The organism is Pedobacter sp. (assembly GCF_031119335.1).
Taxonomy (GTDB): domain Bacteria; phylum Bacteroidota; class Bacteroidia; order Sphingobacteriales; family Sphingobacteriaceae; genus Pedobacter.
This window is the reverse complement of the sequence record NZ_JAVHXT010000011.1, coordinates 1-173,496: the sequence shown is the minus strand read 5'-3', so window position 1 is coordinate 173,496 and position 173,496 is coordinate 1. Positions and strand designations below refer to the sequence as shown.

The following is a 173,496-nucleotide window of genomic DNA, read 5'->3' as shown; positions in this document are numbered from 1 at the left end:
ACCAGCGACCCTCTGATTAACAGTCAGATGCTCTAACCAGCTGAGCTAAGAAGGAGTGCTGGTTATCCAAAAACGCCTTTGAGTATTCATTTTGAACATAATCTCTTGTTCGTTTTGGGAATGCAATATTAGGGCTTTTAAATTATTTATGCAATATTTGTAGCGAAAAAAAAGACAAAAACATCAACAAAAAACGTATGAGCCTGATAATCATAGGTACTGTAGCATTTGATGCTATTGAAACTCCCTTCGGAAAAACAGATAAAATAGTAGGTGGCGCTGCAACTTTCGCTAGTTTAGCCGCATCTTACTTCTATAACAAGACAAAAATTGTTGCGGTAGTTGGCGACGATTTCAAAAAAGAGGACATTGAAACCCTAAATAACCACGGTATAGATACCGAAGGCCTACAAATTAAAGAAGGCGAAAAATCTTTCTTCTGGAGTGGAAAATATCATAACGACATGAACAGTCGCGATACCCTAATTACAGAATTAAACGTGTTAGAAAACTTCGACCCAATAATTCCAGACAGCTACCAAGACTGCGAATATTTAATGTTGGGTAACCTAACACCACAAATCCAGCGCACAGTTATCGAACGATTAAAAAATCGTCCTAAATTAATTGTACTTGACACCATGAACTTCTGGATGGACATTATGATGGATGACTTGCTGGAAACCATCAAATTGGTAGATGTTTTGACTATCAACGATGCCGAAGCCCGCCAATTATCGGGAGAATATTCTCTGGTAAAAGCAGCTAAAAAAATCCTAACCATGGGACCAAAATACCTGATTATCAAAAAAGGTGAGCACGGCGCATTATTGTTCCACGAAGACAAAATTTTCTCAGCTCCAGCATTGCCTTTGGCAGATGTTTTCGATCCAACTGGTGCTGGCGATACTTTCGCTGGTGGTTTCATTGGTTATTTGGCTAAAGTTGGCACCATCAACTTCAACAACATGAAAAACGCATTAATTTACGGTTCTGCATTGGCTTCATTCTGCGTAGAGAAATTCGGTACAGAAAGATTGTTAGACCTAAGCCAAGAAGAAATCACTAACCGTTTACAGCAATTTGTAAGCTTAAGTAGTTTCGAAATTAAGCAATAATATTTTTAGAAGCGCACTAACACTGCTACTAAACACAGATAGTCCCGTTTTACGCTGTACCTACGGTGCCGCTACAACCGGGGCTATTTTTGTTAAGGCACTGCCACTAAACCAACATTCCAACCCGCTCAAATTTCTCGAAAACCGCGTCCGTATGTGGCGCATCGACCAGTTCTTCTGTTAAATCCTGCCCTGCCCAATGCTCGTAATGTTTGCCATTTTTCCATAAGCGACTTTCGGTAACATCGTAAATAACACCCTTATAAGCCACCCAAATCTGAGGTTTATCCTGTCCGTTGCGCAATGCCAATTGCTGTTTAGTATAAGTTTGTAATTCCACTATACCGAACGTTTACGCATTAAAAACTCAAAAATATACACACTTACCAACAGCATAGATAGAGCAACAAAATGGTTTTCAATTGGAATTTTAGCAACAAACATTCCCGTGAGCTGATTTTCGGCTACATGCAAAACTCCATTCCAAAACAATATTCCATACACTAAATAAAAAGGAACAAGCATTACCAAAAAAGCACGGTAAGCCTTATACATAAATCTTAGTCTACCTATATACTCTATAGAAAATAAAACAATAGCAAGTGTAGCAAACGTCAACAAGGTGTACCATTTAGTGTAGCCAAAAAACAAAAAAGCAACACACAAACCCAACAACAGGTTACTTACAGCTAAGCTATATTTCTGCAAATCGTTCTTTGGAAACCTGATATTAAAATATTGATATACACTCACGGCAGCAAAACTAAAACTGAAGTTCAATAGATATAGCTCCAGAGGGATATGTCCAATAACTACTCCTATGGTACTATCGATATTAAAAAATAACAATCCAGCTAATTGCATGGCCAGTGTTATAGCAGAGAAAATAATTGCAGAAACCAAACTTGCACTTATTGTTGCTTTAAAAGTTTCTTTATTGAGGATCTTTTTATCTAAATGTAAAAAATACGGAAACACTATTAGGCCTAGCGTTAAAAACAGAAAAGCAAACTTCATCATCTTGTGGTATTAATCCACAAAAGTATAATTTTATAAATGGTTTTAGACGATATCCAAATTTGTACTTCCCATCTGGTTTAAGTGTTCGCTATTTCAGCGACCACTTAAATCTTAAATAGAAAACAAAGACTTCGTCTGAAAATATAGCACAAGCGAATACATAAAAATAGAGCTGTTGAAATTGCTCTTTTTTAAAAAAATATCACAGAAAGTTATTTCGGTCTGGAGACCTTGGTTTGTAAAAGAAATTTAAGTGATCCGCTGGAACACTTAAACTAGATAGGGTTTTAGACGATATCCAAATTCGTACTCCAAGCTTGAAGGCCGCAAACTAAAAAGCCCCGATTTTATTCGGGGCTTTCAATGTGTCTGTTAAAATTAAGCTCTATCAGCAGAGTAATTTTTTAAATATTTTTTCAGTTGACCTCTAGCAACGTGAATTCTAGTTTTCACCGTTCCAATCGGAATATTCAACTCTTCGGCAATTTCGTGGTATTTAAATCCTTCGAAATATTTAATAAATGGTATGTAATACTCTGGCGCCAAAGAATCTAGAGCTTTATTAATGTCTTTTAGCACAAACTTGCTTTCTACCGCATTATTAGTTGCGCTGTAGTGTAAATTTGCATAGGTAATATCATCACTTTGTGTAATTAGCGCATTGGTTTTTACCAAGCGTCTGTAATTGTTGATGAAAGTATTACGCATGATAGTAAATAACCAACCTTTCAAATTGGTTCCTTCCTTAAACTTACTATAATATGTTACAGCTTTCAACATGGTATCTTGCACCAAATCATTCGCGTCTTCCAGGTCTTTAGTAAAATTTAAGGCAAATGATTTCAAAGAGGTAGAGTAGTCGTTCAATTGTTCGTTAAATTGCAGCTGTGTCATATTCTTTTTAGTTTTTAGTTAATAAAGAACAGATGCTTGATGGGCGGCAACTGTCATAGTCGTGTAATACATTACAACTATGATACCAAAAACGGCAAAAACTACTGTCGAAATTTACAATTATGAAAATTTTACTCTAAAAAGCGCTAGAGACCGTTAGAGGGCATACTATTAAAGAATATTTACTTCTCTTTCTAAAAGCACTCCGAATTTTTGTTGTACAGTATTGATTATTTTTTCCGAAAATCTGTACACCTCCTGTCCTGTTGCACCACCATGATTAACCAACACCAAGGCCTGGTTTTTCCAAGTTCCAGTGTTACCGTCTACTATACCTTTAAAACCACAAGCTTCAATTAGCCAACCCGCGGCCAACTTTACCCTAGTGTCTGGAGCTGGATAATGTGGCATGTCTGGAAATTGCGACACCAACTCATCGAACACCGTCTTGTCTATAATTGGATTTTTAAAGAAACTACCCGCATTACCAATTGTACTTGGATCTGGCAGCTTGCTTACACGAATAGCAGCCACCACTTCAGATACATCAGCAATAGTTGGATTTGTAATCTCCCTTCTTTCCATTTCGGTATTGATTGCACCATAGTGCGTTTGGACGTTAGCTGTTTTCGAAAGTTTATAAGTTACCGAAGTAATGATGTACTTACCTTTAAGCTTGCCTTTGAAGACACTTTCGCGATAGGCAAATTCACAATCAGCCCTACTAAAAGTTTTAATTTCGCCAGTGGCAATTTCAAAAGCAGTGCAGCTTTCAAGCACGTCTTTAATCTCTACGCCATAAGCACCTATGTTCTGTATTGGTGAAGCGCCAACCGTGCCGGGTATTAAAGTTAGGTTTTCTATACCTGCATAGCCTTTGCTAACGCAGTATTTCACTAAATCATCCCAAACTTCTCCTGCACCTGCAGTAACGAAAACATCATCTCCTACTTCTTTTACACTAATACCGTTGATACTAACTTTAAGTACCAGCCCATCGTAATCTCTAGTAAAAAGCATATTACTGCCTCCGCCTAAAACCAGCAACTTATTTTCTTTAACCAAAGGATTACTGAAAACCTCTGCTAAATCTTCTTCGCTGGTAATATTTGCAAATAGTTTGGCATTAACGTTTATCCCGAAAGTGTTAAGTTGTTTTAAGGAGTAATTTTCTAAAAGCGGCATTGAGCTATTTTTATTGCAAAGGTAATAATGATTTACGATTGCGAAACTTAAAACTGTTAACTACCAACACCAATTGTCTGCCTATTGTAAATTACTATAAAACGTAAAAAAAATCCTCCGGAAACTTTTGTGTTAAAAAAAGTTTCCATAGTTTTGCATCGGATTTTTGAAAGGAAAATAAATTGGAAGTAAGAGATTATATCATAGACGGGGCCGACAAACTTTTTTGCCAATACGGTTTTAAAAGTGTGACGATGGATGATATTGCGAAACATTTGGGCATATCCAAAAAAACCATCTATCAGAATTTTAAGGACAAGAATGAACTCATCAACATTCTTATCCACGATAGGATTGTAAACCAAGACCTACAGATGAATAAGTGTTTTGTAGAGTCTGAAAACGCAGTTCAAGAAGTTTTTTTTAGCATGCAAGACATGGATTACTTTTTAGCCACCATGAACCCGATGCTATTTTATGACTTACAGAAATATCATCAGCAAGCTTGGCAAAACTTTGTCGCTTTTAAAGAAAAGGAAATAGGCAAAACTATAATGGCAAATCTCGAAAGAGGTAAAAAAGAAGGTTTGTATAGAGAAGAACTTAACACAGAGATTATAACTAGACTCCGCTTAGACCAAGTAGAAGTTGTGTTTTCGCAAAACGAACATTACGACACCAAGAAAAATAGCTTAGCTAGCATCATGATTGAAATAACCAGACATTTTTTGTATGGGATATGTAACAAAGAAGGGGTTAAGTTAATCCATAAGTACGATGCAGAATTTTTAAGCAAACAAGAAAACGCAAAAATTATTTAAACCCAGCATTCACCCAAAAATTAATAATTATATCAACTATGTTTAGAATAAAAACGGCAAAACTGTTATTTCTGCTGGCCATCAGCTTCAGTTTGCCAAGCCTAGCCTTAGCACAGCAACCCATCACACTTAAAGAGGCTTTAAAATATGCTTTGGACAACAACACAGCTGCAAAAAAAGCAGTACTAGAAATTGACAAAGGAAAATTTAAAACCCAAGAAGTAAGAGCGCAGGCATTACCACAACTTACAGGAAACGTTGGTTTAACTTACAATGCTATCATTGGCCAATTGGTTGCCGATATTGGTGGCCAAACCCAGTCATTTAGAATGGGCCAAGCTTGGAATTCGGTTGCAGGCGTACAATTATCGCAACAATTATTTAACCAACAAGTCTTTACTGGTTTACAAGCCGCAAGGTCTAGTGAGGCTTATTACAGATTAAATGCGCAACTAACGCAAGAGCAGGTAATTGAACAAGTAGCTAATAACTACTATCAGGTATTGGTAAACAGACAGCAGTTAAATGTGATTGACACCAATATCAAAAATGTTAAAGTGGTAGAGAAAATTATCTCTAACCAATTCCAAAACGGTTTAGCTAAAAAAATTGATGTTGATCGTATCAATGTAAACTTAACCAATTTGAATACACAAAGAGAGCAGGTGCTAAATGCAATTACTCAACAAGAAAATGTATTAAAGTTTTCTATGGGTATGCCGGTTAACACTCGCATCACTTTACCTGCGTCAGAATTGACAGATGTAGATCAAAACCCACTTTTGGCAGACACGATTAACTTAGATAACAGAACCGAGATGAAGTTAATGGATGTACAAAGAAAATTGCTCGACTTGCAACGTAAAGCTTATGTTTCTGAGTATTATCCTACACTTTCTTTGAATGCAAACTATAACTACAATAGCCAATCTAACAGTTTCGATTTTTTAAAATCTAACAGGAACGCTATCGGTTTTGATGCTTCGGCAATTGGCTTAACGTTACGTGTTCCAATCTTCAATGGATTTTTAACTCGCTCTAAGATCAGACAAGCAGATGTAGAAATCAAACAATTTGAAGCAGATCGTTTTGAGCGTACCAACTCGTTGAATATGGCTTATGAAAATGCTAAAATTCAATTACGCAATAGTTTAAACACCATTAATGCACAAAAGAAAAATGCTGAGTTGGCCAGAGAAATCTACGTAAGCACGCAGAACAATTACAATAACGGATTGGCTTCTTTAACAGATCTTTTAGATACGGAGAACTCGCTAACACAGGCTCAAAACAGTTATACGCAAGCTTTGCTAAACTATAAAATAGCCGAGATACAGCTAATCAAGTCTAAGGGAGAGATCACAACTTTAGCTCAATAAACCAAAAATATAGAAGAAATAATATCAAGAAAATGAAACCATCATGATTTACAAAACACAAAAGTAGATCGTTAAATCATAATAGCTTCATTACCATAAAATATAAATAAATAAACTAATGAAAAGAGTAATCACCATAATTGTTGTAGTAGTTGTAGTGTTAGCTGCGATATTCTACGTATTAAATAACAATAAAAAGAAAGAGCAAGAAGCAACAGAATTTATTGCGAAAGGCAGTGGTGCCGTTGCTGTAAAAGTTGCTAATGTAGAGCGTAAAGAAGTTAACTTAGACTTCACTGCCAACGGTACTTTTGCTCCAAATCAAGAATTAAACTTTAGCGCAGAAAACTCTGGTCGTGTAAGCAAAATTTATGTTGAAGAAGGTAGCCGCGTAAGCAAAGGCACTGTTTTAGCTAGAATTGATGCTGAAATTTTAAACACGGATAGAGAAACTGCTGAAGCTACCTATCAAAATGCTGTGAGAGACTTACAACGTTACGAAAGCTCTTTTGCAACCGGTGGTGTTACTCAACAACAGTTAGACCAAGCTCGTTTAAATACACAAAATGCGAAACTTCGTTTGCAACAACAACAACGTAAATTGAGCGATGCTAATATCAGATCATCTATCAACGGTATCGTTAACAAAAAAATGATTGAAGTAGGTGCAGTTGTTGCTCCTGGAACACAGTTATTTGAAATTGTTGATGTTTCTAAATTAAAATTGAAGGTAAACGTAAACGAAGGTCAGGTAGCTAACTTAAAAATTGGCGATAGAGTTGAAATTCAGTCTACAGTGTTCCCTGACGAAAAATTCTCGGGTAAAGTATCTTTTATTGCAGCAAAAGCTGATGGCACTTTAAACTTCCCAATTGAAGTTGAAGTAGCTAACAATGTAAAAAATAGCCTTAGAGCCGGGATGTACGGAACAGCAGTTTTCAAATTCCCTAAACAAACACCTGTAATTTTAGTACCTCGTACTTCTTTTGTGGGTAGTGTAAGCAGCAACGAAGTTTATGTTTTAAACAAATCGAAAAACACTGCCGAAACTCGTAAAGTGGTTTCTGGACGTATTTTGGGTGAGAACGTAGAAATTGTAGATGGCTTAAAAGAAGGCGAAACAGTAATAACGAGCGGTCAGATTAACTTAACTGAAGGCACTCCGGTTTCGATTATAAAGTAATTAGATATGCGTATTGCGATAAAAGTATTGAGATCGGTTTCAAAATCTCAATACGCAATACCCACTACACAATACTAAAAGAAAAAAATGAAAATCACTGACATATCTATAAAAAGGCCTTCGCTGGTAATTGTGGTATTTACCGCACTTACGCTGTTAGGTTTACTGAGTTATTTCTCGTTAGGATATGAGCTTTTACCAAAGTTCTCTCCAAACGTAGTATCTATCTCTACTATTTACCCAGGCGCTTCGCCAAATGAGGTAGAAAGTACCGTTACCAAAAAAATTGAGGATGCCGTTTCTTCGATGGAAAACATCAAGAAAATTAACGCTAACTCTTACGAAAGTTTATCGGTAGTAATTATTACCCTAAATGATAAAGCACAAATAGACATTGCACTAAATGATGCACAAAGGAAAGTTAACGCAATTTTGGCCGACTTACCAGACGATGTAAAACAACCATCGTTAAGTAAGTTCTCTTTAGATGACTTCCCTGTGATCACGATGTCTGCATCAGCGAAAATGGACGATATTGCGTTCTACGATTTGATGGACAAACGTATCGCTCCAATTATTTCTCGTGTAACCGGTGTAGCCCAAGTTAACTTAATTGGTGGATCTGAGCGTGAAATTAAAGTTGCCTTAGATGCGAAGAAAATACAAGGCTACGGTTTATCTGTACCAAGCGTACAACAAGCTATCTTAAGTTCTAACTTAGATTTCCCTACTGGAAGTGTTAAAACTAAAGCGCAAGACATTTTAGTACGTTTATCTGGTAAATATGCCAGCGTAGAAGAAATGCGTAATTTGGTAGTTACTACTGCTAAAGATGGTGCACAAATCCGCCTAGGCGAAATAGCCGACATTCAGGATACGCAAAAAGAAACAGAGAAAATTGCTCGTATCAACAGAGCTAATTCAATTGCTGTACAAATTATTAAACAAAGTGATGCCAACGCCGTAACGGTGAGTGAAGGCACAAAAGCAGTTATCGATACCCTAAAAAGCAATTACAAAAACATTGGCTTAGACATCAAAATCGTTAACGACAGTTCCGACTATACCTTACAATCAGCAGATGCGGTAATCCACGATTTAATGCTTGCCGTTGTGTTAGTAGCAATTGTAATGCTTTTCTTCTTACATAGCTTGCGTAATGCGGTTATTGTAATGGTTTCTATCCCAGCATCGTTAATTGCTACATTTATTGGTATATCAATGTTTGGCTATACCCTAAACCTGATGTCGCTACTAGGTTTATCTCTGGTAGTAGGTATCCTAGTGGATGATGCGATTGTGGTGTTGGAGAACATCCAACGACACATGGAGATGGGCAAAAACAAAGTACGTGCAGCTATCGATGGTACTCGTGAAATCGGTTTTACCGTAGTATCTATCACCTTCGTAATTGTGGTAGTGTTCTTCCCTATCGCCATAAGTACCGGTATGGTAGCCAACATTCTACGCCAGTTCTGTGTGGTAGTAATTATATCCACGCTATTATCGCTGGTAGCATCGTTTACCATTGTACCTTTAATTTTCTCTCGTTTTGGTAAACTAGAACGTATCGAAGGCAAAAACATCTTTGGTAAATTTATCCTTTGGTTCGAAAAACAACTCCATAAGTTTACCCAATGGGTAACTAGAATACTAGAATGGACCTTGAAACATAAAGCCATCACCTTAGTAACAATGGTAGTATTGTTCTTTTCTTCTTGTGGATTATTGGGCGCAGGTTATATCGGATTCGAGTTCTTCCCAAAATCAGACAAAGGCGAGTTCTTATTGCAAATTGAGATGCCAAAAGACGCATCTTTAGAGCAAACCAACCTATATACGCAAAAAGCAGAAAACTACTTGAGCGATAAAAAAGAGGTTGTTCAAATGATTACTACCGTTGGACAATCTAGTGGAGGTATGGGGGCTACTACAGCTACTGCATACAAATCTGAAATCAACGTGAAATTGGTTGATAAACCAGAGCGAAACAATGTATCTTCAGATATCATTTCTACTACCTATACTCGTGAGTTAGAAAAGATTTTGGTTGGTGCGAAATTAAAAACCGTGCCTATCGGTATCTTAGGAACTGCTGATGATGCCCCAATTCAGTTCGTAGTTTTAGGATCTGATTTAGATACCGTATTGGCTTTTGCAGAAAAAGCAGAAAAAGTGATGGCCAAAATTCCTGGTGCTACACAAACTAAGCTTTCGGTAGAAAAAGGAACGCCAGAAATTAACGTAAAAGTAGACCGCGATAAAATGTCGGCTTTGGGCTTAAACCTACAAACTGTAGGTATGACCATGCAAACGGCCTTCGCTGGTAATACCGATGGTAAATTCCGTCAAGGTGAGTATGAGTATGACATCAACATCCAATATCAAGATTTTGACCGTAAGGATATTGATGATGTGCGTAACCTTTTGTTTGTAAACCAAGCTGGCCAGCAAATTAAACTTTCGCAATTTGCGGAAATTAAAGAAGGTTCTGGACCGAGTTTGTTAGAACGTTTAAATAAATCTACGTCGGTAACCGTACAAGCACAAACGGTAGGTAGACCAACAGGTTCTGTGGTGACAGATTTCCAAACAGAGCTAGGTAAAATGCAAAAACCTGCGGGCATCAGTTTTTACTGGGCTGGTGATCAAGAAAACCAAAGCGAAGGTTTTGGTACTTTGGGTATCGCCCTATTAGCAGCTGTAATTTTAGTTTACTTGATCATGGTTGCCCTATACGATAGTTTTGTTTATCCATTTGTGGTAATGTTCTCTTTACCTTTAGCATTAATTGGTGCCTTGCTTGCATTGGCTTTAACCAACAACGCATTGGGTATCTTTACCATTCTTGGTTTCATTATGCTAATGGGTCTAGTAGCTAAAAACGCAATTATCTTGGTCGATTTTACTAACCAAATGAAAGCGCAAGGCAAATCTACCCACGAAGCCTTGATTTTAGCTAACCACGCTCGTTTACGTCCAATCTTAATGACCACCATCGCCATGGTAATCGGTATGCTACCTATTGCATTGGCAAGTGGTGCCGGTGCCGACTGGAAAAATGGTTTGGCTTGGGTAATTATTGGAGGTTTAACCAGTTCGCTCTTCCTTACATTGGTGGTTGTACCAGTGATGTACCAAATTTTCGATAACATTTTAGAGAAGTTTGGCTTCAACAAAAAAGGAAAAACCATTGAAGAAATGATGGTAGAACCTTACGACCACAAGGATGTAAACGAGTGGGAGCAACACCACTAAGAATTTTTCCCAACACACAATAAAACCAGTCCCGATAGCAATTAGTTATCGGGACTTTTTTTATCCATTGTTAGCCGTCATTGCCAGCTCGACTGGCAATCGTAATGCTATAAAAGGCTAAAACAAGGATGAAAGTCTCAAACGTTTGAATGTTTTTTACTGTCTGAAAAGCAAAACCATTCGCTTCGCTTAAAGCAAGCCGGGCTTTACGCTTCTCCCGATGAAAAATCGGGATCCGCTGCAATCCCGTTTATTTAACTCAAGCCTGTTTTCCATATCAAAGTCTTTTTTCCAGCAAGTGTAAGTTTTTATAACAACCTGCAACTTATATCAAAAAGAACATGAATATGAAAAGAACAGCACTAATATTAATTGCAATAATCGCTTTAGCCAGTTGCGGAAAAAACTCATCTCCAGATGGGCGGGCACAATTAAGAGACGCAGAACTTTCTCAAAGAATAGAAAAGCTGGAACAAAAACAAATTGTTATTTTAGATAGCTTACAATTGTTAAACGAAAAAGTAAAAGCGATGCAGCAATAGCCCAAGTTCTCGTCATTGCGAGGTACGAAGCAATCTTAAAGCAAATTACAGATTTTAGACGTTATAAGATTGGTTTGCTTCGCAGCTACTTCGTGGTCGTACCTCGCAATGACGACCTTTATTATTACGACTTTCAAACTAACTTATACATAAGCCTCCAACGCTAACGAATGAGCGAAATAGAATTTCTTGAACTCTTATCCCAAAACCAAGGAATTATTGGTAAAATTTGTAGTGTCTACTGCAACCAGCGGGAAGACTACGAAGATTTATTCCAAGAAATCACCTATCACGCTTGGAAAGGTTATCCATCCTTTAGAGGTGAGGCAAAATTTAGCACTTGGCTTTACCGTATTGCTTTAAATACTGCCATTAGTTCGTTCAGAAAAAGAAAACCAGCTATAGATCTCGTTTCAGTTTTACCAGATCACATTACGGAGCAGTCAATTGAAGCTAAGGAGCAAAAACAGCAATTGCTTTGGGCAATTAAACAATTAAATGAAGGTGAACGAGCCATCATTGCAATGTATTTAGACGAGATGAACTATCAAGAAATTGCCGAAATTATTGGCATTACAGAGAACAATGTGGGCGTAAAAGTTAACCGTATTAAAACTAAACTCCATAAAATACTAAGTCATGGAAATAGATAATTTAAAATCAGCTTGGCAGGAAATACCAACTACTCAAAAGGGTAAAGATGAATTAAACCTAATGCTAAAAAAAAACAGTCACCCTATTTTAGCATCAATAAAAAAACAGCTTATCATAGAGCTTTTAGGTTTCACAGCATTGCTGTTTTGTTATTATTCGATGTTTGACGGTGCAGAAAAACCATTATTTGTGAATATCATTATTGCCATAGCTATTTTTGCTCCAATCTTACATCACCTCAAAGGTTATCAATTACAAAAACAATTCAGAAGCAGCAAAAATCTCAGAGAAGATTTAACGGATTTTGCAGCAAAACTAAAAACGTTCCGCATTGAAACGCTCATAGCTAGGATTATCTTTTTTTCTGGAATAATGTTGTTCTTTACTTATAACATCGAATTTTCAGAAAGTAAATGGTTGGCATTAGTAGTCATCTTGGCGATTTTTTCCGTGCAGCTTTTCTTTTCGTATAAAGTTTGGTCTGGCAGAATAAATAAGTTAAAATCAGTGTTGCAAGAATTTAGCAACTATGTTGGTTGACACTTGATTAATCGTTAACCTTAAATATGCCGTCACCCCCGTGAAAACGGGGATCGTAAAGCTGAAGCCATGTGTCTTAAATCTATATCGCATTACGATTGCCAGTCGAGCTGGCAATGACGAAGAGCCTAACCAACCTGCTGTTCGACATTTGTAATGTCGAACTACGTATCGAAGGATTTGTAATCCTTTATTGTCAAAAAAATCGAAGCGCAGCATAACACTGTTTAGGAACTACAAATTCAAAAGAGCAGTGACGAAAATTTTAGCCACCATGCTACAAGCCTTAGTTAATTAAACCTGATAGAAGTGAATGCCGTTTTTCTCGGCAGCAACGAATAGCAGGACTACCACAGCCAAGCGCTACTTACATTGTTTTTCAAAAAAATTATTTTATCGCCCTGATTTTACTCACCAGCAAACTAATCAGAATACCAAAACAGCCAACTATGGCAAATGAATAGCTCAGATTAAACAATTCAGAAATATAACCAATTAGCGGCGGCCCCATCAAAAAACCAAAATAACCTATACTAGAAACCATGGCAATAGCTAAACTAGAGGGTAATTTATCGTTATTACCAGCAATGGTATAAATCATTGGAATAATTACAGAAACGCCAATACCTACCATCATAAAGCCAATAGTTGCTACAGCTAAATACGGAAAAACTACCGACAAGAACATCCCAATAGAAACCAAAATACCACAAAACTGCAGCATTTTTTTACGTCCGTAAGAGGCTATGAATTTATCGCCAATGAAACGGCCGATGGTCATCATTGCAGAGTAAGAAGCGTAACCCAAAATCACCCATTTAGCAGGCGCATGAACAATCTCTTTGAAATAAACGCCACTCCAATCCATCATTGCGCCTTCGGCAGCCATGCTACAAAAAGCAATAATGCCTAGCTGTATTAAAACTCCCTGAGGTTTTTGTAAGAATTTAGGTTTGGCTTTCTGTGCGGCTTTACCAATCAACAAAAAGCGATGGTTGATAAAAATATGAACCCAAGCTAAGGGAGCGATAATCCAAAAATGGGTAGTTGTCGCTAAATGCAGGTTCATCATTAACAAGCCAACCAACGCACCTGTAAACAATCCTAAGCTCCAAGAGCCGTGAAACGAGGACATGATAGGCTTGCCATAATGCCCTTCGGCGGTAACTGCCTGCGTATTTAAAGCGATGTTGCAAAGGTTTCCAGAAATACCGAATAAGAGTAAAAAGAAAGCCAAATGCCAACCGTGTGTGGCCAACGCCAAATTGGTTAAACACAGTGCATATAACGGTGTGGCTAAGGTTAGGATTTTCTTGCTGCCATAAATGGCCACCAACCGCCCAGAAAGTGGCATTGTAATTAACTGCCCAATAGGTAATGCTAATAAGATACTTCCCAAAGCAGCATCCGAAAGGTTTAAAGCGGCTTTTAAATCGGGAATACGACTTGCCCAGCTGGCAAATACCAAACCCTGACCAAAGTAAAAAAGCGACACTGATAAACGGATGGTCTTCTTACTATATTTAGAGGTTTCTTTAACAGATAAATCGTTACTATCGGCAATTGTTGACATGAAAGAACGGCGTGGATTAAAATTTCTGCAAAGGTCTGCAAAAGACTAGACAATGTAGTTATACCTCTCCTATTCTTTCTATTTTTAACATTGAGATTACTTTGTAAAACGCTTAAAGCCAATTTAACCTACCGTGTTACACAGTTATAGAAACACGCCCGGTCTTCGACCACCCCTCTACAAGAGGAAAACATAACGCCATTCCTCCCGACATGTCTGGAGGTGCCCAACGGGCGGGGTGTTTTATGAAAAATTTACTTAACACTCCTCCCCACTTCTTGCACAAAACGATGAAGGTTTACCCGCTTCTGCCTATCGCCTAAGCGTACAATAATTACTTTGTTTTGTGGGTTCACATAAACCGATTGCCCAAACATTCCCTGAGCTTTGTAGTCGTAAACCTTTTGGGCGTAGAAATACCGTCCGTCAGTATTTCTCTCCACAGGATAATCTAATTTATCTTTAAGTAAAGCATTTGCCGTGCTGATTGAATCTTTAAAAAATTTGAAATCTCTGGTTGCCCAAAATTGGTTCTTATACCTTAGTTTGGTCAAACTATCTGGATTGGTGGTAAGATCTACCCACTTTTTAGAGATCAATTGTTTGCCTTCCCAATTACCGCCGTTTAAGTAGAGCCTACCAATTTTAGCAAAATCTAAAGCCGTAGCGCTAATACAGCAAAAAGCTTTAATATGTTCTGCATTGTCCAAACTCCAAAGCGCATCGCTTTCGGCACCTAAAGGCTTCCACAAACGCTCTTGCATTAATTCCTGTAAACCCTTGCCTGTTGCTTTCTCTAAAACAAAAGCCAGCACTTGGGTATTGATACTTTGATATTCAAAAACCTTTCCAGGTTCGTTTTTAAACTTCAACTTAGCAACTATCTTTTTCAAATTGGCGCCGTAATAACTTCTGGTTATTTGTGAAAACGGACTGAAAGAACGTTCCTTAAAATCGAAACCACTGCGCATATCCAACACGTGTTGAATGGTTAAGCGATTAAAGCGTTCATCGTTTTTGGCTAATTCTGGCAGGTATGTGATCACCAATTCATCGGTAGATTTAATTTCGCCTCGATCTACAGACATGCCTACCAAAGTACCTACAAAAGATTTTGCCAATGAGAAACTTGGCTGTCTAACCGCTAAAGAATTACCTTCAGATAAGTATTGATAAATGATGCTATCGTTTTTAATCACCAAGAATACATTCGTCTTAGTACCAATTAATCCAGTATCTAAACGTTGTTTTAAAGAATCGTATGCCTTATTGGCCAAGTTATTTTTAAAGTAAAAAGGCGTAGCAGATTTTTGGATGGTTACATTCTCAAACTTTGCACTATCTCCCAAATCGGGAATTAAATATCTAACCGCCTTCATCGGTACACAGGCAGATAGAAAAAGTAAAATCGCTACAACAAAAAATATGTTTTTCATTGTCACTAAAATACAAAAGTGATGTTAAGGACACATTATGTGGTAAAATATTTACGTAAAAAAGATATCCCGCTGATTTTCGCAGATGGAACCACTGATTTAATAAGAAATTAACCAACATAGGAAATACTAAGTCTCCAAAAATCTGCGAAGAAATCAGCGTGTATCTGCGGAGAAAAAAACAGCCCCTCCAATTGTTTGAATTTCGTAACTATCTGTTTGAACTACACTAACAGCCACACCTAAAATACCATCAACTTTGTGATATAAAAAAAAGAAATGATGAACTCAAGAAAAACATGGTTAGTCACTGGTGCCTCTAAAGGATTAGGATTAACATTAACAAAAAAATTATTGGCACAAGGTTACAATGTAGCTGCAACATCTCGTACCGTTGATGCTTTAAGAGAAGCAGTGCAAGAGAACACTGCGAACTTTTTACCATTAGCAGTAAATATTGTAGACGAGGCGGATGTAGCAAAAGCCATTGACAAAGCAGTAGAACATTTTGGAAGTATTGACGTAGTGGTAAACAATGCTGGTTACGGGTTAATTGGTGGTTTAGAAGAACTAACAGACGAAGAAGCAAGAATAAATTTTGACGTAAATGTTTTTGGTTCGCTAAATGTAATCCGCAAAGCATTGCCTTATTTAAGGGCACAAAAAAATGGACACATCTTTAATATTTCATCAATTGGCGGCTTTTCGGGAGGTTTTCCAGCATTTGGTATCTATTGCGCAACCAAGTTTGCCGTACATGGTTTTACCGAGTCGCTTTATCACGAAGCAAAACCTTTTGGTATTAATGTGAGCTTAGTAATGCCTGGATATTTTAGAACAAGTTTCTTAGAAGGAGGCTCAATTGTTAAGCCTAAAAATGAAATTGAGGCCTACCAAAATGTAAGAGCAGTTCAAGACGCACACTTGCAAGATATCAATACCAACCAACCTGGTGATCCAGAAAAAGCAGCCGATGTAATGATTGCAGTTGCCAACCAAAGCGATCCGGCACTGCATTTATTTTTAGGAGCAGATGCTTACAAAGCAGCAAATGATAAAATTGAATTGGTGCAAAAAGATATGGAAGAATTTAAATTGTTAGCTACAAACACAGCTTTTGCTGATTAATTTTCGGCAAATGGTCTTCTTTCAGAAAACTCAATCGCAATATAGCTGATTGAGTTTTCATGTTTAGCAATATCACTATAAATGTTTTAAATTTACAATATGGAGCCTTTAGAAACCTTAGCAGATTTTTACGAACGTAAGTTTGACCTCAAGTTTGATGGCATAAATGCTGATTTGGGTCATTTTAATGTTTTTAGATTAGAAGAATGCAATGCCCCTGGCAGGCCTCCAGTACAATATAGTCGTAGAGATTTCTATAAAATTGCACTGATGAGGGGCAAACATCTTTACCATTATGGCGATAAAACCTTAGAAGTTTCGGATAGTACTCTGATGTTTTTTAATCCGGAAGTACCTTATACTTTTGAGCCTTTAACCGAAGATGCTACAGGCTATTTCTGTATTTTTAAGGATGCTTTTTTCGCAGAATATATCCGTGGAAGTTTAAAAGAATTACCCATGTATTCGCCCAATGGCAAACCTGCATATTTGTTAAATCAGCAACAAGACGATGCTTTTGCTCAAATTTTTGTGAAAATGATTGATGAATTAAAATCAGACTATACCTTTAAGTTTGATTTGATTCGCAATTACATTATGGAGATTGTTCATGGCGCATTGAAATTACAACCCTCGGAAACGCTATACAAACACGCTGATGCTAATTCCCGTATCGCAGCAGTTTTTACAGAACTTTTAGAAAGGCAGTTTCCTATAGAATCACGTTCGCAACAATTTAAACTTCGCTCTGCGAAAGACTTTGCAGAAAAACTGAACGTTCATACCAATCATTTAAACAGGGCAATAAAAACAGCAACTGGAAAAACTACAACTACTCATATTGCCGACCGATTGGTAACCGAAGCCATTGCACTCCTAAAACATACCAATTGGAACATTTCAGAAATTAGCTATACTTTAGGTTTTGAAGATCCCGCTCATTTCAACAATTTCTTTAAAAAACAGACCACCCATACCCCTCGCACTTATCGCATTTAAAAGTATCGCATAAAAAAAATCCCACGGCACAAACCGCAGGATTATAATATTATGCATTTTATAACTCCCCTTTAGGGGTTGGGGGTTAAATATGTATCGCTCTATTTTCAGTAGCAGCCAAAGCAGCCTCTTTTAAAGCTTCAGTATAAGTTGGGTGCGCATGGCAAATTCTAGCCACATCCTCTGCCGAAGCACGGAATTCCATCGCTACCACCGCTTCTGCAATCATATCAGCAGCACGTGGACCAATCATGTGAACACCTAAAATTTCATCCGTTTTTTCATCAGCCAATACTTTCACGAAACCGTCAGTATCCATACTTGCTTTCGCACGTCCACTCGCTTTGAATGGAAACGAACCAGCTTTGTATTTCACACCAGCAGCTTTCAATTGCTCTTCTGTTTGACCCACAGAAGCAACCTCTGGCCAAGTGTAAACCACACCCGGAATTAAGTTATAATTGATATGCGGTTTCTGACCAGCAATACGCTCAGCAACGTAAATACCTTCGTCTTCCGCTTTATGAGCCAACATCGCACCTTTAATTACATCGCCAATGGCATATACACCAGCAACCGCAGTTTCTAAGTGATCGTTCACAGGGATTTTGTTACCTCTTTCTTCCGGAGTGATACCGATTTTATCTAAACCTAAACCAGCAGTGTAAGCAGTTCTACCTACCGCAACAATACAGTAATCAGCCTCAACTTTCACTGCTTCACCTTTAGCGTTATCAGCAGTTACCGTAACCACTTTACCTTTAACAGATGCACCAGTTACCTTGTGGTTGGTTAAAAATTCCATGCCTAAAGATTTCTTTAACACACGTTGCAATTCTTTACCTAAACCTGCATCCATTGTACCAATAATAGATGGAGCAAACTCAACCACGGTTACTTTAGTACCCAAACGAGCATAAACCGAACCCAACTCTAAACCAATTACACCACCACCAATTACTGCCATGGTTTTAGGTACTTCTTTCAAAGTTAAAGCCTCGGTACTAGTGATGATACGTTTTTTATCGATTGGCAAGAAAGGCAAAGCCGTAGGTTTAGAACCCGTAGCAATAATTACATTTTTAGCAGTCAGTTTCTCTGTGCTACCATCAGCTTTAGTTACCAAAATGGTGTTTTTATCTTCAAAAGAGCCAACACCTTCAAAAGCATCGATTTTATTTTTCTTAAAAAGATAAGTGATACCAGCAGTGTTTTGCGCTACAACATCATCCTTACGAGCAATCATTTGCTTCATATCAACTTTCAAATCTTTGATATTGATACCGTGAGTAGTAAACGTATGAGCCGCGTTGTGATAGTGCTCCGAAGAATCTAACAATGCCTTAGACGGAATACAACCCACATTTAAGCAAGTACCGCCATAAGTTTTATATTTTTCTACTACCGCTGTTTTTAAACCTAATTGTGCACAACGGATGGCACCTACATAACCGCCCGGACCCGAGCCAATAACAACTACATCGTATTGCATGATCTTTTAAGAATTTTTGTTCTGGCAAATGTACGTTTTACCGCTTAAACACCAAAAGTTAAGTGTTTTAATGTTGTAAAAACTTGGTCACGGTTTTAGCCTCTCCCAAAAAGCATTAATTTTCCCAAGCACACTTCTCTCCCATTTAGGGGAAAGATGCCGAAGGCTGAGAGGGTTTTAAAACAATTTCCCCAAAACTTTTCATTTAATTTTCCTATATAAAAACTACATGCTTATATTTTCAATGGTATAGAAGAGTTAGATAAAGTTTCTTTTTACTAGAATTATTATTGCTTATCTACACAACTTTATCTAAGTTTGAATATGATTAGATTAAGAAACCTTCCATTTTTTATAGTTGGCCTAGGCGCTTTACTTTTTGGATTATTGGTATTTAAAAACGACTGCCCAACAGTGTGGTACGTTATCGCAGCTATATATTTCGTTTTGGGTTTTGCATTTCGTAAACCAATTGACACTGCCGACGGCGGTCACTAACACTTTGTCGTCATTTCGATGAGGAGGAACGACGAAGAGAAATCTCTAGCCTAATTTATAGCTACAGATTTCTCCTCATTCTTCGTCGAAATGACGATTTTATTTGCGTTTCTTCTCTCTTCAAAAGCTTTCAGTCTTAAGCTTTCTGCTTAGCACTAAACCTAACCACAATGAAACGAATATTCTTTACCTTATTTTTAGTTTCTTGCTTTTTCGCAGAAATTACCTTTGCACAAGAAACAGACTCTGCCTACGTTCGTAGCCACTACACCAAAATAGAACGCCTCATCCCCATGCGTGATGGCACGAAACTGTTCACTGCCATTTACATCCCGAAAGACATCGCTGCGAGCAAAAAATATCCTTTTCTAATTAACAGAACACCATATACTGTACGTCCTTATGGCGAAAACGACTATAAAACTAGCTTAGGCGGTTACCCAGCGGTAATGCGTGATGGCTTTATCTTCGTTTACCAAGATGTTCGTGGCCGTTGGATGAGCGAGGGAAATTTCGAAGACATTAGACCTACCAATTTGGGCAATGGCAAAAAAGATATCGATGAAAGTACCGATACTTACGACACTATCGATTGGCTACTCAAAAACATCAAAAACAATAATGGCAAAGCAGGTTTGTACGGTATTTCCTATCCAGGCTTCTACTCTACTGCTTCACTAATTAAATCTCACTCGGCGTTAAAGGCTGTTTCGCCACAAGCGCCAGTAACCGATTGGTTTATTGGCGATGATTTCCATCATGGCGGTGCGCTATTTTTAATGGATGCCTTTAAATTCATGACTTCATTTGGTGTTCCTCGTCCGCAACCCATTACGCCAGACAAAGGCCCTAAACCTTTCCAATTTCCAATTAAAGACAATTACCGTTTCTATTTAGAGGCTGGCTCGGTAAAAAACCTGAAAGAAAAATACATGGGCGACAGCATCAAGTTTTGGAACAACCTGTTTAAACACCCCAACCTAGACACCTTTTGGCAAGCCCGTCAAATTGTGAAGCACTTGAAAGATGTAAAACCTGCGGTAATGACTGTTGGTGGCTTCTTTGATGCTGAAGATGCTTATGGTGCTTTCGAAACTTATAAAGCTATCGAGAAACAAAATCCAAAGGCAAACAATATCTTGGTAGCTGGACCATGGTACCACGGTGGTTGGGTACGCGGCAAAGGCGACAGTTTTGGCGATATCAACTTTGGAACTGCCACAAGTACTTACTATCAAGATAATTTAGAACTACCTTTCTTCAAGTATTACCTCAAAGGTGAAGGAAAATTTGATGCAGCAGAGGCAAACATTTTCTTAACTGGAAGCAACCAATGGAAAAAGTTTAATACTTGGCCTCCACAAGATGTTGAGCTTAAAGCCTTATACTTCCATCCTAACGGGAAACTTTCTTTCACAAAACCTAGTACCAACAATAGTTTCGATGAATATGTGAGCGACCCAAATGCACCTGTTCCCTATCAAGATGGCATACAAGCCAACCGCAGCAGAGAATACATGATAGACGACCAACGATTTGCCGCTAGAAGACCTGATGTGAAAACTTATCAAACCGATGTTTTAACAGAAGACATCACACTCACCGGACCAATTTTAGCTAATTTATTGGTCAGCACTTCGGGCACTGATGCAGATTATGTGGTAAAGTTAATTGATGTTTATCCAGAAGATACCAAAGAAGTTTCTCCCGCTGATAAAAACAAAATGATGGCAGGTTACCAAATGTTGGTGCGTGGCGAAATTTTAAGAGGCAAATACAGAAATAGCTTCGAAAATTCTGAAGCATTTGTGCCAAACCAAGCAACCAACGTGAAATATGCCCTGCCAGATGTTGGCCATACTTTCAAAAAAGGACATCGAATTATGGTGCAAGTACAACATTCTTGGTTTCCTTTGGCAGATAGAAATCCGCAGAAATTCATGAATATTTACGAAGCAGAACCAAATGATTTCCAAAAGGCAACGCACAGAATTTATCATGGCAATGCCGATGGTTCTTTCTTATCTTTGCCAGTACTTAAACCATAAGAAGAAAACCGTATAGACACATAGTAACCAGATAAAAACTATGTGTCTATGTGGTTAAAAATAGTCACATGAAAAATACATTCCTTGCACTTTCCTTTTTAGCATTTTCAGCAACAACTTTTGCTCAAAACATGCTTGGCAGTAATGCTACAAATGATAGAGCCAAATTCCTAAGAGGAGCCTTAACGGACTTAAGAACTTGCTATGACATCAATTATTACCACTTGGATGTAAAGATTGATATCGACAACAGATCAGTTAGTGGAAGCAATGAATTTGCATTTACAGCAACCAAAGATTTCGAACAATTACAGTTCGATTTGTTTGAGAATTTAAATGTAGAGAAAGTAGTTTACAAAGGTAAAGAGTTACCGTTCACAAGAGAGTTTGCGGCGGTTTTTGTGAAATTCCCTAAAATTAAAAAAGGTAGTAAAGATCGTTTTACGGTATTCTATAATGGCAACCCACGTGTAGCTAAAAACGCACCCTGGGATGGAGGTTTTATCTTTAAGAAAGACAAATCTGGCAAACCGTTTGTATCAGTAGCCTGCCAAGGTTTAGGGGCAAGTGTATGGTGGCCAAATAAGGACCATCAAAGTGATGAGGTAGATAGTATGTTGGTAAGCATTAGTGCACCAAAAGATTTAGATTGCATTGCTAACGGTCGCTCACGTGGTAAAATTGAAGGCAAGGATGGCTATACTAAACACCACTGGTTCGTCGCAAATCCCATCAACAATTATAACATTGCATTTTACATTGGCAAATATGCTCATTGGACAGACACCTACGACGGCGAGGAAGGCAAGTTGACCTTAGATTTCTATGCTCTGAAAGAAGACAGTGCCAAAGCTCGTCCGCATTGGGATGCTGATGTAAAGCCAATGCTAAAGTCGTTCGAATATTGGTTTGGGCCTTACCCTTGGTATAAGGATGGCTATAAATTGGTACAAGCACCACATTTAGGTATGGAACATCAAAGTGCAGTAGCTTACGGCAACCAATTCAAAAAAGGATACTTAGGCAAAGACTTATCAGGTTCTGGTCATGGTTTAAAATGGGATTTTATTACCATTCACGAAACCGGTCACGAATGGTTTGGCAACAATATTACCACCAAAGACGTTGCCGACATGTGGGTACATGAAGGTTTCACCTCTTACTCTGAGGCACTGTTTACCGAAAGTACACAAGGCAAAACTGCTGGCGAAGATTATGTTATCGGCATTAGGCAAAACATAGGCAACAAAGGGCCAATTATTGGCATTTACAATACCAATACCGAAGGTGATGGCGATATGTACTATAAAGGCGCAAACCTAGTTCACACCATCCGCCAGTTAATAAATGATGATGAAAAGTTTAGACAGATTTTAAGGGGCTTGAATAAGACTTTCTATCATTCTACAACTACATCTGCAGAAGTAGAAGCATACATTGCAAAACAAAGCGGGTTAAAGCTAGACAAGGTTTTCGATCAATATTTACGTCATGCCAATATTCCAACCTTGGAATACAGAATTGAAAAGGTAGAATTAAAATACAGATGGCTAACCGATGTTGCTGGTTTCGATATGCCTGTGAAAGTTTCGTTAAAAGCTGGTGAATATACTTTGATTAAGCCTACAAATGAATGGCAAACTACAAAAATTGATACATCCGTTAATGACGGCAACTTTTCTGTAGAACGAAATTTTTATGTGAATACTAAAAAAGCAGAATAAGTTTTTAGTTGATGCAACGTTTTTAAAGCAAAGCACGTCTTTTACATAGATTAATCACATAAAATGGATAAAAAATATATTTCTATTGGTTTGATGTTAGCTGCTATAGTTGCCACAGCCAATCCGGTACAATCAGAATTACCAATTAATATTAGCGTTGCGAAATCGAGAGTAAAAACTACAGATATTGAGGTTAAAAACTTCAACGCTGTTGCTGCTGGTGGACCTTTGCAAGTGATTGTTACTTTGGGCAATAAAGAAGGTATACGATTTGAAGGCGATGAAGAAGCAATCTCCACTTTGGTTACCGAAGTAAAAGGAAGTGCTTTAATTATTAGGCCAAAAATGAGCTGGACTAGCTGGGCTCACAAATACAAAGACAAGAAAATTGTTGCTCATGTAAGTGCGAAAACCATTAAAAGCTTAACCATGAGCGGCGACGGCTCTATCAGTGTTAAGGGCACTATCTCGGAAAATTCGTTGGTAACCACACTAAGTGGTTCTGGCTCTATTACAGCAACTGTGAATGTTGGCGAATTAACAGGTGTAGTTAGCGGTTCGGGCAAATTAAACATTTCCGGCGAAGCAGATGAAGCAAGCGCAACCATAAGTGGTTCGGGTGTTTTAGCAAAAAAAGGAGCTTTAAAAGTGGGTGCGTTTTCTGCAACAATCAGTGGTTCTGGAACTGCTTATGTACACACAAATGGTGAAATTAGCGCCTTTATTAGTGGTTCTGGAAAAGTTTATTACACTGGCAATGCAAATATTTCAGAAAAGAAATTTTTAGGCTCTGGTGGGGTAAAGAAGCTGGATTAGCATAAAAGGGCGATTTTATATCGTATCGTCATTGCGAGGTACGAAGCAATCTTACAACTATAGATATAGCAAACCTTTTAAGATTGCTTCGTACCTCGCAATGACGACCAATTAATTAAAACCTAGTATACAAAGCTAACTGTGCAACGTTGTTTACTGTATTAGCATTAGCTCCCTTAATACTTTGGTTTAGATATCCGGCTTCGATATCAAAACTTTTAGAAACACGGTAACCAACAGCTAAATAAGCTCGGTTCTGATCAAAAAAGCTTCCATTTAACTTTTCTTTATTTTGGAGGTTGAAGAAAAGTTCGTTTTGCAAAGCAGCGAACATACCTTTGGTAAATGCACCTTCTTGCTTTTTCAACGGCTGAACTAACCTAAAGAAATAACGGAAACGCTGAGAAAACAATTCATCTGTTTGACGCTCTATAAAACGTTGTTCCAACCTAAACCTATGACTTAAAACCGCTCCTTTCCAGGGTTGTTGGTTGTAGATATATTGTTGCCAAATACGATGCTCGGTTAAGGTAAACTTCGGTTCATAAGGTGTTACGCCTGGAGCAAAAACCGGATATAACTCAGGCAAATAAGTCTGAGTGAATAAATATCCTAAAGTTGCATTTGAATTTTTATTGATGTAATAAGTAATCCCAGGCCTTACAAGCAGATTTCTAACTCCATCCCAATTATCTTCAGAGCGAAGTTGCAAATCAAAGTGCATTCCCCATTTATCGTTAAACTTGGTACTGTTTAGAAAGAAAAGCCATCCTGTGTTTTGGTTTACAGTTTGGGCATGAAGCAAAGAAGTGAATACGCTAAAGAAAGCGACAAGTACAATTTTTTTCATTTAGTTTTAATATGTTCTTAAAGGTGATGAAGCTGTCATGATGTTTCAAAAATTAACTATTGAAAATCATGACGGTCTCATCTGGTTTTAATCTTGTGTGTTCAACGAAAATATTAAAATCAAATTAGAAAGCATAAAACGTAACAGAAAGTAGACAAATAATTTTGTTCTTCTCGTCATTGCCAGCTCGACTGGCAATCGTAATGCGATGACATAATTAAATAGACTTATTGCTTTAAGATTCCCGCCTACGCGGGAATGACGATACGTCTATGGATCGTGTATAAAAAAAACCTTGCTCATTTTCATGAACAAGGTTGCATATTTTAAACCATGAAGGGCATTAAGGGAAATTAAGAAAATCCTTAACTAATCTTCATTTCTTAATTTGAAGACTATACTCCTAACAACAATCTAGCTGGATCTTCCAATAACTGCTTAACACGTACCAAGAAACCTACAGACTCACGTCCGTCGATAATTCTGTGATCGTAAGATAAAGCAATGTACATCATCGGACGAATTACCACTTCTTTATTTTCCGCAATTGGGCGCTCGATAATGTTGTGCATACCTAAAATTGCAGATTGAGGCGCATTGATAATTGGTGTAGACATCATTGAACCAAACACACCACCATTAGTGATGGTAAAAGTTCCACCTGTCATTTCTTCAATAGTCAATTTACTATCTCTAGCTTTAGTAGCTAATTCAATTACAGTTTTTTCGATTTGCGCTAAGCTCATGCTTTCTGCATTTCTAATGATTGGCACTACCAAACCTTTAGGAGCAGATACAGCGATAGAAACATCAACGAAATCGTTGAAAATGATTTGATCGCCATCAATACGAGCATTTACCGCAGGGAAGTCTTTAGCAGCTTCGCAAACCGCTTTAGTGAAGAAACTCATAAAGCCTAAACCAACACCGTGTTTCTCTTTAAATTGGTCTTTATATTTAGCACGTAAATCCATAATTGGCTTCATGTTAACCTCATTAAAAGTAGTTAACATAGCCGTCTCATTTTTAACCGCAACTAAGCGTTTAGCAACTGTTTTACGCAATGGCGACATTTTTTCAGCACGCTCATTTCTAGAACCAGCAACTGGAGCCGGAGCTGCAACAGCTTTAGGAGCTTCTGCCTTAGCAGCAGGCTTACCAGCTTGTGCATTGTTTGCATCTTCTTTGGTAATTCTGCCATCAACGCCAGTACCTTTTACGTTAGCTGCATCAATACCTTTTTCTGCTAAAATTTTACCAGCAGCAGGAGATGGAGTTCCAGAAGCGTAGCTATCAACGCTCTCTTTAGACTCTTTTTCAGCAACTGGAGCCGCAGCTTTATCTGCCGCAGGAGCATCAGCCTTTGGTGCTTCTTCTTTAGCAGCAGCCGGAGCAGCACCACCTTCTTCGATAGAGCAAACAACTGCACCAATTTCTAGCGTATCACCTTCGCTAGCAACAATTTTTAAAGTTCCTGCTTTTTCTGCAGTAAGTTCGAAAGTTGCTTTGTCTGATTCTAACTCCGCAATAATTTCGTCCATCTCTACAAATTCGCCATCGTTTTTAACCCAACGAGATAATACTACCTCGGTAATCGACTCGCCTACTGGCGGAACTTTGATTTCTAAACTCATATTAAATTATATGTTTTGTTTGGCGTTTGGCGATTAGAGAATGGCATTTTCACGCCTATCATTAATCGCTTAACGCTAGTCTTTATTTACGTTTCTTAATCTACTTTATCTTTAACCGCGTTTTTTGCAGTTTCTTTAAGCGGTTTTTTAGCTACTTCCGCCACCGAAGTTTCGAAAGTTTTAGCCACAATGTAAGCTTGTTGGTTAGTGTGTTGTTTCATGTAACCAGTTGCCGGACTGCTGCTTTCTTTTCTCGAAATTACATCAATTTTATTTAATGATGTTTTTCTTAATCTACGCAACAAATACGGCCAAGCACCTTGGTTTTCTGGTTCTTCTTGTACCCAAACGACATCCTCAACATTTTTGTATTTCGCTACAATAGCTTCCATTTGGTCAACAGGAGTTGGATATAACTGCTCTACGCGAACTAAGGCTACATCTTTATTTCCTTCTTTTTTCTGCGATTCCAACAAATCGTAGTAAACTTTACCTGAACAGAAAGCAACCCTTTTCACATCAGCCACTTTTACATTAGCATCATCAATTACTTCTTTAAAACCGCCAGTTGTAAAATCTGCTAATGGGCTTACACAAAGTGGATGACGTAACAAACTCTTAGGACTAAAGTTCACCAAAGGTTTACGGAAATCGCGTTTAAACTGACGACGCAATGCGTGGAAGAAGTTGGCTGGAGTAGTACAGTTAGTTACTTGCATGTTGTACTCTGCACAAAGCTCCATGAAACGCTCTATACGTGCCGATGAGTGTTCTGGACCTTGACCTTCGTAACCGTGAGGCAATAACATGACCAAGCCGTTAGCTCTTTGCCATTTAGTTTCCGCACTTGCGATGTATTGGTCAATTACAATTTGAGCTCCGTTAAAGAAATCACCAAATTGTGCTTCCCAAATGGTTAACGCATTAGGATTAGCCATTGCATAACCGTATTCGAAACCTAAAACTCCGTACTCAGATAAGTGCGAGTTGTAGATATCAAACTGAGCTTGTTGCTCTGAAATATTTAATAACGGAGTGTACTCTTCTTCCGAATCTTCTAAAGTTAATACCGCATGACGGTGAGAGAAAGTACCACGTTTTACATCCTGGCCGCTTAAACGAACACGTTTACCTTCGGCTAATAAAGTACCGTAAGCCAATTGCTCGCCCAAAGCCCAATCAAAAACATGAGTTTCGGTTGCCATTTTTAAACGCTCATCAAATAATTTTTCAATCTTTTTGAAGAACTTTTTCTCTTTTGGTAAAGTGGTAATTCTTTTCGCAACTTCTAACAAGGTTGTCTTTTTAACACCAGTTTCTGGAGAAGTTTCGAAATCTTTTGCAGTTGCGATACGCAAATCAGCCCAAGCACCACCAAATTTAACATCAGCTAATGCTGCATTATATTCTTTAGCCTCGTTTAATGAAGTTTGTAATCGAGCCTTAAATTCCTTTTCCATTTCCTTGGCGCCATCGGCATCAAGCTTGCCTTCTTTAACCAATTGAGCCACATAAATCTTTAATGGATTCTCGTGTTTCTCAATAGCCTTGTACAATAACGGTTGAGTGAATTTAGGCTCATCCGATTCGTTGTGACCAAATCTACGGTAGCAAAGAATGTCGATAAATACGTCATTTCTATATTTCTGACGGTATTCCATTGCTAAGTTAATTGCATAAACTAAAGCTTCAGCATCATCACCATTTACGTGAAAAACTGGAGATAAAGTTACTTTAGCGATGTCTGTACAGTAAGTACTAGAACGAGCATCCTTATAGTTAGTAGTAAAACCAATTTGGTTGTTAATTACCAAGTGGATGGTACCGCCAGTTTTGTAACCATCTAAACCAGCCATCTGGATTACCTCGTAAACAATACCTTGACCAGCTACAGAAGCATCACCGTGAATCAAGATCGGAGCTAAACGACCATCGTCGCCAGCGTATTTGAAATCGATTTTTGAACGGCTCATACCTTCCACAATACCATCTACAGTTTCTAAGTGCGATGGATTTGGGCACAAGCTTAAGTGAACGCTCTTACCATTATTAGTTGTTACATCTGTTGAGTAACCTAAGTGATATTTCACGTCGCCACCAAAAGGAGTTTCTTCATTGTAACTTCTTCCTTCGAACTCAGTGAAAATATCTTTATAACTTTTTTGCATGATATTAGCCAACACGTTCAAACGACCGCGGTGTGCCATACCAACCACAAATTCTTCAATACCTAAATCGGCACCTTTTTCAATTACCGAATCTAATGCCGGAATTAAAGCCTCTGCACCTTCTAAAGAGAAACGCTTTTGACCTAAAAATTTCGTACCTAAAAAGTTCTCGAAAACAACAGCTTCGTTCAACTTTTTAACCACTCTAACTTTCTCCTCATCAGATAACTTTGGCGTGTTACGATTGCCTTCCATTTTACCTTCTAACCAAGAAAGCACTTCTGGCGTACGCAAATATTTATACTCAACCCCAATAGAACCACAATAAGTTTGTTCTAAAAAGGCAACAATATCTTTCAGCTTTGCTGCACCAATACCCAATTCAACACTAGAATTGAAAACGGTTTCCAAATCAGCCGCAGCTAAACCAAAATTCTCAATATTTAAAGTTGGTAAGTGTTTACGTCTTTCTCTAACTGGGTTAGTTTTGGTAAACAAATGTCCACGTTGACGGTAGCCGTTAATCAAGTTTAGCACGCTAATTTCTTTCAGAAAGTGCTCTGGAGCATCTCCTCCACTTACAGCAGAAGTATCAGCACTTCTACCAAAATCAAAACCTTCAAAAAACTTTTGCCATCCAAATTCTACAGAATTAGGGTCTTCTTTATAACTCTGGTATAGGGAATCAACATATTCGGCGTTGGGGCCGTTAAGATAAGTTAGGTTATCCATTTGTATATATAACTATTACGATAAGTATTGCAAAATTAGGATTTTACCTTTAGAAAAGGCAATAAAATCACATTTAAATAAATTTAAAAAGTGTAACTAAAATATAGACGCTTTTTTACGCTCGAACGACCTGTGCGAATGCACCTTTTGGATCTAAAATTTTCAGCAGCTTCTCAAAATCGAAACTATTTGACAATTTTTGGTCGTTGCCAACACCAGCAACAGCAGCCCAATTACCCCAGTTACTTGCCGGTGCGTAGTCTAATAATTGCTCTTCAAAATAAGCAGCACCAAGCACCCAATTTACTTCTAACTCCTTTACTAAATAAGTTGCTACCAATTGCCTCGCCACCTGGTTAATATAGCCAGTTGTATTTAGCTCCTGCATGCAGGCATCAACTAGCGGTTGCCCAGTTTCTCCATCTTTCCAATTTTGCAAGGCAGATGTATTTTCTAATAGCAGCGGTGCACCATCTTTCTTAAATCCTTGAGGCTTAAAAAAGGTATTACCATATTTTTTGAACATGAAGCGATAGTAATCTCTCCACAACAAACCCAACACAATTTGATGAAAAAAAGGCCTAACACCGTGAGTTGCTTCGGCGTCTTTCATTTTCCAATACACTTCTCTAGGCGACAAACATCCAAGTGCCAACCAAGCAGAAAGTTTCGATACAATTTCATGCTTTTTCAAAGTGGCATTAGCTAAAACCATTCCTTCGCCAGCATGTAAATAGTCGTGCAAATGTGTTAAAGCTTCTTTTTCTCCACCGATAAACTCAGATTGGATTTTTAATACGGCCACAGCTTCATCTTGCAACAAGTCCTTAACTTCTGGAATTGCACCCCAGTCGTCAATACCTGAAAAACTGATAGCATTAGGCGTTGGAAAACAGGGTTTTACTACAGCATCACGCTCAGTCTTCTTTTTAAACTGTGTAAAAACATCAGGTATATCTTTAATTGGAAAAGGCAAATCTTCCTTATTGTAAAGCGTGTGCCCAATAAAATGCTTCAGATTTACCTTTTGTTTCCAAAGCGCATCTTCCAGTTTTATACTCACTGCAGTTTCTTCGCTCGCTACTTCTCTGTGATGGTAAACCTCGGCAATGTCGTGCTTAACCACTAAAGCTGGCAATACTTCCTCCGGATGCCCCTGTAACACCAGCAGATTACCGCCCATTGCCTGTAAAGATTGCTGTAAAGAAACAACACTCTCTATTAAGAATTTGGTTCTTGTAGCACCAGTTTTGTAGGTATGATATTGGGTTTGCTCGAAATGGCGTGGATCGAATACATAAACCGGCAAAATTTCATCAGCCTTAGCAATAGCCTCCACCAGCATTTCATTATCGTGCAAGCGAAGATCATTTCTAAACCAAACTAAAATCTTTTTGCCCATATTCTTAGCCATTCATAGTTAAAGCGTTTGCAATTTGCGAAAAATTTAGCCCAAACTTTTATTAGCCACTTCATTTTTACATAGATATAACACAGTAAAACATTGTTGAAATACAAATCAGTAAGGAAAAAGCTATCTTTAGCCAACCATGTCCCATCCATTAAATCAACACATTAAAAAATTCGCAAATATTACTGAAGCGGAATTTGTTGAAATTCTTACTTTCTTCGAAGTTCTTTCTGTAAATAAAAAGGAAATCTTGTTAGAAGAAGGGCAATATTGCAGGAAGCATTTCTTTGTCTTGAAAGGATGTTTACGCCTATTTTTTATGAAGGATACGGGTGTTGAGCAAACTACTCAATTTGCCATAGAAAGCTGGTGGATAACGGACAATCTTGCTTTTCTAGAACAGAAAAACAGCTCTTTCGCTATACAGGCAATTGAAAAATCGGAAGTTTTGGCTATTAGCTACGAAGCGCAAGAAAAAATGCTGAACCGATTTCCACAGATGGAAAGGTATTTTCGAAAGGTTTACGAAAAATCTTTCGCTGCCTCTCAACTACGAATTAAATACATCAACGACTATTCGAGAGAAGAAATGTACCTCTATTTCGCAAAAGTTCAACCTGCGTTTTTGCAGCGTGTGCCGCAATACATGTTAGCTTCTTATCTCGGTTTTACACCAGAGTATTTAAGCGAGATCAAGAAGAAACATCTAGGTAAACAACAGAAACCACATAGACACATAGAGCAACAATCGTAGCTATGTGTCTATGTGGTTAAATTTTCAGAAACTATCTTTCTTAAACTGGTTTAAGTTTTCTAAAAGTAACGAACAGTAACTTTGTTTCATCAAATCACAATTAAAAAATTTAAAGATGAAAAGAATAGATATATCGAAACTGGAGCCGAATGCCTACAAAGCAATGTTTGGAATTGAAAACTATTTGCTAACGACAGATTTAAAAAAATCACATAAAGAGTTGATCAAAATTAGAGCTTCACAAATTAATGGTTGTGCGTTTTGTTTAGATATGCACACTAAAGACGCCATCAAACTTGGCGAAACTCCGCAACGTATCTTTTTATTAAACGCATGGCGAGAAACCGATTTGTTTACTGAGGAAGAAAAAATCATTTTAGGTCTAACCGAAAAAATCACTTTAATTAGCCACGGTGGCGTTGACGATGATTTGTACAAAAAAGCAGTCGATACTTTTGGAGAAAGTTATGTAGCACAGATTATTATGGCTTGTGTAGCTATTAATGGCTGGAACAGAATTGCGATTAGTACAAATTTGGAGGTTCCAAAATCGTAGCAACCGCAAAACTTACGAAGTTTTAGAAACTTCGTAAGTTTAATTTTGCCAATCATATTGCTGTGCTAAGGCAGCAGGTTAATAAACTTCTTGTTTTTGACATCTAGTTTTCTCGGGGTGCCAATTCTACCTTCCCGTACATCAAACTTCTCGTCTCCCATTGCTCTAATCTCATCATAAATAGGATTGATTACCCAATTACCTTTTACATCAACTACTCCTTTCAAACCTTTTTTGCTGTCAACCGCTACAAAATAGCCCTCTTTACCAATTGCGTCCATTTCTTTAAGCAGCTTAACATTAACCTTTTTGGTTACATTTTGCGGCTTATCGTTTTTTACATATACCATTAAATGATTTACCGGACCTGAGAAATAATACTTAGCAAACTCCATTTGAGCGTCTTGAGTAGGCTTTAAAGGTAATTTACTTTTTAAATGCGCCTCAACTTCTTGAGCAGTCTTTAACTTTTGTTCATCTATCAGCGAAATTGCTTCTTCGTAAATTGGCAACGCTTTTTTCAGCCATGCTATAGTTGCTGCAGATGAAATAGAGTAAGAACTGCTTCCTAATTTTCTGAGCGCCCTACCATCTTTATAAAAACCCTGCACCTCACTAAGTTTTTCCGACAGAGATTTAGGATAGTTCAATTTAACCTCTCCATCAGCGTTACTTTTCATTTCTATATAGCCATCCCCTACTTTAATTTTCGGATTAGCATCATCTAAACGATAAGCAGTAGATATATAATGCTTAAACTGAACATCAAAATCGATAGATCGAATAGGCTTAGAAGCAGCTATAAGAAAATGGTTGTACTCCAGCTCCTCGGTATTTTTAGCTACTTTATAGTTGGCCTCAGCCGAAGTTCCATCCCAAAAATGCAGTAAACTAGGTTTAAATTGAGGCATCACCACAGAAGCTTCTTCAGCATCATCCCCCAGCCCTAACAATTCGTTTGCATCCAATATATTAAGTGAAATTGAAACCGAACTTTTTGGTTTACCAAATTCAGTTGCTAAGAAAAAATCTTCATTCACTTTTGCCAAAAATCCGTCTATCGAAAGGTATTTCCTTTGTTGGTCGGTAAAGTTATTCCAGTCTTTTTCATCAAAAGCTTTGTTCGAATTAATTTGTACTGGCTTAACATTAAACTCCAAATCAGCCAATTCTATCATGTTTTCAGATTTAGCTACAAAATCTTCTAAATCGTCTTTTGCTTGTTCAAGCTCACTTCTATTTTTCGAGCAGCCATAGCTCAAGAAAATGCAGAAAACAAGTGTTATTAGGCTTATGCTTTTAGTCATTACCTAATGTAGAAATATTATTTGTGTAAAGGTTATATTCACTCCCTACACGACTAAGAAACCAAGAAGGAAACGGAATAAAGAAGTCATGAATGTTTTGAAAATTTTAACTTATCGATGAATCGTCTTTAACTGCAACTAACTCTCCGTAAATATCGAACATCCGCTTTGCGTTGGCATTTACCTCATGATGCTTTTCTGCCGTTTTACGTGCATTTCTTCCTATTTCTTGCCATTTATTTGGATGGGTAATACATTTCAGTATGGCACGGTAAAATTCATCAGGTGTATCGGCAATTAAAATGTCCCTTCCATGTTTGCAATCTATTCCATCTGCTGCCATGCTTGTAGCAATAATACATTTCTGCATCACCATTCCTTCAATAATCTTTACACGCATACCACTACCAGAAAGCAGCGGCACAATCATGATCGCCTTGCTATTGATAAAATCTACCGCATCAAAAACCTCTCCTTCTACAATCAGGTTATCCGAATCGTAATCGAAGAATTGTTTCTGCATATTTTTACCAGCTATGTAGAAACGTAATTCGCCGCTCAGTTCTTCAATATCTGGCCAAATTTCATCCAAAAACCACTCCAAACCTTCTTTATTTGGTCGCCAATCCATTGCTCCTAAGTGAAACAAAGTTGGAAAACTGGTTTTAGAAGTATCGATATTGTATTTCTCGAAATCTAAAGCTACTGGAAAAACATCCAACCTCGTTTCACAGCCCATCAACAACAGTTTCTGCCTATCGGGATTACTGATGGCAAAAACTTGGTGGAAGCGATTGATCTGTTCCATTTCGTAAGCTTTTAACCTACGAGCTAAAAAATCTAAGTAAGTTCTACGAGGTGTAAAGCGTTCTCGTTGCGCTAAACGCTCCCAAACATCGTGTTCGATATGATGCGCCCTATAAACCAACTTTGCTTTGCTGTACTGCTTAACCGTATCTAAATAAGGCACCACAAAAAGCCCTTCAAATTGCACTATATCAAACTCCTTTTCTCTCAGCACATTCTCTAACACCTTTTCGGCATCATTGTCAAAAAAGCGAGAAACGTTGTAAGATTGATTAGAAAACACGTTCACAAAAGCATCCCAAACATTTACCTCAATATCTATGGTAAACGAATGGAAATCTATTTTTTCAAAAACAGGATCGTAAATATCATCTACATCTACATATTCTTTAGAATTATTAAGGCTAAACAAGGTAATTTCTGCGCCAAGTTTCTGTAAGCCCTTAATCGTATTATAAACTACTATAGGATAACCGCTATTTGGCGGAAAAGGAACTCTATGGCTTAACAGTAGCACTCTCACGTTTCGAATGGTAGAATTAGTTGCGGATCTCTGACATTAAATGTTTTTCGGTGGTAGGGAGATAAACCTACATTGATAACGGCATTTCGGTGTGCAATAGTTGGATATCCTTTGTTTTTTTTCCAATCGTAAGCTGGAAAATCGATATCTAAGTTTGCCATATACTCGTCGCGATGTGTTTTTGCTAAAATAGAAGCTGCCGCGATGTTGAGGTATTTACCATCGCCTTTTACAATGCAAGCATGTTTCACATCCTGATAGGCCTTAAACCTATTACCATCAATCACCAAGTATTCTGGTCTAAGTAACAGTTGGTCTAGTGCTCTGTGCATAGCCAAAAACGAAGCATTAAGAATATTAATTCTGTCAATTTCTTCATGGTCTACCATGGCAACTGCCCAAGCTAAAGCTTCTTTTTCTATAATTGGACGCAGTTCGTCGCGTTGTTTGTGTGTTAATTGTTTCGAGTCTGTTAAGCCTTCCAAATAGAAATCTTTGGGTAAAATTACTGCTGCTGCTACTACCGGACCAGCTAAGCAGCCACGTCCAGCTTCGTCGCAACCAGCTTCAATGAGTTCTATTTGATAACAATTTAACAGCATATTACAAAAATAGCACTTCTAAAGTCTTACTCGCAATAGTGATGAAAATTATAATTTTAGTTTTTTGAAAAGCAATGGTAGTGATGTTAAAAAAAGTTAATCCCGCTTTACACTGTAGCCCTCGTTCGTTAACACTCTCTTGGGGCTGCCGTTTCAATCGGGTTTGAATGGCAAAGACGTATGCTTTCTTTAAAGGTGTTACCATATCCCTTGCAAATTTACCACCGCATTATAGAGTAAACACCTCAACCGTTAAAACGACAAAATGACGGAAATAATAAAAATACCGTCAACTAAATGACGGAAATAATAAAAATACCGTCAATAAACTAACGGAAATAATAAATTATATGATATATTTGTAATATGGAAATACCTAGAGCGCTAGAAAAAACAATTTTCAAGAAATTGAAGCCCAATAAAGTAGTGGCTATTTTAGGTGCTCGCCGTGTTGGCAAAACAGAATTGATTAGTTACATTTCAAAAAACAGTAACGACAAACAGCTATTGCTTAATGGTGATGATATTGAAACTCATAACCTACTAGCTACACAAAGCACTGCAAACTTTAAGCGTTTACTTGGCGATACACAATTACTCATTATAGATGAAGCTCAAGAAATACCCAATATTGGAAAAAAGCTAAAGCTAATGGTAGATACCATACCTGGTATAAAAATACTGATTACAGGTTCATCGGCATTTGAAATAAACAACCAAGTTGGCGAGCCCCTAGTTGGCCGTATGAGTACCCTTCATCTTTATCCTATTGCGCAATTAGAATTTTCTGAAAAGGAAAACTACTTAGAAACCAAAAGCAATTTAGAAGAAAGGCTCATTTTTGGCTCATATCCAGAACTAAGCAGTATCATCAATAGAGAAGACAAAATAAGCTACTTAAAAGAACTTGCCCACAATCAATTATTAAGAGATATTTTAGCTTTTGAAGGCATTAAAAAACGAGATAAAATTATTGCGCTATTACAAATGATTGCTTTTAGAACTGGTAGTGAAATATCTTTAGAAAGCGTGGGCAGAGATTTGCAAATTAGTAAAAACACGGTAGAAAAATACCTCGACCTGTTTAGCAAGGTCTTCATCATCTATAGTGTGAGTGGTTTTAGCCGCAACCGTGATAACGAAATTACCAAGATGAAAAAGTGGTATTTTGTAGACAATGGCATCCGTAACGCCATTATCAATTCGTTTAATCCGTTAAATATGCGTGACGATGTTGGCAAACTATGGGAAAACTATTTGAATAGCGAACGAATAAAATTGCTTCATTACAAAGAAAAACACGTTTTAGATTACTTTTGGCGTACCCACAACAAACAAGAGATAGACCGTATTGAAGAAGCCAACGATAAATTATCGGCTTTTGAATATAAATGGCAAAACCAAAAAACGAAAATCCCTAGTGAGTTTGCAAAAGCTTACCCTAATGCCAATTTTGAAGTAATAGATCAGGATAACTATTTAGATTTTATTACTTAATTGTGGGGAGGACGCCAAAGCTGTAACTAAGGTATGTTGTACTTCATGTTGTGTGTTTAGACATAGATTTTAGCAAAAGCTTTGCATTTAAAACCCGATTGAAGCGGATCCCGATTTTTCATCGGGAATAGCGTAAAGCGGGACTTTCGGTTCCGATTAGCACTGTAACTACTTTTCAAATAATTTTAAACGCTTACATTCTGCCCTTTTACATCAAAGGCATCGCGTAAGCCAATGGCAATTAAATTGAAGGCATAAACCGTGAGCATGATGGCCAAACCTGGTAACATGGCCAAATAAGCGGCGTCCATAATGATGTAGCCGTAATGTTCTTTAATCATGGTGCCCCAGCTTGGCATGGGCGGTTGCGCACCGAAACCTAAGAAACTTAAGCCAGTTTCTAACAAAATTGCTGAGGCAAAATTGGCCGAGCCTACCACCAAAATTGGTCCGGCGATGTTGGGCAAAATATGTTTAATGATGGTTCTGCTATTAGAAAAACCTAGTGCTTTGGCGGCTTCTACAAATTCTACTTGCTTTAAGGCCATTACCTGTCCACGTACCAAACGGGCAACATCTACCCAAGTAGATAAGCCTACAGCGATGAAAATTTGCCAAAAACCTTTTCCTAAGGCAAACGAAATAGCGATAACCAAAAGTAACGAAGGCAGTGACCAAATCACGTTCATAAACCAACTGATAGCGGCGTCTATTTTACCTCCGAAAAAACCTGCAATGGCACCCAAACCTACGCCAATAAACATGGAAATAAGTACTGCCATTAAACCAACAGAAAGCGACACCCTTATACCGAGAATTAACCGGCTGAGTAAATCTCTACCGTAAATATCTGTGCCTAGCCAAAATTTTTGTTCGTAGATATTCTTTTGTTCGAAGAGCATTTGCGTATTGCCTAGTTTGCTTGGTAGCGTACAACTGTGGCAAAGTTCTTTCAATTTATAAACTGTGGGAGTGGTATTTTTTTCTTCGCCAATGTACTCGTAAGCATGAACTTCATCGTTCACAATTTTATACGAAGTAATTGGTACGCTTTTAAATTTTGCTGGCTGGCCATACAACATCTTTTCAAAAAAACCTACGTCTTTTACGCTACTGTATCGCTGAACAATTAAAAATTTAAATTTGCTGCCAGGTTTTTCCTTACCAATTTGTAGTTGTTGCGTGTTGGCATAAGGTGTTTGGTCTGGCGTTATCAAGTAACCCAACGCACCAATTACTACCATTAAAACTATAAAAATAAGGCCAATTAGAGCGAGCGTATTTCGTTTAAACTTTTTCCAAACCTTAGCAGATTGTGTAGTATTTGCCATGTTATTTTACCATTCGGCCTTTCCAATTATATTTACCCGAATTTCCAGCAATGCCAATATAAACAATGTAGATGATATGCAAAACATTTAAAATTGGCAACCACCATAACAAAGCTTTTCTTTTAAAGAAATTCATCATGTTATTGAGGAAAATAAACTCTACCAATAGTTTTGCTGCCAACTGGAAAATTAAGAAAGGTAAAGTGCTGGCTGGAAAAAAGATAGCAAGTAATGCATTAATGATAATGCTGAGATTAAACAACCAAACACTAACGCCTAAAATAATAACCGATTTATCTTTGTAGCGAGTACTTTTTGAAGCCCAACGCCGACGCTGCTGAATAAACTCGCCAAGGGTTTCTTTTGCATGGGTGTAAACTACGGCATCCTTATTTTTAAGGAAGCCAATTTTATCGCCGTAAATAGCCGACATTTTGTGCAACAGCAACTCATCGTCACCAGAGGCCAAGTCATCAATCCCTTTAAAACCACCAACCTCGAAGAACGCTTTTTTCTCGTAAGCCAAGTTTGCGCCGTTGCAGGTGCTAGGATTTTTGTTGCCGATGGTTGATGCTCCCAAACCAATCAAATAGGCAAACTCTAGGGCTTGTGCACGTTCAAAAAAGCTTTTTTCTTCAAAATATGCCACAGGGGATGAAATCATTTTGCAACCCGTAGCTTCATAGTAATTAACGATGGTTGCCAGCCAACCTGCTCCCATTCTACAATCGGCATCTGTAGTAATAATTAAATCGCCTTTGGCTTGTCCAATTGCTGTTTGGATAGCCATTTTTTTGTAAGAGTTGAGTGCTTTAGCTTCGTTAAGCTGTATGAGATGGATACTTTCATAAGACTTCACAATCTCTGCGGTGCGGTCGGTAGAATGGTCGTCGATAATGATGACTTCGAACAATTCTTTGGGGTAACTTTGTGCCAGTACATCGTCAATGGTTTTGGCAATTTTATCTTCTTCGTTGCGAGCTGCGATGATAATTGAAACCATCGTAACTGGTTGTTTCGAGCTTTTTAAGTACGGTTTAATCCTAATCCACCCAATAATGAAAGTGATGACCACAAACACATAGATGAGGGTTAGAAAAGCGGAGAAATAATTAATCGCGTCGAGTATTTCCAAAGATATTGAGTTTAAAAACGAAATATGAGCCTAAGATAGCAGGAATTATGATATTGATGAGCCAAATACTCGCAATACATGCCACAACCGCTGTATTTTGTGTTGTTATATACTTGAAGAAAAATAAAGCGGTTATACTTCTAATGCCGATATCCAGCAAATCTAAAGATGGCAATGTAGATTGTACAAAGAACAAAATAGGCACTAACATGATGATATCTGCAGCGCTCAAATTTGGAATTAGCCACAGAAACATGATGATGTACTGTGTTGTAAATACGGCGTAGCGTGCTAGGCAAAATAGTAAAATTTGAAGCAGTTCTTTCTTTTGATATCGGGCCAATACCGAATAAAATTTCTTGTATTTTCTGGTAAACCGAATAGAAAGCAGCAAACCATTTAACCATTTAATGTTGAAATAGAATATCAGAAAAAACAATGCGAATACAGCTGCCAATCCGCATACTGCCGCAAAAATGATAGGTTCTAAGGGAATGAAACGATGTACGAAAACACACACTGCAATGGCGCCAAATACGTTGGTTAGCACTAACTGACCAATATTGCCCACCGTCATAGCTACTACGCCAATTATTCTTCTTTTGGGAGATAGAAAGAATACCCGACCACCGTATTCGCCTAGACGATTTGGCGTAAAAACTGCCCAAGTTAAGCCGCAAAAAACGGATTCTACTGCTCGCCACAAACTGATCTGCTCTACCCTCTCGATGAGCTGTTTCCATTTCACCGCCTCTAAACCCCAGTTAAAAAGCATTAGCAAAAAGACACTTCCTAACACCAACCAAATTTGTTGTTCTGGAATAGCTTTTAATAACTTTACAAACTCTTTAAGGTCGTTATGTTTAGTGAGCTTATTGTAAATGAACCAAAAAGCAAAAGCCACAACGGCTACTTTGATAAATGTGGCTAGTATTTTTTTATAACTGGATGTCAATTTACTTATCGTTATAGTGTCCCCAAGCTGAAAGCACCAATATCGTTACTATCTTTTCTTTAATTTGATAAACCAGTCTATGCTTATCCGATATTCGTCTAGACCAAGTGGGCACGTCAAAATATTTAAGTTGCTCAGGCTTACCCGTTCCTATTTCTGGGTGATTTTCTAAAACATCCAAAAGGGATAACAATTTTTTTAATGATTTTTTATCGCCGGATTTTTCTAGTTTTATAATGTCTTTTTTGGCGTTGTCTGTTAAAACTACGTCATACATTATAAAACAGTTTTAAAAAGTTCCTTTTTTAATTCAGGCGTAAGTTTATGAACTTTCCCTTGTTCGCTTTGTTCGAGAGAACTATCGATTTTTGCGTAGAATTCATCTTTTGTCAATTCAGTTTTATCCTCCTGGATTTTGATTTTTTTCACACCCAATGCCTTCAGTACAGCTTTAAGCTTTGAAACTTCTGATGGTTCTATCTCAAACGATAATGTAGTCATGACTTTTTTATTTTTATTCTACTTACACAAAAGTAAGTAAAAACACGCATAAACTTAAATGATTAAATATTGGAGAGACAATTTAAACAAAACACCGAATGTGTAAATAAGTTCTATTTTTGTGCTATGCTAGCTGAAAAAAAGGAACGTGTTATTTTAGGGATTGATCCGGGTACTGCAATTATGGGGTATGGCGTAATTTTGGAGAAAGGCAGTAAGATGGAGCTGATCACTTTGGGCATCGTTCGTATGGATCACCTAGACGACCATTTCCTTAAACTTCAACGCATTTTCGAAAAGACAATGGTTTTGATAGAAACCTACAAACCCGATGCTTTAGCAATTGAAGCTCCGTTCTACGGAAAAAACATACAGGTAATGCTGAAACTTGGAAGGGCACAAGGTATTGCCATGGCTGCTGCACTTTCTAAAGAGATCCCAGTATCGGAATATGCACCGAGGAAAATTAAACAATCTATTACAGGAAAAGGAACCGCAACTAAAGAGCAAGTTGCCGCAATGTTGCAACGCTTATTAAACTTTAAGGAAACTCCAGAATTTTTAGATGCTACCGATGGTTTGGCTGTGGCGGTTTGTCATTCTTTCCAAAGAATTGCTACTGCTGGCGGCAAAAGCAAATCTTATTCTGGTTGGGAGGCTTTTGTTAGTGATAACAAGAAGAGGGTGAAGTAACTCATTTCTCCACCCAATCTTTAAAAGCGGACGTTGTACTTTGACTGGTAATTAAAGATGAGCCTCCAGTTTTTAACTTAATGGCCAAAGTATTTTTATTATAGCGTTCCATCCCTGCAACATAAGTTTTATGAACAAGCTGTGCTCTATTAATTCTAAAGAACAGTTTTGGGTCTACCTCTTCTTCTATCTGCTTCAAAGTAGCTTGTGTTAATAGATGATTTTTACCTTGATGATCTATCGCAAAAACAACACCTTCTTCTGCATTAAAAAAAACAACATCACTAGTTTCTAAAAAATACGTGCCAGTAGCTGTATTGATAGAAAATCTGGTTCGGTAATTTCTTTGGGCAGGCGGTTGTCCCAACAACACACCCAACTTTTCTATTATCGAATTATTCAGTTCGGGCTTCGATTGATAAAGTAGCTTAAATTTTTGCCAAGCTTTTTCAAACCTATCAAAAGAAAACGGCTTTAGTAAATAGGCTATGCCATTACTTTCAAAAGCATCCATCAAAAATTGATTGTAAGCGGTAGCAAATATAATTGGGCAGCTCGGTATTACTTCTTTATAAATATCGAAAGCGTTACCATCCGTTAATTCTATATCTGAAAAAACAATATCAACAGCTTTACCATTCTTGAAAAAAGCTACAGCACCCTCTACTGTTGTTAACTCTGCCACTACGGTTATCGGCTCATTCAATTCTTCCAAAAATCGCTTTAGTTTCCTTACCGCGGGCGCCTCGTCTTCTATAATTACAACTTTAATCATCGGCTTTTCTATTTAATAATGGGTAAACTTGCAGCAAAGGTGGTTTCGGTTTTCTTAATCTCTATAGGTAGATCAGCTAATAATGAATATTGCTCGTTCAAATTTCGCAAAGCCCTTCCACCGCCTATCTTTTTACTCTTTTTTGCAACAATATTATTAGTTACTTTTAATTGTGCTGTAATTTCTATGCGAATTTTAATAGGTATTGCAGCTGTGCCCAAGTTATGTTCTATGGCATTTTCGACAAGTAGTTGTAGCGCTAGCGGAGCAATAAAACCATCAACTGCTGTTGGAACAACAACTTCTAGCTGATATCCATTGCCAAATTTGTACTGCATAATTCGAAAATAGGATTGTACAAAGGCCAGTTCTTCCTTTATAGGAACTAATTGCTTGTTTGATACGTCAAGCACATAACGATAAAGTTCTGCAAAATCATTCAGAAAATCTGAAGCTTTGCCCTTGTCTTCTTCTATTAGCTGATCTAACGCATTTAAGTTGTTGAACAAAAAATGCGGGTTAAGCTGCGATTTCAACTGGTTAATTTTACTATCGCCCAATGCCTTATTATAGTTTATCAATTGCTGAGCATCACGTTTATTTTTCTGATAAAAGAAATAGGCGATGAAAAAGCCGCCATATATAAATACGTCTAAGGCATTTCCAATATTATTATTTACGACAACATTAAAAGTAAAATTTCGATCCCATGTGTTAAAAATGATTGCAACTAATGCGGAAAAGAGATTTGCCACCAAAAGATACGAGAATAACGACAGCCCAAAAACTTTTGCAACCGAGTTAAAACTCAAATCATTATTTCTTTGAAAGCGCTTTAAAAAGCTCGCTATAATGAAGAAGACAATGCAACTTTCTATGAAAGTACCTATTGCCGCTTCTGGTGTGAATGTGTAAAAATCAACTGTGTTTCTTACTAGAATGCGGCCTTGTATAGATTGCGCATAGCCGAACAAAAATATAAAGCCTAAGAAATATTTATGAAGCTGTAACGTTTTCAGAAGTTTCATTGCATAAAAATATAAAAAGTAGCCTTTTAAATCAGGCTACTTCATTTTAATACTATTTAGTTTCTTTAGGGAAAGCAGCTATTACATTTCCTTTATCATCAAAAAATTCGAGTTTGGCTTCATTGTTTTCATCCACATAGAACATGGCTTTTGGTCTTCCCTTATCGTCATTTAGGAACAACCCATTGTTGCGACCCCTAGTTTGACCAAGCATTACACGAGGTGCACCTCCTACTAAGCCTTTTGCCGCATATTCCTCATATTTCTTCTTAAAGGCGGCTGGATCTGTTTTTCGAAGTGGTGTTAGCTCATTCCAAATTTTGTCTTGGGAAAATTGTGTTTCATTTGCAGGCCTATCATTAAAAACCAAGCTGCTGGCTACCCTGCGCTGCCCACCTTCTTTATAATCTTGCATCAACAACTGCATCACTTGGTCGCCATCATATTGATCGTAAGTAAGCGACATACCTGCACTATGACCATCTGCTTTCTTTTGACCGTCGTAAATAAAGCCACCACATTCTATTCCTTCCTCGTTGAAAAACAACATACCAGAACGTTTTTTACGCTTCACATTGGTAGGTCTATTGTTTATCGTATCCTTTCCGTTAGGAAAACGATCAACGTTAGTGATTACCATTTTAACCGTACCATCTTTTTCTATGATGTTGATTCTTTCTACATCTATTTCGGCAAACCGCTGATTGCCAGCTTTCTTAAATGCTGACGATGCTAACATGATTACACCAAATGCGGTAGCTATTCCAAAGCTTCTTAAAAATACTAGTTCCTTGTTCATTTTATTATTTTTTTAAAAGGTTAATACTGTTTGAATAGCTCAAAACTATTGGACAAACTGTTCCTTAAAAAGAGAAAAAGAATGAACTAAGGAAAATATCCTATAAGCAAGGAAAAAAGAGAATAAATGAGTAACGGGAATTTACTGAAACGGCTCTTGTCTAGTATCCCAAAAAACTAACAACTCAATTGTTTCATTTTTCACTCGATATAAAAACGAACAATTTTTATGTAGTACAGCCTTTCTTACATCAGCCAGATTTGGAATAAGCTCATAAATAGCTGGATATTTAGATATTAACTTCAGAGTTCTCTCGGTGTTGACAATAAAATTAGATACATACTTATCACCCCAAACCTGCTCTAAATAATCCAAAACGTACATATAGGTTTCTTTAGCCGTTGGAGTCCAAAGAATATCCATAGTTTATTTTTTCAATCTATTTTTCACCTCAGCCATAAAATCTTCGTGCTGAGTAGCTTGGTTTTGGTCAGCCTCTTTCAAAGCCTTATTCATTAAATTGGTTACATATTGAGGCAACTCTTCATTTACCATATTTGTACCAGAAAATACTTCAACCTTTACTTTTAAAGCTTTTAAGATTGTTTTAATTGTTTCCAATTGTTCCGCATCTTCCGGATGTATGACCAGAGTTTCCATTCTCAAATATAATAAATTTGGACGATTATTTCTCCACAGCCTTCTTCTTCGGAAACGCCAACGAAGCAATGATACTCAAAGCCAATATACCAACGATGATGATCAACGAATGTTCTGTGGTAAAACCCCAAGCTTTCAAGTAACCGTGACCTAACATTTTCACTCCAATGAAAGTAAGCAGTACCGCCAAACCAGTTTTTAGGTAATGGAATTTATGGATGATGTTCACCAAAAGGAAGAACATAGAACGTAAACCCATGATGGCAAAAATATTAGAGAAGAACACAATGTAAGCATCTTTAGTTACTGCAAAGATTGCTGGAATTGAGTCTACAGCGAAAATTAAATCGGTAAATTCTACAATAAGCAATACCAAAAACAGTGGCGTTACATATTTTTTTCCATGAATTTTATGGAAGAATTTTTTGCCCTCGTATCGAGGATGAATCTTGAAAAAACGCGATGCAAATTTAACCACCGGATGGTTTTCAGGATCGATCTTTTCATCTTCATCTTTCGAGAAAAACATCTTTACTCCAGTGAAAACTAGGAAAGCACCAAACACATACAAAATCCACTCGAATTGGTTAATTAAAGCCGCACCAACAAAAATGAAGATAAACCTCATGATGATTGCGCCTAAAATCCCCCAAAATAAAACCCTGTGATAGTACTTTTCTGGAACAGCGAAAGCAGAGAAAATCAGCACGATTACAAAAATATTATCTACCGACAAAGCGTACTCAACCACGTAACCAGTTAAAAACTCTATACCGAGATTTTGTTTGTACAAAGCTAAACTAGCTTCGAAATTCCCAGGAATAATGGATATGGGGTGTTTATGTGCTACAATAACTTCCTTCAACCGCTCCATGTTATCTATACCATGCAGATAATCGCCTTTTAAGACAAGCAGTAAATAAAAACCTAATGCCAGCATCACCATAATGAAACTCATGATACCCGCTTGCTTTAAGCTTACCACATGTTCTCTTTTGCTGAAAAGACCCAGATCTAGGGCAAGGATAAATACGATGAAAAGTAGAAATCCGCCAATGAATAATAACTCGTGCGACATTATTTTTTACGTTCTGTTGTATATTTTACCAGTTGTTGTAAACCTGTTTTTGCATCTCCATCTGGAAATGAATCTAAAATTTCGAATGCTTTGTTTTGATACTCCAGCATTTTCTGATTGGCATAATGCACACCTTCGTTCGCATTTACAAAATCAATGATCTGTTGTATTTTCTTCGGATCGTCGTTATGATTTTTCACCAAATTAATGATATTTTTACGCTCTGCCTTTTCTACCCTATTCAAAGCATAAATTAAAGGCAAGGTCACCTTCTTCTCCTTAATGTCGATGCCTAATGGTTTCCCGACATCATCGGTTCCAAAATCAAAAGTATCATCCTTAATTTGGAAAGCGATACCAACTAATTCACCAAATAAACGCATTTTCTCAATATCTTCTTCCGAAGCGCCGGTTGAAGCCGCTCCACAAGCACAACAGGACGCAATTAAGGAAGCTGTTTTCTGGCGTATCACATTAAAATACAGTTCCTCGCTGATATCCATCCTGCGCACTTTTTCTACCTGTAAAAGTTCGCCCTCACTCATTTGCTTTACCGCTTCAGATACAATCTTCAACAACTGAAATTCGTTGTTGTTTACCGAAAGTAGCAAACCTTTAGAAAGCAGATAGTCGCCCACTAAAACAGCAATTTTATTTTTCCAAAGTGCATTGATAGAGAAGAAACCACGACGTTCGTAAGCGTTGTCTACCACGTCATCGTGAACCAAAGTTGCCGTATGCAATAGTTCTACCAAAGCGGCACCTCTGTGCGTAGATTCTACTATACCACCGCAAAGTTTGGCTGCAAAAAACACAAACATAGGTCGCATTTGCTTCCCTTTTCTCTTTACAATATAATGGGTAATTCTGTTGAGCAAGGGCGCACTACTTTGCATCGATTCCTTAAATTTCACTTCAAAGGCATCAATTTCTGCGGCAATAGGTTGTTTAATTCGATCTATTTGAGACATTGGCAAAAATGTGTTTGCAAACTTAGCTGAATTTCTATTAAAAGCGTATTTTTAATGAAACTATTCGCATGAAGACCATTCTAAAATTTCTTACAGCCACCATCGTTGTTTTAGCCATAGTTTATTTTGCCGGTCCCAGAACAACCAAGGCTACATACAAAGCTGCTTTGCCAACGGTTCCTACTATCGAAAAACTTGAAACTTACATTCACTCTCAAGAAAGCAAGTACAAAATAAAACCAGGAAACGAAGCGGAAATTGTTTGGGCAGATATTAACCATCAGCAAACGGAATACGCTGTTGTTTATCTTCATGGATTTTCGGCCTCAAAAGAAGAAGGCAATCCGGTACACACCAACTTCGCTAAATCTATTAATGCTAACCTTTATTTAGCCCGTTTGGCAGACCACGGCATTGACACCATTGCTCCAATGCAATATTTTACAGCCGACAAACTCTGGGAAACGGCGAAGGAAGCTTTCGCCATTGGTAAAAAATTGGGCAAGAAAGTAATATTAGTAGGCACTTCTACTGGCGGAACTTTAGCATTGCAGTTAGCCGCAGCTTATCCCGAAGTGCATAGTTTAGTTTTACTTTCTCCAAATATTGCCATTAATGATGATAAAGTTTGGCTATTGAACAATCCCTGGGGTTTGCAAATTGCCAGAAAAGTAAGTGGTGGCGATGAACGTGTGTTAGATGGAAAGACACCAATCTACAAGAAATTTTGGTACGATCATTACCGTTTAGAATCGGTAGTACAATTACAAGAACTATTGGAAAGTGCAATGACAAAACAGACCTTTGAAAAAGTGAAACAACCCACATTGATGCTTTACTACTACAAAAACGAGCAAGAACAAGATCCGGTAGTAAAGGTATCAGCTATGCTAGAAATGTTTGATGAATTAGGTACGCCGACAGAAAAAAAGGAGCAACATGCGCTACCAAATACTGGCAACCATGTAATTGGTTCTTACATAACCTCTAAAGATATACCTAGCGTAGAGAGAGCGATTAACGAATTTGTGAAAAAGCACATCAATTAATATGGAAAACAAAAAAGAACCTTGCGTTGAAACTCAGATGCTGATCAGGAAAACTGCTAGCGAAGTGTTTAGTGCTTTCATAGATCCGGCAGTTACTACAAATTTTTGGTTCACTAAATCAACTGGAAAGCTAGAAGTTGGCAAAAGCGTAAATTGGCAATGGGAAATGTATGGCGCATCGGCGGATGTTTTGGTAAAGGAAATCATTCCAAATCAAAAAATTATTGTCGAGTGGGGCGAGCCAACAACTATCATAGATTTTAATTTCGAAGCAGTTGATGAGAATAGTACTTATGTTGTGATTAAGAATTATGGTTTCCAAGAAACGGGAGATGATTTGATAGCAGTGATTAAAGATTCGACTGGCGGATTCACTACCGTTCTCGATGGTTTAAAAGCTTATTTAGAACATGGTTTAAAACTCAATTTAATTGGTGATAAGTTTCTCACAAAATAATTTCCCTGTTGGATTTATAATTTTGGCTAAAGCCACCAAATTAAACTCAAAAACCGTCGACTAAAGTCGACGGCAATGAACAAGTCTAATTAAAACTCATTGCTGTTCGGGATTAGCAAGCTTAATTGATGATACGTTGGGTAGGTCAAAAGAAATCGCTTCTAAATAATTTTCCCAAAGCCGCTTCCTGCTCAAACATCCGTGTTATAGATGGATTCCGGCAATAAACCAGCCTAATTAAAATTCATTGCCGTTGGCTTCAGCCAACGGATTTTATTAGAGCTTAAAATAAGGCTTTAGCCGAAATATTGATCTTCTTTTATAAATATAATTTAACTTTTTATTAGACCGATAAACGTACATTTGCGCATAATTCAAGAATATCGCTTTTTAATATGATGGAATGGAAAAATTTGCTTTCGGCAAAGCGCTGGGGACACGAAGACAGGTCGCCAAGAGATACAGACGAAGCTAGATCGCAATTTCAAATAGACTACGACAGATTAATATTTTCGTCGCCTTTTAGAAGGTTGCAGAATAAAACGCAGGTTTTTCCCTTACCGGGCAGCGTGTTTGTACACAACCGCTTAACGCACAGTTTAGAAGTGGCTAGCGTGGGCAGATCTTTAGGTAGGATTTTCTATAATCAGACCAAAAAAGACAACCCAAATATTGATAGCGAAGTGCCTTTAATGAGCGAAGTGGGCAACATTGTAGCCGCTGCAGCCTTGGCGCACGATTTGGGCAACCCAGCTTTTGGTCACTCTGGCGAAGCAGCAATTTCAAGGTATTTCACCAACGGCGAGGGAAAATTCTATCTGGATCAATTAGCTGAAGAACAGAAAAAAGATTTTACAAAATTTGAGGGTAACGCCAACGCCATCCGCATCCTTACTCATCCTTTTGAAGGAAAAGGAAATGGAGCTTATGCACTAACCTATTCCACTTTAGCAGCTATCGGAAAATATCCTTGTGAATCGATTATCGGAGGTGAAAAATCGAAACTGCATCGCAAAAAATATGGCTTCTTCCAGTCGGAGAAAGAGATTTTCAGAAAAATTGCTGATGAGCTAGGCATGCTAAAGGATACCGAAAACCCATTGGGGTATTTTCGTCATCCATTGGCATATTTGGTAGAAGCGGCTGATGATATTTGTTACGGAATTATAGATTTAGAAGATGCACATCGTTTGCAAATATTAAGCTTTAACGAAGTTAAAGAGTTTTTACTGCCATTATGCAACAGCGACAAATTGGAAGAGCGCTTAAAAAATGATCTGGAAGATGATGATGCAAAAGTAGGATTGCTACGTGCAAAAGCCATCAGCACTTTAATAGGTGAATGTTCTCGTATTTTCTACAATGAGCAAAAGGCAATTTTAAACGGTACTTTTAATAAAAGTTTAACCGATGCATTGCCTGAAAACTATTTGCAAGCTTGGAAAACTATTGAGAAAATCTCGGTAGAAAAAATCTATAATTACCAATCTGTTATTGCTAAAGAGGTTTCGGGTTACAAAGTGATGGCTGGTTTACTCGAAGAATTTGTACCTGCATTGGTAAATAACGATACACACTACTACAGAAAGTTAGTACAACTGATCCCAAAACAATTTCACACCGAAAAAGAAGATCTATATTCGCGTATACAAAGCGTGTTAGATTTCGTTTCTGGAATGACAGATTTGTATGCTGTTGAGCTGTATGGAAAAATCAAAGGTATTTCGTTTCCGTCTGTGACTTAAGAAGCGGAGACTTAAGAACCACGTCATTGCGAGGAGGAACGACGAAGCAATCTTAAAGTTTATCCTAGCAATTTTGCAAGATTGCTTCGTGCCTCGCAATGACGAGAAGAAAGGAAAAAGGGTCGATACTTTATAAGCATCGACCCTTTTAATTTTATACTTTTTATCTCTTTGTTTATTTACCTTGACCCATGCCTCCCATGCCACCACCTTGTTGTTGGTCTTGCTTCACATCGTCGTTTTTAATTTTCTTTTTCTCTGTAAACTTCAACTTACCGAATTTGTAGCTAAAAGTTGCTGCAACAAAACGCAATGGATAGTAAATATCTTGAGTTTGAAAACTATCTGTCGCTCGGTTACGCATTTGGATATGTAAATCATTATTAAAAGGATTCAACATATTCAATCCTATTGAACCTTGTTTTTTCATAATTTCTTTCTTCACTGCAGCTCCATAGAAGAACATTGCCCCTGTTTTGCCTTGGAAAGTATATCTTGGAGAATTTACTACACCATAAAGTTCAAAACTAAAGCCCTTTTTCAATGTAGTTGCTGAACGTAAGAACAAATTATAATTCAAATAAGTATCAGTATTAATATTTAATACTTTATTATCTACTTGATAGGTATTTACTCCAATATTACTCATCAATGTCCATTTTGGTATAGGGTTATAAGAACCGAACAAGTTTAAACCAAAACTCTCAGAAACACCCACATTATTAAATGTAGTCATAATCTTGTTAGGATCTACATCATCCACTCTGTTAAAATTCTCAATAATACCATTTGTACGACGATAAAATATAGAGGCATTAATCATGGAACCTTTAATAAAGGTTGAATACGCAAACTCAATATTATGACTTAGCTCTGGATCTAAGTCTGGATTACCTTGAAATACACTAAACTGATTTGCCTCATTTCTAAACGGATTTAAGTAAGCCAAGCTAGGGCGCTGTATCCTTTTATTATAAGCTAATTTAATCGTTGTAGATCCGTTTACAGTTTGAGACAGTATTGCACTTGGGAAAAAATTGAAATAATCATTTTTATTGTGTACCCCATTGGCATCTAGAAAATCAATTTCGGTGTACTCTATCCTAGCACCACCTTTGAATTTAATTTTAGGTGTTAAGTTAAAGCTAATGGTACTATAAGCTGCTCCCACGTTTTGGTCATAATCGAAATCTTGAGCAGAGTTCTGTGCATATTCACTTTTAATATTTCTTAATATACCTTTAGCTCCCGCTTCCAAGATTATGGTTTTGCTTACTGGATAAACATAATCTGTTTGTAAAGTATACTCTTTATTTCTTCCGATATTCTGACTAAAAACAGGTATTCCAGCTGGCATTCCTGAATAAGAAAGTTGGTTGCTAAACTCGTTAGAATTTCTTCCCGATGTTAATTGACCAGCAATAGAGAACTCCTCACCTGCTTTCTTACTTGTTTTCCTATAATCTACATTCCAATCTAAGTTGCCGTTACTCGCATCGGTTTTACTAGTATTTGTTGCTGTTAAATTATTTACCGTTACATTAGAGAAGCCAGGCCCACCGTTATAAAATCTGTTGTACTTAACGTTTGTACTAATATTGTTGTAAGCATTAAAATCATAGTCTAACCCGAAACTGCCATTATACATTTGACGGCTCCAATCAGACATACCGTCTTGCAATACTCTACTAGATGGTGTTTCATTTAAAAAGATTACTCTTGATTCTTGAGGATAGGCATACATAGTACCCAAAGCGGTATTTAAACTTAGCCTACCAGTTTTTGCAGTTAAATTAAAGTTACCGTTATTTTGACGAGTACCTACGTTTGCATTTACCGAACCACTTACACCTTCTGCGTTACTTTTCTTAGTAATAATGTTGATAATACCTCCAGAACCTTCAGCATCATATTTAGCAGATGGGTTGGTAATTACCTCTACACTTTTAATTTGATCAGCAGGGATCATCTTTAAAGCATCAGCTACGCTGTTAGCCATCGTACCTGATGGTTTTCCGTTAATTAAAACCCTAACTGCGCTTCCACGTAATTGCACATTACCGTTAATGTCTACTGATAGCATAGGTACTTTTCGCATCAAATCAGTTGCATCGCCACCTGCATTGGTTGCATCAGCTTCTGCGTTATAAACCATACGGTCTATCTTGTTCTCAATTACGCTTTTCTTGCCTTCAATAGTTACTTCGGCCAATGTACTCGAACTTCCTGCAAGCACAATATTACCTAAGTTATTATCTGGCTTTTCTGGCGTAGTTTTAACCATTACATTTTTCGTAGTGTAACCGATAAAACCAACTACCATTTTATAATCGCCGGGCGCAATACCCGAAATTGCGACTTTACCCTTTGTATCGGTTAAACCACCATTTACCGCTTTATTGGTTTTAGTATTGATTATAGACACTGTAGCATACTCTACAGGTTGCTTGGTTAACGAATCAATAATAGTTGCAGATATACGGCCAGTCACTTTTGGAGCGGCATTGCCACCTCCCATCATTGGAAATTGTGCCTTTGCAGTGATTACCGTTAGTAGAGTGAAACAGATGAGTAGTAGTTTTTTCATGAAAATATGATTTGTTTTTTCAATGGTTATGAAGCTAGCATGAACTTTATTTATTAGATATAAAGAACTGTAGTTAATGCTGGTTTCATTAGTTAATAATTTCTTTGTGTTGTTTGTACGTATTAGTCTTTCAAAGGTATATTTTGTTACAGGGGCATTAAAGTAATTTCTCACAACTTGTAGGAAACTCTCGGTGAATTGCATTTTTTTGGCGGCGAATGGTTTGGTGTAAAAAGAAAAATCCGGCACACACTACATGAACCGGATTTTCGTAATGCTTTTTAAGCCATCACTTTAACCATTTAATGGCTGCTTTAACAGCTGGATCTTCGGGCAAATTTCCGAAAGATTCCAATTGCTTCACTTCCACGTCGGGAATTACGAATTCGGGCATTACTTTTTTATTTTTATTACCGATGGATGCCGTGGAAATAAGGAAGTAAGCTTTATCATCAGCAAATACGTAACCGTTGGTTGCGTTTGCTACACCTGCAGATTTGGTGCCGAATAACTTTGTACCTTTTCTCTGTTGCAAAACTACCGCCACACCTTCACCAGAACTTCCAGTCCCTGGCCCAATTAATACCGCAATTTTCTTTGGTCTAATAGGAGCTATTTTGTTTTTGATATTAGCCTGCACTTTTCCATCGATTGTAAATTCGCCAACTTTAAAAGCCGCTTCATCTTCCGTTTTTCCATCTCTATCAACATAATAGCTTACAATTCCATCCTTAAAAAACATACCCAAGCCGCTAAGCATTGGTCTAATATTACCGCCACCATTTAATCTCAAGTCAATAATCCAAGCTTTCGGCTGCGTCTTGTTTAAGTCTGCGACGGCGTCGTAAATCCAATTGGCGTATTTATCAATGTCTGCTTGCTTATTAACTCCCATGTAGGGAATACTCAGATAGGCAACATCACCAATCATTTTATTCACGATGCGAGCCCCCAGTTTCCAACCAGCTTTGAGCGAATCGCTTTGCCTCGCTTCTAGCTCTTTGTTAGGTAAACGGTACTGGTGGTCGTATTGGTAATACTGCGCATGTTTATCTCCAAGTACATCAAATGCAATTTTCAATGCTTCGAAAGTGTCTGATTTGGTCTTTGCGACCTTTGCCTTTTCGTAAACTTGTTGCTCAACTTTTTTCCAATCCACCTTCTTACCGTACAAAGAATGTCGTTTTAATACATTTAAACTGGTATCGATATGTTGTTTGATGGAATCTGGCATTTGAGCTAAGCTAAATTTAGCGTGCACCAAAAGCACTCCTAAAAGCGCTAATATTTTAAATTTCATTTCTTTTTTTTGTTTGGTTTTGAGGATGCAAAATTATAAAAATGACTGAATATCAATACAAATTAAAAAGGTCTTAAGGTTGTCTGAACAAAAATCAACTACAACTATGTAAGAGTTAACAAATTACCAAGCACCAATAAAAATCACAACTTGACCGCAAAAAAATCCCAAACGAGCATTACTCATTTGGGATTTTTCGGTTGAGACTTACGAAGTTTTAAAAACTTCGTAAGTCTTCTATATAGCTCCTATACAACAATATTCACAATCTTTCCTTTAACAAAGATGATTTTCTTTGGTGCAGCACCATTCAAAAATCCTTGAACTTGCTCGTTGGCCAAAACTGCTTCTTCAGCTTCTTTCGCTTCCAAGGTCAAGCTTAGGTTCAAGTTCATCTTCATTTTTCCATTGATAGAAATTGGATAGGCAAACTCATCTTCTACCAAATAATTAGGGTTGAAAACCGGATACTGAGCAGTAGACAAATCTTTATTTCCTAACAACGACCACAATTCTTCGCAGATGTGCGGTGCATAAGGCGCCAATACTACTACTAAATCTTGTAGAATTGCTTTTTTGTTGCATTTCAAATCTGTAAGCTCGTTTACAGCAATCATAAAGCTAGAAACCGATGTATTGAAAGAGAACCTTTCTACATCATCTTGTACTTTCTTAATGATTTTATGCAACGCTTTTAACTCTGCTTTGGTTGGCTCTGCATCGCTTACGGTAAACTCCCAAGCTTCGTTATGGAACAAACGCCAGAATTTACGCAAGAACTTAAACACGCCTTCGATACCGTTGGTGTTCCAAGGTTTGCTTTGCTCTAATGGACCTAAGAACATTTCGTACATACGTAAAGTATCTGCTCCGTATTGTGCAATTAACACATCTGGGTTTACCACGTTGAATTTAGATTTCGACATCTTTTCAACTTCTACACCGCAGATGTATTTACCGTTTTCTAAGATAAATTCTGCATTTGCAAATTCATCTCTCCAAGCTTTAAATTTTTCGATATCTAAAACATCATTCTCTACAATATTCACATCAACATGCAGAGCGATAGTTTTGTAATCTTTTCTTAAACCAGCAGAAACCAAAGTGTTCGTACCACGTCCTTCTTCATCAACCACACGATAAACAAAGTTACTTCTACCTTGTATCATCCCTTGGTTAATCAACTTTTTGAAAGGCTCTTCTTCTTGTACAAAACCTAAATCCTTCAAAAATTTGTTCCAGAAACGGCTGTACAACAAGTGACCAGTTGCATGCTCAGAACCACCGATGTACAAATCCACATCCTTCCAGTAATCAACTGCTTCTTTTGAGGCAAATTCACTGTTGTTTTGTGCATCCATGTAACGGTACCAATACCAGCTACTTCCTGCCCAGCCTGGCATGGTCGATAATTCGTACTCGTATCTATCTTCATATTTCCAATCTTCGGCTCTGCCCAATGGAGGTTCGCCAGTTTCAGTTGGTAAATATTTATCGATTTCTGGCAATACCAAAGGTAATTCCTCTTCTTTCAACAAGTAAGGCAAACCATTTTTAAAATATACGGGAATTGGCTCGCCCCAATAACGTTGGCGACCAAAAATAGCATCACGCTGGCGGAAATTCACTTTCGCTTTTCCTACGCCTTGGTCTTCCAACCATTGGTTTAAGAAAGCAACTGCTTCTTTGTATTCCATTCCGTTGATGAAACCAGAGTTGATGTATTTACCCTCTTTAGTTGGGTCAGCTTGTACATCAATATCTTTTTGTGCATCCAAAATTTGGATAATCGGCAAATTGAAGTGCGTTGCAAACAACCAATCGCGTTGGTCGCCACTTGGCACACCCATTACCGCACCTGTACCGTAACCCGCCAATACGTAATCGGCAATCCACAATTGCACACGCTCGCCACTTACCGGATTAACCACGTAAGTTCCCGTAAAAGCACCGGAAACAGTTTTAGCATCCGCCATGCGGTCTAATTCCGATTTCTTTTTAGTTTGTAAGATGTAATTTTCGATGTCAGCTTTTTGCTCAGGAGTAGTCAATTCTGCCACCCATTCGTGCTCTGGTGCCAATACCAAATAAGAAACGCCGAAGATCGTATCTACACGTGTAGTGAAAACCTCTATATAAGCCTCACCCTGGCCCTCTCCAAAGGAGAGGGAATTTGAAGCGGTTGATTTAGCATCAGGTCTGCTATCAAGTTCTAATTTTATTTGGGTTACCACAGTTTTTAGATTACTTAGAACCTCTTCATTTGTAAATCGGATTACTTCAAACCCCAATTGGTTCAACGCATCAGTTCTGGCTTTATCATTCTCCTGATTTTCTAAATGATATCCACCGTCAACTTCAATGATTAATCTTTTATTTAAACAGATAAAATCGGCGATATAAGTTCCAATAGGATGTTGTCTTCTAACTTTATGTCCTGTTTTGCTATTTCTCAATTCTTGCCAAAGTGCATCCTCAGCATCTGTTTGATTGCCCCTGTTTACCCTCGCATTGGTTTTCAAAATTTCCCATAACAGTGGGTCTGCAGTTTCGTAACCGTAGTTGCTTGCTCCCTCTCCTTCGGAGAGGGTTGGGGTGAGGATTTTAAACTTAACAGACGCACCAACGCTCTTGCCAATCCAGTTGCGTTGCATTTCTTTCATCGGCTCTGGCCAATCGATGGTGTCCAAACCTTGCAAAAGTCTATCCGCATAAGCAGTAATTCTCATACTCCATTGCATCATTTTCTTTTGCTCTACAGGAAAACCACCACGCTCAGAAAATCCGTCTTTAACTTCATCGTTAGCTAATACTGTACCCAAAGCTGGGCACCAGTTTACGGTACTTTCTTTTAAATAAGTTAAGCGATATTTTAATAGTTCTACCTGCTTTTCTTCTTCGCTAAAAGTAGCCCAATCTGTAGGCAAGAAAGTTCTAGTGTCTTCATCTTTAGCAGCTTTTACATCGGCACTGCCAGCTTCATTAAATTTATGAATTAAGGTAGAAATCGGCTCTGCCTTATCCGTTTCTAAGTTGTACCAAGAATTGAACAATTGCATGAAAATCCACTGCGTCCATTTGTAATAAGCTGGGTCGCTGGTACGAACTTCGCGGCTCCAATCGAAAGAAAAACCGATTTGGTCTAACTGGCGACGGTAAGTATTGATGTTAGTTTCTGTAGTTACTGCCGGATGTTGTCCTGTTTGAATAGCATATTGCTCAGCTGGCAAACCGAACGAATCGTAACCCATTGGATGCAACACATTGTAACCTTTTAAACGTTTATATCTCGAAAAAATATCAGAAGCGATATAACCTAGTGGATGACCAACGTGCAAACCTGCTCCCGAAGGATAAGGAAACATGTCTAAAACATAGTATTTCGGCTTGTCTGAATTGGCTTCGGCTTTAAACGACTGATTGTCGGCCCAATATTTCTGCCACTTTTGCTCTATCTCTCTAAATTGATAATCCATTGATATGCTGTTTCTAAATCGAGTGCAAAGGTAAGGAAATTTACGATTTTAGAATTACGAATTACGATTGAACTTCCAATGAGAGAATATTGAATTTTGAATAACTAAATGAGTGAATGATTAAATAACCAATATTCAAGCACCAATAATCCCAAGAGGTAATATTATCGCTGCTGCAAATCGTCTTAAATCTGCGGAGACATCAGCGGAAATTTGCGGGAAAGAAATAATCAAACAATCAACATACTCGCCTAAATAAAACTTGCGGGTTAATATCTCACAACTACAAATTGAAGTTAAAGAATGTTAAAGTATACCTAACTAATCCATCATTTCGCCACCTTTACGGCTTAGCAATAAAACCATTAAACAATTGAGCAATCTAACAATTAAGCCATCATTAATTTAAGATTTAAGTTATCTTTCCTTATTTTCGCAGAAACAATTAAGTACACATGGAAGAATTCGAAGTAAGTCAGGCTGCTAAAAAGACCAAAACAGTATACGTATCTACTATTTTTAGTATTGCGTTGGTATTGTTGATGTTGGGTATGCTTGGTTTAATTTTAGTACACGCCAAAAACTTGTCTAACTATGTAAAAGAGAACATTGTTCTTAATATTATTGTAGATGAAGGCGCTAAAGAAACCGAAGTACTTGCGTTTAAAAAGAGTTTAGACAACAACGTTGCGGTTAAGCAAACCCAATACGTAAATAAGGAAGTTGCACAGCACAATTTGACCAAAGATTTAGGCGAAGATTTCGTGAATTTCTTAGGTTATAACCCCTTGCTTTCTACCATTGACGTTTATATGAAGGCAGATTACGCCAACAACCAGAACATTGACGCATTGAAAAAGAGGATTGAAAAGAATCCAATTGTAAAAGAAGTAGTGTATCAAAGTTCGCTGATTGACATGGTGAACAAGAATATCAATACCATTAGCTTAATTGTACTGGGTTTTGCGGGCATCTTGTTAATTATCGCTATAGCACTGATTAACAACACTATAAGATTAGCAATTTTCTCTCAACGTTTCCTTATTAAAAGTATGCAGTTGGTTGGTGCTACCAAAAACTTCATCCGCCAGCCATTTATTTTAGTGGCTGCTTTACATGGCATTATTGCTTCATTTATTGCAATTATCATCCTTTTAGGATTATTATACTACGCTCAACAAGAGCTACCAGAAATTGTTATTCTAAGAAACTTTACCGAGTTTGGTTTTGTATTCATTAGCATGGTGGCAATTGGCATTTTTATTACCGCCATCAGCACTTGGTTTGCGGTAAGCAAATATTTACGTTTAAAAATTTACGACCTTTACAGATAATGTCAGATAAAAAAACAACTTCTGCAACGCAGAAACAAACAGAAGAATTGGTATTTTCTAAGAAAAACTATCAATTGTTAATCATCAGCATTGTTATTGTTGTGGTTGGTTTTATATTGATGATGGGTGCTGATGGCGATATTTACGACACCAGAAGAACGCTTATTGCACCAATGGTGGTTTTATTTGGCTTCGCATTTGGCGTTTACGCAGTGCTGAAAAAGTAAGAAATCGTTATATTTGTATATGACTACTACAAAATTGCAAATAGAAATAAATTCTCTACCTGCTCATTTGAGACAGGAAGTAGCTGATTTTGTAGCTTTTTTGAAGGCTAAATCTGTAAAGAAATCGAAATTAAAATCACGTCAATTCGGTTATGCAAAAGGCAAAATAAAGTTAGCCGATGATTTCGACGAACCTTTAGATATGTTTTCAGCATACCAATAATGGCATATCTACTAGATACTCATGCTTTTTTATGGTTTATTGCTGGCGACAATAAGTTACCGAGTAATGTAGTCGCCAAAATTGAAAACACTGAGGTATCTTGTTACATCAGCATTGCATCTTTCTGGGAAATAGCCATTAAACTGCAAATAGGAAAACTAGAGCTTGCTATTGATTTTGAGCAGCTTTTTAGATTTGCAGAAGAAAATCAGATTGAAATTCTTGACATTAACGAAAAACATTTGCTACAGTTGCTAGCTATCGAACTTCATCACAACGACCCTTTCGATAGAGTAATTATTGCCCAAGCCTTATCAGAAAAGCTAACATTGATATCTAAAGATAAAAAAATGGAAAGCTATAAGATAAAACAAGAATGGACATAGCAAGACAAAAAATATGAACTATCTACAAGCAATTATCCTTGCTATTATTGAAGGATTAACCGAGTTTTTGCCGGTATCTTCTACAGGCCACATGATTATTGGAACGGCCTTAATGAATATGGAGCCCACTCCTTTTGTGAAGCTTTTTACCATCGTTATCCAACTGGGTACCATCTTATCGGTTTTGGTGTTGTATTTTAAACGCTTCTTCAAATCGTTAAACTTTTACTATAAATTGGTTGTAGCTGCTATACCAGCTTCAATTTTAGGCTTGGTACTTAACGATTTTATAGACTCGCTGTTGGAAAGCCCATTAATGGTTGCTGTAATGTTAGTTATTGGCGGTGTTATCCTTCTTTTTGTCGATAAATGGTTTAATAAACCGAGTATCGAAAACTCAGACGACATTAGTTACAAGCAATCTTTCATTATCGGTTTGTACCAATGCTTGGCGCTAATTCCTGGCACATCTCGTTCTGCAAGCACCATTGTTGGCGGAATGACGCAAAACCTTACCCGTAAAGCAGCTGCAGAGTTTTCATTCTTTTTGGCTATCCCAATGATGTTGGGCGCTTCTGTTGTGAAGTTGTACAAGTTCATGAAAGAAGGGCATACTTTTTCTGGCGAAGAAATTAACATGCTAATTATTGGTAATGTGGTTGGCTTTATTGTTGCCATTATTGCGATTAAAACCTTCATCAATATCCTTACTAAACATGGTTTTAAAGCTTTTGGCTGGTATCGTATTGTTGTAGGATTGATTATCTTGGTTTTATTACTTTCTGGTCACGAACTATCCATCATTTAAATTCGTAAATTTGCGGCCTAATTAAATTCAGTTGCAAGAAAACACCACATTTCCAGATTTCGATTTTGCCGCCGGCGAACTCCTGCTCATCAATAAACCTTACCAATGGACTTCGTTTGACGTTGTTGGAAAAATCCGCAATTCGTTAAAGCCACAGAAGTTAAAGGTTGGTCACGCAGGCACTTTAGACCCTTTGGCTACTGGCCTCCTTATCATTTGCACTGGAAAGCTAACCAAGCAAATCGATACCTTCCAAGCGGAAGAAAAAGAATATACAGGAACTTTGGTGTTGGGTGCTACTACACCATCTTACGATATGGAAACCGAAGTAGATGCTACTTTTGATATTTCCAACATTACCGAAGAACAAATTTACGCAGCTACTGAGCAGTTTAAAGGTGATATTTCCCAATATCCGCCAGCACATTCTGCAGTAAAAGTGAACGGCGAACGCTTGTACGTAAAAGCTCGTTTGGGCGAAGAAGTGGAATTAAAAAAACGCTTCGTAACCATTAATGAGTTCGAAATTACTCGAATTGCTTTACCAGAGGTAGATTTCAGGGTGGTTTGCAGCAAAGGTACTTACATTCGTTCACTAGTTTCTGATTTTGGAAAAGCACTGAACAACGGAGCTTATCTATCTAAATTGACACGTACCCGTAGTGGTAATTTTTTATTAAGCAAAGCTTATGAGCTCCCAGATTTGATTGCTTATCTTCGTGATAAAAGAGAAGAAGCAAAATCAACTATTGAAACTAATGAAAAAGCTCAATAAAACCGATAGCAAACGCATGGCTAGAGAAATTCTATTCATGTGCCTAGGTGTAATCTCTGCTTGTTTTGGATTAAAAAGCTTTCTAATGCCCGAAGATTTTATCGATGGTGGTGTAACGGGTATTTCATTATTAGTGAGCACATTAACCAAATGGAATCTTTCCTACCTTATCGTTATCATTAATATTCCTTTTATTATTTTAGGATATAAGCAAATTGGAAAAACCTTTGCGCTTAAAACTTCTATCGCCATTGCGGCACTTTCTTTAGCATTGATTTTTATTCCTTTTCAACCCATTACGCATGAAAAAGTTTTGGTAGCCTTCTTTGGCGGTTTCTTTTTAGGTGGAGGAATTGGCTTGGCAATGCGTGGCGGCTGCGTAATTGATGGTACCGAAGTTCTAGCACTTTACATCAGCAGAAACAGTCAGTTAACGGTTGGAAATATCATTTTCATCCTCAACATCGTAATTTTCCTTTTTGCTGCCTATTTCATTAATATCGATACTGCATTATATGCCATCCTCACTTACTTATCGGCTACCAACACCATCGATTTTATTGTAAACCGACTGGAAGCTTACACAGGTGTTACCATTATTTCTGAAGAAAATGAGAGCATAAAAGCTTACATCATTAATGATATGAAACGTGGTGTAACCATCTACAAAGGCGAAGGTGGGTATTTGGAGAAGAAAGACATCGACATTATTTATACCGTAGTAACTAAGCTCGAATTGGGTAAACTGCAAGATAAAATAAACGAAATTGATCCAAATGCGTTTGTAGTACAACAACAAATTGCAGATTTAAAAGGCGGAGTGGTTAAACGCCAGGCTTTCCATTAATAAAATGAAACCACATAGACACATAGAAGATTTTAGTGGTAAAGAAATAGCAAATTGATATGAAGGAGGGACGTAAAAAAGTTTAATCTAATAGCAAAATTAGAAATACTATGTTCCTATGTGGTAAATAATAAGATTAATTGTTTTGAAAATATATACTCAACTTTCGGAGTTTAAGAAATTAGCTAATGCTGTAGTCACCATTGGTACGTTTGATGGTGTACATTTTGGACATCAAAAAATTATCAAAAGGTTGTGCGAATTAGCAAAGTCATCAGGTGGAGAAAGTGTCTTACTTACCTTTTTTCCGCACCCGAGGATGATTATCGATCCTGAAAATCAGGAGTTGAAGATGATTAATACAATTGATGAAAAAGCGAAAATATTAGCTAGCTTAGGCGTAGACCACTTAATTATCACCCCTTTTACCAGAGATTTCTCGAACTTAAGTGCTAGCGATTATATCAAAAACATTTTGATAGATACCATTGGAACTAAGAAGATTATCATTGGTTACGATCACCGTTTTGGGAAAGATAGATTAGGCAGTATCCAAACTTTAGTAGAAAACTCTTCGGTTTACGGATATGACGTAGAAGAGATACCAGAACAAGATATCAATGATGTTGCCGTAAGTTCTACCAAAATTAGAAAAGCGCTGCTAGACGGCGATGTAGCGCTGGCAAACGAGTACTTAGGCTACGCATTCTCTATTTACGGGCCAGTAATTAAAGGTGATAAAATTGGAAGAACAATTGGTTTTCCCACTGCAAACATCTTTGTTGCCGAAACCTACAAGCTTATACCTGGCGATGGGATTTACGCTGTGACCGTTGAAATGGGCGAAGAGCAAAATCCAGAAACCTACAGAGGCATGGCGTATATTGGTCAGCGGCCAACAATTAACGGTATGACCAGAAACATCGAAGTGAATATTTTTGATTTTGACCGAGAAATTTATGGACAGAACATTAAAATGAATTTTTTAGCTTTTTTAAGGCACGACGTAAAGTTTACCGGATTAGACACTTTAAAACTGCAGCTCCAAAAAGACAAAGAAGATACATTATCTTTTTTTGAAGGAAAATAACATTTTATTGTCTTTTTCGTTGTCAAAAGCCGCTTAGTTTATTCCAGCGCTTCAAAAAACCAACATTTTTTTGTAATTTGTGGGCTATGAGGTATATGCTGCTGTTTTGTGTTTGGTTAACGTTATGTTATTCTTCGTTATCTGCTAGCGAAACGCCTGTGTATGTAAAAAAAGATTTGCGAACTAGTATCTGTGGCAACATTTATAGTAGTAAAAGCAAAAAAGCTTCAATCTACAGCAAAATCAAACTTAATTTCATAAAAGTTAGAATGCTTTTTTCTAAAAGTATTTTGCCAGATCTACCATTCAGTATTAAAACTAAGGCTGCTCCAACAGCGGTTAGCCAAACCATAGGATGGTCTATCTTTGAAAAATCTAGTTATCAATATATTTTCAGCTATTTATACTCCAAGCACGCCTTTTGGTGACACTGTTTTCATTTCTGATTATCAAAATTTAAACAACCCAATAACATTTTTTTTAGCTAAATGACACACTTACCTGTACTTATTGCAGATTTAGGACTGATACTTGCCGCGGGGGGTATTACCACTATTATATTTAAAAAAATTAAGCAACCGCTAGTTTTAGGCTACATCATCGCCGGACTTTTGGTTGGTCCACATTTTAAATTTATACCTACCGTTTCCGACAACGCCAATATCACCATTTGGGCAGAAATCGGGGTAATTTTCCTGCTTTTCAGCTTAGGGCTAGAATTTAGTTTTAAGAAACTTGTTAAAGTTGGTGGTTCCTCCTCTATCACTGCATTGGTAGAAATTATCGGAATGTGTTTAATTGGCTATTTTGCTGGTAAGCTAATGGGATGGAAAACCATGGATAGCATCTTTTTAGGTGCTGTACTCTCCGTTTCATCGACTACGATCATTATCAGGGCATTCGATGAACTTGGGGTAAAACATAAGAAGTTTGCAAATTTAGTGTTTGGGGCACTTATTGTAGAAGATTTAGCAGCCATCTTGATTATGGTGTTATTAACTACGGTTGCGGTTAGTCAACAGTTTGCCGGAGCAGATATGTTAATTTCCATTCTTAAACTAAGTTTTTTCCTAATCCTGTGGTTTTTAGGCGGAATTTTCATTATCCCAACTTTCTTAAAGCTCACCAAGAAATTAATGAACGACGAGATGCTTTTAGTCGTATCATTAGCATTGTGTTTAGTGATGGTAATTTTAGCAGTGAAGGTAGGCTTCTCTCCTGCACTAGGTGCATTTATCATGGGATCTATTCTGGCAGAAACTACCCAAGCAGAGAAAATTGAGCACCTCACTAAATCCGTAAAAGACCTATTTGGAGCAATTTTCTTCGTTTCTGTAGGGATGTTAATTGACCCAAGTATCTTGATCGCTTATTGGAAACCAATTTTGATCATCACTGGTATCACCATTGTAGGCAAATTAATTACAACTGGTGGTGGTGCATTGCTTTCGGGCCAACCGCTAAAAACTTCGGTACAAACGGGACTAAGTTTAACACAAATTGGTGAGTTCTCCTTCATCATAGCCACCTTGGGCTTAAGCTTAAAAGTTACCAGCGAGTTTCTTTATCCAATTACCGTAGCGGTATCGGCCATTACAACTTTTACTACGCCATATCTCATTAAATATTCAGAAAATTTTTACGGTTTTTTAGCGAAGATCTTACCTCAAAAATGGTTAGACGCTATCAGTAGATATAGCAGCAGTACCGAAGGAATTACTACGTTGAGCGATTGGAAAGTGTTGTTAAGAGCTTACATTTTTAACACTATTATTCACTCGGTAATTATCATTGCAATTGTAGTGCTAGCGTCTAGATATCTACATCCGTTTGTAGTTAAAAACATTACCAACGGCAGTAATGGAGTAATTATTAGCGTAATTGTGTCTTTTATAATCATGTCGCCATTTTTATGGGCACTATCTGTTAAAAGGATACAGAAAGTTGCTTACTCTCACCTTTGGCTAAATAAGAAATATACTCGCGGTCCTCTAATTGCTATCGAAGTTTTTAGGATTGCATTGGGCATCTTCTTCGTAGGTTTTTTAATGTACGAGTTCTTTGATACTTGGGTTGCTGCGAGCATTGCACTTGGTTTAATCGTTGCAGTAATGGTAGTGTTTTCTCGCAAGCTGCAAAGTTTTTACGAACGCATGGAAAACAGATTTTTCTACAACCTAAATGCAAGGGAAACCGCTAAAAAGCAGCCAGAAATTTTACCTTGGGATACCCACTTGCTAGAACTTACTGTAGCTCCAGAATCTAAATTGGTAGGTAAAACATTGGTAGATTTAGCAGTAAGGGAAAAATACGGAATTAACATCGCTATGATTGAACGTGGTAAAATCATGATCCCAACACCCAAAAGGGATGAACGATTATATCCGAACGATAAGGTATTGGTAATTGGAACAGACGATCAACTGGCAAGTGTAAAACATCTTTTCGAGGGAGATCACGCAGAAATTGATGAAGAAACCACATTCCCTAAACAGGATATGTCGTTACAGAAGATTGTGATCAATAGCAAATCGCCAGTTTTTGGGCAAACCATTAGAGATAGCGGCATTAGGGAAAAAACGCAAGGTTTGGTTGTTGGCATTGAGAGAGATGGTCAGCGTATCTTAAACCCTGATTCTAATTTAGTTTTTGAGAATGAAGATATTGTGTGGATTGTGGGCAATAATAAGCGTATTCCAGAGTTGCTGAAATAGATGGAGAAACCTATATTTAACTTATAGAAGATAATTTGTTATTGCGAGGCAGAAAATCTAATATCGCTTTAAGATTGCTTCGTACCTCGCAATGACGAAAGCTCATATATGAAAAAAATAGACCAAGATAACAGCGATTTTTTAGATGAAATGCTTGATTATTGGCAGTCGGAGAAGCTGTTAACAGAAGCAGAGGCTCGAAAGCTAAAAAACAGCTACGAACCTAAAGCTTTCGATTGGCGACGTTTGGCACAATACTCCTTCTGGATTGCGATGGCTTGTGGTGTAATTGCCTTAAGTGCATTATTGGTTGATAAATCGCTGCTTGACTACCTTAAGAACCTCTATAATACACCAAATATCGTAATTAGTATAGTTTCTGCATTGGCAGCAACAGGCTGTTACATCTTAGGTGTTAGAAGGAAAAAGAAAAAACCTCAAAATGTATTTAGCAACGAAGCTATTATCTTTTCTGGAGTGATGCTGACCGCCAATGCAGTTGCTTATTTGGGCAAAGCAATAGATAACGGCAGTAACCATTTCTCCTTATTGATTTTATTCTCGGTGATCATTTATTTGGCATTGGCCTACTTCTTTAAATCACGACTGATTTGGGCATTTGCTTTATTAGCTTTAGGCGCTTGGTTTGGCACCGAAACTGGCTACCTATCTAAATGGAACTGGTATTTTTTGGGCTTGAATTATCCGCTACGTTTCGTTTTCTTCGGCTTATTACTTACAGCATCATCTTTACTTTTAAAAAGAGGCAAGCAACTAGCCTATTTCTTCGACATTACCTATTTTGCCGGACTGCTATATCTTTTCTCTTCACTACTTCTATTATCTATTTTTGGCAATTACGGCACTTTAGAAGATTGGTATTTAGTGAAGCAAATCACTTTATTTTATTGGGCTATTATCTCATCCACAGTATGTGTTTTGGCAATTATTATTGGCTTAAAATGTAATGATGCCATGCTGAGAGAATTTGGAATTATTTTCCTATTCATCAACCTTTACACCCGCTATTTCGAATACTTCTGGGATAGCTGGCACAAAGCGATATTCTTCACTATTTTAGGAATTTCGTTTGTACTTATTGGTCGCAAAGCGGAAAAAATATGGAGCTTGGAGTTTATGAAAAAGTAAACAATGGTTGATGGTTGTGAAGTCCGAATGTTTACCGAACTGCTTGTATAGCGATTTTGATTATTGGCGCTTGGCTTTTAGTTAAATTCGTTTCCCGCAGATTAACGCTGATGTTTCCGCAGATTTAAAAAGATTTTGTAGAAGCGATAATATTGCCGCCCATTTGATTATTGGTGCTTGGATATTGGTCATTCACTTGACCTTCATTAACAAATAACATGACCTCCGTCATAAAAACAAAAGCGCAATAAGCCGTATCTTTGAATATTAAAGTATTAAAAATGGCATTGGCAGATATTAGCAATTTAGAAGATATTCAGTTATTGGTAAACACTTTCTATTCGCGGGTTAGGGAAAACGAATTATTGGGGCCCATTTTTAACGAGAGAATTGGCGATAGATGGGCAGAACACTTAGAAAAGATGTACCGCTTCTGGCAAACTGTGCTTTTAGAAGTTCATACTTATACTGGAAGTCCTTTTCCACCACATGCAAAATTACCTGTAGAAGCACTACATTTTGATACTTGGCTACAAATTTGGAATAGCACTTTAGATGAGTTTTTTACCGGAGAAAAAGCCAGCGAAGCTAAATGGAGAGGATACAAAATGGCAGAAATGTTCATGTACAAAATAGATTACTACCGTAACAACGACGCGAAACCGCTGCTTTAGTAGTTTACAGTAACCAAGTCTTGATACTCGATACTAAATACTTGTTACTATAAAAAAATGAAATCTAAAGTAGAACAGCCAATTGCACTTATTTGCACCTTTACTTGGATAGGCTTTGTATGTGCTATTAGCTCCCTAGAAGCTTGGCTAAAGTTTAGGGCACCTGGTGTTACACTACCTATTGGTTTGGGAATAGGCCGATTAGTCTTTGCAGCACTAAACAAAGTGGAATGGGTATTTGCGGTGGCAATTTTGATTAGCAATATCAGAGTAGTAAAAAAGATCAGTATTAGTCCTTTCTATATTTTGGTGGTTTTAGTATTGATTTTACAAACCGTTTGGCTGCTACCCGCTTTAGATGCTAGAGCTGAGTTGTATAGTCAAGACAAACCTGTTCCGTATTCTAACCTACATTTTTATTACGTTATTGCTGAAGGTGTTAAAATTATCTCACTATTTATTTTCGGAACACAGTTGTTTAAGTTGGAGAAGGTTTAAACCTAGATTACACTATATAACAAAGACTTACGAAGTTTGAATAATACATGGGCTATAAAACTTCGTAAGTCTCCAAAAACGAACTTTACTTTTCTAATGCGTAATAAGGGTTAAAATAAGCAATAGTTTGTCTTAGCGTTTCTTTGCGAATACTTTGCGCAGCTTTGCGGTTAAGATAAAACCGCAAAGAAAAGGAAGAATATCGCAAAAACCGCAAAGGATTAGCAAACAGGCTTTGTTAATTAAACCTGATGGAAGTGGATATATCCCGATTTTTCATCGGGAATAGCAGCGAACAGCAGGGCTGAAATTTCCGATTGAAAAGTACAGCATCTTTTCAAACAAAAATATTACCCGAAATGAACTACCACTTGTTTAATTACCAGATACAAGGCCAAACAATACAGAAAAATAGCGATGCACTTATTAATTAACCTACTGCTTAACGTAAACTTCTCTTGAATGAACTTCGCAAAATAAGCATAGCCATAAAGTGCTAAGGTAGAACCAACGCCAGAACCTAAACTAAATATAATTAAGGATGGATAGCTAGTTGTGATCCACTCGTGTAGTATCACATAATTTCCAAAAAAAAGCCAAAATGGAATTTGAACGGGATTTAAAACTCCTAAAATTACGCCATACAATACGCTTCCTTTTCTGCTATCGGTGGTTTTAGGTTGATTTACTTTATCCTTATTAGACCATGCCAAAGTACCCATCACCAACAATAGCACAATCATGAAAACATCAACTAAAAAGCTCAATTGGAAGTTTCCTACTTTGATAGCATCAATATCAACATCGCTAGATACCCAACGGGCAAAACGCATCATGCCAAACGTAAAAAACACCTCTACAATAGAAAAAGCGAGGATAAAGCCCCAAGCTTGGCGCATTCCACGGTTAATGGTAAGCTGTGCCAAAGTGAGATTAATATTTCCTGGTGGGATATAACCCATTGCGTTAAGCGCAACGCCAATTAGAAACGTAACTATGAGCATTGGTAGATGACTGATATATTGCTAAATTGTTTCATTGTTTGGTTTGATGTGGAAGGTTGAGATGTTGTTGTAATGTTAATAGGTTGTAAAGTTGAAATGTTATAAAGTTGGAATGTAGAGTTCTAATCTCAATACGCTATACTCATATCTCAAATCTATGTTCTCAAATCTAAGTTTTCAAATCTTAAGCCAAATGCGCTTTTAAAAACTGGCCGGTATAAGAGTTTTCTACCTTCAACAAATCTTCTGGTTTACCTTCAAAAACTACATTTCCGCCTTTATCTCCTCCTTCTGGACCGATATCGATTACCCAATCTGCGCACTTAATCATATCCATATTGTGTTCTATAACAATTACCGTACTGCCTTGCTCTATCAAAGTATTTAAGGCTTTTAATAATTTTTTGATATCGTGAAAATGCAAACCTGTAGTTGGTTCATCGAAAATGAAAACTGCCTTTTGCGCATTATTACCTTTAATTAAAAACGAAGCTAATTTGATACGCTGCGCCTCGCCACCTGATAAGGTATTTGACGACTGCCCCAAGTGAACATAACCCAAACCAACATCAACCAGAGGTTGCAGCTTTACCATAATTTTAGGCTCCTTCACAAAAAACTCCACAGCTTGGTCAATGGTCATATCTAAAATATCAGACACGTTTTTATCCTGATAGGTTACATCTAATACCTGTTGTTTAAAGCGTTTTCCCCCGCAGGCTTCGCATGGCAAATAAATATCGGCCATAAATTGCATTTCAATTTTCACTTCGCCTTCGCCCTGACAAACATCGCAACGGCCACCTTCTACGTTAAATGAAAAGGCTGCTGGTTTTAAACCCGCCGCTTTTGCTGCTGGCAAACCAGAAAACAATGCTCTTACATCGTCCCAAGCTTTTACATAGGTTACCGGATTAGAGCGAGAAGACCTTCCGATAGGATTTTGATCTACCATCTCTACTTGCTGCACCAAGTCGATATTACCGAAAATACCATCGTAAGAACCAGTTTGCTCGCCAGCGTAATTACCAATGGCTTTCTGCAAAGCAGGATATAAAATGCGTTTGATTAAACTCGTTTTTCCAGAACCTGAAACACCTGTTACGCAGGTAAAAATACCCAAAGGGAATTTCACATTTACATTCTTCAGGTTATTTTCTCTAGCACCTTTAATTAAAATGTGGTCTTTCCAGTTTCTCCGCTTTTTCGGGATTTCGATATTTTCCTCGCCAGCCAAATATCGGCCTGTTAAAGATTTTTTGTCTTTGATGATTTGGTTATAAGTACCGCTAAACACCAAATTTCCACCCTGTGTACCTGCTTCAGGACCGATATCTATCAAGTGGTCGGCTGCTTTCATCATTTCTTCTTCGTGCTCTACCACCAAAACCGTGTTACCTACGTTTCTTAGCGACTCTAGCACTCCGATTAAACGGTGCGTATCACGAGGGTGCAGACCAATACTAGGTTCATCTAACACATAAACAGAACCTACCAAGCTACTGCCTAGAGAGGTTGCCAAATTAATACGCTGACTTTCTCCGCCAGATAAGGTATTTGATAAACGATTTAAAGTTAAATAACCTAAACCGACATTGTTGAGGTATAAAATACGGCTGCTGATTTCGGCCAGCAAACGTTTTGAGATTTTCTGTTCGTTTTCTGTTAATTCTAAACCTTCGAAGAAAGGCAAAATGGTAGACAATGGCATCAATACCAATTCTAAAATTGATTTACCACCAACTTTTACATAAGAAGCATCTTTACGTAAGCGAGTGCCCTTACAATCTGGACAAGTTGTTTTTCCGCGGTAACGCGATAACATTACACGGTACTGGATTTTATAGGTTTGCTCTTCCAATTCCTTGAAGAAATCATCCAAGCCTCTGAAATATTTATTGCCAGTCCAAAGTAACTGCTGCTGTTTTTCGGTTAAATCACTATATGGTCTGTGAATTGGAAAATCGAACTTGTCTGCATTTTTGATAAAAGCTTTTAGCCAATCGCCCATTTTTTCACCACGCCAAGGTACAATGGCATTATCGTAAACGCTTTTACTTTTATCTGGAACTACCAAATCTTCGTCTATACCAATTACATTACCGTAACCTTCGCAACGTTTACAAGCACCATAAGGATTATTGAAACTGAAGAAATTTGGTGTAGGCTCTTCAAATTTCAAATTGTCTAACTCAAACCTATCGCAAAAGAAAGTTTGCTTACCACTAAATTCTACATAACAATCGCCTTTACCTTCAAAGAAAGCAGTTTGTGCAGAGTCGGCGATACGACTTAAAGTTTCGTCATCGTGAGCAACAACAATACGGTCAATTAAAATGAAAACCTGGTCTGCCTCGGTAAGTTCCCTGTCCTTAACACTGTCATCTTCTAAAATTGCTTCGATCTTTTTTACATCACCCAAATAAGACACACGCAAAAAGCCTTTTTGCAATAATATTGCGAGTTCTTCTTTAATAGTCCGGTTATTTTGAGAGTGCAGCGGACTGAAAATAGTTACTACCTCATCATCGGCCAATGCCGCAACAAAATCTACCACAGTGCTCACGGTATCTTTTTTAACTTGCTCGCCCGAAATTGGGGAATAGGTTCTACCAATTCTAGAGTACAACAATTTTAGATAGTCGTAAATCTCCGTAGACGTACCCACCGTTGAGCGTGGATTGGAAGTAATCACTTTTTGCTCAATAGCAATAGCAGGAGCAATGCCTTTGATATAATCTACATCAGGTTTGTTCATACGCCCCATAAACTGGCGGGCATAGGCCGATAAACTTTCTACGTATCTGCGCTGCCCTTCGGCATACAAAGTATCAAAAGCCAGCGATGATTTTCCAGAACCAGACATGCCGGTAATAACCACGAATTTGTTCTTTGGAATAGCTACATCAACGTTTTTAAGGTTATGTACCCTAGCTCCTTTAATGATGATATGTTGATGTGGATCTTTCTCTAATTCCTTGCTCATTTATAACCTCTCTAAGCTCTCAAATAATTTACAAAGATAACTTATAAAGTTGGAAATTAGGTGGTCAAAGTCTGATGATATCGCTATAGATTTTAAAACTTCCTAAACTATTGGTATAGAATTTGTCTTAATTTTATAAGATTAGATAAAGGGCATTTTAAAGCTTGTATCTTAGATATATCATTTATTTTTCAATTGTTAATTTTAAGTTTTTACATTTTTTAACAATTTAATTCTTTGAATATCACAAAAAAGTGTTTCTTTTGAAACTGTAACACAAGAACAATCATTATCCACTAACAAAAAATAAAAGGAGAAAAGCTATAGATTAAAAATTTACGTGTTTATTATTTAATAAAGATGGGTTTAATCAAACACACTCCTATGAGGTTACAACAGGTTAGTGATCAGGATTTGGTGAAGTTATATATCGGTGGCGACGAAAGCGTAATCGAGGAACTTTTACGTAGGCACAAATCCAAAATCTTCACTTCAATTTATTTATTGGTTAAGGATCAATATCTGGCGGAAGATATTTTTCAGGATGCCTTTATCAAAGTAATTAACACTTTGCGCTCTGGACGTTATAACGAAGAAGGTAAGTTTTTACCATGGGTAATGCGTATTGCACACAACTTGGTGATCGATTATTTTAGGAAAGAGAAACGTACGCCTACCATTACCAGTGCAGATGGTACAGATGTGCTTAATCTTATCCAAATTCATGAAGAAAGTGCTGAGGAACGCATGTTACGTGAGCAAACACATACCGACTTGCGTAAAATGATTCAGTTTTTGCCAGACGAACAAAAAGAAGTGTTGATTATGCGTCACTATGCAGATTTGAGTTTTAAGGAAATTGCAGATTTGACCGATGTAAGTATTAACACGGCATTGGGGCGTATGCGTTATGCCTTGAGCAACCTTCGCAAAATGATGAATGTGAAAGAGGTGAGCGTTAGCCGAGGTTAGTCACAAAAATATTACAACACATTTGTTATGTTGTACAACTTACACTAACACCATTTAAATCAAGGTTTAAATAATATTTGATATCAGTTTTTAAATATTTTAAGAATAACTATACGATCTAATAAAATAAAGGCGTTTTGCCAGCGTTTAAAATCTAAACTAAAAAGATATAAATGCGTATGACAAAAACCTTTACTCAAACCAACTTAAAAAACCTATCGAAATCTAAGGCTTTGGAACAGGGCGACAATTCTGACCAAAACTTTTACAAAACCATCAAACCTAAGTTAGATGAGTTGTTTAGAGAGCCTTCGGAAGAAACGATAGCAAAAATTTTAAAGCACGCTCAAAAGCGTTAATTGAAAGTCCCGATAAAAATTCGGGACTTTTATTATTTTAAGCCATAATTAACGCTACGCTGACAGTATACTAGAACAAATTCGGCTACCTTTGCTTAGTGTAAATAAAACACTAAGAATGTTAATTGACAAAAAACTAATTCCCCTTACCCTTGGTGGCTTAGGCATAGGCATTACAGAATTTGTAATGATGGGTTTGCTACCAGATATTGCTAAAGATCTTTCCATTACTATTCCCGAAGCTGGCCATTTGATTTCTGCTTATGCACTAGGTGTAGTTGTTGGCGCACCATTATTGGCTATTATTGCTGCAAAATATCCACCTAAGTATATATTGCTTTCACTAATGGGTTTGTTCACCCTTTTTAATGCTATTTCTGCCTTTGCCCCAAGTTATACCACGCTGTTTATTGCAAGGTTTTTTTCGGGATTACCTCACGGTGCTTTTTTTGGCGTAGGCTCTGTGGTTGCCAGCCGCATTGCACCGAAGGGAAAAGAAGCACAAGCCGTTTCATTAATGTTTGCTGGCTTAACCATTGCCAATTTATTTGGTGTGCCATTAGGCACTTTTGTAGGTCATAATTATTCGTGGCGATATTCTTTTGCCATTGTAGCTGTAGTGGGCATCATTACCTTATTGAGCCTTAAATATTGGCTTCCATTTCTTCCTGCGCCTAAAAACAAAGATTTAAAAACAGAGTTGAGCTTTTTTGCCAAACGCGAAGCCTGGATCATTATCCTAATGATTTCTATTGGAACTGGTGGACTATTTTGTTGGATCAGCTATATCAACCCTTTAATGACCAAAGTGGCCGGGTTTGCAGAAAGTAGTGTTACCTATATTTTAATGCTAGCAGGTTTGGGAATGTTGGTTGGTAATTTTATCGGCGGTTATTTAGCAGATAGATTTTCGCCAGCTAAAGCCTGCATATCACTACTGCTTGCTATGAGCAGCATTTTGATCATCGTATTCTTTGTGTCGAACAACCCGATATTGGCATTGATTACTACATTTTTAACGGGAGCAATTGCTTTTGCTTCGGCAGCACCAATTCAAATGTTGATGATTAGGACAGCCAAAGAATCAGAGATGATTGCAGCTTCTGCTAGTCAGGCGAGTTTTAATATTGGCAATGCTTTGGGCGCTTTTTTCGGAGGCTTGCCTTTGGTTTACAACTACACTTACAACTATCCATCTTTGGTTGGTGCAGGGATGGCTTTAGTAGGTTCTTTTTTTGCTTATTGGTTGATTAGGAGAATGACTAAATGAGAGAATGACTGAATGAGTAAATAGCTATCTGTAAATTATGTGTTTCGCCTATATTTACTCATTCAAAACTCAATCATTCAATTATTTCTTATCCGCCACAAAACTCATTGATACTGAATTTACGCAGTGGCGGGTATTTTTTGAAGTTAAAAACTCACCTACGAAAACGTGACCTAAGTGTGCATCGCAATTAGCACAAACTATTTCAGTACGCTGTCCGTCAGCATCTGGAATACGTTTTACAGCCCCTTTAATTTCATCATCAAACGCTGGCCAGCCACAGTGCGCATCAAACTTACTGTCCGATTTATATAAGGGTGCATTACATCTTTTGCAGATATAAGTTCCTTTTTCGAAAAACTTATCGTACTTGCCAGTGCCAGGATATTCTGTTCCTTTGCCAACGATGATACGTTCTTCTTCCTTAGTTAATTTATTCCATTCCATTTTTTTAGTTGTTTTTGAGACTGTGTTAGACGCTTGTTTTTTCTCTTCGTTCTGTTTCTGTGCACAGGCAGACACACCAGTTGCGATTAACAGTGCTAATGCGACAAATGTTTTAGGGGCTATTAATTTCATACCATCATTGTTTTATTGATATACGTAAGCGCCATGCATTTAGATTTCTCGGTCACCTCATACAAATATAACCAATAAACGCTTGCAGATTTTCATGTAGAAGTAATGATTTAAAGCTCTTCTACAGCTCAATACTCCCAAGTGCCATAAAGTATCGCAACCTTTTTACGATTGGCAATGTAGCTATCCAAACCATTTGCATCATTAAACATAATTACCTGCCCATTGCAATCATAAATGTCGTAAACCTTGCTAGAAACGGTTTGATTAATCTGTATAATTTCACTGTCTTTATATTTATAAAGCACTACACCATTCAATTCAGGCCCACCGATAAACAACTTAACTTTTTGATTTAGCCAAGTTAAATTTTGTGTCGGATTAGCAACACCGCAGGCTGTAACATCATCCTCTTCAGATTTTTCACAAGATGTAAATAGAAAAAATAATAATATGAGCGATAAATATTTCTTCATAACGCTTTGCTGATTAAACGAATACTGAACTAATATATGAAATTGCTATTTAACAAAAAAAGCGTCCCGATTTTAACATCGGGACGCTTTTTCTAAAATATATTTTGTCGAGACTATTTTTTCAACAAAGCAGCCATAGCAACACCAATTTCAGCAGGGCTTTCTACAACTGTGATACCACACTCACGCATAATTTTCATTTTTGCAGCAGCAGTATCATCAGCACCACCAACAATAGCACCAGCGTGGCCCATTCTACGTCCCGGAGGCGCAGTTTGACCAGCAATGAAACCTACAACTGGCTTAGTACCATTTTCTTTAATCCAACGTGCAGCCTCAGCTTCCATGCCACCACCAATTTCACCAATCATGATGATACCTTCAGTTTCTGGGTCGTTCATCAACAACTCTACCGCTTCTTTAGTAGGCGTGCCAATAATTGGGTCGCCACCAATACCAATAGCTGTAGTAATACCTAAACCAGCTTTCACTACTTGGTCTACCGCTTCGTAAGTTAAAGTACCAGATTTAGAAACCACACCAACTGTACCTTTTTTGAAGATAAAACCTGGCATAATACCAATTTTAGCCTCATCAGCAGTAATTACACCCGGACAGTTAGGACCAATTAAACGACAATCTTTATCAGCAATATAAGATTTTACTGCAATCATATCCTTTGTAGGGATACCCTCAGTAATACAAACAATCACTTTAATACCACCTTCAGCTGCTTCCATAATAGCGTCAGCAGCAAATGCAGGAGGTACGAAAATAATAGATACATCAGCACCAGCTTTATCTACAGCATCCTTAACCGTGTTAAACACAGGTCTGCCTAAATGTTCCTGACCGCCCTTGCCTGGAGTTACTCCGCCAACAACGTTCGTACCGTAAGCTATCATTTGCTCAGCATGGTAAGTACCTTCGTTACCTGTAAAACCCTGAACAATTACTTTTGAATCTTTATTTACTAAAACACTCATTGTATCTATTTTTTTTGTTGTGCAAACTTAAACTAATTGCAACGGAATGTCAACTGTAAAACGCAGATAATTTGTCACATTGTCATTTCTTTATCTAAAAACTTTGATAGCCTATTAATTATTTAACTATTTGAAAAAGAATGGCAGTGGTTCTTTTGCACTCACAGTCCCGCTGACCGCTTTATCCCGATGAAACCCGTGCACCATGAAGCAGTAAGAACATGAACCTGAAATCGGGATGTTCACTCACATCGGGTTTATTGCACAAAGTGTAATGCTTTTGGCAAATGAGAACTGCAAAATGCCTAATTTCATAGAAAATAATTAATGATCATGCTTAAGCCTATCCCTTGTTTACTGTTCCTCTTACTGTTAAGTTTAACCAGCAAAGCTCAAAAAATAAACACCAGCAAATTCATTTTGCAAAATGATGCTGACGTCGCCAAAATAGAACCTGGCACACATAAAGGTGGCGGAGAAACTATTGGACATCATTTCTTTTCCGATGCTAAAAATCTAAAAACAGTTTTCAAGAAACGAATATTAAAGTCGGGTTCGGCTATTGGTTACCACTTGCAAAAAGAAGATGAAATTTATTACGTGATTAGTGGCAATGGTACAATGAAAATGAATGGAGAAACTTTTGCAATAAAACCTGGCGATGCCATTTTAACCAGACCTGGTAGTTGGCACAGTATAGCGCCAAACGAAGGGAACGACTTAACAATTTTGATAGTTTACGAGAAGAAAAAATGAGGTAAAGACTGTTTAAATTTCAATAAAACAAATACTTAGGCGGATGTCCCCACCCTCCTATAGCGAGCCGCTAGAATTTGGCTTACCTAAGCTCGTTCCGATTTATCGGAAAACTCAACCTATTAAATATTTATTCCATTTTTAAACAGCTTCTTAATGTTAACAAAAATAATTTAGGGTTTACAGCCGCCACTTCTATCTTTTTTCAGAACTAGAAAACTTAATACTGCTTATAATTAAACTTTTGGCTTTGCTCAAGGTAAAAATGATCAGAAATTAATTTATTCAAATCTGTTAGATTTTCTAACATTTTGCTTTTTCTTCTTTTCTTCTCCGACTGTAAAACCTCTTTATTATGTTTTTCATCATCAAGTATCAATTGCTTTAACGAATTGATAAAAAATGATTTTTGCAATGTAACTGGATATTTTTTTTCATAATCTTCTCCATAATAAATCTTTAAGTATACCGCATACTCTGCATAGGCATAGATGCGATAATGCTGGTGCGAAAAATAAGTACCACCCTGATTAAGTGTGCGATGTAGCTCATTAATTAACCTAAATATATTTATCAATCGTTCTCTACACTCAGCTTCTTCCCCCCTGTTTTTATTTTTCAAAAAATGAGCATACATCAAGAAATAATCATCTTTACAAACCTCGCATCCAAAGCTTAAAAAATCTTTCTCTTCATCATTATTAACATCTAATGGCTTTGGTCTATCAATATACGCTACATCTGGGCTTTCTACAATTGCCATATTAAATGTGGGAATTAGCTTAGTGGCAAGTTCTAACCGCTTTTTCGAAAAACGAATAGTGTCGTCTTTGTGGAAAACTTGAATAACATCTTGATTTTTTATGTTTTCTATCGGAAGTTTTTTCACGACCGAGTTTTTATAAATAGTATCTCTTATAGGTTTTATTTGCTCTTCATTTTTTGAAGTGTCGTAACTTTGGCAACCGAATAAAGATAATGCACATAAAAAACTAGAGAACATTCTAATATTCATCGTCTGCGGGAAATATGTTTGCTTAAATGTAAACACAAAATTTGATTCATTAATATTTACAAGGTCGCTGTGTTGCAAAAATTTAGTTTCTTTACTTCAATAGTAGCAGCAATTCAGTTAAACAAACGAAATTAAAGGGAAAATTTCCAGATTAAGCTCTTGTTCTTATCATTTCATTGGTTGCTTGCTTGCAGCACAGGTTTCATCGGGAATTGCAACGAAAAGTCTGGCTAGCTTTTATTTATAGCCGAATTCTGCTTTTCAAAAAGTAAAAAATTAGAAACAAAAACTTAAAAAGACAAATAAATTCTCGCAAATGAGAAATTTAACGATATTTACTCCGCGGTTAAGCTCGCCCTAACTAAACTAAGCATAAAAATGATAGACAGCCTGTTAAGCTACGATTTCGCTTGGAAAGCCTACGCCACCGGACAATCACTAGCTACAGATAAAACTCATATTTTTAGGATTGACGTTAACAACCATTTCCAAAAAATAAAGAAGGAATTAGCCGATGTACTATCTGAACGCGAACAGGAAAAGGCTAGCAGAATATTTATCCCAAAAGATAAAGAACGCTATGCCGTCAGTAAGTTTTGCCTGCGCACCATTTTGGGGTTATGCTTAAATATTTCTCCACAAGAAATTGACTTTATTTTTCACGAACACAAAAAACCTACCGTTATTGGAATAGAATTTAATATTAGTCATACGGGAGATTATGTACTGATCGCCATCAGTCCTAAAGCTGTAGGCATTGATGTAGAATATCTAAACAGAGAATTCGACTTTAAATCTATTTTAGACATCACCTTTTCTAAAAAAGAAATTGACTTTATTGGCGACAAGGATGTAGACCCGACCAATTTCTACGTAATGTGGACAAGAAAAGAAGCCTTATTAAAAGCTAGTGGCGAAGGTGTAAGCGACAATCTTCATTTGATAGAATGTTTAGATGAACATCTAGAAAGGGAGAAAGAGGTATTTAAAATGCGTACGTTTATGATAGAAGACAGTTACGTAGCCAGTATAGCCACTACGCTTGATCAAAAAGAACTGTTATTTTGGAATTGGGAATAGTTCCAATATAGCATTCAAAAGTATTTTAAAGATAAAAAGCCTCTGAACAGTGTTTGTCCAAAGGCTTTCTTGTACAATAGAGCCTCTACTAGTAATCAAATTTATCTAAGGTTCCGTCTAGGTTATACCAAAAATTAAATGATGTGCCCCCTTGTTTAGGCTTAATAGTGATAAAGTACTTAGTGGTGTTAAAGTTGCCATCACTAGGCGCATTCATGCCAATCGTATTTACGCTTACTTCAGCAATTTTCTTTTCAGCTACTACCTTCTTCTTCGCTTCTTCTACACATTTTGCCAAGAGGTCTATGTCCATTATCTTATCTAGCTTGAACATAAATTCTTCTGCTTTTGCATTGCCAGAAATTTCTAATGTTACTTCAGAGTTTTGTTTCCAGCTTCCATTTACACTTGTCCATTGTTCCATTTTCAAAGACGATGGATCTTTTGTTACTGTTACAGAAACTACAGTTCCATTTTCATCGTTAATTACATTGAAGTTTGTGTAATGTGCGTCCTTTCCAAATTTGTCTACCAATTCTGTTTTTAGTTTCCCTAATGCATCTGCATTGTCGTAGGCCTTTTTTTTACCGCACGAGATAAAGGCAACAGCCAAAAAAGCTATAATTGCCATCAATTTAATTTTGTTTGTTGTGTTTTTCATATCTGTTTTTTTGTAATTTGATTAAAGACTATGCTAACGCTATGGTTTATAGTTTTTCCATTTATTAACGGTGGCCTTGTTGTAAAAAGCTATGCGGTATTTTGTTTCGCCTTGAATTGCGTCATCTTCATATACACGTTCTCCTTCTACTACAATATTTTGCCCATCTTGCTCCATCTCTAACCTTTTATCAGTTAGCGTAATAAGTTTAGCTTTTGATTTATAAAACGTTAGCACTTTGTTCAGTGCATCTGGTGTAAACGCATAAATATCTCCTTCTAACTCCTTTTGTTTGTTGGTTGAAACACTGATATACGCAATTTTACTACTAGGATATAACTCCATTAGCTTTGCCACAGGTTCTGGCAATTTCCCTTTAGTGCCGTCTCGATAAAAATAGGTTAGCCCGCCTTTGTCATTAGGTGTACCTTTTTCCGCTTCCTTATCTTCAAAGTAATTAACACCCCAACCCAAGAGAAATAATATCGGCATACCAATTAATAAGCATTTAAGCAGAAATTTCAGTCGGTTCTTATCCCTAAGAAAGAATAATAGATTATCCATTTTCGTTAGTTTTAATATGATGAATAATGGATTGTCTATGAAAAAGAATATCTCAAGAAAACATCAGTATCTGCTATTTTACGCAGTGCAGGACCTTTTCCACTTAAAATTTGTTTTGCTTCGATAATTACATCATCTAAATCGAAACCTTGGATGGTTCTGCCTAGTAAGAAAGAAACGGTATAATCTGTCCAGCTTTTACCATGCTGGCTTGCAATTGCCGCAGCTTTTTCCATAATGCTCCAAGTCTCGGCTTCTGTAAGATAGCCACACCAAAAGCACCATTTCGCTAAAGAGACTGCACGACAAATATCCCAACCGTAGGCAGATTTGGTTTGCTCTACCACAGGAAATTCAATTCCCAAACCTTTGGCAATATTTTTCTGTATTTTTTCTAAATCTGATGATGGCTGCGAAACAAAGGCTTCAAATTCTGAGCTTCTTTTCAGGGCAAGCAAATTAACTAAGGTTTCTTTTGCTTCTTCAGCGTTTGAAATTTCCCATTGCTGGCTTAAACCGTAAACATAGTGGTCTAAACGTTCTTCTGGCGTAATACCCAGAATTTTCTCCATTCTATGGTAGAACAAAATTGCCCCAAATGTGAGTAATCTCTTTTGTTGTTCGGTTAATGGATTGCCAGAATGGTTACTGTTGAAGTTTTCTAATTGCTGTTGATTTTTCTTCTTCATCATTCTTTGCAAAAAAATCATGTAAATGATAAAGACAACGGCTACTCCGCCAATGATGAAATAAATGTTTGAATTCATGGTATTTGATGTATGTGGTTTGTGTTTTGCCAGACCACTATGAGTAAATCTGACGTTAATTTTACTGTGTTATTTTAGATGCTTTGAGCTGTTTTTTTAGGGCAGAAACTGACTTTTCCGCGTCCATACCACCAAAAAAACCAGTCAAACGCGTTGACTTAGCTTCCCAGACTACGTTACTATCGACAACGTTGTACAAACTGTACAGGTAGGTTAGGCTTTCCAAATCGTTAGTTCTGCTTTTTGCACTTGCATTAGAAATAACCACCTTAAAAACATAGGGATAACCTTTATCTTTCGCCATTTGCCAAACATCGGGCTCTTTACCGCTGTAGGCACCAAGCTCAATCATTCTTGCAGTTGCTTTTTCAGACATCGTCTTGATGTAGTCGCTCACCATCCCAGTTGGCTTTAAGCTGTTGTAAAGTGGTTGTACAAAAAACGTTTCTTCGGCATTGAGATGCGCACTAACGGAAGGAGATATTTTTTCTAATTCCATTTCGTACCAAAACAGTGCATTTTTAATTGGCGCTTGATTTTTGGATGAAGTGAGTACGGCAACCTCCTCATCGGCGAAGTTTCTCGAATAAATAGACCTTACTAATCCGAAGAGAATAAAACCCACAATTAGCAACCCAATAGCACCTTGAATTTTTCCTTTCATGTTTTTATTGATAGATGGTTAATCTTTATTTATGAGCGATTTCTACTTTGGCAGGCTTGTTTTTTATTCTTCCGTACAAAAACCAAATTGGCAATAAAGCAACAAGTGCCAATACAATATATAAGCCTATGTTGCCCAAATTATCTTGAATTAAACGAACGATAAGAATTAAAAAACCTAATTTTCGCCTTCCCGAGGTTGGACCATCGCCAGTTGAAATTTGATACGCAAAACCCACAAAAGCCCAAGCTACCGCCAAAATAATAAGGTGGTTTTTAATAGCCTCGAATAAGCCCATTTGGCTCTCTGAATAATTAAATTGTGGGTTATCTTTTAAAGGCTGTACAAACAAGAGGATATCTGCCGCATTCTGGAAGGTAAACGGCATAGCTTTAATGCTGCCCTTCACCGTAACCTCCAAATCCTCATCTTCTTGTTCAAACTTTATTTTCTTAATATCATCTACAGCAACCTTTAAAATTTGATTTGTACTTTGTTGCTGCATACTTTCAACGGTATCGTTGGCAATTTTTGAAGCGTAGAAATAACCGTTGGCTATTACCACGGTTTTAAATTCACTGTCTTCTCCTAGTTGAAATGTTTTCATAGTTTGTGTTGTATTAATTTGTTTTATACTGATTAAAAAACTCTAAAAATGGCTTTGCAAAAAGATGATTTACTTTTGCCATATCATCTAACCCATGTTTTTTGGCAGATGGATGTGCGTAAACCTTATCGTAAAAGAAGAACTTGTATTGCACATCGCCACTTTCAAAGCTGAAACGTTCGGTTTCGCCTACGTAAGCATTGTTTTTTAGCATATCTGCTGAGGTAACTTTACCTACTTCCAGATTGCTCATCTGGCTTCTTTCAAAAGATAAGTGCTCTTTACATTGGCCTCTTTCAGAGTAATGCAAATAATGCAGGTTGCTATCGGTTAATGCCAAGTAATAATGTTCTGTATTGTCTACTTCCTTTACACCCACGCCTGTTAATTTTCCTAGTGCTTTACCAGCCATATTTACCGCCTGCTGGCGCAGAAAATCTCTAGTTTCACGTTTCTCCTGGCAAGAAATTACCGCGATGATAGCCTCATCGTTAATTTGCAAAGCGATAGGTTTAATATGCTCGTTATCTTGCACAAACTGCTTTTTTATCTCGTTTTCATTGCCAGCTATCTGCTGTGCAAAATCGTTTGAAGCATTATTCATTTTTGCTTCGTAGCTCGCATTCATTTTAGGTACAATTACAAAACTGTACAGCATAAAAAGACCGATAACTACTATTGGAATTGCTATAATCCACATAATTTGTTTTTTCTAGGTTGATGTTTTTATTTACTTAATCTTTGGCGTTGGCGGGGACGCCAACACAGGAAGATGTGCTATTGCTCAATCCCATCGTCATGCTAAATTTATTTACCTTAGATGAGCTCGCTAAAGCTCGGTTTACCGCTTAGCTTTCCGAGTTGCTACAGGTCAGCATCAGTTTTACGTTCGCAAAACGAAACCTTATAAATTTTTAGTGACAGTTCTACCGTCTTCTTGCCGAGGTATTTTTGGTTTTAGTTTGTTGAGATTATCCGTAAAACGATGGCTAAAGCCACTGCAAAAAATTCTATTTTACAGTGGTTTACAGCTACCCAACCGTAATGTGAAAGCTTTAATATGATAGAAAAAACGGCATAAAAAGCTACCACGAAACTTAAGTAATAAGTTACAAATGATAAAATACGCATAGCAAAGAAGACGGTTAGATTTATGGAGTTTCTACGATGGTCACTTTGCCAGCATCATCCAGTTTGAAGTTAAACTCATAATAATTTGTAGTAACCATTCTGCCCGTCTGTTTTTTTCCTTCGCCTTTTTTGGTTACGTTAATTCTAAAATTCTGTTTAGCTTTCCCATCTTTGTCAAAAGAAAAACTATACTCGTATAAATTGTGAGTTGCGGCTTCTTCGGGTAAAAGTAAAATAGCTTCGTCAACTTTTTTGGGGATTGGTTCCACATCAAAATCTTTAACCGCCATTGTTTTGGTTTTTTGCATTTGGAAGGTCATTTTACGTTCAGATGCAAAAGTTTCTTTAGGCGCTTGAAGTCCTTTTTCTACACTGTAAACCTGCTCCATTTGCTTGTCACCTTCCCAATAAACAACTTTTATCTCGCCCAACTCGCCGTAAAGCTCTTCTTTAGCTTTAATTTCTAGTTCTTGCACCTGTTTTTCGGGGTCGAAGTTTTTGGCAATGATTTCTTTTACAGCCTTACCACCACCTTCATTTTGGATGATTACATTGTCTGAACCGCAAGAGGCTAGAACGAAACTCATCGCCATTGCGCTAATTAGTAGATTTACTTTTTTCATTTTTGATAGATTTAATTTGTTTTTATTTATTGTTTTATGTTAATTACTTGACATCGGATAATGAACTTACTTCCTAAATATTGCCACTAGGTTTTTGTCATTTTGGGTCATGCTCTTGATATTCCTTTTGGCCATTTTCAACCTACTGTCTGTGAACTTTTCATCAAGCTTGCCAAATACGGTTTGCTCGTTAATATCTGCTTGAACGAGATTATACTGACTATGGGTCGCAAACACGACTGTATCGCCCTCTACTGCCGTCACTTTCCATAAAACAAACTGGTTTTCAGCATTACCTTTAACCTGATACACGTCGCCAATTTTTGGATTACGGATATAACCACCGGTTTTATCAAAGGCATTAATTAAAAAAATAGAGAATATTAGTACGCCAATTATAATCAAGCCCGAAAAATGTGTAAGCGGCGTTTTAGCACTACTTTTTTGACTATTTACATAACTACGGCTTTGTGGGCCGAGTTCTCTTTCGGTTAAGGTTTGCTTGCAGTGCGGGCATTGGGTCATGCCTTTTTTGCCAAGCGGAAATATCGGTATCCAAAAAATATGGAAATAACTGCCCGTGTATACTAAATTTAGTTTACCTGTGTTGCAATGACTACAGGTATGCTGCGTGCCAACTGCACTTAAAAGTTTTGTTCTTGTTCCAAAAATAATCATGTTGTTTTCGTTAGGTTTATGTCTTTTATAATTGTTTAAAGTTTAATCTCTTTAGATTTGCAATACACTCTTATCTGCAAACTTTTCTTTCCGCCTTTCGATAATTTCCTGAAAATTTATTTGGTCGCCTTTTGTATCGTTTTCATCATCAAATACAGCATAGCTTAAAAGTTTTTTGCCATCTCGCTCGTACATATTCATTCTAAAACCCATATTTACAATGTTACAAACGCCTTTTTCTCGCTCGGCAATTAACACATACTCTGTTATCACTTCATCTGTTAAGCTGCTATTTCTCCATACGCTAAAATGACTCCAGAAAAAACTCTCGCCGTCTATAAAATCATTGTAAAAGTTGGTTATTTGCATTCTGTGTCTTCTCGAAATAGAAATGATAATCTTGTCGGTGTTTAAGTTGGCACAAGCAGCATTAACAAAATTGATGTCAAAGATTTTCTCATTCGAATAATCGCCAGGTTGATTGAAGAAAATTATACCATTCCATGTTTCAGTTGTAAACAAATCGAATTCCACTTGGGCAATGTTATTTCGCCACTCATAAATTAAGTGTTTCAACTGTTCAAATTCTGACTTTCGTACATAGGTTATTCTTTCGTCAATATCTTGAACAAAAGTTAGGGCCAAATCTCCGCCTAATGGTAAATGATAAACGATATCATAATTTTGGGCGTCGATATTCTTAATTCTCGGGTAAACCTTGTACCTAAATTTTTCTTCAATGGTATGTTCGTCGCTCAATTTAGGTTCTGGCAAATCCCCGTCTTTTTTTCCGAATAGGTTTTTAAAAAAATTCATTTTAAGGTTATAGTTTTTTAAATCTTGCCCTTTCAGGGCGTTTCTTTTTTACTTATATACCCAAGGCGATGCCTTGGTTTATCATAAATTTCCCTTTCAGGGAAGTATGCATCTTTGTCTAATTATATAAATCTAAAAAGGCTGAAAGCTTAAATTAGCCTAAGAAGCATGCGGGCTATTATCGGCTTTCAATTTTCCTTTCAGGGGAATACACATTTGTCTAATCAATTCTTGTAATTGCATAACTCAAAAAGGCTGAAAGCCTTATTTACGGTAGCCTAGGGCAACGCCTTAGGCTAACACGCCATGCAAATTCGCCCTGAAAGGGCAGTCTAATATTTGTTAATTTCTGCAATTACATTACTTTCAGATTTGAAAAGTGCTCGCCCATAATTTTCATAAAGTGTTTTGCCACTACTTTATTTCGAATAATTGATTTGGTGTTGCTCATAAAAAGTGCTGATAAACCAGCGTTTTCTTCTACACCTGCCGACAGGTAATCGTAAAAAACCAGGGAAATTGTTTTATCTGCTACGTTTAGTTTAAGCATATACTTTTTCAAATCTTTCAATCCTATAGATGAAAACACTTTCTGTTGGGCATCTTTCTTTTGATTTAATTCTTCGATAGAAGCAGTTAACAAGCTGTCTTTCTTGAACACAAAACGCTCCGAAACCTTTCCATCGGTATCAGTATCTAGCAAGTGTAATTCATCGCCAACAATTACCAAATACTTTGGTGTGTTTACCGTATGAAATTTCACCATGCCTGCTGTGGCCAAAGTTTTTAAAGAATTTTTAGCGGTGTCTTTCAATTGGTCTTTCATGCTATAATCCGTTATTGCAGCCATAAAAGCATCTATAGAAGCACCTAGATACTGCTTTCGTACAATAGCGAAATCTTTATATAGCAATTCGTTGTGATAAGAACTTATGTTTGCAAACTCTATATCGAGATTTAAGCTGTTTAGGGCATTAGCTATTTTTTCTTTTTTATGTTTTTGAAACATGAATACTGCAACATAAACAGCTATCACAAGACCTATTATTACAAAAATTTCTGCTGGCATAGACATTAGATTTTGATTAAAAAACTGCGGTTTGACTATATTTTCTCTATAACCACATTAGTAATATCATACGTGTAGTCCATCTCGCTCGAATTCGTTTCTTTTTTCTCGCCTTTTCTGCTGTATTTCAGAAGACCCGTCAGTTTTACTTTGTCGCTAAGGGTAAGTTTGTTACCATCTTTGTCGAAAACTACTACATCTTTACTCTCAAACTTTCTATCGGTGCCATTAATTAAAATCGAATTTTTGCCCTCGCCGTAATTCATAGTTACAGTAAGCTTCTTGTTACCATTTAAGATAATGATGAAATCGTTGTACGCTTCAAATTCCATGCTGGTAGTGCCGCCACCAGTTCTGGTCAAAAAAGGGGCGTTTAGCCTGCCTTCAAGTTCTATGGTCTTTCCATCGTTATCATAGCTAGTTTCTATTTCTTTAGCCAGCCTAACACTGCTATTGTTGTAAAAAAATACTAAGAGTACAAATACTCCGAATGCTACAGCTAAGATTGTTTTAATTGTTTTCATAATTTGTTTTTGTTAGATGTTGTTAAATTGTTTTGTTTTTTTATCCCGAGGCTTTGCTTTGGGTTATAATAAATTTCCCTTTCAGGGAATATGCATTTCGTCTAATTGCATAACTTAAAAAGGCTGAAAGCCTTATTTACGGCAGCCTAGGGCAACGCCTTAGGCTAACAAGCCGTCCAAATTCGCCCTGTAAGGGCAGCATAATCACGTCCATAAATAATTTTCATCAAATTCGATTTCATACTCTTTTAAAAATTGCACGTATTCATCCTTAAATGTTTTTGTTTGATGATGTACCTTTTGGTTTTCTATATACTTTTTTACCTTCTCTACTACCGATTGGCTAACGGAATAACCTGCATAACCACCTTGCCACGCAAACTGATGATAGCTTTCGCCTTTGGTTTTTATCCACCGACTACTATTGCGTTTTATCTCCTCAACAAATTTGGCTAACGCGATATTTTTTGACATAGATGCTAAAATGTGGATATGGTCTTTTGTACCATTTATTTTGATGGGAATGGAGCTGTTTTCTTTAATAATTCCTCCGATGTAGGCATAAAGCTCTGGCTCAACGTCTGGCTTAATGAACGGTTGATTGTGTTTTGTATGAAAAATAATGTGTACATACATTTTTGATAATGATTGTGACATAGCTTTTCTATTTTTACCTAAGGCATAAGCCTCGATTTATTATATTGCCCTTTCAGGGCGTTTCTTGTTTTACTTCTATACCCAAGGCGATGCCTTTGGTTACAATAAATTTCCCTTTCAGGGAACTTTCATCTTTGTCTAATTATATAAACCTAAAAAGGTTGAAATCCTAAATTAACCTAGGAAGCGTGCAGGCTAACATCGGCTTTCAAGTTTCCTTTCAGGGAAATGCACATCTTGTCTAATCAATTCGTGTAATTGCATAATTCCAAAAAGGCTGAAAGTCTTATTTATGTTAGCCTAGGGCAACGCCTTAGGCTAACACACCATGCGAATTCGCCCTGAAAGGGCAACATAATCACATCCACGGTTATCCAATCTTATTGATAATATGTTCCGTTTCGTCTATAAATCTTTCAATCCCTTTGGTTTTGCCAAAATCTCTAAGCTCAAAGCTCTCCCTAGTTTTACCGTCAGCTTTTTTGAACAACAATTTCACGTCTGTGCCATTATACATGCCATTTGTGGTACTTCTAGTTATCGAAAAGTTGTGAAATTCTGAAAGTGGATATTTCTTGAAAGTAATCCGGTAAAACTTAAAAACCAGTTGTTTGCTGTGTGTATCGAAATGTGCTTGTTTAGAGCAGAGACCGATTAAAAGCAGCAGCACACAAAAAGAAATAATCATGTACTTCATGTCATCGCCATTGGCGGATGCTGCGATGAAATAATAATAGACCGTTGCACAAAAAAACAAAGAAACTACAGCCAGACCCAGCCCAAATTGTCTAAACGGATTGGTGTGCACATGGTATTTGCCATCTTTATAAGTGTAATATTCGAAATTCCCAGCGGTTATATCTACATTCTTTTCGACAACAGGACTGCGGCTACCCGATATTGCATTTTTTAGTGCAGGCAGCACTTCTATTACAAATTGCGGTACAGCTGGCGACAGAAAAACGCCCTTTCCAAATTTATCACCTTTTATACTAATGAAATAGCCCATTTGCGTTGCCATATTTTTATGGACAATGCTGTCAATCTCGCTAAAGTGCATCAATCTTTTACTACCGAAAATTCCTTTTTTATAAACTTCGGAAGTGATTAAATTGAAGGATATATGGTTCTTCGCAAAAACCAACATCGGTATACCGAATATTAGTCCACTAACTGTAGCCGAAATACCAACAAACCTTAGAATAGTTGTAAATGTTGCACCTTCCATACCTGCCACCAGGAACACCGGTACAATTAGCAGGACAACGTATACGATGGCAAAAACGATTAACAGATTATACTTTGGATAGATGCGTATTTCGCTTTGGTCTATCTTGTACTTACATTTTTTCAACATGTTTTTCTTTTGGTAAGATGTAGGGTTAGCTTATTTTTTCGTGGTTAACTACTCGCCCCAGCCATAATCAACTGCTCTACAATTTCATTGTAACCTTTTTCAGAAGCATAATGCAATGCCGAATGTTCATCGTTATCTTTTTCGTTTACATCAGCACCGCTATCAATTAGCAATCCACTTACTTCATTAAAGCCACAAATAGCCGCTACAATTAATGGCGTTTCGCCTTCGTTGTTTTTACTGTTGATGTCCATTCCTTTTTCTACCAATAGTTTTACAATTTCCTTATTACCTCTACCACTGCTATAGTGCAAAACCGAGTTACCATCGAGGCGTTTTAAAGTCATATTCGCATCTGCGTTAAGCAGTTGTTGGGCAACTCTCAAGTTATTTTGCATACAGGCCAACACCAAAGCACTATCTCCATTATCATTAACGGCGTTGATGTCTATGGTACTTACTTTTAGCAACTCGCCAACAACTTCCGCTTCGTTGTTCCAAACCGCCTGATGTAATGGCGTATTCCCGGTATTGTTTTTATCATCGGTCCCGCCAACTAATAAAGCAACGGTATCACGTAAACCTCGACTGGTTGCATAATCCAAGGCGCTATGACCGTCGTTATCTTTTATGCTTTTATCAGCCCCTTTAGAAAGTAGAAACTTTGTAAACTCAGTTCTTCCCTCTGCCAGAGAATAAATCAATGCCGTTTTACCTTCTTTATCGGTAGCATTAATATCTGCTCCATTATCCAACAAGACCGTCACAATTTCTTTATTTCCGCTTTGCGAAACCATGTGTAAAGGTGTGGTGCTCTGGTTATTCGCCAAGTTGATATCGGCACCACCTTCTACCAAAATCTTCACAATATCTCTTGCCCCCTTTTGACAAGCATAGTACAGGGCAGTGTTGCCCATTGTATCACGTTTATCTAAGTTTATGCCGCCTTTTTTTAGCAAAGTTTGTACAATTGCTTTCTGGTTGTTTTTACAGGCGTTTAAAAAAATAGAATCCATTTTATATAGTTTTTTGATTGATTTGCATTTTTAGTTAAAAGTTGGCTGGGACGCCAACTTTGGAACCCTATTGTTGGCGTCCCAGCCAACGATTATTCTGTTCAATTTTTTTACATTTTCTCCAGCAACCAAGCCACTAGCGTTTCGTTATCGCGTTCTCCAGCGTAATCCAACGCAGTTTTTCCATCGTTATCTTTTGCCTCAATTAATAAATTTCCAAACTCTGCCAATAGCTCGCAGTAGGTTTTAGCCACCGATTTATCCGAATTATTTACAGCATACATCAAAGCGGTTCTGCCTCGTTTGTCGAGCAACTCGGTTGATGCACCTTGTTCTAAAATGGTAACAAGGTTTTTTTCTGCCCTGCGAGCATCTGTAGCACATAAGTACATTAGTGCAGAAACGCCATCGCGATTGGTTTGGTTGACATTAGCATCTGAGTAAATGGCTTCTTGCACCAAAACAGATGCAATGGTATCGCCATTGTAGAGCGTTAAACTGTCGGCAAACTTGGCAGAAATAGTTAACAAAGTGTTTTCTTCATCATCCAAAAGTGAATTAATGTCAAAGCCCGAGGCTAAATAAGCCTTCAAAATCTTCTGAAAAGTTTTCTCTTTAAAGCGCTCGAAATTGGTGTTTACGCTAGAATGTGGCGTGTACAAATACCTAAAAGGATGCCAAGATTTGCTATCACGAAGCGTGGCATCTGCACCATTTTTAAGCAATAAATCCGTAATCTCAAAACGATGCTCCATCATGGCAATCGCCAATGGCGTCATTCCGTTATGTTTGTCGTGTTCCTTATCGCAGGCATCATTTAAATTTTCTCCAAGTTTAATCAGTGCAGCTAAAGCTTCAAGGTCGTTTTTGGCACAAGCCTGATAAACATCCATACCACCGGCATCAAAATAAAGCGGCACTGTTTCCTTGTCCTCGTAATTTACGCCTTTTAAAATGGCACCAATAGATTTAGCACCGTAACGGATAGCCACATCAATGGCGGTTTCTCGCTCATTGTTCTTTTGTAGCGGGTCTATACCGTATTCCATTGCAGTGTAAGCGAAGCTGATACAATAATTTAAACGCTCTCTGTTGATATTAAAACGCCATTCTAACTGTGCCCGTTCTTGTGCTTGTCTTGGATTTTCAGCATCGAAATCTGGATTGTTTTGATGAATGGTCAGTTTTTCTAAAGTATTAGCATATTCATCAAATATTCCTTTTGCATATTGGGCACAAATGTGTAATAAGGTATTGCCATCGCGGTCAGAAAAATCCATTTTTGCGCCAACTTCCTGATAGGCTTCCAGCATTTTATAGTAACCAATTCTGGCGCCAAGCATTAGAGCGGTATCGCCAGCGCTGTTTTTACGCAACGAACTTACCTTGGCCTCCAACAGTTTTTTGGTACAGTTGTAAATTGCTTCATCAGGAATGAAATAATCGTAAGTGCGAGTAGGCTTGGCCAAAAAATGTAAGGCAGTATTCCCATCGTTATCTTCTAAACCTGCTGCTCGCCAGCCTTGTGCTAACAACTCATCTATCATTTCGGCGTTGGCAAAACCACAAACTTGTTCCCAAACTTGAATTTGTTCCACCTCGGTTGCTTCCGCAATTTCCGACAGATACATTTCTTTAATTTCTTCAGTAGATTTGCCTTGTAAATAGGCCTGCTCTATATAGTATAAATTCATATTTTTCTTAGGTATTTGATTTTAATATCGCTAAGGCCTCTTGTACATTTTGACATTTGTCCATATCTGGCAAAGCCGAAAGTCTAATAACTTCCTGCCAATTTCCTAAAGCTAATTGAACATCAACCAGTAACCTGCGGATGCGCAACTTCACTAAACTGTTGTTCAGTGCTACAGCAGTTTCAATTAACGCAGAGCGATATTGGGAGTTTTCATACTCATGTTCCAATAACCCCTTAGGTAAATTAGTATTGGATTGATGTGAAATGGAAGGCGTGACCTGAGTTAATGCTTCAATTAATAATGATGTTGCCTTGGTATATTCTTTCGCGAAAAAGTGGCACAGCGCCATATTGTACATTGCCGCAACCGATTTACATTCCTTTTGCTGGCACAAAGTGGAAAATACAGCGTAGGCGAAGCCCCACTGAGCGGTATTGATGTAAATTAAGCCATCAGCAAATAATTGCTGTGGCTGCGACAAAAGTGCATTTGCACCTATCGGCTTTGCCTTGCCATCGTACATTTGTTTTTCATTAGGTTCGATAAAAATATAAATTATTTGTTAATTCCTAACATTAGGAATTAATTTTATTTTAGGGTAACTCGTTATATTCCTTAAATTTGTAAACGAAAAATGAGTGAAGACAGAAAGAAAATAGCAAACGGCACAACAAGAAATAAAGAGCGTACCAAGCAAAGAATGATTGATGCAGTGGGCGAGGTATTGAAGGAAAAAGGATACGCCGGCTTAACTATCAATAATATTGTAAAAAGGGCTAATGTAGACCGCAAACTAGTTGCGCATTATTTTGGCAATGTAAATCATCTCATCGATGAATATTTGTACCAACGAGATTATTGGATGACTAAAGTTGCGCCTAAATTAAGCGCCATTATTTCGCAGGCAGAAGAACATCGTGAGCAAGTAATCGTTTCCCTTCTACACACACTTTATGATGAAATAAGTGGCTCTCCCGATTTTCAAAAGATTTTAAGCTGGCAAGTAAGCGAATATCAGGATAGTCTTAGAAACCTCGTTGAAAGCAGGGAGGATTTAGCAAATGTATTCTTTAAAATTACTGATAGTGATTTTGAAGGTACAGATATAAACTTTAGAGCAATGTGTGCCATACTGATATCAGGTATTTATTACTTGATATTAAGTGCTAATGTAAACGGAGCACCATTTTGTGAAATCGACATTAATACTGATGAAGGCAGGGATGCGATTAAAAATTCACTATCTAAAATGGTAAGTTTGATTTATAATGATATAGCCAATAAAAGCTAAAGCCCCAATTTTATTGAGGCTTTAATTTTTAAGTTAATTATGTTGGTGAAATAACTCTTTACCTACGTTGCAAAGGTTAATCTTTCATAATGTTCTCTTCTTCTGCATTTTCAATAGCAATTGGACTAGTTGCCCGTAAATATTTCTCTTGATCAAATTCGTTCTCGCTTTTAGCTATTACGATGGCAGCAATACCGTTGCCTATCATATTTGTAATGGCCCTAGCTTCACTCATGAATCTATCTACTCCTAACAGGATGGCAATATGTTCAACCGGCATAATCTTCAAAGCAGTTAAAGTACTTGCCAGCACAATAAAACCACTACCAGTTACACCCGCAGCTCCCTTACTGGTTACCATGAGTACTAGCATGATAGACACTTGCTCGCCTAGTGTGAGATCTATACCAAAAACCTGCGTTAGGAAAATGACCGCCATGGCGAGATAAATTGATGTTCCATCGAGGTTAAAGGAATATCCCGTAGGAATTACCAAGCCAACGACAGATTTTTCGCAACCAATATCTTCCATTTTTTTCATCATACTTGGTAAAACCGATTCTGACGAAGAAGTACCCAACACAATCAGAATTTCCTGACGGATGTATTTCAAGTATTTCCACAAACTGAATTTATAATAGCGGCAAATGGCATTTAAAACCACAAAAATAAAAAGAAAGCAGGTTAGGTAAACAGCGCCCATCAGCTTAGCCATTGGTAGTAAAGAATGCAAACCAAACTTGCCTACGCTATAGGCCATTCCTCCAAAAGCCCCTAGAGGAGCTAATCGCATAATTACCTTCATCATGTTAAACAACACCTTCGAAATCTTATCAAAAGTGACCAAAAGTGATTGCCCAGTTTGTCCCATCTTACTTAATCCATAACCAAATAGAATAGCAAAAACTAAAATTTGAAGGATTTCGCCTTTAGAAAAAGCTTCGAATATGTTTTTAGGGAAAATGTGCGCAATAAATTCTAACCAGTTAATTGAACCTGCTTGTTCTGTGTAGGTTGCTATTTTTGCTACATCGCCCGCAGGAACCTCAACACCCACACCAGGTTTCATCACATTAGCTACAAACAAACCAATTATAATAGCCAGTGTAGTTACAATTTCGAAATAAAGTAGAGCCTTGCCTCCTACTACACCCACTTTTTTCATATCGCCCATGTGGGCAATACCTAACACAATGGTAAAGAATATGATAGGCGCAATCAACATGCTAATCATATTGATAAAGCTCTTGCTAATTAGCTCGGCATGCGGCGCAAATCCTGGGTAAAGAAAGCCGACTAAAATACCTAGCGAAATGGCAAATAAAACCTGAAAGGTAAGGTTTGAAATAACTTTTCTCATTTGTGGTCTGGTTTGAAGCTGGAAATATAGAAACTTAATTTTAAAATATTTTAAAAACGAATTGCAATTGAATAAAAAAGATTAGCATTTGATAAAAAAAGCACAACGAATTTGTTTCATATATCTCCTCTGTAAAAAATATCTTCATCAGCACGAGAAAGATCAATAATTCGTTGTTTATATTGACAACGAATTTATCTAAGTTTGCATATATCATAAAACGATGGGTAGAATTAAGTTTGTTTTGTTAGCTTTAATATGCATTGGTGCTATAGGATACGCCTGTAAAAAGGAGCCTGTAGATAGCAAACTCTTTGTAGAACGATACCTGACCGGAAGTGATTTTACCCGTTGGCCAATTCAATCTTACGTAAAGCTAGACTTTAAAAACGGTGACACTTTAGTTAAAGACACGGTTGATTTAGCGATAGATACAGCAATTTTCCATAGTAACCTTCAATTGATTAGGGGAACCGAAGTGGTCGGCTTTAATGTTGATGCAGCTGGAGAAAATATCACTTTTGCTACCCAGCCAGATAGCACTTGGAAAATAGATTATGTGCGTCCAAATACATTTAAGCTTGTGCACGAACGTAGAGAAACCGTGGGCACCGATGTAATGACTTATAAAATTGAGCAGATTTTCAAGAAGTAGCCTATTTGGAAATGCCTACAGAAGAAAACTGCAAATCGTACAGTTGCTTGTAATAGCCATCCAACTTTAACAGTTGTTGATGGGTTCCCATTTCCTTAATTTCTCCCTTTTCTAGCACGATAATCAAATCTGCTTTTTGGATAGTGGATAATCGGTGTGCAATAACGATTGCGGTTCGCCCTTCCATCAACTTATCAATGGCATTTTGTATCAGCATTTCTGTTTCTGTATCAACCGATGAGGTAGCTTCATCTAGCACTAAAATAGCTGGTTTGTAAACCAAAGCCCTGATGAACGATATGAGCTGTGCCTGCCCTGCCGAAAGTGTAGCACCTCTTTCCATCACATTGTAATGATAACCGCCCGGCAAACGCTCAATAAATTCGTGTGCACCAACTTTTTTGGCAGCTTCAACCACTTCTTCAAAACTTATTTCGGGGTTGTTAAGGGTAATGTTGTTATAAATGGTGTCGGAAAAGAGAAATACATCTTGCAGTACCGTAGCGATGTTTTTCCTTAAATAAGCCAGCTCGTAATCGTCAATTGAATTTCCATCTATGGCAATGCTTCCTTTTTGTATTTCGTAAAAACGGTTAAGGATGTTGATGGTAGAAGACTTTCCCGCACCGGTTGCGCCAACCAAAGCGATAGTTTGTCCGGATTTCACTTCAAAAGAAATATCCTTAAGCACATACTTTGTATCTGTTTCTCCGTCTTGATCGTAACTGAACCAAACGTTCTTGAAAGCGATATTACCATCCAGTTTCTGCGGCGCTAAAGTTCCTCTATCTTCGGTTTTCTCGTTCGTGTCTAGCACTTTAAATACACGTTCGGCACCCACCATGCCCATTTGCAGGGTATTAAATTTATCAGCTAATTCCCTTATCGGTCTAAAGAGCATATTGATAAACATGATAAAAGTGGTGATGATACCCGGCTCTATCGACGGATTGTTAAGGATAGTTTTTGATCCATACCAAATCAGTAAACCTAAAGACATGGCCGAAATGAGCTCTACTACCGGAAAAAAGATAGAATAATACCAATTGGAACGGATATTGGCATCGCGATAGCGGGAATTTATTTTCTTAAATTTTTTATATTCTTGATCTTCCCTCGCAAAATATTGGATGATGGCGATACCGCTGATGTGTTCCTGTAAAAATGTATTCAGATTAGAAACTTCGGCACGAACTTCTTGAAAAGCAACCTTGATGGCCTTTTGGAAAATTCTAGTTGCAATAATTAAAAAAGGCATTGGCACCAGCACAGCTAATGTAAGCTTCCAGTCCATGTAAAACATGATGCTGGTGATGACAACTACTTGCAGCATATCGCCAATCATGGCAATCAAACCCTCCGAAAATATATCTGCAATGGTTTCCAAATCGGAAACGGTACGGGTAATAAGCTGTCCTATTGGGGTTTTATCGAAAAATTTAAGCCTTAATTTGGTGATATGATTGAAAACATTGATCCTTAAATCTTTAATAGCAGACTGTCCCAATTTGTTTGTGAGCAAAGTATGTGCATATTGAAAAGCGGTTTGCAGTGCCAACAAAACCAACATCAAAATGGTGATATTTAGCAACCCATGATAATCACCTTTAAGAATATGCTGATCTAATGTAAAGCCGACCAACATTGGACGGACGGGAGCAATAGCAGCCAATAATATCGTTAACAAAACCGACCAAATAAAGATAGCACGGTAAGGCTTTACGTAGGCCATTACCCGTTTCAGTAAGCTAAAATTAAATGCGTCTCCTGTTACTTTTGACATCTTTTATAATTTTGAATGATTGAATGTTGGTTAAGCGCATAACCGTCATTTTCCCATTTAGTCATTTCATCATTCAATCATTTTTAACGTACGGATACTCTACCGCCACCAAATACAGACCACAAGCGGGAACAGATTGCCCAGCATTGCTTCTGTTTTTGCTTTCTATAATTTGCTTTACATCTTCAACTTCGATATCGCCCTTGCCAACCAATACCAACGTACCCACGATCGCTCTCACCATATTACGCAAAAATCTGTCAGCCTTAATGGTAAAAATCAAACCACCGTCATCCCGCACTATTTTAGCATAGCTGATTTTGCAATTGTTGGTAAAGGTTTGCGTATTCGATTTACTGAAACAAGAGAAATCTTGGTAAGCCAACAAAATTTGCGCTGCTTCGTTCATTTTTTCTACATCTAAACTGCCTTTGTACAGCCAAGACCTATCTAACTTGAACGGATCTTTTCGGAAATGTAGATGATATTTATATTCTCTAGCAGTTGCATCGAAACGGGCATGGGCATCATTTGTTACCTCAAAAATTCGGTAAATGGCGATACTGTAGGGTAATAGCGCATTTACGCCCTTAGTTGCATTGTCTATCTGCCTTGTGCCAACATTTACCAAATCGAAATGGGCATAAAATTGAGTGGCATGCACACCAGCATCTGTTCTACCGCAGCCTAAAGAAATTACTTCTTGCCTAAAATAGGTGCTTAAAGCCTTATCTAAACACTCTTGTACGGTAATGCCGTTAGGTTGTGTTTGCCAACCGTGAAAATCAGTACCATTATAGCCGAGCTCTACGAAATATCGCTTTGTTTCCAATGGCGCAAAAATAAGCTTTGAATTTGTAAACCACAAAGACACGAAGGCACAAAGAGGTTATTTACAATAATTGCTGGTGCCCAACATTGCAACAATTTAATAATAAAACAATTCATCAATTAAACAATTAACCGTAATTTTGCCTTATTATGATACAAAGAATTCAGTCTATTTGGCTTTTGTGTGCTGCTTTTACCATTTTATGCCTATTGTTTATACCTACATTGGGTGCTGTTGCTAGTGGTGGATATTATACCTTATATGCGTCAGGCTTAAAGATTGATGGCATAGCTAACCAAGCAACCAATTATCCTCTTCTTATTAGTACCGTTTTAGCGGGGCTGATTAGCTTGGTCAACATCTTCAATTTCCGCAATAGGAAATTACAAATCCGTATTGCATCTTTTAATATTGTTCTAATTTTGGCTTTGTCGTTTTGGATGTCGCAATTAGTTAATGGTTTACCTGCATTAACCACACTTGATATAGAACCAGGTTTATTTCTACCTATAGTTGCTATTATTTTTACCCTTTTAGCCATTAGAGGCATTAAAAATGATGAAAAATTGATCCGCTCTGCGGATAGACTGCGTTAAAATTCGATTAAAATTTAGTTTTAAATTGCCTAAACATCAGTTTATCACTACCTTTAATATAATTTTTCACCCTTTTAAACCTTCTTTATGAAAAAAATTTTACTTTCATTATTATTTATAAGTGGATTTGTTGCTAGTGGATTTGGGCAGATTTTTTCGCAGAATTTCGCAACCGAAGCAACAAGCGCTGAGGTTTCTGGACTATATGTAAGTAGTAGTGCTCCCGGAAATTCTAAATTTACTGCTATTTCGACGTCTACAAATTCTTCGGCTAGCGTGGTAGGAGGCAAGCTTATCATAGACAAAACGTCAACTTCAAGCAACCTTGCGACTATTTCGTATGGTGGAGCCGCAATTTCTTTAGGATCTCAAGTTTTAAAAATTAAATTTTCTTTTCAAGTTAATGGAACACCAAGCGCAGGTGCAGGCTTTACTGTTCTTGCAGGAAGCACCGCTTTAGCAAACAATAATACTGTTCAATCTGGCGCAATGGGTTCTCATAGTAGATTTGCTTTTACATATACGGGCAACCCTGGAGAATACACTGTAAAACCTGTGGGTTTTGGAACTGCCTCAGCAGCTTTTAGCGGAGCACAAACAATAACGTTTGTTATAAACAATCTAACCAGTGGAGGCAGTCTTTCTTACGAGGCTCCAAACGGAAGCAGAGAAACACTTCCTAACGACACATGGGATCTATGGATTGGAAACACAAGGGTTTTTAACGATGTAGCTGCTGATGGACCAACAAATTCCTTAGACAATTTTAAATTAGTAACCCCTTCGAGTGCGGTTGTTGCTAATGTTTCATTTGATGATTTTGTTGTCACTAATGAAACAGAACCTACTACTCTTCCCGTTTCCCTAACCTCTTTCACCGCCAAAGCCAACCTTCAAAACATAGACTTAGCTTGGAGTACTGCAACAGAAACTGATAACTCACATTTTGATATTTTACGTTCTGGTGACGGCAAAACATTTACCAAAATTGGCGATGTAAAAGGAAATGGAACAACTGATATTGCTAAAAACTACACTTTTATTGATAAAAATGCTCTACCTGGCGTTAATTATTATCAGCTAAAACAAGTTGACAACAATGGAAATTTGGCGCTTTCTGAAGTTGAAGCAGTAAAATCTAATGTAGCTGCCAGTAATTTAAAAGTAGCGGCAAGCAAGCAAGATGGTACAGTTAAGCTAACTGTTTTTGCAGCAAACGAAGGCAAAGCTACTTTCAAAATTTATGATTTGAATGGTCGGAAAATAACCGAACAAGCTTTAAATTTAAGCAAAGGATATTCTAATGTTTCTGTTCCTTTTAATGGAGGTAACGGTTTGCATATTGCTTCTTTAACCACCGCTACAGAAACGGTTACACAGAAGTTTATTCAGTAAGATTTTTTTTAGACTTACGAAGTTTAACCTTAGCTTGTTTATTATTTTTCAATGGTAAGGTTGAGGGCTACGCCATTTTGAAACTTCGTAAGTCTTCATCAACTATACAAAGTCAGTTCTATTTAAGACTGGCTTTTTTTTCCGATTTTCTATATTTTTTGCTGACCATAGAAGAAATTTACCTGTGGTTGGTGTTATCACGATACCACATACAACTAAACACTACAATAGTTGGTGATAACACCAACCATAGGGAAATTTGTTTACCCACACAAACTTGGCGCATAGCCGGTTCACCTGTGGTTGGTGTTATCACCATACCACATACAACTAAACACTACAATAGTTGGTGATAACACCAACCATAGGGAAAATAATGATAACAGAACCCTGGAAGGGTGATATTATCTTTATATCAAGCTTAACCCGAACTCACGTTAAGTTAACCTCCATCTAAATCAATCGTCAATCTTTTTTTGCCATGCTGCTATTTAAGCTTCACAAAGTTTATAGCAATGCCGGTTGTTAAATAGCCCCGATTGAACGAATGCCGATTTTATCGGCAGCAGTGAAAGCGGGACTTTCGGGAGTGTTTAGCAGTAAAAATGCGCTTCTAATACCTCAACAAGGCAACAAACGGAAGCACACAACCTATAACTTTCTTATTTCCAATTTATTAAGCTTAAAACATTTTACTTACAACTATATATATTACCAATTATTAACCGTACCTTTGCGCCTTAATTTAAAAATGTTATAATGATAAACCCATTTAGTAAATTGGGGATAAGTGATGACGTTGTTAATGCCGTTAAAGAGCTAGGATTTGAAAATCCTACGCCTATTCAGGAGCAAGCCATTCCTGTACTGTTAGAGGGTAGTAACGACTTTGTTGGTTTGGCCCAAACAGGAACAGGAAAAACAGCCGCATTTGGTTTGCCGTTGTTAGAATTAATTGACTTTAAGAGCAATAAGCCACAGGCACTTATTTTGTGCCCTACACGTGAGCTTTGTCTGCAGATTGCAAACGACATCAGAAATTTCTCAAAAAACACGCCTAATGCTAGCGTTGTAGCCGTTTACGGTGGCGCGAATATTATGCAACAACTACGTGAAATACGCAATGGCGTACAAATTGTAGTGGCCACGCCCGGCCGTATGTTAGATATTATTGGCCGTAAAGCCATCGATTTTTCTAACGTGAAGTATGTAGTATTAGACGAGGCGGATGAAATGTTGAACATGGGCTTCCAAGAAGACATCAACGACATCCTTTCTACTACACCAGACGAAAAGAAAACTTGGTTATTTTCTGCTACTATGCCACCAGAGGTGCGCCGTATAGCTAAAAATTACATGGAAAATCCTACGGAATTGACCATGGGAACCAAAAACACAGGTAACGTAAATATTGAACACGAGTATTATATTGTTAAAGCTCGTGATAAATATGCTGCTTTAAAACGTATTGTAGATTACAACCCAGATATTTTTGGTGTAGTTTTCTGTAAAACGAAAATGGATACGCAAGATGTTGCCGAGCATTTAATTAAAGATGGTTACAACGCTGATGCTTTACACGGAGATTTATCTCAACAACAACGTGATAAGGTAATGCAACGTTTCCGCGACCGTAACATGCAATTGCTAATTGCTACTGATGTTGCTGCTCGTGGTATTGACGTGAACAATGTAACGCACGTAATTAATTACGCTTTGCCTGATGAAATTGAAAGTTATACCCACCGTTCTGGCCGTACTGGTCGTGCTGGTAAAACTGGTGTTTCTATCTGTATCATCAACGCTAAAGAAACTGGCAAAATCCGTCAGATTGAAAGAATTATTGGTAAACAATTTACAAAAGCAGAATTACCTACAGGTTTTGATGTTTGCGAAAAACAATTGTTCGGCTTAATTCACCGGGTACATAATGTAGAGGTTAACGAAGAGCAAATCGACAAGTATATGTCGAGAATTAACGACGAATTTGCTGATTTGAGCAAAGAGGAAGTGATTAAGAAATTTGCTTCGTTAGAGTTTAACCGTTTCTTAGAATATTACCAAAACGCACCAGATCTTAACCTAAGCGCTGATGATCGTTTCGACAGAGGCGAACGTGGAGAGCGTGGCGACAGAAGAGAACGTGGTGAGCGTTCTGGCAGAGGTGCTGAAGCAGGTTATGCTCGCTTGTTCATCAATGTGGGTTCGGTAGATGAGTTTACCAGAGGTGATTTATTAAGTTTTGTTTGTAACCATGGCCGTATTAGCGGTAAAGCTGTTGGTAAGATAGATTTAAAAGGTGTTTTCTCTTTCGTAGAAGTTGAAAGCGCAACTGCTGAAACTTTGATGGCTAACTTTAAAGACGTACAATACAACGGTAGAGAAGTTAGGATTGAAATGAGTGGCGACGCTCCTCGTAGCAGCAATCGTGGTGGAGACCGTGGTGGTCGCGGTGGATTTGGCGGAGAACGAAGAGGCGGCTTTGGTGGCGAACGTCGTGGCGGTGGTTACGGTGGCGACAGAAGAGGCGGTGGAGATCGTTCTGGAAGCGGAAGAAGAGATCGCGGAGAGCGTGGTGAACGTTCTGGCGGCGGAAACAGCGAAGGTGCCTTCAGAGATTTCTCTGGTCGCAGTCGTGAAGAAAGAGGCGGCGGTAGCGGTAGACGCGAAGGCGGAAACGGCGACAGAAGACGTAGATCTTAGTTAGCATTTGCAACTATATAAAAGTAGAAAGCCCCGAAAAATTTTCGGGGCTTTCTACTTTTATAACTACTTCTCTCCTTTTCAAGGAGAGATCCCGATTTATCCTATCGTGTGGACACATCTCGTTCCTCCCCCCTTGAATCCCCTCCGAAAATCGGAGTAAACTCTCCAAAGGGGGACACGTTGCGGTTAAGCATTTTGCATATCCCCCTCTCCGAGAGTTTATTCCGACTATTCGGAAGGGCAGGGGGAGGAAAATAACATTTCCCAATATTTGTGTCCACACGATAGGATTTATCTGGAGAGAGGTTAGTGAAATTCCATCGAACCTCTCCCTAGCCCTCTCCTTAGAAATGAGAGGGAATTAAGATAGTGCAAAAAAAACTTACTGAACCGGTCTGTTCCTAATTTCACTAGCCTTTAAATATACCTTCGCTCCTTTTTTGTTTACGTAGTACTTTCTGTTTTTACTATCGATGTAAACGTTAGTACCATCAGGCGCCATTTTACCTTTATAGGTTTGGTCGGCCACTTTTGCACTACCTTTTACAGCAACTTCCGCTGTTTTGTTACCAACTGCATTTGCACCTTTCTCAACAGCCTTACCTGTTTTTTGAATTGCCTTTCCTACTTCTGTTTTTTTCTCTTGAGCGCTAGCGCTGATTGTAAATAGGCTAACTGCTACTGCGGCAGCAAAACCCAATAAATATCTCTTTTTCATTGTTTTAAATTTTGATGAATAGAGAACAAACGATAAATGGATTTGGTTTTTACGATAAAATCATGCTGTATAATTTGAAACACGATCTCATCTAACAATATTAATCTCGTATCTTTCGAGTATTAAGACGCGATACTGATGAAAAAGCAGCTTTATTTATTTTGTCTGTCCCTATTTTTATTTTCTTGTAATCCGGTTCGTAAAATTCTCGAAGGCGGCAAACTAAAAGAAACATCCTTTGTAGAGAAAATTCCATTTACATTCGACTTTGGGCTTCCAATTGTTATTGTAGAAATTGAAGGCAAAACCTATAACTTTTTATTTGACACTGGTGCACCAACGGTTATTTCACCAGAATTACAAGCGCTTTTGAAATTAGAACCAAAAACAGTAGGCAAAACATCCGATTCACAAGGCAATAGCAGCCAACAAGCATTTGTAAAAATTCCAAGTATGAAAATTGGAAACTTGAATTTTGAAAACATAGGAGCTACAGTTATTGATATGAAAAAGGTGTTTGAATTTAAGTGCATGAACTTTGACGGAATTATTGGAGCAAACCAAATGGAAAAAGCAATTTGGCAAATAGACTACAGAAACAATATTATTACTGCTAGCAACAACATTTCAAACTTCAATATCCCCAAGCATACCGAAATATTGAAATTCGCCCCAAGAAAAGGGCAAAAAACACCAAAGGTTATGGTTAAAATTGGAAATAAAGCCATGAACACCACGTTTGATACAGGCGCCACAACTGATTTTAGTTTTCCTTTTGAAACCTATAAATCTGAAATTGAATTTTTAACAGGAACGGAAGCTATAGGCAGCTCTAGTTCTGGCATTTACGGCACGAACAAAGGTCCTATTACAACTTATAAAAAAATCCCCAAATTTACCCTAGACAATATTCAAATAGCAAATCAGATCGTAACTTTTAATGAAGGCTCTAGTGCAATCATTGGAAATGCTTTTTTCAAAAACTATAGATTGATCTTAGACTGGAAAGAAAACAAAATCTATATGATTAAAGAAGTTGAGATTAAAAACGCTACACTTGAGACCTTTGGCATTGGGTTAAGATACATCAACAATCAACCAACCATTGCGAAAATATTTAAAGGCACTGATGCAGATAAATCAGGATTGCAGATTGGCGATAAAATAATTGCTATTGACGATCGAGACGTCTCCAACCTAACAGAAACTGAGGCCTGCAATTATACATTTAATAATATTTTATCAGGAAAAGAATCGAGAAATATCACGGTACTGAGAGAGGGTAACAAGCGAGTTTTCAATTTAAAAAAAGCGATAGTTCTTAACTAACTCAACTTCTCCGTCAACATTTTCATTTCTGAGTGAGGCGATTTTCGTTCGTATAAAATTTGATAAACCGCTTCACAAATTGGCATCTCTACTTGATACTTTTCGTTAATGTGATGCATTGAACTTGCAGCGTAGTATCCCTCAGCAATCATGTTCATTTCCAATTGGGCAGATTTTACCGTATAGCCTTTGCCAATCATATTGCCGAAAGTACGGTTTCTGCTAAACTGAGAGTAGGCAGTTACCATTAAATCGCCTAAGTAGGCAGACTCTTTAATATCTCTTTCTATCGGATGCACTACACCTACAAACCTCTCAATTTCGCGGATGGCATTAGAGATGAGTACTGCCTGAAAGTTATCACCATAACCAACACCATGACAAATACCACTAGCCACAGCATAAATGTTTTTCAAAACCGCAGCATACTCTGTTCCAAAAATGTCATCAGAAATATTGGTTTTAATGTAACGGGTGTTTAAGTAGCTGGCAAATGTTGCTGCGCAGGTTAGTGCTGAACACGCAATTGTTAAATAAGACAGTTTTTCTAATGCAACTTCTTCTGCATGGCACGGACCACTAATAACAATGATATCTTCATATGGCAATTCATATATTTCGTGTAGAAAGTCGCCGATAATAAGGTTATGCTCTGGAACAATGCCTTTAATTGCCGAGACTACCTTTTTCCCTTTTAGTTGTGCCGGCGTAATATCTTTCAAACTATCCTTTAAAAATGCCGCAGGAACGTTTAGAATTACATAATCTGCTTGAGCAATGACATAGGCTAAATCTGAAGATACATTTTCTGGCTTAAGCTTAATCTCTACCGCACTTAAATAACTAGGGTTATGCTTGTAGTTTCTGATATGAGCAATAGCTTCTTCGTTTCTCATCCACCAAAAAATTTCCTTCTCCACCTCATTATCGAGAGCGTTATCAAGAGCGTTATCAGAAAGCATTTTAATAATTGCGGTTGCCCAACTTCCTCCTCCAATCATCGCTATTTTAGGTGTGCTCATATTATATTTATACGAATAATTTTTAAATAGGGGTAAAAACAAAAGGTTTAAAAAAATGCAATCGCACTTCTTTAAACCTTCGCAAAAATAATTAAATATTATGATTTGTACCGTTTACTTTTTATTTCCAGTACTAAACAATTTGTCTTTAGTAGTCTTTTCTACTTTCAAGCCATCTTTCAATTTATTTTGGATAGCAGAATAAGGTCCCGAAACAATCTGCTGGCCAGCCTTTAACCCTGTTTTTACCACAATAAATTGATCGTTTTGGATGCCAGTAGTTACCTCTGCCTTTTTAACTGTTGAAGCTTTTTCATCAAACAGATACACAAACTGTTTAATTTGCTTATCGGTTAGCTTGTTTTTTTGCTTCTCACTATCTTGTGTGCTACTTCCCTCGCCTTCTGTTTTATTTTCCGTAAAAACAGATTGAATTGGAATAGCCAAACCTTTCACCGTTTCACTCTCGATATCAACCGTAGCAGAAAGGCCTGGTCTAAATGGAGAAGGCAAATCTTTTGCACCGCCTTTTACGGTATTATATGATTCTTGCAACAACCTCACCTTTACCGAGAAGTTAGTTACTTGATCTACCGAAGTAGTTGTTGTACCAACGGCAGTAGAAGAACTAGCGATTTCGGTAACTAAGCCTCTAAATTTCTTGCCAGCAAAAGCATCTACTTCAACGGTTGCACTGTCGCCCAAGCTCACTCTGTTGATATCGTTTTCATTCACATCAACATTTACTTCCATATTGCTTAGGTTAGAAATACGCATGATTTCTGTACCTGCCATCTGCGAGGTCCCCAGAATACGGTCACCAAGCTCGATAGAAAGTTTAGAAACTACGCCATCAACAGGAGCATAAATAGTAGTTCTTGCTAGGTTAGCGCTAGCCTCTTTAACACTTGCACCAGTTTGCTCCAAATTGAACTTAGCACCAACTACACCTTCCTTTGAACTTTCTAAAGTAGATTTTGCGGTTAAATAAGCTGCTTTTGCATTATCAAATTCAGCAGCAGAAATTACCTTTTTATTATAAAGTTCTACATTACGTTTGTAGGTAGCATCTGCATTTGCAAAATTCGCTTGCGCTTGCACCAACTGCTGCTGCGCCGAAGCTACACTTGCTTTTTGTGCATTATAAGATGCAACGCTGCGCTCATAACTAGATTGTAAGATATCTGGGCGAACTTTACACAACAACTGACCTTTTTTAACAATATCACCTTCTTTTACCAAAAGCTCAGTTACCTCACCCGAAACTTCAGAACTTAACTTCACTTCTGTTTCTGGCTGTATTTTACCACTCGCCGTTACCGTTTCAATTACCGTTTTATCACCAACTTTTTCTACCGTAACCTTTTCAATCTTCTCTTTTCCAATTACACCGGTAAGACTTAAAATTACGACTATAGCTAAAATTGCCCCTAAGCCTATTAAAATATGTTTTAACTTCATGTTTGTATTGTTGTATTGTTAATTATTGAAAGGTTCAAAAGTTGGAATATTGCAAAATTGAAAACCGCCAACCGAAAACTGTCATTTATTTTTTCCTAAAACGTAATTTGTTTTCCTAAATAGTAATCTATCACTTTAGACTTGAATAGCAAGTCGTACTTGGCTTGTATCATATCTATTTCTGCTTTATTTCTATTGGTTTGAGCCGTACTAAACTCTACAGAGTTTGCTAACCCTACATTATAACGTTGTTCTATTACGAAAAAAGCATCTTTTTGTGCCGCAAACGCATTAGTGGTCGATTCGTATCTGCTCTCGGCTGCTCTTAAATCGGCCACTGCCTGAAAAATAACTTTATTAAGGTTATTCCTCGAAAGCTGCTCATCTACTTGCGCATTTTGGTAATTGATCCTCGCTCTTCTAACATTTGAGCGAGCAGTAAAGCCATTAAATACAGGGATAGATAGGCTGAAACCTACAAATTGATTAAAGTTATCTTGAATTTGTGAGCCAAATGGATAATTCGACAAGGTTCTTAAAATATCCGGTGTTTGCGTTACAACTGGTTGCTGCGTACCTCTAACTTCACCTATCACAATTTCTTTAAAACCATTATTTACTTCTGTCACTTTTGGTTTTATACTAGAATAGTTTGTTCCTAAACCACCACCAAAAGATAAACGAGGATAATAAGTTCCACGAGCAATATTGATACCTCGTTGTGCTGCCTGAGTTCTTAAAGATGCCAATTTGATATCGGGAAAAACACTAATTGCAGTAGCAACCACCTCTGGTGCGCTGTAATTATTTTTTGCGTAAGTTATTGCATCTACCAAAGGAGCCTGCACTTCAAATTTATTATCAGATGGCAACTCCATTAACTGGTTAAGCGTAAGGTAAGATATAGCCAAATTATTCTGTGCATTGGTTACTTCCAATTCCGAAAGTGCTACTTGCGATTTAGCCTGTGAAACATCTGCCAAGGTTTTATTACCCGCATCTAATAATTGTTGTTGCTGGTTTGCCGTTTGCTTAGCTACTACCAATTGCGCTTCTGCCGCTTTCAACAAATCTTTATTAAACAAAATTTGCATGTAAGATGTTACTACCTGCAGTATCAAGTCGTTTTTAACTTTCTCTACGTTCGCCTTATCAGCATCTAACAACAGCTTGTTTTGTTTAATCTGATTAACTTTCTGTCCACCTGCAAATAAGTCTACACTTGCATTTAAGCTTCCGCTGGCGGCATTAAACTGCTGACTGATGAACTGGTTGGTAGATGGATCAATACTTCTACCGAAGTTTCTATTTCCATTGATGTTTCCGCTAATAGAAGGCAGCAATGCATTTTTTGATTGCCCGTAGTTCTCATCGGATAGTGCCGCACTAAACTGTGCCTGTTTTACCTGTAAATTGTTTTGCAAGGTTTTGTCTACCGCTTGCTGTATGGTAATCAGTTCTTGGGCATTTGCCGCAAAACCAGCAACAGACAAAGACAATGCAGAAAATACAAAGCTTATTTTGGAAAATTGTCTCATAAATTAGTTCACAATTATAACATAAACTACAGATGGTTTCATAAATTTTTAAAACAAGCTTAAATATTTAATTTTACAGCATGTATACTGTTAGGCCACCCTTTTTTCTTAAATGGTTTTATCCCAATTTAATTTGGAATAAAGAGCATAAAGATACCAAAGAAAAAGTCGTTTATCTCACCTTTGACGATGGCCCCATACCAAATGTTACAGATTTTGTGCTAAATACCCTAAAAAATTTCGGTATCAAAGCAACTTTTTTCTGCATTGGCGATAATATACAAAAACATCCACAAATCTTCGAACGTATTAAAAATGATGGCCACGCCGTTGGCAACCATACTTACAATCACCTAAAAGGATGGAAAACTGAAGACAACGATTATATTGCAAATTTCTGGAAATGCCAAGAATTGACTGCAACCAACTTGTTCCGTCCACCTTATGGAAGGATCAAAAAAAGCCAAATCAGTCAATTAATTAACAGTTGGCAGTTAACAGTTGGCAAGGAACTGAAAACTGAAAACCGAGAACTGCAAATCATCATGTGGGACATCCTTAGTGGCGATTTCGACCTCAAACTATCTCCCGAAAGATGTTATCAAAATGTGATTAGCAACGTACGAAATGGCTCTATCATCGTGTTTCACGATAGTTTAAAAGCTTGGGAAAGATTAGAACACGCTTTACCAAAAACCATCGAATATCTTTTGGCGAAAGGGTATCGTTTCGAAACGCTGTAAAAAGATTTAGAAAAGCAGTGTATTCCTCAGTTAGGTTACCATACTCCCGCTTTCCGCTAATACCGATAAAATCGGTACGCTTCAATCGGGTTTAAAATGCAAAGACTGTGCAAATGAACCAAGTTAGCCTAGCTAAACACTTATGGATTTCTGCAAATATTTTCATCCTTAACACAGAAATTAAGAACAAATCCTATTTTAGCCTTTCAATCAAACCGATTATGAAGAAATTATCTAAATCAATTTTATTGCTCTCTAGCCTACTATTTGCATTTTCTGTAAATGCACAAGAAAAAGAATTTACCGTTAGCACAAAAAGGAACGACGATAAAAGTGTAAGTCTCATCGCAGAAAAAACTTCTCCTGGAACCTACACCGTTGTTCTAAATTTCAGAGAACTCACTAACAGCAGTGTTGGCAACCCCGTTTACAGAGTGAGAAATAGTGGAGAAAACTTCCTTACCTTATCTCCCGACAATAAGAACCAAAGCATTGGCATGTCGTACAGTTATAGCTTTATTAGAGGCGAGCTGAACCCTAAATTTAATCCGCTTTTTTTATATGCACTGCCTTATGGCAAGGGAAAGAAAACTAGAGCAATAGAGTCTACTTTTTTAAGAGCAACTTATTTTGGTTCTTCTACCCCAGCCGACTGGAAAGCTTACAGATTTTACACCGAAGAAGCTGATACCGTAACAGCCATAAGAAAAGGAATTGTTGTTAGTGTGTCCGACATCCATGACCAGGATACCAAAGATGTAAAATATACCAGCAAAGTAAATACGGTTATTGTAGAGCATGCAGATGGCACACTAGCTAATTACAAAGGCTTCAAAAAAGGCATTTTCGTAAAAGAAGGGCAAACTGTGTTTCCAGGTACGCCACTGGGAATGAACGATATTACAAACGAGCGTTACGGTATTTCCCTGATGATTACTTATTTAAAATCTTCAAACTTCGGTGGTAACAAAAACACAGATTCTAAAGATAGTGAAAGTCTTTATGGTTTTATCACTCCTTATTTCTGTACCACAGAAAATGCAAATGGAATGTTAACCAGCCAAAAATATTATAGCTCGGCAATAACTCCAGAAGTGATCCAAAAAGAGATGACCAAAAAAGAGCTCAAGAACTTAGGAAAAAAGTAAAACTTCCAATCTAGTATTACTTCGTGCCTATTTCTGTTTATGTTATGTAATTTTCCACATTTACTTTCATTTAGAAGGAATTTAAAACCATCTAATGAGGTGTTTAAATTGCATTTAAAGGTTGGTTTTTGTATTTTTGTTTTGATTAAAAATCAACCTTTTTAATTATAAACAAACACAAATTTTAATACACAAAAATTGCTTTTGTAAAACGGGTTTTATACAAACCTGAACTTTATCGAAGGCAAACCATCTAAGATGAGCATTTACAACGATTATATTCAAGAGATTGAAGACAGAAAAACCCAAGGTCTTCATCCAAAACCAATTGATAGCGCAGAATTATTAAGCGAAATCATTACTCAAATCAAAACTGTTAACAATATCAATAGAACAGACGCTGTTAACTTTTTCATATACAATACCCTGCCGGGCACTACAGCCGCAGCAGGAGTAAAAGCACAATTTTTAAAGGAAATTATTGCAGGTGAAACTGTTGTTGCAGAAATCACTCCTGATTTTGCTTTCGAACTATTGTCGCACATGAAGGGCGGTCCTTCTATCAAAGTTTTGTTAGATATCGCATTAGCTGATAATGGGGACAAAGCTCATAAAGCTGCGAATGTACTTAAAACGCAAGTTTTCTTATACGATGCCGATACAGATCGTTTAAAGGATGCATACAACAACGGCAACGAAATTGCCAAAGAAATTTTAGAGAGTTACGCTAAAGCTGAATTCTTTACCGAGTTACCTGCTGTTGCCGAAGAAATTAAAGTGGTAACCTTTATTGCTGGTATTGGCGATATTTCTACAGACTTACTATCACCAGGCAACCAAGCACACTCACGTTCAGATCGTGAATTGCATGGAAAGTGCATGATTACCCCAGAAGCTCAAGCAGCTATCAGGGAATTACAAGCACAACATCCAGACAAAAGCGTGATGTTGGTAGCTGAAAAAGGCACAATGGGTGTAGGTTCTTCACGTATGTCGGGTGTAAACAACGTAGCACTTTGGACAGGAAAACAATCTAGTCCTTATGTTCCTTTCGTAAATATTGCCCCAATTGTGGGTGGCACCAATGGCATTTCGCCAATTTTCTTAACTACAGTTGATGTTACTGGCGGTATCGGTATCGATCTTAAAAACTGGGTAAAGAAAACTGATGAAAACGGAAACGTTATTCGTAACGAACAAGATGAGCCAACTCTGGAGGAGGTTTACTCTGTAGCAACAGGAACAGTGCTTACCATCAATACCAGAACTAAAAAATTATACAACGGCGACCAGGAGTTAATTGATATTTCTAAAGCATTAACGCCTCAAAAAATGGAATTTATCAAAGCTGGCGGTTCTTACGCTATCGTTTTTGGTAAAAAAATCCAAACTTTTGCAGCTAGAGTTTTAGGCATAGAAGCTCCAATAGTTTTTGCTCCAGCTAAAGAAGTGTCTATCGAAGGCCAAGGCTTAACTGCTGTAGAAAAAATCTTCAATAAAAACGCAGTAGGCTTAGCTCCAGGCAAGGTTTTACATGCAGGTTCTGATGTTCGCGTAGAAGTAAACATTGTAGGTTCGCAAGATACTACAGGTTTAATGACCGCTCAAGAATTAGAGGCAATGGCTGCTACGGTTATCTCTCCAATTGTTGATGGTGCGTACCAATCAGGTTGCCACACAGCTTCTGTTTGGGATAAAAAAGCACAAGCCAATATCCCAAAATTAATGAAGTTCATGAACGAGTTCGGCGTAATTACTGCTCGCGACCCTAAAGGAGAATACCATTCGATGACGGATGTGATCCATAAGGTATTGAATGATATTACTGTTGACGAGTGGGCAATCATCATCGGTGGTGACTCGCACACACGTATGTCTAAAGGTGTTGCTTTCGGTGCAGATTCGGGAACGGTTGCTTTAGCTTTAGCAACTGGCGAGGCTTCTATGCCAATTCCAGAGTCGGTGAAAGTAACCTTCAAAGGCGCAATGAAAGAACACATGGATTTCCGTGATGTGGTTCATGCTACGCAATTGCAGATGTTACAACAGTTTGATGGCGAAAACGTATTCCAAGGTCGTATCATCGAAGTACACATCGGAACTTTATTAGCTGACCAAGCTTTCACATTTACTGATTGGACTGCAGAAATGAAAGCAAAAGCTTCTATCTGTATTTCTCAAGACGACACCTTGATTGCTTCATTGGAAATAGCGAAAAGCCGCATCCAAATCATGATAGACAAGGGAATGGACAACCATAACCAGGTGCTACAAGGTTTGATTAACAAGGCAAACAAGCGTATCGAGGAAATTAAATCGGGTATTAAACCTGCTTTATTGCCTGATGATAACGCTAAATATTACGCCGAAGTAGTAATCGATTTAGACATCATCAATGAGCCAATGATTGCCGACCCAGATGTAAATAATGCTGACGTTTCTAAACGTTACACGCACGATACGATTAGAGATTTAACTTTCTACGGTGGCGATAAAAAAGTAGATCTTGGTTTCGTAGGTTCTTGTATGGTGCACAAAGACGACTTGAAGATTGTTTCTCAAATGTTGAAAAACGTAGAAACACAAACTGGCACCGTATCATTTAAAGCGCCATTAGTAGTTGCTGCACCAACTTACAATATCATTGATGAGTTAAAAGCAGAAGGCGACTGGGAATATTTACAAAAATACTCTGGTTTTGAATTTAGTGATGCTTTACCTAAAAGCGTAGCTCGTACCGAATACGAAAACATCATGTACCTAGAGCGTCCAGGCTGTAACTTGTGTATGGGTAACCAAGAAAAAGCGGCCAAAGGCGATACAGTAATGGCTACATCAACACGTTTGTTCCAAGGCCGCGTGGTAGAAGACAGAGATGGTAAAAAAGGCGAGTCGTTACTAGCATCTACACCAGTTGTTGTTCTTTCAGCTATCTTGGGCCGTATTCCAAACATCGAAGAATATAAAGCAGCAGTAGAAGGAATTAATTTAACGAAGTTCACGCCTATCTCAACAAAACAATAGAAAAAGTTAAGCTCGCGAAGGCACCAAGCTTTAACAATAAACTAAAGGCGAGTGTCTCTACCCGCCTAAATATCAAAGAGGTCAGCCGGATGTACCGAGCTGGCCTTTTTTTTATGCAAACAATTGCATAGAATGTTTTTAAATAAGATAAATTAACAAAACTCAAAAACAAGTCTGTTAAAAATTGTTTAATTTAGATAGCATCGTTAATAACAATAATTATAAAGAACAATTATGGCTTTTGATATAGAAATGATTAAAAAGGTTTATGCAACTTTTGGCGAACGTGTAGATGTAGCTCGCGAATTAGTTGGCAGACCTTTAACGCTTTCAGAAAAAATATTATATGCACACCTTTGGGACGGCAAAAAACCAAATAAATCGTTTACTCGTGGTACTGACTACGTAGATTTTGCTCCAGATAGAGTGGCAATGCAAGATGCAACAGCACAAATGGCATTATTACAGTTTATGCAAGCTGGCAGACCAAAAGTAGCCGTGCCTTCTTCGGTACATTGTGATCACTTAATCACTGCCAAATTAGGTGCAGAAATTGATTTACCTCACGCAAAAACCGAAAGTGCAGAAGTTTTCGACTTCCTTTCGTCAGTTTCGAATAAATATGGTATTGGCTTCTGGAAACCTGGAGCAGGTATCATCCACCAAGTAATTTTAGAAAACTATGCTTTTCCTGGTGGAATGATGATTGGGACTGATAGTCACACCGTAAATGCGGGTGGTTTAGGTATGTTGGCTATTGGTGTTGGCGGTGCCGATGCCTGCGACGTAATGGCTGGCTTACCTTGGGAGCTTAAATTCCCGAAACTAATTGGTGTAAAGTTAACTGGAAAATTGAATGGTTGGACTTCGGCTAAAGACGTAATCTTGAAAGTTGCTGGTATTTTAACCGTAAAAGGCGGTACTGGCGCTATTGTAGAATATTTTGGCGATGGAGCCATTAACCTTAGCTGTACTGGCAAAGGTACTATCTGTAACATGGGTGCAGAAATTGGCGCTACCACTTCTACTTTCGGTTACGATGAAAGCATGGAACGTTATTTACGAGCTACCAACCGTGCAGATGTTGCCGATGCTGCTAATGCCATAAAAGAACATTTAACCGGCGATGCTGAAGTTTATGCATCACCAGAAAAGTATTTCGACCAATTAATAGAAATCAACTTAGATGAATTAGAACCTTACTTGAACGGTCCATTTACACCAGATTTAGCTACGCCTATTTCGCAAATGAAAGCAGTTGCCGAAGCTAATGGATGGCCAACTAAAGTAGAATGGGGCTTAATTGGTTCTTGCACCAATTCATCTTACGAAGATTTATCTCGTGCGGCTTCGGTAGCAAAACAAGCTATCGATAAAGGCTTGGGTAAAAAAGCCGAGTTCGGCATTAACCCAGGCTCAGAGCAAGTGCGTTATACTGCAGAGCGTGACGGTTTATTAGGTACTTTCACCGATTTAGATGCAACAATTTTTACCAATGCCTGCGGACCATGTATTGGTATGTGGGACAGAACAGGCGCTGAGAAAGCAGAGAAAAACACTATCGTACACTCATTTAACCGTAATTTCGCTAAACGTGCTGATGGTAATCCAAACACTTACGCTTTTGTAACTTCTCCAGAAATTGTAGCTGCAATTGCCATTGCTGGCGATTTAGGTTTCAACCCACTTACCGACACGTTAACAAACGATAAAGGTGAGCAGGTAAAACTTGACGAACCTACTGGCTGGGAATTACCAGAAAAAGGTTATGCAGTAGAAGATGCAGGTTTTCAAGCTCCGGCAGAAGATGGCTCTAACGTAGAAGTTAAGGTTTCCCCTACTTCGCATCGTCTGCAATTGCTAGATCCTTTTGCACCTTGGGAAGGTACAGATTTAAAAGGCTTGAAACTGTTGATCAAAGCTAAAGGCAAATGTACTACCGACCATATTTCTATGGCTGGTCCATGGTTAAAATTCCGTGGTCACTTAGATAATATCTCTAACAACATGTTAATCGGTGCGGTAAATTACTTCAACGATAAAACAGACGATATTAAAAACCAATTGACTGGCGAGTACGGACCTGTTCCTGCTACGCAACGTGCATACAAAGCAGAAGGCATTGGCTCTATCGTTGTCGGCGACGAAAACTACGGCGAAGGTTCATCTCGTGAGCATGCAGCTATGGAGCCTCGTCACTTGGGCGTACGTGCGGTGTTGGTAAAATCATTTGCTCGTATCCACGAAACGAATTTGAAAAAACAAGGTATGCTGGGCTTAACCTTCGCAGATAAAGAAGATTACAACAAAATCCAAGAAGACGATACCATCGATATCTTAGGTTTAACAGAATTTGCGCCTAATAAGCCATTAACATTGGTATTACACCACGCAGACGGATCTACAGAAACTTTTGAGGTAAACCACAGCTACAACGAACAACAAATTGAGTGGTTTAAAGCTGGTGGCGCCCTGAATATCATTAGAAAAGAAGCTGCCGCGAAAGCAGCGCAGGCATAATAGTTTGTTAGTTCTCTCGTCATTTCGACTAAAGGAGAAATCTAACGCTTAGTAAATAAAAACCCAATTGGCTTAATGCTAATTGGGTTTTTATTTGTAGCCTAATACCTAATCAATTATTTCTTACCACTTTATTAGAAGAGCAATTATACTGCTACTATTTCCCGAAAGTCTTGCTGTACATTTCAACTCCTCGCCTACGCTGCACTTCGGCTGTGGGGTTTCCATTTCCATCAAGTCTATTTAACTTCTTGCTTTGCTACAATTAAAACGCTAACTCATTTGTTGGCGTCCCCGCCAACGAGTAACCTACCATTTATAAAGAGAGAAACTTAAATAAACAACTTAAAGCTCCATTGCTAGTTGGCGGGGACGCCAACAAGGGAGTTAAATCCCCTATTTGCAATGGCTTATAAATTCAAACTGAAAGAGGGGAACACACAACGAAATTCCTCCCGATACATTGGGAGGTGCCCAGTTATGTTCGTTAACCACGAACGCTTCAAAGCCTGCTCTTGCCTGTTGGTCGGAATTTAACTCCCTTGTTGGCGTCACCGCCAACGGGTAATTTTATTATCTGTAAAGAGAGAATTTTAAGTAAAAAATCCCACTGTTCTCACTCACGTGATGCCCATGTCGATGAAAAACACACTAACTGCAATTCCAACTCGTTGGCAAGGACGCCAACAAGAGAATAAAATCAGCACCTCCCTCGTTGGCGTCCTTGCCAACGAGCAAAAATTACTCTTTATAATGAGTTATAAAGTCAAAAGGACTTTCTCCATTTTCATAAAATGAAGCAGAAGACCAATAGTAATCTTCTGACAAAGAAGCTAAATTCCAATGAGCTTGCAAGGGATTATGATGAATATAATCCAACTTTTGCTTTAAAAATTCTTCGCCCCAACATTCTTTAACCATACAATCTCGCTGCCAAAACTGAAATGTTCTATCTACGAGGTTAACTTGATAATTTGTTAATTGCGCATTATCTTCATTTATTCTCTTTTTAAACTCATGAGCCGTGTAACTTAATAAGGCACCTTGAACATTGGCTCTATCAAAGCCATCTTCAATTTTCCATAATAAATGAATGTGATTAGGCATAATCACAAAGCCATAAATTGTACAACGTTTTTGTGTTACAAGCCATTTCATTGCATCAATTATTATATGCTTAAAATCATCACTTAATAAATGTTGCCAATTTAAAATTGTAGCTGTAAGAAATTCTGGATGATAAGATTTTAGCATAAAAGTATAGGATAGGTAGAATTAAAGCTAATAAAATTTGACGGGAATTTTTTGCTATCCTACTCGTTGGCGGGGATGTCAACGAAAGAGAATTTCCACGCCCTCCTAAGTTGGCGTCCTCGCCAACTACTATTATAATAAAAATGCTTTCACGACCCTTCCAAAGCTTCATCTTCAGTTAGAAACTGTTCTATAGCATGTACATCTTTTTCAAAAACATGCAACTGGACACCACTTATCGAAGTATCAAAAACTGGATAAAAAATTTGATAAGACTTTTGTAGTAGAATTGACACGGCTCGTTGGCGAGGACGCCAACAAGGGAAAGAAATTGTACAACGCTTTTGTGTTACAAGCCATTTCATTGCATCAATTATTATATGCTTAAAATCATCACTTAATAAATGTTGCCAATTTAAAATTGTAGCTGTAAGAAATTCTGGATGATAAGATTTTAGCATAAAAATCTAGGATAGGTAGACTTAAAGCTAATAAAATTGAAGGAATTTTTGGTATCCTACTCGTTGGCGGGGACGCCAACAAGGGAAAGGAAACTTACTATTATAATGAAAAATGCATCACAATCCCTCCAAAGCCTCATCTTCAGTTAAAAACTGATCGATAGCATGAACATCTTTTTCAAAAACATGTAATTGTACCCCACTTATCGAAGTATTAAAAACCGGATAAACTAATGCCACATTTTCACCTGAAAGAAAACATTCAAAGCCAGCATCCAGCAAACGACTTTTCACAATATTCGCTTCCATTGGATTTTCGAAAGTTTTATAAACTACTATTTTATTATCTGTCATAAGATCTAGTTAAATTCGTGACCACACTTATAACAATGATAACACTTATTTGCTTTAAAAGGATAAATAGTCATTAAAATAGATAGTACAGCCACCCACCAACTATGTTTATTTTTTGTTGCCAAACCATAGCTTACATTGGTAGAGCCGCAATTTTCACAAACTACCTTATCTACATCTTGTTCAGCATCCATTTCTGGCACATCGAGCGATACATCATCCGCCAACAAAGCGTTAATTCGCTCCACATCCTTTTCAAAAACATTCAGCTTAACACCTCCTATCGCTTGGTTAAAAAGCGGATTTATCGTTGCTACATTTTCGTCTGTTAAAAAGCAGGGAATACCAGCATCCTCCAATTTCGCTTTAACAATATTGGCTTCTATTGGATTATAAAAAGTGCTGTAAACTATGATTTTATCGCTCATCCCTATAAATATAGAGAAATTTACTTCGATAAAAAATCTTGCCACCAATAACCAGATTGCTTGATGGTTCGCTGTTGCGTTTTAAAATCATTATGGACGATACCGAAACGAGCTTGATAGCCCTCTGCCCATTCGAAATTATCCATCAAAGTCCATGCTAAATAACCTGTGACATTGACACCTTCATTTTTAGCCCTCAGCATTGCGGCTAGGTAAGCTTTAAAATATTCGGTTCTTTCAGGATCATCGATTTTACCATCAATTACCTTATCATGAAATGCTGCCCCATTTTCAGTTATCATGATATTTTTCACTTCTGGATAAGCGGCAAACTGTTTGATAATACGATAGAAGCTATCTGCATTAATCTCCCAGCCCATGACGGTGTGCGGCACTCTCCTATTTTTCGCTTTTACTTCCCAAGCTTGTACTACAGGAACAAAAGCATTGTATTTAATTACCAAAGGAAAATAATTCTGGATACCAATAAAATCGAAATCAAATTTCATTCGTTCCTGATGGCGCCAAGTGGAATGAGTAACTGCAAATTTCTCTAACACATCCCATTCGGCAGTGGGAAAGCCCATCCCTAAAACTGGCTCTAGGAAAAAGCGGTTCATTAAAGCATCTACTCGTTTAGCAGCCAATAAATCTTGTCCCGATTGCGTATAAGGAATAATCTCAGAACATGAAAATGCCGTTCCGATAATGGCATCTTTAACTTCAGCTCTTAGAATTTTAGCTCCATCAGCTTGAGCGATTGCGGTATGTAAAGCTGCATCGAAGAAGTTGCTTACACCCGTTTGTCCTGGAGCATGAACACCCAACATATAACCTAACGAGGTAAAACCGAAAGGCTCGTTAATGACAATCCAATGCTTCACTTTGTTACCGTATTCTTTTGCACAAAAAAGTGCATACTCATTAAATGCGCTATTGATAGCGAAGGCAGTCCACCCACCTTCTTTTGATAAAGCTTCGGGCAAATCCCAGTGGTACAAAGTAATCATGGGCGTCACTCCTCGCTTTAAACATTCATCTATCACATTGTGATAAAAACTTACACCTTCTTGATTTAACACTGCATTGCCCAAAGGGAAAATACGTGACCAAGCAATAGAAAACCGAAAAACATTAAATCCTAAAGTTTTAACTAAAGCGATGTCTTCTTTATAACGATGGTAGAAATCACAAGCCTCGCTCGGGTTGTGTCCTTTTTTTGTCTTCCCTGGACGTTTGGAGAAAGTATCCCAAATGCTCGGTCCCTTGCCGTAACTATTTGCAGCCCCTTCTATCTGAGCTGCAGCAGTAGCTACACCCCATAAAAAGTCTTTACCAAAATCGCTGCTGTACATTACATCAAATAAAATGAATAATCGGGATGCTCGGGTTAAATTAAAGTTAAGTTATTGTTTTGATTGAACCACCTAAGAAATCTAAGTTCATTTTAGAAAAAACTATATTGATGAACTAAAACTTAGTTGCTCTAAGGTGGTAAACAAAATCTATCCCAAGCCTATCTGCTTCAACAAAATCGCTGCATTAAACTTAGTGCAAGGTCCTTGCTTAATTAGATAATCAAACTCCATTTCGTTGCCCACTAACTGAATATCAAAATGGAAATTACGTACAGCATTTGGATGAACTTGCTCTAATTCCGACAATTGTAAGTCATGAGTGGCAAATAAAGTTGGCGTTCCTATTTTAATGAGTTTTTCGATGAAGGCTTTCGAACCATCAAATTTGTCTTTGCTATTAGTTCCACGCAACATTTCATCAATCAACACAAAAGCATTTGGATGCAACTCAACTTCGCTCAATATCATTTTCAAACGGTTTAATTCGGCTTTAAAAGTAGAAGTACTTTCAATCAAATTGTCTTTGATACGCATGTAGGTTAACAAGCGGAAAATAGATAAATCCATTTGCTTTGCGCAAACAGGAGCACCCGCATAAGCCAACACCATATTAATTCCAACAGTACGAAGAAACGTACTTTTCCCTGCCATGTTAGAACCCGTGATTATATCTACAGTTGCCGTTTCTCGTAATGCGTAACTGTTATCTACTCTTTTACTAGTGGGAATTAACGGATGTCCCAACTCATCGGCTTTCAGAGAAAAATTCTGATTGATGGCTGGAAATACCCAATCTGGATGATTGCAATTTAGTGTTGCAAAAGAAATCAGTTCTTCGAAATAACCAATTCTATCTAAACCTTGAGCAACCTGATCGCTCACATTTCTAGTCCAATTCCCCAATTTAATGCAACATTTCAAATCCCATAACAAGAAGAAATTGAGTACAGCGTATAAAAGGAAATTCAATCGGGCATCAAACTCAACAATGATTTTGGCCAAGGTTTTGATATGCGCACTAACTTTCTCTTCAGAAAGGAATAAGTCTTTAATGTATTTGCTTTTCCAGTCCCGCTGTTCTGTCCATTCAATGGCATCTGCATAGCTACTTAACAGTCCAGAACTTCCACTAAAACCATAATAAACTGTCGTGATTTGTTTAGAATAGAAGAATGTCAACATTGCGTTAGCAAAAGCCATTAATCCGAAAATACTCCAAAACGTACCTCCAAAAATTAATCCCACCAAGAACAACACTAACATTAAATAAGGCACCGTCTTCACGTAAAACTTAAGCAAGCTATTAGAAGTGAAAGTAACCTGTTTCAATAATTGGCTTCCTAATTTCTGTTTAATTTCCTCTATCCTAGTTACTTCGTAACCTTTTAAGTTAGCCCTAAAAGCAAAGGTGCTATCAATATGTTCCGTTAATTCTTTAATTGCTTCCTGACGTTCTACAATCAAATTTCGGTTGCTCACCGTAGCCAAATGCTTTGCCAATTCTTCTACACCAATTTTCGAAGCGCCTCTGTTTATTAAAGCATAGAGTGAGGATTTGCCGAAAATATCCAAATCAGAAAGGTAAGGATGATTTTCATCTTCAAAAGCAGTTCCATCATCATATCCATTCGCTTTACCCTGCAATAAAGCAATCTCATTCTCAAAAACCCAAAGTAAATTTTGGTGGAACTTGTACTGCTTTTCTAATTTGTTTTGTTGCCTAACTACCGCAGCAAAAGTGAAGATGGGCAATAGCAGTAATACAGACCAAATTGCATTTGCCGTACTTCCTTCTGAACTTACCAAACCCACAAAAAGTCCAATTTCTACCAGCAACAATGCTACTCGCACAAAAGAAAGCTGATCTACTTTTTTCTTTAATGCGGCAATTTCTATTTGTTGCTCTTTTGCAGAAGCTTCATATCGTTTTAATCTATCTAGCTCGGTATTTAACATTATATTTGAGGAATTAAGCTGTAAAGATAAAAAACGCAAGCATTAGATGAAGATTACCTTAATTGCCATCGGTAAAACTGAAGATAAATATTTAATTGAAGGGATTGACAAGTACCTGAATAGATTGAAGCATTACATTAACTTCAACATGGTAATTATTCCCGATGTAAAAAACACTAAGAACCTTACCGAAGCACAGCAAAAAAACAAAGAAGCAGAATTGTTACTAAAGCAATTGAACAATAGCGATGTTGTGGTGTTGTTAGATGAGAAAGGCAAGAAATTTACGTCTGTTCAGTTTTCATCCTACATCAATAAGCAAATGGTGGGCAGTGTGCAGAACTTAGTATTTATTATCGGCGGTCCTTACGGCTTTGATGAAAACATTTACAAAAGATCAAATAGTAGCATTTCGCTGTCAGACATGACTTTTTCTCACCAAATGGTACGTTTATTTTTTGTAGAACAACTTTACAGAGCTTTTACTATATTAAAGAACGAACCTTATCATCATGAGTAAAAGATATAGCCACAAATGTGTAAATTTAACATCGTTGAAATTAATTTTATCTGTGAATCTGTGGCTAAAAATTATGGAAAACACTTATCCAAATCATCTAATTTAAAAAGGAGGAATTATGAAACTACCAGGAGATTATAAAAGAAACTATAGATTTAGAAGTGACACATCTAAAGAACAAAGATATTTGACCATTATGATTGCAGTAGTCATCATCGCTGCAATACTTTTATATTTTCTATAACTAACAAAGGCTGATCAACGACCAGCCTTTGTTAGTTATGGACGAAAGCCAATTGTTAGATATTTTTATTAGGTTTTCCAGACATAAAAAACACCAGCTTACCACCGTTTAAAATATCTGAATGCTTTAACGAATAGCCATTTAAATCCTTTCCATTAAGGGTAATTTTTTTGACGTAAACGTTTTTAGGTCCTTGCCCTACCGCTTCTACCACAAATGTTTTTCCGTTTTCTAGATTTATGCTCGCTTTATTTACCAGCGGGCTACCAATTGCGTATTCGTCTGATCCAGGTGCTACTGGGTAAAATCCCATCGCCGAGAACATGTACCAAGCACTCATCTGTCCGCAATCATCATTCCCGCCTAATCCGTCTGGAGTTGGCTTATATTGCATGCTTAATATCCTACGAACTTGCGCTTGGGTTTTCCAAGGTTGCCCAGCCCAATTATATAGATACGGAACATGGTGCGCTGGTTCATTGCCATGTACATAACCACCTATAATACCTTCACGTGTAATATCTTCTGTATCAGCAAAAAATTCATCAGGTAAATGCATAGTAAACAAGGTATCTAGCTTTTTAGCAAATTTTGATTTCCCTCCCATTGCTTCTGCCAAAGCACTAGGATCGTGGGGAACGAAAAAGCTATAATTCCAAGAATTGCCCTCAATAAAGCCTTGACCATGCGTGCTCATCGGGTCAAATTTAGCAACCCAGTTACCATTTTCAGACTTAGGACGCATGAAACCAGACTGTTTATCAAAATTATTTCTCCAATTTTGCGAACGTTTTAAATATTCATTATAGATATCCGCTTTGCCCAATTTCTTCGCAAGTTGCGCAATAGCCCAATCATCATAGGCGTATTCTAAGGTGTTAGACACAGAGATACCGCTTCGCTCAGCTGGGATATAACCTTTATCTATGTAATAGCCAATCCCCTCATAATTCCGCTTATTTGAAGTGACAATGCACGCCTGTAGTGCTTTTTCCGCATCACCATTAAATACACCTTTTACAATTGCATCTGCAATTACAGACACAGAGTGATATCCGCTCATACACCAATTATCGTTAGCATAATGCGACCAAATGGGCAACATTTTAAGCGAGTTCTGATCAAAATGCGCCAACATCGATTTAACCATATCATTATTTCTTGATGGCTGCACAATATTAAAAAATGGATGCAAGGCCCTGTAAGTATCCCACAATGAAAAAGTAGTATAATTGGTAAATCCATTTGCTTTATGCACGTCTTGATCTAGCCCTTTGTATTCTCCATTACTATCCATATACGTAGTTGGGTTGATAAACGAATGATACAAAGCTGTGTAAAAATTCACCATATTATCTTGATCAGTTTCCACTACAATTTTGCTCAGTTCTTTATTCCAATCGTTTTGTGCTTGTTTCTTCACAGCGTCGAAATCCCAGTGCGCTATTTCTACACGCATATTTTCCAAGGCGTTTGCTTGCGAAACGGGTGACAACGCAAACTTCACCTTTACTTTTTCATTCGCCTTGGTATCAAAGTCAAAATACATCTTAATATCACGTGCTGCTAGCTCCGGAAAATTTTTAGTTTGATCAAATTTTCTCCAAAAGCCTCGATAGATTGCATTTTGATTTTCATACTTAGATCCGTACGACTTGAACGGTTTAGAAAAACTCATTGCAAAATATACCGTACGGGTTCTTGCCCAACCATTGGTTTGTCTATAACCAGTAATCAAGGTATCGTTCACCACACGTACGTAAGTCCAAGTATTTTTGCCTTCGTAATTATAGATACCTGCGGTGAGGTCTAAAACAATATGAGATTGGTTAGATTGCGGAAACGTATACTGATGCATCCCAACTCTGTTCGTAGCAGTTAATTCTGCTGTAATATTATAGTCGTCGAGTTTGACCTTGTAATATCCAGCTTCGGCGGTTTCATTGGCATGCGAAAAACTAGAGCGGTAGCCAGATCCAGGTTGGTTTGCAGTTCCAGGGTTCAACTTCAACTTACCAACAGTTGGCATCATTAAAAAATCACCCAGATCCGAGTGTCCCGTTCCGCTGAAATGAGTATGACTAAAGCCAGTTATCGTTTTATCTTCGTATTTATAGCCAGCACAATATTTGTAAACTTCGCCGTTGTACCGCCCATTCAAGGCATAAGATACGGTATCTGTTTCGGGGCTTAATTGTACCGCTCCAAACGGAACAGTAGCTCCCGGATAAGTATGCCCCATCTTTTCCGTACCAATAAGGGGCTTAACGTACTTCACTAAATTCTGCTGCGCAGTAGCATTCAAAAAAATGGACAACAGTCCAACTGCAAGAAGTTTCTTCATATTTTAGTTTTGCTTTATTTTCACCTCCCAGAAATCAATTTAATTCTGAGCGTACCAATGCTTTTTTAGGTTTTGGTTATGGTAAAAATAAGAAAGCCCCGTAGCTTTTCAAAACTACGAGGCCATTTTTTGCATTACTAAATCGATTAAGCTCCTCTTTTAGTAGGCATAGTTGCTTTTTTGGCAGGTGCAGCCGTTTTAGCAGTTGGTGCTTTCGCAGCTTTTGCTTTAGGGGCAGCTTTCGGCTTAGCTTCTGTTTTATCTTCTACCTTAGGCGCATCTTCTTCTGTACCTGGAGCAGCTTCCGTAAACAAAGGCATATCTTTTAAAAAGTTGTACCAAGCTAAAATCTTCTTCATATCAGAAGCATAAACTTTATCTTGATCGTGGTTTGGAGCAACTTCAACAAAGAATTTTCTCAAAACATTACCATCAGCTTTAACATCAGGAATTGCAGTTTTAGTCGCTGCAATATTTGCCAAAACATCAGTTAATTTCAATTCTTCGTCTTCTCCGTAAATAGTGATATCTTCTAAAGAAGCCAATTTAGTGTTCGTTAGATTAGCAATAATCTTCAACTTTTGCTCGTCAAGACTTTCTAAAACATAGCCAGCTTTATTTTGTCCAATTAATTTGAACAAACCTGGTCTGCCCGAAACAGATACAATTCCTCTTAAATTCATAAATTTTATGTTAAGCGAATAGCGTAAGGCGTTAAGCGTTCAAAACGCCAAACTCCAAACGCTCAACGCATTTAGTCCTCTATTACTTCTACCGTTAAAATTTTATCGCCTTGGCGTATATCGTCTACCAAGTCAACGTTTTCTACCACTTTACCAAAACAAGTGTGGTTACGGTCTAAGTGAGCAGTATTGTCTCTGCTGTGGCAAACAAAAAACTGAGAACCACCAGTGTTTCTACCAGCATGCGCCATAGAAAGCACACCTCTATCGTGATATTGGTTATCGCCATCTAACTCACAATCAATTTTGTAACCCGGACCACCAGTACCAGCCATACCAGAAGCGCCATCCTTAGAATTAGGACAACCACCTTGAATTACGAAATTAGGGATTACACGGTGAAAAGTTACACCATCATAAAATCCTTCTTTAGCTAATTTCTTAAAGTTAGCAACAGCTTTAGGAGCATCTTTTTCATAGAACTCCACGGTCATATCGCCTTTTACCGTTTTTATAATCGCTTTACCCATTTTCTTTTTTATATAAGGATGCAAAAATACACAAATTAATTAAATGTGATAACAGGTTGATAGGATGATGAAATATTAAGAGTTATTTGGAAATGATTGTTTCTACTAGTCGGTTTCGGCAGTCCCGCTTTCCGCTTATCCCGATGAAAAATCGGGACCGCTTCAATCTGGTTTAATTAACAAAAACCTGTATTTCAAGCCAACATTCTAGCCAGCTCTATAATATATCACCCTTTCAGGGTTTAAATAAATATCATTGACAATGCTATAATCATTTCATCCCTTCGGGATTTACATTCGACAAGGAAGGTATAAGCCTGCTGCTTTTCTTTAAAAACACGCAACTTTACAATCTTTTAACATTATAACTCACAACACTAAGTCCTTCCATTATTTCAACAATAAAACAATCCAACCATACAACAATTTACATCTCAACGTTCTTCTTTTAGTTGCTAAATTTTAACTTCGTATCTATGCAAGGCAAAAAATATATCCTTCTGGTTTTATTTCTCATACTTCAAGTTGCCGCTAAGGCAGCTTCCATCCTCATTTATATGGACGAAGGCCAGAAAAACCATCTTAAAGCCTATGGAATTGCTTATTGGTGCATTAAACAACAAACCGAAGTAGATTGGCTATTGAACTATCGAGGTGGTAGCTTTTTGGTAAAACACGCCAAAGCCATTGAAGACGAGCTCAAAATTAGAGGCGTATCTTACGAAGTACTAGCCGATGGAAAAGTAAGTGCTATTTTAAACGAAATTATCGACCCGGCCGTAAACATGGAAATGGTGAAGCTAGAAAAAGCACCAAAAGTTGCCGTTTACTCGCCCAAAAGTAAACTGCCTTGGGACGATGCCGTAACTTTAGTACTTACGTATGCCGAAATTCCTTACGATGTAATTTACGATGATGAAATATTAAAAGACAAACTCAGCACCTACGATTGGCTGCACCTTCACCACGAAGATTTCACAGGACAGTACGGAAGGTTTTGGTCGGCCTTTAGAAATGCCACTTGGTACCAAGAAGACGTAAAATATCAGGAAACGGCCGCTAAACGCAATGGTTTCAATAAAGTTTCTGAGATGAAATTAGCGGTAGCCAAACGTATTAAAGAGTTTTGTGTAGGTGGCGGATTTCTATTTGCTATGTGTTCTGGAACCGACAGTTTCGACATTGCTTTAGCTGCCGAAGGTGTAGATATTTTGGAAAGCATGTTCGATGGTGATGGTATGGACGCCAACGCACAGTCAAAGCTAGATTATAACAAAGCGGTTGCCTTTACCAATTTTAAATTGGACATGAACCCTTACAGATACGAATTTTCGGACATAGACGTTACAGAAACCCGTGTTGGCTTCGACAAATCTAACGACTTCTTTACCTTATTCGATTTCTCTGCCAAATGGGATTTAGTGCCGACAATGCTCACCCAAAACCACGAAAAAGTAGTGAAAGGCTTTATGGGGCAAACTACAGCATTTCGCAAAAGCTTGGTAAAACCTAGTATAACAGTGCTTGGCGAGAATAAAGCTGGTGCCGAAGTACGTTACTTGCACGGAGAAATTGGCAAAGGTCAGTTCAGCTTTTATGGTGGCCACGACCCAGAAGATTACCAACACCAAGTAAATGATCCACCAACCGATTTGAGCTTACATCCTACTTCTCCTGGTTACCGATTGATTTTGAATAATGTTTTGTTTCCTGCGGCTAAAAAGAAACCGCAGAAAACGTAGTTAAGGTTTTAACCTTTCCAAAAGCCCGCGAAACTGACCCTGAAATAAATTCAAGGTGACGCAATATTTTATGCTCCGTCATGCTGACCACGAAGTAGCTGCAAAGCAAATTTAGTTCAGCATCAGCTAAACGATAAGCATGCTGCCAGAAATTTAAAAAATCTCTATATTTGCGACAGTAAAAATCAAAAACACCACCGCATGTAAGATTAAATTTCTTTCCATTCATTAAAGACCGCAAAGCAACTGCCTTGCCTATCCATTCATCTTTAAAGAAAGAAATTATGCTTACCCTACAAAATATTAGCTACATACATCCTAACAAGGAATTACTTTTCGATGGTATTAATTTAACCATTAACGCACACAATAAGATCGCACTAATTGGAAACAATGGTGTAGGAAAATCAACTTTGTTTAATATTATCCTTAACAATTTACAACCTAAAACCGGCAGAATTGAAGTTGAAGGTATGCCTTATTATGTCCCTCAGGTTTTTGGCCAATTTAACCAGCTAAACGTTGCGCAAGCATTAGGAATTGAAAGTAAACTCAACGCATTAACACAAATCTTAGCAGGTAATGCTACGGAAGAAAACTTTGCCAGACTTAACGACGATTGGACGATTGAAGATCGATGTAAAGAAGCATTGGCATACTGGCAATTGGAAGGCCTCGAGCTTTCACATCCGATGGTCTCTCTAAGCGGTGGACAAAAAACCAAAGTATTCTTGGCGGGCATCCAAATTCATCAGGCAGAATTTATCTTGTTAGATGAGCCAAGTAACCATCTAGATTTAATTGGCAGAGAATTGCTATATCAGTTTATACAGCATACCAAAAGCACTTTATTCATCATTAGTCACGATAGGAAATTGCTTAACCTACTAGACACGGTTTGCGAATTGACCAGAACAGGCATCAATATCTTTGGTGGTAATTATGATTTTTATGCATCGCAAAAACAAATAGCAAACAGTGCGCTAAGTCAAGATATCCAAAGCAAAGAAAAAGCATTGCGCAAGGCGAAAGAAAAAGAACGAGAAACGATGGAACGCCTACAAAAACAGGATGCTCGTGGCAAAAAGAAGCAAGAAAAAGCTGGGGTGGCTCGCATCATGATGAACACTTTAAGAAACAATGCCGAAAATAGTACAGCGAAAATAAAAGACATCCATACGGAAAAGATTGGTGGCATTACTAGCGAGTTAAGAGCTTTAAGACAAAATGTTGCCGATATCGATCAAATGAAATTCGGCTTCGATAATACCAAGCTGCACAAAGGAAAAATCTTGTTTAAGGCTACAAACTTGAATTACAGTTATGGGCCTAAGCTACTTTGGAAAGAAAGTTTGAATTTTCAAATTAACAGCGGCGAACGTATTGCGCTGAAAGGCAGTAATGGTTCTGGAAAAACTACATTAATTAAGTTGGTGCTAGGTGATTTAGAAGTTGAAACTACCTACAACGCTGTTGCTAATGCCATTTATATCGACCAAGATTATTCTTTAATCGATAACAGGCTATCTATTTATGAGCAAGCGCAACATTACAACACTAACGCTTTACACGAACATGAAGTTAAAATTAGGCTGAACCGTTTCCTGTTCGCCAAGGATAGTTGGGACAAATCTTGCGGCAGCCTAAGTGGCGGCGAAAGAATGCGTTTAATGCTGTGCTGTTTAACCATTAAAAGCATAGCACCAGATTTGATTATTTTAGACGAGCCTACTAACAATTTAGATATACAAAATATCGAAATCTTAACCGCAGCAATTAACGAATATCAAGGAACATTGATTGTAGTTTCTCACGATGAATACTTTTTGGCACAAATAAATATCCCGAAGAATATAGAATTATTTTAGCCAAATTTCCTAGATGCTGGCCAACTTTGTATGCTTTTGTAAACACTACGTTACAAACGTAAAGCACCATAAAGCCAACAACCTAAACAACAATAACAATCTGTAAAACAAATAATTAAACACATAATCGATATAACATCGGAAGGCCTTATGGCACAGCTTTTGGACTTTAGCAATCGTTGAAAATGGTTTCAACTTGAAAACTGAAATGTTATGAAAAAGATATTATTAATTGGAACCGCTCTCTTACTTTCTAGTCCAGCTTTATTTGCTCAAACTACAACCATTGGCGGCAGCGATGCGAGAATTGGTGTAAAAGCAGGAGTAAACTTATCTAAGTACCGCTTTTCGGGCAGAAGCGAAAACAAAGAGTTAATAGATGAACTAAATAAAAACCAAGAAAATAACGTTGGATTTAATGTAACTGTGTTCGGTGATTTTGGAGTAGCTAAAAACTTCGCTTTACAACCCGGAGTGAGTCTACAAAATAAAGGTACAAAATTCACGGATGTAGACGGCACTAGTGGAATTGAGGTGCAACAAAGTACCATGTGGATTGATGTTCCGATTAACGCAGTATACAGCATCCCTACCGGAAATGCAGGCGCAGTTCAGCTTAGTGCTGGTCCGTATTTAGGTTTTGGTATTTCTGGAAAAAATAAGTTTAAAAACATAACACCTAATGAACAACAGACAGATTTTGATTTTGGTGACGACGCACAGCCTTTAACTGGTAGTGCTGGTATGGATTACGGAGCGAACTTTGGCCTTGGTTTTAGAGCCAACAACGGGATTATCCTTGGCGCCAATTACGGTTTAGGGATGGCAAATCTTATCCCTAAAGATGCTAGATCTAATAGTCAAGACTCGAAGCAGAAAAATAGAGTATTAGGTTTTAGTATCGGTTATTCATTCTAATTAACTTAACAATCATCGTATGCCAGTCGTTGAAAAACGACTGGCTTTTTTGTTTTAAACAGATGTAGCAAAATTGCTTTTCACTACATTTGAAAATGGAGATTGTAAAAGTAAGCGACAGTATCGCAGAAGTAGTAGCCGACAACCTAGTAATTAGCAAAATAGAAGATGGTATAGATTTGGTGGGAAACGTTTATTACCAAGGATTTGACAATGTGATTTTGCATGAAAAGAATATCACTCCCTTATTCTTTGATTTGAGTACCAAAATGGCTGGCGAGATTTTGCAAAAATTTTCTAATTACAAAATGCGTTTAGCCATAGTAGGCAATTTTGCGAACTATCAAAGTAAGAGCTTTATAGATTTTGTGTTCGAGAGCAATAAATTAGGTCGCATCAATTTCGTAAATTCAAAATCTGAAGCCATTGAGGCTTTATCAAAATAGAAACTTAAATATCCAAATCATGCATCCAATTTTGAAAGATGTTATCGCTGTTATTGTAGGCGTTGTTATTGGCAGCTTAGTTAACGGCGCAATTATTATGGTAAGTGGAAATATTATTCCGCCGCCAGCCGGATTAGATATCACCACCGAAGAAGGCTTAAAAGCTGGTATGCACTTAATGCAACCAAAGCACTTTATCTTTCCTTTTTTAGCACACGCCATTGGAACCTTTGTGGGGGCTTATATCGCGGCTCGCTTTGGCGCACATAAAATGATTGCTGCAATGATCATTGGGGTATTCTTTTTAATTGGTGGCGTTTGGATGGTGATGATTATGCCATCGCCAGTTTGGTTTACTATTGTTGATTTGGCAGGCGCTTATTTGCCTGTAGCCTATTTTGCGGGAAGAATAGCGAGGGGAGCTGAAAGAAACGATTTAGCTTAATTTGAACTTTGATGAAAGGTCATGCGACAAATTACAAAGATACTTTTATCGCAGTGGCGGATGATTGAAAGCTATACAGAAGAAAACGGAAGTAGTAGCACGAGCCTTGCATTTTAAACGGGATTGTAGTGGTAATCCTTTTTGCTGCGTCATTTCGAAGGAGGAACGACTGAGAATTGAAAAACAACGAAGTTAAATCTATTAAATAGCACTCTTAGCTTTCAGATTTAGCTTCGCTTTCTTTCAGTTCTCACATGCGTTCGAAATGACGGCAATATGTTCACAAAAAGATTGAAACGGAAAGCCCGACTGAATTTACCTAAGCCGCACAACAGATGCTTTTCAAAAAAAATTAATCGTAGAAATTCCAGGTTAAACCAAGTGTTAACAAACGATCTGGCATTGGGTAACGGTTAACCGTATAATAACCGCCACTAAACAAGCCCTGATTTACATATTGGTATTTAGCAAACAAATTTGCTCTTCGCAAACCTACCTTAATCCAAGCGTCTACAATTGGCTTTGAACTGAACTTGATTGGATCGCCATTGAAAAACTGACTTGCCGCAGGCGAATATGACTTAGCCAAGTAAGTATCGTTGTAAAAAATATCGAAGCCCAACTGTGTTTTTAGGAACTTAAAAAACGTTTGATCTTTATACAAACTGGCAAACAGATAAACCTCTGGCGTACGTAACAAATCTTGCTCATCAGTTTTTTGATAAACACCAAAAAGCGTTGCGTGGAAACTTCCAGCATCTAACTGTTTACCAACTTTTAACTGCAACAAACTAATTTCTCCGTTATGCTGTTGTGGCAAAATTGCCCTATCTATTGTAGGCGAAGCGCCGAAATAAAGATAGTTGCTAATTAGATAGTAAGATGCACTGGCATCTAGCTTTAAGAAGTTATTGAGATAAGCAAAGGTAAAATTGGTAGTTTTTGTTCTAGAAAAATCACGTCTTCTATCCCACTGGTAATGATTACCAAAATATCTGTTAAAAATTTCTTCTGGCGATTTATTTTGTGTGTAAGCACTCATTACAATTTTGCCAGTTTTTTCGGTAAGGGCAAAATTACTGCTGGCTTCGTATAGGTAATCGCCGGCGTTTAAGCCTTGAAAAATTTGTTGAACATTTAAATTAACATCTACTTTGTTGCTAAAACGATAGCCTAGAGCGCCCAATAAGGTGGTGTTTTGCGCACTAAAATTTCTATTGAAAAAAATGCTGTTATCTGCTTGTAAAACCTGCTGCTTAAAATTATAAATATCGTTTCTAATTCCGGCATCTATTTTTAGCTCGTTTTTAATGAAAGAACTGCCTTTTGCACGCAAGAAAAAACTATAAATAAATTCATTTTGTAGGTGTTTTACGTTGGTAGTGTCGTTGGTAAAAACCAAATCTGAAACGGCTACGCTTGGCAAAACGTCATACGTATCTGCTTCGTTTTTTTTAAAGCTAAACGAGCTGTTGGTATAAACGAAAGTGTGGGTAATTTTATTTGTTGGCAGTATATTTTGTGTGGTGCTATTTGCCGTACTATCTATTCTACCTACAAAATAACTCTGCCTAATCATAATAGAGTTATCCCTGTAAAGCTGGCGAGCACTTTTTAAACGTGTTGGCTCTGCCTTTTTGGTTACCAGGTTATTGCCTACTGGGTTAAAAATAATGGTGTCTTTTAAGATGGAACCATTTTCTTGCGCTTTCATGGTATTAAAAACGGCATCTACCCAAACGTTGTAACGCTTGTTTTTTGTTTGATACCAAGTGAAAAGTGTGCCATTTAATACGTCGCCTCGCTGCCTTTGATAAAAACCATTGGCACCAATACGATTAAAATTCGCTCCAAAATTCCAATTAGGTTTGATATTTTGCGAGTGGATGATTTTTAGCAACTGTACATTATCGCCTGCACTAATGTACGATAGGCTTGTAAAAGGTGAACGTGCTCTATAGAACTTGATATCGTCGTGAGTAAATTTGTACATATCTAACGAGCGGAAACCTGTTTCGAAACCAATGGTTTTTATCGGTTCAAAAAGCATTGATTCTGCTGCCAAACCCACCAATCCAGTTCCAACTGTTGGTCTGCGTGGCTGTGCTATTGGGCTAAAATTATGGATGCCAGTTAGTGTAGTATCAATTGGTAGTGTTTGTATGCTGTCTTTAGTTAGTTTACGTGTGGTGTAACGGATATATTTAGCCGTAAAAACCACCGAGTCGCGAGATTGCTCTTCTTTTTTACGCAACGAATCGAGTTCTTTATTACCTGCTATAGTTGTTTTTAAATCTTGCGCATGTACCTTAAAAGCATTGGCAAGGCCCAAAAACAGAAAGAAAAGAACAGCTACAAATATTTTCTGCATTACAAAGACGAGATAAGCTGACTTAAAATTTTAGTCATTTTTGGTTCTGCTTTCGACGCAGTTTCTATGATTTCTTCTAAACTTACTGGCTGCAATTCTTCCGGAAAACCTTCGTCTGTTAAAACAGAAATTGCAAAAACGGGAATACTCATGTGGTTGGCTACAATTACTTCGGGCACAGTGCTCATACCTACCGCATCGCCGCCAATGATACGTAAATATTTGTATTCGGCTTTGGTTTCGAGGTTTGGTCCAGTTACCGATACATAAACGCCCTGATGGCAAGTAATATTTTCGTCTTGTGCAATTTTTAGCCCTTTTTCAATGAGTTCTCTGTTATAAGGCTGGCTCATGTCAGGAAAACGCGGTCCAAAATCTTCGTTATTTAAACCTCTCAATGGGCTTTCTGGCTGTAGGTTGATATGGTCGTTAATGATCATTAAATCGCCTTTTTTAAATTCAGGATTTAAAGAACCTGCAGCATTAGATACGAACAGATACTTAATACCCAACAATTTCATTGCCCTAATTGGGAAAGTAATTTGCTGCATACTGTAGCCTTCGTAAAAATGCAGGCGACCTTGCATAGCCACTACTTTTTTTCCTTGCAAAGTTCCAAAAATCAGTTTACCAGAGTGAAACTCTAAAGTAGAAATAGGGAAATTTGGGATACTCGAATACATAATGCTGTGTTCTACCTCAATTTCATTTACCAAACCGCCCAAGCCAGTTCCTAAAACAATGCCTACTTCTGGCAAAAAATCACCAATTTTATTTTTAATGTATTTTATTGATTCGTTGAGTGTGTGCAACATAGTCTAATATTTTTTGGTCAAACCTGCTCTTATCGGCTACGTTAATTTCGTTAGCAATTGGCAGGTAATATACAGGCAAATTTAACAGTAAATCTCTTAAATTATTATCTAATAAACGTTGTCCGTCTTTTTCTGTTGTTACAATGATTTTTTCCTTGGCAGGATTTGCCTGAAAAGCACTTACTAAAGCCTCAATTTCTTTTTCCGTAAAACGATGATGGTCTGGATATTCAAAAGAATGAATATTAGCCTGTTTGCTCGTCAAATACTGTTTTAAGGGTGTTGGATTAGCTATTCCCGTTAACAAAAAAACTTCCTCACTTGTGTTAAAACCAACTTCTTCAGCTGTATAAAGGTGCTTTAATTTCTGATATTTGATGTGCGCAAAAGCCAAACCTTGCTGAGTGTTTAAATTGAGTTTGTTCAAAATCTGTTGTCTTTCGTTAGCAGAAATTTCTTGTGGAGATTTTGTAATTAAAACTTCCTGCGCTCTTTTTACACCCAAAAATGGTTCTCTTAAATTTCCGGCAGGCATTAGCATTTGAAACTTACTGATTTTCGCAAACTCGAAAAGTAGCACATTAAATCCGGCTTTTACTTTTCTGTGTTGGTAGGCATCGTCCAACAAAATCACGTCGTGGCTACCTTGTAAATGGTTGATGCCCGTTACCCTATCTTCACAAACCGCAACGGTTACGTTTTTGAATTTGTGGAAGTATTGCAAAGGTTCATCGCCAATGGTTTCCGCTGTTGCGGTGTCATTAGCTAAAATGAAACCTTTAGTTTTTCTGCCATAGCCCCTACTTAAAATGGCTATTTTGTAATCGCTAAGCAGTCTTACTAAATATTCGGCAGTTGGCGTTTTACCAGAACCGCCAACGGCCAAATTACCCACGCAAATAATAGGTAAGTCGAAGCTGGTAGATTTGAAAATACCCCAGTCATAAAATTTGTTACGCACAAATACTACTAAAGCGTAAATCGCATTAAACGGCAACAATAAAAGGCGTAGGTATTTTAGCATACAAGTAGCACAAAATTAAGAATATTTGCCGATTGCGGTGCACTGCATTGTTATTATGTAGGTTAGGGAAAGTTCCGTTCCAAAAATATCACCCTTACAGGGTTTATCTATTATCAGCCTGTATTTCTATAAAAATGATACCACTTCGTGGTTATAGTTTAAAGTCCGAAGGACTGAGATTGTTATAGAAATTTAGATTGAGGTTATTTAAACCACGAAGTGGTGATATCAGTCTTCAACCGTACATATTCAAATCCCAGTTCAGCTAGACCTCAGAGAGGTCAAATATTTATAACAGAAAACGGCTACAAGATGCGACCCCGATGGGGTCGTACACATAAATCGGGCCATTGCTATAAATATTAAAATCCTACGGATTTAACACTTAATGCTTTTAGATTGAGCATACAAAATGAAATAAATCCCACTTTTATCTTTCCTTAGCTCTTTTAAGCGTAAACTATAAGAGGAGAAATTTGAAATTTCCACAGCTTTTTCCTTATCATTGATATTCGAAAAATCAACACATGAACAAAAACAAACGCCTTAAAGTTGGGCAGGGACAAATTAGCGGCTATCTTTCTATTTTCTTAGCAGTTTTAGTGTTACTAGCTGTTTTCTGTTTTAGATATCCTGAGCAATTGACCACACCAGAGTTTAGAGAAGTTTATACCAAAAGTATTGCCGAAGCCTTAATGATTTTCGGGGTAATTGCCTCTTTCTTTTTTGCCGCAGTAAGCTTGTTGTTGAGCAAAAAAATAAAATTGGCGCTGATAGGCACATCGATAACTGGTTTAGCCATTATTTTAGGCGCACTAACCTTAAACGGACGTGATGTTGTTAAAACTGATTGGCATTTTGGCTTAGACTGGATGATTTTAGACCTGCTTTTAATGGTGGCTATTTTTGTGCCTTTGGAGTTGTTTTTCCCTAGAAATAAATCGCAAACCAAGTTTCACGAAGAGTGGAGAACCGATTTAACTTATTTCGTCATCAGCCATTTGTTTATCCAGTTTTTCGGTATCGTTACACAAAAGCCTGCCGTTTTATTTTTTGGTTGGATTGGCTTAGAAAACTTACATGCTTGGGTGCAAGGTTTACCGTTTGTTGTGGCTTTGTTCTTGGCCTTTTTCACTACCGATTTGTTCCAGTACTGGGCGCATCGCACTTTTCATAGCAGGGTTTATTTGTGGCGTTTCCACTCTATACACCACTCTACACAAAACATGGATTGGCTTGCTGGAAGCAGAACGCACTTTATAGATATTTTCTTTACTAGAGCAATGACTTTTATTCCGCTTTACATTCTAGGTTTTTCATCAACTGTGTTTAGCGTTTACATTATTTTTATTGCTATACACGCTGTACTAATTCATGCCAATACCCGTATCAACTTTGGTTTCATCAAATACATTTTCACCACGCCACAATATCATCACTGGCATCATTGTGAGGACCCAAAGTATTACGGGCATAATTTCGCTTCTATCTTTCCTTTTATTGATATGATGTTTGGCACTTATTATCTGCCAGACAAAAAATGGCCAGCTGGTACGGGTGTACATGAAGCCTCTTATCCGAAGGGATTTATTAAACAATCTATTTATCCATTTACCAAAAGTCCGTTTGATACGGATTTGAATATGGAAGAACGAAGCGACAGATAAAACATTAACATAATGAAACATTTACTCACCCTACTACTTTTAGGACTTTTAACGCAAGCGTTTGCACAAAAGCCATATCAGCTTAACGGCAGCGAGCTACTGATTAGCAAATCCATCACTTTTAAGAATGCAACATCGGCAGAACTAACGAAGGAGAGCGAAGAAGCATTACAAATTGTGAAGCAGTATTTAGACGAAAAACCTTACATCACTTTGTTAAGAATAGAAGCGCATTTGAGCAACACTACAAACAGTGCACAAAAGTTAACAGAAAGCCGTTCTTTAGCAGTTTACCAAAAACTAGTGGCTATGGGTGTAGATTGTAAGCGATTAATAGCTGTTGCTTTTGGTGGCACTAAACCTATTGCAGATAATTCTACGGCAGAAGGTAAGTTAAAAAACGATAGAATTACCTTCGTTAATGTGGCTTTAAAAAATATAGTGATTGGAGGTTTACCTATTGATGGTGGTGGCGTGGCTACCTCGAAAACCTGTCAGTAAATCTCAGTTCGATTATATTTAACGTTAGCCCGGGATAAGCATTGTCTTAAACTTTATTCAATTGATAATAGAACGTCTTTTTTTAGCTCACCGCCGCGGGGCTCTTACTTTTTGACCGCAAAAAGTAACAAAAACTCTCGGTTGCTTATTTTTCTTTCAAAGAAAGTGGGTTGGCTTATTGCTGCAACCCGAAAAATAAGAGACCGAAAATTAGCTAAACGGAGATTTGAGGGGCTATCGCCAGCAAAGAACTTAATTTCCATATATGAAACTCACATTATTTAACTGATTTATTTCTTATAGCATTTTTTTCGGTCAACTGACCCTAAGATAAATTTGCTTCGCAGCTATTGCATGGTCACGGTGACAAGATATTGGCGGCTCTTCTCCCGAAATTAATTCGGGGACTAGTTTTAACGCTCTGTTTTAACAATCTCACTGAGGTCAGTAAAAGAGAAAGCGCTTGATGTTTCCACCAAACGCTCCTTACTCAAACCAAAATATGTTATTGTTTTACTATTTTTCTTGTTTCTACTTTACCCTGACCAATAAGTTGGAGTGTGTAGATGCCTTTAGGTAAATCGGACATATCTATTTCACTTGATGAGCCGCTACCAAGGTTTATTTTCCTTACCTCTTTCCCTATTATATTTATCAGCTTTGCTGTACTAGCATTTTGACCAACCGTAGCTAAATTATTAATATACAGCTTAGCAGTTACCGGATTTGGATATACAACAACCTGCTGATCTAAACCTTTCAAATATTTCACTTGTTCATCAAAAACAGTGCTTTGTCCATCAAAATCTACCTGTGCCAGCTTATAATAGGCTTTATTTTGGAAATCCCTATCTAAATAACGGTAGTTACTCGGTGTTTCTTTAGTTCCGCTACCCAGTATCTGGGCTATTTTCGTAAATGTTACGCCATCAGTACTACGATAAATCTCGAACAACTTATTGTCTTTTTCTGATGAAGTAGTCCATTTTAATTCGGCACCGCTGGCCACAAATTTGGCATCAAAAGAAGTTAAAGTAACCGGCAAAACAGTAGAACGAGAATACACCAATTTTTTAGTTCCATCAAAAGACACTGCCCATACCCAATCTGCATTTGTCGGATAGTTTATAATAGAACTGGTATTGGCAGCGTTACGCACACCTGCAATGTTAGCTTCTAAAAGTTTATTATCAGTAGTATAGGTTTCAAATGCTACTACGTTTTTCCATTGTGTATGGTTAATGGTAAGCAATGTGCCGCTTAGCGAAGTGCCTACGTTATACGTGCCTGTAGCTACTAATTGATTTTTAAAGGCATTTAAGCTATTTGCACTTAAATAATGTAAAACTGGGCTTATAGGTGCCGGGTAGTTATTTGCTTTAATGCTTAGCACCGCTGCATCTATAGCGGCTTGTGTAATTCTGTAATTTTTGCTACCATAGTCATCAAATGTTGTATCTATGGCTTTCAGCATCCCTACTTTAATAAAATAATCAGTTAGGTCTTCTTTGGTAGCATTACAAACATCTTTAACGAAATTCAACATCAGTGTTTCATGAGAAGCTGATGCATCATTCCTATTTCTCTGCGCCTGCATTACATCGCCCAAGAAGTAGGCATAATCTGCCACTCCTGCAGCAGGCGCTGGTGCTGCGCCCGACATGCGTTGCTCTAAAGTGGGTGCTCCTTTTAGTGCTCCAGCAAACTGATAATATAACTGTAGCTGCCAAAATGGAACTGCCCTGCCAAAATAGTTGTTATTCATGTGGTTGGCTCCTCCAACAATTGTTCTATCTAAAAAGCCTTTAAACCTACCTCCTACAAGCCTGGTAGACGCATCTCCAACATCTTCGCTTGAACCTGGAGCCGCCGGATTTGCATTTTCTATTTCTAATCTTCCATTAACCCCTTTAGTTACCCCTAAGGTAAATTCAGTATAAGTAGAAAATATATTGTTACTCACCTCTGTCATTCCCGCCCATCTCATACTAGGCCTTAGCTGGTTAACGTGCCCAATTTCGTGAGCCACACCCCACATATCGCCAGTGAGAATACCATTTACAGAAACATACTTAGGCTCTCCCCACGAATAATCAAAGTGCATTCCCAATTCTGCAGCGTATAGCCCACCGGTATTATGCCCATAAGCAAACAAATTATTTTTAGGTAAAATATTATGTTTTGAATAGCCCATCATATTAAACTGGATTTTGGCTATACTATCGTACACATTTATTAAAGGCTTAACATCTAAAGGATTATACTTTCTTAGCAAGTTCCTATCTAACAATAAATTTATGTATTTACCTTTGATGTCAATTTGGGCATAGGTAGCTTCATTAATCATTGCCACCCAGTCTGCACTGTTGTGTTTACTACTATCAAAACAACCATTAATACTACCCGAAGCAATATGTACAGTTACTGGTTGTGCCGAGGCATCATCGGTATAGTAATCAATATAACCCAATCCCGCATTAGTGATGGTAACAACGTTTATACCCGGTTTTAAATTATAAAAAGACCTAGAATAGCTATTATGCACCGTCATATTTGATACTTGAAGTACAATAGGCTTGCCTGCCGCCTCTGTACCTACAAAAATTACAGCTGTTGTATTTGCTTCAAAATAAATACCAGTTGGGTTTTCAAACGAATTATAAGTACTTGTCTTTAAAACTGCTGCTAAGTTTCCCACTGGTTTATAGGGCTCATATTGTTGTACCCTAAATTTATAATTGTATGTATTGTTGAACATACAGTTGGCCATTGCTTTAAAAAAATCGGAGCTTATGGCATTAATTTGTGCCTGTGTTGTTCCAGGGTTTAAACCACTATATAAATTATCCGCAAAAACACCACCCGTTATCGAGTTATCAAGACTGTTGCCTTTTCTAAAGAACTCCATTTCTGAGCAGCTCGCAAAATTACCTGTTCCACTTTTTACGTTAATTCGAATTTGAATTACGTTGGTTAACGATGACGGAAAATTAATTACTGAAGCTGATGAACTGAACCAGGCATTATAACTTGCCACCACCGTTGTAAACGCACCTGCCGCATCTCCAGTTTTTCGGTATTGTACTTCTATTTCACCAAAGTTACCATTAATACCACCATCCCTACGTGGATGATACATCATATAATCCATGTTGGTTGCAGTATTAAAAGTATAGGTTAATACAGCCGGGTTTGTTGCTGATACCACGAATTGAGGAGTATGTTGACTATGGTATATAGTAGTGTAATTGTTGTCGTAAGTTCTATTTATATTTTGTCCTGATGCACTGGTATTTGCGGAAGCTGAATTTGGAGTGATTTTCACGTCTTTATACGCAGCCAAAGAGCTACCAGATAAAGTACATTCGGTATTAGTTAATGTACCAGTTTCTGAAGAGAAAAACTTCATTTCTGCGCAGCTAGAGAAATTACCAACAGCACTCTTAACTACAAACCTAATTACGGCTGGCTTTTGAATAGCAGTAGCGTAAGTAACTGTTTTAACATTACCATTATTTGCCCAATTTAATGTGTGTCCTAATATAAAATTGGTTGGGTTATCAACTGTAGCGTGATAAATTTCTACATTTAGCCATACGCCATTACCGCCACCTGTGCGGGGAGTATATTGGATTTCGTTAATGCTTTTAGCTCCGTAAAAATAAAAATCAACAGTATCTGGAATTGCGTTTAAGCCATACGCCGAATGATACATTGTAGCTGTATTTCCATCTAAAGCTTTATCAATTCCTTCTCCCGATTGAGATGGGCGTGATGACGCAGCACTATAAGGTGTAACTGGATTTTGAGCGTAGCTGGCAATTATAACAGATATTAGCGCACAGATAAGGATTAGCTTTTTCATTAGGTTAGTGTAAATTGGTTATCAGGTATATACCAAAAATAACACCTCAGATGAAAAAACAACTCGCAAACACTGCGCAAACGTTTTAACTACCCAACAAATAGCCTATTATTAATTGGCTATTTAAATAATATCCATCAATTTAATACAATGCGGCTTGGGCAAATTCCCCTCAATTCTAATATAAAGTCTAGAAATCAACCTATTAATCGTGTCCAAAAAAAGAGGGATGAATTGGCTTTTACTATCACCATTTCATCCCTCTGAAATATTTAAACCTAAATGAATTACGACGCCTCTGCTTTACCTGCCACTTCTACCTTTGGCGGCATTAATTTGTAAACCACCGGCGTAACAATTCTAGACAACAACGTAGAACTGATTAAACCACCTATCATTACCGTTGCCAAAGGTGATATCAGCGGATTGCTTGACAAAGCAATGGGCAACAAACCACCAATAGCTGTTAACGTAGTTAGGATAATTGGTAAGAAACGAACTTCGCCAGCTTCTTCAATTGCAGCATTCAGTTCCTTTCCTTCTGCTCGCAATTGGTTGGTAAAATCAACTAAAAGGATGGTATTTTTAACCTCGATACCTGCCAATGCCACAATACCAATGGTAGCTACAAAAGAAAGCGAATTGCCCGTAACTAATAGCGCAAGCACCGCACCCACAATACCCAACGGAATTACAGAAAGCACAATCAGCGTACTTTTGAAAGTTTTAAACTCTAACACCAGCACTGCAATAAACATGAAAACCGTCACCAAAATAATACTACCAAAACCACCAAAAGATTGGTTTCTACTTTCTACCTCACCACCCATTTCAAAGTGATAGCCGTTTGGCAGTTCCATCTTTTTCATTTGCGCTTCTACATCCTTAATTACCTTATCGTTTAAATAGCCTTTTTGCACAAAAGAATTGACAGAAATGGTACGCACTTTATTAAAATGGTTGATGCTTAATGCCGATGTTTCCAGCTTCAAACTCGCCACCTGCGCCAAAGGAATAGCTGTTCCCTGCACATTGTTCACGTACAGGTTATCAAAAACACTTAAATCTGGGTTCGATGAATGTTTGGTGGTCAGCAAAATACTATAATCGTCGCCACTAGATTTTGGGTTGAGATACTTACCCACTTCAAAACCAGCAACTGCCATCCTCACCGTACGGTCTATATTTACCATCGGCACACCTAAAGCCAGTGCTTTTTCTTTATTAATCACTACCCTTACATCCGATTTTAGATTTTTTATAGGGTTATTGGTATAGATTGTGCCTTCTGTTTTTAGCAACAGATTTTCTACCTTACCTGCTATCGCTTTCAGCGTATCCAAATTCTCACCAAACACCCTTACTTCTACTGGCGAGATAATTGGTTGTCCTTGTTCAAAATCTTTAACTTCAACCTTTGCGCCTAAATACGGCGACCACTTTGTCCTCAATTTTTCTATCAGTTCTACCTTTTTATCGGCTCTTACATCTGGATGCAGCAGCACAAAGATTTCGGCAAAATCGCTGCGTTCGTTGGTTTGCAATAAGTTATAATAGATACGCGGATTTCCCTTACCTACGTTAGATGCAAAGTATTTTACTTCTGGAATTTCCTTAATTTCCTTCTCTATCTGCTTAGTAATGGCATCGGTATATTTTAGGTTAGATTGCAATGGCGTAGACACCGTAATGATAAACTGCGGTTTCTCAGAAGAAGGGAACAAACTAAAACCAATCACCGGAATTAGCGCCAACGAACCAGCAAAAACCGCCACGCCAATCAGTATAGTGAGGTATGGTCTATGCAAAGCCTTATCTAATAATTTGGCGTAAGAACCGTGGATGATTTTTTGCAACGTCCGCAAGAAAAAGTTGCCATTTACATCGCTATGCGGCTTTAACAACTTACTAGAAAGGAAAGGCACCACCGTTAAAGCCACCAACATAGATGCAATTACCGAACAAATTACCGCCACAGGTAAACTTCTAATAAACTCTCCCGATGCCTCTGGCATAAACATTAACGGCATAAAAGCAATCACCAGCGTTGCAGTACAGCCCATTACCGCCAAACCAATCTGCTTGGTAGCCATTAAGGTTGCCGTTAGTCGGTTGTGGCCATCACGCATCCAGCGCTCTATGTTTTCTACCACTACAATGCTGTCATCAACCAATAAACCTAAGGATACCACCAAACCAACAATACTTAGCTGGTTCAAGCTAAAACCCAACAAATTAATGAGGATAATGCCAATAGCCAACGACAACGGAATAGATACCATTACCACCAACGAAGCCCGAGTTCCCAACGGCAACAGCGTAATCAGTACCAAACAAATTGCTATCCCAAAATCGATACCCAAACCACCCAAACGACTGTTCACATTATCGGCTTGGTCAAACATCACCTGCTGGTCTATATTGCTTGGCAAGGTCTTTTTGAAGCCATCCAACACTGGCAAGTAAGCTTCTTGCGTTTGGGTAATATTACCTCCAGATTTTTGCGCAGCCACCACAAACACCGCCCTAAAACCATTCAATCTAGTAATATGCTTATCCTGCGAATAATCGAAATAAACTTTTGCTACATCTGCAAGCGTGGTGTTTTTACCCGCAGCACTGGCTACAATGGTCTGTTTTATTTCGTCTAAACTTTGGTAGTTGCCACTGGTTTTAATATTGAAAGATTTCGTACCGGCATCAATGCTCCCGCCCGGAATATTGGCCACTTCACTCTGTATCGCATTGGCAACTTGTGTCACTGGAATACGCAACTGCGCCAGCTTTTCCAAATCCAAGTCTACCTTTACCAATTGGTCGGGCAAACCCATAATTTCTACATTTTTTAACGATGGAATTTTCTCCAACTGGTCTTGCAATTCTTCGGCAGCGGCTTTTAATTTATCTCTCGATGCATTTTCAGAAACAAGCGCCACTTGCAGAATATTCACATCCGAAGGTGATATTTTCTGCACCTCCATGGCATAAATTTCTTGCGGTAAATTTGGTCGCTCGCTGTTAATTTCCCGCACCAATTCTTGGTATTTATCATCAACATTTACGCCGTATTTGTATTCTACCACAGCAACCATCAAACCGTCTCTAATGCTGGTTTTAATGGTTTTAATGTTGTCCAAACCATAAATCCGCTTCTCCAACGGCTTCACCACCAGCTCCTCCATATCCTTCGGACTAGCACCAGGATAAACCACAATCACCGGGAAATTCGGCGGGTTCATCTCGGGGTCTTCTGCCCTCGGCATATTCAAAACAGTAGTGATACCCAAAGCCATCACCATCAGCACCATAATTAAGGTAAACTGATAATTTTTTACTGCGTAGTCTGATATTTTCATCTATTGTTTACGTTTTTAATGGTTGATGAGCTTCCTGTCTGGATTAGCTTATCTCAATTGATTTTATATTTTTTTGAAAAGCAGGTTTATTTCTTCGTCGGTTTGTTCAGTCCTGCTGTTCGCTTTCATTCCCGATAAAATCGGGATATTTCCGCTACCATCAGGTTTAATTAACCAAATGCTGTTTAAAGTACTCCCTTCGTTTCCTGCTCAAACATCCAATCTCTTTATTAAATGTTGGCGGGGACGCCAACACTAGATTTTGTTTAGTGCTGTAACCCCACTGCTCACGTTGGCGTCCCCGCCAACGTGTTAATTCTTTAGTAGTAACCATCCTACCCCTCCGAATTATCGGAGCAGGCTCTCCAAAGGGGGACACATGGTGCCTAAACATTTCGCATATCTAAAGTAGTCCCAAAGCACATCCATTCCCATCTACTTTTCTTTCCCTTTTAGGGGAGAGATGCCGAAGGCAGAGAGGGGCTGCGCTTTCTATTTCACCACCCTAATCTTCGAACCATCCGTTAAATACGCACTGCCCGAAACAATCACCGAACTAGCATTTTCCAATCCTCCAGTAACGGCAATCTTATCTTTCTGAACCGAACCTAACTGCACTTTAACTTTCTTCGCTGTTTGGTTATCATTCGTTACAAAAACGTAACCTTCATTTTCTCCACCATCCAATAAAGCATCATACGGAATGCTGTACGAACTTTGTTTTTTAGAAGGAAAAATGCTTGCCTTGCCAAACAAACCAGCAGCTAAACCTTTCACATTATGATTGCTAAGTGCCAACTCTACGCCAAAAGTTCCACTTTGAGGGTCTACACTTTCTGCTTTACGGCTCACTTTAGCTTCCAAAACTTGGTTAGGTAATGCTTCCGAAGTGATACTCGCTCTATCCCCAACTTTTAAAGAAGACCACTGCTTATCGCTCAAACCTACCTTTACAATCCAGTTGCCTTCGCTTGCACCGTTAATTTGCAACACAGGTGTCCCCGGACCAACAATTTGTCCATCGTTAGCTAGTTTTTTAAGCACAAAACCATTTCTAGTTGCTCTAATTGCCGTATAGCCTTCGTTAAATTTTGCGGATTGTAATTGTTGCTTAGCTACATCTAAAGCTGTTTTTGCATTTTGCAGTTGCTCTAAAGTAGCCACGCTGTCCTTAAAAAGCTTGTTGGCACGTTCATAATCGCGTTGCGCTTTCTGCAAAGACAGCTGCACTTGTTCTACCTGCGAACCAATTTCAGTTGGATTTACCGATGCCAACAACTGTCCTTTCGTAATTTTATCACCCTCTTTTACATAAATCCGATTAATTACTCCGCCGTTTTTGAAAGAAAGCAAGGTTTCATCATTAGTGGTAAAATATCCAGAAGTGATAATCTCAGCATCGGTATCTTCTTGTAAAAGTGAAACCACTCTTACTGGAATAGTATCTTGTTGAATGATAGCTTTTTCCCTCTTATCCCCACCTTTACAGGCAAAAAACAGAGATAAAACCGAGCCAAATGCAATATGTAAGATTTTCGTTTTCATTTCTAGGTTAACTGTTTAATCGGTTAATTGGTTAATTGTTGTTTGTCAGGCTGAGCTTGTCGAAGCCAAACGCTCTTCGCTCTCCGCTCTCTACTTAATTAATATTGTAAGATGCCGTTTCACGTTCCATATTGGCCATTGCCGTTAACACCTTGTAAAAGTTGATATTCACTAAAATTTTGGATGATGTATATTGATTTCGAGCGTCGATAGTTTCTACAAAAGAATTGGCACCTGCCAAATACCCTCTTTCAATCAAACGTAAATAAGTAGATGCTGCCTCGAAACTCTTTTGCGAAGACTGGTAAGTTTGAAATGCCGAACGTAAATTATTTTGAGAAACCTTAGCCGATAGTGTTAATTGCTGCGCCACTAAATTTGAATTGAACTGTGCATTTTTCAACTCCAAACCGCTTTCTTTTTGTTTATTGCTATTTCTATTTCCCGAAAAAATAGGAACTTCTAGCTGCAAGCCCAACATGTAATATCTTGTGTTCGAGTTAAAATGAAAACCTTCAGATTGTGTACCCACATCTAAAAACGCCCCTAATTTGGGTACCGCAAACTGACTATTCATTTTTTGTACGGTTTTATTAATACCTTCTACTTCATTCAAGGCTTTCAGTTCTTCCCTTTCGTTAGCAATATTTAAACCCGCAAGCAAGCCTTCCACTTTTGCCAAATCAGTTTTATCATTTGCTTCTACCACAATTGCTGCGTTTGCATCTCTGTTCAGCAGAAAATTGAAATACAGACGAGCATTGTTAACTTTTTGCTCGGCATCTATTAAAGTTGCTTTCACACTTTCAACTTCACTTTGTGAGCGCAAAACATAGGCAGGCAAACCTTTACCGTTCTCCAGTAATTTTTCGTTAACTCGAAGTCCTTCTTTTGCCAAAGCCAGCCCAGACTGGTAAACATCAACCGCAGCCAGTGCACTCAAATAATTATAGTAAGCCGTCTTGATATCCTTTACTAAATCACGTTTGTAAATCTGCACTTCAAACTCTTTCAAAACCAATTGCTGCGTCACAATGCGTTTGTTGTAAATAATATCAGTATTGATGATTGGCACCGTTGTGCGCACTTTAGCATCATGAAAATTCTTCGGCAAGAAATTGATGGTTTGGTTCTCCAACATCGGGAAGTTGTTAGTGCCCGTGATTTGGTTAAGCGTGTTGTAAACGGGGTTCATTAAATCGCCCAATGGCAAAGGAATATTACGACCACCATCTGCGGTTTGATAGGCCGCCTGTAAAGCAACTGTAGGCAAAAACAAACCTTTTGCAGTTTTTAACGCATATTGCGCCTTTTCTAAGGACACATTTTTTTGCTGTAAAACGATGTTGTTCTTAAATGCGGTATCGATATAAGATTGCAAAACCTGCTGTGCGCTTACAGATGAGCCTAGCAATACAAGCACAACCAAAACAGACAGAAACCTCTTATTAATTAACGGTGTTAACATATCATTTCATTTTTTCTAGCATCAGCACTAGTGTTTCAAAAGCTTCGTCTAAAATATTTCTATCTTCTGGAACGTGAAGATGCGCACTTGCCACGTGGTCTAAATGCCCTTGCAGTTTTAAACTGCACAAGCCGTGAACCAAAGCCCAAACATTTAATGCTACGTTATTATCATTCATGCCTTTAAAATAACCTTCCGCTTTGCAGTCTGACACAGTTTTTTGCAATGCCCCAAAAGCAAACTCGCCCTCTTCCCATTCACAGAAATCTTTATCAGCTATAAATTCCATCGGCTCTTTCATAATAAACATAAGCTGATAGAAATCAGTATTTTGAATAGCGAAGCTGATATAAATTTTACCCATTGCTTTTAACCGCTCGAACCCACTTTCTACATGTTGCAATACCGCAAATTGCTGACCTAAGATTTTGAAACCTTCCTTGTGCAAAGTGTAGGCAATATCATTCTTATCCTTATAATAAAGATAAATAGTGGTTGGACTAAGCTTTATTTCGGCAGCAATTTTCCTAATAGACGTAGCTTCATAGCCCTCCTTTAAGAAGAGATTTTTAGCTGCTTCCAAAATTTTCAACCTCACATCTTCTATCTCTTGTTTATCTTTTTCTTTTCTTCCCATATCATTTTAACAAGACAAATATAATTAACACCGTTAATTTAAAAAATATTTTTTCAAATAATAAAAAAAGGGAGCTCAAAACTGAGCTCCCTTTCATTAGTGAATTAAGTAAATTTAAAGTTTTACAATCTTTTTAGATACGTTTCCGCTGTCTTTAATTACCTGAAGAATATAAGAACCTGTTGCAACTCCAGCCACATCTAGCTCAATTGGTTGCGAGCTATCTGCAGTTTTAGTTTTAAGGGTCTTACCAGTTAAATCTACAAGTGAAACCTTAACATTTTCCTTATTCGCAGAACCTACAGAAACAAAAAGCTTAGTAGTTACCGGGTTTGGATAAGCAACCACAGAAAGGCTGTTATCTAATCCTTTTACAAATTTTGTAAGCGATGTATGCGGGTTTCTTTTACCGCTAGCACTTACATCTACCAAACGATAGTAAGCAGATTGCTTGAAAGTAGCATCTAAGAATTCGTAGTTAGAAATGGTAATAGAATTTCCTTTACCATCTTTAGTATCGATTACAAAGAAATTCTTTCCATCTAAACTTTTTTCTACTTCAAATTTTGCATTGTTCTCTTCATTTGCTGTGCTCCATTTTACCAAAGCGCCGCCGTTAGTAGCTTGTGCAGAGAATGAAATTAGCGAAATTGGAAGAACCGCTAAAGGTGTTTTTGCAAAAGTGAAAGCTCCAAAATCTGAAGTACTTGCTGAGGTCATTACACCAACAGCACCATTTACGTTGTCGTCAGTATTACCAGCACTTACCCAATTGGCTCCGTCATATCTTGCTACCACTGCATCAGCAGGAGCAAAACTAGTGAAACCAGAGTTTGTAAAATCGAAAGTAGTTAAGCCAACCTTAGTTTGTATATCACCACCTACCTTGTTTACCGTCCAGAATTCTTTATTAGAAACCAATCCGATATTGGCAGAATTAAAGTTAGCAGCATTTGGATGAACTGAACCAGTGTAAGTGATTTCAAAATCAGAAGCGGTAGCTCCAGCAGGGTCAGTTAAAGCCACAGCTGTAGAAGTAGTCGCATTACCTATCAAAATAGTTTCTGATGCTCCAGCACTTACGCTTCTAAGCGTAACCGTACCATTAACGTAGTTACTTGGTTTGCTAGTGTTAAAACTAATTGCTTTCGAAGCATCAAGCGTAAACCCTAGTGGTGCATTAATTTTGCCTTCTGTTAATGTAAAATCGCCATTAGCTTTTGCTTTATCAGTGAAGGTTACTTGCTTACCAAGGGCATTAACAATTAAGTTTCCAAAAATTATCTCTGCTGTTGTATTGTTGTCGATATCAAAAGTGAAAGCTTTGCTAATTGTGCGGTCTCCAAGATTATGATAAACAGCATCGTCATTTTTCAAGACCAAAGTGAAGTTCTCAGGAACGACTGTTAATGCGTTAGCAAAAACAGCAGTTGCTCCAATAAAAGCCTTCTGTGGTTGGATGTTTACATACCCTGTTAAAGGATCATCCATACCATCAGCTATGCTTCCCTTTACACTTAATAGGTTATCGAAATCAGTCTCAGTACCTGTATTGATTGTCCCAAAAACATTGTAAGAAGCGTCTATATCGCCATTAAACGGAAAAATATTTGTTGCATTATTTTTTGAAGGATCAGGATCTGTATCTTTTTGAATAATGTCGTATAACCTATCCATGGTTGCACCAAGTGTTTTAGTTCCAAACGGCGTAGCATCTAGAGCTATGTAAGTTCCTAGGGTTGCAGCGAATGTATTCTTGTCGGTATCTGAGCCACCAATTTTTGCATTGATTAACGGCTTAAGCGAGGCATCACCGTTATGGTTCAGAAATGTTATACCAACACCGCCAGTACCATTTAATTCATTAGATATAATTGTTAAATTTTCAGATGTTGCTGCGTTTTGCGAACCGCCTGTTCCTTCTTTACTAGAAAAAACAATTGAATTGAAAGCACCAGCACCTGAAATTGGTGTCAACGTGTTACCTTTTATTGTAACGTTGTTAGATCTTTGAACGAATACACCAATTTTTGAAAATTGCGTAATTATATTATCTGACACTTCGATATTTGCATTTGATGTCCTACTACCTTTTACCTCCAACATACGCATAATACCATCTGCTACAGTAACATTAGGTACACCATACCCAATTTTATTTGCACTAATTTTATGACTACCAGCTTCGGCACCAACCACTGAAACTAAGCCAATTGGCACTTCGTTATGCGAAAATTCAAAGTTGTTGCCTACACCACCACCAAGCTCACCACCTTGAAGTGCATAAGCCGCTGTAATAGTATTTTTATCAGCATCGCTACCACCAATTTTGCCATAAGTATTAAAGGCATAGATACCTCTACCAAAAAGCTCAGGACTTCCTAAATCGTCGTACGTAATTACGTTACGCATCACATTTATTAAGTTATTTGGCACACCACCAGATACTCCAGCAGAGCCTCTTCCTAGTTTGATGCCATGACTAGCCCAAATCATACCAGTATTACCAGGGTTCACCCCTTTAAATATATTGTCGGCAATGGTGAGGTTATTAAAGTTGTCGGTAGTAGTAGTACTAACACCAATCATCGCATTACCAGTTTGAGCTATTTGAAACTCAAAATTACTTATGGTTACATTTGGAGCATTTACTTCAAATAATGCTTTATTTGTAACGTTACCAGTTCCTGTAATAATCGGTTTAGCACTCAAGGTATTAAAGTTACCTTGTAACGTAATGCTCTTGTTGACATTTACTGCTGTAGTTAAGTTTAACGTACCATTACTTACATCTACCACATCCCCATTTTGTGTTGCGGCATCATCAATAGCTGCTTGAATAGTAGCAAATGATGTGCCTTGCGTTAAGTTCTTAACGTTAAAAAACAAGGTAACCTTCCCAAAAACCGAATTATCATCTTTATCGATAATTTTAGTTGAATAGATTGTAGCCAATTCAGCAGATGTGTACTGTCCTCCTGTTTTACCGTCTAATTGGGTTGTAGCCAAATCTATGTTCGAAAAGTTTGGCGTTCCAGTAGCAGTGTATTTAACATAGTTATTAACCACGTCATGAATGTTACCACCAAGGTATTTAACATTATTGGTAAGATTTACACCGTCAACAGCGTTGTACAAAATTCCATTATTAACAAAACCGATAGTATTATTTTTAACCAATATAACACCTGGCGTAGTAATTTCATTTTGGAACCAAAGTCCTGTACCGTCAAAACCTGCATTTTCAGCCGTACGAGCAGCGCTTTTACCATCAATTATATTGTCCGAAATCTCCCCACCACCAGCAAAAGCAGCTTGTAGCGTTTCTACTCTAATACCCGTAAAGTTTGCAGCAGAACCATTGGCTATTGATGCAGAACTGATGTTGTTACCATTAATTTTCCAAGGAGATGCAGTACCATAAAATAAGTTATAGTAAACACCTCTAGATGCAATGATTTCATTATCAGATACAGATGCTTCAAATGCAGGTGTAGGGTTAGCTACGAAAAAGTTATTCATCTGAACGGCAGTTCTTACATCTTCTACCTTATTCCCTGTAATCTGGGCATAATAGTTATCCACCATTAAGATACCCGTAAAGGCTGCAGAAGCAGAAGTTTGGATATTGCCAACATAATTGTTTTTCACAACTATTTCAGAATACGCCGAAGCACTAGAAGTTGGAGGCGATGAATAAATACCGTAAGCGTAAGGAAATGGTGTAGGCTGAGTTGAATATAAATTCTTAACTACGTTATTTTGGATTGTGATTTTGCCAGCGTCTTTGATACGCACACCAAATGGTGCATCAATATCTTCGCCACCACCAACCGTACCCGATGTCAAAGCAGTATTATTTCCGTTTACTTCAAATCCGTCAAAAATACTACCATCAGAACCCGCTGTAAATTGAACCAAACTAGCAGATGTGCCACTTAGGTCTACTACGTTAGGAACTATTTTCGCTTCAGCTTGTCTAGTACCCGTTCCAACAACACCTACATTTGGACCCTTAATAGTCAATCTTTTGTTTACCACAATTTTCTCTGCGTATGTACCCGCATCAACAGAAATTTCGTCGCCCGCAGTAGCAGCATCAACAGCAGATTGTATGGTGGCATAGCCAACTCCCGTAGTAACATTTCTAATTGGCAAATTCAGGAACACCTCACCAAGTGCAACAGCATCATCCTTGTCATTAATTTTACCTTTAATAGTATTAAAAGAAGCCTGTGTTCTGTCTGTTCTAGTGTCAATTGAACCATAAACATTCATTTCCGCAATTACATTTGCAGAAAAAGGAAGTATATTAGTTACAGCTGCAGAATTATAGTAAGGCGAGCCCCATATGTCATCTCCAGTCGTATTAGCTGCAGCTCTGTTATCTAAATGGATATACTCATCCAAAGCAGCATCAAATATGTTTGCGTCTACACCAACACCGCCAATAACAGCTCCTGTTAAAGGAGTTAAAGAAGCATCAGCGTAAGAATTGGCAAATTTAACCCCAACGTTACCGGCTAGGGTCACGCCAACATCTTTAAGCGGCGCATTAAACGTATTCTGCTTTACAATCAGATTTGAAAATGACTTAGCACCAGGTGTTCCTGAATTAGTTGTTTTCGTATCAAAATACAATCCAACAGTATTTGAGCTATTTTTAAGTGGATTCAAAGTGTTGTTAATTACACTCACATTGCTAGAATAAAATACTGCAATGCCCAGCATTTTGAAATCGTTGAGCGTATTTCCAGAAACTTCCACAGTTGCAGCTGGAACAGTAGTAGAAATCACCTCAATCAAAGCGGGCTGACGATCTGCACCAGTGGCTCCATTAGCATCTGCCGTACCACCAGAAGTGATAATATTATTGGTAATTTTATTACCTGCGCTTACATAACCGTTCATTGCAAGCTTACCCTGCATGGTGTTATTATTTACGATTAAAGCTCCTCCACTTGGATCACCAGCTTGTATAGAAGCGTAATGCCCTTTCAAATCATTGGCTTCTATATTACCATTGATATTGAAAACCCTAATAGCCCTACCAAAAGAATTATTACTTACAGTATGCCCAACTGTATTTCTTAATATAGAAACATTATCGCTTCCGTTTGTGTTTAAAACACCCAAGAAAATTGCGGCGCTATTGAACACATAAGCTGTATTTGTGCCTTCAATTAAATTATCTGTAATTGCCAAGTTATTGAACGAGCCAGTAGGACCCGACTTGATACCATACCCTGCTGTAGTAGTTGTCGTAGCAGCACTAAAACTACTTTCTTCAAAACGAAGATGTAAGTTCGAAATAGTAACGTTTGGCGATTCTACATAAATTAATGCCTTATTTACAATATCCCCACCGGTAATTAAAGGTTTGTTACTCAACGTGCCTCCGTTACCAAGCAGTGTGATACTTTTATTAATAGTAACGCCCGAAGTGAGCGTATAATTACCCGGTCCTATATCTACTACCGCACCCGCATTCGAATAATTAATAGCGTCCTGTATAAAAACATAACTCGAATAGCTAGGCGAATTAGAACTTACAAAAGGATTTCCGTAGGTATTTGCATTTGGAGTTGCAGCATTTAAAGTTCCAACTACAGTAACACCAGCCGTATTAGCACCAGATACTGCGTTAGGATAATCAGCAGCAACATTATTGTCGGTAAAATTATAAGGATATACTGTTACAACATTATGATCATTTACCGTAAAATCGCCGTTGGTACGCTGAGCAAGTATTGCGTTATTAGTTTGATCAAAGTGGTTACCAATGAAAACAACTTTATCAGCCGAGGTACTCGCATTTAATTCAATTCCACCAGCCAAGTTTCCTATGAAATCATTGTAAGCTATTCTAGCCGACACATTTTCAGTCATTGAGGCATTATCACTTGGACCAAGAAAAATAGCCGCATAACTACGGTTGCGATAAAATCTATTTCTCTCTAGCACCAAACCAGCAACAGGACTTCCTGAAGGATCTATAACCAATCCTGTACGATTATTTTCAAATTCGTTATCTACAATAACGTGGTTACTCCCTTGTAAATAAATACCAGTACGGTTACCTACAAATCTTACATTTTTAACTGTGATATTATTACTTCCTGAATAAGTACTCACAGAAATACTTGGGCCACCACCTTCCGAACTAGGAGCAGTACGGGTAACGGTGACATTGCTTAAAGAACTTCCGTTCTGCAATGCAATACTATTCGAAGTTACTTCAAGAGTGGTTTGTGCAGCTCCTGCACCAACTACGCGTACACCCTGAGGAACAGCCACCCCTACTGTAACAAACGTACCAGCACCCAACTTAATGTAAGGCACCGTTTCAGAGCCAACCGCAACAATTGCCGAAGCCAAAGTAGCTTTTGCACTAGCCAAACTCTTGCCGTCGTTGCCATCATTACCCGTAACCGAAACGTAGATTTGACCTCTCGCCGCAGATACTACAAAAAGCAATACCATCAATACCCCCCATCGTCTTCTGAAACTAAATGTTTGCAATGCAAACAACAATCCAACAAATAGCATAGGTAGTGCTTTGAGTAGAGTTTTTCTCATGATTTGAATTTGGTTAAAAAGAACTAATACTCTTAAAAAGAGTAAGATAAATATATAAACTATTTGCAATAAAAAAATATTTTTTACGTTATATCTTGTTATCCCAACAGAAAATATATTCGAATATCTCGATAAAAAAAAGAGGCAAAATACCTAAATCTATAAGTGAACGCATAAAGTCGATGAAACAGCCTAAAAAATCTAGGAAATAAAATTCTTCATTTTCACCTAAAGCAAGTTAGCATTAAGTCAAACGTTTGACATACCCATTTCTCGGTATTTATACTCAAACTACTATCATTAAGTCTTCTAAGCAACAACGTTTGCTGTAGGCTATCAAAATTTAAAGCCTTATATTTGCCCAATAACTTACTTATTATGCTAAAAGGATTTTTTAATATTCCCGCTCCGGTTAATGAGCCAATTTTAGGTTATGCACCCGGCAGCAAAGAAAGAGAACTACTAAAGGCGGCTTTGGCCGAAGGAAGATCAAAAGTGATTGATATTCCAATGTATATTGGAGATAAAGAAGTTTTCACCGAAGAAAAAGGTAAAATAACTCCTCCTCACGACCACCAGCACCTATTAGCTACTTATAGCAAGGGAACCAAAGAACATATCCAGCAAGCAATTGATGCCGCTTTGACCGCAAAAGCAGATTGGGAAAATTTAGCTTGGGAACACAGAGCAGCTATTTTTTTAAAAGCGGCAGATTTAATTGCAGGTCCTTACAGATACAAAATTAATGCGGCAACAATGCTTGGCCAAAGTAAAAATGCCTATCAGGCAGAAATTGACGCAGCATGTGAGTTTATAGATTTCTTACGCTTTAACGTAAGTTACATGACTGAAATCTACAAGCAACAACCTCCTGTTTCGCCTCGCGGTAGCTGGAATAGAGTTGAGCAACGCCCACTAGAAGGGTTTGTGTTTGCCCTAACACCTTTTAACTTTACAGCAATTGCTGGAAACTTACCTTCTTGCGTAGCACTGATGGGCAATGTAGTGGTTTGGAAGCCCGCAGATACTCAAATTTATGCAGCTAATTTAATTATGCAAATCTTTAAAGAAGCTGGATTACCTGATGGTGTAATTAATTTGGTTTATGCTCACGGCCCAGATGTTGGCGATGTGGTATTTTCTCACCCAGATTTTGCAGGTATTCATTTTACTGGCTCTACTGGAGTTTTTCAGGATATTTGGAAAACTATTGGAAGCAACATCCATAAATACAAAACTTATCCACGCATTGTTGGCGAAACTGGTGGAAAAGATTTTATTCTAATTCACGGTTCTGCAGATGCAGAGGTTTCTAGCACAGCTATCTTAAGGGGCGCTTTCGAATATCAAGGACAAAAATGCTCGGCAGCATCGAGAGTTTACATTGCTAGAAGCAAATGGCCTGCTATTAAAGAGTTATTATTGAGAGATTTAGCCACTTTAAAAATGGGTCCTACTGAGGATTTCGGTAATTTCATCAACGCTGTTATTGACGAAAAATCTTTTGACAAGTTAGCCAAGTATATCGACCAAGCTAAGAAAGACAAAGGCGTAGAAATTATTGCTGGCGGAAACTATGACAAGAGCAAAGGCTATTTTATTGAGCCTACTGTTTTAGTAGTAGATGATCCAAAATACACTACCATGTCTGAAGAGCTTTTTGGGCCAGTTTTAAGTGTATATGTTTATGATGATAAAGATTTCGATAAAACATTAGACATTATCGACAACACCTCTATTTATGCCTTAACTGGAGCAGTAATTTCACAAGATCGTTATGCTATTGAGAAGGCTACAAGCCGTTTGCGCAATGCAGCGGGTAATTTTTACATTAACGATAAATGTACTGGCGCAGTAGTTGGCCAACAACCATTTGGTGGCGCAAGAGGTAGCGGCACTAACGATAAAGCTGGTTCGATGATCAATTTACTGCGTTGGGTTTCTCCTCGTACCATTAAAGAAACTTTTGATCCACCAAAAGATTACAGTTATCCATTTTTAGCGAAAGATTAAAATTTTGCACAAAATGAGAAAAGGTGTCTTCTATAAAAAGACACCTTTTTTATTGCTCTTAAAAAGAGGGTTTTCAAACGATAGGCAACCCTACAACATTATCTTAAGATAAGATCCACACAACTATTCAGTTTCCATTTTAAACACGTCTGGCAACCCATCAGCGCTTGATGCGCTCACCTCCATATCTTTAATTAAGCCTGTTTTTAAGCTATAGACCCAAGCATGAACGGCTAATTCCTGTCCACTGGCCCAAGCATTTTGTACTATAGAAGTATTCATCACATTATTTGCTCCTTCTATTGCGTTAAGCTCTACCAAGCGATCTGATCTACGAGCAGGGTCTTTTATTGTACCCATTTCTCTCTCATGAGTTCGATAAACATCTTTAATATTCCTCAACCAATTATCTATTAAACCTACTTGTTTGGTACCTAACGCCGCATTAACGCCACCACATCCATAATGCCCGCATACTATAATGTGTTTAACCTTTAAAACGTTCACAGAGTAATCCAGCACGCTTAAAAGGTTCATATCTGTATGAGTTACTACGTTGGCGATATTACGGTGCACAAAAATATCACCTGGCATAGTGTTAGTGATTTGGTTAGCTGGCACACGGCTATCAGAACAGCCAATCCATAAAATTGGAGGAGCTTGACCTGCCGACAATTCATCGAAAAAAGTTGGATCAGCTTTTAATGTTTCAGCAACCCATATTTTGTTTCCTTCTAATAAACTTTCGTAAGTAATTTTATCTTGATGTGATGACATATTCTAAATTTTAACTTATTCAATATTTTATGTATTTACTTTCGCAACCGAATAGCTTTTCCTTAATGTTTTCTGATGTATAAAATATATAAATTGCATTAAGCGTACGCTTATGCCGCTAAATCTAAGTATAAAGACCAAAAAACTTTGCTTGGCAATAGAAAAAAACAACTTCTATGTTAATTCTTCCCAAAAAAAAGGATGCCCAAACGCAAGGCACCCTTTCCAACATTATATACTACTAAACCTACAACTATGCTATATTTATCTAAACAAAGTAGAATTATCCTTAGGCACTAAATGTTATAACCAGCTTACGACACCAGTTTCTACATTATAATTAGCACCAACTATCTTTATTTTTCCATCTTTTTCCATTTGGTTTAAAGTGGCACTTTGGCTACGAATATCTGCAATAGTTTGCTTTACATTTTGCACGTTCAATCTTTCTAACAAATCATCATTTTTAGAAGAACGCTCTTCCCCTTCATTAAGAATACTTTCTATAATTGGGTTAAAATGACCTACCAAATGCTTAAGGTTTTCCATTTCGGTTTCTCTAATTGCAGCAGCATCTAGTCCGCCTTTTAATGCACCGCATTTCGAGTGACCTAGAACAACAACCAATTTAGATCCTGCAACATTACAGCCAAATTCCATTGAACCTAAAATGTCTTTGTTTGCAAAATTTCCAGCAATTCTTACACTAAAAATATCTCCCAATCCTTGATCAAAAATCAACTCTGCCGAAGTACGACTATCAATGCAGCTCAATATTACGGCAAATGGCCATTGTCCCGCTCTGGTATCGTTTACTTGTGATAGTAAATCTCTATTGGCCTTCAAATTTTGAACAAACCTATCATTACCTTCTTTTAGTATTTCAAGTGCTTTTTCAGGGGTTATTGTCGCTTGGGTCTCTAAAGTATGTGCCTTCATTATTATAATTAATTTTTAATTTCTATTCGGGTTTGTTATGTTTTTTATTTTGATATCCATTTTCGGAATAGTATAACTTTTCTGAATGTTTTCTAAGGTTACTATTATCCCTTTGGTATAAGCGTTATGCTTATAGTTGTGGATGGCCTCTAACACATCTGGATCAATGTATCTAGAGTTTGCACCATCAATAATTACATTGGTTTCATTAGGAATATTTCCCAATAACACTTGTATAGAAGCTTTATTTAAGAACGAAACTTCTTCTGCAAGCTTAATTCTGATATTCTTTTTATTTCCCTCTTCTTGTACTCTATAAAAGAAAGGATTACGCATATTGGTTCTCAATAGATAGAAAATTGAAACCGCCATACCAATACCAACACCTTTTAACAAATCTATACCTACTACACCTATAATAGTAATAACAAATGGAATAAACTGATCCCAACCTTTATGGTACATATGCTTAAACAATGTTATTCTTGCTAGTTTATAACCGGTTACCAATAAAATTGCTGCTAAACATGATAGCGGAATCATATTGATTAACGATGGAATAAACAGTAACGATAACAACAATAATAGACCATGGAAAATTGCAGACATTTTTGTACGACCACCCGCATTTACGTTAGCCGAACTACGAACAATTACCGCAGTCATTGGCAAACCGCCCAACATACCACTGGCAATGTTACCAACACCTTGCGCAATTAACTCTCTATTAGTTGGCGACACCCTTTTTAGTGGATCAATTTTATCTACCGCTTCTAAGCTTAATAAAGTTTCTAAACTAGCAACAACTGCAATTGTTGCAGCAACTACCAGTACTTTCGAATCGAAAATCATCGAAAAATCTGGCATAGTGAACAGATTAAAAAATTCTGCAGCGCTATTTACTTCCGGAATGGTAACCATTTGGCTTTCTCTCAGTGCATTTGAAGATCCTGCAAACAGGATAGCTCCAATGATACCTACAGCAACTACTACCAAAGGCGCTGGCACAACACTTAGTTTCCTAAATTTAGGCCAGAGCACTAAAATCAGAATTGAAATTGAACTAATTGCAATTGCGGCAATGCTAAAATGTTGTAGTGCATTTCCTAAAGCTGAGAATGTGTTCTGTCCATCTGTTTGGAAAAAACTCTCATCTCCAAAAAAGTCACTATCCACACCTAAAGCATGTGGTAACTGCTTCATGATAAGCAAAATACCGATACCTGCCAACATCCCTTCAATTACACTAGAAGGAAAATAATTACCTATAGTTCCAGCTTTTATCAAACCTAATACTAGCTGGAACACTCCCGCTAGTACTACGGCCATTAAAAATACCTGATAACTACCTAAACTAGTGATAGCAGCTAATACAATGGTGGTTAATCCTGCAGCAGGACCACTTACACTTAATTGCGAACCACTAATTGAGGCTACAACAACCCCACCTATAATTCCGGTAAGCAAACCTGCAAACAGAGGTGCACCCGATGCCAATGCGATACCCAAACAAAGCGGTAACGCTACTAAAAATACTACAATACTTGCTGGCAAATCGGCTTTTAAATTCCTCTTTTGCAAATAACTGCCTATTCCGCTTCCCTTCGAAGCCGAACCTGAATTTCTCATAAAGAATAATGTTAATTTCTAAAGTTTATATATATAAAATTGATGCCGTATAAAAAAACGACACTACAATCTAACTGAAATAAGCTAAGAGAAATTAGGAGGAGGGGTAGGCACGGATGGATGATATGGATCTACGTATCTCCGTGAATGCTCAATGAAGCTGTTAGGCACACCATAATCTACATCTAGATTAATTGTATTAAAATCATATCTATGAACAGTTAGTTTTTGGTCTGCTTGTTTAGCAGTAGATTTCCCTTTATCATCACCTTGGTTTTCATTTTCCAACTGCATGATTACAGAAACCATAAACTCATCATCGCAATGCGATATAAATACAGGCGCACCAGAAATAATCATTTTTGAGACGAAAATGCTCATAAATGTTAATACGATAAGTACCTTGTATTTCCTAAAATTCATATATAATCTCTAACAGACTTTTCCAAAAATAATTCGGATTTTGCGTAAATTCAAAATTTATTACGTAATAATATTGCAATATAACATAAATGTTAGCCGTAAATCAAAATTATTCCACAATTTCAAACATTAATTCACTTATCATTATTTTAATATAAAACCGCGAAAACAGTATCAAATCAAATGAGAACCTTTTTATTATATCTGTTGCTAGTATTTCCAGCTTTTTCTTTCGCTCAAAATAATAACGCACCGTCTTCTTATGATCCGCACGATATAAAAATTACAGGTTATCTGCAAACTCAATTTCAAGTTGCACAGTCGCCAGGAATATACTCTTGGTCGGGTGGCGATTTTAGTGAGCACTCCAGCAGTCGTTTTATGCTTCGACGAGGTCGTTTAAAAGTGGATAGAGTAGACAAGTTCTCTTCAGTGGTTTTTCAATTAGATGGCACACAAGATGGTGTTAGAATTATGGATGCCTTTATCCAATTCCATAGTCCCGAAAATAAGTCATTAAAATTTACTGCAGGTTTGTTTAACCGCCCGTTTGGCTATTCCATTGTATATTCTTCTGGCTACCGCGATTTTCCCGAAAGAGCTCGTGTTTTTCAAACGTTAATGCCTAGAGAAAGGGATTTAGGGGCTATGATTTCTTATAACCCTAATAAGGTTCTTTCATTTATTACTGCAGAACTAGCGGTAGTTAACGGCAGTGGATTAAATGCTAAAGATTACGACTCTAACAAAGATATCATTGGCAATTTGAGTTTCAACTTTGATAGTCTGGCTAACAAAAAGTTGCATCTGGGCTTTGGAGCTTCTATTTACAAGGGAACTGTAAGAAATAATACAACTACCATTTTTAAACCAATGGCAAACGGTTTTATTGGAATAACCGATGATGGGAATGAAGGCTACAATTTTAGAAGAGATTACTATGGCGCAAACTTGCAGCTTGGCTACAAAACTAGCTTTGGAGAAACTACTTTCAAAACAGAATATATCGAGGGCACCCAACCAGGTGTTGCAGCTACAGCAAGCCTTTCGGGTTTAGCTGCCAGTACAAGTTTTGCTACACAACCTAGTGGAAATTTATACTTACGTAATTTTAACGGTTACTTTTTTTGGCTAACCCAACAAATTGCCAATAGTAAACTCACCGCTATTATAGGATATGACGTTTACGACCCAAATACAGATGTAGAAGAAGCAGAGATTGGCAAGGCTGGAAATAATACCACTGCCGGAGATATCAAATATGCTACTTTGGGCTATGGTTTTACCTATGCACTAAACGGACGTTTGAAACTAACGGTATACAATGAGCATGTGAAAAATGATGGTACGATGCTGCCAAATTACCAGAATGACGTTAGAGATAATGTCTTTACAACCCGTTTGCAGTATAGATGGTAGGCCAAGGTTAGTGGTTTAAACTGGTTAATTGTTTGAATTGTCTTCTTGTTAAATCGCTGAATTGTTATATTGTTTGCTAACTTGTTAATCAAATTTCATTCTGACTTTCGGACTAATTCCAGCGAACTAATGTTGAGCTTGCGAAATCCCGAAACTTCTGGAAACCAAATGAACCAAAAACATATGAACAACAAAATCGACATCTTAAAAGATAAAATACAAAAAGCCCATTTAGGCGGCGGACAGGCTCGTATTGAAAGTCAACATAAAAAAGGCAAACTTACCGCTCGCGAGCGTATTCATTTCTTAATGGATGAAGGTAGTTTTGAGGAAATCGGGATGTTGGTTACACATCGCAGTACCGATTTTGGGATGGAAAACGAGAAGTATCTTGGCGATGGCGTAATTACGGGCTACGGAACCGTAAATGGCAGGTTAACCTATGTATTTTCACAAGATTTCACTGTTTTTGGAGGATCGTTATCGGAAACCCATGCAGAGAAAATCTGTAAAATTATGGAAATGGCCATGAAAAATGGCGCTCCTATTATTGGTTTAAATGATAGTGGCGGTGCCCGTATTCAAGAAGGGGTGGTTTCCTTAGGTGGCTATGCCGATATCTTTTACCGCAACGTGCAGGCTTCTGGCGTAATTCCACAGTTATCTGCCATTATGGGCCCTTGTGCTGGTGGTGCGGTTTATTCTCCTGCCATTACAGATTTTATTTTGATGGTAGAAAACACTTCTTACATGTTCGTTACTGGCCCAAATGTGGTGAAAACCGTAACCCATGAGGAAGTAAGTTCTGAAGAATTAGGCGGGGCAAGTACGCATGCCACCAAATCGGGTGTAACACATTTTGCTTGTCCCAACGAAATTGAGGCCATCAATCACTTAAAGAAAATTTTGAGCTACGTGCCGCAAAACTGTGAAGACGCTGCTCCTTCCCTTCAGTACGAAATTGGCAATGAAGAAAGAACTTCACTCAACGAAGTTTTACCTTCAAACGCTAACCAACCTTATGATATTCGTGAGGTAATTACCCAAGTTGCTGACGATGAAAGTTTCTTAGAAGTACATGCTGCTTATGCCGAAAATATTGTGGTGGGTTTTGCCAGATTAGCCGGGCGAAGTATCGGAGTGGTGGCCAATCAGCCGGCTTATTTAGCAGGAGTTTTAGATAATAACGCATCGGTTAAAGCAGCTAGATTTGTTCGTTTTTGCGATTGTTTCAATATTCCTTTGTTGGTTTTTGAAGATGTACCGGGGTTTTTACCAGGCACCGACCAAGAGTGGAATGGGATCATCACCAATGGTGCAAAATTATTGTATGCCTTTAGTGAAGCGACAGTTCCACGAATTACGGTAATCACCCGTAAAGCTTACGGCGGCGCTTACGATGTGATGAACTCCAAACACATTGGTGCCGATATGAACTATGCTTGGCCAAGTGCAGAAATTGCCGTAATGGGTGCAAAAGGTGCAGCAGAAATTATCTTTAAGAAAGAAATCAGCACTGCTGAAAACCCTGAAGAAAAATGGTTAGAGAAAGAAAAATTGTATTCAGATATTTTCGCCAACCCCTACCGTGCTGCCGAACGTGGTTTTGTAGATGAGGTAATTGAGCCATCTAAAACTAGAGAAAAGTTAATCAAAGCATTTAAGATGTTGGAAAACAAAGTAGTAAATATGCCTAGAAAAAAACATGGCAATATTCCGCTTTAAGCAATGCAAAATAATCCTGTAGTAGAGCAAATCTTTCCTGCTTTAACATGGCGTATCAGGCAGCTGGCCATGTATCCCGAAAAGGAAATTACCGACATGGAACTTCCTGAAGATTGGGATGGGATGCATTTTGGGCTTTACTACCAATATGAGCTTACTGGCGTAGTATCTCTTTTTATAGATGGAACAACTGCCCAATTCAGAAAAATGGCAGTGCTACCCAATGATCAAGGCAATGGTTTTGGACTACAACTTTTACAATACTTGGTAGATTATTGCCAATCACAAGGCATAGAAAAATTGTGGTGCAATGCAAGAGTAAGCGCTATCGGCTTTTATCAAAAACTTGGTTTCGCAACCGCAAGCGAACCTTACGAGCGAAACCAAATTTCATACATCAAAATGGAGCTTACTTTTTAGGCAGAGCTTTATTTAAATCCATTACCGGGGTTAAACCTTCAGATGGTACATAGATAATCTGTGGTAAACTACCCTTATCGGCCAATTTCTCCAAAGTTCTGATAAACAAATATTGATTGTAAGTAGCTGACAAAGTACCATTTTCAACTTTCATAGCTGCTGCCATACCTTTCGCACGCTCAATTTCAGCTTCGGCATTTAATTTCTCTGCCTCTAGTCGGGCTTTTGCCTCTTCTACTAAAATTCTACGGTTTTGTTCGGCCTTAGCCATTTCTGCTTTACCTGCCATTTCTTGCTGCCAAACATTGTAGCGAGGCAAACCCCACATTAGCGTAATAATTACAATTAAAACGAAAAGTGCTACAGGAATAAAAATCTTGATTACGTTCATAAATAATAAATTTTAGAGTTTGTTTAATATAATGATTTTCGTGTCAAAAATCAAGAAACCAGTTTTATTAATTACCGTTAAATTGTACATTTACCGCCATACATAAATAAAACTATGGCAAAAAAGAAAGACGAAAACAAAAAGCATGTGCCTGTAGTTACCCAAAAATCACTACAGTTTTTCGAGAAATATATCAATAATGCAGCGCCTACCGGCTATGAGTGGGAAGGACAAAAACTTTGGTTAGCATATTTAAAATCTTACGTAGACGAAACTTTTGTAGATAACTACGGAACTGCAGTGGGTGTAATTAACCCAAAAGCGGAATACAAGGTAGTTATTGAAGCTCACGCTGATGAAATTTCTTGGTATGTAAACTACATCACTAATGACGGTTTGATTTACGTAATCCGCAACGGAGGTTCCGATCATCAAATTGCCCCATCAAAACGTGTAAACATTCACACAGAAAACGGTTTTGTAAAGGCAGTTTTCGGCTGGCCAGCAATCCACACTCGCCACGGCGAAAAAGAACAAGCTCCTGAGCTTAAAAATATCTTCTTAGATTGCGGTTGTACCAGTAAAGAAGAGGTTGAAGCTTTAGGTATTCACGTTGGTTGTGTAATTACTTACGAAGACGAGTTTATGGTTTTGAACGATCGTTACTACGTTGGTCGTGCTTTAGACAACCGTGCTGGTGGTTTCATGATTGCCGAAGTAGCTCGTTTGTTGAAAGAGAACAAGAAAAAACTCCCATTTGGATTGTACATTGTGAACTCCGTACAAGAGGAAATTGGTTTGCGTGGAGCAGAGATGATTGCGCATCGCATTAAACCAAATGTGGCTATCGTTACCGATGTAACCCACGATACCACAACCCCAATGATCAACAAAATTACGCAGGGAGATTTATCTGCCGGCAAAGGGCCAGTGGTTTCTTACGCACCAGCGGTACAAACTAACTTAAACAAATTGTTAATTAAAGCTGCTGAAAAAGCAGGTATTCCTTTCCAACGTCAGGCGTCTTCACGCTCTACCGGAACAGATACGGATGCTTTTGCATATTCAAACGGAGGCGTACCTTCTGCTTTGATTTCGTTGCCATTGCGCTACATGCACACCACGGTAGAAATGGTACACAAAGAAGATGTTGACAATGTAATTAGCTTAATTTACGAAAGCTTGTTAGCCATTAAAGACGGACAGGATTTTAGAGAATTTAAGTAACATATTCCGTCATTTCGACGATAGGAGAATTGAAAATCAACAAAGTTAAATCTGTAAGTTAATAGCAAAAGCGACGAACTTACAGGTTTCTTTTTATTTTGAAAAGCAATTTCAGTACTTCTATTTCCTGCTAGCCCCGCTTTTCGCTATAATCTTTTTGCTCTGCCCACTCACAAACCTTATAGGTTTGCTCTACACCATGCCATACAAACCTATAAGGTTTTAACCCAGCAACCAAAAAGTATTCCGCTTCAATCGGGTTTGGCTCACTTAGGCTTGTGCTAAAAAACATAGATAGCACCCCTCAATTTGCCAACTAGACCTGATTGAACGAAAAGCCCGCAAGCGATCTGCCAGTTGGCGGAGAGTGCGGACTTGAAGTAAAAGCAGGGCTTTCGGAGGTTTAATCTTACTGACCTTGCTCTTCTAATCTATATTCCCTACTGGATAGATTGCTTCACTGCGTTCGCAATGACGAAAGGTTACTAATAAAAACTACCATCGCCCCTTCGCATAATCTGACGGCCATTACGCCCACGAGCACCACTCCATTTTTGCAAACGCACATTTGCCCTCAACATAAAATATCTGCTCAATGCATTGGTACGGGTTTCGGTCTTCATCAAATCGGTAACGTTAAGATTTACAAAGTTGTTCTGCTCCAGAATATCAAAAGCTTGGAAAGTAACCGAAGCCCTGCGTTTCCAAAACTCTTTCTGAACATAAGCGTTGATTACCAAAGGATTACTAGTAATATTTGCGTTGATACCGCTTACAAAATTTTTGCTGGCATTGTAACCAAAAATCAGGGTTTTCCACATGTAAAACCTGCCATCAATATTTAAAGCCAAAGTTCTGGTATTGATCTCGTTAGGGCTAATGGTATTTTGCGATTTCGTGATATTATAAGACACATTTGGGTTTACTTCTAGCCATTCGTTAGGGTTAATACGTGGACCAAAACGCTCCGTAATATTCCAAATATTAGTAACACTTTGAACGTTGTTACTCATAGAAACTGCATGGTTATAGCTCACATTTCCGCTCAATGCCAGATTATATTTTCGGTTATTCAGTTGCTTACTTACGGTATGATTTGCGCCCACGCGGTAGCCGCCATTCATATTCACAAATCTGGTTTCATTACGTAACAGCTGGTTATTGTTGTTAAAAATCTGCACAATATTTCTCACCACCGCATTGTCTACAATGGTAGAATTAAGGTTTACCGAATAATTAAGCTTTTGGTTAGCGATGTAATTGTTGTAGCTAGCGTTGATAGAATGGTTGAACGTAACCCTCAAATCTGGATTACCGACAATGGTATTTTGCGGATTTGAAACATCACGAACTGGTTGTATCTGATCGAAAGTTGGTTCTGTAGCATTACCAGAATAGTTTAGCTGCAGATTGTGCGTTTTAGAAAACTGGTACTGAAACCTCGCAATTGGAATAAGGTTAAAGCTGTTGCGATTGGTAGTTGTGCCTAAACTTACCTTGGTGCCACTCAACACCGCTGGCACTCCGGTAATACCTACCGAGAACCTAACCTTAGAAGTGTTGGATAGTCCGTAACGGTAATTCAAAGCAATACGGGCTTGGGTAAACGAATAATCGTAAATATTACTCAACGAATCTACTACGTTTCTATTCTCGAATGCGTCTATGTTGCTCGTGATTGCCCTGTTATCGTAACTATTGCGAGTTACCTGCGTGTTAAATTCCAACTGACTATTTGCGGCTATCGGCTCTACGTAAGTGAAACTTCCACGATAGTTCGACGTTAAATTTCTTCGCTCGATAAGGCGATGCACCAAAGAATCTAAAGTATTGATATCGTCTTTGTAGAACTTCGTATTTCGCTCCTGCTCGGTTTCCTGATCTGACGTATTAAAACTAAACTGTAGCGAAAAGTTTCTTCGTGGCTTGCTGAAAATATGCTGATAAAAAACAGTTGCACCAATGTTTGGTCGTGTGTTTTTACCAGAACTATTACCCAATTGGTTTTGTGTAATTAACGGCCCCGACTGACCAATGTTCGATAAACTACTGTTAAAACTTGACGAGTATGTTAGCTCGGGCTGTATTCTTAAAAAATTATTACTGTCTAAATCTGCCTCTAGCTCAAAGTTAAAGTTGTGGTTTTTGGTGTTATTGTCTCTCTCGCTTTCGTTAGTAGAAAAAATAGTTCCGTTGGTGCTATAAAATTCGGAAACGCTGCTGTTTAGCGAGTTCACATTGTTAAAATTATAACGATAATTGGTGTTGATACGTACTTTTTTACCTATTTGATCGCGATAAGAAAAGGCAGAGCCTCCACTATTGGTTGTGCCGCCGCTACCGCCCGACGAATTTCCACTATTTCCGCCACCACCTGCATTACTTCCTCGGTTGCCACCACCGCCATTGTTACCTCCGCCACCACGGTTACCACCTCCGCCACCGTTATTTCCACCTCCAAAGCTATCTCCACCCATATTATTTGCAGCCACGCCATTAACCGTATTGTTTAAACGCAGGTTTAGCGACAAATTCTGATTTCCGTTTAATCGAGTACCAAACAATGAACTTTCATAACGCTCATTATTACCTGCACCAGCACTAATATTGGCAGAATTACCTACCGATTTGTCTGTACGGGTAACAATATTCAACACCTTTTCTGGATCGCCATCTTTAATACCTGTTCTGGCAGCTTGGTCACCATAATCATCTACAATCTGGATTTTGTCTACAATTTCGGCTGGTAAGTTTTGGATAGCTGTACTTACATCTCCGCCAGAATAAACCTTACCATTAATTTTTGCTTTGGTTACGTTATTGCCTTGATGAATTAAACTGCCATCGTTCCCAACTTCCATTCCTTCCATTTTCTTCAGCAACTCGTCAACTGTTGCATTTTCCCGAACAATGTAATCGCTAGCCTTATATTCTACGGTATCTGTTTTATAAGTGATGGACGGCGTTCCGTTAATAACTACTTCATTTAATGTGTTCGCCATGGTTTGTAGCACAATTGGATCCATCACAATTCTAGGTACAGCATCATTTTGCTTGTATTTGTTGATCTGCTGCTTATAGCCCATCATGGTGAAACTCATGGTGTAAGTAGCCAATTTCACATTCTTAAATACAAATATCCCATCGGGATTGGTGCTTGTAATTAACGTATCCTTGTCTGATGTTAATCGAACTGTCACTCCCGGCACACCTAAATCAGTAGTGTCTTTTACAATTCCACTAATTTCTCTTACAGCAACTGGTGGAGGTACATTGGTTGCCCGTACTGGATTTTGCGCTTGCACTAAATTACCGATACAAAGCAAACACAAGCAAAGCGTTAACTTAAATAATAGCTTCTTCATTTGATAATCGTTAAATGTTGGCTATTATTTCTGAATGGTGTATTTACCCCAAAAGTCGGTTGCGACCATCAAATCTTGTTGCGCTGTATTGTTGCCACCGCCAAAACCTCCTCCTCTATTTCTACCGCCGAAGCCGCCTGCATTGGTACGCATTGCAAAATTGCCGCCACCACCCTGCCTTCCGTTTAATTTAATCTGATAAGCAATTTCCTTTTTGTCGTCAATTGATATTTGAAGCGTTGATAGAGGGATAGCAATCTCACAGAAATATGCCTTTTGCTCATCCATTTTTGCAATGGCCTTGATACCATATTCATTATAGATAGAAATAAGTGAGTCGGGAATATTAGCAAAGCCTTTAATTTTGATTTCCTTTACACCAGCAAGCTGAACCTTTCGCTGTTCATAAGCGGCCGAATCTCGTTGTTCTTGAGATTGCTCCTGCCTATTCTGGCCCATTCGCTGTCTGTTTAAACCGCCGCCAGCTTGCCCTACAGGTCTAGCAACGTTAGCCCTAGCAATAAGTGGATAGGTAATAGTGAAAGATTCATCCTCTTTCTTCTTGCCTTTTGTATTTACACTGAATGAAATTCCACCTGCTAAAATTTTTGTAATTGCATCATTACTTGCTGCCTTAATAGCCAAGTATAAATTTTTATCATCGTTTGCAATAGAATAAATCAATGATGTTCTTTTATTCTCGGCAGAAAAATTATTCCATTCCGTGTTTTTACCGTCTATTCTGATGGTCGAAGGTACTACCAAGGTAGTGGTCTGTATATCCGGTAATTTCTGTGCAGTGGCCTCTATACCTGCAAAGATTAAAATTAAAGCGTAAAATAGTTTCATAATTTGTGGTTTGCATTTGTTGTGTAACAACAATAGACATGAAATATCTAAAAAGGATTAAAAAAACATTTCAAAAAAAAATCCCCAGCTATCATTAACTGAGGATTTCTATTTCGTTATTAACGAAAATTATTTGCTAGTAGCAGATGATTTGTAAGTCTCGGCAAGTTTAAGTGCATTATAGGCGTTTACAATTCCCCCACTTTTACATAATTCCGAAAAGTTTACTCTTACAGTTTCATCTCTTTCATTCTTATATTTCACTTTTCTCGCCACTTTAGAAACAGATCTCATAATGATATCCTTTACATCTACTGCAGTAAGTTCTGGATAATAGCTTAATATCAAAGCTGCTAAACCAGAAACTACTGGGGCTGCCATACTAGTACCATCAAATTCTTCATATTTATTTTCCGGAGTAGTAGATTTGATCATAAATCCTGGCGCAAAAACATCAACATTGTACTTGCCATAGTTAGAAAATGATGCCTTTAAATCGTCATTGTCCTTATAAGCACTTGCGCCAACCGTTATCCAGTTTTTAGCATGTGGTAACTGATATTTTGCAGAATCTAAAGGAGCTGGTTTAGCAAACGGATTTGGTCGTGGTGCCATTCCCGGCCCTGTATTTTGATTATTAGGCATAGGTGCAACAAATGGTTTCACCTCTGGTTTCTTAGTTTTCTTTATATACGCATCAGCTTCCGGACTATCATAATATTTAGTAGGATAATTATCAGATATATCGACATTCTGATTATCGTTTCCAGCCGCGTGAACTAGCAATACACCTTTAGATTCTGCATATTTAATTGCTTCATCTACTACTTTCTTATCCCATTTGTAACCTTTACCAAAGCTCATGTTAACTACCCGAGCGCCATTATCAACAGCATACCTAATTCCATTGGCCACGTCCTTATCCCTTTCATCACCCTGCGGAACCACTCTAATACTCATTATGCTTACATTTCCTGCAACTCCTTTAATACCCAAATCGTTCGCTCTGTTAGCTCCTATAATTCCCGAAACGTGTGTTCCGTGATCTGCATCAGGCCCTTTAACATCATTATTTCCATATATACGTTCATTCGAGTTGTCATAATTATCGCCCACCAGAGTGGCTCTTTCATCATAAGTCTCGTTTAAATTGTATTTCAGCATCTGCTCTATTTCTTTGTAACCTTTCGTGATGCTTTCATAAAACTTTTCAATTCCACCTTCATCCTTTGATCCTTTCCGTACTATCTTCTTGATATATCCTTCCATCTCGTCATCAGCCTTGTATCTTTCCATATCATCTAAAGATGGAATTTTCTTTCCGTTAGTACTAGCTACAGAATCCATTACCTTTTTAATAGCTATGTAGATTGGAAATGCAGAACTTGCCTCATCATAGCGCTTACCAAAATCAGACACTACACGCCTATAAAGATTGTATTCTTCTTTTTCTGCACTATCTAATACCGTAGTTCTAATTACAGATCTATATTTTGGCTCCAATTTCCGCTTGATTCTCACCAATTCCAAATTATCATAAGCCAAATTTCCGTTCTTAGAACCTATAAAATTCCAACCGTGAACATCGTCTATATAACCATTGCCATCGTCATCAATACCATTTCCAGGGATTTCCTTTTTATTAGTCCACAAAACATCCTTTAAATCCTCGTGTTTAATATCTGTTCCGCCGTCAATAACAGCTACAATTACCTTCTGCTTAGGATTTCGATTTTTAAGTAACTCATTATAGGCTTTTTCAGTGCTGATACCGAAATACCCATCTGTCAATAAATCTAGATTAAACCAATTAGCAGGAAGTTTTACGTTTTTATCCTGTGCAAAGCTTGGATTTACTGCAACGGCGAATAAAAAGAATGATATAACTATTTTATAAACTCTCATCTTATCTCTCAAAAAATATGTCATAATATACAAAAATAACCAATTATAAAGTTAGCGATAACGTTAGTTGTAATACTTTAACAAAAATTAACAGCGATAATTGTTTGATGCTAAAGAAAATGGGGAATTACATGATTTAATTAGGGAATATTAGCTATAAAATATGACGAAAATCAACTTCCGCTA

The 173,496-nt window shown here is 37.8% G+C and carries 146 protein-coding genes; 61 read left to right on the top strand and 85 right to left on the bottom strand.

Going from position 1 to position 173,496, the window contains the following annotated elements:
* Positions 1 to 197: 197 nt before the first annotated feature.
* On the top strand, positions 198 to 1,118 hold the full coding sequence (locus tag REI64_RS13080) for a PfkB family carbohydrate kinase (RefSeq protein ID WP_308850581.1): 921 nt from the start codon (positions 198 to 200) through the stop codon (positions 1,116 to 1,118).
* 106 nt (positions 1,119 to 1,224) lie between these two features.
* Here REI64_RS13080 and REI64_RS13075 read toward each other — a convergent pair whose 3' ends face one another.
* From REI64_RS13075 to murB, 4 genes are all read right to left on the bottom strand, one after another.
* The gene (locus REI64_RS13075) at positions 1,225 to 1,458 is read right to left on the bottom strand and encodes a cytochrome b5 domain-containing protein (protein ID WP_308850580.1); all 234 of its coding nucleotides are present in this window, start codon (positions 1,456 to 1,458) and stop codon (positions 1,225 to 1,227) included.
* Entirely contained in the window at positions 1,458 to 2,138 is a 681-nt protein-coding gene (locus REI64_RS13070; RefSeq protein WP_308850579.1) for a lycopene cyclase domain-containing protein, read from the bottom strand. The genes REI64_RS13075 and REI64_RS13070 overlap by 1 nt, the downstream gene beginning before the upstream one ends.
* A 378-nt stretch (positions 2,139 to 2,516) precedes the next feature.
* Entirely contained in the window at positions 2,517 to 3,032 is a 516-nt protein-coding gene (locus REI64_RS13065) for an RNA polymerase sigma factor (protein ID WP_308850578.1), read from the bottom strand.
* Positions 3,033 to 3,203: 171 nt separating this feature from the next.
* The gene (murB, locus tag REI64_RS13060) at positions 3,204 to 4,217 is read right to left on the bottom strand and encodes a UDP-N-acetylmuramate dehydrogenase (RefSeq protein ID WP_308850577.1); all 1,014 of its coding nucleotides are present in this window, start codon (positions 4,215 to 4,217) and stop codon (positions 3,204 to 3,206) included.
* A 182-nt stretch (positions 4,218 to 4,399) separates the two neighbouring features.
* Here murB and REI64_RS13055 point away from each other — a divergent pair, with 182 nt between their 5' ends.
* The 7 genes from REI64_RS13055 (at position 4,400) to REI64_RS13025 (ending at position 12,594) form a co-directional block, all read left to right on the top strand.
* Positions 4,400 to 5,038: a TetR/AcrR family transcriptional regulator gene (locus tag REI64_RS13055; RefSeq protein ID WP_308850576.1), complete on the top strand. Its 639-nt coding sequence runs from the start codon at positions 4,400 to 4,402 to the stop codon at positions 5,036 to 5,038.
* Between the two features lie 38 nt (positions 5,039 to 5,076).
* Positions 5,077 to 6,417 carry a TolC family protein gene (locus REI64_RS13050; RefSeq protein WP_308850575.1) on the top strand — a complete coding sequence of 447 codons (1,341 nt, stop codon included), beginning with the start codon at positions 5,077 to 5,079 and terminating at the stop codon, positions 6,415 to 6,417.
* 118 nt (positions 6,418 to 6,535) lie between these two features.
* Entirely contained in the window at positions 6,536 to 7,600 is a 1,065-nt protein-coding gene (locus REI64_RS13045; protein WP_308850574.1) for an efflux RND transporter periplasmic adaptor subunit, read from the top strand.
* A gap of 87 nt (positions 7,601 to 7,687) precedes the next feature.
* Complete coding sequence (locus tag REI64_RS13040; protein ID WP_308850573.1) at positions 7,688 to 10,858, top strand: efflux RND transporter permease subunit; 3,171 nt, start codon at positions 7,688 to 7,690, stop codon at positions 10,856 to 10,858.
* A gap of 347 nt (positions 10,859 to 11,205) precedes the next feature.
* A complete protein-coding gene (locus tag REI64_RS13035) occupies positions 11,206 to 11,400 on the top strand; it encodes a hypothetical protein (RefSeq protein WP_308850572.1) in 195 nt (64 codons plus the stop codon).
* A gap of 170 nt (positions 11,401 to 11,570) precedes the next feature.
* On the top strand, positions 11,571 to 12,053 hold the full coding sequence (locus tag REI64_RS13030; protein WP_308850571.1) for a sigma-70 family RNA polymerase sigma factor: 483 nt from the start codon (positions 11,571 to 11,573) through the stop codon (positions 12,051 to 12,053).
* The gene (locus REI64_RS13025; RefSeq protein WP_308850570.1) at positions 12,040 to 12,594 is read left to right on the top strand and encodes a hypothetical protein; all 555 of its coding nucleotides are present in this window, start codon (positions 12,040 to 12,042) and stop codon (positions 12,592 to 12,594) included. Before REI64_RS13030 ends, REI64_RS13025 begins: the two co-directional genes overlap by 14 nt.
* A 388-nt stretch (positions 12,595 to 12,982) precedes the next feature.
* Here the strand turns inward: REI64_RS13025 and REI64_RS13020 are convergent, their stop codons facing one another.
* A complete protein-coding gene (locus REI64_RS13020; protein WP_308850569.1) occupies positions 12,983 to 14,167 on the bottom strand; it encodes an MFS transporter in 1,185 nt (394 codons plus the stop codon).
* A 254-nt stretch (positions 14,168 to 14,421) separates the two neighbouring features.
* Positions 14,422 to 15,603, bottom strand: coding sequence for a serine hydrolase (locus REI64_RS13015; RefSeq protein ID WP_308850568.1), 1,182 nt, complete (start codon positions 15,601 to 15,603; stop codon positions 14,422 to 14,424).
* Between the two features lie 279 nt (positions 15,604 to 15,882).
* Between REI64_RS13015 and REI64_RS13010 the strand changes: the two genes are divergently transcribed.
* Positions 15,883 to 16,731: an SDR family oxidoreductase gene (locus tag REI64_RS13010; RefSeq protein WP_308850567.1), complete on the top strand. Its 849-nt coding sequence runs from the start codon at positions 15,883 to 15,885 to the stop codon at positions 16,729 to 16,731.
* A 99-nt stretch (positions 16,732 to 16,830) separates the two neighbouring features.
* Entirely contained in the window at positions 16,831 to 17,730 is a 900-nt protein-coding gene (locus tag REI64_RS13005; RefSeq protein ID WP_308850566.1) for an AraC family transcriptional regulator, read from the top strand.
* Between the two features lie 85 nt (positions 17,731 to 17,815).
* On the opposite strand, the gene lpdA is transcribed toward REI64_RS13005, so the two are convergent.
* Positions 17,816 to 19,222 carry a dihydrolipoyl dehydrogenase gene (gene lpdA, locus REI64_RS13000; RefSeq protein ID WP_308850565.1) on the bottom strand — a complete coding sequence of 469 codons (1,407 nt, stop codon included), beginning with the start codon at positions 19,220 to 19,222 and terminating at the stop codon, positions 17,816 to 17,818.
* Between the two features lie 324 nt (positions 19,223 to 19,546).
* Between lpdA and REI64_RS12995 the strand changes: the two genes are divergently transcribed.
* The 4 genes from REI64_RS12995 (at position 19,547) to REI64_RS12980 (ending at position 24,308) form a co-directional block, all read left to right on the top strand.
* Positions 19,547 to 19,720 (top strand): hypothetical protein, encoded by a 174-nt coding sequence (locus REI64_RS12995; RefSeq protein ID WP_308850564.1) that lies wholly within the window; start codon positions 19,547 to 19,549, stop codon positions 19,718 to 19,720.
* A 170-nt stretch (positions 19,721 to 19,890) separates the two neighbouring features.
* Positions 19,891 to 21,768 carry a CocE/NonD family hydrolase gene (locus REI64_RS12990; RefSeq protein ID WP_308850563.1) on the top strand — a complete coding sequence of 626 codons (1,878 nt, stop codon included), beginning with the start codon at positions 19,891 to 19,893 and terminating at the stop codon, positions 21,766 to 21,768.
* A 68-nt stretch (positions 21,769 to 21,836) separates the two neighbouring features.
* A complete protein-coding gene (locus REI64_RS12985) occupies positions 21,837 to 23,492 on the top strand; it encodes a M1 family metallopeptidase (protein WP_308850562.1) in 1,656 nt (551 codons plus the stop codon).
* 63 nt (positions 23,493 to 23,555) lie between these two features.
* Positions 23,556 to 24,308: a head GIN domain-containing protein gene (locus tag REI64_RS12980; protein ID WP_308850561.1), complete on the top strand. Its 753-nt coding sequence runs from the start codon at positions 23,556 to 23,558 to the stop codon at positions 24,306 to 24,308.
* Between the two features lie 115 nt (positions 24,309 to 24,423).
* Here the strand turns inward: REI64_RS12980 and REI64_RS12975 are convergent, their stop codons facing one another.
* The 4 genes from REI64_RS12975 to REI64_RS12960 all read right to left on the bottom strand — a co-directional run bounded on the left by REI64_RS12975 (position 24,424) and on the right by REI64_RS12960 (position 31,106).
* Positions 24,424 to 25,158 carry a DUF2490 domain-containing protein gene (locus tag REI64_RS12975; RefSeq protein WP_308850560.1) on the bottom strand — a complete coding sequence of 245 codons (735 nt, stop codon included), beginning with the start codon at positions 25,156 to 25,158 and terminating at the stop codon, positions 24,424 to 24,426.
* 395 nt (positions 25,159 to 25,553) lie between these two features.
* Positions 25,554 to 26,792: a 2-oxoglutarate dehydrogenase complex dihydrolipoyllysine-residue succinyltransferase gene (odhB, locus tag REI64_RS12970; protein ID WP_308850559.1), complete on the bottom strand. Its 1,239-nt coding sequence runs from the start codon at positions 26,790 to 26,792 to the stop codon at positions 25,554 to 25,556.
* A 95-nt stretch (positions 26,793 to 26,887) separates the two neighbouring features.
* The gene (locus tag REI64_RS12965) at positions 26,888 to 29,692 is read right to left on the bottom strand and encodes a 2-oxoglutarate dehydrogenase E1 component (protein WP_308850558.1); all 2,805 of its coding nucleotides are present in this window, start codon (positions 29,690 to 29,692) and stop codon (positions 26,888 to 26,890) included.
* Positions 29,693 to 29,807: 115 nt separating this feature from the next.
* On the bottom strand, positions 29,808 to 31,106 hold the full coding sequence (locus REI64_RS12960; RefSeq protein WP_308850557.1) for a DASH family cryptochrome: 1,299 nt from the start codon (positions 31,104 to 31,106) through the stop codon (positions 29,808 to 29,810).
* Between the two features lie 136 nt (positions 31,107 to 31,242).
* On the opposite strand from REI64_RS12960, the gene REI64_RS12955 reads away from it, so the two are divergent.
* Together REI64_RS12955 and REI64_RS12950 are read left to right on the top strand one after the other, a co-directional pair.
* The gene (locus REI64_RS12955) at positions 31,243 to 31,857 is read left to right on the top strand and encodes a Crp/Fnr family transcriptional regulator (protein ID WP_308850556.1); all 615 of its coding nucleotides are present in this window, start codon (positions 31,243 to 31,245) and stop codon (positions 31,855 to 31,857) included.
* Positions 31,858 to 31,972: 115 nt separating this feature from the next.
* A complete protein-coding gene (locus tag REI64_RS12950) occupies positions 31,973 to 32,413 on the top strand; it encodes a carboxymuconolactone decarboxylase family protein (protein ID WP_308850555.1) in 441 nt (146 codons plus the stop codon).
* A 65-nt stretch (positions 32,414 to 32,478) separates the two neighbouring features.
* On the opposite strand, the gene REI64_RS12945 is transcribed toward REI64_RS12950, so the two are convergent.
* The 3 genes from REI64_RS12945 to REI64_RS12935 all read right to left on the bottom strand — a co-directional run bounded on the left by REI64_RS12945 (position 32,479) and on the right by REI64_RS12935 (position 35,652).
* Positions 32,479 to 33,720: a WG repeat-containing protein gene (locus REI64_RS12945; protein ID WP_308850554.1), complete on the bottom strand. Its 1,242-nt coding sequence runs from the start codon at positions 33,718 to 33,720 to the stop codon at positions 32,479 to 32,481.
* A 106-nt stretch (positions 33,721 to 33,826) separates the two neighbouring features.
* Positions 33,827 to 35,050: a glycosyltransferase family 4 protein gene (locus tag REI64_RS12940; protein ID WP_308850553.1), complete on the bottom strand. Its 1,224-nt coding sequence runs from the start codon at positions 35,048 to 35,050 to the stop codon at positions 33,827 to 33,829.
* Complete coding sequence (locus REI64_RS12935) at positions 35,047 to 35,652, bottom strand: ribonuclease HII (protein WP_308850552.1); 606 nt, start codon at positions 35,650 to 35,652, stop codon at positions 35,047 to 35,049. The genes REI64_RS12940 and REI64_RS12935 overlap by 4 nt, the downstream gene beginning before the upstream one ends.
* A 366-nt stretch (positions 35,653 to 36,018) precedes the next feature.
* On the opposite strand from REI64_RS12935, the gene REI64_RS12930 reads away from it, so the two are divergent.
* Positions 36,019 to 37,149 carry an ATP-binding protein gene (locus tag REI64_RS12930; RefSeq protein WP_308850551.1) on the top strand — a complete coding sequence of 377 codons (1,131 nt, stop codon included), beginning with the start codon at positions 36,019 to 36,021 and terminating at the stop codon, positions 37,147 to 37,149.
* Between the two features lie 185 nt (positions 37,150 to 37,334).
* Here REI64_RS12930 and REI64_RS12925 read toward each other — a convergent pair whose 3' ends face one another.
* From REI64_RS12925 to REI64_RS12905, 5 genes are read right to left on the bottom strand one after another with little or no spacing between them, the layout of a single operon-like run.
* Complete coding sequence (locus REI64_RS12925; RefSeq protein ID WP_308850550.1) at positions 37,335 to 38,480, bottom strand: ABC transporter permease; 1,146 nt, start codon at positions 38,478 to 38,480, stop codon at positions 37,335 to 37,337.
* A 1-nt stretch (position 38,481) separates the two neighbouring features.
* Positions 38,482 to 39,615 carry a glycosyltransferase gene (locus REI64_RS12920; protein ID WP_308850549.1) on the bottom strand — a complete coding sequence of 378 codons (1,134 nt, stop codon included), beginning with the start codon at positions 39,613 to 39,615 and terminating at the stop codon, positions 38,482 to 38,484.
* The gene (locus REI64_RS12915; protein ID WP_308850548.1) at positions 39,593 to 40,570 is read right to left on the bottom strand and encodes a lysylphosphatidylglycerol synthase domain-containing protein; all 978 of its coding nucleotides are present in this window, start codon (positions 40,568 to 40,570) and stop codon (positions 39,593 to 39,595) included. Before REI64_RS12915 ends, REI64_RS12920 begins: the two co-directional genes overlap by 23 nt.
* A gap of 1 nt (position 40,571) precedes the next feature.
* Complete coding sequence (locus REI64_RS12910) at positions 40,572 to 40,847, bottom strand: Txe/YoeB family addiction module toxin (RefSeq protein WP_308850547.1); 276 nt, start codon at positions 40,845 to 40,847, stop codon at positions 40,572 to 40,574.
* Positions 40,847 to 41,071, bottom strand: a complete 225-nt coding sequence (locus REI64_RS12905) for a hypothetical protein (RefSeq protein ID WP_308850546.1) — start codon at positions 41,069 to 41,071, stop codon at positions 40,847 to 40,849. Before REI64_RS12905 ends, REI64_RS12910 begins: the two co-directional genes overlap by 1 nt.
* 126 nt (positions 41,072 to 41,197) lie before the next feature.
* Between REI64_RS12905 and ruvC the strand changes: the two genes are divergently transcribed.
* Positions 41,198 to 41,764 carry a crossover junction endodeoxyribonuclease RuvC gene (gene ruvC, locus REI64_RS12900; RefSeq protein ID WP_308850545.1) on the top strand — a complete coding sequence of 189 codons (567 nt, stop codon included), beginning with the start codon at positions 41,198 to 41,200 and terminating at the stop codon, positions 41,762 to 41,764.
* 1 nt (position 41,765) lies between these two features.
* Here the strand turns inward: ruvC and REI64_RS12895 are convergent, their stop codons facing one another.
* The 7 genes from REI64_RS12895 to REI64_RS12865 all read right to left on the bottom strand — a co-directional run bounded on the left by REI64_RS12895 (position 41,766) and on the right by REI64_RS12865 (position 47,075).
* On the bottom strand, positions 41,766 to 42,539 hold the full coding sequence (locus REI64_RS12895) for a LytTR family DNA-binding domain-containing protein (RefSeq protein WP_308850544.1): 774 nt from the start codon (positions 42,537 to 42,539) through the stop codon (positions 41,766 to 41,768).
* 8 nt (positions 42,540 to 42,547) lie between these two features.
* Complete coding sequence (locus REI64_RS12890) at positions 42,548 to 43,567, bottom strand: sensor histidine kinase (protein ID WP_308850543.1); 1,020 nt, start codon at positions 43,565 to 43,567, stop codon at positions 42,548 to 42,550.
* A gap of 52 nt (positions 43,568 to 43,619) precedes the next feature.
* Positions 43,620 to 44,366, bottom strand: coding sequence for a hypothetical protein (locus REI64_RS12885; protein WP_308850542.1), 747 nt, complete (start codon positions 44,364 to 44,366; stop codon positions 43,620 to 43,622).
* 141 nt (positions 44,367 to 44,507) lie between these two features.
* Positions 44,508 to 44,789, bottom strand: coding sequence for a hypothetical protein (locus REI64_RS12880; protein ID WP_308850541.1), 282 nt, complete (start codon positions 44,787 to 44,789; stop codon positions 44,508 to 44,510).
* Between the two features lie 3 nt (positions 44,790 to 44,792).
* Positions 44,793 to 45,026, bottom strand: coding sequence for a DUF2683 family protein (locus REI64_RS12875; RefSeq protein ID WP_308850540.1), 234 nt, complete (start codon positions 45,024 to 45,026; stop codon positions 44,793 to 44,795).
* A 25-nt stretch (positions 45,027 to 45,051) separates the two neighbouring features.
* On the bottom strand, positions 45,052 to 46,104 hold the full coding sequence (locus REI64_RS12870; protein WP_308850539.1) for a TerC family protein: 1,053 nt from the start codon (positions 46,102 to 46,104) through the stop codon (positions 45,052 to 45,054).
* Entirely contained in the window at positions 46,104 to 47,075 is a 972-nt protein-coding gene (locus REI64_RS12865; RefSeq protein WP_308850538.1) for a polyprenyl synthetase family protein, read from the bottom strand. Before REI64_RS12865 ends, REI64_RS12870 begins: the two co-directional genes overlap by 1 nt.
* A gap of 68 nt (positions 47,076 to 47,143) precedes the next feature.
* Here REI64_RS12865 and REI64_RS12860 point away from each other — a divergent pair, with 68 nt between their 5' ends.
* The 3 genes from REI64_RS12860 (at position 47,144) to REI64_RS12850 (ending at position 50,326) form a co-directional block, all read left to right on the top strand.
* Entirely contained in the window at positions 47,144 to 48,124 is a 981-nt protein-coding gene (locus REI64_RS12860) for an alpha/beta fold hydrolase (protein WP_308850537.1), read from the top strand.
* A 1-nt stretch (position 48,125) separates the two neighbouring features.
* Positions 48,126 to 48,581 (top strand): SRPBCC family protein, encoded by a 456-nt coding sequence (locus tag REI64_RS12855; RefSeq protein ID WP_308850536.1) that lies wholly within the window; start codon positions 48,126 to 48,128, stop codon positions 48,579 to 48,581.
* Between the two features lie 398 nt (positions 48,582 to 48,979).
* Positions 48,980 to 50,326: a deoxyguanosinetriphosphate triphosphohydrolase gene (locus REI64_RS12850; protein WP_308850535.1), complete on the top strand. Its 1,347-nt coding sequence runs from the start codon at positions 48,980 to 48,982 to the stop codon at positions 50,324 to 50,326.
* Positions 50,327 to 50,501: 175 nt separating this feature from the next.
* Here the strand turns inward: REI64_RS12850 and REI64_RS12845 are convergent, their stop codons facing one another.
* The 3 genes from REI64_RS12845 to leuS all read right to left on the bottom strand — a co-directional run bounded on the left by REI64_RS12845 (position 50,502) and on the right by leuS (position 57,689).
* On the bottom strand, positions 50,502 to 52,913 hold the full coding sequence (locus REI64_RS12845; protein WP_308850534.1) for an outer membrane beta-barrel family protein: 2,412 nt from the start codon (positions 52,911 to 52,913) through the stop codon (positions 50,502 to 50,504).
* Positions 52,914 to 53,202: 289 nt separating this feature from the next.
* Entirely contained in the window at positions 53,203 to 54,213 is a 1,011-nt protein-coding gene (locus tag REI64_RS12840) for a S41 family peptidase (protein ID WP_308850533.1), read from the bottom strand.
* Positions 54,214 to 54,461: 248 nt separating this feature from the next.
* Positions 54,462 to 57,689, bottom strand: a complete 3,228-nt coding sequence (gene leuS, locus REI64_RS12835) for a leucine--tRNA ligase (protein ID WP_308850532.1) — start codon at positions 57,687 to 57,689, stop codon at positions 54,462 to 54,464.
* Positions 57,690 to 58,144: 455 nt separating this feature from the next.
* On the opposite strand from leuS, the gene REI64_RS12830 reads away from it, so the two are divergent.
* From REI64_RS12830 to REI64_RS12775, 12 genes are all read left to right on the top strand, one after another.
* Positions 58,145 to 59,023: a permease-like cell division protein FtsX gene (locus tag REI64_RS12830; protein ID WP_308850531.1), complete on the top strand. Its 879-nt coding sequence runs from the start codon at positions 58,145 to 58,147 to the stop codon at positions 59,021 to 59,023.
* The gene (locus tag REI64_RS12825) at positions 59,023 to 59,250 is read left to right on the top strand and encodes a DUF3098 domain-containing protein (protein ID WP_308850530.1); all 228 of its coding nucleotides are present in this window, start codon (positions 59,023 to 59,025) and stop codon (positions 59,248 to 59,250) included. Before REI64_RS12830 ends, REI64_RS12825 begins: the two co-directional genes overlap by 1 nt.
* Before the next feature lie 19 nt (positions 59,251 to 59,269).
* Positions 59,270 to 59,473, top strand: a complete 204-nt coding sequence (locus REI64_RS12820) for a DUF2281 domain-containing protein (RefSeq protein WP_308850529.1) — start codon at positions 59,270 to 59,272, stop codon at positions 59,471 to 59,473.
* The gene (locus tag REI64_RS12815) at positions 59,473 to 59,859 is read left to right on the top strand and encodes a type II toxin-antitoxin system VapC family toxin (RefSeq protein WP_308850528.1); all 387 of its coding nucleotides are present in this window, start codon (positions 59,473 to 59,475) and stop codon (positions 59,857 to 59,859) included. The genes REI64_RS12820 and REI64_RS12815 overlap by 1 nt, the downstream gene beginning before the upstream one ends.
* 13 nt (positions 59,860 to 59,872) lie before the next feature.
* Positions 59,873 to 60,667 carry an undecaprenyl-diphosphate phosphatase gene (locus REI64_RS12810; RefSeq protein ID WP_308850527.1) on the top strand — a complete coding sequence of 265 codons (795 nt, stop codon included), beginning with the start codon at positions 59,873 to 59,875 and terminating at the stop codon, positions 60,665 to 60,667.
* A 31-nt stretch (positions 60,668 to 60,698) separates the two neighbouring features.
* Positions 60,699 to 61,442: a tRNA pseudouridine(55) synthase TruB gene (truB, locus tag REI64_RS12805; protein WP_308850526.1), complete on the top strand. Its 744-nt coding sequence runs from the start codon at positions 60,699 to 60,701 to the stop codon at positions 61,440 to 61,442.
* Entirely contained in the window at positions 61,426 to 62,289 is an 864-nt protein-coding gene (locus REI64_RS12800; protein WP_308850525.1) for a YitT family protein, read from the top strand. The genes truB and REI64_RS12800 overlap by 17 nt, the downstream gene beginning before the upstream one ends.
* Before the next feature lie 145 nt (positions 62,290 to 62,434).
* On the top strand, positions 62,435 to 63,379 hold the full coding sequence (locus tag REI64_RS12795; protein ID WP_308850524.1) for a bifunctional riboflavin kinase/FAD synthetase: 945 nt from the start codon (positions 62,435 to 62,437) through the stop codon (positions 63,377 to 63,379).
* A gap of 488 nt (positions 63,380 to 63,867) precedes the next feature.
* On the top strand, positions 63,868 to 66,093 hold the full coding sequence (locus REI64_RS12790; protein ID WP_308850523.1) for a cation:proton antiporter: 2,226 nt from the start codon (positions 63,868 to 63,870) through the stop codon (positions 66,091 to 66,093).
* Between the two features lie 108 nt (positions 66,094 to 66,201).
* Positions 66,202 to 67,242 (top strand): DUF2157 domain-containing protein, encoded by a 1,041-nt coding sequence (locus REI64_RS12785; RefSeq protein ID WP_308850522.1) that lies wholly within the window; start codon positions 66,202 to 66,204, stop codon positions 67,240 to 67,242.
* Between the two features lie 260 nt (positions 67,243 to 67,502).
* On the top strand, positions 67,503 to 67,916 hold the full coding sequence (locus REI64_RS12780; protein WP_308850521.1) for a group III truncated hemoglobin: 414 nt from the start codon (positions 67,503 to 67,505) through the stop codon (positions 67,914 to 67,916).
* 57 nt (positions 67,917 to 67,973) lie between these two features.
* Complete coding sequence (locus REI64_RS12775) at positions 67,974 to 68,414, top strand: hypothetical protein (protein ID WP_308850520.1); 441 nt, start codon at positions 67,974 to 67,976, stop codon at positions 68,412 to 68,414.
* A 350-nt stretch (positions 68,415 to 68,764) separates the two neighbouring features.
* Here REI64_RS12775 and REI64_RS12770 read toward each other — a convergent pair whose 3' ends face one another.
* Both REI64_RS12770 and uvrA read right to left on the bottom strand, forming a co-directional pair.
* Positions 68,765 to 69,418 carry a LysE family transporter gene (locus REI64_RS12770; RefSeq protein WP_308850519.1) on the bottom strand — a complete coding sequence of 218 codons (654 nt, stop codon included), beginning with the start codon at positions 69,416 to 69,418 and terminating at the stop codon, positions 68,765 to 68,767.
* Between the two features lie 184 nt (positions 69,419 to 69,602).
* The gene (gene uvrA / locus REI64_RS12765) at positions 69,603 to 72,404 is read right to left on the bottom strand and encodes an excinuclease ABC subunit UvrA (protein WP_308850518.1); all 2,802 of its coding nucleotides are present in this window, start codon (positions 72,402 to 72,404) and stop codon (positions 69,603 to 69,605) included.
* A 384-nt stretch (positions 72,405 to 72,788) separates the two neighbouring features.
* Here uvrA and REI64_RS12760 point away from each other — a divergent pair, with 384 nt between their 5' ends.
* From REI64_RS12760 to REI64_RS12750, 3 genes are all read left to right on the top strand, one after another.
* The gene (locus REI64_RS12760; protein ID WP_308850517.1) at positions 72,789 to 73,376 is read left to right on the top strand and encodes a sigma-70 family RNA polymerase sigma factor; all 588 of its coding nucleotides are present in this window, start codon (positions 72,789 to 72,791) and stop codon (positions 73,374 to 73,376) included.
* A gap of 179 nt (positions 73,377 to 73,555) precedes the next feature.
* A complete protein-coding gene (locus REI64_RS12755; RefSeq protein ID WP_308850516.1) occupies positions 73,556 to 73,735 on the top strand; it encodes a hypothetical protein in 180 nt (59 codons plus the stop codon).
* Between the two features lie 118 nt (positions 73,736 to 73,853).
* Positions 73,854 to 75,005, top strand: a complete 1,152-nt coding sequence (locus REI64_RS12750) for an MFS transporter (RefSeq protein ID WP_308850515.1) — start codon at positions 73,854 to 73,856, stop codon at positions 75,003 to 75,005.
* An 81-nt stretch (positions 75,006 to 75,086) separates the two neighbouring features.
* Here the strand turns inward: REI64_RS12750 and REI64_RS12745 are convergent, their stop codons facing one another.
* From REI64_RS12745 to sucD, 3 genes are all read right to left on the bottom strand, one after another.
* A complete protein-coding gene (locus REI64_RS12745; RefSeq protein ID WP_308850514.1) occupies positions 75,087 to 75,584 on the bottom strand; it encodes a methionine-R-sulfoxide reductase in 498 nt (165 codons plus the stop codon).
* A 128-nt stretch (positions 75,585 to 75,712) separates the two neighbouring features.
* A complete protein-coding gene (locus REI64_RS12740) occupies positions 75,713 to 76,060 on the bottom strand; it encodes a hypothetical protein (RefSeq protein WP_308850513.1) in 348 nt (115 codons plus the stop codon).
* Positions 76,061 to 76,173: 113 nt separating this feature from the next.
* Positions 76,174 to 77,046 carry a succinate--CoA ligase subunit alpha gene (gene sucD / locus REI64_RS12735; protein ID WP_308850512.1) on the bottom strand — a complete coding sequence of 291 codons (873 nt, stop codon included), beginning with the start codon at positions 77,044 to 77,046 and terminating at the stop codon, positions 76,174 to 76,176.
* Positions 77,047 to 77,379: 333 nt separating this feature from the next.
* On the opposite strand from sucD, the gene REI64_RS12730 reads away from it, so the two are divergent.
* Entirely contained in the window at positions 77,380 to 77,802 is a 423-nt protein-coding gene (locus tag REI64_RS12730; RefSeq protein ID WP_308850511.1) for a cupin domain-containing protein, read from the top strand.
* Between the two features lie 220 nt (positions 77,803 to 78,022).
* Here REI64_RS12730 and REI64_RS12725 read toward each other — a convergent pair whose 3' ends face one another.
* The gene (locus REI64_RS12725) at positions 78,023 to 78,895 is read right to left on the bottom strand and encodes a hypothetical protein (protein ID WP_308850510.1); all 873 of its coding nucleotides are present in this window, start codon (positions 78,893 to 78,895) and stop codon (positions 78,023 to 78,025) included.
* 300 nt (positions 78,896 to 79,195) lie between these two features.
* On the opposite strand from REI64_RS12725, the gene REI64_RS12720 reads away from it, so the two are divergent.
* Positions 79,196 to 79,897, top strand: a complete 702-nt coding sequence (locus REI64_RS12720; RefSeq protein ID WP_308850509.1) for a 4'-phosphopantetheinyl transferase superfamily protein — start codon at positions 79,196 to 79,198, stop codon at positions 79,895 to 79,897.
* Positions 79,898 to 79,985: 88 nt separating this feature from the next.
* On the opposite strand, the gene REI64_RS12715 is transcribed toward REI64_RS12720, so the two are convergent.
* From REI64_RS12715 to REI64_RS12640, 16 genes are all read right to left on the bottom strand, one after another.
* A complete protein-coding gene (locus REI64_RS12715) occupies positions 79,986 to 80,558 on the bottom strand; it encodes a hypothetical protein (protein WP_308850508.1) in 573 nt (190 codons plus the stop codon).
* Between the two features lie 39 nt (positions 80,559 to 80,597).
* Positions 80,598 to 81,122: a hypothetical protein gene (locus tag REI64_RS12710; RefSeq protein ID WP_308850507.1), complete on the bottom strand. Its 525-nt coding sequence runs from the start codon at positions 81,120 to 81,122 to the stop codon at positions 80,598 to 80,600.
* A 35-nt stretch (positions 81,123 to 81,157) separates the two neighbouring features.
* Positions 81,158 to 81,889, bottom strand: a complete 732-nt coding sequence (locus REI64_RS12705) for a DUF1266 domain-containing protein (protein WP_308850506.1) — start codon at positions 81,887 to 81,889, stop codon at positions 81,158 to 81,160.
* A gap of 61 nt (positions 81,890 to 81,950) precedes the next feature.
* Complete coding sequence (locus REI64_RS12700) at positions 81,951 to 82,553, bottom strand: hypothetical protein (protein ID WP_308850505.1); 603 nt, start codon at positions 82,551 to 82,553, stop codon at positions 81,951 to 81,953.
* A gap of 25 nt (positions 82,554 to 82,578) precedes the next feature.
* On the bottom strand, positions 82,579 to 83,160 hold the full coding sequence (locus REI64_RS12695) for a hypothetical protein (RefSeq protein ID WP_308850504.1): 582 nt from the start codon (positions 83,158 to 83,160) through the stop codon (positions 82,579 to 82,581).
* A gap of 13 nt (positions 83,161 to 83,173) precedes the next feature.
* Positions 83,174 to 83,860: a hypothetical protein gene (locus tag REI64_RS12690; protein WP_308850503.1), complete on the bottom strand. Its 687-nt coding sequence runs from the start codon at positions 83,858 to 83,860 to the stop codon at positions 83,174 to 83,176.
* 451 nt (positions 83,861 to 84,311) lie between these two features.
* Positions 84,312 to 84,914, bottom strand: coding sequence for a hypothetical protein (locus tag REI64_RS12685; RefSeq protein WP_308850502.1), 603 nt, complete (start codon positions 84,912 to 84,914; stop codon positions 84,312 to 84,314).
* 66 nt (positions 84,915 to 84,980) lie between these two features.
* Complete coding sequence (locus REI64_RS12680) at positions 84,981 to 85,592, bottom strand: zinc-ribbon domain-containing protein (RefSeq protein WP_308850501.1); 612 nt, start codon at positions 85,590 to 85,592, stop codon at positions 84,981 to 84,983.
* 51 nt (positions 85,593 to 85,643) lie between these two features.
* Positions 85,644 to 86,408 (bottom strand): hypothetical protein, encoded by a 765-nt coding sequence (locus REI64_RS12675; RefSeq protein WP_308850500.1) that lies wholly within the window; start codon positions 86,406 to 86,408, stop codon positions 85,644 to 85,646.
* Between the two features lie 355 nt (positions 86,409 to 86,763).
* Entirely contained in the window at positions 86,764 to 87,477 is a 714-nt protein-coding gene (locus tag REI64_RS12670; RefSeq protein WP_308850499.1) for a hypothetical protein, read from the bottom strand.
* Between the two features lie 35 nt (positions 87,478 to 87,512).
* Positions 87,513 to 88,001: a hypothetical protein gene (locus REI64_RS12665; protein WP_308850498.1), complete on the bottom strand. Its 489-nt coding sequence runs from the start codon at positions 87,999 to 88,001 to the stop codon at positions 87,513 to 87,515.
* 204 nt (positions 88,002 to 88,205) lie between these two features.
* Entirely contained in the window at positions 88,206 to 88,658 is a 453-nt protein-coding gene (tnpA, locus tag REI64_RS12660; RefSeq protein WP_308850497.1) for an IS200/IS605 family transposase, read from the bottom strand.
* A 370-nt stretch (positions 88,659 to 89,028) separates the two neighbouring features.
* A complete protein-coding gene (locus REI64_RS12655; RefSeq protein WP_308850496.1) occupies positions 89,029 to 90,015 on the bottom strand; it encodes a hypothetical protein in 987 nt (328 codons plus the stop codon).
* Between the two features lie 44 nt (positions 90,016 to 90,059).
* The gene (locus REI64_RS12650) at positions 90,060 to 91,031 is read right to left on the bottom strand and encodes an ankyrin repeat domain-containing protein (protein ID WP_308850495.1); all 972 of its coding nucleotides are present in this window, start codon (positions 91,029 to 91,031) and stop codon (positions 90,060 to 90,062) included.
* Between the two features lie 110 nt (positions 91,032 to 91,141).
* A complete protein-coding gene (locus tag REI64_RS12645; RefSeq protein WP_308850494.1) occupies positions 91,142 to 92,725 on the bottom strand; it encodes an ankyrin repeat domain-containing protein in 1,584 nt (527 codons plus the stop codon).
* Positions 92,726 to 92,732: 7 nt separating this feature from the next.
* Positions 92,733 to 93,251 carry a hypothetical protein gene (locus REI64_RS12640; protein ID WP_308850493.1) on the bottom strand — a complete coding sequence of 173 codons (519 nt, stop codon included), beginning with the start codon at positions 93,249 to 93,251 and terminating at the stop codon, positions 92,733 to 92,735.
* A 111-nt stretch (positions 93,252 to 93,362) separates the two neighbouring features.
* On the opposite strand from REI64_RS12640, the gene REI64_RS12635 reads away from it, so the two are divergent.
* Positions 93,363 to 94,019, top strand: coding sequence for a TetR/AcrR family transcriptional regulator (locus REI64_RS12635; RefSeq protein WP_308850492.1), 657 nt, complete (start codon positions 93,363 to 93,365; stop codon positions 94,017 to 94,019).
* Between the two features lie 76 nt (positions 94,020 to 94,095).
* On the opposite strand, the gene dctA is transcribed toward REI64_RS12635, so the two are convergent.
* Positions 94,096 to 95,379: a C4-dicarboxylate transporter DctA gene (gene dctA, locus REI64_RS12630; RefSeq protein WP_308850491.1), complete on the bottom strand. Its 1,284-nt coding sequence runs from the start codon at positions 95,377 to 95,379 to the stop codon at positions 94,096 to 94,098.
* A gap of 223 nt (positions 95,380 to 95,602) precedes the next feature.
* On the opposite strand from dctA, the gene REI64_RS12625 reads away from it, so the two are divergent.
* Entirely contained in the window at positions 95,603 to 96,034 is a 432-nt protein-coding gene (locus tag REI64_RS12625; RefSeq protein ID WP_308850490.1) for a hypothetical protein, read from the top strand.
* 1 nt (position 96,035) lies between these two features.
* On the opposite strand, the gene REI64_RS12620 is transcribed toward REI64_RS12625, so the two are convergent.
* The gene (locus REI64_RS12620; protein ID WP_308850489.1) at positions 96,036 to 97,817 is read right to left on the bottom strand and encodes an ABC transporter ATP-binding protein; all 1,782 of its coding nucleotides are present in this window, start codon (positions 97,815 to 97,817) and stop codon (positions 96,036 to 96,038) included.
* Between the two features lie 73 nt (positions 97,818 to 97,890).
* On the bottom strand, positions 97,891 to 98,649 hold the full coding sequence (truA, locus tag REI64_RS12615; protein ID WP_308850488.1) for a tRNA pseudouridine(38-40) synthase TruA: 759 nt from the start codon (positions 98,647 to 98,649) through the stop codon (positions 97,891 to 97,893).
* Positions 98,650 to 98,798: 149 nt separating this feature from the next.
* Here truA and REI64_RS12610 point away from each other — a divergent pair, with 149 nt between their 5' ends.
* The 3 genes from REI64_RS12610 to REI64_RS12600 all read left to right on the top strand — a co-directional run bounded on the left by REI64_RS12610 (position 98,799) and on the right by REI64_RS12600 (position 103,343).
* Complete coding sequence (locus REI64_RS12610) at positions 98,799 to 99,245, top strand: DUF4293 domain-containing protein (protein ID WP_308850487.1); 447 nt, start codon at positions 98,799 to 98,801, stop codon at positions 99,243 to 99,245.
* A gap of 87 nt (positions 99,246 to 99,332) precedes the next feature.
* Entirely contained in the window at positions 99,333 to 100,640 is a 1,308-nt protein-coding gene (locus REI64_RS12605; RefSeq protein WP_308850486.1) for a T9SS type A sorting domain-containing protein, read from the top strand.
* A 759-nt stretch (positions 100,641 to 101,399) separates the two neighbouring features.
* Complete coding sequence (locus REI64_RS12600; RefSeq protein WP_308850485.1) at positions 101,400 to 103,343, top strand: DEAD/DEAH box helicase; 1,944 nt, start codon at positions 101,400 to 101,402, stop codon at positions 103,341 to 103,343.
* Between the two features lie 385 nt (positions 103,344 to 103,728).
* Here REI64_RS12600 and REI64_RS12595 read toward each other — a convergent pair whose 3' ends face one another.
* On the bottom strand, positions 103,729 to 104,064 hold the full coding sequence (locus tag REI64_RS12595; protein WP_308850484.1) for a hypothetical protein: 336 nt from the start codon (positions 104,062 to 104,064) through the stop codon (positions 103,729 to 103,731).
* A 138-nt stretch (positions 104,065 to 104,202) separates the two neighbouring features.
* Between REI64_RS12595 and REI64_RS12590 the strand changes: the two genes are divergently transcribed.
* Positions 104,203 to 105,393, top strand: a complete 1,191-nt coding sequence (locus tag REI64_RS12590; RefSeq protein ID WP_308850483.1) for an aspartyl protease family protein — start codon at positions 104,203 to 104,205, stop codon at positions 105,391 to 105,393.
* On the opposite strand, the gene REI64_RS12585 is transcribed toward REI64_RS12590, so the two are convergent.
* From REI64_RS12585 to REI64_RS12575, 3 genes are all read right to left on the bottom strand, one after another.
* Entirely contained in the window at positions 105,390 to 106,415 is a 1,026-nt protein-coding gene (locus REI64_RS12585; protein ID WP_308850482.1) for an NAD(P)H-dependent glycerol-3-phosphate dehydrogenase, read from the bottom strand. The genes REI64_RS12590 and REI64_RS12585 overlap by 4 nt on opposite strands.
* 114 nt (positions 106,416 to 106,529) lie before the next feature.
* Positions 106,530 to 107,876 carry an efflux RND transporter periplasmic adaptor subunit gene (locus REI64_RS12580; RefSeq protein WP_308850481.1) on the bottom strand — a complete coding sequence of 449 codons (1,347 nt, stop codon included), beginning with the start codon at positions 107,874 to 107,876 and terminating at the stop codon, positions 106,530 to 106,532.
* Positions 107,877 to 107,971: 95 nt separating this feature from the next.
* A complete protein-coding gene (locus REI64_RS12575) occupies positions 107,972 to 109,414 on the bottom strand; it encodes a TolC family protein (RefSeq protein WP_308850480.1) in 1,443 nt (480 codons plus the stop codon).
* 80 nt (positions 109,415 to 109,494) lie between these two features.
* Here REI64_RS12575 and REI64_RS12570 point away from each other — a divergent pair, with 80 nt between their 5' ends.
* The 4 genes from REI64_RS12570 (at position 109,495) to REI64_RS12555 (ending at position 116,849) form a co-directional block, all read left to right on the top strand.
* A complete protein-coding gene (locus REI64_RS12570) occupies positions 109,495 to 110,157 on the top strand; it encodes a polysaccharide deacetylase family protein (RefSeq protein WP_308850479.1) in 663 nt (220 codons plus the stop codon).
* A gap of 113 nt (positions 110,158 to 110,270) precedes the next feature.
* Positions 110,271 to 111,305, top strand: coding sequence for a M23 family metallopeptidase (locus tag REI64_RS12565; protein ID WP_308850478.1), 1,035 nt, complete (start codon positions 110,271 to 110,273; stop codon positions 111,303 to 111,305).
* Positions 111,306 to 111,563: 258 nt separating this feature from the next.
* Positions 111,564 to 114,329: a bifunctional aconitate hydratase 2/2-methylisocitrate dehydratase gene (locus REI64_RS12560; RefSeq protein ID WP_308850477.1), complete on the top strand. Its 2,766-nt coding sequence runs from the start codon at positions 111,564 to 111,566 to the stop codon at positions 114,327 to 114,329.
* 234 nt (positions 114,330 to 114,563) lie between these two features.
* Positions 114,564 to 116,849, top strand: a complete 2,286-nt coding sequence (locus tag REI64_RS12555) for an aconitate hydratase (RefSeq protein ID WP_308850476.1) — start codon at positions 114,564 to 114,566, stop codon at positions 116,847 to 116,849.
* 741 nt (positions 116,850 to 117,590) lie between these two features.
* Here the strand turns inward: REI64_RS12555 and REI64_RS12550 are convergent.
* The 6 genes from REI64_RS12550 to REI64_RS12525 form a co-directional block, all read right to left on the bottom strand.
* Positions 117,591 to 118,103, bottom strand: a complete 513-nt coding sequence (locus REI64_RS12550) for a transposase (RefSeq protein WP_308850475.1) — start codon at positions 118,101 to 118,103, stop codon at positions 117,591 to 117,593.
* 149 nt (positions 118,104 to 118,252) lie between these two features.
* Positions 118,253 to 118,564 carry a hypothetical protein gene (locus tag REI64_RS12545; RefSeq protein ID WP_308850474.1) on the bottom strand — a complete coding sequence of 104 codons (312 nt, stop codon included), beginning with the start codon at positions 118,562 to 118,564 and terminating at the stop codon, positions 118,253 to 118,255.
* 117 nt (positions 118,565 to 118,681) lie between these two features.
* Complete coding sequence (locus tag REI64_RS12540) at positions 118,682 to 118,918, bottom strand: putative signal transducing protein (protein ID WP_308850473.1); 237 nt, start codon at positions 118,916 to 118,918, stop codon at positions 118,682 to 118,684.
* 5 nt (positions 118,919 to 118,923) lie between these two features.
* Complete coding sequence (locus REI64_RS12535; protein ID WP_308850472.1) at positions 118,924 to 119,346, bottom strand: DUF2007 domain-containing protein; 423 nt, start codon at positions 119,344 to 119,346, stop codon at positions 118,924 to 118,926.
* Positions 119,347 to 119,366: 20 nt separating this feature from the next.
* Positions 119,367 to 120,701 carry a GH1 family beta-glucosidase gene (locus tag REI64_RS12530; RefSeq protein WP_308850471.1) on the bottom strand — a complete coding sequence of 445 codons (1,335 nt, stop codon included), beginning with the start codon at positions 120,699 to 120,701 and terminating at the stop codon, positions 119,367 to 119,369.
* Between the two features lie 150 nt (positions 120,702 to 120,851).
* Positions 120,852 to 122,660, bottom strand: coding sequence for a DNA mismatch repair protein MutS (locus REI64_RS12525; RefSeq protein WP_308850470.1), 1,809 nt, complete (start codon positions 122,658 to 122,660; stop codon positions 120,852 to 120,854).
* Between the two features lie 46 nt (positions 122,661 to 122,706).
* Here REI64_RS12525 and rlmH point away from each other — a divergent pair, with 46 nt between their 5' ends.
* Positions 122,707 to 123,180, top strand: coding sequence for a 23S rRNA (pseudouridine(1915)-N(3))-methyltransferase RlmH (gene rlmH, locus REI64_RS12520; protein ID WP_308850469.1), 474 nt, complete (start codon positions 122,707 to 122,709; stop codon positions 123,178 to 123,180).
* 299 nt (positions 123,181 to 123,479) lie between these two features.
* Here rlmH and REI64_RS12515 read toward each other — a convergent pair whose 3' ends face one another.
* From REI64_RS12515 to REI64_RS12505, 3 genes are all read right to left on the bottom strand, one after another.
* Entirely contained in the window at positions 123,480 to 125,768 is a 2,289-nt protein-coding gene (locus REI64_RS12515) for a GH92 family glycosyl hydrolase (protein ID WP_308850468.1), read from the bottom strand.
* Positions 125,769 to 125,914: 146 nt separating this feature from the next.
* On the bottom strand, positions 125,915 to 126,451 hold the full coding sequence (locus REI64_RS12510; RefSeq protein WP_308850467.1) for a DUF5606 domain-containing protein: 537 nt from the start codon (positions 126,449 to 126,451) through the stop codon (positions 125,915 to 125,917).
* Between the two features lie 71 nt (positions 126,452 to 126,522).
* Positions 126,523 to 126,981, bottom strand: coding sequence for a peptidylprolyl isomerase (locus REI64_RS12505; protein WP_308850466.1), 459 nt, complete (start codon positions 126,979 to 126,981; stop codon positions 126,523 to 126,525).
* A 557-nt stretch (positions 126,982 to 127,538) separates the two neighbouring features.
* Between REI64_RS12505 and REI64_RS12500 the strand changes: the two genes are divergently transcribed.
* The 5 genes from REI64_RS12500 to REI64_RS12480 all read left to right on the top strand — a co-directional run bounded on the left by REI64_RS12500 (position 127,539) and on the right by REI64_RS12480 (position 132,400).
* Positions 127,539 to 128,723, top strand: a complete 1,185-nt coding sequence (locus tag REI64_RS12500; protein ID WP_308850582.1) for an asparagine synthetase B — start codon at positions 127,539 to 127,541, stop codon at positions 128,721 to 128,723.
* Between the two features lie 284 nt (positions 128,724 to 129,007).
* Positions 129,008 to 130,591, top strand: coding sequence for an ABC-F family ATP-binding cassette domain-containing protein (locus REI64_RS12495; protein WP_308850465.1), 1,584 nt, complete (start codon positions 129,008 to 129,010; stop codon positions 130,589 to 130,591).
* Positions 130,592 to 130,804: 213 nt separating this feature from the next.
* Entirely contained in the window at positions 130,805 to 131,509 is a 705-nt protein-coding gene (locus tag REI64_RS12490; RefSeq protein WP_308850464.1) for a porin family protein, read from the top strand.
* Positions 131,510 to 131,604: 95 nt separating this feature from the next.
* Positions 131,605 to 131,955 carry a DUF4180 domain-containing protein gene (locus tag REI64_RS12485; protein ID WP_308850463.1) on the top strand — a complete coding sequence of 117 codons (351 nt, stop codon included), beginning with the start codon at positions 131,605 to 131,607 and terminating at the stop codon, positions 131,953 to 131,955.
* Positions 131,956 to 131,974: 19 nt separating this feature from the next.
* Positions 131,975 to 132,400 (top strand): hypothetical protein, encoded by a 426-nt coding sequence (locus REI64_RS12480; protein WP_308850462.1) that lies wholly within the window; start codon positions 131,975 to 131,977, stop codon positions 132,398 to 132,400.
* 352 nt (positions 132,401 to 132,752) lie between these two features.
* Here REI64_RS12480 and REI64_RS12475 read toward each other — a convergent pair whose 3' ends face one another.
* The 3 genes from REI64_RS12475 to lpxK are packed head-to-tail and all read right to left on the bottom strand — an operon-like array spanning position 132,753 to position 136,610.
* Positions 132,753 to 134,771: a putative porin gene (locus REI64_RS12475; protein ID WP_308850461.1), complete on the bottom strand. Its 2,019-nt coding sequence runs from the start codon at positions 134,769 to 134,771 to the stop codon at positions 132,753 to 132,755.
* Positions 134,771 to 135,586: a purine-nucleoside phosphorylase gene (locus REI64_RS12470; protein ID WP_308850460.1), complete on the bottom strand. Its 816-nt coding sequence runs from the start codon at positions 135,584 to 135,586 to the stop codon at positions 134,771 to 134,773. Before REI64_RS12470 ends, REI64_RS12475 begins: the two co-directional genes overlap by 1 nt.
* A complete protein-coding gene (lpxK, locus tag REI64_RS12465; protein ID WP_308850459.1) occupies positions 135,549 to 136,610 on the bottom strand; it encodes a tetraacyldisaccharide 4'-kinase in 1,062 nt (353 codons plus the stop codon). Before lpxK ends, REI64_RS12470 begins: the two co-directional genes overlap by 38 nt.
* A 527-nt stretch (positions 136,611 to 137,137) precedes the next feature.
* On the opposite strand from lpxK, the gene REI64_RS12460 reads away from it, so the two are divergent.
* Both REI64_RS12460 and REI64_RS12455 read left to right on the top strand, forming a co-directional pair.
* Positions 137,138 to 138,277: a sterol desaturase family protein gene (locus REI64_RS12460; RefSeq protein WP_308850458.1), complete on the top strand. Its 1,140-nt coding sequence runs from the start codon at positions 137,138 to 137,140 to the stop codon at positions 138,275 to 138,277.
* Positions 138,278 to 138,289: 12 nt separating this feature from the next.
* The gene (locus REI64_RS12455) at positions 138,290 to 138,778 is read left to right on the top strand and encodes an OmpA family protein (RefSeq protein WP_308850457.1); all 489 of its coding nucleotides are present in this window, start codon (positions 138,290 to 138,292) and stop codon (positions 138,776 to 138,778) included.
* A 505-nt stretch (positions 138,779 to 139,283) separates the two neighbouring features.
* Here REI64_RS12455 and REI64_RS12450 read toward each other — a convergent pair.
* From REI64_RS12450 to REI64_RS12425, 6 genes are all read right to left on the bottom strand, one after another.
* Entirely contained in the window at positions 139,284 to 142,643 is a 3,360-nt protein-coding gene (locus REI64_RS12450) for a M60 family metallopeptidase (protein ID WP_308850456.1), read from the bottom strand.
* Between the two features lie 287 nt (positions 142,644 to 142,930).
* Positions 142,931 to 145,999: an efflux RND transporter permease subunit gene (locus tag REI64_RS12445; RefSeq protein WP_308850455.1), complete on the bottom strand. Its 3,069-nt coding sequence runs from the start codon at positions 145,997 to 145,999 to the stop codon at positions 142,931 to 142,933.
* Between the two features lie 492 nt (positions 146,000 to 146,491).
* Positions 146,492 to 147,544 (bottom strand): efflux RND transporter periplasmic adaptor subunit, encoded by a 1,053-nt coding sequence (locus tag REI64_RS12440; protein ID WP_308850454.1) that lies wholly within the window; start codon positions 147,542 to 147,544, stop codon positions 146,492 to 146,494.
* 94 nt (positions 147,545 to 147,638) lie between these two features.
* Positions 147,639 to 149,012 (bottom strand): TolC family protein, encoded by a 1,374-nt coding sequence (locus REI64_RS12435; RefSeq protein WP_308850453.1) that lies wholly within the window; start codon positions 149,010 to 149,012, stop codon positions 147,639 to 147,641.
* Between the two features lies 1 nt (position 149,013).
* The gene (locus REI64_RS12430; protein WP_308850452.1) at positions 149,014 to 149,649 is read right to left on the bottom strand and encodes a TetR/AcrR family transcriptional regulator; all 636 of its coding nucleotides are present in this window, start codon (positions 149,647 to 149,649) and stop codon (positions 149,014 to 149,016) included.
* 114 nt (positions 149,650 to 149,763) lie between these two features.
* The gene (locus REI64_RS12425; RefSeq protein WP_308850451.1) at positions 149,764 to 156,228 is read right to left on the bottom strand and encodes a T9SS type A sorting domain-containing protein; all 6,465 of its coding nucleotides are present in this window, start codon (positions 156,226 to 156,228) and stop codon (positions 149,764 to 149,766) included.
* Positions 156,229 to 156,606: 378 nt separating this feature from the next.
* Here REI64_RS12425 and pruA point away from each other — a divergent pair, with 378 nt between their 5' ends.
* Entirely contained in the window at positions 156,607 to 158,241 is a 1,635-nt protein-coding gene (gene pruA / locus REI64_RS12420; protein WP_308850450.1) for an L-glutamate gamma-semialdehyde dehydrogenase, read from the top strand.
* 123 nt (positions 158,242 to 158,364) lie between these two features.
* On the opposite strand, the gene REI64_RS12415 is transcribed toward pruA, so the two are convergent.
* The 4 genes from REI64_RS12415 to REI64_RS12400 all read right to left on the bottom strand — a co-directional run bounded on the left by REI64_RS12415 (position 158,365) and on the right by REI64_RS12400 (position 161,967).
* The gene (locus tag REI64_RS12415; RefSeq protein ID WP_308850449.1) at positions 158,365 to 159,018 is read right to left on the bottom strand and encodes a carbonic anhydrase; all 654 of its coding nucleotides are present in this window, start codon (positions 159,016 to 159,018) and stop codon (positions 158,365 to 158,367) included.
* A 303-nt stretch (positions 159,019 to 159,321) separates the two neighbouring features.
* Positions 159,322 to 159,957 (bottom strand): carbonic anhydrase, encoded by a 636-nt coding sequence (locus REI64_RS12410; RefSeq protein ID WP_308850448.1) that lies wholly within the window; start codon positions 159,955 to 159,957, stop codon positions 159,322 to 159,324.
* 15 nt (positions 159,958 to 159,972) lie between these two features.
* Complete coding sequence (locus REI64_RS12405; protein ID WP_308850447.1) at positions 159,973 to 161,586, bottom strand: SulP family inorganic anion transporter; 1,614 nt, start codon at positions 161,584 to 161,586, stop codon at positions 159,973 to 159,975.
* Positions 161,587 to 161,670: 84 nt separating this feature from the next.
* On the bottom strand, positions 161,671 to 161,967 hold the full coding sequence (locus REI64_RS12400; protein WP_308850446.1) for a hypothetical protein: 297 nt from the start codon (positions 161,965 to 161,967) through the stop codon (positions 161,671 to 161,673).
* Between the two features lie 225 nt (positions 161,968 to 162,192).
* On the opposite strand from REI64_RS12400, the gene REI64_RS12395 reads away from it, so the two are divergent.
* From REI64_RS12395 to REI64_RS12385, 3 genes are all read left to right on the top strand, one after another.
* The gene (locus REI64_RS12395) at positions 162,193 to 163,428 is read left to right on the top strand and encodes a porin (RefSeq protein WP_308850445.1); all 1,236 of its coding nucleotides are present in this window, start codon (positions 162,193 to 162,195) and stop codon (positions 163,426 to 163,428) included.
* Between the two features lie 183 nt (positions 163,429 to 163,611).
* On the top strand, positions 163,612 to 165,153 hold the full coding sequence (locus tag REI64_RS12390) for an acyl-CoA carboxylase subunit beta (RefSeq protein WP_308850444.1): 1,542 nt from the start codon (positions 163,612 to 163,614) through the stop codon (positions 165,151 to 165,153).
* Positions 165,154 to 165,156: 3 nt separating this feature from the next.
* On the top strand, positions 165,157 to 165,573 hold the full coding sequence (locus REI64_RS12385; protein ID WP_308850443.1) for a GNAT family N-acetyltransferase: 417 nt from the start codon (positions 165,157 to 165,159) through the stop codon (positions 165,571 to 165,573).
* On the opposite strand, the gene REI64_RS12380 is transcribed toward REI64_RS12385, so the two are convergent.
* Complete coding sequence (locus REI64_RS12380; RefSeq protein ID WP_308850442.1) at positions 165,563 to 165,964, bottom strand: hypothetical protein; 402 nt, start codon at positions 165,962 to 165,964, stop codon at positions 165,563 to 165,565. The genes REI64_RS12385 and REI64_RS12380 overlap by 11 nt on opposite strands.
* A 114-nt stretch (positions 165,965 to 166,078) precedes the next feature.
* Here REI64_RS12380 and REI64_RS12375 point away from each other — a divergent pair, with 114 nt between their 5' ends.
* Positions 166,079 to 167,191 carry a M42 family metallopeptidase gene (locus REI64_RS12375; protein WP_308850441.1) on the top strand — a complete coding sequence of 371 codons (1,113 nt, stop codon included), beginning with the start codon at positions 166,079 to 166,081 and terminating at the stop codon, positions 167,189 to 167,191.
* A gap of 130 nt (positions 167,192 to 167,321) precedes the next feature.
* Here REI64_RS12375 and REI64_RS12370 read toward each other — a convergent pair whose 3' ends face one another.
* The 4 genes from REI64_RS12370 to REI64_RS12355 all read right to left on the bottom strand — a co-directional run bounded on the left by REI64_RS12370 (position 167,322) and on the right by REI64_RS12355 (position 173,334).
* Complete coding sequence (locus REI64_RS12370) at positions 167,322 to 167,483, bottom strand: hypothetical protein (RefSeq protein ID WP_308850440.1); 162 nt, start codon at positions 167,481 to 167,483, stop codon at positions 167,322 to 167,324.
* Positions 167,484 to 167,676: 193 nt separating this feature from the next.
* Positions 167,677 to 170,556, bottom strand: coding sequence for an outer membrane beta-barrel protein (locus REI64_RS12365; protein WP_308850439.1), 2,880 nt, complete (start codon positions 170,554 to 170,556; stop codon positions 167,677 to 167,679).
* A 24-nt stretch (positions 170,557 to 170,580) separates the two neighbouring features.
* Complete coding sequence (locus tag REI64_RS12360) at positions 170,581 to 171,405, bottom strand: hypothetical protein (RefSeq protein ID WP_308850438.1); 825 nt, start codon at positions 171,403 to 171,405, stop codon at positions 170,581 to 170,583.
* Positions 171,406 to 171,534: 129 nt separating this feature from the next.
* Positions 171,535 to 173,334 (bottom strand): S8 family peptidase, encoded by a 1,800-nt coding sequence (locus REI64_RS12355; RefSeq protein WP_308850437.1) that lies wholly within the window; start codon positions 173,332 to 173,334, stop codon positions 171,535 to 171,537.
* Positions 173,335 to 173,496 lie beyond the last annotated feature (162 nt).

What these genes read in the sequence shown, in the direction of transcription:
- REI64_RS12550 (WP_308850475.1), bottom strand. Translation starts at nt 118,103, where the DNA reads ATGCTAAAATCTTATCATCCAGAATTTCTTACAGCTACAATTTTAAAT.
- REI64_RS12995 (WP_308850564.1), top strand. Translation starts at nt 19,547, where the DNA reads ATGATTAGATTAAGAAACCTTCCATTTTTTATAGTTGGCCTAGGCGCT.
- REI64_RS12495 (WP_308850465.1), top strand. Translation starts at nt 129,008, where the DNA reads ATGCTTACCCTACAAAATATTAGCTACATACATCCTAACAAGGAATTA.
- REI64_RS13005 (WP_308850566.1), top strand. Translation starts at nt 16,831, where the DNA reads ATGGAGCCTTTAGAAACCTTAGCAGATTTTTACGAACGTAAGTTTGAC.
- REI64_RS12825 (WP_308850530.1), top strand. Translation starts at nt 59,023, where the DNA reads ATGTCAGATAAAAAAACAACTTCTGCAACGCAGAAACAAACAGAAGAA.
- REI64_RS12950 (WP_308850555.1), top strand. Translation starts at nt 31,973, where the DNA reads ATGAAAAGAATAGATATATCGAAACTGGAGCCGAATGCCTACAAAGCA.
- REI64_RS12510 (WP_308850467.1), bottom strand. Translation starts at nt 126,451, where the DNA reads ATGAATTTAAGAGGAATTGTATCTGTTTCGGGCAGACCAGGTTTGTTC.
- leuS (WP_308850532.1), bottom strand. Translation starts at nt 57,689, where the DNA reads ATGGATTATCAATTTAGAGAGATAGAGCAAAAGTGGCAGAAATATTGG.
- REI64_RS12785 (WP_308850522.1), top strand. Translation starts at nt 66,202, where the DNA reads ATGAAAAAAATAGACCAAGATAACAGCGATTTTTTAGATGAAATGCTT.
- REI64_RS12600 (WP_308850485.1), top strand. Translation starts at nt 101,400, where the DNA reads ATGATAAACCCATTTAGTAAATTGGGGATAAGTGATGACGTTGTTAAT.
- REI64_RS12535 (WP_308850472.1), bottom strand. Translation starts at nt 119,346, where the DNA reads ATGAGCGATAAAATCATAGTTTACAGCACTTTTTATAATCCAATAGAA.
- REI64_RS12530 (WP_308850471.1), bottom strand. Translation starts at nt 120,701, where the DNA reads ATGTACAGCAGCGATTTTGGTAAAGACTTTTTATGGGGTGTAGCTACT.
- REI64_RS12955 (WP_308850556.1), top strand. Translation starts at nt 31,243, where the DNA reads ATGTCCCATCCATTAAATCAACACATTAAAAAATTCGCAAATATTACT.
- REI64_RS12635 (WP_308850492.1), top strand. Translation starts at nt 93,363, where the DNA reads ATGAGTGAAGACAGAAAGAAAATAGCAAACGGCACAACAAGAAATAAA.
- REI64_RS12685 (WP_308850502.1), bottom strand. Translation starts at nt 84,914, where the DNA reads ATGAAAAAAGTAAATCTACTAATTAGCGCAATGGCGATGAGTTTCGTT.
- REI64_RS12625 (WP_308850490.1), top strand. Translation starts at nt 95,603, where the DNA reads ATGGGTAGAATTAAGTTTGTTTTGTTAGCTTTAATATGCATTGGTGCT.
- REI64_RS12670 (WP_308850499.1), bottom strand. Translation starts at nt 87,477, where the DNA reads ATGCCAGCAGAAATTTTTGTAATAATAGGTCTTGTGATAGCTGTTTAT.
- REI64_RS12965 (WP_308850558.1), bottom strand. Translation starts at nt 29,692, where the DNA reads ATGGATAACCTAACTTATCTTAACGGCCCCAACGCCGAATATGTTGAT.
- REI64_RS12945 (WP_308850554.1), bottom strand. Translation starts at nt 33,720, where the DNA reads ATGACTAAAAGCATAAGCCTAATAACACTTGTTTTCTGCATTTTCTTG.
- REI64_RS12575 (WP_308850480.1), bottom strand. Translation starts at nt 109,414, where the DNA reads ATGAGACAATTTTCCAAAATAAGCTTTGTATTTTCTGCATTGTCTTTG.
- REI64_RS12540 (WP_308850473.1), bottom strand. Translation starts at nt 118,918, where the DNA reads ATGACAGATAATAAAATAGTAGTTTATAAAACTTTCGAAAATCCAATG.
- REI64_RS13070 (WP_308850579.1), bottom strand. Translation starts at nt 2,138, where the DNA reads ATGATGAAGTTTGCTTTTCTGTTTTTAACGCTAGGCCTAATAGTGTTT.
- REI64_RS13065 (WP_308850578.1), bottom strand. Translation starts at nt 3,032, where the DNA reads ATGACACAGCTGCAATTTAACGAACAATTGAACGACTACTCTACCTCT.
- REI64_RS12365 (WP_308850439.1), bottom strand. Translation starts at nt 170,556, where the DNA reads ATGAAGAAGCTATTATTTAAGTTAACGCTTTGCTTGTGTTTGCTTTGT.
- REI64_RS12655 (WP_308850496.1), bottom strand. Translation starts at nt 90,015, where the DNA reads ATGTTGAAAAAATGTAAGTACAAGATAGACCAAAGCGAAATACGCATC.
- REI64_RS12610 (WP_308850487.1), top strand. Translation starts at nt 98,799, where the DNA reads ATGATACAAAGAATTCAGTCTATTTGGCTTTTGTGTGCTGCTTTTACC.
- REI64_RS12555 (WP_308850476.1), top strand. Translation starts at nt 114,564, where the DNA reads ATGGCTTTTGATATAGAAATGATTAAAAAGGTTTATGCAACTTTTGGC.
- REI64_RS12855 (WP_308850536.1), top strand. Translation starts at nt 48,126, where the DNA reads ATGGAAAACAAAAAAGAACCTTGCGTTGAAACTCAGATGCTGATCAGG.
- odhB (WP_308850559.1), bottom strand. Translation starts at nt 26,792, where the DNA reads ATGAGTTTAGAAATCAAAGTTCCGCCAGTAGGCGAGTCGATTACCGAG.
- REI64_RS12560 (WP_308850477.1), top strand. Translation starts at nt 111,564, where the DNA reads ATGAGCATTTACAACGATTATATTCAAGAGATTGAAGACAGAAAAACC.
- REI64_RS12830 (WP_308850531.1), top strand. Translation starts at nt 58,145, where the DNA reads ATGGAAGAATTCGAAGTAAGTCAGGCTGCTAAAAAGACCAAAACAGTA.
- tnpA (WP_308850497.1), bottom strand. Translation starts at nt 88,658, where the DNA reads ATGTCACAATCATTATCAAAAATGTATGTACACATTATTTTTCATACA.
- REI64_RS12770 (WP_308850519.1), bottom strand. Translation starts at nt 69,418, where the DNA reads ATGCTCATAGTTACGTTTCTAATTGGCGTTGCGCTTAACGCAATGGGT.
- REI64_RS12980 (WP_308850561.1), top strand. Translation starts at nt 23,556, where the DNA reads ATGGATAAAAAATATATTTCTATTGGTTTGATGTTAGCTGCTATAGTT.
- REI64_RS12810 (WP_308850527.1), top strand. Translation starts at nt 59,873, where the DNA reads ATGAACTATCTACAAGCAATTATCCTTGCTATTATTGAAGGATTAACC.
- REI64_RS12545 (WP_308850474.1), bottom strand. Translation starts at nt 118,564, where the DNA reads ATGCTAAAATCTTATCATCCAGAATTTCTTACAGCTACAATTTTAAAT.
- REI64_RS12650 (WP_308850495.1), bottom strand. Translation starts at nt 91,031, where the DNA reads ATGGATTCTATTTTTTTAAACGCCTGTAAAAACAACCAGAAAGCAATT.
- REI64_RS12425 (WP_308850451.1), bottom strand. Translation starts at nt 156,228, where the DNA reads ATGAGAAAAACTCTACTCAAAGCACTACCTATGCTATTTGTTGGATTG.
- REI64_RS12435 (WP_308850453.1), bottom strand. Translation starts at nt 149,012, where the DNA reads ATGTTAACACCGTTAATTAATAAGAGGTTTCTGTCTGTTTTGGTTGTG.
- REI64_RS12645 (WP_308850494.1), bottom strand. Translation starts at nt 92,725, where the DNA reads ATGAATTTATACTATATAGAGCAGGCCTATTTACAAGGCAAATCTACT.
- REI64_RS12820 (WP_308850529.1), top strand. Translation starts at nt 59,270, where the DNA reads ATGACTACTACAAAATTGCAAATAGAAATAAATTCTCTACCTGCTCAT.
- REI64_RS12385 (WP_308850443.1), top strand. Translation starts at nt 165,157, where the DNA reads ATGCAAAATAATCCTGTAGTAGAGCAAATCTTTCCTGCTTTAACATGG.
- REI64_RS12505 (WP_308850466.1), bottom strand. Translation starts at nt 126,981, where the DNA reads ATGGGTAAAGCGATTATAAAAACGGTAAAAGGCGATATGACCGTGGAG.
- REI64_RS12730 (WP_308850511.1), top strand. Translation starts at nt 77,380, where the DNA reads ATGCTTAAGCCTATCCCTTGTTTACTGTTCCTCTTACTGTTAAGTTTA.
- REI64_RS12400 (WP_308850446.1), bottom strand. Translation starts at nt 161,967, where the DNA reads ATGAGCATTTTCGTCTCAAAAATGATTATTTCTGGTGCGCCTGTATTT.
- REI64_RS12885 (WP_308850542.1), bottom strand. Translation starts at nt 44,366, where the DNA reads ATGAACAAGGAACTAGTATTTTTAAGAAGCTTTGGAATAGCTACCGCA.
- REI64_RS12370 (WP_308850440.1), bottom strand. Translation starts at nt 167,483, where the DNA reads ATGTTTTTTAGCACAAGCCTAAGTGAGCCAAACCCGATTGAAGCGGAA.
- pruA (WP_308850450.1), top strand. Translation starts at nt 156,607, where the DNA reads ATGCTAAAAGGATTTTTTAATATTCCCGCTCCGGTTAATGAGCCAATT.
- REI64_RS12440 (WP_308850454.1), bottom strand. Translation starts at nt 147,544, where the DNA reads ATGAAAACGAAAATCTTACATATTGCATTTGGCTCGGTTTTATCTCTG.
- REI64_RS12460 (WP_308850458.1), top strand. Translation starts at nt 137,138, where the DNA reads ATGAACAAAAACAAACGCCTTAAAGTTGGGCAGGGACAAATTAGCGGC.
- REI64_RS13035 (WP_308850572.1), top strand. Translation starts at nt 11,206, where the DNA reads ATGAAAAGAACAGCACTAATATTAATTGCAATAATCGCTTTAGCCAGT.
- REI64_RS12755 (WP_308850516.1), top strand. Translation starts at nt 73,556, where the DNA reads ATGACAAAAACCTTTACTCAAACCAACTTAAAAAACCTATCGAAATCT.
- REI64_RS12705 (WP_308850506.1), bottom strand. Translation starts at nt 81,889, where the DNA reads ATGAATTCAAACATTTATTTCATCATTGGCGGAGTAGCCGTTGTCTTT.
- REI64_RS12925 (WP_308850550.1), bottom strand. Translation starts at nt 38,480, where the DNA reads ATGGCAAATACTACACAATCTGCTAAGGTTTGGAAAAAGTTTAAACGA.
- REI64_RS12690 (WP_308850503.1), bottom strand. Translation starts at nt 83,860, where the DNA reads ATGTGGATTATAGCAATTCCAATAGTAGTTATCGGTCTTTTTATGCTG.
- REI64_RS12850 (WP_308850535.1), top strand. Translation starts at nt 48,980, where the DNA reads ATGGAATGGAAAAATTTGCTTTCGGCAAAGCGCTGGGGACACGAAGAC.
- REI64_RS12895 (WP_308850544.1), bottom strand. Translation starts at nt 42,539, where the DNA reads ATGATTAAAGTTGTAATTATAGAAGACGAGGCGCCCGCGGTAAGGAAA.
- REI64_RS12960 (WP_308850557.1), bottom strand. Translation starts at nt 31,106, where the DNA reads ATGGCTAAGAATATGGGCAAAAAGATTTTAGTTTGGTTTAGAAATGAT.
- lpxK (WP_308850459.1), bottom strand. Translation starts at nt 136,610, where the DNA reads ATGCTAAAATACCTACGCCTTTTATTGTTGCCGTTTAATGCGATTTAC.
- REI64_RS12710 (WP_308850507.1), bottom strand. Translation starts at nt 81,122, where the DNA reads ATGGATAATCTATTATTCTTTCTTAGGGATAAGAACCGACTGAAATTT.
- REI64_RS12865 (WP_308850538.1), bottom strand. Translation starts at nt 47,075, where the DNA reads ATGTCTCAAATAGATCGAATTAAACAACCTATTGCCGCAGAAATTGAT.
- REI64_RS12525 (WP_308850470.1), bottom strand. Translation starts at nt 122,660, where the DNA reads ATGTTAAATACCGAGCTAGATAGATTAAAACGATATGAAGCTTCTGCA.
- REI64_RS12740 (WP_308850513.1), bottom strand. Translation starts at nt 76,060, where the DNA reads ATGAAGAAATATTTATCGCTCATATTATTATTTTTTCTATTTACATCT.
- REI64_RS12605 (WP_308850486.1), top strand. Translation starts at nt 99,333, where the DNA reads ATGAAAAAAATTTTACTTTCATTATTATTTATAAGTGGATTTGTTGCT.
- REI64_RS13040 (WP_308850573.1), top strand. Translation starts at nt 7,688, where the DNA reads ATGAAAATCACTGACATATCTATAAAAAGGCCTTCGCTGGTAATTGTG.
- REI64_RS12750 (WP_308850515.1), top strand. Translation starts at nt 73,854, where the DNA reads ATGTTAATTGACAAAAAACTAATTCCCCTTACCCTTGGTGGCTTAGGC.
- REI64_RS12985 (WP_308850562.1), top strand. Translation starts at nt 21,837, where the DNA reads ATGAAAAATACATTCCTTGCACTTTCCTTTTTAGCATTTTCAGCAACA.
- REI64_RS12775 (WP_308850520.1), top strand. Translation starts at nt 67,974, where the DNA reads ATGAAATCTAAAGTAGAACAGCCAATTGCACTTATTTGCACCTTTACT.
- REI64_RS12445 (WP_308850455.1), bottom strand. Translation starts at nt 145,999, where the DNA reads ATGAAAATATCAGACTACGCAGTAAAAAATTATCAGTTTACCTTAATT.
- dctA (WP_308850491.1), bottom strand. Translation starts at nt 95,379, where the DNA reads ATGAGAAAAGTTATTTCAAACCTTACCTTTCAGGTTTTATTTGCCATT.
- REI64_RS12720 (WP_308850509.1), top strand. Translation starts at nt 79,196, where the DNA reads ATGATAGACAGCCTGTTAAGCTACGATTTCGCTTGGAAAGCCTACGCC.
- REI64_RS12840 (WP_308850533.1), bottom strand. Translation starts at nt 54,213, where the DNA reads ATGAAATTTAAAATATTAGCGCTTTTAGGAGTGCTTTTGGTGCACGCT.
- REI64_RS12355 (WP_308850437.1), bottom strand. Translation starts at nt 173,334, where the DNA reads ATGACATATTTTTTGAGAGATAAGATGAGAGTTTATAAAATAGTTATA.
- REI64_RS12570 (WP_308850479.1), top strand. Translation starts at nt 109,495, where the DNA reads ATGTATACTGTTAGGCCACCCTTTTTTCTTAAATGGTTTTATCCCAAT.
- REI64_RS13030 (WP_308850571.1), top strand. Translation starts at nt 11,571, where the DNA reads ATGAGCGAAATAGAATTTCTTGAACTCTTATCCCAAAACCAAGGAATT.
- REI64_RS13010 (WP_308850567.1), top strand. Translation starts at nt 15,883, where the DNA reads ATGATGAACTCAAGAAAAACATGGTTAGTCACTGGTGCCTCTAAAGGA.
- rlmH (WP_308850469.1), top strand. Translation starts at nt 122,707, where the DNA reads ATGAAGATTACCTTAATTGCCATCGGTAAAACTGAAGATAAATATTTA.
- REI64_RS12360 (WP_308850438.1), bottom strand. Translation starts at nt 171,405, where the DNA reads ATGAAACTATTTTACGCTTTAATTTTAATCTTTGCAGGTATAGAGGCC.
- REI64_RS12800 (WP_308850525.1), top strand. Translation starts at nt 61,426, where the DNA reads ATGAAAAAGCTCAATAAAACCGATAGCAAACGCATGGCTAGAGAAATT.
- lpdA (WP_308850565.1), bottom strand. Translation starts at nt 19,222, where the DNA reads ATGCAATACGATGTAGTTGTTATTGGCTCGGGTCCGGGCGGTTATGTA.
- REI64_RS12845 (WP_308850534.1), bottom strand. Translation starts at nt 52,913, where the DNA reads ATGAAAAAACTACTACTCATCTGTTTCACTCTACTAACGGTAATCACT.
- REI64_RS12975 (WP_308850560.1), bottom strand. Translation starts at nt 25,158, where the DNA reads ATGAAAAAAATTGTACTTGTCGCTTTCTTTAGCGTATTCACTTCTTTG.
- REI64_RS13080 (WP_308850581.1), top strand. Translation starts at nt 198, where the DNA reads ATGAGCCTGATAATCATAGGTACTGTAGCATTTGATGCTATTGAAACT.
- REI64_RS12875 (WP_308850540.1), bottom strand. Translation starts at nt 45,026, where the DNA reads ATGGAAACTCTGGTCATACATCCGGAAGATGCGGAACAATTGGAAACA.
- REI64_RS13045 (WP_308850574.1), top strand. Translation starts at nt 6,536, where the DNA reads ATGAAAAGAGTAATCACCATAATTGTTGTAGTAGTTGTAGTGTTAGCT.
- REI64_RS12430 (WP_308850452.1), bottom strand. Translation starts at nt 149,649, where the DNA reads ATGGGAAGAAAAGAAAAAGATAAACAAGAGATAGAAGATGTGAGGTTG.
- REI64_RS12665 (WP_308850498.1), bottom strand. Translation starts at nt 88,001, where the DNA reads ATGAAAACAATTAAAACAATCTTAGCTGTAGCATTCGGAGTATTTGTA.
- REI64_RS12680 (WP_308850501.1), bottom strand. Translation starts at nt 85,592, where the DNA reads ATGATTATTTTTGGAACAAGAACAAAACTTTTAAGTGCAGTTGGCACG.
- REI64_RS12415 (WP_308850449.1), bottom strand. Translation starts at nt 159,018, where the DNA reads ATGTCATCACATCAAGATAAAATTACTTACGAAAGTTTATTAGAAGGA.
- REI64_RS12580 (WP_308850481.1), bottom strand. Translation starts at nt 107,876, where the DNA reads ATGAAGTTAAAACATATTTTAATAGGCTTAGGGGCAATTTTAGCTATA.
- REI64_RS12790 (WP_308850523.1), top strand. Translation starts at nt 63,868, where the DNA reads ATGACACACTTACCTGTACTTATTGCAGATTTAGGACTGATACTTGCC.
- REI64_RS12910 (WP_308850547.1), bottom strand. Translation starts at nt 40,847, where the DNA reads ATGTATGACGTAGTTTTAACAGACAACGCCAAAAAAGACATTATAAAA.
- REI64_RS12860 (WP_308850537.1), top strand. Translation starts at nt 47,144, where the DNA reads ATGAAGACCATTCTAAAATTTCTTACAGCCACCATCGTTGTTTTAGCC.
- REI64_RS12380 (WP_308850442.1), bottom strand. Translation starts at nt 165,964, where the DNA reads ATGAACGTAATCAAGATTTTTATTCCTGTAGCACTTTTCGTTTTAATT.
- REI64_RS12590 (WP_308850483.1), top strand. Translation starts at nt 104,203, where the DNA reads ATGAAAAAGCAGCTTTATTTATTTTGTCTGTCCCTATTTTTATTTTCT.
- REI64_RS12620 (WP_308850489.1), bottom strand. Translation starts at nt 97,817, where the DNA reads ATGTCAAAAGTAACAGGAGACGCATTTAATTTTAGCTTACTGAAACGG.
- REI64_RS12475 (WP_308850461.1), bottom strand. Translation starts at nt 134,771, where the DNA reads ATGCAGAAAATATTTGTAGCTGTTCTTTTCTTTCTGTTTTTGGGCCTT.
- REI64_RS13015 (WP_308850568.1), bottom strand. Translation starts at nt 15,603, where the DNA reads ATGAAAAACATATTTTTTGTTGTAGCGATTTTACTTTTTCTATCTGCC.
- REI64_RS13025 (WP_308850570.1), top strand. Translation starts at nt 12,040, where the DNA reads ATGGAAATAGATAATTTAAAATCAGCTTGGCAGGAAATACCAACTACT.
- REI64_RS12640 (WP_308850493.1), bottom strand. Translation starts at nt 93,251, where the DNA reads ATGTACGATGGCAAGGCAAAGCCGATAGGTGCAAATGCACTTTTGTCG.
- REI64_RS12700 (WP_308850505.1), bottom strand. Translation starts at nt 82,553, where the DNA reads ATGAAAGGAAAAATTCAAGGTGCTATTGGGTTGCTAATTGTGGGTTTT.
- REI64_RS12375 (WP_308850441.1), top strand. Translation starts at nt 166,079, where the DNA reads ATGGCAAAAAAGAAAGACGAAAACAAAAAGCATGTGCCTGTAGTTACC.
- REI64_RS12715 (WP_308850508.1), bottom strand. Translation starts at nt 80,558, where the DNA reads ATGAAAAACACAACAAACAAAATTAAATTGATGGCAATTATAGCTTTT.
- REI64_RS12675 (WP_308850500.1), bottom strand. Translation starts at nt 86,408, where the DNA reads ATGAATTTTTTTAAAAACCTATTCGGAAAAAAAGACGGGGATTTGCCA.
- REI64_RS12595 (WP_308850484.1), bottom strand. Translation starts at nt 104,064, where the DNA reads ATGAAAAAGAGATATTTATTGGGTTTTGCTGCCGCAGTAGCAGTTAGC.
- REI64_RS12745 (WP_308850514.1), bottom strand. Translation starts at nt 75,584, where the DNA reads ATGAAATTAATAGCCCCTAAAACATTTGTCGCATTAGCACTGTTAATC.
- REI64_RS12815 (WP_308850528.1), top strand. Translation starts at nt 59,473, where the DNA reads ATGGCATATCTACTAGATACTCATGCTTTTTTATGGTTTATTGCTGGC.
- REI64_RS12470 (WP_308850460.1), bottom strand. Translation starts at nt 135,586, where the DNA reads ATGTTGCACACACTCAACGAATCAATAAAATACATTAAAAATAAAATT.
- sucD (WP_308850512.1), bottom strand. Translation starts at nt 77,046, where the DNA reads ATGAGTGTTTTAGTAAATAAAGATTCAAAAGTAATTGTTCAGGGTTTT.
- REI64_RS12480 (WP_308850462.1), top strand. Translation starts at nt 131,975, where the DNA reads ATGCATCCAATTTTGAAAGATGTTATCGCTGTTATTGTAGGCGTTGTT.
- REI64_RS12485 (WP_308850463.1), top strand. Translation starts at nt 131,605, where the DNA reads ATGGAGATTGTAAAAGTAAGCGACAGTATCGCAGAAGTAGTAGCCGAC.
- REI64_RS12490 (WP_308850464.1), top strand. Translation starts at nt 130,805, where the DNA reads ATGAAAAAGATATTATTAATTGGAACCGCTCTCTTACTTTCTAGTCCA.
- REI64_RS12410 (WP_308850448.1), bottom strand. Translation starts at nt 159,957, where the DNA reads ATGAAGGCACATACTTTAGAGACCCAAGCGACAATAACCCCTGAAAAA.
- murB (WP_308850577.1), bottom strand. Translation starts at nt 4,217, where the DNA reads ATGCCGCTTTTAGAAAATTACTCCTTAAAACAACTTAACACTTTCGGG.
- REI64_RS12455 (WP_308850457.1), top strand. Translation starts at nt 138,290, where the DNA reads ATGAAACATTTACTCACCCTACTACTTTTAGGACTTTTAACGCAAGCG.
- REI64_RS12405 (WP_308850447.1), bottom strand. Translation starts at nt 161,586, where the DNA reads ATGAGAAATTCAGGTTCGGCTTCGAAGGGAAGCGGAATAGGCAGTTAT.
- REI64_RS12395 (WP_308850445.1), top strand. Translation starts at nt 162,193, where the DNA reads ATGAGAACCTTTTTATTATATCTGTTGCTAGTATTTCCAGCTTTTTCT.
- REI64_RS12390 (WP_308850444.1), top strand. Translation starts at nt 163,612, where the DNA reads ATGAACAACAAAATCGACATCTTAAAAGATAAAATACAAAAAGCCCAT.
- REI64_RS12935 (WP_308850552.1), bottom strand. Translation starts at nt 35,652, where the DNA reads ATGCTGTTAAATTGTTATCAAATAGAACTCATTGAAGCTGGTTGCGAC.
- REI64_RS12500 (WP_308850582.1), top strand. Translation starts at nt 127,539, where the DNA reads ATGGACGAAGGCCAGAAAAACCATCTTAAAGCCTATGGAATTGCTTAT.
- REI64_RS12890 (WP_308850543.1), bottom strand. Translation starts at nt 43,567, where the DNA reads ATGAAACTTCTGAAAACGTTACAGCTTCATAAATATTTCTTAGGCTTT.
- REI64_RS12515 (WP_308850468.1), bottom strand. Translation starts at nt 125,768, where the DNA reads ATGAAGAAACTTCTTGCAGTTGGACTGTTGTCCATTTTTTTGAATGCT.
- REI64_RS12990 (WP_308850563.1), top strand. Translation starts at nt 19,891, where the DNA reads ATGAAACGAATATTCTTTACCTTATTTTTAGTTTCTTGCTTTTTCGCA.
- REI64_RS12450 (WP_308850456.1), bottom strand. Translation starts at nt 142,643, where the DNA reads ATGAAAAAGCTAATCCTTATCTGTGCGCTAATATCTGTTATAATTGCC.
- REI64_RS12870 (WP_308850539.1), bottom strand. Translation starts at nt 46,104, where the DNA reads ATGTCGCACGAGTTATTATTCATTGGCGGATTTCTACTTTTCATCGTA.
- REI64_RS12695 (WP_308850504.1), bottom strand. Translation starts at nt 83,160, where the DNA reads ATGAAAACATTTCAACTAGGAGAAGACAGTGAATTTAAAACCGTGGTA.
- REI64_RS12760 (WP_308850517.1), top strand. Translation starts at nt 72,789, where the DNA reads ATGAGGTTACAACAGGTTAGTGATCAGGATTTGGTGAAGTTATATATC.
- ruvC (WP_308850545.1), top strand. Translation starts at nt 41,198, where the DNA reads ATGCTAGCTGAAAAAAAGGAACGTGTTATTTTAGGGATTGATCCGGGT.
- REI64_RS12905 (WP_308850546.1), bottom strand. Translation starts at nt 41,071, where the DNA reads ATGACTACATTATCGTTTGAGATAGAACCATCAGAAGTTTCAAAGCTT.
- REI64_RS12880 (WP_308850541.1), bottom strand. Translation starts at nt 44,789, where the DNA reads ATGGATATTCTTTGGACTCCAACGGCTAAAGAAACCTATATGTACGTT.
- uvrA (WP_308850518.1), bottom strand. Translation starts at nt 72,404, where the DNA reads ATGAGCAAGGAATTAGAGAAAGATCCACATCAACATATCATCATTAAA.
- REI64_RS13020 (WP_308850569.1), bottom strand. Translation starts at nt 14,167, where the DNA reads ATGTCAACAATTGCCGATAGTAACGATTTATCTGTTAAAGAAACCTCT.
- REI64_RS12930 (WP_308850551.1), top strand. Translation starts at nt 36,019, where the DNA reads ATGGAAATACCTAGAGCGCTAGAAAAAACAATTTTCAAGAAATTGAAG.
- REI64_RS12565 (WP_308850478.1), top strand. Translation starts at nt 110,271, where the DNA reads ATGAACCAAGTTAGCCTAGCTAAACACTTATGGATTTCTGCAAATATT.
- REI64_RS13050 (WP_308850575.1), top strand. Translation starts at nt 5,077, where the DNA reads ATGTTTAGAATAAAAACGGCAAAACTGTTATTTCTGCTGGCCATCAGC.
- REI64_RS12585 (WP_308850482.1), bottom strand. Translation starts at nt 106,415, where the DNA reads ATGAGCACACCTAAAATAGCGATGATTGGAGGAGGAAGTTGGGCAACC.